The 230,686-nt window shown below is 62.9% G+C and carries 208 protein-coding genes and 1 tRNA gene (2 of these 209 cut by a window edge); 95 read left to right on the forward strand and 114 right to left on the reverse strand.

From position 1 onward, the window contains the following. Window positions 1-586, reverse strand: the 5' portion of a protein-coding gene (locus QRM57_RS03915; protein ID WP_284985661.1) for an ABC transporter ATP-binding protein. 380 nt of this gene lie to the left of the window's left edge; 586 of the gene's 966 nt are visible here — the first part of the coding sequence; it begins with the start codon at window positions 584-586; the stop codon falls past the left edge of the window. Window positions 587-696: 110 nt separating this feature from the next. On the opposite strand from QRM57_RS03915, the gene QRM57_RS03920 reads away from it, so the two are divergent. From QRM57_RS03920 to QRM57_RS03945, 6 genes are read left to right on the forward strand one after another with little or no spacing between them, the layout of a single operon-like run. Beyond that, entirely contained in the window at window positions 697-1,518 is an 822-nt protein-coding gene (locus tag QRM57_RS03920) for a helix-turn-helix transcriptional regulator (RefSeq protein WP_257368130.1), read from the forward strand. After that, window positions 1,518-2,981, forward strand: a complete 1,464-nt coding sequence (gene sufB, locus QRM57_RS03925) for a Fe-S cluster assembly protein SufB (RefSeq protein ID WP_011774792.1) — start codon at window positions 1,518-1,520, stop codon at window positions 2,979-2,981. The genes QRM57_RS03920 and sufB overlap by 1 nt, the downstream gene beginning before the upstream one ends. 2 nt (window positions 2,982-2,983) lie before the next feature. Continuing rightward, window positions 2,984-4,297 carry a Fe-S cluster assembly protein SufD gene (gene sufD, locus QRM57_RS03930; RefSeq protein WP_257368129.1) on the forward strand — a complete coding sequence of 438 codons (1,314 nt, stop codon included), beginning with the start codon at window positions 2,984-2,986 and terminating at the stop codon, window positions 4,295-4,297. 21 nt (window positions 4,298-4,318) lie between these two features. Next, window positions 4,319-4,675, forward strand: a complete 357-nt coding sequence (locus QRM57_RS03935) for a non-heme iron oxygenase ferredoxin subunit (RefSeq protein WP_257368128.1) — start codon at window positions 4,319-4,321, stop codon at window positions 4,673-4,675. A gap of 43 nt (window positions 4,676-4,718) precedes the next feature. Then, the gene (sufC, locus tag QRM57_RS03940) at window positions 4,719-5,504 is read left to right on the forward strand and encodes a Fe-S cluster assembly ATPase SufC (protein ID WP_257368127.1); all 786 of its coding nucleotides are present in this window, start codon (window positions 4,719-4,721) and stop codon (window positions 5,502-5,504) included. Between the two features lie 13 nt (window positions 5,505-5,517). Continuing rightward, complete coding sequence (locus QRM57_RS03945) at window positions 5,518-5,850, forward strand: metal-sulfur cluster assembly factor (RefSeq protein WP_018777579.1); 333 nt, start codon at window positions 5,518-5,520, stop codon at window positions 5,848-5,850. 85 nt (window positions 5,851-5,935) lie between these two features. Here the strand turns inward: QRM57_RS03945 and ypfJ are convergent, their stop codons facing one another. Continuing rightward, the gene (ypfJ, locus tag QRM57_RS03950; RefSeq protein ID WP_284985662.1) at window positions 5,936-6,841 is read right to left on the reverse strand and encodes a KPN_02809 family neutral zinc metallopeptidase; all 906 of its coding nucleotides are present in this window, start codon (window positions 6,839-6,841) and stop codon (window positions 5,936-5,938) included. A gap of 61 nt (window positions 6,842-6,902) precedes the next feature. Here ypfJ and QRM57_RS03955 point away from each other — a divergent pair, with 61 nt between their 5' ends. Beyond that, window positions 6,903-8,294: a class I adenylate-forming enzyme family protein gene (locus QRM57_RS03955; RefSeq protein WP_284985663.1), complete on the forward strand. Its 1,392-nt coding sequence runs from the start codon at window positions 6,903-6,905 to the stop codon at window positions 8,292-8,294. A gap of 10 nt (window positions 8,295-8,304) precedes the next feature. Then, the gene (locus tag QRM57_RS03960) at window positions 8,305-9,489 is read left to right on the forward strand and encodes a thiolase family protein (protein WP_284985847.1); all 1,185 of its coding nucleotides are present in this window, start codon (window positions 8,305-8,307) and stop codon (window positions 9,487-9,489) included. On the opposite strand, the gene QRM57_RS03965 is transcribed toward QRM57_RS03960, so the two are convergent. Genes QRM57_RS03965 through QRM57_RS03975 form a run of 3 tightly spaced genes read right to left on the reverse strand, consistent with a single transcriptional unit; the run spans window position 9,478 to window position 11,498 of the window. Further along, on the reverse strand, window positions 9,478-10,113 hold the full coding sequence (locus tag QRM57_RS03965) for an energy-coupling factor transporter transmembrane component T family protein (RefSeq protein ID WP_284985664.1): 636 nt from the start codon (window positions 10,111-10,113) through the stop codon (window positions 9,478-9,480). The genes QRM57_RS03960 and QRM57_RS03965 overlap by 12 nt on opposite strands. After that, window positions 10,110-10,859, reverse strand: a complete 750-nt coding sequence (locus QRM57_RS03970) for an energy-coupling factor ABC transporter ATP-binding protein (RefSeq protein WP_284985665.1) — start codon at window positions 10,857-10,859, stop codon at window positions 10,110-10,112. Before QRM57_RS03970 ends, QRM57_RS03965 begins: the two co-directional genes overlap by 4 nt. An 18-nt stretch (window positions 10,860-10,877) precedes the next feature. Next, window positions 10,878-11,498, reverse strand: a complete 621-nt coding sequence (locus QRM57_RS03975; protein WP_284985666.1) for a biotin transporter BioY — start codon at window positions 11,496-11,498, stop codon at window positions 10,878-10,880. A 293-nt stretch (window positions 11,499-11,791) separates the two neighbouring features. Between QRM57_RS03975 and QRM57_RS03980 the strand changes: the two genes are divergently transcribed. Then, complete coding sequence (locus tag QRM57_RS03980) at window positions 11,792-13,390, forward strand: ABC-F family ATP-binding cassette domain-containing protein (RefSeq protein WP_211712652.1); 1,599 nt, start codon at window positions 11,792-11,794, stop codon at window positions 13,388-13,390. A gap of 7 nt (window positions 13,391-13,397) precedes the next feature. Here QRM57_RS03980 and QRM57_RS03985 read toward each other — a convergent pair whose 3' ends face one another. The 4 genes from QRM57_RS03985 to QRM57_RS04000 are packed head-to-tail and all read right to left on the reverse strand — an operon-like array spanning window position 13,398 to window position 15,505. After that, window positions 13,398-13,865 (reverse strand): YbaK/EbsC family protein, encoded by a 468-nt coding sequence (locus tag QRM57_RS03985; RefSeq protein ID WP_284985667.1) that lies wholly within the window; start codon window positions 13,863-13,865, stop codon window positions 13,398-13,400. Further along, entirely contained in the window at window positions 13,866-14,732 is an 867-nt protein-coding gene (locus QRM57_RS03990; protein WP_257368120.1) for an SURF1 family cytochrome oxidase biogenesis protein, read from the reverse strand. It lies immediately after the preceding gene. After that, a complete protein-coding gene (locus QRM57_RS03995) occupies window positions 14,733-15,008 on the reverse strand; it encodes a hypothetical protein (protein WP_257368119.1) in 276 nt (91 codons plus the stop codon). It lies immediately after the preceding gene. Next, on the reverse strand, window positions 15,005-15,505 hold the full coding sequence (locus QRM57_RS04000) for a DUF3099 domain-containing protein (RefSeq protein ID WP_284985668.1): 501 nt from the start codon (window positions 15,503-15,505) through the stop codon (window positions 15,005-15,007). Before QRM57_RS04000 ends, QRM57_RS03995 begins: the two co-directional genes overlap by 4 nt. Window positions 15,506-15,656: 151 nt before the next feature. Between QRM57_RS04000 and QRM57_RS04005 the strand changes: the two genes are divergently transcribed. The 3 genes from QRM57_RS04005 (at window position 15,657) to QRM57_RS04015 (ending at window position 18,980) form a co-directional block, all read left to right on the forward strand. Next, window positions 15,657-16,382, forward strand: a complete 726-nt coding sequence (locus QRM57_RS04005) for a beta-ketoacyl-ACP reductase (RefSeq protein ID WP_235521759.1) — start codon at window positions 15,657-15,659, stop codon at window positions 16,380-16,382. A 109-nt stretch (window positions 16,383-16,491) separates the two neighbouring features. Further along, on the forward strand, window positions 16,492-17,244 hold the full coding sequence (locus QRM57_RS04010) for an SDR family oxidoreductase (protein ID WP_235521760.1): 753 nt from the start codon (window positions 16,492-16,494) through the stop codon (window positions 17,242-17,244). A gap of 236 nt (window positions 17,245-17,480) precedes the next feature. Continuing rightward, entirely contained in the window at window positions 17,481-18,980 is a 1,500-nt protein-coding gene (locus QRM57_RS04015) for an ATP-binding cassette domain-containing protein (protein WP_284985669.1), read from the forward strand. A 91-nt stretch (window positions 18,981-19,071) separates the two neighbouring features. Here the strand turns inward: QRM57_RS04015 and QRM57_RS04020 are convergent, their stop codons facing one another. Beyond that, entirely contained in the window at window positions 19,072-19,701 is a 630-nt protein-coding gene (locus QRM57_RS04020) for a hypothetical protein (RefSeq protein ID WP_284985670.1), read from the reverse strand. Window positions 19,702-19,933: 232 nt separating this feature from the next. Continuing rightward, window positions 19,934-20,827: a phosphoserine phosphatase SerB gene (gene serB, locus QRM57_RS04025; protein ID WP_284985671.1), complete on the reverse strand. Its 894-nt coding sequence runs from the start codon at window positions 20,825-20,827 to the stop codon at window positions 19,934-19,936. A gap of 111 nt (window positions 20,828-20,938) precedes the next feature. On the opposite strand from serB, the gene QRM57_RS04030 reads away from it, so the two are divergent. From QRM57_RS04030 to lplAB, 5 genes are all read left to right on the forward strand, one after another. Beyond that, entirely contained in the window at window positions 20,939-21,724 is a 786-nt protein-coding gene (locus tag QRM57_RS04030) for an ABC transporter ATP-binding protein (protein WP_257368113.1), read from the forward strand. Window positions 21,725-21,741: 17 nt separating this feature from the next. Beyond that, window positions 21,742-22,527 carry a sulfite exporter TauE/SafE family protein gene (locus QRM57_RS04035; RefSeq protein ID WP_284985672.1) on the forward strand — a complete coding sequence of 262 codons (786 nt, stop codon included), beginning with the start codon at window positions 21,742-21,744 and terminating at the stop codon, window positions 22,525-22,527. A gap of 6 nt (window positions 22,528-22,533) precedes the next feature. Then, window positions 22,534-23,343, forward strand: coding sequence for a TrmH family RNA methyltransferase (locus QRM57_RS04040; protein ID WP_284985673.1), 810 nt, complete (start codon window positions 22,534-22,536; stop codon window positions 23,341-23,343). 141 nt (window positions 23,344-23,484) lie between these two features. Beyond that, window positions 23,485-23,742, forward strand: a complete 258-nt coding sequence (locus QRM57_RS04045) for a type B 50S ribosomal protein L31 (RefSeq protein WP_017200906.1) — start codon at window positions 23,485-23,487, stop codon at window positions 23,740-23,742. An 86-nt stretch (window positions 23,743-23,828) separates the two neighbouring features. Then, window positions 23,829-24,929 carry a lipoate-protein ligase LplAB gene (gene lplAB, locus QRM57_RS04050; protein WP_284985674.1) on the forward strand — a complete coding sequence of 367 codons (1,101 nt, stop codon included), beginning with the start codon at window positions 23,829-23,831 and terminating at the stop codon, window positions 24,927-24,929. A gap of 19 nt (window positions 24,930-24,948) precedes the next feature. Here lplAB and pepN read toward each other — a convergent pair whose 3' ends face one another. Further along, complete coding sequence (gene pepN / locus QRM57_RS04055) at window positions 24,949-27,555, reverse strand: aminopeptidase N (RefSeq protein ID WP_284985675.1); 2,607 nt, start codon at window positions 27,553-27,555, stop codon at window positions 24,949-24,951. 4 nt (window positions 27,556-27,559) lie between these two features. Further along, window positions 27,560-28,606 (reverse strand): YeiH family protein, encoded by a 1,047-nt coding sequence (locus tag QRM57_RS04060; protein ID WP_284985676.1) that lies wholly within the window; start codon window positions 28,604-28,606, stop codon window positions 27,560-27,562. A 111-nt stretch (window positions 28,607-28,717) separates the two neighbouring features. Between QRM57_RS04060 and QRM57_RS04065 the strand changes: the two genes are divergently transcribed. Genes QRM57_RS04065 through QRM57_RS04075 form a run of 3 tightly spaced genes read left to right on the forward strand, consistent with a single transcriptional unit; the run spans window position 28,718 to window position 32,107 of the window. After that, on the forward strand, window positions 28,718-30,274 hold the full coding sequence (locus QRM57_RS04065) for a circularly permuted type 2 ATP-grasp protein (RefSeq protein ID WP_257368107.1): 1,557 nt from the start codon (window positions 28,718-28,720) through the stop codon (window positions 30,272-30,274). Window positions 30,275-30,332: 58 nt separating this feature from the next. Continuing rightward, window positions 30,333-31,259 carry an alpha-E domain-containing protein gene (locus tag QRM57_RS04070; protein WP_144648266.1) on the forward strand — a complete coding sequence of 309 codons (927 nt, stop codon included), beginning with the start codon at window positions 30,333-30,335 and terminating at the stop codon, window positions 31,257-31,259. Further along, window positions 31,256-32,107 (forward strand): transglutaminase family protein, encoded by an 852-nt coding sequence (locus tag QRM57_RS04075; RefSeq protein ID WP_257368106.1) that lies wholly within the window; start codon window positions 31,256-31,258, stop codon window positions 32,105-32,107. Before QRM57_RS04070 ends, QRM57_RS04075 begins: the two co-directional genes overlap by 4 nt. Window positions 32,108-32,174: 67 nt before the next feature. On the opposite strand, the gene QRM57_RS04080 is transcribed toward QRM57_RS04075, so the two are convergent. Together QRM57_RS04080 and glgC are read right to left on the reverse strand one after the other, a co-directional pair. After that, entirely contained in the window at window positions 32,175-33,626 is a 1,452-nt protein-coding gene (locus QRM57_RS04080) for an SDR family NAD(P)-dependent oxidoreductase (protein WP_284985677.1), read from the reverse strand. A gap of 63 nt (window positions 33,627-33,689) precedes the next feature. Further along, window positions 33,690-35,102, reverse strand: a complete 1,413-nt coding sequence (glgC, locus tag QRM57_RS04085) for a glucose-1-phosphate adenylyltransferase (RefSeq protein ID WP_257368104.1) — start codon at window positions 35,100-35,102, stop codon at window positions 33,690-33,692. Window positions 35,103-35,195: 93 nt separating this feature from the next. On the opposite strand from glgC, the gene glgA reads away from it, so the two are divergent. Further along, the gene (gene glgA, locus QRM57_RS04090) at window positions 35,196-36,392 is read left to right on the forward strand and encodes a glycogen synthase (RefSeq protein ID WP_284985678.1); all 1,197 of its coding nucleotides are present in this window, start codon (window positions 35,196-35,198) and stop codon (window positions 36,390-36,392) included. A 120-nt stretch (window positions 36,393-36,512) separates the two neighbouring features. On the opposite strand, the gene QRM57_RS04095 is transcribed toward glgA, so the two are convergent. Both QRM57_RS04095 and QRM57_RS04100 read right to left on the reverse strand, forming a co-directional pair. Next, on the reverse strand, window positions 36,513-38,615 hold the full coding sequence (locus QRM57_RS04095; RefSeq protein WP_284985679.1) for an acyl-CoA dehydrogenase family protein: 2,103 nt from the start codon (window positions 38,613-38,615) through the stop codon (window positions 36,513-36,515). Between the two features lie 46 nt (window positions 38,616-38,661). Continuing rightward, window positions 38,662-39,426 (reverse strand): TetR/AcrR family transcriptional regulator, encoded by a 765-nt coding sequence (locus QRM57_RS04100; protein ID WP_235521991.1) that lies wholly within the window; start codon window positions 39,424-39,426, stop codon window positions 38,662-38,664. Between QRM57_RS04100 and QRM57_RS04105 the strand changes: the two genes are divergently transcribed. Genes QRM57_RS04105 through QRM57_RS04115 form a run of 3 tightly spaced genes read left to right on the forward strand, consistent with a single transcriptional unit; the run spans window position 39,425 to window position 43,049 of the window. Further along, window positions 39,425-40,777: an acetyl-CoA C-acetyltransferase gene (locus QRM57_RS04105; protein ID WP_235521992.1), complete on the forward strand. Its 1,353-nt coding sequence runs from the start codon at window positions 39,425-39,427 to the stop codon at window positions 40,775-40,777. The genes QRM57_RS04100 and QRM57_RS04105 overlap by 2 nt on opposite strands. A gap of 8 nt (window positions 40,778-40,785) precedes the next feature. Continuing rightward, window positions 40,786-42,126: a 3-oxoacyl-ACP reductase gene (locus QRM57_RS04110; RefSeq protein WP_284985680.1), complete on the forward strand. Its 1,341-nt coding sequence runs from the start codon at window positions 40,786-40,788 to the stop codon at window positions 42,124-42,126. Beyond that, window positions 42,123-43,049 (forward strand): MaoC family dehydratase, encoded by a 927-nt coding sequence (locus QRM57_RS04115; protein WP_284985681.1) that lies wholly within the window; start codon window positions 42,123-42,125, stop codon window positions 43,047-43,049. The genes QRM57_RS04110 and QRM57_RS04115 overlap by 4 nt, the downstream gene beginning before the upstream one ends. A gap of 86 nt (window positions 43,050-43,135) precedes the next feature. Here QRM57_RS04115 and QRM57_RS04120 read toward each other — a convergent pair whose 3' ends face one another. Together QRM57_RS04120 and QRM57_RS04125 are read right to left on the reverse strand one after the other, a co-directional pair. Then, window positions 43,136-44,107 carry an alpha/beta hydrolase gene (locus QRM57_RS04120; RefSeq protein ID WP_284985682.1) on the reverse strand — a complete coding sequence of 324 codons (972 nt, stop codon included), beginning with the start codon at window positions 44,105-44,107 and terminating at the stop codon, window positions 43,136-43,138. Between the two features lie 116 nt (window positions 44,108-44,223). Then, window positions 44,224-44,309: transfer RNA gene (locus tag QRM57_RS04125), tRNA-Leu, on the reverse strand. Window positions 44,310-44,573: 264 nt separating this feature from the next. Between QRM57_RS04125 and QRM57_RS04130 the strand changes: the two genes are divergently transcribed. Further along, entirely contained in the window at window positions 44,574-45,878 is a 1,305-nt protein-coding gene (locus tag QRM57_RS04130; protein ID WP_211712679.1) for a M20/M25/M40 family metallo-hydrolase, read from the forward strand. Between the two features lie 27 nt (window positions 45,879-45,905). After that, on the forward strand, window positions 45,906-47,066 hold the full coding sequence (locus QRM57_RS04135; protein ID WP_284985683.1) for an acyl-CoA dehydrogenase family protein: 1,161 nt from the start codon (window positions 45,906-45,908) through the stop codon (window positions 47,064-47,066). A 19-nt stretch (window positions 47,067-47,085) separates the two neighbouring features. Here the strand turns inward: QRM57_RS04135 and QRM57_RS04140 are convergent, their stop codons facing one another. Further along, on the reverse strand, window positions 47,086-47,319 hold the full coding sequence (locus QRM57_RS04140; RefSeq protein WP_017200923.1) for a DUF5703 family protein: 234 nt from the start codon (window positions 47,317-47,319) through the stop codon (window positions 47,086-47,088). Window positions 47,320-47,358: 39 nt separating this feature from the next. Here QRM57_RS04140 and QRM57_RS04145 point away from each other — a divergent pair, with 39 nt between their 5' ends. From QRM57_RS04145 to QRM57_RS04200, 12 genes are all read left to right on the forward strand, one after another. Beyond that, window positions 47,359-47,616, forward strand: coding sequence for a hypothetical protein (locus QRM57_RS04145; protein WP_235521998.1), 258 nt, complete (start codon window positions 47,359-47,361; stop codon window positions 47,614-47,616). Window positions 47,617-47,886: 270 nt separating this feature from the next. Continuing rightward, the gene (locus QRM57_RS04150) at window positions 47,887-49,566 is read left to right on the forward strand and encodes a sugar transferase (protein WP_284985684.1); all 1,680 of its coding nucleotides are present in this window, start codon (window positions 47,887-47,889) and stop codon (window positions 49,564-49,566) included. Between the two features lie 57 nt (window positions 49,567-49,623). Next, window positions 49,624-50,733 carry a Gfo/Idh/MocA family protein gene (locus QRM57_RS04155; protein WP_235522000.1) on the forward strand — a complete coding sequence of 370 codons (1,110 nt, stop codon included), beginning with the start codon at window positions 49,624-49,626 and terminating at the stop codon, window positions 50,731-50,733. After that, window positions 50,730-51,749, forward strand: a complete 1,020-nt coding sequence (locus QRM57_RS04160; RefSeq protein WP_284985685.1) for an NAD-dependent epimerase/dehydratase family protein — start codon at window positions 50,730-50,732, stop codon at window positions 51,747-51,749. Before QRM57_RS04155 ends, QRM57_RS04160 begins: the two co-directional genes overlap by 4 nt. After that, window positions 51,746-52,912 (forward strand): DegT/DnrJ/EryC1/StrS family aminotransferase, encoded by a 1,167-nt coding sequence (locus tag QRM57_RS04165; protein ID WP_284985686.1) that lies wholly within the window; start codon window positions 51,746-51,748, stop codon window positions 52,910-52,912. Before QRM57_RS04160 ends, QRM57_RS04165 begins: the two co-directional genes overlap by 4 nt. Continuing rightward, complete coding sequence (locus QRM57_RS04170) at window positions 52,909-53,571, forward strand: acetyltransferase (RefSeq protein WP_284985687.1); 663 nt, start codon at window positions 52,909-52,911, stop codon at window positions 53,569-53,571. Before QRM57_RS04165 ends, QRM57_RS04170 begins: the two co-directional genes overlap by 4 nt. A gap of 5 nt (window positions 53,572-53,576) precedes the next feature. After that, complete coding sequence (locus QRM57_RS04175) at window positions 53,577-54,641, forward strand: glycosyltransferase family 2 protein (protein WP_284985848.1); 1,065 nt, start codon at window positions 53,577-53,579, stop codon at window positions 54,639-54,641. Further along, window positions 54,638-56,146, forward strand: a complete 1,509-nt coding sequence (locus QRM57_RS04180; RefSeq protein ID WP_284985688.1) for an oligosaccharide flippase family protein — start codon at window positions 54,638-54,640, stop codon at window positions 56,144-56,146. Before QRM57_RS04175 ends, QRM57_RS04180 begins: the two co-directional genes overlap by 4 nt. After that, the gene (locus QRM57_RS04185; protein WP_284985689.1) at window positions 56,143-57,414 is read left to right on the forward strand and encodes a glycosyltransferase family protein; all 1,272 of its coding nucleotides are present in this window, start codon (window positions 56,143-56,145) and stop codon (window positions 57,412-57,414) included. The genes QRM57_RS04180 and QRM57_RS04185 overlap by 4 nt, the downstream gene beginning before the upstream one ends. Then, window positions 57,411-58,871 (forward strand): O-antigen ligase family protein, encoded by a 1,461-nt coding sequence (locus QRM57_RS04190; RefSeq protein WP_284985690.1) that lies wholly within the window; start codon window positions 57,411-57,413, stop codon window positions 58,869-58,871. The genes QRM57_RS04185 and QRM57_RS04190 overlap by 4 nt, the downstream gene beginning before the upstream one ends. Next, complete coding sequence (locus QRM57_RS04195) at window positions 58,859-59,713, forward strand: chain-length determining protein (protein ID WP_284985691.1); 855 nt, start codon at window positions 58,859-58,861, stop codon at window positions 59,711-59,713. Before QRM57_RS04190 ends, QRM57_RS04195 begins: the two co-directional genes overlap by 13 nt. A gap of 10 nt (window positions 59,714-59,723) precedes the next feature. Continuing rightward, window positions 59,724-61,067 carry a hypothetical protein gene (locus tag QRM57_RS04200; protein WP_284985692.1) on the forward strand — a complete coding sequence of 448 codons (1,344 nt, stop codon included), beginning with the start codon at window positions 59,724-59,726 and terminating at the stop codon, window positions 61,065-61,067. Here the strand turns inward: QRM57_RS04200 and QRM57_RS04205 are convergent, their stop codons facing one another. The 3 genes from QRM57_RS04205 to rfbB form a co-directional block, all read right to left on the reverse strand. Beyond that, a complete protein-coding gene (locus QRM57_RS04205; RefSeq protein ID WP_284985693.1) occupies window positions 61,068-63,749 on the reverse strand; it encodes a WecB/TagA/CpsF family glycosyltransferase in 2,682 nt (893 codons plus the stop codon). It lies immediately after the preceding gene. A gap of 178 nt (window positions 63,750-63,927) precedes the next feature. Further along, window positions 63,928-65,349, reverse strand: coding sequence for a sugar nucleotide-binding protein (locus QRM57_RS04210; RefSeq protein ID WP_284985694.1), 1,422 nt, complete (start codon window positions 65,347-65,349; stop codon window positions 63,928-63,930). Then, complete coding sequence (rfbB, locus tag QRM57_RS04215; protein ID WP_284985695.1) at window positions 65,349-66,347, reverse strand: dTDP-glucose 4,6-dehydratase; 999 nt, start codon at window positions 66,345-66,347, stop codon at window positions 65,349-65,351. The genes QRM57_RS04210 and rfbB overlap by 1 nt, the downstream gene beginning before the upstream one ends. Before the next feature lie 52 nt (window positions 66,348-66,399). Between rfbB and rfbA the strand changes: the two genes are divergently transcribed. Continuing rightward, window positions 66,400-67,266: a glucose-1-phosphate thymidylyltransferase RfbA gene (gene rfbA, locus QRM57_RS04220; RefSeq protein WP_284985696.1), complete on the forward strand. Its 867-nt coding sequence runs from the start codon at window positions 66,400-66,402 to the stop codon at window positions 67,264-67,266. Window positions 67,267-67,286: 20 nt separating this feature from the next. Here rfbA and QRM57_RS04225 read toward each other — a convergent pair whose 3' ends face one another. Beyond that, window positions 67,287-68,219, reverse strand: coding sequence for an aldo/keto reductase (locus QRM57_RS04225; RefSeq protein ID WP_284985697.1), 933 nt, complete (start codon window positions 68,217-68,219; stop codon window positions 67,287-67,289). 52 nt (window positions 68,220-68,271) lie between these two features. Between QRM57_RS04225 and QRM57_RS04230 the strand changes: the two genes are divergently transcribed. Continuing rightward, the gene (locus QRM57_RS04230) at window positions 68,272-69,105 is read left to right on the forward strand and encodes an undecaprenyl-diphosphate phosphatase (protein ID WP_235522015.1); all 834 of its coding nucleotides are present in this window, start codon (window positions 68,272-68,274) and stop codon (window positions 69,103-69,105) included. 15 nt (window positions 69,106-69,120) lie between these two features. Next, window positions 69,121-70,398 (forward strand): cysteine--1-D-myo-inosityl 2-amino-2-deoxy-alpha-D-glucopyranoside ligase, encoded by a 1,278-nt coding sequence (gene mshC, locus QRM57_RS04235; protein ID WP_284985698.1) that lies wholly within the window; start codon window positions 69,121-69,123, stop codon window positions 70,396-70,398. Window positions 70,399-70,477: 79 nt separating this feature from the next. On the opposite strand, the gene QRM57_RS04240 is transcribed toward mshC, so the two are convergent. Then, entirely contained in the window at window positions 70,478-71,383 is a 906-nt protein-coding gene (locus QRM57_RS04240) for a PAC2 family protein (protein ID WP_211712391.1), read from the reverse strand. A 30-nt stretch (window positions 71,384-71,413) separates the two neighbouring features. Between QRM57_RS04240 and QRM57_RS04245 the strand changes: the two genes are divergently transcribed. The 18 genes from QRM57_RS04245 to QRM57_RS04330 all read left to right on the forward strand — a co-directional run bounded on the left by QRM57_RS04245 (window position 71,414) and on the right by QRM57_RS04330 (window position 92,440). Beyond that, entirely contained in the window at window positions 71,414-72,226 is an 813-nt protein-coding gene (locus QRM57_RS04245) for an HAD family hydrolase (protein WP_284985699.1), read from the forward strand. Next, window positions 72,227-73,390, forward strand: coding sequence for a site-2 protease family protein (locus tag QRM57_RS04250; protein ID WP_284985700.1), 1,164 nt, complete (start codon window positions 72,227-72,229; stop codon window positions 73,388-73,390). It begins immediately after the preceding gene. Between the two features lie 118 nt (window positions 73,391-73,508). Next, window positions 73,509-74,573: a tRNA (adenine-N1)-methyltransferase gene (locus tag QRM57_RS04255; protein WP_284985701.1), complete on the forward strand. Its 1,065-nt coding sequence runs from the start codon at window positions 73,509-73,511 to the stop codon at window positions 74,571-74,573. Window positions 74,574-74,670: 97 nt separating this feature from the next. Continuing rightward, complete coding sequence (gene arc / locus QRM57_RS04260) at window positions 74,671-76,479, forward strand: proteasome ATPase (RefSeq protein ID WP_235522021.1); 1,809 nt, start codon at window positions 74,671-74,673, stop codon at window positions 76,477-76,479. Window positions 76,480-76,529: 50 nt separating this feature from the next. After that, a complete protein-coding gene (dop, locus tag QRM57_RS04265; protein WP_284985702.1) occupies window positions 76,530-78,149 on the forward strand; it encodes a depupylase/deamidase Dop in 1,620 nt (539 codons plus the stop codon). Between the two features lie 116 nt (window positions 78,150-78,265). Then, complete coding sequence (locus QRM57_RS04270; protein WP_211712386.1) at window positions 78,266-78,469, forward strand: ubiquitin-like protein Pup; 204 nt, start codon at window positions 78,266-78,268, stop codon at window positions 78,467-78,469. Between the two features lie 78 nt (window positions 78,470-78,547). Further along, window positions 78,548-79,357 (forward strand): proteasome subunit beta, encoded by an 810-nt coding sequence (prcB, locus tag QRM57_RS04275; RefSeq protein WP_284985703.1) that lies wholly within the window; start codon window positions 78,548-78,550, stop codon window positions 79,355-79,357. A 1-nt stretch (window position 79,358) separates the two neighbouring features. Continuing rightward, entirely contained in the window at window positions 79,359-80,066 is a 708-nt protein-coding gene (gene prcA, locus QRM57_RS04280) for a proteasome subunit alpha (protein WP_284985704.1), read from the forward strand. Window position 80,067: 1 nt separating this feature from the next. Next, window positions 80,068-81,432: a Pup--protein ligase gene (pafA, locus tag QRM57_RS04285; RefSeq protein WP_284985705.1), complete on the forward strand. Its 1,365-nt coding sequence runs from the start codon at window positions 80,068-80,070 to the stop codon at window positions 81,430-81,432. A gap of 112 nt (window positions 81,433-81,544) precedes the next feature. After that, window positions 81,545-82,471 carry an FKBP-type peptidyl-prolyl cis-trans isomerase gene (locus QRM57_RS04290; protein WP_284985706.1) on the forward strand — a complete coding sequence of 309 codons (927 nt, stop codon included), beginning with the start codon at window positions 81,545-81,547 and terminating at the stop codon, window positions 82,469-82,471. 86 nt (window positions 82,472-82,557) lie between these two features. Beyond that, complete coding sequence (locus QRM57_RS04295) at window positions 82,558-82,953, forward strand: FKBP-type peptidyl-prolyl cis-trans isomerase (protein ID WP_284985707.1); 396 nt, start codon at window positions 82,558-82,560, stop codon at window positions 82,951-82,953. A 95-nt stretch (window positions 82,954-83,048) separates the two neighbouring features. Beyond that, a complete protein-coding gene (locus QRM57_RS04300; RefSeq protein WP_284985708.1) occupies window positions 83,049-85,079 on the forward strand; it encodes a helix-turn-helix transcriptional regulator in 2,031 nt (676 codons plus the stop codon). A 9-nt stretch (window positions 85,080-85,088) separates the two neighbouring features. Beyond that, the gene (locus tag QRM57_RS04305) at window positions 85,089-85,439 is read left to right on the forward strand and encodes a hypothetical protein (RefSeq protein WP_235522028.1); all 351 of its coding nucleotides are present in this window, start codon (window positions 85,089-85,091) and stop codon (window positions 85,437-85,439) included. A gap of 36 nt (window positions 85,440-85,475) precedes the next feature. Continuing rightward, a complete protein-coding gene (gene tatA, locus QRM57_RS04310; protein ID WP_235522029.1) occupies window positions 85,476-85,745 on the forward strand; it encodes a Sec-independent protein translocase subunit TatA in 270 nt (89 codons plus the stop codon). Window positions 85,746-85,751: 6 nt separating this feature from the next. Continuing rightward, on the forward strand, window positions 85,752-86,588 hold the full coding sequence (tatC, locus tag QRM57_RS04315; protein WP_257368069.1) for a twin-arginine translocase subunit TatC: 837 nt from the start codon (window positions 85,752-85,754) through the stop codon (window positions 86,586-86,588). Between the two features lie 24 nt (window positions 86,589-86,612). Then, entirely contained in the window at window positions 86,613-89,588 is a 2,976-nt protein-coding gene (locus QRM57_RS04320; RefSeq protein ID WP_284985709.1) for a DEAD/DEAH box helicase, read from the forward strand. A gap of 48 nt (window positions 89,589-89,636) precedes the next feature. Next, complete coding sequence (locus QRM57_RS04325; protein WP_284985710.1) at window positions 89,637-91,295, forward strand: amidohydrolase; 1,659 nt, start codon at window positions 89,637-89,639, stop codon at window positions 91,293-91,295. Between the two features lie 401 nt (window positions 91,296-91,696). Beyond that, entirely contained in the window at window positions 91,697-92,440 is a 744-nt protein-coding gene (locus QRM57_RS04330) for a polyprenol monophosphomannose synthase (RefSeq protein ID WP_257368066.1), read from the forward strand. Between the two features lie 76 nt (window positions 92,441-92,516). Here QRM57_RS04330 and QRM57_RS04335 read toward each other — a convergent pair whose 3' ends face one another. The 4 genes from QRM57_RS04335 to QRM57_RS04350 all read right to left on the reverse strand — a co-directional run bounded on the left by QRM57_RS04335 (window position 92,517) and on the right by QRM57_RS04350 (window position 95,575). Then, window positions 92,517-92,864 (reverse strand): RNA polymerase-binding protein RbpA, encoded by a 348-nt coding sequence (locus tag QRM57_RS04335; protein ID WP_011774875.1) that lies wholly within the window; start codon window positions 92,862-92,864, stop codon window positions 92,517-92,519. A gap of 257 nt (window positions 92,865-93,121) precedes the next feature. After that, a complete protein-coding gene (locus tag QRM57_RS04340; protein ID WP_257368065.1) occupies window positions 93,122-94,099 on the reverse strand; it encodes an SPFH domain-containing protein in 978 nt (325 codons plus the stop codon). Between the two features lie 90 nt (window positions 94,100-94,189). Then, a complete protein-coding gene (locus tag QRM57_RS04345) occupies window positions 94,190-94,651 on the reverse strand; it encodes an NfeD family protein (protein ID WP_257368064.1) in 462 nt (153 codons plus the stop codon). An 81-nt stretch (window positions 94,652-94,732) separates the two neighbouring features. Then, window positions 94,733-95,575: a putative RNA methyltransferase gene (locus QRM57_RS04350; RefSeq protein WP_284985711.1), complete on the reverse strand. Its 843-nt coding sequence runs from the start codon at window positions 95,573-95,575 to the stop codon at window positions 94,733-94,735. 69 nt (window positions 95,576-95,644) lie between these two features. Between QRM57_RS04350 and QRM57_RS04355 the strand changes: the two genes are divergently transcribed. After that, complete coding sequence (locus QRM57_RS04355; protein WP_284985712.1) at window positions 95,645-97,660, forward strand: S9 family peptidase; 2,016 nt, start codon at window positions 95,645-95,647, stop codon at window positions 97,658-97,660. Between the two features lie 33 nt (window positions 97,661-97,693). Here the strand turns inward: QRM57_RS04355 and QRM57_RS04360 are convergent, their stop codons facing one another. Next, on the reverse strand, window positions 97,694-98,368 hold the full coding sequence (locus tag QRM57_RS04360; RefSeq protein WP_284985713.1) for a peptide deformylase: 675 nt from the start codon (window positions 98,366-98,368) through the stop codon (window positions 97,694-97,696). Between the two features lie 51 nt (window positions 98,369-98,419). Here QRM57_RS04360 and QRM57_RS04365 point away from each other — a divergent pair, with 51 nt between their 5' ends. After that, window positions 98,420-98,827 carry a nuclear transport factor 2 family protein gene (locus QRM57_RS04365; protein WP_284985714.1) on the forward strand — a complete coding sequence of 136 codons (408 nt, stop codon included), beginning with the start codon at window positions 98,420-98,422 and terminating at the stop codon, window positions 98,825-98,827. Here QRM57_RS04365 and QRM57_RS04370 read toward each other — a convergent pair whose 3' ends face one another. Genes QRM57_RS04370 through QRM57_RS04380 form a run of 3 tightly spaced genes read right to left on the reverse strand, consistent with a single transcriptional unit; the run spans window position 98,828 to window position 101,815 of the window. Next, on the reverse strand, window positions 98,828-99,961 hold the full coding sequence (locus QRM57_RS04370; protein WP_284985715.1) for an FAD-dependent oxidoreductase: 1,134 nt from the start codon (window positions 99,959-99,961) through the stop codon (window positions 98,828-98,830). Beyond that, the gene (locus tag QRM57_RS04375) at window positions 99,954-100,631 is read right to left on the reverse strand and encodes a class I SAM-dependent methyltransferase (RefSeq protein ID WP_502868617.1); all 678 of its coding nucleotides are present in this window, start codon (window positions 100,629-100,631) and stop codon (window positions 99,954-99,956) included. Before QRM57_RS04375 ends, QRM57_RS04370 begins: the two co-directional genes overlap by 8 nt. Before the next feature lie 47 nt (window positions 100,632-100,678). After that, window positions 100,679-101,815, reverse strand: a complete 1,137-nt coding sequence (locus QRM57_RS04380) for a type III polyketide synthase (protein WP_284985717.1) — start codon at window positions 101,813-101,815, stop codon at window positions 100,679-100,681. A gap of 130 nt (window positions 101,816-101,945) precedes the next feature. Between QRM57_RS04380 and QRM57_RS04385 the strand changes: the two genes are divergently transcribed. Then, on the forward strand, window positions 101,946-104,339 hold the full coding sequence (locus QRM57_RS04385; RefSeq protein ID WP_284985718.1) for an ATP-binding cassette domain-containing protein: 2,394 nt from the start codon (window positions 101,946-101,948) through the stop codon (window positions 104,337-104,339). Window positions 104,340-104,371: 32 nt separating this feature from the next. On the opposite strand, the gene QRM57_RS04390 is transcribed toward QRM57_RS04385, so the two are convergent. Next, the gene (locus QRM57_RS04390) at window positions 104,372-105,592 is read right to left on the reverse strand and encodes an FAD-dependent oxidoreductase (RefSeq protein WP_284985719.1); all 1,221 of its coding nucleotides are present in this window, start codon (window positions 105,590-105,592) and stop codon (window positions 104,372-104,374) included. A gap of 102 nt (window positions 105,593-105,694) precedes the next feature. Here QRM57_RS04390 and QRM57_RS04395 point away from each other — a divergent pair, with 102 nt between their 5' ends. After that, window positions 105,695-106,189, forward strand: a complete 495-nt coding sequence (locus QRM57_RS04395; RefSeq protein ID WP_284985720.1) for a MarR family winged helix-turn-helix transcriptional regulator — start codon at window positions 105,695-105,697, stop codon at window positions 106,187-106,189. A gap of 77 nt (window positions 106,190-106,266) precedes the next feature. Here the strand turns inward: QRM57_RS04395 and QRM57_RS04400 are convergent, their stop codons facing one another. After that, window positions 106,267-107,082 carry an RNA polymerase sigma factor gene (locus tag QRM57_RS04400; protein ID WP_284985721.1) on the reverse strand — a complete coding sequence of 272 codons (816 nt, stop codon included), beginning with the start codon at window positions 107,080-107,082 and terminating at the stop codon, window positions 106,267-106,269. Between the two features lie 93 nt (window positions 107,083-107,175). Here QRM57_RS04400 and QRM57_RS04405 point away from each other — a divergent pair, with 93 nt between their 5' ends. After that, window positions 107,176-108,159: an Lrp/AsnC family transcriptional regulator gene (locus QRM57_RS04405; protein ID WP_284985722.1), complete on the forward strand. Its 984-nt coding sequence runs from the start codon at window positions 107,176-107,178 to the stop codon at window positions 108,157-108,159. Between the two features lie 62 nt (window positions 108,160-108,221). Here QRM57_RS04405 and QRM57_RS04410 read toward each other — a convergent pair whose 3' ends face one another. Both QRM57_RS04410 and QRM57_RS04415 read right to left on the reverse strand, forming a co-directional pair. Beyond that, window positions 108,222-108,650, reverse strand: coding sequence for a VOC family protein (locus QRM57_RS04410; protein WP_257368051.1), 429 nt, complete (start codon window positions 108,648-108,650; stop codon window positions 108,222-108,224). Between the two features lie 87 nt (window positions 108,651-108,737). Further along, a complete protein-coding gene (locus QRM57_RS04415; protein ID WP_257368050.1) occupies window positions 108,738-109,196 on the reverse strand; it encodes a VOC family protein in 459 nt (152 codons plus the stop codon). Window positions 109,197-109,322: 126 nt separating this feature from the next. Between QRM57_RS04415 and QRM57_RS04420 the strand changes: the two genes are divergently transcribed. After that, the gene (locus QRM57_RS04420) at window positions 109,323-109,712 is read left to right on the forward strand and encodes a DUF3054 domain-containing protein (RefSeq protein WP_284985723.1); all 390 of its coding nucleotides are present in this window, start codon (window positions 109,323-109,325) and stop codon (window positions 109,710-109,712) included. A 72-nt stretch (window positions 109,713-109,784) separates the two neighbouring features. Then, window positions 109,785-110,063, forward strand: coding sequence for an Lrp/AsnC family transcriptional regulator (locus QRM57_RS04425; RefSeq protein ID WP_257368048.1), 279 nt, complete (start codon window positions 109,785-109,787; stop codon window positions 110,061-110,063). Window positions 110,064-110,081: 18 nt separating this feature from the next. Here QRM57_RS04425 and trpD read toward each other — a convergent pair whose 3' ends face one another. Next, on the reverse strand, window positions 110,082-111,140 hold the full coding sequence (trpD, locus tag QRM57_RS04430) for an anthranilate phosphoribosyltransferase (protein WP_284985724.1): 1,059 nt from the start codon (window positions 111,138-111,140) through the stop codon (window positions 110,082-110,084). A 148-nt stretch (window positions 111,141-111,288) separates the two neighbouring features. On the opposite strand from trpD, the gene ctaE reads away from it, so the two are divergent. The 4 genes from ctaE (at window position 111,289) to qcrB (ending at window position 115,622) form a co-directional block, all read left to right on the forward strand. After that, on the forward strand, window positions 111,289-111,927 hold the full coding sequence (ctaE, locus tag QRM57_RS04435; RefSeq protein ID WP_235522053.1) for an aa3-type cytochrome oxidase subunit III: 639 nt from the start codon (window positions 111,289-111,291) through the stop codon (window positions 111,925-111,927). 89 nt (window positions 111,928-112,016) lie between these two features. After that, entirely contained in the window at window positions 112,017-112,805 is a 789-nt protein-coding gene (gene qcrC, locus QRM57_RS04440) for a cytochrome bc1 complex diheme cytochrome c subunit (RefSeq protein ID WP_235522054.1), read from the forward strand. A gap of 95 nt (window positions 112,806-112,900) precedes the next feature. Beyond that, complete coding sequence (qcrA, locus tag QRM57_RS04445; protein WP_235522055.1) at window positions 112,901-113,971, forward strand: cytochrome bc1 complex Rieske iron-sulfur subunit; 1,071 nt, start codon at window positions 112,901-112,903, stop codon at window positions 113,969-113,971. Then, window positions 113,949-115,622 carry a cytochrome bc1 complex cytochrome b subunit gene (gene qcrB, locus QRM57_RS04450; RefSeq protein WP_257368045.1) on the forward strand — a complete coding sequence of 558 codons (1,674 nt, stop codon included), beginning with the start codon at window positions 113,949-113,951 and terminating at the stop codon, window positions 115,620-115,622. Before qcrA ends, qcrB begins: the two co-directional genes overlap by 23 nt. 128 nt (window positions 115,623-115,750) lie before the next feature. Here qcrB and QRM57_RS04455 read toward each other — a convergent pair whose 3' ends face one another. After that, window positions 115,751-116,539, reverse strand: coding sequence for a GntR family transcriptional regulator (locus tag QRM57_RS04455; RefSeq protein WP_235522057.1), 789 nt, complete (start codon window positions 116,537-116,539; stop codon window positions 115,751-115,753). Between the two features lie 155 nt (window positions 116,540-116,694). On the opposite strand from QRM57_RS04455, the gene QRM57_RS04460 reads away from it, so the two are divergent. Beyond that, on the forward strand, window positions 116,695-116,988 hold the full coding sequence (locus tag QRM57_RS04460; RefSeq protein WP_257368043.1) for an HPr family phosphocarrier protein: 294 nt from the start codon (window positions 116,695-116,697) through the stop codon (window positions 116,986-116,988). A 118-nt stretch (window positions 116,989-117,106) separates the two neighbouring features. On the opposite strand, the gene QRM57_RS04465 is transcribed toward QRM57_RS04460, so the two are convergent. From QRM57_RS04465 to QRM57_RS04485, 5 genes are all read right to left on the reverse strand, one after another. Next, the gene (locus QRM57_RS04465) at window positions 117,107-117,508 is read right to left on the reverse strand and encodes a cytochrome c oxidase subunit 4 (RefSeq protein WP_257368042.1); all 402 of its coding nucleotides are present in this window, start codon (window positions 117,506-117,508) and stop codon (window positions 117,107-117,109) included. Next, a complete protein-coding gene (gene ctaD, locus QRM57_RS04470) occupies window positions 117,505-119,229 on the reverse strand; it encodes an aa3-type cytochrome oxidase subunit I (protein WP_284985725.1) in 1,725 nt (574 codons plus the stop codon). Before ctaD ends, QRM57_RS04465 begins: the two co-directional genes overlap by 4 nt. Window positions 119,230-119,239: 10 nt before the next feature. Then, on the reverse strand, window positions 119,240-120,112 hold the full coding sequence (gene ctaC / locus QRM57_RS04475) for an aa3-type cytochrome oxidase subunit II (RefSeq protein WP_235520699.1): 873 nt from the start codon (window positions 120,110-120,112) through the stop codon (window positions 119,240-119,242). Window positions 120,113-120,295: 183 nt separating this feature from the next. Next, a complete protein-coding gene (locus QRM57_RS04480) occupies window positions 120,296-120,685 on the reverse strand; it encodes a HesB/IscA family protein (protein ID WP_211712345.1) in 390 nt (129 codons plus the stop codon). Between the two features lie 164 nt (window positions 120,686-120,849). Next, window positions 120,850-122,283, reverse strand: a complete 1,434-nt coding sequence (locus tag QRM57_RS04485) for a dipeptidase (protein ID WP_284985726.1) — start codon at window positions 122,281-122,283, stop codon at window positions 120,850-120,852. 115 nt (window positions 122,284-122,398) lie between these two features. On the opposite strand from QRM57_RS04485, the gene QRM57_RS04490 reads away from it, so the two are divergent. Next, complete coding sequence (locus QRM57_RS04490) at window positions 122,399-122,992, forward strand: DUF3043 domain-containing protein (RefSeq protein ID WP_257368040.1); 594 nt, start codon at window positions 122,399-122,401, stop codon at window positions 122,990-122,992. Window positions 122,993-123,064: 72 nt separating this feature from the next. Here QRM57_RS04490 and QRM57_RS04495 read toward each other — a convergent pair whose 3' ends face one another. After that, window positions 123,065-124,144 carry a quinone-dependent dihydroorotate dehydrogenase gene (locus tag QRM57_RS04495; protein ID WP_284985727.1) on the reverse strand — a complete coding sequence of 360 codons (1,080 nt, stop codon included), beginning with the start codon at window positions 124,142-124,144 and terminating at the stop codon, window positions 123,065-123,067. A gap of 68 nt (window positions 124,145-124,212) precedes the next feature. On the opposite strand from QRM57_RS04495, the gene QRM57_RS04500 reads away from it, so the two are divergent. Genes QRM57_RS04500 through QRM57_RS04510 form a run of 3 tightly spaced genes read left to right on the forward strand, consistent with a single transcriptional unit; the run spans window position 124,213 to window position 128,006 of the window. After that, window positions 124,213-125,901, forward strand: coding sequence for an FAD-binding dehydrogenase (locus QRM57_RS04500; RefSeq protein WP_284985728.1), 1,689 nt, complete (start codon window positions 124,213-124,215; stop codon window positions 125,899-125,901). Between the two features lie 9 nt (window positions 125,902-125,910). After that, window positions 125,911-126,936: an alpha/beta hydrolase gene (locus QRM57_RS04505; protein ID WP_284985729.1), complete on the forward strand. Its 1,026-nt coding sequence runs from the start codon at window positions 125,911-125,913 to the stop codon at window positions 126,934-126,936. Continuing rightward, a complete protein-coding gene (locus QRM57_RS04510) occupies window positions 126,933-128,006 on the forward strand; it encodes an alpha/beta hydrolase (protein WP_284985730.1) in 1,074 nt (357 codons plus the stop codon). Before QRM57_RS04505 ends, QRM57_RS04510 begins: the two co-directional genes overlap by 4 nt. Window positions 128,007-128,036: 30 nt before the next feature. On the opposite strand, the gene QRM57_RS04515 is transcribed toward QRM57_RS04510, so the two are convergent. The 3 genes from QRM57_RS04515 to leuA all read right to left on the reverse strand — a co-directional run bounded on the left by QRM57_RS04515 (window position 128,037) and on the right by leuA (window position 131,440). After that, window positions 128,037-128,861: an isoprenyl transferase gene (locus QRM57_RS04515; RefSeq protein WP_284985731.1), complete on the reverse strand. Its 825-nt coding sequence runs from the start codon at window positions 128,859-128,861 to the stop codon at window positions 128,037-128,039. Between the two features lie 2 nt (window positions 128,862-128,863). Continuing rightward, a complete protein-coding gene (gene recO / locus QRM57_RS04520; protein ID WP_284985733.1) occupies window positions 128,864-129,616 on the reverse strand; it encodes a DNA repair protein RecO in 753 nt (250 codons plus the stop codon). Between the two features lie 84 nt (window positions 129,617-129,700). Continuing rightward, window positions 129,701-131,440: a 2-isopropylmalate synthase gene (leuA, locus tag QRM57_RS04525; RefSeq protein WP_235520708.1), complete on the reverse strand. Its 1,740-nt coding sequence runs from the start codon at window positions 131,438-131,440 to the stop codon at window positions 129,701-129,703. Between the two features lie 248 nt (window positions 131,441-131,688). Between leuA and QRM57_RS04530 the strand changes: the two genes are divergently transcribed. Continuing rightward, the gene (locus tag QRM57_RS04530) at window positions 131,689-133,641 is read left to right on the forward strand and encodes a M13 family metallopeptidase (protein WP_284985734.1); all 1,953 of its coding nucleotides are present in this window, start codon (window positions 131,689-131,691) and stop codon (window positions 133,639-133,641) included. Between the two features lie 62 nt (window positions 133,642-133,703). On the opposite strand, the gene QRM57_RS04535 is transcribed toward QRM57_RS04530, so the two are convergent. The 5 genes from QRM57_RS04535 to QRM57_RS04555 form a co-directional block, all read right to left on the reverse strand. Beyond that, a complete protein-coding gene (locus QRM57_RS04535; RefSeq protein WP_284985735.1) occupies window positions 133,704-135,263 on the reverse strand; it encodes an LCP family protein in 1,560 nt (519 codons plus the stop codon). Between the two features lie 107 nt (window positions 135,264-135,370). Then, on the reverse strand, window positions 135,371-136,333 hold the full coding sequence (gene era, locus QRM57_RS04540) for a GTPase Era (RefSeq protein WP_257368030.1): 963 nt from the start codon (window positions 136,331-136,333) through the stop codon (window positions 135,371-135,373). Beyond that, window positions 136,317-137,648 carry a hemolysin family protein gene (locus tag QRM57_RS04545; protein ID WP_235520712.1) on the reverse strand — a complete coding sequence of 444 codons (1,332 nt, stop codon included), beginning with the start codon at window positions 137,646-137,648 and terminating at the stop codon, window positions 136,317-136,319. The genes era and QRM57_RS04545 overlap by 17 nt, the downstream gene beginning before the upstream one ends. Then, window positions 137,645-138,118, reverse strand: coding sequence for an rRNA maturation RNase YbeY (gene ybeY / locus QRM57_RS04550; RefSeq protein ID WP_235520713.1), 474 nt, complete (start codon window positions 138,116-138,118; stop codon window positions 137,645-137,647). The genes QRM57_RS04545 and ybeY overlap by 4 nt, the downstream gene beginning before the upstream one ends. Then, complete coding sequence (locus QRM57_RS04555; RefSeq protein ID WP_284985736.1) at window positions 138,115-139,194, reverse strand: PhoH family protein; 1,080 nt, start codon at window positions 139,192-139,194, stop codon at window positions 138,115-138,117. Before QRM57_RS04555 ends, ybeY begins: the two co-directional genes overlap by 4 nt. A gap of 373 nt (window positions 139,195-139,567) precedes the next feature. Here QRM57_RS04555 and QRM57_RS04560 point away from each other — a divergent pair, with 373 nt between their 5' ends. Further along, window positions 139,568-140,440, forward strand: a complete 873-nt coding sequence (locus QRM57_RS04560) for a GerMN domain-containing protein (protein ID WP_257368430.1) — start codon at window positions 139,568-139,570, stop codon at window positions 140,438-140,440. Between the two features lie 14 nt (window positions 140,441-140,454). Here QRM57_RS04560 and QRM57_RS04565 read toward each other — a convergent pair whose 3' ends face one another. Genes QRM57_RS04565 through hrcA form a run of 3 tightly spaced genes read right to left on the reverse strand, consistent with a single transcriptional unit; the run spans window position 140,455 to window position 143,416 of the window. Next, window positions 140,455-141,228, reverse strand: coding sequence for a 16S rRNA (uracil(1498)-N(3))-methyltransferase (locus QRM57_RS04565; protein ID WP_284985737.1), 774 nt, complete (start codon window positions 141,226-141,228; stop codon window positions 140,455-140,457). Window positions 141,229-141,230: 2 nt separating this feature from the next. Next, the gene (gene dnaJ / locus QRM57_RS04570) at window positions 141,231-142,358 is read right to left on the reverse strand and encodes a molecular chaperone DnaJ (RefSeq protein ID WP_211712328.1); all 1,128 of its coding nucleotides are present in this window, start codon (window positions 142,356-142,358) and stop codon (window positions 141,231-141,233) included. Between the two features lie 50 nt (window positions 142,359-142,408). Further along, window positions 142,409-143,416 (reverse strand): heat-inducible transcriptional repressor HrcA, encoded by a 1,008-nt coding sequence (hrcA, locus tag QRM57_RS04575; RefSeq protein ID WP_257368026.1) that lies wholly within the window; start codon window positions 143,414-143,416, stop codon window positions 142,409-142,411. A gap of 230 nt (window positions 143,417-143,646) precedes the next feature. Between hrcA and QRM57_RS04580 the strand changes: the two genes are divergently transcribed. Continuing rightward, entirely contained in the window at window positions 143,647-144,498 is an 852-nt protein-coding gene (locus QRM57_RS04580; protein WP_284985738.1) for a DUF3097 domain-containing protein, read from the forward strand. Between the two features lie 121 nt (window positions 144,499-144,619). After that, window positions 144,620-145,033: a DUF4870 domain-containing protein gene (locus tag QRM57_RS04585; RefSeq protein WP_235520718.1), complete on the forward strand. Its 414-nt coding sequence runs from the start codon at window positions 144,620-144,622 to the stop codon at window positions 145,031-145,033. A 51-nt stretch (window positions 145,034-145,084) separates the two neighbouring features. Here QRM57_RS04585 and hemW read toward each other — a convergent pair whose 3' ends face one another. Then, on the reverse strand, window positions 145,085-146,314 hold the full coding sequence (hemW, locus tag QRM57_RS04590) for a radical SAM family heme chaperone HemW (RefSeq protein ID WP_284985739.1): 1,230 nt from the start codon (window positions 146,312-146,314) through the stop codon (window positions 145,085-145,087). Further along, the gene (lepA, locus tag QRM57_RS04595) at window positions 146,315-148,168 is read right to left on the reverse strand and encodes a translation elongation factor 4 (RefSeq protein WP_235520720.1); all 1,854 of its coding nucleotides are present in this window, start codon (window positions 148,166-148,168) and stop codon (window positions 146,315-146,317) included. Window positions 148,169-148,327: 159 nt separating this feature from the next. Here lepA and QRM57_RS04600 point away from each other — a divergent pair, with 159 nt between their 5' ends. Together QRM57_RS04600 and rpsT are read left to right on the forward strand one after the other, a co-directional pair. Further along, the gene (locus QRM57_RS04600) at window positions 148,328-148,855 is read left to right on the forward strand and encodes a type II toxin-antitoxin system PemK/MazF family toxin (protein WP_284985740.1); all 528 of its coding nucleotides are present in this window, start codon (window positions 148,328-148,330) and stop codon (window positions 148,853-148,855) included. A 168-nt stretch (window positions 148,856-149,023) separates the two neighbouring features. Beyond that, window positions 149,024-149,284, forward strand: a complete 261-nt coding sequence (gene rpsT / locus QRM57_RS04605) for a 30S ribosomal protein S20 (protein ID WP_011774926.1) — start codon at window positions 149,024-149,026, stop codon at window positions 149,282-149,284. A gap of 72 nt (window positions 149,285-149,356) precedes the next feature. On the opposite strand, the gene holA is transcribed toward rpsT, so the two are convergent. The 9 genes from holA to QRM57_RS04650 all read right to left on the reverse strand — a co-directional run bounded on the left by holA (window position 149,357) and on the right by QRM57_RS04650 (window position 162,951). Beyond that, window positions 149,357-150,373 carry a DNA polymerase III subunit delta gene (holA, locus tag QRM57_RS04610; RefSeq protein WP_284985741.1) on the reverse strand — a complete coding sequence of 339 codons (1,017 nt, stop codon included), beginning with the start codon at window positions 150,371-150,373 and terminating at the stop codon, window positions 149,357-149,359. A gap of 127 nt (window positions 150,374-150,500) precedes the next feature. Further along, a complete protein-coding gene (locus QRM57_RS04615; RefSeq protein WP_284985742.1) occupies window positions 150,501-152,207 on the reverse strand; it encodes a sigma-70 family RNA polymerase sigma factor in 1,707 nt (568 codons plus the stop codon). Continuing rightward, a complete protein-coding gene (locus QRM57_RS04620; RefSeq protein ID WP_284985743.1) occupies window positions 152,152-153,792 on the reverse strand; it encodes a ComEC/Rec2 family competence protein in 1,641 nt (546 codons plus the stop codon). Before QRM57_RS04620 ends, QRM57_RS04615 begins: the two co-directional genes overlap by 56 nt. A gap of 187 nt (window positions 153,793-153,979) precedes the next feature. Then, on the reverse strand, window positions 153,980-154,798 hold the full coding sequence (locus QRM57_RS04625) for a helix-hairpin-helix domain-containing protein (protein WP_284985744.1): 819 nt from the start codon (window positions 154,796-154,798) through the stop codon (window positions 153,980-153,982). A 69-nt stretch (window positions 154,799-154,867) separates the two neighbouring features. Then, complete coding sequence (locus tag QRM57_RS04630; RefSeq protein ID WP_284985745.1) at window positions 154,868-155,902, reverse strand: DegV family protein; 1,035 nt, start codon at window positions 155,900-155,902, stop codon at window positions 154,868-154,870. A gap of 8 nt (window positions 155,903-155,910) precedes the next feature. Further along, window positions 155,911-158,439 carry a leucine--tRNA ligase gene (gene leuS / locus QRM57_RS04635; RefSeq protein WP_284985746.1) on the reverse strand — a complete coding sequence of 843 codons (2,529 nt, stop codon included), beginning with the start codon at window positions 158,437-158,439 and terminating at the stop codon, window positions 155,911-155,913. A 290-nt stretch (window positions 158,440-158,729) separates the two neighbouring features. Next, window positions 158,730-160,244: a glycerol kinase GlpK gene (glpK, locus tag QRM57_RS04640; RefSeq protein ID WP_284985747.1), complete on the reverse strand. Its 1,515-nt coding sequence runs from the start codon at window positions 160,242-160,244 to the stop codon at window positions 158,730-158,732. A 76-nt stretch (window positions 160,245-160,320) separates the two neighbouring features. Next, window positions 160,321-161,073 carry an MIP/aquaporin family protein gene (locus QRM57_RS04645; protein WP_235520729.1) on the reverse strand — a complete coding sequence of 251 codons (753 nt, stop codon included), beginning with the start codon at window positions 161,071-161,073 and terminating at the stop codon, window positions 160,321-160,323. A gap of 93 nt (window positions 161,074-161,166) precedes the next feature. Beyond that, window positions 161,167-162,951: a glycerol-3-phosphate dehydrogenase/oxidase gene (locus QRM57_RS04650; RefSeq protein WP_284985748.1), complete on the reverse strand. Its 1,785-nt coding sequence runs from the start codon at window positions 162,949-162,951 to the stop codon at window positions 161,167-161,169. A gap of 122 nt (window positions 162,952-163,073) precedes the next feature. Between QRM57_RS04650 and QRM57_RS04655 the strand changes: the two genes are divergently transcribed. From QRM57_RS04655 to QRM57_RS04670, 4 genes are read left to right on the forward strand one after another with little or no spacing between them, the layout of a single operon-like run. Further along, window positions 163,074-164,036, forward strand: a complete 963-nt coding sequence (locus tag QRM57_RS04655) for a sugar-binding transcriptional regulator (RefSeq protein WP_284985749.1) — start codon at window positions 163,074-163,076, stop codon at window positions 164,034-164,036. Window positions 164,037-164,070: 34 nt separating this feature from the next. Next, on the forward strand, window positions 164,071-164,967 hold the full coding sequence (locus QRM57_RS04660) for an aldo/keto reductase (RefSeq protein ID WP_284985751.1): 897 nt from the start codon (window positions 164,071-164,073) through the stop codon (window positions 164,965-164,967). A gap of 10 nt (window positions 164,968-164,977) precedes the next feature. Beyond that, the gene (locus QRM57_RS04665; RefSeq protein WP_284985752.1) at window positions 164,978-165,922 is read left to right on the forward strand and encodes an alpha/beta fold hydrolase; all 945 of its coding nucleotides are present in this window, start codon (window positions 164,978-164,980) and stop codon (window positions 165,920-165,922) included. Continuing rightward, window positions 165,919-167,001 (forward strand): glycosyltransferase family 4 protein, encoded by a 1,083-nt coding sequence (locus tag QRM57_RS04670; RefSeq protein ID WP_284985753.1) that lies wholly within the window; start codon window positions 165,919-165,921, stop codon window positions 166,999-167,001. Before QRM57_RS04665 ends, QRM57_RS04670 begins: the two co-directional genes overlap by 4 nt. 8 nt (window positions 167,002-167,009) lie before the next feature. Here the strand turns inward: QRM57_RS04670 and QRM57_RS04675 are convergent, their stop codons facing one another. From QRM57_RS04675 to pyrR, 13 genes are all read right to left on the reverse strand, one after another. After that, on the reverse strand, window positions 167,010-169,103 hold the full coding sequence (locus QRM57_RS04675) for a primosomal protein N' (RefSeq protein WP_284985754.1): 2,094 nt from the start codon (window positions 169,101-169,103) through the stop codon (window positions 167,010-167,012). Between the two features lie 161 nt (window positions 169,104-169,264). Further along, window positions 169,265-170,494: a methionine adenosyltransferase gene (metK, locus tag QRM57_RS04680; RefSeq protein WP_235520735.1), complete on the reverse strand. Its 1,230-nt coding sequence runs from the start codon at window positions 170,492-170,494 to the stop codon at window positions 169,265-169,267. Between the two features lie 76 nt (window positions 170,495-170,570). After that, window positions 170,571-171,818 (reverse strand): bifunctional phosphopantothenoylcysteine decarboxylase/phosphopantothenate--cysteine ligase CoaBC, encoded by a 1,248-nt coding sequence (gene coaBC, locus QRM57_RS04685; protein ID WP_284985756.1) that lies wholly within the window; start codon window positions 171,816-171,818, stop codon window positions 170,571-170,573. A gap of 27 nt (window positions 171,819-171,845) precedes the next feature. Continuing rightward, window positions 171,846-172,106 (reverse strand): DNA-directed RNA polymerase subunit omega, encoded by a 261-nt coding sequence (rpoZ, locus tag QRM57_RS04690; protein ID WP_017197559.1) that lies wholly within the window; start codon window positions 172,104-172,106, stop codon window positions 171,846-171,848. Window positions 172,107-172,146: 40 nt separating this feature from the next. Then, window positions 172,147-172,719, reverse strand: a complete 573-nt coding sequence (gene gmk, locus QRM57_RS04695; protein ID WP_257368010.1) for a guanylate kinase — start codon at window positions 172,717-172,719, stop codon at window positions 172,147-172,149. Between the two features lie 21 nt (window positions 172,720-172,740). Further along, complete coding sequence (gene mihF / locus QRM57_RS04700; protein WP_284985757.1) at window positions 172,741-173,067, reverse strand: integration host factor, actinobacterial type; 327 nt, start codon at window positions 173,065-173,067, stop codon at window positions 172,741-172,743. Window positions 173,068-173,164: 97 nt separating this feature from the next. Further along, window positions 173,165-174,040 carry an orotidine-5'-phosphate decarboxylase gene (pyrF, locus tag QRM57_RS04705; RefSeq protein ID WP_284985758.1) on the reverse strand — a complete coding sequence of 292 codons (876 nt, stop codon included), beginning with the start codon at window positions 174,038-174,040 and terminating at the stop codon, window positions 173,165-173,167. After that, on the reverse strand, window positions 174,033-177,341 hold the full coding sequence (gene carB / locus QRM57_RS04710) for a carbamoyl-phosphate synthase large subunit (protein ID WP_257368007.1): 3,309 nt from the start codon (window positions 177,339-177,341) through the stop codon (window positions 174,033-174,035). The genes pyrF and carB overlap by 8 nt, the downstream gene beginning before the upstream one ends. Continuing rightward, the gene (gene carA / locus QRM57_RS04715; RefSeq protein WP_284985759.1) at window positions 177,341-178,597 is read right to left on the reverse strand and encodes a glutamine-hydrolyzing carbamoyl-phosphate synthase small subunit; all 1,257 of its coding nucleotides are present in this window, start codon (window positions 178,595-178,597) and stop codon (window positions 177,341-177,343) included. Before carA ends, carB begins: the two co-directional genes overlap by 1 nt. Continuing rightward, a complete protein-coding gene (locus QRM57_RS04720; RefSeq protein WP_284985760.1) occupies window positions 178,578-179,099 on the reverse strand; it encodes a PH-like domain-containing protein in 522 nt (173 codons plus the stop codon). The genes carA and QRM57_RS04720 overlap by 20 nt, the downstream gene beginning before the upstream one ends. Beyond that, window positions 179,099-180,424 (reverse strand): dihydroorotase, encoded by a 1,326-nt coding sequence (locus QRM57_RS04725; protein WP_284985761.1) that lies wholly within the window; start codon window positions 180,422-180,424, stop codon window positions 179,099-179,101. Before QRM57_RS04725 ends, QRM57_RS04720 begins: the two co-directional genes overlap by 1 nt. Beyond that, the gene (locus tag QRM57_RS04730) at window positions 180,424-181,431 is read right to left on the reverse strand and encodes an aspartate carbamoyltransferase catalytic subunit (protein ID WP_284985762.1); all 1,008 of its coding nucleotides are present in this window, start codon (window positions 181,429-181,431) and stop codon (window positions 180,424-180,426) included. The genes QRM57_RS04725 and QRM57_RS04730 overlap by 1 nt, the downstream gene beginning before the upstream one ends. Further along, window positions 181,428-182,012, reverse strand: coding sequence for a bifunctional pyr operon transcriptional regulator/uracil phosphoribosyltransferase PyrR (gene pyrR / locus QRM57_RS04735; protein ID WP_257368003.1), 585 nt, complete (start codon window positions 182,010-182,012; stop codon window positions 181,428-181,430). Before pyrR ends, QRM57_RS04730 begins: the two co-directional genes overlap by 4 nt. A 155-nt stretch (window positions 182,013-182,167) precedes the next feature. Between pyrR and QRM57_RS04740 the strand changes: the two genes are divergently transcribed. After that, window positions 182,168-183,400 carry a PrsW family intramembrane metalloprotease gene (locus QRM57_RS04740; RefSeq protein WP_284985763.1) on the forward strand — a complete coding sequence of 411 codons (1,233 nt, stop codon included), beginning with the start codon at window positions 182,168-182,170 and terminating at the stop codon, window positions 183,398-183,400. Between the two features lie 79 nt (window positions 183,401-183,479). On the opposite strand, the gene nusB is transcribed toward QRM57_RS04740, so the two are convergent. The 14 genes from nusB to QRM57_RS04810 form a co-directional block, all read right to left on the reverse strand. Further along, window positions 183,480-183,890 carry a transcription antitermination factor NusB gene (gene nusB / locus QRM57_RS04745; protein ID WP_257368001.1) on the reverse strand — a complete coding sequence of 137 codons (411 nt, stop codon included), beginning with the start codon at window positions 183,888-183,890 and terminating at the stop codon, window positions 183,480-183,482. Beyond that, window positions 183,890-184,453 (reverse strand): elongation factor P, encoded by a 564-nt coding sequence (gene efp / locus QRM57_RS04750; RefSeq protein WP_011774957.1) that lies wholly within the window; start codon window positions 184,451-184,453, stop codon window positions 183,890-183,892. Before efp ends, nusB begins: the two co-directional genes overlap by 1 nt. Before the next feature lie 155 nt (window positions 184,454-184,608). Further along, a complete protein-coding gene (locus QRM57_RS04755) occupies window positions 184,609-185,130 on the reverse strand; it encodes a tetratricopeptide repeat protein (RefSeq protein WP_257367999.1) in 522 nt (173 codons plus the stop codon). Next, on the reverse strand, window positions 185,127-186,218 hold the full coding sequence (gene aroB / locus QRM57_RS04760; protein WP_257367998.1) for a 3-dehydroquinate synthase: 1,092 nt from the start codon (window positions 186,216-186,218) through the stop codon (window positions 185,127-185,129). The genes QRM57_RS04755 and aroB overlap by 4 nt, the downstream gene beginning before the upstream one ends. Further along, window positions 186,215-186,772, reverse strand: a complete 558-nt coding sequence (locus tag QRM57_RS04765; RefSeq protein WP_374198950.1) for a shikimate kinase — start codon at window positions 186,770-186,772, stop codon at window positions 186,215-186,217. Before QRM57_RS04765 ends, aroB begins: the two co-directional genes overlap by 4 nt. Next, entirely contained in the window at window positions 186,772-187,971 is a 1,200-nt protein-coding gene (aroC, locus tag QRM57_RS04770) for a chorismate synthase (RefSeq protein WP_284985764.1), read from the reverse strand. The genes QRM57_RS04765 and aroC overlap by 1 nt, the downstream gene beginning before the upstream one ends. 26 nt (window positions 187,972-187,997) lie before the next feature. Further along, on the reverse strand, window positions 187,998-188,852 hold the full coding sequence (locus tag QRM57_RS04775) for a shikimate dehydrogenase family protein (protein ID WP_284985765.1): 855 nt from the start codon (window positions 188,850-188,852) through the stop codon (window positions 187,998-188,000). Further along, the gene (mltG, locus tag QRM57_RS04780) at window positions 188,849-190,672 is read right to left on the reverse strand and encodes an endolytic transglycosylase MltG (protein ID WP_284985766.1); all 1,824 of its coding nucleotides are present in this window, start codon (window positions 190,670-190,672) and stop codon (window positions 188,849-188,851) included. Before mltG ends, QRM57_RS04775 begins: the two co-directional genes overlap by 4 nt. Continuing rightward, window positions 190,669-191,259, reverse strand: coding sequence for a Holliday junction resolvase RuvX (gene ruvX, locus QRM57_RS04785; RefSeq protein WP_284985767.1), 591 nt, complete (start codon window positions 191,257-191,259; stop codon window positions 190,669-190,671). The genes mltG and ruvX overlap by 4 nt, the downstream gene beginning before the upstream one ends. Window positions 191,260-191,261: 2 nt before the next feature. Beyond that, the gene (gene alaS / locus QRM57_RS04790) at window positions 191,262-193,940 is read right to left on the reverse strand and encodes an alanine--tRNA ligase (RefSeq protein ID WP_284985768.1); all 2,679 of its coding nucleotides are present in this window, start codon (window positions 193,938-193,940) and stop codon (window positions 191,262-191,264) included. A 114-nt stretch (window positions 193,941-194,054) separates the two neighbouring features. Next, on the reverse strand, window positions 194,055-194,285 hold the full coding sequence (locus tag QRM57_RS04795; RefSeq protein WP_235520755.1) for a hypothetical protein: 231 nt from the start codon (window positions 194,283-194,285) through the stop codon (window positions 194,055-194,057). A gap of 17 nt (window positions 194,286-194,302) precedes the next feature. Beyond that, window positions 194,303-194,677, reverse strand: coding sequence for a DUF948 domain-containing protein (locus QRM57_RS04800; RefSeq protein WP_235520756.1), 375 nt, complete (start codon window positions 194,675-194,677; stop codon window positions 194,303-194,305). Window positions 194,678-194,834: 157 nt separating this feature from the next. After that, window positions 194,835-195,455 (reverse strand): 30S ribosomal protein S4, encoded by a 621-nt coding sequence (gene rpsD, locus QRM57_RS04805; protein WP_142939071.1) that lies wholly within the window; start codon window positions 195,453-195,455, stop codon window positions 194,835-194,837. Between the two features lie 204 nt (window positions 195,456-195,659). Further along, complete coding sequence (locus tag QRM57_RS04810) at window positions 195,660-197,096, reverse strand: replication-associated recombination protein A (protein ID WP_284985769.1); 1,437 nt, start codon at window positions 197,094-197,096, stop codon at window positions 195,660-195,662. Between the two features lie 41 nt (window positions 197,097-197,137). Here QRM57_RS04810 and QRM57_RS04815 point away from each other — a divergent pair, with 41 nt between their 5' ends. Further along, the gene (locus tag QRM57_RS04815; protein WP_284985770.1) at window positions 197,138-197,755 is read left to right on the forward strand and encodes a Vms1/Ankzf1 family peptidyl-tRNA hydrolase; all 618 of its coding nucleotides are present in this window, start codon (window positions 197,138-197,140) and stop codon (window positions 197,753-197,755) included. Here QRM57_RS04815 and QRM57_RS04820 read toward each other — a convergent pair. The 3 genes from QRM57_RS04820 to hisS all read right to left on the reverse strand — a co-directional run bounded on the left by QRM57_RS04820 (window position 197,742) and on the right by hisS (window position 201,840). Continuing rightward, complete coding sequence (locus QRM57_RS04820; RefSeq protein WP_257367990.1) at window positions 197,742-198,524, reverse strand: GNAT family N-acetyltransferase; 783 nt, start codon at window positions 198,522-198,524, stop codon at window positions 197,742-197,744. The genes QRM57_RS04815 and QRM57_RS04820 overlap by 14 nt on opposite strands. A 70-nt stretch (window positions 198,525-198,594) precedes the next feature. After that, window positions 198,595-200,388, reverse strand: coding sequence for an aspartate--tRNA ligase (gene aspS / locus QRM57_RS04825; RefSeq protein ID WP_257367989.1), 1,794 nt, complete (start codon window positions 200,386-200,388; stop codon window positions 198,595-198,597). A gap of 111 nt (window positions 200,389-200,499) precedes the next feature. Continuing rightward, on the reverse strand, window positions 200,500-201,840 hold the full coding sequence (gene hisS / locus QRM57_RS04830) for a histidine--tRNA ligase (protein WP_257367988.1): 1,341 nt from the start codon (window positions 201,838-201,840) through the stop codon (window positions 200,500-200,502). A gap of 205 nt (window positions 201,841-202,045) precedes the next feature. On the opposite strand from hisS, the gene QRM57_RS04835 reads away from it, so the two are divergent. The 3 genes from QRM57_RS04835 (at window position 202,046) to QRM57_RS04845 (ending at window position 205,074) form a co-directional block, all read left to right on the forward strand. Then, window positions 202,046-202,840, forward strand: coding sequence for a peptidylprolyl isomerase (locus QRM57_RS04835; RefSeq protein WP_284985771.1), 795 nt, complete (start codon window positions 202,046-202,048; stop codon window positions 202,838-202,840). Between the two features lie 65 nt (window positions 202,841-202,905). Next, the gene (locus tag QRM57_RS04840) at window positions 202,906-204,336 is read left to right on the forward strand and encodes a DUF349 domain-containing protein (RefSeq protein ID WP_284985772.1); all 1,431 of its coding nucleotides are present in this window, start codon (window positions 202,906-202,908) and stop codon (window positions 204,334-204,336) included. A 99-nt stretch (window positions 204,337-204,435) separates the two neighbouring features. Further along, window positions 204,436-205,074, forward strand: a complete 639-nt coding sequence (locus tag QRM57_RS04845; protein WP_284985773.1) for a hypothetical protein — start codon at window positions 204,436-204,438, stop codon at window positions 205,072-205,074. Here the strand turns inward: QRM57_RS04845 and QRM57_RS04850 are convergent. The 9 genes from QRM57_RS04850 to pdxT all read right to left on the reverse strand — a co-directional run bounded on the left by QRM57_RS04850 (window position 205,071) and on the right by pdxT (window position 214,871). Beyond that, entirely contained in the window at window positions 205,071-207,461 is a 2,391-nt protein-coding gene (locus QRM57_RS04850; protein ID WP_284985774.1) for a RelA/SpoT family protein, read from the reverse strand. The two genes, QRM57_RS04845 and QRM57_RS04850, sit on opposite strands and share 4 nt — an antisense overlap. Window positions 207,462-207,623: 162 nt before the next feature. Further along, the gene (secF, locus tag QRM57_RS04855; protein ID WP_257367984.1) at window positions 207,624-208,613 is read right to left on the reverse strand and encodes a protein translocase subunit SecF; all 990 of its coding nucleotides are present in this window, start codon (window positions 208,611-208,613) and stop codon (window positions 207,624-207,626) included. After that, window positions 208,614-210,365, reverse strand: coding sequence for a protein translocase subunit SecD (gene secD / locus QRM57_RS04860; protein ID WP_235520775.1), 1,752 nt, complete (start codon window positions 210,363-210,365; stop codon window positions 208,614-208,616). A gap of 114 nt (window positions 210,366-210,479) precedes the next feature. After that, window positions 210,480-210,863 carry a preprotein translocase subunit YajC gene (gene yajC / locus QRM57_RS04865; protein ID WP_257367983.1) on the reverse strand — a complete coding sequence of 128 codons (384 nt, stop codon included), beginning with the start codon at window positions 210,861-210,863 and terminating at the stop codon, window positions 210,480-210,482. Window positions 210,864-211,008: 145 nt separating this feature from the next. After that, window positions 211,009-212,085, reverse strand: a complete 1,077-nt coding sequence (gene ruvB, locus QRM57_RS04870; RefSeq protein WP_235520779.1) for a Holliday junction branch migration DNA helicase RuvB — start codon at window positions 212,083-212,085, stop codon at window positions 211,009-211,011. Continuing rightward, window positions 212,078-212,722, reverse strand: a complete 645-nt coding sequence (ruvA, locus tag QRM57_RS04875; RefSeq protein ID WP_284985775.1) for a Holliday junction branch migration protein RuvA — start codon at window positions 212,720-212,722, stop codon at window positions 212,078-212,080. The genes ruvB and ruvA overlap by 8 nt, the downstream gene beginning before the upstream one ends. A 68-nt stretch (window positions 212,723-212,790) precedes the next feature. Continuing rightward, window positions 212,791-213,366: a crossover junction endodeoxyribonuclease RuvC gene (ruvC, locus tag QRM57_RS04880; RefSeq protein ID WP_235520783.1), complete on the reverse strand. Its 576-nt coding sequence runs from the start codon at window positions 213,364-213,366 to the stop codon at window positions 212,791-212,793. 44 nt (window positions 213,367-213,410) lie between these two features. Beyond that, window positions 213,411-214,166: a YebC/PmpR family DNA-binding transcriptional regulator gene (locus QRM57_RS04885; protein ID WP_167265987.1), complete on the reverse strand. Its 756-nt coding sequence runs from the start codon at window positions 214,164-214,166 to the stop codon at window positions 213,411-213,413. 3 nt (window positions 214,167-214,169) lie between these two features. Then, the gene (gene pdxT, locus QRM57_RS04890) at window positions 214,170-214,871 is read right to left on the reverse strand and encodes a pyridoxal 5'-phosphate synthase glutaminase subunit PdxT (RefSeq protein ID WP_284985776.1); all 702 of its coding nucleotides are present in this window, start codon (window positions 214,869-214,871) and stop codon (window positions 214,170-214,172) included. 113 nt (window positions 214,872-214,984) lie between these two features. On the opposite strand from pdxT, the gene QRM57_RS04895 reads away from it, so the two are divergent. Continuing rightward, window positions 214,985-216,313 (forward strand): Mur ligase family protein, encoded by a 1,329-nt coding sequence (locus tag QRM57_RS04895; protein ID WP_257367980.1) that lies wholly within the window; start codon window positions 214,985-214,987, stop codon window positions 216,311-216,313. Then, complete coding sequence (locus tag QRM57_RS04900) at window positions 216,310-217,086, forward strand: type 1 glutamine amidotransferase (protein WP_284985777.1); 777 nt, start codon at window positions 216,310-216,312, stop codon at window positions 217,084-217,086. The genes QRM57_RS04895 and QRM57_RS04900 overlap by 4 nt, the downstream gene beginning before the upstream one ends. A 3-nt stretch (window positions 217,087-217,089) precedes the next feature. Here QRM57_RS04900 and QRM57_RS04905 read toward each other — a convergent pair whose 3' ends face one another. After that, window positions 217,090-218,355, reverse strand: coding sequence for a CapA family protein (locus QRM57_RS04905; protein ID WP_284985778.1), 1,266 nt, complete (start codon window positions 218,353-218,355; stop codon window positions 217,090-217,092). A gap of 73 nt (window positions 218,356-218,428) precedes the next feature. On the opposite strand from QRM57_RS04905, the gene QRM57_RS04910 reads away from it, so the two are divergent. Further along, entirely contained in the window at window positions 218,429-220,441 is a 2,013-nt protein-coding gene (locus tag QRM57_RS04910) for a M3 family metallopeptidase (protein ID WP_284985779.1), read from the forward strand. A 61-nt stretch (window positions 220,442-220,502) separates the two neighbouring features. On the opposite strand, the gene pdxS is transcribed toward QRM57_RS04910, so the two are convergent. The 7 genes from pdxS to QRM57_RS04945 form a co-directional block, all read right to left on the reverse strand. Beyond that, on the reverse strand, window positions 220,503-221,429 hold the full coding sequence (pdxS, locus tag QRM57_RS04915; protein WP_257367976.1) for a pyridoxal 5'-phosphate synthase lyase subunit PdxS: 927 nt from the start codon (window positions 221,427-221,429) through the stop codon (window positions 220,503-220,505). A 214-nt stretch (window positions 221,430-221,643) separates the two neighbouring features. Continuing rightward, the gene (gene pgsA / locus QRM57_RS04920) at window positions 221,644-222,270 is read right to left on the reverse strand and encodes a phosphatidylinositol phosphate synthase (RefSeq protein WP_257367975.1); all 627 of its coding nucleotides are present in this window, start codon (window positions 222,268-222,270) and stop codon (window positions 221,644-221,646) included. Then, the gene (locus tag QRM57_RS04925) at window positions 222,260-222,853 is read right to left on the reverse strand and encodes an HIT family protein (protein WP_235520796.1); all 594 of its coding nucleotides are present in this window, start codon (window positions 222,851-222,853) and stop codon (window positions 222,260-222,262) included. Before QRM57_RS04925 ends, pgsA begins: the two co-directional genes overlap by 11 nt. 18 nt (window positions 222,854-222,871) lie before the next feature. Then, window positions 222,872-224,881 carry a threonine--tRNA ligase gene (gene thrS, locus QRM57_RS04930; protein ID WP_257367973.1) on the reverse strand — a complete coding sequence of 670 codons (2,010 nt, stop codon included), beginning with the start codon at window positions 224,879-224,881 and terminating at the stop codon, window positions 222,872-222,874. Between the two features lie 119 nt (window positions 224,882-225,000). Beyond that, complete coding sequence (locus tag QRM57_RS04935) at window positions 225,001-228,501, reverse strand: DNA polymerase III subunit alpha (RefSeq protein ID WP_284985780.1); 3,501 nt, start codon at window positions 228,499-228,501, stop codon at window positions 225,001-225,003. Between the two features lie 3 nt (window positions 228,502-228,504). Further along, entirely contained in the window at window positions 228,505-228,822 is a 318-nt protein-coding gene (locus QRM57_RS04940) for a DUF6504 family protein (RefSeq protein WP_235520801.1), read from the reverse strand. A 79-nt stretch (window positions 228,823-228,901) separates the two neighbouring features. Further along, a complete protein-coding gene (locus QRM57_RS04945; protein ID WP_284985781.1) occupies window positions 228,902-229,957 on the reverse strand; it encodes an FAD-dependent monooxygenase in 1,056 nt (351 codons plus the stop codon). Between the two features lie 58 nt (window positions 229,958-230,015). Here QRM57_RS04945 and QRM57_RS04950 point away from each other — a divergent pair, with 58 nt between their 5' ends. Beyond that, window positions 230,016-230,552 carry a TetR/AcrR family transcriptional regulator gene (locus QRM57_RS04950; RefSeq protein ID WP_284985782.1) on the forward strand — a complete coding sequence of 179 codons (537 nt, stop codon included), beginning with the start codon at window positions 230,016-230,018 and terminating at the stop codon, window positions 230,550-230,552. A gap of 47 nt (window positions 230,553-230,599) precedes the next feature. After that, a protein-coding gene (locus QRM57_RS04955) for a hypothetical protein (RefSeq protein ID WP_235520807.1) crosses the window boundary here: on the forward strand, window positions 230,600-230,686 show its 5' portion. The gene runs 303 nt beyond the window's last position; 87 of the gene's 390 nt are visible here — the first part of the coding sequence; the start codon lies at window positions 230,600-230,602; the stop codon falls past the right edge of the window.

Genomic DNA, 230,686 nt, shown 5'->3' on the forward strand with positions numbered 1-230,686 from the left:
CGATCCCCATACCGGCGTCGCGAAGTTCCGCAATCAGGTCGAAGACCACCTGCCGCGACTGCGGATCCAGACCCGCGCTTGGCTCATCCAGGAACAGGATCTCCGGATTTCCCACCAAAGCCGCTGCCAACGCCAGTCGCTGCTTTTGGCCGCCGGAGAGCCGACGCACGGTGGTGCGGCTGAACTGGTCGATTCCGAGGCGCTGCACCAGCGCGTCGATATCCATGGGGTTTTGGTACATGCCGGCAATGTGCCGGAGCAACGCGATGGGACGGGCCGACGGCGGCAGGCCACCATCCTGGAGCATCACGCCTACGCGGGACCTCAGCTGGGCCCCCGCTGTATCCGGGTCCTCACCGAGCAGGGAAATACTGCCACCGGTCCGCCTCTGCAGGCCCTGGGCACACTCAAGCGTGGTGGTCTTGCCGGCACCATTGGCCCCAAGCAGGGCAGTCACCTGACCGCGCTCAGCCACCAGGGACAGCCCGCTGACTACCCGGAGCATCTTGCCGTCAAGGGAGGCCAGGGGGCCTACATCCTTAATTAGTCCGTCTATGGCGAGGACAGGGGAATCGGGTGATCGCACCAGAGTATTCTACGGGAAGTAGTACGGTCACACTTGGCGGGCAGGCGTAGGTCAGTCTTGCCTTACTGGATGCATGAAACAAATTACGACATGATTGTTTTGTGTATTCCATGAGCAGTCCAGTTTCCATGCCCCTAAAGCGGCATGCTGCAGCAGCAGGGGCACCCGTTGCCGCGCCTGCGTTGCCGGACGCGGATGACCGCACCCGTGACCGTGTCCTCAGCGCCGTGCTTGAGAACGGACCCGTGAGTGCCGCCGAGCTCGGCGACCTCCTCGGTTTTACCCCCGCCGCTGTTCGCAGGCACCTTGACCACTTGGAACGCTCCGGCGTCATCGAGGTCAAGCGGGTAGCGAAGGCCGGGTCCGGCGCCGGCCGCCCCGCACGCCGGTACGTGCTCAGCTCCCAAGGACAGTCCAAGCTCGGCGACGACTACCTGAACATCGCCAGTTCCGCGCTCCGGCGCCTCCAGGAGCTGGCCGGTGAAGACGCGGTCCGCGAGTACGCAGAAGAGCGCTTCTCGGATATGGAACGCCGGTACGCCCCGGAAGTGGAAGCAGCAGGGGACGACATCACAGCCCGGGCCCTGGCTTTGTCAACGGCCCTGAGCCGCGACGGATTTGTTGCCTCAGCACATTCCATCGAAGCCAAGGCACCCCTGCCGGCGGCATTGTCCAGCGTGCAACTCTGCCAGGGACATTGCCCAATCCAGCGCCTCGCTGCTGAATTCCCCGTTTTTTGCGACACCGAAACCAAGGTCTTTTCCCGTCTGGTCGGCGTCGACGTCCGGCGGCTGTCTACGCTCGCGCAGGGCGGACATGTTTGCACTACCCACATACCTACCGGGCGCTTGGCTGCCACGGTGCCTACAGGTGCCGAAGAGCAGTCCGTGAGTCCGTACCAGGAATCAAACAACCAGCAAGAAAGGCCGTGATGACGGACCAAATAGCAGAGAAAGCGGTAGCCGACGGCACTGTGATCTCGGAGATTCTGGAGAAGAATCCCGAACTGCACGGTATCGGAAACTACGAGTACGGCTGGGCCGACAAGAACGACGTAGGCGCCAACGCCCGTCGTGGCCTCAACGAGGAGGTCGTCCGCGACATCTCCTCGAAGAAGAACGAGCCCGAATGGATGCTCGATCTGCGCCTTAAAGGCCTGAAGTACTTCGACCGTAAGCCCATGCCCACCTGGGGTGCAGACCTCTCCGGCATCGACTTCGACAACATCAAGTACTTTGTGCGTTCCACCGAGAAGCAGGCGGCAACGTGGGAAGACCTTCCGGAAGACATCCGGAACACCTACGAGAAGCTCGGCATCCCCGAAGCTGAGCGCAGCCGCTTGGTATCCGGTGTCGCGGCACAGTACGAATCCGAGGTCGTGTACCACCAGATCCGTGAGGACCTGGAAGCCCAGGGCGTCATCTTCCTGGACACCGACACCGCGCTGCGCGAGCACCCGGAGATCTTCCAGGAGTACTTCGGAACCATCATCCCCGTGGGCGACAACAAGTTCGCTTCGCTTAACACGGCCGTGTGGTCCGGCGGTTCCTTCGTGTACGTGCCCAAGGGCGTTCACGTGGACATCCCGCTGCAGGCCTACTTCCGCATCAACACGGAAAACATGGGCCAGTTCGAGCGCACGCTCATCATCGCCGATGAAGACTCCTACGTTCACTACATCGAAGGTTGCACGGCGCCGATCTATACCTCGGATTCCCTGCACTCGGCTGTCGTGGAGATCATCGTGAAGAAGGGCGCCCGCGTCCGCTACACGACCATCCAGAACTGGTCCACCAACGTGTACAACCTGGTCACCAAGCGCGCCATCTGCGAAGAGGGCGCCACCATGGAGTGGATCGATGGCAACATCGGTTCCAAGGTGACCATGAAGTACCCGGCCGTCTACCTCGTTGGCGAGCACGCCAAGGGTGAGACGCTGTCGATCGCCTTCGCAGGCGAGGGCCAGCACCAGGACACCGGGTCCAAGATGGTTCACATCGCTCCGAACACCAAGAGCTCCATCATTTCCAAGTCCGTGGCCCGCGGTGGCGGCCGTGCAGCTTACCGCGGCCTGGTCCAGGTCCGCGAGGGCGCCAAGCACTCGGCCAACACGGTCCGTTGCGATGCCCTCCTGGTGGACACGATTTCCCGCTCGGATACGTACCCGTACATCGACATCCGCGAGGATGACGTTGTCATGGGCCACGAGGCCACCGTTTCCCGCGTCAGCGAAGAGCAGCTCTTCTATCTGATGTCCCGCGGCATGCCCGAAGACGAGGCCATGGCCATGATCGTGCGCGGCTTTATTGAGCCGATCGCCCGTGAACTCCCCATGGAGTACGCCCTTGAGCTGAACCGCTTGATTGAACTGCAGATGGAAGGGTCCGTCGGTTAACAATGACTGATATCACAACAGAAAAGGCGCGCATCGGCGCGCCCTCGGCCCAGCCGTTTATCAACGGCTTCACCGAGGAAGGCGAGAACCTTTCGCCCGTCAACACCGGAACGAACACCAGCACGACGTCGGAGCAGCCTTCCGCTGGTCCGCTCGGCGGCGCTTCGGCCAAGAGCCACTCGCATGGTGGCGGCGTGGGCATCCCCGACAGCTCCCGTGCAGGCCGTCTCACCTCATACAAGCTGGCTGACTTCAAGCCGTTGAACGGCCTTGAGGAAGACTGGCGCTTCACCCCGCTGAAGCGCCTGCGCGGCCTCCACACCGAGGTGCTCAACGGTGCAGCTCCCACTGTCAGCGTCACGGCGCCTGCCGGCGTCGTTGTTGAGACCGTGGGCCGCGACGACAAGCGCATTGGCCAGGCAGCCATCCCGGAGGACCTCGTGTCCGCCAATGCATGGGAGAACTTTGCCGAAGCAACGGTTGTCACTGTCCCCGCCGAACTGCAGGCCGAAAGCGAAGTTTCGGTCCTGGTCACCGGCGCCGGAGAGGCACCGTCAGCCCAGCACATCGTGATTGTGGCGGAGCGCTTCTCCAAGGCTGTCGTTGTCCTTGACCACCAGGGCACTGCCGTGGTGTCCGAGAACGTCGAGATCATCGTCGAAGACGGTGCTGAACTGACAGTGATCTCACTCCAGGAATGGGCTGACACCGCTGTCCACGCGTCATCGCAGCAGGCGAAAATCGGCCGCGATGCCAAGTTCAAGCACATCGTGGTCAGCCTTGGCGGCGACCTCGTGCGTGTCACGCCGTCCACCCGCTTCACCGCACCTGGCGCCGACGTCGAGATGTTCGGTCTCTACTTCGCCGATGCCGGGCAGCACCTGGAGCAGCGCCTGTTCGTTGACCACGCCGTGGCCAACTGCAAGTCGAGGGTCCTCTACAAGGGCGCACTGCAGGGTCGGAATGCCCACAGCGTGTGGGTCGGCGACGTCCTCATCCGCAAGGAAGCAGAAGGCACTGACACCTACGAGGCCAACCGCAACCTGGTCCTCACCGATGGCGCCCGCGCAGACTCCGTGCCAAACCTGGAAATCGAAACCGGTTTGATCGAGGGGGCCGGCCACGCCAGCGCCACCGGCCGTTTCGATGACGAGCACTTGTTCTACCTGATGGCCCGTGGCATTCCCGAAAAGGTTGCCCGCCGCCTGGTGGTCCGGGGCTTCCTCAACGAGATCATCCAGCAGATCAAGGTCCCGGCAATCGAAGAGCGCCTGACCGCGGCTGTTGAGCGCGAACTCGCCGCGACCGACAACTAAGACAGGCCAGGCAGGACAACCATGAGTGAAGAAACCAAGGGCGAACTGGTATGCAACGCCAATGACATCCAGGTCAAGCAGGCGCTGCGCGTCCTGATCGGTGACTACCCCGTAGCCATCGTGAGGGACTCGATGGGCGAAATCCACGCCATCGGCGATACCTGCTCGCACGCAGACATCTCACTGTCCGAAGGTGAGGTTGAAGGCTGTGCGATCGAGTGCTGGGGACATGGTTCCCAGTTCGACCTGCGCAGCGGCCAGCCCCTCCAGCTGCCTGCCTATGACCCCGTCCCGGTTTTCGCCGTCACCATCGATGGCGACGACGTCTATGTGGACGTGACCAACGTTGTGAACGGTGCATCGGTAGATAACTACTGAGCACCCAGTACCGCCAGACTTACGAACGAAAAGAAAGAAGAGCATGTCAACTCTTGAGATCAAGGACCTGCACGTCAGCATTGAGACGGAGCAGGGCACCAAGGAGATCCTGAAGGGCGTCAGCCTGACCATCAAGACCGGTGAAACCCACGCCATCATGGGTCCCAACGGTTCGGGCAAGTCCACCCTCGCCTCCACCATCGCCGGCCACCCGCGTTACACGGTCACGAGCGGCACCATCACCCTGGACGGCGAAGACGTCCTGGAGATGAGCGTCGACGAGCGTGCACGTGCAGGCGTTTTCCTGGCCATGCAGTACCCGGTAGAGGTTCCCGGTGTGACCATGACCAACTTCCTGCGCACCGCCAAGACAGCCATCGACGGCGAAGCGCCGGCCCTTCGCACCTGGACCAAGGACGTCAAGGCAGCGATGCAGCAGTTGCGCATCGACGCTGACTTTGCCCAGCGCAACGTCAACGAAGGCTTCTCCGGTGGCGAGAAGAAGCGCGTCGAGATCCTCCAGTTGGAACTCTTCAAGCCGAAGTTCGCCATCCTCGACGAGACCGACTCCGGCCTTGACGTCGACGCCCTCAAGGTAGTGTCCGAGGGCGTTAACCGCGCGCACGAAGAGGGCAACATGGGCACGCTGCTCATCACCCACTACACGCGTATCCTGCGCTACATCAAGCCTGAATTCGTCCACGTTTTCGTAGACGGCAAGGTTGTTGAGGAAGGCGGCCCCGAGCTCGCCGACCGTCTCGAAGAAGAGGGCTACGACCGCTACGCTCCCGGCGCCGGCGTAGCCGTTGCCCCTGCCGTGCAGGCCTAGTTAGGATCATTCCATGACCGAAATCAACGCGGCGCGCACCAGCCTCGAGGACGTCGAGGAAGCGCTCAAGGACGTCATTGACCCGGAACTTGGCGTCAATGTAGTGGACCTGGGGCTTCTGTACGGGCTCAAGTATTCAGACGAAGACGGCGCGCTCCTGATCGACATGACACTGACAACGGCGGCATGCCCGCTGACGGACGTGCTTGAAGAACAGGTAGGCAAGTCGCTCGACGGCGTCGTTGATGACTGGCGCCTGAACTGGGTATGGATGCCGCCATGGGGTCCCGAGCGGATCACCGACGACGGCAAGGACCAGATGCGGGCCCTCGGCTTCAACATCTGATCAGCATGTTTCACCCGCTCGCAGCGGGAAAAGAATGGTTCCGGGCAATGTGCCCGGAACCATTCTTTTGTTAGCAGCGAAAGTCCTAGGGAGCGGCAACTCCGAAGGTGTCGCATTTGTTGATGTCACCCGTGGTGTAGCCCTGATAGAACCACTTCTGGCGTTGTGCACTGGAACCGTGCGTCCACGATTCCGGGGATACCCGCCCGGTGGCCGCTTTTTGAATACGGTCATCGCCGACGGCGGAGGCGGCCGACAGGGCGTCCTGCAGGTCCTGCTCGGTCAGGGGATCCAGGAACGGCTTGCCGCTTGCATCGGTTTGCGTTGTGGCGTGCCGGACCCACAATCCTGCGTAGCAGTCGGCTTGCAGTTCCACCCTGACACCACCGGACTGGGGACCCTGCGGGTCCTGCTGTGCCTTATCGAGGTTGCCCAGGAGGTTCTGCACATGGTGTCCAAATTCGTGGGCCACCACATACTCCTGCGCCAAGGGTCCGCCGGAGGAGCCGAAGCGTGTCACCAGTTCATCGAAGAAGCCGGGATCGAAATAGGCTTTCACGTCCGTGGGGCAGTAGAAAGGGCCCACATCCGTTGTCGCGGGGCCGCAGCCAGTGTTGGTTGCTTGGCTGAAAATGACAGTCCCGGGGCGGGAATACTTCACGTTGTACTGGGCCAGATATGTTGGCCAAAATGCATTGAGGCTGTTCACCGTGCCCGTGATCCGGCAATCCAGTCGCTTGTCGGCGTCTGCGCCTGTCTGGCACTCCTGGAGGCCGCCCGCGCCCGCGGTACCGCTTTCGATGGCAGGCGGTTGGGTACCGCCGCCCGTCAGGTCTCCCAGGATACTGGGGTTGATCCCGAAAAGGGCCAGGAGCAGCACCACAATGCCGCCACCGATTCCACCACCGATCTTGGTTCCGCGGCCCATCCCGCTGCCACGTCGGTCTTCCACCTGGGAAGGGTCAAGCTGCGCACCGTCATTGAAACTCATACAGTCAGAATAGACGTCACTTTTGGTGCTTGGTGCTGGACACTGCCGTAAAATTGGCTGGATGCCTTTCCTGGACAAACTTCAGCTCTGGGCCGATGAGCGCCCACACGACACCGCCGTCGTCGTGGGAAATGCCGGGCTCACCTGGGCCGGACTCCGCGATGCCGCAGCAGCGCTGCTCGGCACTGCGGGAGCCACCACTGTTCTTGCCGAACCCAACTCATTGCGGTTCGTGGAACGTTATGCGGCGGCCGTGGCCGGGAAACGGCGGTGTGCTGTCCTGGATCCGCAATGGCCGGCCCACATGGTCGAGGAAGTCTCGGCGCGCATCCTGGATTCGGGCCCGGCGGAAGGTACGGGGTTGGAAGACGGCGATCCTTCCAGCACGTTCCTCATCGGCCTCACTTCGGGTACCACGTCCATCCCGAAGGCCTTCACGCGTTCGCGCAGCTCGTGGCAGGCGTCCTTCGAAGCATCCATAGAGTTCTTCGGCCTCACAACATCGGACCGGACATTGGCCCCGGGACCATTGTCAGCCAGCCTTAACCTGTACGCCCTCTCGGAGTGCCTGTACGCGGGAGCTGCCTTCCACACGCTTGACTCCTTCGACGTGGGTGAAGCACACTCCGCCATCAGCCATGACGGCATCACGCGCCTGGTCCTTGCACCCACCATGCTGCGGCTGCTCAGCGAACGTGGCCTTGCGGGGGACGTTGACGCATCGGGCCTTCGAAGCATCATTTGCGCTGGTTCAAAGTTGGACGCCCGCACCTTGGAAGCGGCCCGGCGATGGGCCCCGCATGCCGCAATTTACGAGTACTACGGCGCCTCGGAGTTGAGTTTCGTGTCCGGTACCCGGCTCCCTGCGGGCGAACGGCTCGACGCTGGCGGCACCGGCATTGGCAAGCCGTTTCCAGGCGTGGAACTGCGCATCCTGGATGACAAGGGCCGGTCCCTTCCCGACGGCCGGCACGGAAATATCAGCGTGCGCAGTGCAATGGTCAGCAACGGCTACCTGTGGGGTGATGACGGGCAGGCCCTGCGATGCCTGGACGGTTGGTACACCGTGGGTGACCAAGGCTATGTGGAGGACGGGATCCTCCACATTCTGGGGCGGCGCTCAGACATGATCCTTACTGCCGGCAAGAACGTCTACCCCCACGAGGTGGAGCTTGCCCTCGCCTCGGTTCCGGGGATAGAAGTGGCTGTTGCTGCCGGGGCGCCTGACGATATCCGCGGGCAAAAGGTGATTGCCGGCGTCGTACCTGCCTACGGCGCCGTCACCGCGACGCAGCTGCGTACCGGATTGGACGGACTGCTTGCAAGGGACAAATGGCCGCTGCAGTTCTTCGTGCTCGCGGAGCTGCCCATGACGGACCGGGGCAAAATCAGCAGGGGTGTCCTTTTGGACTGGATCAAGAACCACGACCCGCGGGCGCAGCCCCTTGGCTGACGCAGCACCCATGAACGTGCACGCGGACGAGTCCCTCCAACCGGTGATCATAGCGGCGCTCCGTACCCCCATTTGCCGCGCCAATGGCCAAGTGAAGCACTTCCGCGCGCCGGATCTCCTGGCACCGGTGATCCGTTCATTGGTTGAATCGGCGGGCGTGGATGCCGCCGCGGTTGACGACGTCATCATCGGAAACGCGGTGGGCGGCGGAGGAAATGTGGCGCGCTTCGCGGCGCTGCAGGCCGGGTTGCCAATCTCGGTTCCTGGACTCACGGTGGACCGGCAGTGCGGCTCGGGACTGGACGCCATCGCGTTGGCGTCCCGGCTGGTGGCAGCCGGCGGCGGCCCCCTCTATATTGCCGGTGGCGTCGAAAGCATCAGTACCGCTCCCGCCCGGGCCAACAGGAACGACGACGGCGGCCTGGACTTCTACTCGCGCGCCACCTTTGTGCCAATGCAGTACGGCGACCCGGATATGGGGGTGGCCGCCGAAAACGTGGCACGGGAATGCGGCGTGTCACGGGAACGGCAGGACGACTACGCACTCCGCAGCCATCGGAGGGCGGTCAGCGCCGCCGAAGACGGCAGGTTCGTGAGCGAGATGGTCTCCCTGGCGGGCCAGGAAACGTCGGTGACCCGCGATGATGGTCCCCGCCCCTCGCTTCGCGCGCCGATGATGGCGAGGTTCCCTGCAGCCTTCGTGCCCGGAGGAACAGTCACCGCAGGGAATTCGTGTTTCGACGCGGACGGTGCCTCCGCCGTCGTCGTTACCTCCCTCAAGCGCGCACGGGCCATGGGCGCGAAGGACGGCTTGCTGGTTTTGGGCTGCGATACCAGCGGTGTAGATCCGGAACTGCTGGGCGTCGGTGCTGCCTACGCGGCCGAAAAGCTCCTGTCGGAACTCAGAGTGGCACCGGACGACGTCGACCTCATCGAATTCAATGAAGCGTTTGCCGCCCAGACTATTGCTTGCCTGGACCACCTGGGGATCGCGCCGCAACGGGCGAACCTGGACGGTGGAGCCTTGGCGCTGGGCCACGCCTACGGTGCGTCGGGGGCGGTCCTGGTGACCCGCCTCCTGGCCCAGGCGCGCCGCCGGTACCTTCAGTCGAGGGAGTCGCCCTTGGGGCTGGCAATGATCAGCATCGCCGGCGGCATGGGAACAGCGGCACTTATGCGGTACTCAAGGCTCTAGCGGGTCTTCCGGCTCACCCAGGCCGCGGGCAGCCAACGCATCGCCCGTCTGCCGGGCGTACGCCACGGTAGTGATGAAGACAGGGAGCACTAAAGCCCGGGGGTTGCGCTCCAGGCCACGGGCCCGGGCTGAGTCGCGCACATCGGCGAAAGCTCCGGCGATGAACGGGATGCTCCGAAGCATCACGGCGATGGTCAGGGCAAAGCGTTCGGGGTCGGCTCCAAAGCGCCGGAACGGCTTGGCCAGTGAGACAACGCCATCCAGGAGGTCCTGCACCGGAGTGGTGGCCGTGAGCACGGATGCTGCCACCACGCACACCAGGATATTGAGGACGATCCGGGCCGCCGTGGATCCTCCGAGTTGCCACCACTGGAACAATCCAATGACCAGCACGATGGGCGCCACCATCCGGATGGCTCCGGCAAGTCGCCGCAGGCCTGCTCCGCTGAGCAGGAACAGGCCACACATGATGCAGAAGACCACCAGGGAAACGGCCCAGTCGACCACCAGGAAGGATGCTGCCCCGCAGGCGGCCACCACCAGGAATTTCAGCAACAGGGGTGCGCGATGGATCACGGACTTCCCGGGAACGTAGTTGGCGATCAGGAAACCATGGCCCCTCACCTCGGCACGTCGCCTGTCCTGCTTCCGGTCGGAAGCTCGTCCAACGCCGCCGCGCAAAGCATCCGGTACCGTGCGACGCCTTCTTCCGCATCGCCGTCGAACACTATCCGGCCCGACTCGACAACCAGGACACGGTCCATATCCATCGCCAGGTCCAAATCGTGGGTGGACATGATGACCTGCTGGTCCAGGCCTGCGATGGTGCGGCGAAGGAGCTCCCGGTTGCGCAGGTCCAGCAGCGTGGATGGTTCGTCGAGGACCAGCACCTTGGGGTCAACCGCCAGCACGGCCGCCAACGCCAACAACTGCCGTTCTCCGCCGGAAAGTTCGTAAATGCTCTGGTCGGCCAGGCCCAGGAGGCCGAAACGGGTAAGGACTGTTTCGGCCCAGGCAGCGCGTTCTTTGGAGTTCTTGACGGAACGGCGGAGTGAAAGCTCTACGTCTTCACGGCCCGTCGGCATGACCAGCTGCGACAGGGGATCGGTAAACACGAAACCCACGTTTCGCCGAACCCTTCGAACGTTTGCCACGGTGTCATCGCCGTGGACTACGATCCTGCCCTCGCTGGGTGCAACCAAGCCATTGAGCAGGCGCAGCAGTGTGGACTTGCCGGAACCGTTGGCCCCTATGACGCCAATGCGCCGCTCAGTGAGCTCCAGCGAAATGTCATGCAGCAGGGTCTTGGCAGTGTCGCTGCCGTCAACCGAAACGCGTACCGAGACGCCGTCGAAATGGATGGAATTCATGCGGTGATAGTTCCTGGCCTACTTGACCCGACGGACCAGGACATCAGGAAAGGCCTTGTGGATAGCAAGTGCAATGACCACGGCCAGCACGTTCTTGAGGATGTCTCCCGGGTAGAAGGCAAGGTCGGCAACGAAAGCCTTGCCAAAGTCGAGTTTGCCGTTCACCATCATGCCCAGTACACCGAGACCGTGGATGATGACGACGCTGCTGACCATGGCGGCGGCGAAAAGCCACAGCCCCCGGTACTTCACCGTCCGGCGGATCACGACGGCGGCCAGGTAGCCGGTAGCGGCAGCGGCCAAGGGGAAGGCCACAATGTAGCCTGCGGAAGGCGTCGCCAGGATCCCCAAGCCGCTGCGTCCACCACTGAAGATGGGCAACCCTGCCAGGCCGAGCAGGACATAAAGCCCGACGGCGGCGAACCCGCGTCCAGCACCCAACACCAGTCCGCTAAGCATCACGGTGAGGGTCACCAAGGTGATCGGGACTCCCAATGCTCCTATCGGGATTCCGGGGACGATCGAGGAGGCTGCGACGAGCGCTGCGAAGACAGCGATAAGGCCGATGTCAGTAGCGGTCCATCGCCGACGGGCGGGTGCAGTAGTGAGCTGCGCTGTGGCAGAGTCGGTCTGGCTCATGAAGGGTCCAATCAGGTGTGATGCGATGCGGTGTGTGCGGAACTTCCCCCTGCATTCGAGGGTACGGACGCCACGGGACCCTCATTTTGGAGCCTTCCCACAACGCACGCCGCGGATTCTTTGAAGGGTGCCCCAAAATTTCGCTGGGCGGGCAAATGCCAGTCCCCGGCCGGGGTACCGGTAGACTTGAACAGGCTGTTCTCACAGCCCACCCCGCCGCAGCTGTCAGGCTCCGCACCTGACCGGGCCCACCGGTCCCCGCAGGCGTTCCCCATTGAAAGGCATCACCCGAATTGATTACCGTCCAGGACCTCGAACTCCGCGCCGGCGCACGCCTGCTCATGGACCAGGTTAACTTCCGGGTGGACAAAGGGGACAAGATTGGCCTCGTTGGGCGCAACGGTGCCGGCAAAACCACTCTGACCCGCGTCCTCGCAGGCGAAGGGCTCCCTGCTGGCGGCAAGGTAACCCGCAGCGGCGAGATCGGCTACCTGCCGCAGGATCCGCGGACGCCTGACATGGAGCAGCTCGCCCGCGACCGCATCCTCTCCGCCCGTGGCTTGGATGTCGTGGTGGGCAAACTCAAGAAGGCACACGAGGACATGGCCAGCGAGGACGCCGCCGTCCAGCGTAAAGCCATGGGCCGTTACGACCGTCTCGAAGCAGAATTCCTGGCAGGCGGAGGTTACGCTGCCGAAGCCGAAGCCGCGGCGATCTCCTCTAACCTGGCGTTGCCGGACCGCCTCCTGAACCAACCGTTGAAAACCCTCTCCGGTGGACAGCGCCGCCGCGTGGAACTGGCACGAATCCTATACTCCGACGCAGAAACCCTGCTCCTGGACGAACCCACCAACCACCTGGATGCCGACTCCATCACCTGGCTCCGGGACTTCCTGAAGAACCACCAGGGCGGCCTGATCGTGATCAGCCACGACACGGACCTGCTCGAGGCCACCGTCAATAAGGTCTACCTCCTTGATGCCAACCGCGCCCAGATCGATTACTACAACATGGACTGGAAGCGTTACCTGCTCCAGCGTGAAACGGATGAACGCGCCCGCAAGCGCGAACGTGCCAACGCCGAAAAGAAGGCCCAGGTCCTGATCGACCAGGCGAACAAGATGCGGGCCAAGGCCACCAAGGCAGTAGCAGCCCAGAACATGGCCAAGCGTGCCGAGCGGCTCCTCAGCGGCCTGGAAGCTGTCCGTGAGAACGATCGCGTAGCAGCACTGCGCTTCCCGGATCCTTCACCGTGCGGCAAGACCCCTCTCACGGCCGAAGGACTCAGCAAGTCCTACGGCTCGCTGGAAATCTTCACTGATGTGGACCTGGCCATCGACCGCGGCTCCAAGGTGGTTATCCTGGGCCTCAACGGTGCCGGCAAGACCACCCTGCTGCGCATGCTCGCCGGAGTCGACAAGCCCGACACAGGTGACATCATCCCCGGGCACGGCCTCAAGGTGGGCTACTACGCCCAGGAGCACGAAACCCTGGATGTTGATCGCACCGTTCTCGAGAACATGCGCTCATCGGCGCCGGACATGAAGGACGCCGAAGTCCGCGGCATCCTGGGTTCATTCCTCTTCTCGGGCGACGACGTCGACAAGCCCGCCGGTGTGCTCTCGGGTGGAGAAAAGACGCGCCTGGCCCTGGCCACCATCGTTGCCTCCAGCGCCAACGTTCTGCTGCTGGACGAACCCACCAACAACCTCGACCCCGCCAGCCGCGCCGAAATCCTGGGCGCGCTCAAGAACTACAGCGGCGCCGTCGTCATGGTCAGCCACGACGAAGGTGCCGTATCGGCGCTGAACCCGGAACGCGTAGTGCTGCTTCCGGACGGCGTTGAGGACCACTGGAACGAGGACTACCTGGACTTGATCACGCTGGCGTAAGCGTCGCCTAGCGGACCTGCAAGGGTTCGGCGTCGGTGACGCGCGCCAGCTCTTGGTAGCTGATGGAGAACATGGAGTTGTGGTCTCCGGCTCCTGCCCAGAGCAGTGGGTATTCCCGCAGCGAACTGTCCAGGATGGTTCGGAGTTTCTTAGGGTGGCCCACTGGGGCTACACCTCCTACTTCCTGGCCGGTGTGCTCCAGCACGAATTCCGGTGTGGCGCGGCGGATCTTACCCGTACCCAACTGTGCTGCAACCAATGCTGTATCAACCTTGGCGGCGCCGCTGGCAAGGATCAGCAGGGGAGCGCCGTCGAGCTCGAAGATCAGGCTGTTGGTGATTGCGGCGACGTCGCAGCCCAACACGGAAGCAGCGGCGGCCGCCGTGGGAACCTTGTCCGCAAAGATGCGGATAGTGTCCTGGGCCCCCGCCGCGGTCAACGCCGCCTTTACGTTCAGTACAGTATCCGGAATCATTCAGTAGCCTTGGGCATCAAGGATGGCGTCTTCCTCTTCTTCGGACGTGGGCCTCTTGTTCTTTCGCGCCGCCGGGGTGCGGGGCTTGGGTGTCCCGCCGGCGGCAATGATCCCGTCGTCCTCTTCCTCTTCGGCGTCGATTGCCGCGTTGCGTGCCTGCTGGCGTGCGGCATAGCCGAAACCGATGAACATCAGCACACCGAAAGCGAACCACTGCAAGGAGTAGGAAAGGTGCGTACCCTCTTCCGTGGCCGGCTTCGGGAACGGCGTGGGCATCGGTTGCACCGCAGGGTCCTCACTGGCCAACTGCCCGTAGGCTCCCGTGGCGATGGGGTACGGGAGTTCTTTGGCGAAGCCGGCAAGGTCGATTGAGGCGAGCTGCCCATCCACGGCACCGCGGTCAAGCTTCGGCTCGGCAGGTTTCAGCCGGGCGACTACGGTGACTTCGCCTGCCGGAGGAGCCGGCACGACGTCGGGTCGGCCGGGCGTATTGTTGCCGATAGGCAACCAGCCACGGTCAATCACCACGGTCTCGCCGGTGGTAAGCCGGAAGGGAACCACGACGTCGTAGCCCGGCTGGCCATTCAGCGGACGGTTACGGACAACGCGCTGCCCGTCGAGGTCGTAGCTGCCCCGTAGCTGGACCTGTGTCCACTCGCGTTCGGGGTCCAGGGCACGGAACTGGTCACTGATCTCAGAGAAAGGGATGGGGGTCGCTGAGTAATTGCTGACCACGCGGTTGATTTCGGCAAGGGTCTCGGCCCGGCGGTCCATTTGCCAACGCCCCAGGAAGACGCATGCGGTGGCAAAAATCACGGCCAGGACAAAATACCCCAGCCATTTGCTGGAGAAAAGGAAACGGTACATTCAGCCGGCCTCGTTCGCAGGGTCCTGGTGGGCCACGAAGGGCACGGTTTCCTTCCACAGGCCGCGGGTCTGAAGGTAGTCTTCCAGCCACTCCCGGTGTTCCCCGCAGGAGAGCCACACTTTCCGCCGCTCCGGAGTATGGATGCGTGGGTTGTTCCACAGAAGCTGCCACTCAGCACCGGCACGGCATCCCTTCCTCGAGCATGTCGCCGGTCCCTGGGCCTGTCGGGATTCCTGGTCCGACAGACCAGGTCCGCCGAGGCTAAAGATATTCATGAAGTCGCCTGTTCATCGCCGGGTTCCCCGGCCTCGCTTGCTTCGCCACTGGTGTGTTCGGCACTGCGGGACGGCGGATCATCATCCACCAGCTCGCCTTGGAGCACCGTTGGCGTGTCTGCGGATCCATCGTCCGCAGCTTGGTATGGCCTTTCGATTTCCGGCACCGCCACGTAATCCAGCAGGGACTCGCTGTGCACCTCGGCCTTGTCGCTGCCATTGGCGATGACGACGGCAATCCAAGGAAGGAAGACAGCACCTGCAATGGCGATGATCTTAAACCAGCCGTCCACCACAAAGATCAGGATGATGCAGACCATGCGGATTCCCATGGCGATCGCATACTTGGCCATGCGCTGGCGCATGTCCTCGGAATGGGCAGCTGCCGCATCGGTGATGCTGTGGACTTCGGGGTCGCCGGAAACAGCGTCCGGATCTCCGGGCACTTGCTGCAGGGGACTGCTTCCTGGGGTCACAGTTGAATCATCACGCTCCAAAGGCCTCTTCCAATTCTCTCACCAAGCCGGTAGCCGCCCAAACCGCGCAGGGCCCTTCATGCCCGCAGGTTGCTGCGCATGGCGGATAAGATCGACAAAGGAAAATCCCTGCCGCAGCGGCACCGAATGCCGCGGAACCTGGAGCATATGTATGTCTGAAGCAGTATCGGCCCCCCGCAGCGTCCTCATTACCGGTGGCAACCGCGGCATCGGCCTCGCCATCGCCCAATCTTTCCTCGCCAACGGCGACAAGGTCGCTGTCACTTACCGCAGTGAAACAGAACTGCCTGAGGGAATCCTGGGCGTCAAAGCCGACGTGACCGATGAAGCTTCGATTGATGCAGCATTCAAGATCATCGAGGAAGCGCACGGCCCCGTCGAGGTGCTGGTGGCGAATGCGGGGATCACCAAGGACACCCTGCTGCTCCGCATGAGCGAAGAGGACTTCACGTCGGTTCTGGACACCAACCTGACCGGCGCATTCCGCGTCATCAAGAGGGCCTCCAAGGGGATGATCCGTTTGCGGAAGGGCCGCGTGGTCCTGATTTCGTCCGTGTCGGGCCTCTACGGCGCTCCTGGCCAGATCAACTACTCCGCGTCCAAGGCCGGCATGGTGGGTATCGCGCGGTCGCTGACCCGCGAACTCGGTAGCCGCGGGATCACCGCGAACGTCGTAGCTCCGGGCTTCATCAATACCGACATGACTGCGGAACTGCCCGAAGAAACGCAGAAGTCGTATCTGGCCAACGTTCCGGCCGGCCGCTTCGCGGAGGCAGCTGAAGTAGCCGACGTCGTCCGCTGGGTAGCCAGCGACGAGGCTGCCTACATTTCAGGCGCTGTCATCCCCGTGGACGGCGGACTGGGAATGGGCCACTAGCCACTACGGCAGTTTTTTGTCCGGGGGCGACAAAGGCTTTGGTCCGTGCCACTGGCAAGATGGAAACCGAGTCCACGGAATTTGGATGAAGTGAACAAAAGGAGCACGAATGGGAATGCTGGATAACAAGACCGCGATCGTCACGGGGTCCTCCCGTGGTATCGGCGCGGAAGTTGCCAAGATCCTCGCTGGCGAGGGTGCCGCCGTCGTCGTCAACTACCGCCAAAAGGCGCCCCGCGCCAACAAGGTTGTAGCTGACATCCAGGCGGCTGGCGGCCGGGCTGCGGCCGTGGGAGCGGACCTCACCACGGACGAAGGCGTACACGCCTTGGCCAGCACCGCGATGGAGGAATTCGGCTCCTTGGACATCCTGGTGCTCAATGCTTCGGGCGGCATGGAATCCGGCATGGAGGAAGGCTACGCGCTCAAATTGAACCGCGACGCCCAGGTCAACATGCTCAATGCCGCTGTGCCGCTGATGCCGGAGGGCTCGCGGGTTGTCTTCGTCACCAGCCACCAGGCCCACTTTGTGGAAACCGTGCCCACGATGCCCGAATACGAGCCCGTTGCCAAGAGCAAGCGTGCCGGCGAGGACGCACTGCGCGCCCTCCTGCCGAACCTGGCCGACAAGGGCATCTCCTTGGTGGTCGTTTCCGGTGACATGATCGAAGGAACAGTGACTGCCACCCTCCTGGACCGTTCAAATCCAGGTGCCATCGAAGCACGCCGCGCCGAAGCCGGAAAGCTCTACTCCGTACAGGAGTTTGCCGCGGAGGTTGCCAAAATGGTTACCGCCGACGTGGAATCGGGACACACCGAATACGTTGGCGGCTCTGACTACTTCAACAAGTCAGGCGAGTAGCAGCAGTAGATCGCCACATACGGAACGGCCCGGGACAGCGTCCCGGGCCGTTCCGCTTTAAGTCTCCGGCTGCATTTCGAGGTAGAAGAATGCTCGATGACAATTAGATAAATATCACCAAAAACCGCGTCACGAATTTCAAAAATCTGTTTTGCGCTTTTCCTTTTGCATTTGTTCCGGGCGTCTGATTGACTCTGAAAAGCGCCTCCTTCGAGGCCTGTCACACAGGAGTTTCTTTGGACTTACTACTGCATGCGGATGATATCCATGCGTCCTATGAACAACGGCAAATCCTCAATGGGGTCAGCCTTTCGCTGAATCGCGGCGAAATTCTCGGCATGATCGGAACCAACGGTGCCGGAAAAACAACGCTCATGGGCGTCCTCGCAGGGACCCATCAACACCAGGCCGGCCACATCATGCTGGCGGGCGAGAAGTATCGGCCCGAGTCCGCAGAGGAAGCGCGAGCTTGCGGCGTCGGGCTCATCCCGCAGAACTTCCGGCTGGACCCTGAATTGACCATCGCCAAGGCAATCTTTCGAGGAACATTCCAGGGCGGCAAGCGCCATGAAGAACTCCGTGGCCGGGCCGCCGAACTCATCCGGGACATCGGCGTCACCATGGATCCGGACGCCAAGGTGGGCACCCTGATCCGCGCCGAGCAGGCTCTTGTGGAAGTTCTCAGGATGGTTGCCGAAGAAGCCCAGTTGGTCATCATGGACGAGGTTGCCGCGTCACTTCCGGACCACGATGTTGCCGTCCTTCATCAGGTCCTGCGCATGCTGACCAGGCAAGGCCGCGCAATTATCTACATCACCCATCGCCTGGATGAGGTCCGTTCCATCGCCCACCGCATCGCTGTGCTCAGGGATGGCAGGGTCCATAAAGTCCTGGAAGCCAGCCAGACCAACGTAGACGAACTGGCGTTCCTGCTCCTCAATCACGAGTTGGAGGGCAACGTCAGGCCCACCGGGCGATCAGACACAGGGGAGGCCTTGCGCGTGGTCGACCTTAGCGTCGATGACGCCGTGCGGGGAGTCTCCTTTGACGTCTCCAAGGGAGAGTTTTTCGGCCTTGTGGGAACACATCGCTCCGGCGTCTATCAGCTGGTCGAGGCATTGGCAGGCGTACATCCAAGCACCTCCGGCGAGATCCGCATCCGGGGTGAGCGCGTGGAGATCCGCGGGATCCACGACGCAGCGAGGCTAAAGATCGGTTACCTCTCAGATACGGCCGAATCGGCGCCGACCGATGCCAGCATAACGGAAGGCCTTCAGAGCAGCGGCAGCCCGAGCGGGGACCTGGAGGAGGAGATCGCCACGTTGAGGAGCGTGGTTGAGGTGGTTCGACGCATGCGCATCAACACCACCAACATCCACGGTGCCTTGGACACTCTTTCCGGAGGTGACCGGCAAAAGGTGCAGCTGGCCAAATGGATGAGTGCCGGCTGCGATGTGCTGATTCTCAGCCACCCCAGCCGCGGCATCGACATTGGCGCCAAGGAAGTCGTCTACGAGATGCTGAGCGAACTCAGCGAGCTCGGGGTCGCGATCATTCTGTTGTCGTCGGATTTGTCGGAGTTGGTTGGCTGGTGCCACCGGATCGGGGTGATGCGCGAGGGCGAGCTGGTCACCATTGAGGCCAATGCCAACACGAACGAGGACGTCCTGGTCCACCACATGCTGGGCGTGAAGTTCGAGTCGGGGACCAGAGACGCGCGGCGGGTCATGACCTGATCCGCAGCCGGTTATCCGGAATAGGTTACTGATGGCGAAAAAGGACGGTCGCGGTGTACGCGGCCGTCCTCTCCCGTTCAAAACGCAGGCGCTAGATACTGACGCCCTTGGATATGCTGCTGAGTTTGTGGCGTGCCAGGGCCAGGTTCGCGTACGTGCGATCAAGCACCAAATACACGAAAAGGCCTTTGGAGCCTTCAGAGTTCAGGACGTTGATCAGGTGGTACTGGGTGCCCAGGGTGATGAGGATGTCTTCGATGTTGCTGTCCAGCTTCAGATCCGCCATGGTTCGCAGTTTTGAACTGACCACGTTGGAGTTGCCGGCCGCGGCCACCCCGAGGTCGAAGCCGGGGTTTCCGCCCTGCGCCAGGGCCATTCCGCTGGAGTAGTCAACGATGGCTGCCCCTGTAGCGCCCTCTATGGACAGCAGTTGCTTCATGGCGTCATCAAGTGAGCTCATAATGGATTCTTCCTGTTCTGTTTCGTCATGGCCGGAATCCGTGAAGTACATGGTTCGGGTCTCCTGGTATAGAGGCGTTCCGCTGGAAGATCCAGGCTCGAACACCTCCGCTGCCGGCAGTTCGTCCCCTTGAGGTTCGACCCCGAGGAATTCATGAAGTGGTGTCGGACTTTCTTCTGCGGCAAAGGACGTCAATTCGCCGGCGTCCAGACCGTCATTACGCTTCCACCACTTCCATGTGCGTCCCGAACGGTCCACCACCTGCCCTGCACTTCCTTCATCCCGGACCGTTATTGCATAACGGATGTCCTTTTGAAGTTTCCATCCTCACATACGGAATTGGGCGCAGCATATTCCCCTGGACATTTAATGCGATCGGGTGACAATCGAATAAATTAGTGCGAATTCACCGTCATGAAATGCAAGGCGCCTACACTTATGCGCTTTCAATCTCATGGCAAATAGGGCAGTAGCCAGGGAAGACTCCGGCGACCTAGACGTTGGCGATGTGCCGGACTGCGTCCAGATACGGCATGTTGATGGCGGCGTCCGCCACGGCGCGAACGGCCGGTTTGGCATTGAAGGCAATGCCGATCCCGGCTGCACCCAGCATGTCCAGGTCGTTGGCGCCATCACCCACCGCAATGGTGTGCTCCAGGCTGATGCCCTCGGCAGCGGCCCATTCGCGCAGGTATTTCTCCTTGGCAGCGCGGTCAATAACCGCGCCGAGTACCTTGCCGGTCAACGCGCCGTCGACAATTTCCAGCTCGTTGGCGATCCAGTAATCCAGGCCCAGCCCGCCCGCAATCGGTTCAAGGATCTGGTTGAACCCACCTGACACAACGGCCACGGTGTGGCCGGCGGCCTTGAACGCCGCAACCAGTTCAGCCGCACCGAGGCTGAGGCGAACTTCTTCCCGGACGGAATCGACGACGGCGGCAGGCAGCCCGGCGAGCACTGCAACCCGCGCGTGGAGGCTCTGTGCGAAGTCGAGCTCGCCCCGCATGGCTGCCTCTGTGACAGCAGCGACTTCCTCCCGTTTACCTGCATGGGCGGCCAAAAGCTCGATGACTTCCTGTTGGATCAAAGTTGAGTCGACATCCATGATGAGCAGCTTCCGCGCTGCCTGCCGCAGCCCCTGGGGAACAATGGCCGTATCAACTCCAGGGCCTGCCACCTCAGCTACCTTGCGTCGCACGCCGGCGAGGTCCGAGGCCGCATCCTCCAGAGGCGTGAGTTCCACTGTGTGAACGGCGAAGCGCTCATCTGCGGAGTGTGATTCGGACGACACTGTGACGCCGGCGCCAGCCAGGGCAAAGCGGATATTTTCCAGGGATTCGGCGGTCAAGTTCACGCCATAGCTGACCGCAGCCAAGTTCGAAGTCATGGCCCCAATCCTACTGAGGGCGCCGCACCCGCCCGAATTCATTTCATGTCACCGGGCATGCGCCGCAACCGGTTATCAGTCATGTGGATTTTTGTCCTAGTGTCTACTGCTATGAGTGATGTTCTGGAATTGGCTTCCGTCAGCGTTGTCCGAGGCAAAAAGACCCTGCTGGACAAGGTTGACTGGCAGGTCAACGAAGGCGAACGCTGGGTCATCCTGGGCCCCAACGGCGCCGGCAAGACGACCCTCCTCCAGATTGCCGCAGCGCGACTGCACCCCAGCAGCGGCCAGGCAGGGATTCTCGACGAAGTTCTTGGACGCGTCGACGTCTTTGAACTGCGTCCCAGGATCGGACTGTCGTCCGCAGCACTTGCGACCCAAATCCCGGAACACGAGAACGTGCTCAATGTGGTGGTCACGGCAGCCTATGGCGTAACCGGCCGCTGGCGGGAAGGCTACGAACGCGACGACGAACGTCGTGCTTTCCGCCTGCTCAACGACTGGGGAATGGGCCCGCTGCTTAACCGCACCTTTGCCACCCTGTCCGAAGGGGAGCGCAAGCGCGTCCAGATTGCCCGGGCACTCATGACCGATCCTGAACTGCTTCTCCTCGACGAACCTGCAGCCGGCCTGGATGTGGGGGGCCGCGAAGAACTCGTCCACAAGCTCGGCGAGCTCGCCAGCGACGAGGACGCCCCTGCCATGGTCCTGGTGACCCACCACCTTGAAGAAGTGCCCCCGGGCTTCACCCACGCCATGCTCCTGCGCGAAGGCGGTGTCGTGGCCGCGGGTCCCATCAAGGAAGTGTTGACTGACGAACACCTGAGCAACACCTTCGGCCTGCCCCTGAACGTTACCGAAAACGCCGGCCGCTACACGGCCGTCGCCCGCCGATAGGCAGACCCGAAACCACAATGGAAATCCTTAACGACATCCTGGTCTTCTTCGCGGGCTTGTGGGCCGGAACCATCAATGCGGTGGTCGGCTCCGGCACGTTGGTGACCTTCCCTGTACTTATTGCCATTGGTGTGACGCCGGTGGTTGCCTCCATGAGCAATGCCATGGGCCTGGTAGCGGGCAACGCCGCCGGTGCATGGGGCTATCGGCGCGAGCTTGCCGGTCGCGGCAGGCAGTTGATGAAACTGTTGCCGGCCTCGTTGCTGGGCGGTATAACCGGGGCTTGGCTGCTGCTGCACCTGCCGGAGAAGGTGTTCCACTACGTCGCCCCTGTGCTGCTGGTGGTGGCACTGCTGATGGTGGTCTTCCAGCCCAAGCTGCAGGGCTGGGTGCGCAGCAGGGAACAAAACCCCGAGCATGCGATCCGCGATCGAAGCCACGGCGTACTGCTGGTGGTCCTCGTGTACCTTGCCGGTGTTTATGGTGGCTACTTCGTCGCAGCCCAGGGGATTCTCCTGGTGGGAATCCTGGGGGTCTTCCTCTCGGGAACCATGCAGAACGCGAATGCCATGAAGAACATCTTGGTCCTTGGCGTCAACATGGTCGCCGCCGTTTCCTACTTGATTTTCGCCTTTGACCGCATCGAATGGTTCTTTGTCCTGATCATTGCCGTGAGTTCCACCATCGGCGGACTCATCGGTTCGAAAGTGGGGCGGAAGCTCTCCCCGAAAGTCCTGCGGGCCGTCATTTTCGCGCTCGGCCTCGTTGCACTGGGCTTCATGATCGCCAACCTGCTGAAGTAATCCCCTGTGACCTTTCACTACCTAGAGTCCGCAGATGATCCACGCGTCACGGACTACACCACCCTCACCGACGTCCACCTTCGCAAACTCCGCGAGCCGGAGGAGGGCATGTACATCGCCGAATCCTCCCGGGTACTCCGCCGGGCGCTGGCTGCGGGACACCAGCCTCGTTCTTTCTTCCTTGCCGAAAAGTGGTTGGCGGACCTCGACGACGTTTTCCGGCAATACCCCGACGTACCGGTTTTCATTGGCAAGGCCGACCTGCTGGAGCAGATCACCGGGTTCCACCTCCACCGCGGAGCGATGGCAGCCATGCACCGGCCAGCGCCTGTTCCCTTGGAAGAACTCCTCGCGAAAGCCCGGCGGGTGGCCGTGCTGGAGGACATCGTGGACCACACCAACGTGGGCGCAATCTTCCGGTCGGCGGCAGCGCTGGGTGTCGACGCAGTCCTGGTCTCGCCACGGTGCGGTGATCCGCTGTACAGGCGCAGCGTCCGCGTGAGCATGGGCACGGTCTTCCAGGTCCCGTGGGCGCGCTTGGAAAGCTGGCCGGATGACTTGTCCCGTCTGAAGGAACAGGGCTTCACCGTGGCCGCCATGGAGCTGACGGAGGATGCGGTAGACCTCGACGATCTGGCCGCCCGGCAGATCCCCAAACTTGCCCTGGTCCTTGGTACCGAAGGCGCGGGCATGAGCGAGGAAACGCTCGCCGCCGTCGATCTCGCCGTCAAAATCCCGATGCGCGCTGGCGTCGATTCACTCAACGTGGCCGCTGCCTCGGCAGTGGCGTTCTGGGAACTCCGTCCGCGGGACTGAAGCCGGTTCGTATGGCATGGACGTTTCCGCTATGATTGGTTGTTGGCCCAGCCGCTGGAATATCCACTTTCCAGTGACGGACCACCTCCATTCATACCTGGCAGCTGGCAAAATCCAGTTGCGTGAACAAAAGGTCCCATTATGAAGTCTGATATCCACCCGAAGTACGAAGCTGTTGTCTTCAACGACCTGGCCTCCGGTACGCAGTTCCTGACCAAGTCCACCGTGTCTTCCTCGAAGACCATCGAGTGGGAAGACGGAAACACCTACCCGGTTATCGACGTCGAAATCTCTTCGGAGTCCCACCCGTTCTACACGGGCAAGCAGCGCATCATGGACTCCGCTGGCCGCGTCGAGCGCTTCAACGCTCGCTTCAAGGGCTTCGGCGGCAAGAAGTAACCACTTCACCCCGAGTCTTTACAGAGGCCCGCATTGCTGGAATTCCGGCAATGCGGGCTTTTGCGTTTTCCGGCAAGATGGAGAGCATGACTTCCCAGCCCACGCCTGAAACCCGGAACCACGACGACGACACCCGCCTTCACGGCGAATATAAGGTTCCCGGCGGAAAACTGGTGGTGGTTGACCTTGAGGTGGCGAACGGCCACTTCGCCAATGTCTCCCTGAGCGGAGACTTCTTTTTGGAGCCCGACGAGGCCCTGCAGGACATCAACAAGGCACTGACAGGACTGCCGGGCACGTCAACGGCAGCGGACATTGCCGCGGCCGTAACCGCGGGCTTGCCTGAAGGTGCCGTACTGTTCGGCTTCTCCGCAGAAGCCGTGGCCATAACAGTCCGGCGGGCCTTGTCCAAGGCCACCGGCTGGTCAGACCACCAATGGGAAGTCATCCCACCGACGGTCCTGCCAACCGAGGTCAACGTGGCCCTGGACGAAGTCCTCACTGAGGAGGTCGGTGCCGGGCTGCGGAACCCGACGCTGCGGTTCTGGGACTGGGAAGAGCCCTCCGTGGTGATTGGCAGCTTTCAGTCAGTGCGTAACGAAGTGGACCCCGACGGCGTGTCCCGGCACGGCATCACCGTGGTGCGCAGGATCAGCGGCGGGGGAGCGATGTTCATGGAGGCAGGAAACTGCATCACGTATTCGCTGTACCTGCCGCAGACACTGGTGGACGGCATCAGTTTCGCGGACTCCTATGCCTTCCTTGACTCCTGGGTCATGGCCGCGTTGGAGAAGCTCGGCATCAACGCTTTCTATGTCCCGCTCAACGACATTGCAACGGAGCAGGGCAAAATCGGCGGAGCAGCACAGAAGCGGCTTGCCAACGGGGGCATGCTCCATCACGTCACCATGAGCTACGACATCGACGCCGACAAGATGGTGGAGGTTCTGCGCATCGGCATGGAGAAGTTGTCCGACAAGGGAACCCGGAGTGCCAAGAAGCGCGTGGATCCCTTGCGTCGGCAGACCGGCCTGGCCCGGTCCGCCATCCTCAAGGCCATGCAGGAAGTCTTTACCGAGCGCTATGGCGCAGTCGAGTCCCGGCTCAGTGAAGCGGAGCTCGATGAAGCCCGAAAACGGGTTGACGCGAAGTTCGGCACGGACGAATGGCTGAACCGGGTTCCCTGACGGGTTCTATTCCGCCGTCCTAGCCCTTGGCGGCCTGCGCAGTCAGGGCACGCAACAGGTGGCTGCGCTGCTCGATAATGATGCGCCGCAACGCACGCGGAGCGTCACCATGTTCGGCCAGCCATTCGTCGGTGCGGAGCACCACCGGGTGCCGGGCAGGTTCCATGCCGTCGCCAAGGTCCTGGGCGGCCGGGAACAGTCCGCGGACAATCCTTCCGGCAATTTCAATGCTTCGCTCTGCCCACACCTTTTCAAGGCAATCGAAATACGGTTCCACGTAGGGTTGCAACAGGGCAGCCGGGGCCGTGGCGAAGCCTGCAATGGTCGCGCTCAGGATTTCATTGGAGAGTCCGGTACCCAGGACCGCCGAATCCCATGCCGCGGCCTTCACCGAAGGGTCTGGGCGGGCCGCCGAGGCAAGAGCGTGGCCCTCACGTCCTGAGGCCGTCTTGTCCGCTTCCAGTTCCCGGTCGAGCTCAGCTTGCGACGCCTGTCCGTGGGCTGCCAGGGCCTGCCACAGGCTCCAGCGCAGTTCTGCGTCGACTGCGAGTCCGTCAATGACAACGCTGCCGTCAAGGATGCTGCGCAGCAGGGAGAGCTCAGAGTCGCCATGCCGCGAGACATCCGAGAGTGTCCTGGCCCAGGCGAGTTGCTGGTCCGACCCCGCTGGGGCAGCCTTCAACTGTGCGGCAGCAACGGCCAGGAAGTCCTTGCGGACACCGTCCCGCGTCTTAGCAGGCACGAATCGCTCAATGGCGGTGGAGGCGTTGCCCAGGACATTGAGCAGGACTCCAATGCCGGTTTCGGCCGGAGCGAACTGTTCCACCGCGGCGACATACCGGGCTGCAGGGGTGACGCCGTCGCGGGCCGAATCCCAAAGCGCCGTCCAGCACAGTGCCCGGGCCATGGGGTCCTGGATCTTGTCCAGCGAAGACCTCACCGTGTGTTCGGATCCGGGATCGAGCCTGATCTTTGCATAGCTCAGGTCGTCATCGTTGACCAACAGCAGGGCAGGCCGGAGCTTGCCGTTCAGCTCGGCCACCAGGGTGCTGGGACCCTCCACATCAATTTCGATACTTTCGGTCCTGACAAGGGCACCGTCTGCGTTGGGGTCATACAAGCCAAGCCGCATGCGGTGGGGGCGGAGTTCCTGGTGCCCTGTGATGGGGTCGATGGCGTCCTGTTGGAGCGTCACCGCGCCCAGCGTCCCGTCGTCTTCGACAATCCCGGCTGAAATGGTGGAGATTCCGGAAGTCTGCAGCCATTGGCGCGCCCAACCGGACAGGTCCCGGCCAGAGGAGGCACTTAGCGCTTCCAGCAGGTCCTTCAGGGAGGTGTTGCCGTAGGCGTGGTCGCGGAAATACTGGCGTGATCCGGCGATGAAGGCGTCAAAACCGACGTAGGCAACCAACTGTTTCAGGACCGAAGCGCCCTTGGCGTAGGTGATGCCGTCGAAGTTCTGCTTGGCCGCCTCTAGGTCCGGAATGTCAGCCACGATCGGGTGGGTGGTGGGCAACTGGTCCTGCAGGTACGCCCAAGCCTTGCGTTTGCTGGCGAAGTTCACCCATGCGGATTCCCAGTCAGTGGCACGATCCACACCAAGGGTTCCCATGTAGTCAGCGAACGACTCCTTGAGCCAGAGGTCGTCCCACCAGTTCATTGTGACGAGGTCACCGAACCACATGTGGGCCATCTCGTGCATCAGGGTGTTGGCGCGTCCCTGGTACTGGGCGTCGGTGGCCCGCGAGGCGTAGACATACTTTTCCGTGAAGGTGACCAGTCCGGGATTTTCCATGGCCCCGAGGTTGTATTCGGGCACGAATGCCTGATCGTACTTGCCCCATGGGTAGGGATAGTCGAAGAGGGCGTTAAAGAACTCCAGCCCGTTCTTGGTCAAGCGGAACAGCTCGTCGGCGTCGAAAGCGTCTGCCAATGAGGCGCGGCAGTAAAGTGCCAGCGGCACCTCAAGCCGGGTGTCGCCGTCGAGCGTTGCTCCCCAGTGGTCCGTCGCTTTGAAGTATGGCCCGGCCAGCACCGTGGTGATGTACGTGGACATCCGCTTGCTGGTTTCGAAGTCCCATTGGGCCGCTTTGGGGTCATCCACCAAGGGTGTCCGCGCGGCCTCCACGCCATTGGACGCGACCTCCCAGCCAGCAGGCGCGATCACGTGGAAGGTGAACTCGGCTTTGAGGTCCGGCTGTTCGAAGTTGGCGAAGACGCGGCGGCTGTCTGCCGGTTCGTACTGGGTGTAGAGGTAGCACTGCCCGTCAGCAGGGTCCACGAAGCGGTGCATGCCTTCCCCGGATCGGCTGTAGAGTGCCGTTCCGGATACCGTCACCTGGTTGTCCGCAGCGAGGTTTTCGAGGATGACCCGGTCCCGGTCCACCACCGCATCGACGTCCAGGGCCTGGCCGTTCAGCACCACCGACTGCACGCCGCCGCTGATGAAGTCCAGGAACGTCGCAGAGCCGGGCTCGGCGGAGAAAGTGATGGTGCTGGTGCTCGGATAGCCGGCGACTGCGGGATCTGCCGCGTCGCGGACATCGAGGATGACGTCGTAGCTGTGGGTGGTGATCAGGGCTGAGCGGGTTGCGGCTTCGTCGCGCGACAGATTGTGATTCGACACACGGCTATCTAATCATGATCCAGGCAGCAACCAGGCCCAGCGATGCGATGAGCAGCCAAGAGCCCAGGGCCACCATCACCGCGCGTCCACCCGTGTGGATCAGCGTGCGGACGCGCACGGCGGATCCCAGTCCGAAAAGCGCCGATGCGAGCAGGATGTCCTGGACCAGGGCGGCTCCTTCCAGGACCGCCGGGGGAGCCCAGCCCACGGATCGCACAGCGACCATGGCAAGGAAGCCGAGCACAAAAAGCGGAACGATAGGCGGGAACTTACCGTCGGTCCCGTCATCCTGGCCGGCACCATTGGCCCGCTTCCGCACATGGTCGACGCGCTGATGCAGTCCCGCCGCCGCCACTACCGGAGCCAGCAGGACAACCCGCGTCAATTTCACGACGACGGCGATCGCCAGGGCCGCCGTCCCCGCAGTTTGCGCCGTGGCCACCACCTGGCCCACATCGTGCACGGAAGCGCCGGTCCATGCCCCAAACTGTTCCGGGTTCAGGTTCAGGGGGTGCATGAGGAGGGGCAACACGCCAATGGCAAGGGTGCCGCATAGCGTTACGAGCGCCACCGGGAGCACAGTGTCCTGATGCCTGATGCGCCGCACAGCAGCCATCGCGCCGATAGCCGAGGCGCCGCAGATGGAGAAGCCCGTGGCGATCAGCAGGGCGGTCTCGCCAGGCAGCCGCAGTAAGCGGGCCAACCCATAGGTGCCCACAAAGCTGACCAGCACCACACCGGCTATGAGGACCAGGGACAACCAGCCCAGTCCCAGCACATCCTGAATGCTGACCTTGAGGCCCAGCAGCACGATTCCGGCCCGCATGAGGTGCTTTCCGGCGAAGTCCAGGCCCGGGCGGGCGCGCCCTGCAGTGAGGACAGAGGTGCCCGGTATATTTGCTGAGAGCAAGCCCAAGGCAACAGCGAGAGTCATTGCTGGAACAGCTGGCAAGACCGCGTGGATGGTGAAGGCAAGGCCCGTTGCGGCGAAGCACAGGACCAATCCCGGCCCCAACCGGGACAGCTGGGAAGCGGGACTCTTGAAGGGCATGCCTCAACCCTGCCGGATGGGGGCACGGAAAGGCGAACCGGGGGTTCCCGGAAACAGCGACACAATCAACGCGAAATGCGCTCGACTCGAAAAGGTGATTGTCTAATTCCCATGTCTGACCTATTCCAGGATTACTCCGAGGCCGCCGCCCGCAGTGGCGCCTACGACGAGATGTTTGCCCCGGGCCACGTAGCCAGAAAATCCTACGGTCAGGTTTCCGGTGCCTTGCGCGAGCTTTCCCTGGCGGATGTCACCGCCAGGGCGGACTCCATGGCCCGCACCTTCCTGGACCGCGGAGTGACCTTCGACTATGCGGGGGAGGAGCGGCCCTTCCCGCTCGATATTGTTCCCCGCGTCATCCCGGCCGACGAATGGGACGTCCTGGAACGCGGTGTCGCCCAGCGTGTAAAGGCCCTTGAAGCATTCCTCAACGACGTCTACGGACGCATGGCGGTGGTGGCCGATGGCGTGATCCCACGGCAGCTCGTCACCACCAGCGCGCACTTCCACCGGGCGGTCCACGGCTTCGAACCGTCCGGCGGGGTCCGTGTGCACGTCTCGGGTATCGACGTCGTCCGCGATGCTGCCGGAACATTCCGCGTGCTGGAGGACAACGTCCGTGTCCCGTCGGGCGTAAGCTACGTCCTGGAAAACCGCCGGGCCATGGCAAAGGGCCTACCTGAAGCGTTCGGCCAGCAGCACATCAGGCCCGTGGAGGAATACCCCCGGCGGCTGCTTTCGGCCCTGCGCAAAACAGCACCGGCCGGCGTCGACGATCCGACGGTTGTTGTCCTGACTCCGGGCGTCTTCAACAGCGCCTACTTTGAGCACACCCTCCTCGCAGGCCTGATGGGTGTGGAACTGGTGGAAGGGCGCGACCTCATCTGCCGTGGCAACCGCGTCTACATGCGGACCACCGCCGGTGAACAGCGTGTGGACGTGATCTACAAGCGCATCGATGACGACTTCCTCGATCCCCTCCAATTCCGCTCCGATTCGATGCTGGGTTGCCCCGGATTGGTCAACGCTGCCCGCGCGGGCGGAGTCACCATCGCCAACGCAGTAGGCAACGGCGTAGCCGATGACAAGCTCGTGTACAGTTACGTGCCTGACCTGATCCGGTACTACCTCCACGAAGAGCCGATCATCGCCAACGTCGACACTTTCCGACTCGAGGAAAAGGAAGCCAGGGAGCATGTTCTGGACCGCCTCGATGAACTGGTGGTCAAGCCGGTTGACGGCTCGGGCGGCAAGGGACTTGTTATTGGCCCGGACGCCTCCAAGGACGAACTGGATGCCTTGCGCAAGCGCGTGATCGCCGATCCCCGCGGGTGGATCGCCCAGCCTGTCCTGCAGCTCTCCACGGTGCCGACCCTTTCGGGCGACAAGTTCGGTCCCCGCCACGTGGACCTGCGTCCGTTTGCCGTGAACGACGGCGACGACGTCTGGGTCCTGCCCGGTGGCCTGACCCGGGTTGCGCTGAAGGAAGGGTCCCTGATTGTGAACTCCAGCCAAGGCGGTGGTTCCAAGGACACCTGGGTGCTGGCCAATTCACCGGAGTTGCCTGCCGAGTTCATCCCGCGCCAGTCCGTGACCGTGCGTGAGCAGGTTTCTGTGTGGCCTGTCGAAAGCAACTGGCGCGACCGGCAGACGGAGCAACAGCAGTGAAACCCCTCCACCAACTACTTGAACTACGACAGGCACCACGTGAAGGAGGCACAGTTCCATGCTGAGCCGTATTGCTGAGTCACTCTTTTGGATCGGACGCTACGTAGAACGCGCCGACGGTACTGCCCGGATCCTTGACGTGCACCTGGAGCGCCTGAACCACCTTCCCCTCGAGGAGCAGCGCAGCGTGGCGCGGGAACTGCTCGCCGTCATGGGCGCCAAACCCCAGAGCGAGGACTTCGGCCTGCCTGAACTGCTCCATGCCCTGGCCTACGACAAGCAGAGCGCCTCCTCGATCGCCGGTTCCCTCGGGGCAGCCCGGGAAAACGCGCGGCGTGCCCGGGAGACCGTCTCGCAATCCCTGTGGGAAAGCCTCAACACGACGTACTACGGCCTCAACCAGCACCGCAAGGACGTCGTTGGGACATACCGTTTCTGCAACTGGGTGCTTGAACGGACCGCGATGGTTCGAGGACTGGCTGATACGACCGTCAGCCACGACGAAAGCTGGCTGTTCATGGTGCTGGGGCGCTCCCTTGAGCGTGCCGACATGACCGCCCGCATGCTGTCCACCCGTGATGTCCAGTCGGCTGGTATGTCCTGGGTCAACATGCTGCGCTGTGCCGGTGCCTACGAATCCTTCATCCGCACCCGCCGGGCAGCCTTCGGCGACCAGCATGCAGCCGAATTCCTGCTCCTGGACCGCTTGTTTCCCCGCTCGATCGTGTACGCGTTGCGCGACGCCGATGAGTGCCTTGCCAAGCTGGACCCCTCGGCGCAGCGCGTTGGTTTCATCAACGACGCCCGGCGGATCGTGGGCCAGGCCCGGACCTTCCTTGAGTTCCACCGCACCGATGACCTCATGTCTGAACTGCCCGAGCACATGGAACGTGTGCAGAAGGCCGTGACACAGGCTTCTGATGCCATTTCCCGTAAGTACTTCAATCAGGCTGATGAACACGCCTGGGTGGGAGAAGTTTCATGACCCGGCTGAGCATCGTCCACAAGACGGCCTACAAGTACAACCGCCGCGTGACCCTGTCCTACAACGAGGCCCGGATGACCCCGTTGACGGACGGACAGCAGGTGGTCCTGGAAGCGTCCCTGAAGGTCTCACCGAACCAGGCTTCCGTGAGCACCTACCGCGACTATTGGGGCACCCGGGTCACGGCCTTCGATATGCAGATGCCGCACGAAAGCCTGGAAGTGCTTGCAACGGCCACTGTGGAGGTCCACCGCAGTGAGCGCGTGGCAACGGAGGACGACATTGTTGGTTGGGACGTCATCGCCTCGGACAAGATCCAGGACGAATTCAGCGACTGGCTGCCCCAGTCCCGGTTGAGCGGCCCCGGTGAAGAGGTACTCGACATTGTTCCCGGCATTGTCGAAGGAAAGAACCCCCATGAGGCGGCGTTGGCGGTGTTCGAGTGGATGGCTGGCGAGATGACCTACATGAAGGGCACCACCGGCGTGACGACGAATGCCGAGCAGGCGTGGTCGCAGCGCCAGGGTGTGTGCCAGGACCTGGCCCACCTTGCCATTGGAGCCCTGCGCTGCAGCGGCATCCCGGCCCGCTACGTGTCCGGTTACATCCACCCGCGGTCCTCGGCTGACATCGGGGAAACAGTAGCCGGACAGTCGCACGCCTGGTTGGAATGGTGGGACGGCGAATGGCGCAGCTGGGACCCCACCAACCACAAACCGGCCGGCGACTATCACGTCACTGTCGCGAGGGGCCGCGACTACCGAGACGTTCCTCCGCTGAAGGGAATCCTTTCCGGCGGCGGAGGCTCTGGGCTCTCCGTTTCGGTGGAGATCACCCGTCTCGCGTAGAAGCCCCTTATAGCCAAGGCCCTTAAGAAGAACTCTTAAGGGCCTTGGCTGTACTCAATATATTTTTTTACCAGGGGGACGGCTTGTAGTCCTTGAGAAACACGCCGTACTGGTCCTCGCCCTTTTCGCCCATCACGATGGGGTCGTAGACGCGCGCGGCACCGTCCACCAAGTCCAAGGGAGCATGGAAACCTTCTTCCATCAGCCTGACCTTGGTGTAGTGCGGACGTTCATCGGTGATCCAGCCCGTGTCCACGGCGGTCATGAGGATGCCGTCGGAGTCCAGCATCTCCTGGGCGCTGGTCCGGGTCATCATATTCAACGCAGCCTTGGCCATGTTGGTGTGGGGGTGCCCGGGGCCCTTGTAGGCGCGCGAGAACTGCCCTTCCATCGCTGAGACGTTCACGATGTACTTGCGATGTGCCGTGGAACGCTTCATCGCCCCACGCAGCCGGCTGACCAGCAGGAAGGGTGCGGTGACATTGCACAGCTGGACCTCGAGCATCTCCAGGGGATCCACTTCGTCCACCACCTGGGTCCAGCTGTTGATCGAGGCCAGGTCCGGGACCAGTCCGCCGGCATCAATGGCTGTCCCCGATTCGATACGCTCCAGGGACGCAGAACCCGTCGAGAGCGCCAAGGACGTGATCGCATCACCAGCCAGCACCGGGTGTTCGGTGACGCTGCTGGCCAGAGCCAAGGGGTGCTTGTCATGCGCATGGCCGAACGTCACCAGCTCGGGTCCGCCGTTGGCCGCTTCCAGGGCGGCAGGCAACGGTTCGTCTTCGGCATCCACCAGCGGTTTGTAGGCATTGCCTGAACGCCGCACAGTCTGGGCTGCATTGTTGATGATGATGTCCAACGGTCCGGCCTCGTTGAGCGAATCCGTGAGCGCCATGACCTGGGCCGGGTCGCGAAGGTCGATGCCAACGATACGTAGGCGGTGCAGCCATTCCGAGCTGTCTTCCATCGCGGCAAAACGACGGGCGGCGTCCTTGGGGAAACGGGTGGTGATGGTGGTGTGGGCGCCGTCCCGGAGCAGGCGCAGGGCAATGTACATGCCAATCTTGGCGCGTCCGCCGGTCAACAACGCCCTCCGGCCAGTGAGGTCGGTGCGGGCATCACGCTTGCTGTGGCTGAAGGCCGCGCATTCCGGACACAACTGGTGGTAGAAAGCATCCACCTGGGTGTAATGCGTTTTGCAGATGTAGCAGGGGCGGGAACGGATCAGGTGCCCGGCGATCTCGCCTGTGGCCGACGGGGCAAGCTTGTTGCCGCGGGTCTCGTCATCAATCCGGTCCGGGGCTGCTGTTGCTGTCAGGGCAATAACAGCACGGTCGGCCTCGGCGATGGAGTCGCGTTTGGTGACGCGGCGGTGGCGCTTGACGGCCTTGAACATCTTGCCGGTGGCACGCCGGACGGCAACATAGTCCGGGTGCTCTTCGTCATAGACGTGGATCGTTTTCAGAACCTTGAGGCAGGCCTGGATCTCTTCAGGCGTCAGATCGGTGGAGCTCATTGACCTGATTTTACAGCCTTGGGAGCCTCCGGCCTGCCTCGGGTTCTGTCAGTGGACTGCGGGTTAGTGCGCGGCGCCCTGGGATGCAGCGTCCGCCACTCGGGCCTGGATTCCAGCGGCTACCTTTTCGGCGGAGTCACGGATGTCGGGATCGTGGTGTGTGGCTGCCTTGACCGCTTCCGGAAGGCTGCGGCGATGCTGGGCTGACAGAGCGAGCTCGGCTTCGCCTGGCTCCGGGACCACCTGGCCCTTCGCGAGGACAGTGATTCCGGACTCCGTGACCTTGTATCCACGTGCCCTGTCCAGCTCCGGGTCCAAGCCGATGGCAGCCCCCGCGGGGACCTTGACGTTTTTATCCAGGATGGCGCGCTTGATCACGGCGCCTTCACCCACACGGACCTTGTCCATGAGGACGGAGTCCTGGACACGGCTCCCAGCCGCCACGTACGCATCGTTGGAAAGGACGGATCCTTCAACGATGCCTCCGGAAATCACCACGCCGCTGGCCACGATGGAATCGAGGGCAGTGCCCACCGTGTTGTTTTCGCCGCGAACAAACTTTGCCGGCGGGGAAATGCTTTGGCGGGTGTAGATGGGCCATTCGGAGTTGTAGAGGTTAAAGACAGGGACGGGAGAGATGAGGTCCATGTGTGCGTCATAGAACGAGTCGATGGTCCCTACGTCCCGCCAGTAAGTACGATCCCGGTCCGTAGCGCCGGGGATGTCATTGAGCGTGAAGTCGTACACGCCGGCTTCGCCTTGGTCAACGAAATAGGGGATGATGTCGCCACCCATGTCGTGCTTGGTGTCGAGCCGTTCCGCGTCAACGTGCAGTGCCTCAACCAACGCATCGGCGTCGAAGACGTAGTTGCCCATGGAGGCAAGGAACTGCGTGGGGTCGGCTGCGAGCCCGGGGGTGCTGGCAGGCTTCTCCACAAAGGCGGCAATCTTCTGGGGATCGTTCTGGTCTACCTCGATCACGCCGAACTGGTTGGCCATGTTCAGCGGCTGGCGGACTGCGGCCACGGTGGCCTTGGCGCCGCTGGCGATGTGCTGCTCAACCATCTGCGAGAAGTCCATGCGGTACACGTGATCGGCGCCGACCACTACCACGATGTCCGGGGCGTCGTCATGGATGAGGTTCAGCGATTGGTAGATGGCGTTTGCACTGCCAAGGAACCAGCTCTTGCCTACGCGCTGCTGCGCCGGAACCGACGCCACGTAACGGCCCAACTGCGTGGACATGCGCCAGGTTTCAGAGATGTGGCGGTCAAGGCTATGCGACTTGTATTGCGTCAGCACAACTATTTTCAAGTATCCCGAGTTAACGAGATTGGATAATGCAAAGTCGATGAGCCGGTAGCCGCCGGCAAACGGAACCGCGGGCTTGGCCCGGTCCGCCGTCAGCGGCATGAGTCGGTTGCCCTCGCCGCCAGCCAATACAATTGCCAAAACTTTCTTCAACGCCATGGTCACTGCTCCCCGTACGTCTTCGTAGCCCCCAAAAGTCCGATTTTCCGGACTCTTTCACACTAGAACACATACGCCGGAACGACTACGTTGGTTAGCGTGCGAATAGACATTGTGACTAAAGAATTCCCTCCGGAAATTTATGGCGGTGCCGGTGTCCACGTTGCCGAGCTCAGCCGGGTGCTGGCAAAGCACGTCGACCTTCACGTCCGGGCGTTCGGTGCGCCCCGTGATGCCGACTACCACGGGGCTACTGTGGCGTCATACGCCACGCCCGAAGACCTCGGCGATGCCAACGCCGCAATCCAAACGCTGGGCGTGGACCTGAGGATCGTTCCGGACATTGCGGGAGCGGACCTCGTCCACTCGCACACCTGGTACGCCAACATGGCCGGCCACCTCGCTTCGCTGCTGCACGGCATTCCGCATGTCCTCAGCGCCCACAGCCTTGAGCCCCTGCGCCCGTGGAAGGCTGAACAGCTTGGAGGCGGCTATGCCCTGTCCTCCTGGGTGGAAAAGACCGCTTATGAGGCTGCCGCTGCCATCATCGCCGTATCCGACGGCATGCGCCAGGACATCCTCCGCAGCTACCCCAGCGTGGATCCGGACAAGGTCCGCGTGGTCCACAACGGCATCGACGTCTCGCTGTGGGAGCGTGATGAAGAGGACGACGCGATCCGGGCGTTGGGGATCGATCCCGCCAAGCCGAGCGTGGTGTTCGTGGGGCGCAACACGCGCCAGAAGGGCGTTCCCTACCTGCTTCGCGCGGCTTCGAGCTTGCCGGACGATGTCCAGCTGGTGCTGTGCCTCGGCGCCGCGGACACCCAGGAGCTGGCTGCGGAAACTGCCCGCCTCATCGAGGAACTGCAGACCAAACGCGAAGGCGTGGTCCTGATTGAGCGGATGCTCCCGCGGCGGGAACTGATCCAGGTCCTCAGCCATGCCACCGCCTTCGCATGCCCGTCGATCTACGAGCCCCTGGGCATCGTGAACCTTGAGGCCATGGCCTGCGGCGCAGCCGTGGTGGCCAGCGCAACCGGCGGCATCCCCGAGGTGGTCCAGCACGGGGAAACCGGCCTGCTGGTCCAGCTGGAACAGGTCACCGACGGCACCGGCACTCCGCTGGATCCGGAAAAGTTCGTCAGCGATTTCGCTGCAGCCTTGAACCAGGTGGTCGCTGACCCGGCCCGTGCCCGTGAAATGGGTATTGCGGGACGGCGCAGGGCGGAGGAGCACTTCTCCTGGGAGTCCATCACCGAAACGACCCTTGAGGTGTACCGCTCGGTCCTGCGCTGACGCGCAGCGTCCGACAAGCAAAAACAAAGTACGACGGCGCCGCCCCACTTCGGTGGGGACGGCGCCGTCGGGCGTTAACAAAGGTTCCGCAACTGTTCACCGCCTGTCAGCGGAGTACTGCTAACGGGACTTGGCGGCCTTCAAGGCAAGCAGGGCTTTCTCGTCGGCAGGAGCGGTGCCACTGGCGCGCTGCCCACGGAAATGTTCGCGGGCCTGGTCCTGCCGGGTGGCTTCAGCCCCGGTCGCGATGGCAGCGCGCAGGTGTTCCGGGCCGTATCCAAAGGCATCGACGAGGTCCAGTGCGTGCGGCCGGATCTTGACCAGCAGGCGGTTGATGTAGGTGCCCACGGTCCGGCCACGCTGCATGGACAACCTGCCGTTCATGAGGTACCAGGAGAGGTGCTTCTCGATCAGCGACAAGCCGAACAGATCACGCAGCCAGGTCAGGACACGCTTGGTTCCCTCATCGGCAACGTGGGGGAGTGCCTCGGTGAAAGCCTCCCACTGCAGGAGTTCCGCGTGGGCCTGTGCAGCTTCGATGAGTTCGTGTTGGTGCTGGTTGAACAATGCTGCGGCCTGGTGCTGGGGAAGCTTGTTGGCACCCTTGAGTGCCGCACCCACCTCAGCGACCATGGACTGGACCCGGTCAGCGAGCAAGGTCCGCTGGCCTTCTTCGTCCCGCAGCGCGAGAGCCGCTTTTTGGACCGAGCCGGTGTCGGCAACGAACTGTGCAACCTGCCGCAGGCCCGTCCTGTGCAAGGCCACCCCGGCGGCCTGATCCACGACGTAGCGGGCAAGGACGCCGAAGTCGGCGCTGCGGAATTCCTTGGCGTAATCGGCCAGCAATCGCTTTGCCACCAGCTGCAGCAGGACGGTGTTGTCGCCCTCGAACGTCACATACACGTCCAGGTCCGCACGCAGGGAGGCGAAGCGGTTCTCGATCAGGAAGCCGGCACCGCCGCATGCTTCGCGGCATTCCTGCAGCGTATCCAGGGCATGCCAGGTGCTGAGCGGCTTGAGCGCGGCAGCGAGCGTTTCCAGGTCCTGCCGGTCGGCGTCAGTGTCGTGCGCGCCCGAGAAGACGTCGTCGAATTTCTGCAGCAGCTGTTCGTGCGCGAAGCTGGCTGCGTAGGTCGTGGCCAGCCTGGTGAACAGGCGCCGCTGGTGCCGCTGGTAATCCAATAGCACTTCCTCATCCGTGGCGGACGAGGCATTGAACTGCCGGCGTTCGGTGGCGTACTGGATGGCCGTCTTGAGCGCGAGCTTGCTCGCCGCAACCGCGGCGCCGTCCAGAGAAACCCGCCCCTGGACCAGGGTTCCCAACATGGTGAAGAAGCGGCGCCCCGGGCTCTCGATGGTGGAGGTGTAGGTGCCGTCCGCAGCCACGTCGCCATACCGGTTCAGCAGGTTGGTCCGGGGGATACGGACATTGGTGAAGTGCAGCCGGCCGTTGTCGATGCCGTTCAGGCCACCCTTGATGCCGTCGTCCTCGCCGCCGATGCCGGGCAGGAATTCCTTGGTGGCGGGGTCGCGGAGTTCGACGTAGAAGGCGTGGACGCCGTGAGTGACATTCTTGGTAATCAGCTGCGCGAATACGACGGCGGCAAGGCCGTCAGTGGCAGCGTTGCCGATGTAGTCCTTCCAGGCAGCACGGAAGGGCGTGTTGATGACGAATTCCTGGCTGGCTTCGTCATACGTGGCGGTGGTGGCAATGCTGGCCACATCTGAGCCATGCCCTGTTTCTGTCATCGCAAAGCAGCCGGGTATCTCCAGGCTCATGATGCCGGGGAGCCACTTGTCCTGGTGTTCAGCGGTGCCCAGGTGCATCACGGCGGAGCCGAATAGGCCCCACTGCACACCGGCTTTGATCTGCAGGGAGGGATCTGCGGTGACGATCTCCTCGAAGCCTGCGATGTTGCCGCCGTGATCGTCGGAACCGCCCAGGCGGGTCGGGAAGGCGCGGTGGACGGTGTTGTTGTCCACCAGGAATTTCAACTGCTCGAAGACGCGGGCGCGGTGCTCGGTGTGGTGCAACCCTTCGATCTTTTGCACGGCCGGGTTGCCTGCCACCTTGCGGGCCTCGTGACGGATATGGGCCCACTTGCCGAGGAGTTGCTCCCCGAGCGCGGCCACATCCACGACGGGTTCAGTGGCAGCGGTGGCGGCGTCGTCGCGGCCGGAGGATTTCTGGGCCGATGAGGCCTTGTCCACTACTTCAGTCATGTTGCTTCCTTCTTTGGTTCCGACAACTGATGAGTCATTGCTGGTGTCAGGTGGTGGTCTTGAGGGCCGGAGCGATGCCCAGGCACAGCCAATCGGTAATCTGCCCGGCCATGGTTGCCTGATCGGGCTTTGCGCTGTCCGCGGGGCTTCCCAACCACATCTCGCCGGCATTCCTGACCAGCCCGATTGCGGCCGTGGGCCAATAGACGATTACCGACTCGTGGTGGTCGCCGAGGTATTCACGCATGGGCGTGGCGATCATCCCGGTGATCTGTTCGAAAAAATTGCCCAGCGCACCGGATGCCGCGATGGCGTCCTGGGCGGATGCCTCGCCTGGCGAGAGCCGGGTAATAAAGGCGTAGACATTGGGACTTGATTCGGCCATTTGAAGATAAGCGGACACCATGGCCAGCAAACCTTCCCGGGGCGTTTGGGCCTGTTGGGCTGCTTCCTGCATGCGGCGTTGCATTTGTCCGAGGACTACCTCACCCATGGCCTGCTGCAGCCCTGCCTTGTCACCGAAATAGCGGTAGAAAACCGACTTCGATGTGCCCGCTGCGCTTGCGATGTCCTCCATGGAGGAGTCGCTGCCCAGCTTATGCACGGCCTTGCGGGCCGCCTTGATGAGTTCCCGCCGGCGTTCTTCCCGGTGCGACTGCCAGCGGGCGGCCCGGCCGTCAACCACCCCAACGGCACCGGCTTGCGGGGTCGCTGTTGAGACGGCGGATTCATCGTGGCTGTTGTTCACGATACCCAGCGTATCAGGTACGCTGGGTATCAGTAACCCGCATTGATCGAAGGAGACCAGCATGGCTGCATCAGATCTGAACCCGAACGCTTCCCGGGAACACACCGCTAGGCCCACGGCGAACCGCGCCGCCGTTATTGTCGGCGGCAACCGCATCCCCTTCGCCCGGACCGGCGGCGCCTACGCCAAATCCTCCAACCAGGACATGCTGACCGCCTCACTTGAGGGGCTCATTGCCCGGTTTGGCCTGCAGGACGAACGCATCGGCGAAGTCGCGGCCGGAGCGGTGCTCAAGCACTCAAGGGACTTCAACCTCACCCGCGAAGCCGTCCTCGGCTCGGCCCTTTCACCCGAGACACCGGCCTACGACCTTCAGCAGGCCTGCGCGACCGGACTGGAGACAGTCCTGGGGCTGGCCAACAAGATCAAGCTGGGCCAGATCGACTCGGCGATCGCCGGCGGCGTTGATTCAGCCTCGGATGCGCCCATCGCAGTGAGCGAGGGCCTCCGCGAGATACTGCTGGACCTGAACCGCGCCAAGACCCCGGTGCAGAAAGTGAAGATCCTCAGCCGCATCAGGCCCAAGGATCTGGCACCCGATGCCCCGAACACCGGCGAACCGCGGACAGGCCTCTCCATGGGGGAGCACCAGGCCCTCACCACCGCACAGTGGAAGATCACCCGTGAGGCCCAGGATGAACTGGCTTTCAACAGCCACCGCAACCTGGCAGCCGCCTACGAGCGGGGCTTCTTCGATGACCTCATCACTCCCTACCGCGGACTCAACCGCGACTCCAACCTCCGCCCCGATACCACGCTGGAGAAGCTGTCCACACTGAAGCCGGTCTTCGGCAGGAACCTTGGCGCCGAGGCAACAATGACGGCCGGCAACTCCACCCCATTGACTGACGGCGCCTCCACCGTCCTGCTGGCAAGCACGGAATGGGCCGATACCCACGGCCTGCCGAAGCTGGCCACGGTCCTGGATGGTGAGGCGGCCGCCGTCGACTTCGTCCACGGCAAGGACGGCCTGCTGATGGCTCCCGTCTTCGCTGTCCCGCGCCTGCTGGCCCGCCATGGACTGACCTTTGAGGACATCGACTTCTTCGAGATCCATGAAGCCTTTGCCGGAACCGTCCTGAGCACGCTGGCCGCATGGGAAGACGAGGAATTCGGCCGCACCCGCCTGGGCCTGGACGGTGCACTGGGCAAGGTGGACCGCGCAAAGCTCAACGTCAACGGATCGTCGCTCGCGGCAGGACACCCTTTCGCCGCAACGGGTGGGAGGATCGTGGCATCGCTTGCCAAGATGCTGCATGAGAAGGGCACCGTCAACGGGCGGCCCGCGCGGGGCCTGATCTCCGTGTGCGCCGCCGGCGGGCAGGGCGTCGTCGCCATACTGGAAGCAGCTTAGGGGGAGTCTTGGCAGATAAATACACACAATTGGTGAGCCAAGGGCTCGGCAAGGACCTCGCCAAAAGGCTCGGCCTTCCCCAGCCGGTGGAACTTCGGCGTTACAGCGCCGGTGCACCGCTGGTCACCGGCCCTGTCCTCGTCAGCGGGGACAGCCCGGGCGCCGACGACATCGCCACAACCCTGCTGGGGTGGGGCCTGGATGTCCGGCGGAACGCCCTGCCCAAGGAAAAACTCGGCGCGATCGTACTGGTCCTGGATGCCGTGCAGCACCCCGACGACCTCGCAAAACCCGTCCTCACAGCGGGGTCCTCGTTGCGTGACCTCGCCGTCAACGCCAGGGTAGTCACCATCTCGCGCACTGCGGACTCCGCCCAGTCTCCGGCCTCCGCCGCCGCGCGGCAGGGCATTGATGGCTTTTTGCGGTCCTTGGCCAAGGAGCTTCGGGCAGGGGCAACGGCCAATGGCATTCTCCTGGCCGACGACCTTGCAACCACCAGTCCCTCGGCACTGGGAGCCCTGCGCTTCTTCCTGTCGGGACGTTCTGCCTATGTTGACGGACAGTTCCTGACGGTCAGCTCCACCAAGGGCATCCTGCCGGGCGATCCGGAGAAGCCACTGGCCGGAAAGGTCGCCGTGGTGACCGGCGCGGCGCGTGGCATCGGGGCAGCTATTGCCCGGACGCTTCACCGTGACGGTGCCACCGTAGTCGCTGTGGACATTCCCGCCGCCGGTGACCACCTGGCGAGGGTCGCCAACGAGGTCCGGGGGACCGCCCTGCAGCTGGACATCAGCCGCGACGACGCCGGGCACCGCATCATCGAGCACGCAGTGGAACGCCACGGACGCCTCGACATCGTGGTCCACAACGCCGGCATCACCCGGGACAGGCTCCTGGCAAATATGGATGAGGGGCGTTGGCGCTCCGTCATCGCAGTGAACATCGCGGCCCAGCTCCGGATCAACGAAGCTTTGCTCGCTTCCGAACACTTCAAAGACTCTCCCCGCATAGTTTCGGTTGCCTCCACCAGCGGCATCGCCGGCAACCGGGGACAGACAAACTACGGAGCGTCAAAGGGCGGTGTCATCGGCATGGTGCGTTCCACTGCCGACCACATGGAACCATTCGGTGGCACCATTAACGCGGTTGCCCCGGGCTTCATAGAAACGGAGATGACAGCCAAGATGCCGCTCGCCATCCGCGAGGCGGCCCGCAGGCTCAACTCCCTCAAGCAGGGCGGCCAGCCCCAGGACGTCGCGGAGGCCATTGCGTTCCTGGCCAGCGACGCTGCAGGCGGAATCACCGGAGGGGTGCTGCGGGTGTGCGGCCAACAACTGGTGGGAGCATGAGCACCCTGCAGCCGGTCCTTCTTGGCGAACTTCCGTCGCTTTCCAAGCTGTATGTGAATGCGGCGGCCACGGCAGCACGGCGCCGGGTCCTTGGTGCGGCGGGTGGGACAGGGCAATTGCCGGCCGTCAGCCATGAGGTACGGAACGTCCATGCCGACGTCGGAAACCTCACCGCCTACCAGCACCTGGTCGGCGAGACCGCCAGCGACACCCTGCCCGCCGGGTACGTGCATGCACTGGCGTTTCCCATCTCCATGAGCGTCATGAACCGGGACGATTTTCCCCTGCCCCTCCTGGGGATGATCCACTTGAAGAACAAGGTGGAGCAAAGGGTTCCCATCGTATTCTCCGAGTCCCTGGACATCCTTTCCTGGGCAGAGAACCTGTCCGGGCACAGGGCAGGGACCCAGGTGGACATTGTGGCCGAGGTCCGTTCACATTCAACCGGTGAATTGCTCTGGCGGGGCGTCTCTACCTACCTCGCCAAAGGAAGCTTCCTTCCTGGCATCGACAAGCCGGGGGCCCCGAATGGCGCCGCTGGGACCGGGGATTTCTCCCCGCCCAACCCTACGGCGCTCTGGCAACTTGGCCTCGATACCGGGCGGAACTACGCCACGGTTTCCGGCGACTTCAATCCGATCCACCTGAGCGTCCTGTCGGCCAAGGCGCTCGGCTTGCGTGGTTCAATTGCCCACGGAATGTACCTGGCATCCCGAGCGTTGGCGGACGTTGGAGCGGTGAAGGCGGATTCGTTCGCCTGGGAGGTGGCGTTCGAGGCTCCAGTGTTCCTTCCGGCACGGGTCGCGTTGGACATCACCACGGTCCCGTCGGAGTCCGGTGGCTGGGAGCGCTCGGATTACGTCGCTTGGAATCCCCGAAGCGGGCGTCGGCATTTCACAGGCACAGTCTCCGCCCTGGCCTAAGCCAACGCGGACGACGGCGGCGGTCACCTTCGGGGGACCGCCGCCTTTTTCGTCCCTGTGTTGTGCATCTGGCTCTGCGGCCTTGGTTACTGGTTGTTGCTGGCAGCACTCTCCGGCACGTACGCACCCGCCCAGCGGAAGACTTCCTGGAAAAACCGGCTCCTCGCCGGTTCGGCCGAGAGCGCCAGGTCGTGGATGCCGCCGTCGATCCTTGCCAAAGTCACCAGGCGGCCGAGCCGTGTACTGCGGTCAGCGATGTGCCGCACGTCCAGGACGATGTCCGCGGAACTGATGGTCTCCAGCGGTGCTGTCTCTGCGGCGCTGGCCGTCGACGCGCACACCAGGACCGGGCAGCGGATGTCCAGCCCTTTGGCGAGTTCGGCGTGACCGCGCCGGATCGCACGAAGCCAGCCCGCCAGCACCGGAAAGCCTTCGAGCGGCTTCCAGGCGAGGTTGAAATCCCAGGCACCCCCGGTGGTTACGTGCAGGCTCTGGCCGTACCGCTGACCCAGCACGCCCACCTGGCGTCTCGGCTGGTAGTTGGCAAGGCGTTCGACGACGGCGGTACCCACCGTGCGCTGGAAGAAGGGCTTGTTCAGGTCGAACCACGGGCTATTGAGGACCAACGCGTCCACGATGCCATCGAAACGCCGCCGATGCGCCCACAGGCTGGTCACCAAACCGCCCGTCGAGTGGCCAAGGACAACCAGTACGTCGTGTCCGTGCTCGTCCTTGATGATCCGCGCGGCCTCGTCCAGCTCTTCGTCGTAGCTTTGGAGTGACTCGATGTAGTTGGGCGTCTGGTGTGGCAGGAGCGAGCGTCCGTATTTTCGGAGGTCCAGGGCATAGAAGTCGTACCCGGCCTTGATCCACTCATCAGCCAGGTGCCCTTGGAAGAAGTAGTCCACGAAGCCGTGAACGTACAGCACCGCCCGCCCGGCCGGCACCGTGGCTTTCCGCGACAGGAGGGTAGCTATTACTTCACCCTCGTCATCGGGCTGGAGTGCCAGCGTCCGTACCGTGTACTCGGCGCCGAGGATGACTTCTGAGCTGTCCATCGTTTCCTTATGTGAGCTGGGAAGTGATACGTGTGATCAAACTCGCATTGTATGGGCCGGCGAACTCCCGACAAAACAAACAAGGCCCGGAATCCTTTGGATTCCAGGCCTTGTGTTGGTGCGCGGAGGGGGACTTGAACCCCCACCCCCTTTCGAGGACTAGCACCTCAAGCTAGCGCGTCTGCCATTCCGCCACCCGCGCAGGTGGTGTTCAGAGAAGTGATTAAGGACCTTGCGGTGCTTTGCTTTCCTCCGAAGCAGCGAGAAAAACTCTAACACGGTTTGGGGTTACGGAAAAATCGGGGCTGGCCAGGGCCCCTTCCTTGGTTGTCCGGCGACCCATGGCGCAACGAATTCCTGACTCGTACCGCTGCTGGTGAGTAGGCTGAGGGGACACGGGACGGGCTGCGGAAGCCGCAGAGCGCGTCGCCGGAACCTGCAGCCCAGCCACGCAAGGAGAGTTTCCATGTCTGTCATCCGCCCCGAAGACGAAGTAGTCCGGATCTGCCAGGAGCTCATCCGCATTGACTCCTCGAACTTCGGCGACGACACCGGCCCGGGGGAGCGCGCGGCGGCCGAATACACTGCCGGACTCATCACCGAGGTAGGCCTTGAGGCTGAAATCTTCGAGTCCGCCCCGGGCCGCGCCAATGTGGTGACCCGCCTGGCAGGAGAAGATCCCTCGGCGGACGCTTTGGTGGTGCATGGGCACTTGGATGTGGTTCCTGCATTGAAGGACCAGTGGAGCGTTGATCCCTTCAGCGGGGAGTTGAAGGACGGGCTGGTATGGGGTCGGGGTGCCGTGGACATGAAGGACATGGACGCCATGATCCTCTCAGTCATGCGCGATTTTGCCCGGACCGGCCGTAAGCCCAAGCGGGACATCATCTTCGCCTTTTTTGCCGATGAGGAAGCTGGCGGCACGTACGGTGCCCGCTACGCCGTGGAACACCGGCGCGAGCTTTTCGATGGCGCCACGGAGGCCATCTCCGAAGTGGGTGGCTTCTCCGCCACGATCGGTGGGCAGCGGACCTACCTGCTCCAGACCGCTGAAAAGGGTCTCTCCTGGCTGCGGTTGGTGGCCCATGGACGTGCGGGCCACGGCTCCCAAATCAACACCGACAACGCGGTCACCCGGCTGGCTGCTGCGGTAACGAGGATTGGGGAGTACAAATGGCCAGTGGAACTGACCCCCACCACCCGCCAGTTCCTGGACGGCGTGACGGAACTGACCGGCGTCGAGTTTGACGCCGACAACCCGGACATCCTCCTGAAGGAGCTCGGCACAGTGGCCCGTTTCGTGGGTGCGACGCTGCAGAACACCTCGAATCCCACGCTGCTTCGTTCCGGCTACAAGCACAACGTCATCCCGGAGTCGGCGGAAGCTTTCGTTGACTGCCGCACTCTTCCTGGCCAGCAGGAACTGGTTTTCGAGACGATCAAGGAGCTCGCGGGGGACGGCATCGAGATCAGTTACGTCAACAAGGATGTGTCCCTTGAGGTGCCCTTCGCCGGGAACCTGGTGGACTCCATGATCGACGCCCTGCATTCGGAGGATCCCGGGGCAAAGGTCCTCCCATACACACTCTCCGGCGGCACCGATAACAAGTCGCTGAGCAAGATCGGCATCACCGGCTACGGATTCGCGCCGTTGATGCTGCCCGATGAGCTCGACTTCACCGGCATGTTCCACGGGGTGGATGAGCGGGTTCCGGCCGAGTCCCTCCAGTTCGGCGCCCGTGTCCTGAACAGGCTGCTGAGCAACTACTAGACGCCACCACCAGAAGAAGGCACGTCGATGAATTCCGAAGAAATCCTGCCGGATGTCCTGCTCGAGCGCCTGCGCGGCCGTGCCGCAGGGTACGACCGCGACAACCGCTTCTTCCACGAGGACCTTGAGGAGTTGGCCGCCGCCGGGTACCTCAAGCTTTTCGTACCGGAGGCCGACGGCGGACTGGGGCTTGGTCTTGAAGCGGTGGCGGCGTTGCAGCAGCGTCTCGCCACGGCGGCCCCGGCCACGGCGCTGGCCGTCAACATGCACCTGGTGTGGACCGGCGTCGCGCGTGTCATGGCGGCCAGGGGCGACAATTCTTTGGACTTCGTGCTGAAGGAGGCCGGTAAGGGGGAAGTCTTTGCGTTCGGCATTTCGGAGGCGGGCAACGACTCCATGCTTTTCGATTCAGGCACGGTAGCCGAATCCCTGCCCGATGGTGGTTATCGATTTACGGGCCGGAAAATCTTCACCAGCCTTTCCCGCGGTTGGACACGCCTGGGGACGTTCGGTAAGGACGCCGCCGCCAGGGACGGGGCAGGGGAGCTGGTGTTCGGCTTCATCCGCCGCGACGAACCCGGCCACGAAACGCTAAGTGATTGGGACACTTTGGGAATGCGGGCCAGTGCCTCGAACACCACCTTGCTGCATGGTGCCGTAGTTCCTCCGGACCGGATCTTCCGCAAACTGCCGGTGGGCCCTAACCAGGACCTGCTGATTTTCTCCATCTTCGCCTGTTTTGAAACGCTTCTCGCCGCCGTGTACACAGGCGTGGCAGAGCGTGCGTTCTTCCTGGGCGTCGAGAACGTCAAACGCCGTGTTTCGGCCAAGAATGGCGGCCGCAGCCTCGCCCAGGACCCCGACATCCGTTGGAAGGTAGCAGATGCCGCCTTGGCCATGGACGGGATCCAACCTCAAATAGCCACCGTTGCCCGGGACGTCGACAACCTCGTAGATCACGGCGCGCAGTGGTTCCCCAAGCTGGTGGGCATCAAGTCCAGGGCCACCGAGAATGCGCGCCACGTGGTGGACCTGGCAATCCGGGTAACGGGCGGTTCGAGCTACTTCAGGGGTTCTGAGATGGAACGGCTGTACCGGGATGTGCTGGCGGGCATCTTCCATCCCTCCAACGACGAATCCGCGCACAACACTGTCGCCAACGCATGGCTTGGACCCTTGGAGAAGTAGTGTGGCCGGGCGGTGGCGCCTAGACGGTGCGCTGGACGGAATACACTTTTCGCCGCAGCCAGAAACGGCGCCCACCGCCCAGGTACAGGACGCTGCGTTCGAGTTCCCATTTGCCGTACTCGGAATGCTCGGCCAGCCGGCGGCGGGCCTCAGGCAGTGAATCGTCAGGGCCCACCGTCAATACGAGGTACTCGTACTGACGTGCATAGTCTCGTTGGCGCTCCACGGAGCTGCCCGGAAATTGTTCTCTCATCCCTCTCCATTTTCGTCTTTTTCCGGCTAACGTGAAGTCATGAGCATCGATCCGCGTGTCGCGCTTCAATCACTGACCGCCGCCTTGGAAGAGCATCTGGTTGCCGCATCCGCCCGAAGGGGCGAGGGGGACCCCAATGTCGAGGCCGCGTTCTTCGCGGTTGCCGACGCTTTCGAAGTTTACGAGGACGCACTTTACGAGGCATTCTCCGAGGTCACTCCGCTTCAGGTCTTCGACGACGAGGATGAGGACGACGACGAGGCACTCGATGAGGACCTCGAAATAGTAGAGGACTAAGACTCTCCGCTTTGCACCGGCTGCCTTCGGGTGGCCGGTTTTTTGTGCCCATTGCCGTCACGGCATTGCCGTTGATGACCCATGATTCCGGGCTTTTTTGCCCGGCGTGCAGGGCCCGGGACACGTAGTCCCAGCGGTGCCGGCTAGGTACTTGCACGTAGGGGGATTGGGTAATGCTGCGCAAACTTGAGTACACACTACTGGTGCGCCCCCTGACAGCCGAGGCTTCACTGATATGTAGGCAATGGCAGGTCTGCGAAGAAGGCTGACATGGTGAAAGTTCCAGTCTTGCGTCTAGGCAAGGTAGCGGCACCCACGGGTCCAAACCATGCCACCGTGGGATCAGTCTTTCCAACGGAACCTTCCACTGCCGATGTCAATCCGCCGGCGTCTCCCTGGATTGACAAGTCCGTTGCTGCACAACGGACTGAAAAGGCGGGACTGGCGGCGCCGAGGCCGGATGTCACCCTGGACCTTGTGCCGCCAGTCACCCACCGGCGCTCCCGGGTCGCCGCACCGCCCAAGGACCGCCTGACATGGACGCACCGGCTGACCACCAGCCTCCGACTGGCTGACACCATGTTGGTAGCGGCGGCCGTCACCGTCGGGTTCCTGGTGGATACGGCGGGATGGCCGTTCACCGCCGACCCCCCGGCGCAGGCAAACCACCTGGTGCTGGGCGGGATACTGGGCTTCGTTTGGCTGGCAGCATTGGAGGTCTACAGGACCCGGGATCCCAAAGTCCTGGGCGTGGGCCCGGAGGAATACAAGCGGATCTTCTCAGCGAGCATCCGCGTCTTCGGTTTCCTTGCCATCGTGGCTGTAGTCTTCCGCCTTGAAACTGTCAGTTCCTTCGTCCTGGTTTCCCTGCCGCTTGGCCTGATATCGCTGACAGGCAGCAGGTGGGGGTTCCGCCGGTGGCTGAGCCAGGAAAAATCGCGGGGGCGCTGCCTCTCGCGCGCCCTGGTAGTCGGGGAGCCGCAGGACGTCCGGTACGTGATCAAGCAAATCAACAGGAGATCAGGGGCGGTCTACGAGATTGTGGGCGCCTGCCTGCCGGGTGCCCGGCGGGGAGCGGTCCTGGCTGTAGACCACCAGCGCGTCCCGGTCCTGTCATCAATCTACGGGATCGCGCACACTGTACGGCAGACAGGAGCGAACGCAGTCATTGTGGCGGGGCCTGTTCCCGGTGGCAACCAGTTCATCCAGGAACTCGGATGGCGATTGGAGGAGAACGCCGCAGAACTCGTCCTCGCGGCAACCCTCACCAACGTCGCCGGTCCGCGCATCCACTGGCGGCCGGTCGAGGGGCTTCCGCTGATGCATGTCGATATCCCGCATTACTCCGGCGGCAAGCACACACTGAAACGCCTGATGGACATCGTCATCTCAGCGGCCGCGCTGATCGCCCTGGCACCGGTGTTGATGCTGTTGGCCGCGATAGTCCACGCCGACAGTCCAGGCCCGATCCTTTTCCGGCAAGAGCGGATCGGCAAGCAGGGGACGACCTTCAGGATGCTGAAGTTCCGCTCCATGGTGGTAGATGCCGAATCCCAAGTGGAAGCCCTGGGCAGCCAGGACGAAGGTGCGGGTGTCCTGTTCAAGATCCGGGGCGACCCCCGGATCACGCGATGTGGTCGATGGATGCGCAAATACTCCCTCGACGAACTGCCCCAATTCTGGAATGTCCTCATGGGCGATATGAGCCTCGTTGGCCCCCGCCCACCGTTGTCCCGCGAGGTCAGCGCCTACGAACAACACACGCACCGGCGCCTGCTGATCAAACCGGGCATTACCGGCCTGTGGCAAATCAACGGACGTTCCGACCTTCCCTGGGATGAAGCGGTCCGGCTGGATCTCTACTACGTGGAGAACTGGTCCCTGGCCGGTGACCTAATGATCATGTGGCGAACTTTCCGGGCGATGACCCGGCCATCCGGCGCCTATTAGCGGCGAACTGCAGTACAGACCGAGTACCGGGCTACCAGCACAGAAGTTGAGTGGGAAATGAGCATACGCACTGTTCCAGCAGGACCATTGAACGGACATGACCTCAGGCCGAAGCTTCGCGCGGCGGTGGTAGGGGCAGGCTACTGGGGTCCAAACCTCGCAAGGAACCTCAAAGCAAGCCCCGATTGGGACCTGGTTGCCATCTGCGACCTGGACATCGAGCGCGGACTGAAGCTCGCCGGAACCGTGGGCGGGGTGGCCGTCGTCGAGTCCTTGGACGAACTGCTGGACACCTACAACCTGGACGCGATCGCCGTCGCCACACCGGCGCACACCCATCACGGCGTGGTGATGACGGCCCTGCGCGCAGGAAAGCACGTGCTCGTGGAAAAGCCGCTCGCGGACAGCCGAGCCAAGGGACTGGAAATGGTGGAAGAAGCCAACGCCCGCGGGCTGGTCCTGATGGCCGACCACACCTACTGCTTCACCCCGGCAGTCCTGAAGATCCAGGAACTGGTCTCCAGCGGAGTGCTGGGCGACATCCTGTACGTTGACTCAGTCCGCATCAACCTGGGACTCGTCCAACCGGACGTCAATGTCTTCTGGGATCTGGCACCCCACGACCTCTCAATCCTCGACTTCGTGCTCCCCGGCGGACTGCATCCCACGGAAATCTCGGCCCACGGCGCAGATCCCCTCGGCACCGGCCGGGACTGCGTGGGACATCTGACCTTCGGCCTGCCCAACGATGCGATCGTGCACATCCACGTGAACTGGCTCAGTCCCACCAAAATCCGCCAAATGATCATCGGAGGGTCAAAGCGGACCCTTGTGTGGGACGACCTGAACCCGCAGCAACGGCTCAGCGTCTACGACCGCGGAGTCAGCCTGGACCAGCAACCCAGATCAGCGGCCGACAAGAAGGCCTCAGCGATCTCCTACCGCTTGGGCGACACGTGGTCCCCGGCGCTGCAGGAACGCGAACCCCTCGGCCAAGTAGTAGCGGAACTGGCCACCTCCATCCGGAACCACACCCGGCCCCGCACCAGCGGCGAATCCGGGCTGCGGGTCCTGTCCGTCCTTGAGGCCGTGACCCAGAGCCTGGGTACCGATGGCCAGGCAACAGTGGTAGCCGGCAACGAGGTAAATCTCCAGGTCGCACGATGAAGAAGCTACTGGGCGCCAACGTGCTGGTCACCGGAGGCGCCGGAACCATCGGATCCACCCTGGTGGACCAACTGCTCGACGCCGGTGCGGCGCATGTGGACGTCCTGGACAACCTGGTGCGGGGACGCCGGGCCAACCTGGACGGCGCACTGGCCACCGAACGCGTCCAACTCGTCGAAGGCGACCTGCGGGACAGGGATCTCGTCCACGACCTCACCCACGGCAAGGACCTGGTCTTCCACCAGGCGGCCATCCGCATCACCCAATGTGCGGAAGAACCCCGGCTCGCCCTCGAAGTGTTGGTGGATGGGACGTTCAACGTGTACGAGGCAGCCGTTGAACACAAAGTGGACAAGCTCATCTCGGCGTCCAGTGCCTCTGTTTACGGGATGGCCGAGCAATTCCCCACCAAGGAAAGCCACCACCACCACAACAACGACACCTTCTACGGAGCCGCAAAATCCTTCAACGAGGGGATGGCCAGGAGCTTCCGCGCCATGTCAGGCCTGGACTACGTCATCCTGCGCTACTTCAACGTCTACGGGCCCCGCATGGACGTGCACGGGCTCTACACCGAAGTGCTGGTGCGCTGGATGGAACGGATCGTCGATGGCAAGCCACCTATGATCTTCGGCAGCGGAGAGCAAACAATGGACTTCGTCCACACCGCGGACGTGGCCAGGGCCAACGTCCTGGCAGCCGTCAGCGACGTGCGCGAAGGGGCCTACAACGTGGCCAGCGGCACCGAAACCAGCCTGGCCGAACTGGCTCAAACCCTGCTGACGGTCATGGAATCCTCACTGCACCTTGAACACGGCCCGGAACGCGCAGTGAATGGGGTTGCCCGGCGCCTGGCGGACGTCACCGCTGCCCGGGAAGACCTCGGCTTCGAAGCAGCGGTCGGCCTGGAAGACGGGCTGCGGTCGCTGGTCTCCTGGTGGCGTCCCCTCCGCGACGAGATTGCAGCGGCCAGGCTGGTGGATGGGCCCGGAGCCCCGGCAGTTGGTGCGCGATGACCATCTCCGGGACACGCTTGGGCCGCATCGACGTCATGAAACCCTGGCTGGGCGAAGAGGAAGCCCAAGCCGTGGCCGAAGTGATCGCTTCGGGTTGGGTCGCGCAAGGCCCCAAGGTCCGCCAGTTCGAAGAAGCGTTCGCAGCGGAACAGGAATCCCGTCATGCGGTGGCAACCTCCAGCTGCACCTCGGCCCTTCACCTGGCGCTCGCCGTCGCCGGCGTCGGCCCGGGAGACGATGTGGTGGTCCCGTCTTTCTCTTTCATTGCCACCGCCAACGCACCCACCTACATGGGGGCGCGTCCCGTGTTCGCCGACGTCGATATCCAGACGGGCTGCCTGACCGCAGAGACGGTCGAGAAGGCCCTCACACCGGCCACCAAGGCCGTCATCGCCGTAGACCAGGGCGGGGTTCCGGTTGACTTGGACCCCATCAGGTCCCTCTGCGATGGCCGCGGCATCATCGTGGTCGAAGACGCGGCCTGCGCCATCGGCTCCCGCTACCGCAGCCGTCCGGTAGGCGCCGGGGCAGAGGTGGCCGCGTGGTCCTTCCATCCCCGCAAGATCCTCACCACCGGTGAAGGTGGAATGCTCTCCACTCCGCGCCAGGACTTCGCGGACCGGGCACGGCGCCTCCGGGAACACGCCATGAGCGTTTCAGCCACGGACCGGCACGCCAGCATCCTCGCTCCCGCGGAAGAGTACCTCGAAGTCGGTTTCAACTACCGCATGACCGACCTTCAGGCCGCCGTCGGACTGGTCCAACTGGGGCGCCTCCATGAGGCTGTCCAGCGGCGTCGTGAACTGGCCGCCACCTACGCGAACGCGTTTGCCGGCGTCGAAGGCCTCCGGCTGGTCAGCGACCCCGGATACGGCACCAGCAACTTCCAATCCTGCTGGGTGGAAATCGGTGCTGCATTTCCGTTGGGGAGGGATGCCCTGATGATCCGCCTCGCCGAAGACGGCATCTCCGCGCGGCGCGGCATCATGGCGGCCCACCGCCAGCCCGCCTACGCCGGGAAGGACACAGGCGGAGCCGAACTTCGGGCCACGGAATGGCTGACCGATCACACCCTGATCCTCCCGGTGTACCACCAATTGGCTCTCCACGACCAAGTCCGCGTCATCGATTCCGTACTCCGCGCGGCAGGACAAGGACGATGACCGAGCTACTCCTTATCGCAGCCAGCGGACTCGCCCGCGAAGTCCTGGCGATGGTCCGCAGCAGCGGCCCGTTCGACGTCATCGGCATCCTCGACGACGACGAAGACAAACTCGGGCGCGTGGTCGATGGCGCCCACGTGCTCGGTCCCATCAAGGACGCGCTCCTCTTCCCACACGCCTTGTTGTTGGTCTGCATCGGTTCAGGGGCGGGCCGGGAGAGCGTCGTGATGCGGTTGCGCGCCCTTGGGCTTGCAGAGAACCGCTACGCAACCGCCATCGATCCCACAGTCAATGTCCCCGAAGGGTGCGTGATCGGCACCGGCAGCATCCTCCTGGCCCACGTCAGCATGACGGCCTCCGTCACCATCGGCAACCATGTTGTCGCCATGCCAGGGGTCACGTTCACCCACGACGACATCATCGGCGATTTCGCGACCTTCGCTTCCGGGGTCTCACTGGGGGGTAACGTCCGCGTCGGCCGTGCCGCCTACATTGGCATGAACGCCAGTGTCCGCGAGCGCCGGTCCATTGGCGCGAAAGCGACCATCGGGATGGGCGCGGCGGTCCTGAACGACGTACCCGATGACGAGACGTGGGCCGGTGTCCCGGCCCGGGTGATAAGGCGCGGCAACTCTCCGGCGCTGGAGGGGGCTCAATGAGGGTGATGCGTCCAGTCCCGGCCTCGGCCCCGCCCACTGTGAGTGTGGTGGTTCCCTGCTACAACTACGGCCACTACCTGCCCCAGGCCGTGGGGAGTGCACTGGCCCAGGAGGGCGTGGACGTCGAGGTCATTGTGGTGGACGATGCGTCTACGGACGGCAGTGCCGCGGTGGCTTGGCGGCTGGCTTCCTCGGATCCTCGCATCAGCGTGGTGCATCACGCCACCAACCAAGGGCATATCGCCACCTACAACGACGGTCTTGCCCGGGCCGGGGGCCGCTATGTGACCCTGCTCTCCGCAGACGACCTGCTCGCGCCGGGCGCCCTGGCCCGGGCAGCTGCCCTCATGGAGGCCAACCCGCGGGTGGGCATGGTGTACGGCTTGCCGAAGGACTTCACGGATCAGCCACCTGCCGTGGCCCAGCACGAACGCTGTACATGGACCGTGTGGGGTGGCAGGAGCTGGATTGCGTTGGCGTGCGCCCGTGGCAGGAATTTCATCCTGTCACCAGAGGTAGTGATGCGGACGGAGGCTGTCCTTAGCATTGGGGCCTACAGTTCCACCCTGCCGCACTCCGGGGACCTGGAGTACTGGTTGCGGGCTGCTGCTTCCTGGGACGTGGGACGGATCAACGGGCCCGTCCAGGCTTTCTACCGTGTTCACGGGGCGAACATGCACCAAACACAGTTCGCTGCCGCTGCGGTGGACCTTCAGCATCGGTTGGATGCTTTCCGTGTCCTGGAGGACCCCCGGTTTCCGTGCCCTACGGACAAGCGGTTCAGGCAGTTGGAGCGGGCGAAGCGGGCCTTGAGCAAGGAAGCTGTGCGGCTTGGTTCGAAGGAGACCGCCCGGGGTGGGTCGGTGGAAGCGGCCATTGAGCTGCGAAAGTTCATTGAGCGCCTCCAGGATGTTCCAGGCAACGTCCACCGGGCCAATGTCCTCCAAGCCCGGATTTCCCGCCTCTCGCAGGGCAGGGGACCAGGCACGGGTCGGGTCGCTGCACAATTCGTCCATACCCAGTTGGACAGGGCCCGTTGGCGTTTCTGGGCCATGACGGGCATCTCATGACCACCGCCGGCGGGCAGGACCGCCTCCTGGGTCACCGGGCTGCGAGCGCGACGCTCTGGGGCGGGGTCAACATGGCCCTGGGCAGGGTCGTCCAGTTCGCGACCACCATCATCGTGGCCCGGCTGCTGGCACCTGAACACTTTGGGGCACTCGCAGTCGCCATCGTGGTACAGACGATCGCGACGAACATGGCTGAACTCGGCGCGACGGCGGCACTGGCCAGGGGAGAGGGCGATCCTGACAGGATCGCTCCAACGGTGTTCTCCATTGCCCTCCTGACCAGCGGGATCATGACGGCCGCTGCGGTGATCCTTGCCCCGGCCCTGGCAGCGGCCTTTGACGACCCCGCCGCGACACCGGTCATCCAGGTACTCTCGATCACCATCCTCCTGCAGGGCCTTGGTGCCGTGCCTTCCACCATGGTGTGGCGGGAGTTCCTGCAGAAGCCGCGTGTCGTCGTCGATCTTTGCAGCCTGGTGACAGTGCTGGTCCTGGTGGTTCCGATGGCGCTGGACGGCTGGGGTGCCATGGCGCTCGCCTGGTCCAGGGTGGGCGGGCAACTGGTTGCGATGGCCGGGTACTGGATCATTACGCCGAAAAGGTATGGACCGGGTTTCGACCCCCAGGTGGCTGCCGGGATTTTGACCTTGGGCATGCCGCTCGCGATGGCCAATTTGGTGGTGTTTGTCACCCTGAATGTGGACTATTTGCTGGTGGGTCGGATGCTGGATCCGACGGCGTTGGGCCTGTACCTGCTCGCGTTCAACCTCGCAGGGCTGCCAAGTTCGGTGATCACTTCCGTGATCCGGGCTACGGCGGTGCCAACTTTCGGCAGGCTTTTCGCTGAAGGCACCTTGGGCCCGCTTGCAGCGAAGTTTGTGAGCGGGGTGTCCTATTGCGCCTTTCCGATCTCGGCCATGGTCGTAGCGCTGGCACACCCGTTGATCGTGACCGCCTACGGTGGGCCATGGGCGCCGGCGAGCGTCGCACTGGCAACACTGGGGGTCTTCGGCGCCACAAGGATCCTGGCGGAACTCTTCGCTGACCTGAGCGTCGGGGCAGGCCGGACCGGTTGGCTGTTCTGGGTGCAGGTTGCCTGGCTCCTCACCCTCACGCCTGCGCTCTTCTTCGGCATCGCGTGGTGGGGGATAGCGGGTGCGGGGGTAGCCCACGCGACAGTGGCCTGCCTGGTGGTTATTCCGCTGTACGTAAAGTCCCTGACGACGGTACTGCACGTTTCAGCATGGCAGCTCCTGCGCGGCAGTACCGTTCCGCTGCTGGGCGCAACGGTGGCCGGGCTCGCCGCATGGCTGGCCACCCGGGGGATGGAAAACCCGGCAGCAGCGCTCGCCGTCGGGACCGTTCTCGGTACGGCACTGTATGCCCTCCTGACTTTCCGCCAAGGCAAACTCCTGTTCGCGGACATTCGAGCGTTACTGAGGCCCAGGGCCGCCGCCTTCGATCCGGCCGGCTCCGCCCCTCCCGGAGAGGCGGCACGGCCATGACAACACGGCTTCCGGCAACAACCCGGCTTGCTGCCGACCGTCTGCGCAGGGACGGCTGGCGGGCACTGGCCAGAACAGTGGCGGCGAAAGCAGCAACCGTCGCCACCGACAGGTGGAACCTCACCGAACCGACCCTTCCCTTGCGGGAAGAGGACATCATGGACTCCCGTTCCAGCCTCCGGAATTCCCCTGAACCGAAGACGGCTGGCTCCCTCAACGTCGGCTGGATTTGTACGCCCCCGGCACCGGGCTCAGGGGGGCACACCACGTTCTTCCGGATGGTCGAAGAAATGGAACAACGCGGCCACCACTGCACCCTGTTCCTCTACGACACCAATGATGACGAGGTACGCCGTCACGAAGACACCATCCACAGCCACTGGCCGGCGCTGCGTGCCGGGGTTCGCAGCGCCACACAAGGGATGGAAGGGGTGGACGCCATAGTGGCCAGCTCATGGCCCACGGCACATGTTGCCGCGCGCAGGGCCCCGGCCGGCGTCCGCCTCTTCTATTTCATCCAGGACTACGAGCCATACTTCTACCCCCGCGGATTCCTCTACGCCCTGGCCGAAGAGAGCTACCGGCTGGGACTGACCACCATCGCCCTCGGCCCGATGATCTCCGACGTGATGCGCAACGAACTTGGCCAGCCCGCCCAGGCCGTCATTCCTTATGGCACCGACACCGCAACGTACCGGCTGCTCAGTCCAGCCCCAGCCGCCACCCGAACGGGCGTTGTCTACTACGCCAAGAAAAAGGTGGACAGGCGCGGCTACCTCCTGGCCAAACTCACGTTGGAACGGTTCCACTCCCTCCGGCCCGAACAGGAAATCCACATTTACGGGGACACTGTCACGGGTTGGCCGATACCTGTGACCAACCACGGCAACCTCAGCCCCACAGACTTGAACGTCCTGTACAACCAAACAATCGCGGGCCTGGCCATTTCGTTCACCAACATCTCCCTGGTTCCCGACGAATTGCTCTCGGCAGGATGCGTTCCGGTGCTCAACGAAGCGGCCTTCGCGTCGGGGCTGCTGACGGACCCTGACGCCGTCTGGGCCCCGGCAACACCCGCTGGCCTGGCCATGGCGCTCGCAGATGTGGTCGGCACCCCGGGCGTAGAGGCACGCGCAGCAGCCATCGCGGGCAGGAAACGGCTGGACTGGGCCGACTCCCGCCAGACGTTCGCGCAGCTGATCGAATCATGGTGCGCGGGCCAACCCTTTGACGTTCCGGGCAGCTCTTTGCGGGGAGCCAGGCCATGAAGTCCTTTCGGAGGACCCTCATCTTCCCGGCCCCACGCGAGGTGCAGCCCAGCGAGCTGTCGGAGTTCACCGGCAAGGGTGGCCACGTGGGACTGTTGCTGAAATTCGCCGTTTTCGGCATCTTTTTCTTCCCGTCCAACATGGTCATCAAGCCCATCGGTGCTGCAGGCACGGTTCCGATCATCCTGGCTGTCCTGCTACTGGCGGTCTGGCTGTCGTCGGCGCTTTTTGGACTGCACAATCCGCTGAAATCCAGTAATCCAGGCCGTCTGGGCCTCGGACTGCTGTGGGTGGGTTCATGCGCCTCCTACGCGGCCTTGTTTTCGGGCTTTACGGGTAACACCAACGTGTCGGCGCAGGCCGCGGCCGACCGCTGGCTGATCCTTATTCTTGCCTGCGGCGGAATAGCCCTGGTGACCAGCGAGGCTGTGCGCACCCTCGACAACGCCATGTCACTGGTGAGAGCCATCCTTGCCGGCGCGTTCTTCTGCTGCATCGTTGCGCTGATCCAGTTCCTTTTCCGCGTCAACCCCATGGTGTGGATTCAGGAAGCAATGGTGGGGTTCACGGACAACGGCGGCAACACGGCCTTCCAGGTGCGCGGATTCATGACACGCGTTGCCGGCAGCACCTTCCACTCGATTGAGCTGGCCGTCGTCTGCGCCATGTTGCTGCCGTTATCCATTTGGCGCGGGCTCTATGACCGCTCGGGCCATAAATGGTTCCACTGGACGGGGACAGCCCTGCTGGTCGTCGCCATCGCATCCACCGTGTCACGGTCCGGTGTTCTCGGATTGTTCCTCGGGCTTGCGGTCTTTATCCCCTTCATGCCCCGGGTGGCCCGCCGATGGGCGGTGATAGCCGCCCCAGCAGCCATGGCTGCACTGTTTGTCGCCATCCCCGGACTCGTGGGCACTTTGACGTCATCCTTCACCGCCGGAAACAGTGACCCGTCCCTGACAACGCGGACAAACAACTATCCCCGCGTCGCGGAGATGTTCGGCGAGCTGCCATACCTGGGGCTTGGACCCGGGAACTACATGCCCGACAACGCCCTCTACATCCTGGACAACCAGTACCTCAACTCCCTGGTCACCCTGGGCCTGGTGGGCTTCGTCGGTACTTTGGCGTACTTGGCCTTGCCGGCCGTTTCATCGTTCATCGCAGCGCGGGCATCCCGGATCGCTCCGCTCCGCTGCCTTGCCGGCGCGATAGCTGCGGGCGGCGCGGTGGCTGCAGGCTGCTCACTGACATTCGACTCCATGGCGTTTCCTGTTTTCGCACTGTCCTACCCCCTCATCGTCGGGCTCGGAGGAGGGACCTGGGTCATGATCCGCCGCGAAATCGAGCTTCGGAACAACAAAGCACCGGATCACCACAACAGCGGGCCACCCCTGGGGGGACCTCCAAGCCAACCGTCAACACCGAACGCAAAGGCAGACACATGGACCCGGTAGCAGTCATCAGAACGTTATGGCACCACAAACTCATCGTGTTGCCGGTCCTGCTGGTCACGGCCCTGGCAGCACTCTATGTCTACACCTTGGCCCCACGGTCCTACGAGGCCAAGGCAACCTACGCGATCGTCAACCCCAAGATCCCCACCGCAGCAGAACTGGAGAAGAACCCTCAGCTCAGCAACCTCAACTCGGACAACCCCTACCTCCGATCGGCGGACTCTTCCCTGATCGCGCAGGTAGTGGGCACACGCTTGAGTGACGACGCCACCGGCGACGCGCTGCTCCGGGACGGACTCAGCACCGATTTCACGGTGCAGCGCCCACCGGCATCTTTCCTGATCGAGATTTCGGCAGTCTCGAGCAGCAAGGACAAAGCAATCGCCACGGTCAAGGCGCTCGGAGCGCGGCTGGAGTCCGACCTTTTGGCGATCCAGACTGTCAACGGTGCCGACGCACGGTACCTGTACACATCCCTGATGATCGCCGCACCGGACAACGCCACTGAACAGTTCTCCAGCCGGCTGAGGTCACTCATCGTCGTCCTGGTTGCCGGGGTGGTCCTCACCTTCGGTGCCGTGTCTATTGCCCGGGGCTTGGAATCATCCAGGTCGCGGATCCGTTCAGCCGCCCCTGACGGGGATCGGCGGAAGAAAGCACGCCGCCGGCATGAGAAAGACCACGATGACCTATCGGTGGGCGGAAACCTTGACGAACTGACCATCCAGGACGTGCTGAATCCCGCTGAGGCTGATCAGTTCTTCGCCGCCAACGCCCCCTTGGCCAAGACCTTGAAAACCAGCAGCAACGGGAAAACGCCCGTCAAGGAAACGTCGGCCTGAAAGGTAGTCCGTGAAACGAAGGACAATCGGCGTCCTGGCAGGCACTGCTTTGGCCAGCGTCGCCGTTGCCGTAGCGGCCGCCAGCGGAGTCCCTCCCTTCATCGGCCCTCCTGCACCGGCCAGCAGCCAGCCCGGGACCACAGCGACCCCGCCACCGTCCTATGAGGGCGTCGAGCTGCGACCCGTCGACGGGGGCGCGGACTACTACGGACAATTCAGGAACGGGCTCCCCGCTGATCCCGCCTATTTCCCCCTTGCCGTCTGGTTCGAGAGTGTCCTGGACAAGGGCAACATCGCGCTGGACACCCAAGCCGGCCTCAATACCTATGTCGAACTGACCGCCAACTCCGACCTCCAACTGGTGCGGGCCTCGAACATGTACGCCATCCCCACCTTCGACTCTGCCTATGCCTCCGGTTTCGCACTCAGTGATGAAGTGGACATGTGGGCTGGACCGGGCAGCACTCCCTGGACAGGAAAGTACCCCGGGGAGGGGCCACTCTGCATTCCCGAAGAGAGCAAGTGCGGGTACACGGTACAGAAAGAACGCCGCGCCGTTGCCCCGACAGGTGCCATGCTCTACGCCAACTACGGCAAAGGCGTGGCCTTCTGGCTCTCAGATGAAGAATCCGTCGAATTCTTCAAAGGCGTCCAGGACGTCGTCTCAGCCGACACTTACTGGTTTACCGACCCCAGCATCTGCGCCAAAGGCGAAGGGGGCGCCATCGTGGGCTATACACGGGACCTCACCCCTGGCGAATGCCGGCTCGCAGCCAACTACGGCTGGACCATAGAGCGGATCCGAAAGCTGCAACCGGCCGGAAAGGCCACCCCCATCTGGGCCTTCGTGGAAGCCGGGCATCCCTTCAAGGATTCGGCCGACGCCACAACCATCACCGCCCCCCAGATCCGCGCTGCCGTATGGAGCAGCCTGATCCACGGCGCAAGGGGAGTGATCTACTTCAACCACAACTTCGGGGGTGACTGCATTTCCCAGCACGTCCTGCGGGACTGCGGCACGCAAGTCCGACCAACAGTGACGGCACTGAACCAACAGATCACTAAGCTCGCGCCTGTCCTCAACGCACCCTTCCTGGACGGCGCCACCACGGCAACCGGCCCGGTGGACCTCAGCACCAAAATGTACAACCATACGGCCTACATCTTCGCCGGTGCCACCAAGCCAGCCGGCGGTCAGGCGACCTTCACCCTCAAGTGCGGCGGCAGCTCCGCCGTCGTGATCGACGAAAACCGGACCATTCCCATCCTCGACGGCCGCTTCGCCGATACCTTCCAGGACGGCAACGCCGTCCACCTGTACCGCATCGAAGGGGGCGGGAACTGCGGCTTCTGACTAGCGGCTGCTCTCGTCCCGCTCCCAGGCCGTTGCGGGCCTACGGCCCACCAGCGGACGACGACGGCCCGCGACGGCGAAGGCGGCGTACACGGCGGCGTCAACAGCAGTCAGCGGCCCCCGCACGGACGAAAGCAGCTCACGCAGGGTACGGGAGGCCGACTGCCCCGCGAATCGTTCATCCTGCTGCGCGTTCCCGCGATACGTCCGCCGAAGAACGGCCAGCAAGGAAGCCGCGGTCCGTGGCGTCCGCACCACCACAGGTACCGTCGCCACCACTGCCTTCTCCGAACCACTGAACAGACGATCCACGTAATAGTCGTCCCCGGTCAATGAAGGAAATTCGCCCAAACGATCGTGCCCCGCGCGGCTCAGGGCGTACGCCCCCGCACCCCACAGGCCCCGCGCATTGGCCGGCACCCGGCCCCGGGCCCGGTAATAACAGCGCACCAACCAAGAAGCGCCACTGGTGTCGTAGCGGAACGCCGGGCGGGCAGCAAGCAACGGCCCCTCGGCAAGGGACCGCAAAACTTCCGCCACTGCTTCCATGCTGACCTCGATGTCCGCGTCCAGATACAGCCTCGGCCAAAGGCCCGCAACCTGGTCGGCGGCATTCAACGCCGCAGACTTCGAAGCAGCCTCAACGTGAAGCACACGCACCCCATGGAACGTCGACGCGATATCCTCCGTCTCGTCCGTGCACCCATTACAGGCAACAATGACCTCCACCGTGCCCCAACCGAGGACACCACCCAGTGATTCAAGCGTCCGGCCGATCACCGCCGCTTCGTTGTGTGCAGGAATGATCACAGCACCCGCCGGAGGCGGCCCACCACCCAACGCTGCCGTGGTGGCCCTGGTGGCGTGCGGTAGCCCTTCCCACCGTCTCCGGCTGCCCACCGCAAACGCAGCCTCACGATGCCCCGGCTTACCCATGCGTACAAGCTCCCCGGCAAGCACGACGGCCGTAAAGGCCCCCAAACGGGCCGGCGGCAAATACTTCGACGCGTAACGCACACGATTGACCGCCATCAACGCCGTCAACTGCGGCGAAGAACCCGAACCCCCTCGTTCATGCCACATCCGGGCCAACGGCTCAAACCACATGGAACCACCGGACTCCCGGACACGCCGGCAATAATCCGTCTCCTCCGAGTAGAGGAAGAACTGTTCATCCCAATCACCCACGGCCCGCGCGGTGTCGCCGCTGATCAAAAGCGCAGCACCCGTAGCCCAATCCACCAGGTGTGCGTGCCGGTAGCTTTCCGGGTCGTAGTCCATCTCCGACAACCAACCAGGCCTGCCCTGCACCCGGCTCCCGAACACCGCATCGCCCAGCGCTCGCAGAACACCGGGCTCCCGTCGCAGCGACGGATAGACAGTGCCATCGTTGTCCAGCAGGACCGGCACCACCATTGCCGCCCCAGATTCGGCCATCCGGCGACGCATGGCCAGGATCGCGCCTTCCTCGACCCGCAAGTCGGGGTTGAGCACGAGGTAGGCATCCGCGGCCCCCGCGATGCGCATGGCGGCATTGATTCCGCCCGCGTATCCGAGGTTGCCACCTGTCGGCACGGCCACGACATCCCGATGCCGTGACAGTTCCAGCATGGTGCGATCGTCCGGGGAGTTGTCGGCCACCACCACCTTGATGCTTTGCGCAGCGGTTTCCTGCCGCAACCCCGCAAGCAGGGGTCCGACGTCGTCGGCGTTGTTGTAGGTGACCACCACTACGGCAACGTCGGCTCTGGACTCCACCGGGACAAACGATCCCGGAGCACGGCTGGGCTCATGCTCCGGGTCGGCTGGGACGAAGGCGGCAGCAGCATTCGGCACTGTGCCGGCAGCTGGAAGGGGCGTGGCATCGCTGCGCATCCGCAGCTTGAGATAGGCCCCCGGCCCATCCACAAGGTAGCGGTGGGCGAGCCTCGTGGGCTCAAGCATCAGTCGCCACGCCCACTCAAGGCCATGGGCGCTGACCCATGCCGGTGCCCGCCGGATCCGGCCGGACAGGAAGTCGACAACCGCCCCGAAAGCCAGGAGGACCCTGGCCCCGGTCAATGGCCCATATTCAGCGATCCAGAGTTCCTGACGCGGCTTGCCCAAGCCCACCACCAGGATGTCCGTTCGGCTGGCAGCTATGTCGGCGGCCAGGCGGGAGGACGCGTCGACGTCGCTCAGGACTGAACGCTCGGGAGCCCACCATCCTGCGACCACCAACCTGGGACGCTCGACGGCGAACCGCTCGCGGATGAGGGCCTGGGCTTCGGGTGAGCCTCCCAGGAAACCTACGCGGAGCCCACGCTGCTCAGCCTGGTCAAGCAACGGCCCTATGAGGTCACTGCCGGCCAATCGGGGCCAGTCACGACGGGTGAGCCTCCGGGCATGAGCCACCAGTGGTGCCCCGTCAAGCAGCGTCAGCCAGTCCACCGGCACGGGCGGGTTCAAGATGCCCGCCCAACGGCTGCCGGCACCGAAGTGCCGGAGGTGATCGAGGTTGGCCGAGCAGACGCCCAGGGGTTTGGACCCATCCGCAGAGGCACGATCAACGATGTCGCGCAGGGCGTCCTCGAATCCCATCAGCTCTACCGGTGCGCCGCCGAGCAGGAGGGAGCGGGCATCGACGGCGGTACCGCGGTGGGGGAGGACGGTCCTCTGCGGGGCGATCTTCGGCAGCAACATTCTTGGCTCTCCAGGCTTCGGGGTCCAGCTCAAGGCACAACTCATGGCCGGCGATCCTGGGCCGCTGCACAGCCCTGGGTCGCCGTGGCCAGCGTGGTGCCGGCCTGCCAGTTTGTTTACTTAAGGTGTCTCCCGGCCCGCCCGGACGGGCTGCCGTACGCCAACTCTAGGACGAATGTCACCCCTTCGCTAGGGTTTCCCGCGCAAGGAGGTACTCAACGAGGCGCTGCGACGCGTCCGGGGGAGAGAACCCGGCACCCTTGATTTTTGCCAGGTCCAGCACACTGTTCCGTGGTCTGGGGGCGCTGCCCGGCCCCGCGTAGGCCGCGGTGCTGACAGCGGTCACCTTGAGGGGATCCACTCCGCTCAGCCGATACACATCCCTGGCCACCTGGGCCCACGAAACCGGCAAGCCGCTGTTGCTGATGTTGTAAGTCCCGTAGGGAGCCTGCGTATCCAGCAGATGCTTGATCCCGGCGGCGAGGTCGTCGGCGAAGGTCAGCCTGCCAAACTGGTCATCCACGACGTTCGGCGACGCTCCGCGTTCAGCCAGGGCGGCCATGGTCCGGACAAAGTTACGGCCGTCGCCTACCACCCAGCTTGTCCGCACGAGGTAGTGCCGCGGCACCGTTGACGCCGCCAGGTCGCCTGCCGCCTTGCTTTGGCCGTACACCCCCAGGGGAGTCAGCGCCTCGTCCTCGCTGTGAACCTCCGCCGAGCCGTCAAAGACGTACTCGCTGGACAGATGGACAAGCGTCAGGGAATGCTCGACGGCGGTACGCGCCAAGGCAGCCACGGCACCGGCGTTGATCAGCCAGGCAGCGGTCCGGCCTTCAGTGGTTTCTGCGGCGTCCACGGCTGTAAACGCTGCCGCGTTGATGACCGTGGAGTAATGGGGCCAATCGACCGACTCGAACGACTCCACCGAGGTGATGTCGAACTGGGGATGCCCAGCGAAATCAACTGTCGCGTCGCCCGCAAAAGCCTTCCGGAGCGCCGAACCCAACTGGCCATCGGCCCCCACTACCAGAGTGCGCTTTTTCTGCATCGGACGGACGTCCGCCAGCCGCGGATGCTTCCTGTCCTGCGGAGACACTGTTGCCTGCTCCACGGGAATAGGCCAGGGCACGGCGACCTGCTCGTCCGCAAGGTTCAGGAAGGTGTACTCCTCCTGGGCTTCCGGGCTCCAATGATCGTTGACGAGATAGGAGTACACGGTGCGGTCCTCAAGCGTTTGGAAGGCGTTGCCCACGCCGCGCGGGACGAAGATCGCGTCACCCGGAGTCAGTTCGGCCGTGAACAACACACCGAAGGTCGGTCCTTCGCGCAGATCCACCCAGGCACCGAAGATCCGCCCTGCGGCCAAGGAGACAAATTTGTCCCACGGCTCAGCGTGTATACCGCGGGTGGTGCCGCGTTCGGCGTTGAAGGAGATGTTGTTCTGAACTGGACCGAAATCCGGGAGCCCGATATCCATCATCTTGCGACGATGCCAGTTCTCCTTGAACCATCCGCGGCTATCGGCGTGAACCGGAAGACGGAACAGGGTCAGTCCCGGAATGGACGTGGCCAGGGACTGCAGCCGGTGTGCCCCGTCCATCAGTGACCTTGGCCTGCGTACTTGGACTCCGTTACCGCCTTCTGGAGACGCCACCAGTCCTCGTTGTCCCTGTACCACTGCATGGTGTCCGATAACCCGGCGTCGAAATCCCGGTAACCCGGCACCCAGCCAAGTTCGCGGCGAAGCTTGCTGGAATCAATGGCGTAGCGCAGGTCATGGCCAGGGCGGTCATGGACGAGGTCGTAGGCGTCACGGGGTTTACCCGCAATCTCCAGCAACATCTCCACAACCTCACGGTTGGACCGTTCGCCGTCGGCACCAATCAGGTAGGTTTCACCGATCCGCCCGGCCTCGAGGATTCTCAGCACCGCCGAGGAATGGTCTGCCACGTGGATCCAGTCCCGCACGTTGCGCCCCTGGCCGTACAGCCTGGGACGTACGCCGTCCAGGATGTTGGTGATCTGGCGCGGAATGAACTTTTCCACGTGCTGGTACGGGCCGTAGTTGTTGGAGCAATTACTGATGGTCGCCTGAAGTCCGAACGATCGGACCCACGCCCGGACCAACAGGTCCGAACCCGCCTTCGTGGCGGAGTACGGGCTGGTGGGGCGGTAGGCGGAGCTTTCCGTGAACCTGTCCGGATCCTCCAGGGCCAGGTCCCCGTACACCTCGTCCGTGGAGATGTGATGGAACCGGGTGCCGTGCTTCCTCGCCGCTTCGATGAGGGTGAAAGTCCCCCCCAGGTTGGTGTCAAGGAACGGACGTGGATCCTCCAACGAGTTGTCGTTGTGCGACTCTGCAGCAAAATGGACCACCGCATCAACCGTGGGGGTCAGGGAGTCCACCAAGGCGGCATCACAGATATCGCCTTTAACAAATTCAAGGCGGCCGGACGGCAGCCCCGAAAGCGAATCAATAGTGCCGGCGTAGGTCAGTTTGTCCAGGACAGTGACATGGAGGCGGGTGTGCTCCATGATGAAGTGAACAAAATTGCATCCGATGAATCCGGCCCCGCCGGTGACAAGGATTCTCTGCATGGCCATAGCGTAACCGCAGGATACTGCGGTGCGCAGCGGGAGAGGACAGTAGATGCGCGGAATTATTCTTGCCGGTGGCACAGGTTCCCGGCTTCATCCAATTACGCTCGCCATCAGCAAGCAGTTGGTTCCCGTCTTCGACAAACCCATGATCTACTACCCGCTGTGCACTCTGATGCTTGCCGGCATCCGCGACATCCTCATCATCACCACACCTGCCGACGGCCCGCAATTCGAGAACCTTCTGGGCGACGGTTCCCAGTTCGGGATCAACCTGACATACGCCCGGCAGCCGACGCCGGATGGCCTGGCCCAGGCGTTCATCCTGGGGGAGGAACATATCGGGGCCGGCAAAGTGGCCCTGATCCTTGGAGACAACATCTTTAACGGCCCCGGAATGGGCAACCAGTTCCGCCACTACGCCGACGTCGATGGCGGCGCCATCTTCGGGTATTGGGTCAAGGACCCGAGCGCTTATGGCGTGGTGGAATTCGACGACGAAGGGCTGGCGGTATCCATCGAAGAGAAGCCGGCCAAACCCAAGAGCAATTACGCAGTTCCGGGCCTCTACTTTTACGACAACGACGTAGTTGCCATGGCAAAAGACCTAAGACCCTCGCCCCGCGGCGAATTGGAAATCACGGACATCAACCGCAAATACATGGAGCTCGGAAAGCTGCATGTGCAGAAATTCCCCCGGGGAACCGCCTGGTTGGATACCGGAACCTTCAGCGACTTGAATGACGCGTCGAACTACGTGCGCACCACCGAGAACCGGCAGGGCCTGAAAATCGGAGCCCCGGAGGAAGTGGCCTGGCGGATGGGTTACCTGAACGACGACGGACTGCGTCAACAGGCCGCGAAGTTGGCCAAAAGCGGTTACGGAAGCTACCTGCTGGATATTCTGGATCGCCATTAGGCAATCCGCGGCAGCCCTGGCTACGACGCCGAAACGTCCTCAAGGGCGCGTGATATCTCTGCGGGCAGGTCAGTCAGCGCGGCGTCCAGGAGCTCTTTGAGCTGGACGGCGTTCCTGGCGCCCACGACGGCCGTGGCAACGCCGGGCCGGGACAGCAGCCAGCTCAGGGAAACATCCAGGGAAGATCTGCCCAGGCCGCGTGCGGCCATGGCCACAGCTTCAACCACCCTGGAAGCCCGCGGCTCCAGGTACGGCTCAACATACGCCGCGAGGCGGCTTTGGGCGGCACGGGAGTCTGCGGGAATTTGTCCGCGGTATTTGCCGCTCAGGACACCCCGGCCCAGCGGCGCCCACGCCATGATCCCCAGCCCGGCGTCCTCCACCGCGGGAATGAGCTCGTCCTCCGCCTTGCGCTGGACCAAGGAATATTCGGACTGGTTGGCCACCAAGGTGAAACCGGCGATGGCCGCGGCCTTCGCCGTCTGCCAACCGTTGTAGTTGGAGATGCCCACGTAACGCGCACGCCCGGTCCGCTGCGCCAGTTCCAAAGCGGAAAGGGTCTCCTCCAAGGGCACGTTGTGGTCCCACTCATGGGCGAACCAGATGTCGACGTAGTCGGTTCCGAGCCTGGCAAGGCTGGCGTCAAGTGCCGAAAGCATTGCGCCGCGTGAAGCATTGACGCTGCGCCTGGACTCCGTGGACGACACGCCTGCCTTCGTGGACAAAACCACCTCGGACCGTGCCACGACGTCACCAAGCATGGAGCCGATCATGGCCTCAGCCCGCCCCTGCCCGTAGGACGCGGCAGTGTCTATGACGGTGCCGCCTGCAGCTACGAACGCGTGAAGGACCTCGGCAGCGTCCTGCTCATCAGTTTCCTGGGCCCAGGACATGGTTCCGAGGGACAAGGAGGACACGCGAAACCCGCTGTTTCCGACATAACGCTGCTGCATAGCTGCTAGCTTACGGGCAGTTCCCAGTCTTCATGACGTAGGGTCTATTCACGTGAACTGGATAGAAGCAGCCTTGCTGGGCCTCGTGCAGGGCCTCACCGAATTCCTCCCGATCTCCTCAAGCGCGCACTTGAGGATCGTCGGATCATTCCTTCCCGGCGCCGCCGACCCGGGCGCCGCTTTCACTGCGATCACGCAGCTGGGAACCGAAACCGCCGTCATTGTGTACTTCTGGCGCGACATCGTCCGGATTGTCCGTGCCTGGTTCGGCTCCTTGAGGGGCAAAGTCGAGCGCAACGATCCCGATGCCCGCATGGGCTGGTTGGTGATCCTGGGCAGCCTGCCGATCATCATCCTGGGCCTGCTGTTCCAGGACCAGATCGAATCGGTACTTCGCAGCATGTGGATCGTAGCCACCATGTTGATCGTCTTCGGCATGATCCTGGCCGTCGCCGACGCCACCGGGCGGCAGGAGCGGGACCTCACCCAGCTGAGCTACAAGCACGGCATCCTCTATGGCTTCGCTCAGGCAATGGCCCTGATTCCGGGAGTTTCGCGGTCCGGCGGCACCATCACTGCCGGCCTGCTCATGGGCTACACGCGTGAAGCCGCAGCCCGGTATTCCTTCCTGCTGGCCATTCCGGCCGTGTTCGGCAGCGGGCTTTACCAGCTCTACAAGACGGTTTCCCACGAGGGCCTCACCGGACCGTACGGCCTTCCCGAGACAGCCCTGGCCACGGTCATCGCCTTCGTGGTGGGCTACGTCATCATTGGGTGGTTCTTGAAATTCGTCTCGACCAGGAGCTACCGCCTCTTCGTTTGGTACCGCATCCTCCTCGGACTGGCCTTGTATGTCCTGCTCGGTTTCGGTGTCATCAGTGCCTAGCACTAAGGTTGAGTCGTGAAATCGTGGACTTCCCGCCCTGTTCCTGAGCTGCCCGGCAGCATGCCGCAACTACGCCTGTTCGACACTGCCCTGGGCCGTGTCGTGGAGGTTGAGCGGCAACCGGAGCAATCGATGTACGTCTGCGGCATCACGCCCTACGACGCCACCCACATGGGGCACGCCTCAAGCTACGTTGCCTTCGATCTGCTGAACCGCGCCTGGCGCGATGCAGGGATCCGGGTCTCCTACGTGCAAAACGTCACGGACATCGACGACCCCCTGCTTGAGCGGGCCAATGCCACGGGCGTTGACTGGCAAGACCTGGCCCAGAGCCAGATCGAACTGTTCCACACCGACATGGATGCGCTGAACGTCCTTGCACCTGATCACTACATCGGCGCGGTTGAAGCCATCCCGGACATCGTGCCGGCCATCGAGAAACTCATAGCTGACGGCGTGGCCTACAGGGTTCCCGGTACCGACGGTGAACCCGACGGTGATGTCTATTACGACGTCGAAATGGCCGGGAAACGCTCGGATGCCACGGATGCGTGGACTTTGGGCGATGTGTCGGGGCTCGGCGAAAAGGATATGCTCGCCCTCTTCGCGGAGCGCGGCGGCGACCCGGCACGGCCCGGCAAACGCCACGCGCTCGACCCCCTGCTCTGGCGTGTGGCCCGCGAAGGTGAACCCAGTTGGCCCGGTGCAAGCCTTGGCTCCGGCCGCCCAGGTTGGCACATCGAATGTACGGTGATCGCCCAGAAATACCTTCCGGCACCCTTCACGGTTCAAGGCGGCGGCTCGGACCTGGTCTTCCCGCATCATGAGATGGGAGCCGGCCATGCTTATTCGCTGTCTGGAGTTCCCCTGGCACGGCACTACTCCCACGCGGGCATGGTGGGCCTGGACGGCGAGAAGATGAGCAAGTCCAAGGGAAACCTGGTCCTTGTGTCCAAACTTCGCGCAGCAGGCGAGGAACCCGCAGCCATTCGCCTGGCCATCCTCGCCAACCACTACCGCTCGGACTGGTCGTGGACTAATGAAGGCTTCGCTGCGGCCAAGGAGCGCCTGGCGAAGTGGCGGGCCGCCCTGAACCATGCTCCGGCAGGTTCCTCGGCCCCCTTGCTTGCGGCCATGCGTGCTGGACTGGCCGATGACCTCAACGCTCCCGCAGCCCTTGCCGCCGTCGATCAGTGGGCCCAAGAGGCACTGCGCTCCGCCGCCGAAGGCTCGGCCACGGAGAGGGCCGTCATCTCGGATGCCGTCAACGCCTTGCTCGGCGTGGAGCTGTAACCGGACCTGTTGATGTTCAAACGCCAACGGCCCTGACATTCCTGTCGGGGCCGTTGGCGTTTACCGATAGTGGGAGCGGTCAGGGACGGTCTTTGCCACGGCGCTTGAGGTAGCGCTCAAACTCGCGGGCAATGGATTCGCCGGAAGCTTCCGGGAGGTCGGCCGTGTCCTTGGCTTCCTCGAGTTGCCGCACGTACGCCGCGATCTCGGGGTCCTCGGTGGCGAGCTCGTCAACGCCGCGTTCCCACGCCTCGGACTCTTCGGCAAGTGCCTGGCTGTCCAGCGGGACCTGGAGCAGGTCTTCCACTTTGTGCAGGATCGCGAGCTGAGCCTTGGGGGAGGGGGGCTGGGCCACATAGTGCGGCACCGCGGCCCACAGTGAAACCGTCGGCAGCCCTGCAAGCATCGCAAATTCAGCCAGGACGCCTACGATCCCCACCGGCCCCTCGTACTGGGACGCCTCCAGGTTGAGGCGCTCACGCAGCGAACTGTCCTCAGTGCTGGTGCTCACGGGAATGGGGCGGCTGTGCGGCACATCGGCCAGCAGGGCACCCACCAAAATGACGGAGTCCACCTTGAGCGCCTCGGCGTGGACCAGCAATTCCGTAGTGTATGCACGCCAACGGTAGGAAGGCTCGGTGCCCAACACGAACACCACGTCCACATTGCTGTCCGGAACTGCCGCCTTGTAGATCCTGGTGGATGGCCACTTGACCTTCCGGGCACCTGACGACGTGCGGCGCACAGTGGGCCTGGTGAACTGGAAGTCGTAATACTCCTCGGCGTCCACAGTGGCAACCTTCTTGCCGTCCCAGAGCTTGTTCAAGTAGTGCAGGGCGTCGCTGGCTGCCTCTCCGGCGTCGTTCCAGCCTTCGAACGCGGCGAGCATCACGGTGACACGTTGGCCTTCCGCGGGTTCCTTGAGGAAACGCTCGGGCTCCGCGGTGATGTCCTGTCCTTCGGGGGTCCCGTCCACACTGTTCATCCACTCACCCTACGTCCAAGACCCTCCGGGATGCATGGCATTTCACGCCGGTGCGTGTCCCCTCTTCGCCCACAGCGCAATGCGCGCACAGGCGCCCGCCCGGTTCCACGTAGACTTGAAGCCATGCATTCCTTACCCAGCCAGCCCCTCCTCAAAGCAGTGCTCTGGGATATGGACGGCACCCTGGTGGACACTGAGCCCTACTGGATCGCGGCTGAACGCGCCCTGGTGGAGTCCCATGGCGGCACGTGGTCGCACCAGCAGGCGATGCAGTTGGTGGGCCAGTCCCTGCTGCACTCGGCAGCCATCCTGCAGGACGCGGGGGTCAAGCTTGAGGCCCGCCAGATCGTCGACACCCTTAGTGCCCAGGTGATCGCGCAGGTGCGCCGGAACGTTCCATGGCGGCCGGGCGCGCGGGAGCTCCTCGATGAACTCCACCAGGCCGGCGTCCGGTGCGCGCTGGTCACCATGTCCGAAGGTCCCCTGGCCGGAGTGGTAGTGGAGAGCTTGGCCAAACCGTACTTCGAGTTCATGGTCACCGGAGACACCGTCACCAACGGAAAGCCGCACCCCGAGGCCTACCTGACTGCGGTTGAAAGACTCCGCCTGGATGATCCGGCACTGACCATCCACCACTGCGTTGCGCTGGAGGATTCCGTTCCCGGTGCCACGGCCGCCATTGCTTCAGGCGTCGTGACGGTGGGCATACCCCACCAGGTGCCGCTGCCCGAAGACCCACGCATGGTCCTGTGGGACACGCTCACAGGCCGGACCGTCGAAGACGTGAGGCAACTCGTCGTCGATCGCTTCCCGGCTGGAAACGTTCTTGAAAGGGCCAACTAGGTGAGCAGTCCCACCACACCGCACCACGCCTCCGCCAAGAAGGAGGGTATCCCGCTGGGGAAGATCGCCGGCATTCCGGTCTACCTTGCGTACTCGTGGTTTGTTATTGCAGGGTTCACCGTCATTGTCTACGGGCCGGCCCTGCTGGTGCAGATGCCGCGCCTGGGCCTGGGCGCCTACTTCGTAGCATTAGGCTACGCCTTGCTGCTGGCCATCTCCGTGCTGCTCCACGAACTGGCACATGCGCTCAGCGCCAAGGCCTTCAAATGGCCCACCGAGAAGATTGTCCTGAATCTCTGGGGCGGACACACGCAGTTTGAGAACTTCACGGCCTCACCTGGCCGCTCAGTCGTGGTGGCCCTGGCCGGACCTGCTTCGAACTTCGTCCTGGCAGCCGCCATGTGGGGTGTCCTCTCCGCCGATGTGCTGAGCGGCGTATCCGAAATCCTGGCCAACATCCTCATGTGGGCCAATCTCCTGATCGGCCTGTTCAACGTGCTTCCGGGTTTGCCGCTCGACGGTGGTCGTTTGGTGGAATCCGCAGTGTGGAAAGCCACCGGAAGCCAGGACAAGGGAACAATTGCTGCCGGCTGGTCCGGCCGCATCATCGTCGCGGCCTTGGTCATCTGGTTCATTGCGTTGCCACTCCTGACCGGTGCTCCGCTGGATATCAGCCTGATGTTGATCACCGTCCTTGTCTGCGGATTCCTCTGGATGGGTGCCTCCAGTTCCATCCACCACGCAAAGCTCCGCAGCCGCCTGTACATGGTCAGCGCGGCGGGACTCGCGGATCGCGCCGTCGGGGTGCCGAACTCGGCTTCCGTGGCCGATGTCCTGGCCATCGCTCCTAACGGAATCCCCGCCGTCGTCATCTGTGGACCGGACGGTAAGCCGCAAGGCGTCGTGGACCCGGGTGCCGTCGCTTCGGTGCCGCTAAAGGCAGCTACGACGACGCCGGTTACCGCAGTGGCGCACGCACTGGGGGCCGGGGCCTATGTCCCCGAATGGTCCAAGGGACAGGAACTCATCCAGTACTTGGCGCGCTTGGAAGGGGGCGAATACGCTGTGGTGGACCACAACGGAATCGTCACTGGACTGCTGCGCCAGCAGGCTGTCGTGACAGCCATTACAGGTAAGGAAGCCCGCCGGAGCGGTCGCCCCTGACCCAGCGACCGGTAGAGTTACATGCCGGCCGTCTTAGCAAACAACTCCGCGGCCTTTTTTGGCGCCCACCAGCCAGCAACACGTCGCGGCCCAGCCGTACAACAGCGAGGAACACCACATGAGCAGCGAAAACGCCGCCCCCGAGGCCAGCGCAGGCCCTGACGCGGCAGCTACCGGAACCGCCGTGCAGCCGACGGGCGCAGCCCGCCGCCGTGGCCCTTTCCGCGTGGGCGAACGGGTGCAACTCACGGACGAACGTGGCCGCATGAACACTGTGACGCTGGAAGTCGGCGGGGCATTCCACACGCACCGGGGCTTCCTGAACCACGATGAGATCATCGGCAAGGTGGATGGCTCCGTGGTCAGCAACAACGTCGGCCAGCAGTACCAGACGCTGAGGCCGCTGCTGTCCGACTTCGTTTTGTCCATGCCTCGCGGTGCCGCCGTTGTTTATCCGAAGGACGCCGGCCAGATCGTCACCATGGCTGACATTTTCCCGGGCGCACGTGTCGTGGAAGCCGGCGTGGGTTCCGGTGCCCTGTCCATTTCCCTGCTGCGGGCTGTCGGCGACGGCGGTTACCTGCACTCCTTCGAGCGCCGCGAAGAATTCGCCGACATCGCCCGCGGGAACGTCGAGACAATCTTCGGTGGTCCGCACCCGGCCTGGCAGATCTCGTTGGGTGACTTCCAGGAAGAGGTCGTCAAGGCAGAGGCCCCCGGATCCGTCGACCGCGTAGTGCTTGACATGCTGGCTCCCTGGGAGTGCGTGGACGCGGTGGCTACCGTGCTGGCGCCTGGCGGCGTGTGGATCAACTATGTAGCGACGGTCACCCAGCTGTCCCGCACTGCCGAAGCCATCCGCGCTGACGGGCGTTTCACCGAGCCGGATGCCTGGGAGTCGATGGTACGTGGCTGGCACCTTGAGGGCCTGGCTGTCCGGCCGGATCACCGCATGGTGGCGCACACCGGCTTCCTGCTGGTCACCCGCCGCCTCGCCGAAGGCGTCACCGGAATCTCGGTAAAGCGCCGCCCTTCCAAGACCGAATTCAGCGAAGAGGACCTCAACGCCTGGACGCCCGGCGCAGTAGGGGAGCGGGCAGTTTCGGACAAGAAACTCCGGCGCGCCGCACGTGATGCCATCGCCGGAACCAACGTCCAGGATGACCCCACGGTCACAAACTGACAAAGGTCACAATAGGGTCCGCATTCCGAATGTCACCCAGCACCCTGAGCTTTTCGGGACTAAGGTCTTGTTAAGCGCAGGAAGGGGCTGATGATTCGTGGACACGTCAAACAACGACCTTGGACGGCAGACGCCGGAAGAAGGACACGCCGCACCGGAAGAGGCAGCAAGCCGGGGGCTGGCCCCCGCGCAACCGTCGGAGGCCTCGAGTGAACTGACTGTTGCCGAGCGGCAGATCAACATCCTCCGGGACAAGCTCCGCCACATCGACCGCCAGCTGGCCGCCGCTACGCAGAACAACGGCAAGCTCGTCAGCATGCTGGAAGCAGCGAAGTCCGAGATCCTGCGCTTGAAGGGTGCTTTGGAGCAGGAGGGGCAGCCGCCCTACAGCTTTGGGACCGTGGTGCAGGTCAACCCCCGGAAGCAACCCTCGGCTGGGAGCTCCGGCCAGGCCGCAACCGAAGAGTCGGTGGATATCTTCAACGCCGGCCGCAAGATGCGCGTGGGTGTCAGTCCCTTGGTCAACATCAACCAGCTTGCCGTCGGACAGGAAGTCCTGCTCAACGAGGCACTCCTGGTGGTTGCCGGGCTCGGTTACGAGCGCGCCGGCGAACTGGTCACGCTGAAGGAGATGCTCGGCAAGGACCGGGCGCTGGTGGTGGGCCGGGCGGATGAGGAACGCGTTGTGCGGCTTTCTGGAGCCCTGCAGAACATCCACCTGAAGGTGGGCGATGCGTTGTCACTGGATTCACGCACGGGCTACGCCCTGGAAAAGGTCCCGCGCGCCGAGGTGGAAAACCTTGTCCTCGAAGAAGTACCTGACATCACTTACCAGGACATCGGCGGCCTCGGCCCGCAGATTGAACAGATCCGCGACGCCGTCGAACTGCCGTTCCTGCACCCGGACCTTTACCGTGAGCACGGACTCAAGGCTCCGAAGGGCATCCTGCTGTACGGTCCTCCGGGCTGCGGCAAGACGCTGATCGCCAAAGCCGTGGCCAATTCGCTGGCGGCCCGCGCCGCCGAGCGCGCCGGCAACACGGAGGTCAAGAGCTACTTCCTCAATATCAAGGGCCCGGAGCTGCTCGACAAATACGTGGGTGAAACGGAACGACACATCCGCCTGATCTTTTCGCGTGCCCGTGAGAAGGCTTCCGATGGCAGCCCGGTGGTGGTCTTCTTCGATGAAATGGATTCGCTGTTCCGTACCCGCGGCACCGGCGTGTCGTCCGACGTCGAAACGACCATCGTTCCGCAGTTGCTCAGCGAGATCGACGGCGTGGAACGGCTCGATAACGTGATCGTCATCGGTGCTTCAAACCGTGAGGACATGATCGATCCCGCGATCCTTCGCCCGGGTCGGCTCGATGTCAAGGTCAAGATCCAGCGGCCCGATGCCGAGGCTGCAGCGGACATTTTCGGGAAGTACATCACCACGGACTTGCCCTTCCACGCCCAGGACCTCGCTGAGTACGGAGGAGACGTGCAAGCCACGGTGGACGCCATGGTCCAGCGAACGGTGGAGGCCATGTATTCGACGGAGAAGTCCAACGAATACCTCGAAGTCACCTATGCCAACGGCGATACGGAGATGCTGTACTTCAAGGACTTCAACTCCGGCGCAGTGGTCCAGAACGTGGTGGACCGCGCCAAGAAGTACGCCATCAAGGACCTCCTGACGAACCACCAAAAAGGCCTGCGCATCGAGCACCTGCTGCGGGCCGTGGTGGACGAGTTCCGTGAGCACGAGGACATGCCGAACACCACCAACCCGGACGACTGGGCCAGGATATCGGGCAAGAAGGGCGAACGGATCACCTACATCCGCACGATCGTGCAGGGTAAGGCCGGGCAGGAGCCGGGCAAGTCGATCGAGACTACCGCCAACACGGGCCAGTACCTGTGACAGCAAGAGTCGAAGGAACACCGTCCGCGCAGTTACCCGAAGGCGGCGCAATGCGCGTCATGGGCTCGGAAACCGAATACGGGATCCACGCCCCGTCGGCCCCGGGCGCGAACGCGACCATGATGTCTGCCAGGATCATCCAGGCTTATGCCACGGTGACCCGCCAACGCGCTGCCGGCGGTGCGGAGACCCGCTGGGATTACACCGACGAGGAACCCTTGCATGACGCACGCGGGTGGACCCTGGACCGGGCGGCAGCGGACCCCAGCCAGTTGACGGATCAGCCGCCGGTGCTCGACGCCGAGGCCGTGGCCTTGGCTTACGGCCGCCAGGAGTTGGAGCTGGACGGCGCGGACGAGTCCGGCTCCCTGCTGATGAACATGGTCCTGGGAAATGGTGCGCGCCTCTACGTGGACCACGCCCATCCCGAATACTCGAGCCCGGAAGTCACCAACCCCCGTGACGCCGTTGCGTGGGACGCCGCCGGGGACCTCGTCGCCCTGGCCACGGTCCGGAAGGTCGCGGCTGATACCAGCCTTCCTCCCATCAACCTGTACAAAAACAACACCGACAACAAATCCGTCTCCTACGGATCCCATGAGAACTACCTCATGCCCCGTTCGGTGCCCTTCGGTGACATCATCCGGGGACTGACCCCGTTCTTTGTTTCCCGCCAGGCAATATGCGGCGCGGGACGGGTCGGCCTTGGCCAGGACAGTTCGACGCCCGGGTACCAGATCAGCCAACGTGCCGACTTCTTCGAGGCGGAGGTGGGGCTGGAAACCACTATCCGCCGGCCCATCATCAACACCCGGGACGAGCCCCACGCCACCGCGGACAAGTACCGGCGACTCCATGTGATCATTGGGGACGCGAACCTCAGCCAGGCGTCCAACTACCTCAAATTCGGTACTACGGCCATGGTTCTGAGCCTCATCGAGGCCGGGCAGGCTCCAAGGATCGAAGTCCATGAGCCAGTCCAAGCCCTTCAGTCCGTCAGCCATGACACCACGCTTACGGCCACCGTGCGACTCGTCGACGGACGGAGGGTGACCGCCCTCGACCTCCAATGGATGTACTACGAAGCAGCGTCGAAACTGGCACAGGAAACAGGGGTGTCGGATTCGGTCTCGGGCGACGGACACACCCACGGCGTGTTGTCCCAGTGGGAGTCCACGCTCACCACGCTCGGGACTGACCTCGACGCCGCGGCTTCCTCCGTGGAATGGGTGGCCAAGAAATCACTGCTGGAGGGGTACCGCAACCGGGACGGACTCGCCTGGGACGACGCCCGGCTGGGACTGGTGGACCTGCAGTGGGCTGATATCAGGCCGGAGAAAGGCCTCTATTACCGGCTGCTGTCCAGGGACCGCATGGCACGCATAGTCGACGACGGCGACATCGCCCGGGCGGTGAGCGAACCGCCGTCGGACACCAGGGCCTACTTCCGCGGCCGCTGCGTCACCAAGTACGGCAAGGACGTCGTCGGTGCCAGTTGGGACTCGGTGATTTTCGACGTTCCCGGGCTCGGGAAGCTCCAACGGGTGCCCACCCGGGAGCCTTTGAGGGGGACCCGTTCCCTGACCGGCGCGCTGTTTGACCGCCATCAGGAGGCCGGCCCATTCCTTGCCGAATTGATGGGGCAAGGCCAGCCACCGGCAAAGGCCTGATCCGGTTCGCCACAGGCGGCTTGGCAGCTGGCCAAAGCCGTCCGCAACGGCCCGCAGCGTGGCAATATTGCAGTAGGAAGTCTCCGCCCCCGGAGACGGACAGTAGGGAGAAGAAAATGGCAGCTCAGGAGCAGCAACAACCGCAGTCGCGGGAAACCGAGACTGAAGTGGACGTCCCGGAGGCTCCGCCGGCAGCACCCGAAGCGAAAGCCTCGGAGGCGACGCAGGGCGTGGATGACCTCCTGGACGAAATTGACGGCGTGTTGGAATCCAACGCCGAGGAATTCGTCAGGGCGTTCGTTCAAAAGGGTGGCCAGTAACCGGAGCCCCCACAGGTTGTACGGCCCGGCCGCGTGAGGCCGCCGGGCATCGGAACGCAGAGTCGAAGGAGTGCAGCAATGCAGGACCCATCAACCGGCCCCCTGGCCAACCAGGCAACGTCTTCCTTTACGGAGCATCTCCAACGATCCCGTCCCGAGCTCCTGCCGTTCAATCAGTCGTTACCCGCAGGCACCGTGCCGTCGTCCCCACATGCCACCACAATCGTCGCGCTGACATATGCCGGCGGGGTGCTGATGGCCGGTGACCGCAGGGCCACCATGGGCAACGTCATTGCCAGCAGGCACATCGAGAAGGTGTTCCCGGCCGACCAGTACTCTGTCCTTGGTATCGCCGGGACGGCAGGCCTGGCCATCGATATCACGCGCCTGTTCCAGGTTGAACTGGAACACTACGAGAAGATCGAGGGAACACTGCTCAGCCTCGTGGGCAAGGCCAACCGCCTCGGGGCCATGATCCGCGGAAACCTGCCCATGGCCATGCAGGGGATGGCCGTCATCCCACTCTTCGCCGGATTCGACCATTCATCCGGAGTCGGCCGCCTGTTCTCCTACGACGTCACCGGGGGCCGCTATGAAGAGCAGGAACATCACTCCGTGGGTTCCGGATCCGTGTTCGCCCGCGGCGCCCTGAAGAAGCTCTGGAAGCCGAACCTCCCGGAAGAGGCCGCCGTCGCCGTGGCTGTCGAGGCCCTCTACGACGCCGCCGACGACGACTCCGCCACGGGTGGACCGGACCCTGTCCGGCAACTCTGGCCGGTGGTGTACACAGTTAATCGCGCTGGTCACCGACGGGTTCCCGAAAGGGACCTGGCGGCCATCGCCGGGGCCATTGTTGAGTCGCGGGCCATCGCCGGACGGGAGGCCTGAGATGACGCAGCAGTTCTATGTATCGCCCGAGCAACTGATGAAGGACCGTGCGGACTTCGCACGGAAAGGCATCGCACGTGGCCGTTCCGTTGTGGTCATCAGTTGCGCGGATGGCATCGCCTTGATAGCCGAAAACCCGTCACCCTCCCTGCACAAGATCGGCGAGATCTATGACAAGATCGCCTTCGCCGCAGTGGGAAAGTACAACGAATTCGAAAGCCTTCGACAGGCCGGCGTCAGGTACGCTGACGTCCGCGGCTATTCGTACGATCGCGAAGACGTGACTGCCCGCGGACTGGCGAGCGTCTACGCCCAGAGCCTGGGTGCCGTGTTCACCGCCGAACAGAAGCCATTCGAGGTGGAACTGGCAGTGGCCGAGGTTGGCGCCACCCGGGAGCAGGACCACCTCTACCGGCTTACTTTTGATGGATCGATCGCTGATGAAAACGGCTTTGTCGTCATGGGCGGTTTGGCTGACCAGATCTCCGACGTCGTCCGTGGGGCTTGGGAGCCGGAAATCACCCTGGCCGGGGCCATGCGTTTGGCATTGCGCGCCTTGGCGACAGACAAGGAAGCGGATGAACTGCCCGCCACCGCCGTCGAGGCAGCAGTGCTGTACCGCGCCTCCGAAAGCCACCGCGGCTCGCGCAGGGCTTTCCGGCGGTTGCTGCCCGAGGATATGACCCGGTTGCTCACAGAGGAGACCTGAGATGGACAAGCGAATATTTGGCATTGAAACGGAGTTTGGAATCTCCTATTCCAGCCCGGATTCGCGCCCGCTAGCACCGGAGGAAGTCGCACGATACCTCTTCCGCAAGGTGGTCAGCTGGGGCAGGTCGTCGAACGTGTTCCTGACCAACGGCTCCCGCCTGTACTTGGACGTTGGTTCGCACCCTGAATATGCCACGGCTGAATGCGACGACCTCGCCCAGCTCATCGCCCATGACCGGGCCGGCGAACTTATCCTGGACGACCTCGTGGACGAAGCCCAGTCGAGGCTTGCTGCGGAGGGCTTCAACGGCACGGTTTATCTCTTCAAGAACAACACCGACTCCGCAGGCAACTCCTACGGCAGCCACGAAAACTACCTCATCCCGAGGCGCGGGGAGTTTTCCCGCCTCGCTGAGATCCTCATTCCCTTCCTGGTGACCCGGCAATTGATCGCCGGTGCGGGCAAGGTCCTGAAGACCCCGCACGGCGCCACGTTCGCGTTCTCCCAGCGCGCCGATCACATCTGGGAAGGCGTGTCGTCGGCCACCACCCGTTCGCGTCCCATCATCAACACCCGTGATGAGCCGCACGCCGATGCCGAGTTCTACCGCCGCCTTCACGTGATCGTGGGCGACTCCAACATGTCCGAGACCACCGCGCTGCTCAAAGTCGGAACCGTCGACCTCATCCTGCGCATGATCGAGGCCGGCGTCATTATGCGTGACATGCGGATGGAGAACCCCATCCGCAGCATCAGGGAAATTTCCCATGACCTGACCGGGCGTGCACTGGTACGGCTTGCCAATGGCCGGCAACTGACGGCGCTGGACATCCAGCGGGAGTACCTGGCAAAGGTCACAGACTTCGTGGCCAGCAACGGGGCGCACAACGCCCATGTACCGCTCATCCTTGATCTGTGGAAGCGGACTCTGGATGCCATCGAAAGCGGCGATACCAGCACCATCGACACCGAAGTTGACTGGGCCATCAAGAAGAAGCTCATGGACGGCTACATGCGCCGGCATAACCTCGGCCTGGACTCGCCCCGCATCGCCCAGCTCGATCTCACCTATCACGATATCTCCCGGCAGCGCGGCATCTTCTTCCTGCTGCAGGCCCGTGGAGCAGCCCGCCGCCTCGTGACCGAGACGGACGTGAAGGACGCTGTGGACGCGCCGCCCCAGACCACCCGCGCCAAGTTGCGTGGGGACTTCGTCCGGAGGGCCCAGGAGCTTGGCCGTGATTACACCGTGGACTGGGTGCACTTGAAGCTCAATGACCGCGCGCACCAGACGATCCTGTGCAAGGACCCGTTCCGCAGTGTCGACGAGCGGGTGGACGCCCTCCTGGACTCTATGAGCTGACTCCCAGCTTCACGGGCTATCCTGAGTAGTGGTCTCCTCTAGAGGGGCCACCTGCTTGGATGCGCAATGCGTCATTCCAAGTCTCCCTTGCCCCGACGAAAGTGTCTTTTTTGTGCGCCGACTCCTAGCAATTCTCCTTCCTGCCCTGCTGCTGATGACCGCGTGCGGAGGAGGAACAACTCCAGCCAGCGAGCCCACCAGCCAGTCGACGGGAGACCTCTCCAAGCTCGACTCCCTCAAAGTGACGGACAACGGCGAAAAGAAGACGCCGGGCGTTGAGTTCGCCAAGCCGCTCACGGTCGCCGAGCCCACCGTGAAATTGGTCAGTGCCGGCACGGGTGATGCTGTCAAGGCCGGACAGACGGTACAACTCGCCTATGTCGTGATGGATGGCAATGACGGCTCTTCGCTGGAGGACACCTACGCCAGCGACCCCGAAAAGCTGGACATCAACGATCAGTTGAAGTCTTCCAACGCCGCCATGTACAACGCCATCGTCGGCGCCAAGGTGGGAAGCTACATTGCCATCGCCGCTCCGGGCAACGCGACGGCTTCACCTGCAACTTCTGCCAAGCTGATCGTTTTCAAGGTGGTCGGAGCCCAGGACGCGGCACCTGTTCTGGACAAGCCTGAGGGCGAGACCGTGACGCCGCCGGCAGGGCTTCCCACCGTGAAGGAAGACGACAAGGGCATTCCGCAGATTTCCGTGGACGGGGTTGCCGCTCCGAAGGAACTCATCTCCCAGGACCTGATCAAGGGCAGCGGTGCTGAAGTCAAAGCCACTGACACACTCACGGTGAACTACGTAGGCGTCACCCTCGTCGGCGGAACCAAGTTCGATTCCAGCTACGACCGCGGACAGTCCACCAGTTTCCCCCTCAGCGGAGTCATCAAGGGCTGGACCCAAGGCCTTACCGGCAAGACCGTAGGCTCCCGCGTCCTGCTGGTCATTCCGCAGGACCTGGCCTACGGCGCTGCCGGCCAGGGCGAAGCCAAGGGCGACCTCGTCTTCGTCGTAGACATCCTCGGCGTCAAGTAATCACCGACGCACGTCGACATCCCTGCCGCGTGCTGGCTTAGGCTGGTATCCGACAACCATTCGTACATCCTGCAAAAGGAGCAACCATGTCATTTGGTCAGCGTGACTTCGACCGCACCAAGCCTGAAATCGACTTCCCGGAAGGTGACGTCCCCACGGACCTCGTCATCACGGACCTTATTGAGGGCACGGGCGCGGAGGCAAAAGCCGGAGACACCGTCTCCACCCACTACGTTGGTGTCGCCTGGTCCACGGGCGAAGAGTTTGACGCTTCCTGGGGCCGCGGCGCTCCGCTCGACTTCCGTGTCGGCGTCGGCCAGGTCATCCAGGGCTGGGACCAGGGCCTCCTGGGCATGAAGGTTGGCGGTCGCCGTCGACTGGAGATCCCGTCGGAGCTGGCTTACGGCACCCGTGGTGCCGGCGGAGCGATCAAGCCCAACGAAGCACTGATCTTCGTGGTTGACCTCGTCGCTGTCCGCTAGGACCCGCGTTCTGCGCAAGGCGCGTTGCCCTCCGGTTTTACCGGTCGGTGACGCGCCTTGCTGCTTTCCCGCCGGACTTTAGTAACGTAGCAACCGTGTCTGCATCCCGCACCGAACGACTCCTGAACCTCCTCCTGGCTTTGCTCAATACCAAGGTGGGGCTTCCGCGTTCCGTCCTTCGCGAAAAGGTCTACCACGATTCAGCCGAGAACGACGTCGCTTTTGGGCGCATGTTCGAGCGCGACAAAGTGGACCTGAAGCAGTTCGGCTTCGAAATCGAAACATTGACCGATCCCCGCAGCTTTGGGGCCGACGACCCCGCATCCACCCGATACCGGATCGGCAAGGACTCCAACCGGCTTCCCGAGGTGAACCTGACACCGGCAGAGAGCACGGTGCTCCTTCTCGCTGCGCAGTTGTGGGAACGCGCTGCTTTGGGTACCGCAGCAGCAAACGCCGTCCGGAAGCTGCAGGCTGCCGGTGGTTTCACGGACGTCGACCTGCCTGCCGGGGTTCAACCCCGCATCAAGCCCGCCGGACAAGCGTTCGACGACGTCGTGGCGGCCATGCACGGCAGGCATCCGGTCCGTTTCGGCTACCTTGCGGTCAGCACCGGACGCGAGGAAGTGCGTGAAGTGGAGCCGTGGGGTCTCGGGAGCCGGTTCGCCCAGTGGTACCTCGTGGGCTTCGACCGGGGGAGGGAAGCGAAGAGGCTCTTCAGGCTCTCGCGCATGACGACGGCGGTAACGGTCGTAACCGGAGGCAGTTTCGAGCCCCCGGCGGGATTCAACGCCCGGGCCGAGCTCGACGCCCTCAACGAACTGCCCATCCAACAAGCTATCCTCGACGTTGACAGGGGCCGGCTCCTCGCGCTCCGCAAGAGGGCTGTCCGGCCCGGCTCGACTCCCGCCACCAGCGACCCTGACGGTGACCGTGACCGCATCGTGGTGGAGTTCAGGGACCCTGAGCAGCTCGCCGAAGAGCTGGCATCCTATGGACCACACGCCACGGTGATCGAACCCGCAGAGTTGCGGTCCGCCGTCGTCCGCCGCCTTAAGGCTGCCTTGGACTTCGACGCCGCGCCGGAGCCACCGGTGATCTTCCCCGAAGCCGGGCCGACGCCGCGGGCGCGCAAGCGTACATCGGAGGACCAGCTGGCCAGGATGCTGCAGCTGGTCCCGTTCCTGGTCCACCACCAGGGCCTGCACATCCAGGAAGTCGCAGACCACTTCGGCATCAGCCGCAAAGCGCTGATAGACGATCTCAAGATCCTGATCTGTTCCGGCTTGCCCGAAGGCTATCCGGACGACCTCCTGGACATCCAATGGGAAAACGACCATGTCTACATTTCCGAGCACCTGGACCTGAACCGCCCCGTACGCTTCAGCGAAGACGAAGCAGCGGCCCTACTGACCGGGCTGGCCATGCTGGGGGACCTGCCGGCGCTGGCGGGCATGCCTGAGGACGAACCCGGGAGCGCACTGGAGTCCGTCACCATCAAGTTGACCGGCGCTGCGGGGCAGGCTGGTCGCCTGGCGGGGTCGGTCGCAGGCCAATCGGTGGCACCCGAACAGTCCCAGGCCTTCGCCACCATTACCAAGGCCATCCGGGACGGGGAGCAGCTCCGGCTGAGGTACTTGTCGCTCCAGCGGGACGAAGTTTCAGAGCGGGATGTCGACCCCTTGCGGCTCTTTTCCCTCGACAACACCTGGTACTTCGAAGCGTATTGCCACAGCAAGGAAGGGCTCCGGAATTTCCGGCTGGACAGGGTTGAGTCCCTGGAGCCGAACGGCCGTCCGGTATCCGGGACGGTGACGGCTCCGGACGCCTTCCCGGCGCGGCTCTACACACCCAGTGATGACGACGTGCTGGTAGTGCTGCAGCTTACCCGGCAGGGCGTGGGGCTGGCTGACGACTACTACGCCGAGCGCACGGCGCAATTGCCCGACGGCGGCCTCCTGGCCGAGGTCCGGTTCGGCAGCGCGGAGTGGCTTCCCATGTTTGTTTCCCAGCACGGCGGATCAGTGCGAATTCTCACCCCTGGGGCCTTGCGGCAGGCAACCCGCGCATGGATCAACGAGGCCCTGGCCGGGTACGACTCTTCGTCGGCCGGCCGGGCTGGCTAGACTACTCAGATGCCTTGGTGGTTCTGGATCCTGTTGTGGATCGCGCTCATTGCCCTTTCGTTGCTCCTCCACGTGACGCTGGGGTATCGGTTGTTCAGGAAATTCATGACAACTGTTCATGAATTGGCTGACGCAGGTAAACGTTTCAGCAACCTTCCACCGGTCCCGAAAACCTCCGATGTTGAAACGCCCGCGGACCGCCCTGAACCGGGTTCCGCCATTTTTGCCTCCCCGGAGCAGATGCGTCATGATTACCTGACGGCCAAAGCCTCCCGACAGGAAGTTCGGCGTCAAAAACGCGTCAAACGCAAAGCCGAGCGGGGTCAGCCACAATCCCTGCACGACATAGAATTCAGATAGACGTAGGATGTATCCAAAAGGAAAGGACCTCCCCACATGAGGCTCGAAGGCTGGCATCTCATCATCATCATCGTCCTGGCTCTGGTGCTTTTTGCCGCACCGAAGCTGCCGTCCATGGCGCGCAGCATTGGACAGTCGATGCGCATTTTCAAGTCTGAAGTCCGGGAAATGAAGAAGGACGGTTCTTCCGAAACGAAGGATACGCAGCAACCTTCCGACGCCGTTGAAGGCAAAGTGGTAGGGCACCCGGATGTGAAGGCACAGAACAACGGCGAAACCGACGTTCCGCCCGCTAACCGCGTCTAAGAAGAAGTGGTAGAAACGAAGGGGCGCAAGGCCAACCCCGAAGCCCGGATGGCGCTCCTTGACCACCTCAAGGAGCTCAGGAACCGGCTCTTCAAGGCTGCTATCGGCGTCATTGTCGGAACCGTGGTGGGCTTCATCGTCTACCAGCCGCTCCTTGAAGCGCTGATCAAACCGATCAAGGACCTCAACGCCAAAGAGGGCAGGGCGGCCACCCTAAACTTTGACGGTGTGGCCAGTTCCTTTGACCTCATGGTCCAGGTGTCGGTGTTTCTTGGCGTGATAGTTTCCAGCCCCGTCTGGATCTATCAACTGTGGGCGTTCATTGTCCCCGGGCTTCACAAAAAGGAGCGCCGCCTGGCGCTGTCGTTTGTGGCGGCGGCAGTTCCCCTGTTCATTGGTGGTGTCCTCCTCGCGTGGTTAGTGCTGCCCAACGCAGTGCGCGTGCTGACCGACTTCACCCCGATCGGCGGTTCAAACTTCATCAGCGCCGAGATCTACTTGGCGTTCGTCCTCCGGCTGTTGCTGGCTTTCGGTATCGCCTTCCTTGTTCCGGTGGTGCTGGTTGGCTTGAACCTCGCGGGAATCATCAAAGGTAAGCAACTCGTCAAGAGTTGGCGCATCACCATCTTCCTGGTGTGCCTTTTCGCGGCCATGGCCGCTCCGGGTGCCGACGCAATGAGTATGTTCTACCTGGCCGCCCCCATGTTGCTGCTGTTCTTCGCAGCCGTTGGACTGTGCCTCGTCAACGACAGGCGCCGGGAACGACGCTCCCTGAAGCGTGCTGCTGAGACTGAAGCCACTGCGGACATCGCCACCTCTGCCGCGGATCTGGAGAATCTGTAGACCTCGGCCTACTAGGCTTGAGGCATGTCCTCCACTTCCGGGTCTCCATCACCGTCCGACCGTTACCAGGCCGCAGCCCAGCGGGCGGCCGAGTCGAAAACGTATCTCGGATCCTTTGCCCGTTCGCTTGATTTCGAACTCGACGACTTCCAACGGGACGCGTGTCGCTCCCTTCAGGAGGGGCGGGGAGTCCTGGTGGCCGCCCCGACCGGTGCCGGCAAGACAATCGTTGGCGAGTTTGCCATCTACCTTGCCTTGGAACGCGGCCTTAAGGCTTTCTACACCACCCCCATTAAGGCGTTGAGCAACCAGAAGTTCTCCGAATTGGCGGCCAAGTACGGTGCGGCCAATGTGGGACTGCTGACCGGTGACACCACCATTAACGGCGACGCTCCTGTGGTGGTCATGACCACCGAGGTCCTTAGGAACATGTTGTACGCCGATTCGGAGACGCTCGGTGATTTGGGCTTCGTGGTGATGGATGAGGTCCACTACCTGGCGGATCGCTTCCGCGGGGCGGTGTGGGAAGAAGTCATCATCCACTTGCCCAGCGAGGTACAGGTTGCTTCCTTGAGCGCTACAGTCTCCAACGCCGAGGAATTTGGCGCGTGGCTGGACACCGTCAGGGGCGACACCGACGTCATTGTCTCGGAGCACCGGCCCGTTCCACTCTGGCAGCACGTAATGGTGGGCCGCGAGATCGTTGATCTTTTTGCCGGGGACACTACGTTCGATGAAATAGCTCCAGCCGTGCCGGGCCCACTGGACCCCGAGGTGCCTGATCTCTCCGAGAACGCCGAGATCCCTGTCGAGCCAAGCGGCCCCCAACGCCGCAAAGTGTCTTCCGCGCGCTCCGCATCGACCAAGGCGAGCCAAAGCCTCGTTAGCCGGGAATTTGAAGTGAACCCCGACCTCCTGGCCATGGCACGCTCGGAAAGCAGGATGAACTCAGCCGGCCGATACGGGCACGGGGGCCGGAGCCGGCGCCGCCAGGACCGCTACAGGGAGGAGCGGCAGCAGTCCGAGCAACGCAGCCCGGTCCGCAAAGCCAGCCGCCCCCAGGTGATCGAAAGCCTGCGTCGCCAGGATCTGCTGCCTGCCATCACCTTCATCTTCTCCAGGGCGGGCTGTGACGCCGCGGTTGCCCAGTGCGCGGCATCGGGGTTGTGGCTCACAACCGAGCGCGAGCAACAGATCATTGCCCAGCGCGTGGACGAAGCAAGCCACGAAATTCCTGCAGACGACCTCGATGTCCTTGGCTTTTGGAGCTGGCGGGACGGCCTGGTCAGGGGCTTCGCCGCCCATCATGCCGGCATGCTCCCTACCTTCAAGGAGGTAGTGGAAAAGCTCTTCGCAGACGGTCTGGTCAAAGCCGTGTTCGCAACAGAAACACTCGCTTTGGGCGTCAACATGCCGGCGCGCTGCGTGGTCCTGGAAAAGCTCGAGAAGTTTAACGGCGAAGCGCACGTCAACATCACCGCGGGGGAGTACACCCAGCTCACGGGTCGCGCTGGACGACGCGGCATCGACGTCGAGGGCCATGCGGTGGTGCTGTGGCAGCCCGGAACTGATCCCACCGCCGTCGCAGGCCTTGCTTCGCGGCGCACCTATCCCTTGAACTCCAGCTTCCGCCCCACGTACAACATGAGCATCAACCTGATCGCCCAGTTTGGCCGTGTGCGGGCGCGCGAAATCCTTGAATCATCCTTCGCGCAGTTCCAGGCGGACCGATCCGTCGTTGGCCTCGCCCGGCAGGTGCGCGGCCGCGAAGAGTCACTGGCTGGGTATGCAAAGTCCATGCAATGCCATTTGGGGGACTTCACCGAGTACTCCAAGCTCCGCCGCGACCTCAGCGATGCCGAGAACTTCGCGGCCCGGGATAACCAGCGTGCCCGCCGCTCCCATGTAACCGACTCGTTGACACGGTTGATCCCTGGGGATGTCATCAGCATCTACAGCGGCAGATTGGCTGGGCACGCAGTGGTCCTCGAGGTGGATCGGAATGCCCGCGAACCGCGGCCCTCCGTGCTGACATCCGATAACCAGCTCCGGCGCATCGGTGTCCACGACCTGGAGGGGCCCGTGTCACCGGTTACCCGCATCAGGATCCCCAAATCCTTCAATTCCAAAGTACCCAAGGCCAGGCGGGACCTTGCCGCGGCCATGCGTCATGCCATCAGTGAGGACGTACCCCATAGCCGTCGCAACAGCAGGCACGAGGACTTCGGTTTGGGTGCCCGGCTCCCGGACCAGGAAAAAAAGATTGCGGATCTGCGCCGTGCATTGCGCGCCCACCCCTGCCACGGATGCAGCGAACGCGAGGACCACGCCCGCTGGTCGGAGCGCTGGTGGAAACTGCGCAAGGAAACCGACGGACTGGTTCGCCAGATCCAAGGCCGGACCAACACGATCGCCAAGACGTTCGACCGTGTCTGCGATGTCCTCTCGGCCTATGGTTACCTGGAGACCGACGACGCCGGTCATGTGAGGATCAGCGCTGATGGCCAGCGTCTCCGCCGCATCTACGGAGAAAAGGACCTCCTTATCTCCCAGTCGGTCCGGCAGGGCGCCATCAACGACCTTGATGCCGCAGAGCTCGCTTCCCTGGCCAGTACCTTGGTGTACCAGGCCAAGCGCGAGGACCGAGGGCTCAGGCCGAAGATGCCCTCGGTTTCGCTCGAGTCGGCCGTGGACATCGTGGTGCGTGAGTGGTCACAGCTGGAGGACACAGAAGAACACCACAGGCTCCCGCTGACCGGGGAGCCCGAACTTGGACTGATGTGGCCCATGTACAAGTGGGCCAAGGGACGCCACCTCCAGGATGTCCTCAACGGCACCGACCTCGCGGCCGGCGACTTCGTCCGTTGGGCGAAGCAGGTAGTGGATCTCCTGGACCAACTGGCCAAAATTCCCCAACTGGACCCCCGCCTGTCCAGGATCTGCCGCGAGTCCATCGACCTGGTCCGGCGCGGCGTCGTGGCCTATTCCACCGTGGCCTGACGCCACCTCCATGAATTACCGTCTTCAACCGCTCAAGGAGCTCAACGCATGAACCAGCCAGGCGTGCCTGCCGGCCATCACCACGCAGGGACCGGCAAGAAGGTCACCATGTACCGCAATGGTTCGATCTATACAGCTGCGGATCCGTTCGCAACAGCCATGGTGGTCGACGGCGATACCGTTGCCTGGGTGGGCTCTGAGCAGGCCGCAACCTCCATTGCGGATTCATCAATGGACATCATTGACCTTCGCGGAGCCTTGCTCGCACCAGGCTTTGTCGACTCGCATGTGCACCTGACAGAAACCGGGCTGGCCCTGTCGGGGCTGCAGCTGGGCGCTGTGCGTTCGGCCAGGGAACTGCTCGACGCCGTTGCTTCTTCGGGTGGTACGGGAACAATCCTGGGCCACGGTTGGGACGAGACGCTGTGGGATGATCCCACGCTTCCTACCCTCGAAGAACTGGAACGGGCATCGGGGGGCCGCCATGTGTACCTCTCACGCATCGATGTCCACTCAGCACTGATCACGGCTTCGCTGGCTGCCGAGGCCAACGCAGCGGGCCTGGACGGGTGGTCAGGAACCGCGCAGGCAGTGCGGGCGGCACACACGGCAGCCCGGCTGGCAGCCCGAAAATTCCCGGAAGACCAGCGGCGCGCATATCAGGAGCGGGCCTTGAAGGAAGCATCCGCCAACGGGTATGTGGCGTTGGCAGAGATGTCCGCACCCCACATCTGCGGCCCGGAAGACCTTCGCTTGGCGGCATCATGGAATGGGCAGCCGGGCAGTCCCGAGGTACTTCCGTACTGGGGTGAGCTGGCTACCTCCGAAGAGCATGCCCGGAGCATCCTGGCAGGCCTGGGTACCGATGTGAGGGGACTCGCCGGGGATCTCAACATGGATGGGTCCCTGGGCTCAAGGACGGCCGCGTTGCTGGATGATTACTCTGACGCACCCGGTCAACGCGGCAGCCTGTACCTCGGGGTGGATGACGCAGCGAAGCACATCGCAGCTACGTCCTTGCTGGGCATCCAGGCAGGCTTCCACGTTATCGGCGACGCCGGGCTGGCCGCGGTACTGGACGCGCTGGACGTGGCCGCCGCCGAGGTGGGGGAGCAGCGCATCCGTGCAGCCAGCCACCGCCTGGAACATGTCGAGATGGCTGACCAGGCCGCCATCGACAGACTGGCCAAGTACTCCATTACCGTCAGTGTGCAGCCGGGCTTCGATTCCGCGTGGGGTGCAGCTGGCGGCCTGTATTCGCAACGCCTCGGCGCGCGAAGCCAATCCATGAATCCCTTCGCCTCCTTCTACGCCAGCGGAGTCCCCATTACCTTCGGCAGTGACAGTCCGGTCACACCGTTGCGCCCCTGGTCCAGCGTCCGCGCCTGTTTGGAGCACGGCAACCCCGAGCAGCGGATCTCAGCCAGGGCTGCGTTCCTCGGCCACACCCGGGCCGGCTGGCGGGCCACCAAGCATCGGAACCCCCTGATGGGCCAGCTCGTGCCCGGCGCCCCGGCCAGTTTCGCGGTGTGGGAAGTCGACGAACTCATGGTCCAGGTTGCCGATAGCAGGGTCCAGTCCTGGAGCACGGACCCCCGTGCGCGGACACCCCTGCTGCCTGCCCTGGACACTGGCACCGATCCGCGTTGCCTCCAGACTGTCCGGGAAGGACAGGAGCTATTCGCCCATGAGGCACTCAGGTCCTAGCTGGCGAATTTTCCGCGGAGAGCGAGTGCTCTGAGCTGGGAAGACAGACGGATCCGCAGGTCATTGACTGGTTGACAGCATGCTGTGAGTCCGTAGCATTGAGGCTCAACGGATGATCAACTTAGAGGCAGCACACGGAGCCTAACGGTCCAGCCGTGGCCGGTTTTCCATGTTGGCGGCACATGAGTGGGCAGATCCTCGGTGACCCAGAAAACAGTTTGTCCTGGACTTCGCTTCCCGGCACTACTGGCCCTGGGCCTGCGGAGCTGCCCGCACATGTGTTCGGCGCCACAGCCGCCCGAGGAGGTCGCGGCGTCGTCCTATAATGGAGAGTTGCGCCAGAATGCCAGCCGACTGGCTGGTCCGGCACACTGACCGCTCCATCAAGGAAAGGCCTCTTCTTGCGTGTCCTGACGATCATTCCCACCTACAACGAGCTCGAATCGCTCCCCAAGACCCTCGGGCGCCTCCGCGCAGCAGTTCCCGATTCCGATGTCCTGGTGGTTGACGACAACAGCCCTGATGGCACGGGACAGTTGGCCGACGGCTTCGCCGCGGAGGACAGCAACGTCCATGTCCTGCATCGGAAGGGCAAGGAAGGCCTGGGGGCCGCCTACATCGCAGGCTTCAAATGGGGTCTCGCCGCTGGGTACGACATCCTGGTCGAAATGGACGCCGACGGTTCGCACCAGCCGGAGCAACTTCCCCTCCTCCTGGATGCAGTCAAGGACGGAGCAGACCTCGCCATGGGTTCCCGTTGGGTGGAAGGCGGCAGCGTCGTCAACTGGCCGCTCTACCGTCAGGCCATCTCCCGGATCGGCAGCACATATGCGCGCATCATGCTGGGCGTCAAGATCAAGGATGTCACCGGCGGCTACCGCGCATTCCGTCGCAGCACGCTGGAAGCGCTGAACCTGGACGAAGTCGAGTCGGTTGGTTACGGCTTCCAAGTCGACCTTGCCTGGCGGGTAGCCAAGCTGGGCCTGCGCATCGAGGAGCGCCCCATCACGTTCGTGGAGCGCGAACTCGGTGCCTCGAAGATGAGTGGCAACATCGTTGTCGAGGCCATGATCAACGTCACCAGGTGGGGCCTGGCCGCACGCTGGGCAAAACTCACCCGGAAGTCGCCGGCGGTCGCCAAGTAACCGCCGCAACACACCAAAAAGGCCGGCTCCGATTCCCCTCAGGGAATCGGAGCCGGCCTTTGGTGTACCTGGATTGCTATGCGGAGCGGCGTTCTCCACGGCGCTCACGCAGAATGTTCAAACGATCCTCGAGGATCTGCTCCAGCTCGGGAAGGCTGCGGCGCTCAAGGAGCATGTCCCAGTGCGTGCGGACAGCTTTCTCGTTGGCATCCACGGGACGCTCGCCATCAACCAGGAGTGCTTCCTTGCCGGTCTTGGAAACCCAAACCGGGGGGATCTCGGCTTCTGAGGAGAAGGTCACGAAGACCTGCTCTCCATCTTCGCAACGGTACTCGACCCGCTGGCGCGGTGCCGGCTCAACACCGGATTCGGTTTCCATGCTCTGGGCGCCAAGACGCATACCCCGCAGGCTGCGATCGCTCATGATTACTCCCTCTGTCTGTTCGCGGAGCAGTAACCCCGCGCTAGCCGTAAGCCGTTTTCACGATCCTTACGGACTACTTCTGCACACCTTGCATCACTAATTGCAACGCCTGGCAAAGCTTTTATGTTCCATCCACGCTGAACCAGCCGGACAAATATCCCATTATACGCGGATCGGCGCTCCGTACTCAAAAGGGGCCGGACGCGACGAACGGCCAGCCACTGGGGCTGGCCGTTCGTCGCGTGTTGGCGCTGCGTTTACTCAGCGCTCCGGGACGGCGCCACCGGTGTAGTCTCGGCGGACTTGGCTTGTTCGTTACCGCCAAAGAGGCCAGCTACAGGAGACTCTCCCGTAGCGCCCCCGAGGGCACCGCCGATTCCCTTGAGTGCCTCGCCGACTTCGCTGGGAATGATCCACAGCTTGTTGGAGCTGCCCTCGGCAAGCTTGGGAAGCGTCTGCAGGTATTGGTACGCCAGCAGCTTTTGGTCCGGGTTCCCCTTGTGTATCGCGTCGAACACCTTCTGGATGGCCTGGGCTTCACCATCGGCCCGGAGGATAGCAGCCTTCGCATCACCTTCGGCGGCGAGGATAGCGGCTTGGCGCTGGCCTTCCGCTGTGAGGATCTGCGACTGCTTGGTGCCCTCGGCGGTCAGGATGGCCGCGCGGCGGTCACGTTCAGCGCGCATCTGCTTTTCCATCGAATCCTGGATGGAGTGGGGCGGATCAATGGCCTTGAGCTCGACCCGTGAAACGCGGATTCCCCAACGGCCTGTTGCCTCGTCCAACACACCACGGAGTTGGCCGTTGATCTGGTCGCGGGACGTCAGTGCCTCTTCGAGGTTGAGCCCACCCACCACGTTACGCAGCGTGGTAGTAGTCAGCTGCTCCACAGCCTGGATGTAGTTGGCGATTTCGTAGGTAGCCGCCCTGGGATCAGTGACCTGGAAGTACACCACGGTGTCGATCGAGACCACCAGGTTGTCTTCGGTAATGACCGGCTGAGGCGGGAAGGATACGACCTGCTCGCGCAGGTCAAGCAACGGCAGGAGCCGGTCGACGAACGGGATCAGGATGGTGAGTCCCGGATTGAGCGTGCGCTGGTACTTACCAAGCCGTTCAACGACGCCGGCGCGCGCCTGCGGGATGATCCTCACCGAGCGGACCAACACTATGATCACAAAAATGACGAGAACAATCAGCACAATTGCTGCTGCTGTTCCTCCTAAGCCGTCCATACATCTCCTTCGTTCCCCAATTGCGTGGTTTGATGCCGCTCTGCACGGGAGTCCCCGCCGGCCCGATAACCGGCAGGCGGGTGTCGCGCCCTAGAGCGGGCTGTTTTCGGCAGGCGTGGCGACCACTGCCGTCGCGCCGTCAATCCTCGTGACCTGGACTGTCTTTCCGGCGTCCAGGGTGCCGGCGGCGCTGCGGGCTGTCCAAACGTCGCCGCCTATTTTGACGAGTCCACTGGTGCCGGTAACGGCTTCAATGACCAAGGCAGGTTGTCCGATCAGGCGGTCGATGTTGGAACGCTGCTCTTCAGGCCCCTTGTGAAGGTGCCTCAGGGCAACGGGCCGCAGGAAGACGATCATCAAGAGGGAAACCACGCAGAAGACGACGATCTGCAGCCATAGTTCGGCACCGGCGAAGTCGGCGACCAATCCTGCAAGGGCTCCGCCGCCCAGCATGATGAAGAAGAGGTCGAGAGTCAGCATCTCCACCACTGCAAACGCGAGGAAGAGGGTGAGCCACAATGCCCACCAATTCTCGCCGAGCCATTCGAACATCGGTTCCCCCTTGGTCCCGGACCCCTTCAGGAGGGATCACAGTCGCTGTTCTTCCATCCTAGCCCGGCGCGCCCTCCCACGTCAGGACACGGTGAACACGCTGATCCGGAACATGGCGGTGGTGGAAACGGAACCGTCGAATGCGGCCAATTCAGCCAACTTCCCGTCCTTCAGGTGGTGCCCCGCGGGTCCCATATATGCAAGGTCCGCCATCTCCGGGCCGCGCAGCGTCAGGGCGATGTCCAGGTCCACACTGGACGTTGACGTGAAATGCCCACGCATGGACTCGGCGAGGCGTTCCGCTTTGCCTTCCTCGATGCCGAGCATGCCCGTGCGCTCGGCGATCCCGGCCAGGTGGCCAGGCCGAGGAGTCACTACCACCAGCGTCCCCCCGGGACGGAGGACACGGGCGAACTCCGCCGGATTCCTCGGCGCAAAGACCACCATGACGGCGTCCACGGTGTCATTGGCCAAGGGCAAGGGGCGCCAGATGTCCCAGACGAGGTTGGCCACCTCCGGATTCAGCCGGGCAGCCCTCCGAAGGGCGAACTTGGAGATGTCCAGGCCTACGGCAGAAGTGCCGGATCCCTGTATGGCCTGATGCAGGTAATGGCCCGTTCCCGTCCCAGCGTCAAGGACGAGGGACTCCGGCCCGTGGAGCACCGCCCTCACTGACTCCGCGACTGCCCCGGCAAGATCGTCATAGTGTCCCGCGTCAAGGAAACGCTGCCGTGCTGCAACCATGGCGGCGGAATCGGCTTCGAACACCGTCCCTTTGCCGGTCAGCAGGTTGAAGTATCCCTGCCGTGCCGCATCGAAATGGTGCCCGGACGGGCAAGTAAGGGTCCTTTGCGGCTTCTCCAGGAGCCGTAACGCCCCACGGCAGACAGGACAGCGAAGGGCCGCGACAGCATCAGGCAACATGGCTCCAATCCTACGGTGGGACGGAGTGTCTGGTGCCCTCGCCGCAACCGTCGGGCTAGGCTCACCAACGTGAAACCCGAGCAACTGCCTTTGCTGAACTCCGTGTCCGCGCCCGCCATCCACCCTGATGGCAGCAAAGCCGTCGTGTCCGTCACCAGGCCAGACTTCGACGCGGACAACTACGTCGGCCAGCTCTGGACGGTCCCGTTGGACAGCACCAAACATTCGCGCCGGATCACCCGCGGGTTCCGTGACACCTCCCCGGCGTTCTCGCCCGACGGACTGGTCCTGGCCTTCATCCGCAGCGAACCAGACGGTAAGCCGCAACTCTTCGTGGTGGAAGCGGCCGGCGGGGAGCCCCAGCGGATCACGGACCAACAGCTGGGAGTCTCCGGCTTCAGGTGGGCGCCGGACTCCCACCGCATTGCCTTCACCTCGCGCGTACCGGAGCAGGGGCGCTACGGAACGGTAGACGGCGTCGGTTCCGGAGCTGAGGACGCCCGCCTGGTCACTGCAAACCAGTACAGGATGAACGGGCTCGGCTATACCGCCGACCAGCGCCAGCAACTGTTCATCGTGGAGGTACCGGAGCTGGGCGGCGAACCGGCCGTCACCCCGCGGGGCAGGGCCGGGCACGAACAGCCGAAGAATCCATCCAAGGGAATTCCAGCGGCAAAGCAGCTCACGTTCGGCGATTCCGACCATGAGTCCCCATGCTTCTCCGCTGACGGCAGGGAGCTCTACTTCGTGGCGGCCCTCCATGAAGGGCACGACGACGACCTTGTCACCTCCGTCTACCGGATCGCCACTGATGGCGGCCAGCCGACCGCCGTCGAACCTTCCAACGCCGGACTCCAGACCGTTACGGACGTCCACGCATCCTCCGATGGGCAGTGGCTGTTCTATCTTGCGCAGGATATGGGTGACACGGGCCGGGACTTCGTCGCACGCAACACTGCGCTCCACGTCATGCCCGTCGGCGGGGGAGAGGCAGTAACCCTGACCGACGTCGAACATTTGGACGTGTCGGGACCGTTGGAGCCCAGTGGTCCTGACAGCGCGCTGGTCCTGAACAACGCGCTGGGCAGCGTTGAACTCTTGGAAGTGTCTGCCGGAGGAGCAATCACCCCGCTGGTGCACGGGGCCAGGGTCGTCCTTGGCGCCACGGTGGCAGCGAACGGTGAAATCGCGGTCAGCTTCTCCGACGCCGCCACAGTGGGCGACGTCGCAACCTTGGAACGCGGTGAAATCCGTCTCCTCACGGACTTCTCGGCCACACTCCGGAACGAGTCGCGGGTGATTGAGCCCCGGGAGTTCGAGGCCCACTCCGGCGATGGACACCCCGTCCAGGGTTGGGTTGTGCTGCCGGACGGGCCCGGTCCGCATCCGGTCCTCCTCAACATCCACGGCGGGCCCTTTGCCCAGTACACCGGAGCATTCTTCGACGAGGCACAGGTATATGCTGCCGCCGGTTACGCCGTGGTGATGTGCAACCCCCGCGGTTCGTCCGGCTATGGCCAAGCCCACGGACGTGCACTCAAGGAACGCATGGGCACCGTGGATATGCAGGACGTCCTGGCGTTCCTTGACGCCGCTTTGGCTGGCTTCGGCACCCTGGATAAGGAGCGGGTGGGAATCATGGGAGGCTCATACGGCGGTTTCCTGACCGCATGGATCATCGCGCATGACCACCGGTTCAAGGCCGCGATCGTTGAACGCGGATACCTGGACCCTGTCAGCTTCGCCGGTTCCTCTGACATTGGCTGGTTCTTCGGCGCGGAATACACCGGAGGGACGGCCGCACAGATGGCGGCGCAAAGTCCTAGGGCTGTTGTCACTGACGTCCGCACTCCCACCCTCGTGGTGCACAGCGAGAATGATCTTCGTTGCCCCATTGAGCAGGGACAGCGCTACTACTCGCAGCTCAAGGCGCAAGGGGTGGAGACAGCCCTGCTGGTCTTCCCTGGTGAGGATCACGAACTGTCCCGTTCCGGCACCCCGCATCATCGGAAGCAGCGCTTCGACCACATCCTTCGCTGGTGGGCGCGGTACCTTCCGACGGCTTCCAATCACCTGGCGTCATAGGACTTTGCAGGGGTTGAGGCCCCGCGCCACCACCTAGGGCTGGAAACCGAGGGTCCTGCGTGCTTCATCGATATCCGGGGCGGCCCACCGCGCTGAATGCTCCGCATTGCTGGACAGTGACCGTATCTCGGCCCGGTCCAGGTAGAGGGTTCCATGGAGGTGGTCTGTTTCATGTTGCACGATGCGGGCCTGCCAGCCGGAGAACCACTCTTCCACGGGCTCGCCGGCAGTATCGGTGTACCGCAACTCGACGTTCCGATGGCGTTTCACGACGGCTTGGTATCCGGCGACAGACAAGCACCCTTCGAAGAACGAGGCTGTCTCCGATCCCAGGGGCTTGTACGTCGGGTTGATGATGGCGAAGAACTCCAGCTGCTCCCGGTGCCGCACAGCGGCCGACGCCGGGTCAACCTCGTATTTGTCCTCAAGGACGGCCAGTTGAAGGGGGATGCCCAACTGCGGGGCAGCCAAGCCCACGCCCGGAGCGTCATGCATGACCTCACGCATCCGATCAACGAGTGCCAGCAACTCAACGTCGTCTATCTGGCCATCAAAGGGGGCCGCAACATGACGCAGGACAGGATGACCCGCCTGGACAATTGCCGGAAGCCCCTCTGCGTCAAGCAGCCTTCGGACAGCATCCCTGATCTGCGTGGGGTTGAAGTCGGTGGCGGGGCTGGGCGCCTCGGGATGAGGTTGATGCGTCATGCCTTTGAGCCTAACGCGGAAGTGTCCGCGACGGTGGGCTAGGCTCGACGGATGAGCCATTCCACTCCCTTGGACCAGGTCCTTGCCTTCGTCAGGACCGTAGAAGCCGGCGGCGGAGCTGCAGAACTGCGGCCGTTCCTCGCCGAGGACTTCACGCTCACCGAGTGGCCACACGCACTGTCCAAATCAGGTTCCACCCGCAACCTGGCCGAGACGCTCTCCGGGGCGGACCAAAGCAAGGACATCGTTGCCAAGCAAACATTCGACGTTGTCCGGACCACCTGCCAGGGTGACCGGGTCGTGCTCGAAATGAATTGGTCGGCCACACTGCTTCTTGACCTTCCCCACTGGGATCGCGGCGACACTATCCGGGCCCGCAGCACGGCCGTCTTCGAGCTCCGCGACGGGCTCATCATCAGCCAGGACACCTACGACTGCTACTACACCGCGCCGGAATAATCAGCGCATGGTGAAGCGCCGGTCCACCAGCGCTGCCACAGCAGGAAGCTCCAAGGCCGCAGCAAAAAGCCTGTTCCGGGTCTCCATGACGGCCGGGGGCAGCGGCCTGCCCAGCGCCATGTTCAAACCCGCCTGCCGCGAAGCCCGTAACGCTGTCCTGCGCCTGGTTACCTCAAAACGTGCAAGCCGACGCCCAACATCATTCCCCATAAGGGAAGCGTGCATTATTGGCGCGAGTTCCGCCGCATCCAGCCATCCCAGGTTCATGCCCTGCCCACCAATCGGACTGATCTCATGGGCGGCGTCACCGAGCAAGACCACCCGGCCGTGAACCATCCTCCGTACCAGGCGGGACCGTACTTCAAAGGCACTGATCATGGTGTTGCTGGCCGGGTCAAGCACCTCGCCGGTCCGGGCCCCCACCAGACCGGCAAGCCCGGCCGCCGTCGAGCCTTGATCCGGTTCACCCAACCGCACCACCCACCTTCGCACCCCGCCCGGCAGCGGAAACGACTCCACAATCCCTTCTGGTTCCAAATACAGCACCGCATCGGAGCCATGACAGGTGGCGTCAGAGAAGTCACCCATGATGTAGCTGTCCGGGTAGCCACGTGCCGGCAGTTCCGGCACGATCTGCCGGCGAACAGTTGAATGGGCACCGTCGGCGGCTACCACCAGGCGGGCGGTGAACTGTTTCTCCCCGGCGGGTATGGCCGCAGCCACCTCCACCACTCCTGAACTGTCCTCGACGAGGCTCATGACGTCGACCCCGCGGATGATCGCTCCAGGATCAAGGCGCACTACGGCCTCCTCCAGGACCTTTTCGGTGAGGGGCTGCGGTACGGCGAGGATAAACGGAAAGTCGGGATCGCCGGAGAACGGCAGTTCGGCCACCCGCTTTCCGCGGCTGTACGCAAGTCCACGACGGATATGAACTCCGGCCTCTGTCAGTTCAGCCGCCACTCCTGCGCGTGCCAGCTGGCCCAGCGCCGGGGGGTGGATGCCGATGGCGCGGGACCGATGGCTCCGGGCGGGCCGCCGTTCCAGGATCCTGACCGTATGCCCCTGTTGCAGCAACAAGGCGCCCATGAACAGGCCTACGGGCCCGGCGCCGACCACCACAACGTCAAGCATTTTCCGCCTCCGGACCAGCGCCTCCGGCATCGTAGACGAGGAGGCTGTGCCAAGGGCCGTTTGCTTCCACCGACCAGCTGCCAGGAACGGCGGACCGCAGTTCCGCACGGGTATAGCTGCGTTTGATGGACACCAGGCCGTCCCCGCAGATGTAGGAGCCGAGGCCCAGGGGCCAAAAGCCCGCCATGAACAGCAGGTAGGAGATATTGCTGCGTACCAGATCGTTGTGGAGGACGAGTCGCCGGCTCAGGAGCTCTGAGTCCCGTAGCACTCCGGCGAGCTGACCGGCGTCGAGGTGGTGAAGGATGTGGTTGGACATCACGACGTCGAAGGTCCGGCCCTCGGCTACCAGCTGGGAGCTGTGCGCGCGCCGGTAGGTGACACCCTCAACGTGGGGTGCATGGCGGGCGAATTCGTGCGCTCGAAGGTCTGGGTCGATCGCCGTCACCTCGAGCCGGAACCCATCGCGTTGTGCCCATCGCGCCAGGCTCCGGGCAACGTCACCGCTGCCGCAGCCGACATCCAGCAATGACACCGGATCCGTCGTGGACATCAAGGGCCGGATCCGTTGCACATAGGTGCGATGCCAGCCGGACAAGAGACTGTTGACCACCGGAAAGCGCGCGTAAGTCCGGTTCAGGCGCACGGGATCGCAATCCGGCCTGTCCATTTCCTCTACGGCCTGCAGGTCCCTGTCCTTAAGGGAACCCCACGGGCTCACAGTGCGGGGGAGACCAACGTGAAAAGGCCTGTCTCCACCGTCAGGCCGGGACCAAACGCCATGGAGCAGATACGTTCCTCGCGTTCAGCCGCATCCCGTTCCAACATGTACTTCAGGACGAACAGGACGGTGGCGCTGCTCATATTGCCGTACTCCCGCAGCGTCTCACGGGCCGGGACCAACTGCTTCTCGGTGAGTTCGAGCTTGGACTCCACTTTGTCCAGGATGCTGCGTCCGCCGGGGTGAATGGCCCAGTGCGTTATGTCGCGGTAAGGCAGGCCGGCCAGCTGCGGCTCCTTGGCCAGGAGTGGCTCCAAGGCTCCCGTGATGTGTTCCTCGATGATGTGGGGAACATAGGACCCCAGCACCATTTCGAACCCTTCATCGCCGATGTTCCAGGCCATCGCTTCCTCGCCCACCGGGGTGAGGACCGTCTCGAAGTGGTCCAGCCTGATGACAGGATCAGGACCTTCCGGTTCACGGGCCGTGACGATGGCAGCGGCAGCTCCATCGCCAAAAATGGCCGACCCCATGATCGTGTCGGGATCATTGGAGGTCCTTACGTGCAGCGAACAGAGTTCCACGCAGATCACCAGGACCACAGCCCCCGGATCGGCCTCGCAGAATTGCTTTGCCGCCTTGAGCGCGGGGAACGCGGCGTAACAGCCCATGAAGCCCAGGTGATAGCGCTGTACCGATGGGCTCAGACCCAATGCCCGGACCACTTTGTAATCCGGTCCAGGGTTGAAGAACCCCGTACAGGAAACCGTGATGACGTGGGTGATGTCGTCCAGGTCAATGCCCGCAGCCTGGGCCACCGCGGTCTTGCCGGCTTCCACGAAGAGCTTGGTGGCCTCCGTGGCGAAGATCTCGTTGCGGACCTTGGTGCTCGGGCTGAGCACCCTGTTCGTTTCCGGATCAAAGAACCTGGGATTCTCGGGATGGGCGTCAAGGCTCAGTTCTTCCACGGCCGTGTACCGGGTGTCGATCGCGGCGGAGTCAAAGCAAGTGGAGACGAGCCGTGTTCCCAGCCGGGTCAGGCCCGGTTGGGACGCAAAAACTTCCCGTGCTTGTTGCTGGATCAGGATAGTTGGCGGAACTGCGGTTTCTAGGGACCTCACATATACCGGCATGCTTCATTCTTAGCGAGTAAACCGTGGAAGACAATGGCAGAATCGAAGCTACTGGCCGAGGCTGGCAAGTGAGAGCCAGGGGCGCCAACGGGGGACTGTTGGGCAACGCCGCCTAACAGATGGAGAAATCATGAGTATCGCCACGGGCACGCACACATCATCTCCCGCGTCGCACGTCGCCGACACCCACGATCTGATCAGGGTCCAGGGTGCACGTGAGAACAACCTGAAGGACGTCACCATCGAGATCCCGAAGCGCAGGCTCACGGTCTTCACGGGTGTCTCCGGCTCCGGAAAGAGTTCGCTCGTCTTCGCAACCATCGCCGCGGAGTCCCAGCGAATGATCAACGAGACGTACAGTGCTTTCGTGCAGGGCTTCATGCCGTCCCTGGCGCGGCCCGACGTCGACATGCTTGAGGGCCTCACAACGGCGATCATTGTCGACCAGGAACGGATGGGCTCCAATCCGAGGTCCACGGTTGGTACGGCCACTGATGCCAATGCGATGCTCCGCATCCTCTTCAGCCGCCTCGGCCACCCGCACATCGGTTCGCCCAACGCCTACTCCTTCAACGTGCCAACGGTGAAAGCCAGCGGCGCCATCACCGTGGAGCGCGGGGAAGGCAAGACCAAGACGGAAAAAGCTACCTTCAACCGGCTGGGTGGCATGTGTCCCCGGTGCGAAGGCATGGGATCTGTCAACGACTTCGACCTAACGGCCCTGTATGACGACACCAAGTCACTCAGCGAAGGGGCGCTCACCATCCCGGGTTACACCATGGACGGTTGGTACGGACGCATCTTCAGCGGTTCGGGCTTTTTCAACATGGACAAGCCGATCGCCAAGTTCACTAAAAAGGAACTCCACGACCTTCTCTACCGCGAACCCACAAAAATCAAGGTTGAGGGAATCAATCTCACCTACGAAGGCGTGATCCCCAAGATCCAAAAGTCGATGCTCAGCAAGGACGTCGACGCCCTGCAACCACACATTCGCGCCTTTGTTGAACGAGCCATTACTTTCACCACCTGCCCCGAGTGTGACGGCACCAGGCTCAGTCCCGAGGCCCGGTCGTCGAAGATCAAAGGCAAGAGCATCGCTGATGTCTGCACCATGCAGATCAGCGATCTCGCCGATTGGATCCGGGGAATCGACGAGCCCTCTGTTGCTCCGCTGTTGAAGGGCCTCCAGCACCTCCTGGACTCCTTTGCCGACATCGGCCTTGGCTATCTTTCCTTGGATCGCCCGGCGGGAACCCTGTCCGGGGGCGAGGCGCAGCGGACCAAGATGATCCGCCACCTGGGATCCTCCCTGACAGACATCACGTATGTTTTCGACGAACCAACAATCGGTTTGCACCCGCACGACATTGAACGCATGAACCAACTCCTGCTGCAATTGCGGGACAAGGGCAACACCGTTCTTGTTGTGGAGCACAAGCCCGAAACCATCGCCATTGCCGACCACGTGGTCGATCTTGGACCCGGTGCAGGCAGCGGTGGAGGGTCCGTTTGCTTTGAGGGCGACGTTGAGGGGTTGCGGGGGAGCGACACGATCACGGGTCGCCACCTCGATGACCGGGCTACCATCAAGGCCTCCGTTCGTCCCGCATCCGGCAAACTCGAAGTCCGTGGCGCGTCCACCAACAACCTCAAAAATGTCGACGTCGATATCCCCTTGGGTGTCCTCTGCGTCTTGACCGGCGTGGCTGGTTCGGGCAAAAGCTCGCTGATCCACGGCTCAGTTGCCTCGCGTGACGGCGTCGTGGTGATCGACCAGGGCGCCATCCGGGGTTCACGCCGAAGCAACCCGGCTACGTACACGGGCTTATTGGAACCGATTCGAAAGGCGTTCGGGAAAGCGAACGGTGTGAAGCCGGCGCTCTTCAGTTCCAACTCGGAAGGCGCATGCCCCACGTGCAACGGTGCCGGCGTCATCTACACCGACCTTGGCGTCATGGCTACCGTCGAGTCGACTTGCGAGGAATGCGACGGGAAGCGCTTCCAGGCAGCCGTCCTCGAATACACCCTCGGTGAGCGCAATATTGCAGAAGTGCTTGCAATGTCCGTCGTGGACGCCGAACGCTTCTTCGCCGAGGGTGACGCCCGCACTCCTGCCGCCCACAAAATCCTCAACCGCCTCGCCGACGTCGGACTCGGTTACCTAACGCTCGGGCAGCCGCTCACTACGTTGTCCGGCGGTGAGCGCCAGCGGCTCAAGCTGGCCACCCAGATGTCCGAGAAGGGCGACATCTACATTCTTGACGAGCCAACTACCGGCCTGCACCTGGCCGATGTCCAGAACCTCCTTGGCATGCTTGACCGCTTGGTCGAGTCCGGCAAATCGGTCATTGTTATCGAACACCACCAGGCCGTCATGGCACATGCCGACTGGATCATCGACCTTGGCCCGGGTGCAGGGCACGACGGCGGCAGGATTGTTTTCAACGGAACGCCGGCTGACCTGGTGGCCGCCAAGGGGACGCTGACGGGGAAGCACTTGTCGGCCTACGTGGGTGCCTGAGCTCTTGGTCAGTTCGCTGGTACGTCCCTTCGTCAGGAGCCCACGGTGCTTGCCGTCTCCCAATCGATGTGGTGGTGATACAGCCAGTCGAAATTGTCAGCGGACTTGCGTGAGAGGGCACGGAATACCAGCGGCAGGGCCAGGTCCTCGAACACCCGCTTGAATTGGCCCCTGATCTTCGGTGCTGCATTCCGTCGCCCCCACTGGACCACCAGCTCCGCCCGGTTCCTGCGTTCGGCTTCGTAACGGGCCAGGGCTTCAGGTATCGGCTCCGGCCCGGCGCCACGCAAGGCGCGCCCCAACGTGACGGCGTCCTCTATGGCCATGGACGCTCCTTGTCCGGAGGACGGCGAGGCCGCGTGGGCGGCGTCTCCCACCAGGACCATTCTTCCGCGCCACCAGCGCGGGATGCCCGGAAAGTCGGAGGTCCTATACGGCCGGATGACGTCCTCAGTCGCGGCAACGATCGCAGCCATGGGGGTGCGATCGCGTTCCACGAGCTGTGTCAGCCACGCTTTGCGGGCCCCGGCATCCAAAGTGGCAGGATCTTCCGAGGACCGTTCCAGCGGGTTGGCGAACCACCACACCCGCCCGTCGGGATCCCGCATGTAGCAATAGAAACAGCGCTTTCCAAAAACCATCTTCATGCGGCCAACCTCCACATCGATCGTCCCCGGAGGGAGGACTCCGGCTGGCACGATGCCGCCGGTGTTGAGCAGCGGAATGCTCCTGGGCGCAGGGGAGGAGGGGTCGATGAGGTCCCTCACCTTCGAGTTGAGTCCATCGGCACCGATCAGGACGTCTCCGGCGGCTGAGGTTCCGTCGGCGAAAACTGCGGTCACGCCGTCGGGCCGTTCTTCCACCGCGGTGAGCCGTTTGCCGTAGACGATGCCAATGCCGCGTCGGCTGGCCTCTTCACGGAACATGCCGTATAGCTCCGAGCGGGTCATGGTTCGGGCGGTGGTGCCGTCCGGCAAGGAGCCGCCATAGTCGAAGTCGATGAGGTGCTTCCCGTTGCTGCCCAGGTACATGGACATCAGGGGAGTGGGGAAACCCAAGCGACAGGCGTCGTCTTTGAGGCCAAGTGTTTCCAACGCGTCAAAGCCGTTGACGGCAACTGTGAGGAAGCCGCCAATACCGTCGGAGGGTGCGTCGTAGGCTTCAAAGATGACCGGCCGATGTCCGGCTTTCTGTAGTGCAATTCCGGAGGCCAACCCGGCGATCCCAGCTCCAATGACCAAACAGTTCATCATGTCGCGCTCCATTTTATTTCGTTCGGACAAACGAAATATATCGCTGGGGCGTGCAGAGAGCAATCCTTTCGGGAAAACGAAATAACTTGCTAGCCTCGTCGCATGGAATCCGAAGCCAAGCACAGCGCCCACCGGCAAGCCCTGATGGAAGCGGTTTTCACCTCCGGAAGGGAGCTTTCGACGGCCGCCGTCATGTTCCACACCAAGCTGTCCGAGCTGCGCGGGTTGTCCGCCACGGAGGGAAAAGCCATTGATATCCTGTTGCGCTTTGGGCCCATGACAGCAGGGGAATTCGGACAGCATTCAGGGTTGGCGCCTGCCTCAGTCACCGGTCTCATGCAACGGCTGGAGGCCAAGGGAGTCGCCAGAAGGGTCCGGAGCGACGAGGACAAACGAAAGGTACTGATCGAGCTGATCGGCGACCAGGTCACCGCTGCGACACCGTATTTCGTCGACTTCATGGACGGACTCGGGCGCCTTCTTGAGGGGTACAGCGACGACGAACTGCGGACCATCGCCGACTACTCAACCAGAGCTGCGAAGATCCAGAAGAAAGCCGCGTCGCGCTTGGGCAATCCGGGAACTGCCGGGACCTAAGGGCACCCACTTCCGGCTCTCGACATTAAGTGCCGATAATCTACATTATGTAAAGTAAAGATGAATCGGGGCTCCCCTCAGTCACTAGCCATAGCCTCGTGGATCTCCTTGAGATCCTGCAATGCTTCATGGCAGCGACGACACACGGCCACGTGGTGATCGAGCCTTTGCCGCGCGGCCCTATGAACAGCGTTCCTGACGAACTTGCCCAAATGTCGGGAAAAATCGATGCATGGATCGTCCGGCGATACTTTCACATGTTGTTGGAGATACGCCTGCCGGAGCCCTTCACGCGCCCTGATAAGCAGCGAAGAAACTCCATTGGGGCTCAGTTCCATGACCCGCGCGGTTGCCGCAGGTTTCAGGCCTTCAACTTCCACGCACCACAGGACCGCCTGCCATCGCACAGGTAACGAGTGGAAGGCCCTCATCAGGGTCGTGGATTCGAAAGCTTTGATGGTCGAGTCCTCGCTGAGAACCAGGGAATCCATGGCGCTGCCGTAACCAAGCGTTGCACGTCGTCGGCCCTGGATGTTGCGCCGATGTGCAATTCGCCTGACAGTTGTCGTCAGGTACGCCTGGAACGACTCGCGGGGCCCGCCTCCTTTGGCCAGTGATCCAAACACCGAGCCAAAGGCTTCTGCCACGACGTCGTCCGGATCGTTGCCGGGGTCGCACTCCGCGCGGGCCACGTAACCGGCCACCGCCAAGTGGCGACGGTACAGCCCGGCGAACGCCGCGAGGTCCCCCCGACGTACAGCGGACACCAACAAGGCATCGGACCAGCTTCCATCGGCCGGATGCGCAGCCCCACCTCTCCCCCACGCTTTCCGTACGTCGGCGGCATGAGCCTGCGCAGTGATGGCAGCCGGGTCGGCGGTTTGAGTGGACATGAGATGGGCCTTTCAGTGGGGCGGCCCCAAACCTAGGCAATAGGTGGTTGAATACACTCAAAACGCAGGTTTTTTGCTGAAAGAGCAGGAAAAATGCAGGAATATCATCTCGACGAGCGGGATCTTCGGCTTCTGCACGCCCTCCAGATCCGTCCCCGTGCTCCGTGGGCCGCTTTGGCTCCTGTAGTCGGAGCCGACGCCGTGACACTGGCCAGGCGCTGGAGTGCGTTGGAAGACGCCGGGCTGGCCTGGATCACGGCCTATCGGGGGCCCGGAGCGAAATACACCGGCGCCATCATCGAGATTGATTGCGCGCCTGCAAATATTGCTTCCGCCACTGCGGACCTCGCGGATGATGACGAGGTCCTGTCGATCGACCAGACCGCCGGCGGTCGGGACCTCGTACTGACTTGCCTTTGCCAGTCCGATGCTGACCTGGGCCGCTTTGTCCTGGACAGGCTCCCCTCCATTGCCGGCGTCAAGACTACCCGTACCCACCGCGGCATCAGGCTGCTCGCGGACGCGCAGCAGTGGAGATTGCGTTCGCTGCAGGAAAGGGAAATCGCCCGGCTCGAACTTGGACTCCCCCAGCCCACTGCAGCCCAGCGGGGTGTTCCTTCAGAAGTGGAAAATGCCGTTGCCGCAATTCTGCGCCACGACGGCCGCGCGTCCGTCGCCCACATCGCCAAGAGTGCCGGTATCAGCCCTGTCCGCGCGAAGAACGCCCTCTTAGCGCTCCTTGCCGAAAAGCGCCTCATTGTGCGCTTGGAGGTGGCCCGCGCCTATGCCCCCTGGCCTGTATCAGTGTGGTACTTCCTGCGCGTTCCCGTCACGCAGGTTGAAGCAGTCGCCGGACGGCTCGTGGGCCTCCAGGAGGTCCGGTTCGTAGCCACCACTGCTGGGCTGTACTCCATCTTGATGATGGTCTGGCTTCGCCGCATCGAGGACATGACAGTCCTGGAACGGCAGCTCGGCGAAAGGCTTCCTTTCGCCGAGATCATGGACCGCTCCATCGTGTTGCGCACACCAAAACACATGGGCAAGCGACTTACCGCGGACGGCCGGCGGATCGGCTGAAGCCACCTGGATGCCCCTCCGGGAATCCGGGCGGGGCATCCAGTGAAGGCGGGATCGTGGAGCTACTGCTGCTGCTGTTCTCCTGCGATGTTGATCAACCAGTTGATACCGAACTTGTCGACGCACATTCCAAAAGTGTCGCCCCAGGGCGCCGATTCGAGCGGAACGGTGACCGTACCACCGTCGACGAGCTTGTCCCAGAAGCCACGCAGCTCAGCTTCGTCTGATGCGTCACCGCTAAGGGATACAGAAATGTTGTCGCCGGGGTTGTATTCCATGCCGTTCGGCGTGTCAGCTGCCATGAGGGTCAGGCCGCCGGGAGTGACCAGCATGGCGTGCATGACCTTATCGGCTTCGGCCGGGTCCTGACTCCCCGGCATATCACCGAAAGTGCTGATGTTCAGCTCACCGCCAAAGACGGATTCGTAGAACGTGATTGCGTCCCGGGCATTGTCCCGGAACGAGATGTATGGGTTGAGGCGCGTTGTCATCGGTCGGTTCTCCTCATGGTTGCCAGGTGCGTGAATACGGCACCCTGCGCACATGCTAGCAGCGCGTCCGGCGCCTGTCCCCCATGGTTACTCAACGCCGTCGTAAGCCCTTTGGAGCTCGTTGATGTCGAGCTTGCGCATCTTCATCATCGCTTCCATGGCGCGCTGGGAACCTGCCGGGTCCGGCCCATTGAGGATCCCGGCCATACCGGTGGGAACAACTTGCCACGACAGGCCAAACCGGTCCTTTAACCAACCACACTGGCTCTCTTCTCCCCCGACGAGCAGGGCATCCCAATAGCGGTCCACTTCCTCTTGGGAGTCGCAATTGACCACCATGGAAACCGCCTCAGTGAACTTGAACAATGGGCCACCATTGAGGCCCATGAACTGCCTGCCCTCGATCTCGAATTCCACGGTGAGTGCCTTGCCGCCGGGCCCAGGCATGACCTCGCCCATGGACGAATTGTCGAACGTGGAAGTGTAGAACTCCGCTGCCTCCTCAGCCTGGCCGTCGAACCACAAACAGGTGGAAATCTTCTGCATCTGCCATCCCTCCAAGGAACCGGGGAACTCCTTGTCCCCCGTCCGAGGCTAATACCGGGGCTTTCACCCCCACAATGGCCCGGAGCGAATTCCCGCCTGACCGCAATGGCCGCTAATGTCGGAGGCATGCCTTCCCCATCCAAGCCGTGGCTTCCAGCCGCAATCGCCGACCTTTTGTTGATTCTTGTCTTCGCAGCCATTGGTCGCGATGCTCATGCCCGTGGCGACATTGTCCTCGGGGCCTTCACCACGGCGTGGCCCTTCCTTGCCGGTGCCGCCATCGCATGGATGGTCCTGCGTGCATGGCGGGCGCCGTTCTCCCTATGGCCGGTCGGCGTGGGCGTCTGGCTGGGCACGGTAGTGGTGGGAATGCTCCTGAGGGCAGCCACCGGGCAGACAGTCGTACTGCCGTTCATCGTGGTAGCACTGATCAGCCTCGCTGTTTTCCTGCTTGGATACCGCGCGCTGGTGGCCTTGGTGGTGCGGGTCGTGCACAAGCGGCGCAGCCGGGTGTGATCCAGCCCGGGACATGGTGGATGCACTAGGCTGGAAAGCGTCCGCAATGATGCTTTTCCGGAAGGGCCCCACGTGATCACTGCTTTCGTCCTGATCAAGACCGACGCCTCGCGCATCCCGGAGACGGCCGAGCAAATCTCCGCCATCCAGGGCATCAGCGAGGTCTACTCCGTGACGGGCGAATGGGACTTGATCGCGGTGGCCAGGGTTTCAAAGCATGAAGAGCTAGCCGACGTTATCGCCGACAAGCTTTCAAAGGTTGATTCTGTGGTCCACACCACCACACACATCGCGTTCCGCGCGTATTCGCAGCACGACCTCGATGCGGCATTCGCACTCGGCTTCGAATAAACAGAACCGGGTCAGCTGTCAGCTCTGGCTGAGCGCTGTCCACTTCTCCAGGACCGCGGCTGCCTTACCCGAATCAACAGATTCAGCTGCGCGGGCGAAGGCGGCACCCATCCGCTCCACCAGGCTGCCCTGGGCCTGAAGGTCGAAGGACACCAGCCCTGCTGCCGCGTTCAGGAGAACAGCGTCACGCACGGGCCCGCCCTTACCGTCGAGGATCTCCCGGACAACGGCAGCGTTGGCTGCGGCGTCACCGCCCCGCAGATCAGCCACGGTAGAGGGACCTATTCCCAGGTCCGCAGGAGTGAAGACCTGCTCCGTAACAGCTCCATCCCTGATTTCCCATACCGTGGACGGCCCGGTGGGCGTGAGCTCATCCAGGCCGTCGTCACCCCTGAACACCAATCCGCGGCTTCCACGCCGGGCCAGCACTCCAGCCACCAACGGGGCCATCCTGGCATTGGCCACACCAACAGCAGATGCTTGCACATGGGCCGGGTTGGTCATCGGCCCCAGGAAATTGAAGGCTGTTGGAACGGCCAGTTCCCGCCTCGGGACGGCCGTGTGGCGGAACGAAGGATGGAAAACCTGGGCAAAACAGAATGTGATTCCTGCCTCTTCGGCGTTCCGGGCCACCTGCTCGATCGAGAGGTCAAGGCGCACGCCCAGAGCTTCCAGGACATCAGCAGAACCGGACGTCGACGATGCCGCCCTGTTGCCGTGCTTGACCACCTTTGCACCCGCACCCGCAGCAACGAGCGCGGCCATGGTGGATATGTTGACCGTATTGAGGCGGTCCCCTCCCGTTCCAACGATGTCCAGCTTCTCCCCGGTGATCCCGATGGGATTGGCGTGCTGGACCATGGCCTCGACAAGGCCGGCCAACTCTTCGACCGTCTCGCCCTTTGCACGCAAGGCCACAAGGAAACCGGCGATCTGCGACGGCGTGGCTTCACCGGACATGATCGTGTTCATGGCCCATTCGGTGTTGGCCACCGCAAGGTCGTCGCCGTTGATCAGTGCTGAGATGAGCCCTGGCCAGGTGTTGCTGGCTGCAGGTGCCGATGCCGGAGAAGTCACTCCCTGATGCTATCGAGCCAGCCACGCCGATGACCAATGTGAACCGGGCCGGGAACTTTTCCGCGCGATTTCGCGTCTTTGTAGAAAAAGTCTCCCGAATCGGTGGTTTGCATTGGGAACTCTGGACTTTTACAGACATAATGTCCTTGTGACATCTGCGACCCATGCCCCCAGTACCCCGGCGCACCCGACGCTGAACCGCCCCAACTTGGTTTCTGTTGGAACCGTAGTTTGGCTGTCCAGTGAGTTGATGTTCTTCGCCGGCCTCTTTGCCATGTACTTCACCCTGCGCTCCACATCGGGAACGATGTGGGCCGAGGAGACGGCCAAGCTCAACTTCCCGTTTGCGCTCGTCAACACCATCGTCCTTGTGGCAAGTTCCTTTACTTGCCAGATGGGCGTCTTTGCCGCCGAGCGGCTGGAGCCCCGCCGGACCGGCAGGCCGCTTCAGTTCACCCGCTGGGGCATGTCGGAATGGTTTGTCCTCACGTTCATCATGGGTGCCTTCTTCGTAGCCGGCCAGACCACGGAATACGCCATGCTCGTCTCCGAGCACGTTTCCCTGTCGTCCAACGCCTACGGCTCCGCCTTCTACATGACCACAGGCTTCCACGGCCTTCACGTCATCGGCGGTTTGATCGCGTTCCTGTTCATCATTGGACGCGCCTTTGCAGCCAAGAAGTTTGGACACTTCGAAGCGACGTCGGCAATCGTCACCTCTTACTACTGGCACTTCGTCGACGTCGTGTGGATCGGCCTCTTCCTGGTCATCTACGTCCTCAAGTAAGCCCCAGCTTTGACTCTTTTTCTACAAGAGGCAGAATTTAAAGAAGCGGCTCCCGGAGCCGACGCAGGATCGAAAAAAGGAACCACCACGTGAAGGCACTCTCGCAGAAGCGACGTCACCCACTGGCAGCCATAGCGCTGCTGTTGATGGGCCTCCTCCTCACTGGTGGGCTCTACGCCGTTGCCACAACCGTCAACCAAGCCAAGGCCGACACCACTAGCTACAGCGCCAGTGACGTAGAAGAAGGCGGAAAACTTTTCGCCGCCAACTGCGCCACCTGCCACGGCATGGGTGCAAGCGGAACCAACGACGGCCCCTCGCTGGTCGGCGTGGGTGCTGCTGCTGTTGACTTCCAGGTTGGTACCGGTCGTATGCCCATGCAGATGAGCGGCCCCCAGGCCCAGAAGAAGCCCGCCCAGTTCAATGAGGAACAGACCAAGCAGCTCGCTGCTTACGTTGCCTCCCTCGGTGCAGGTCCGGCAATTCCCGAGGAAAAGCTCCTCGACGGTAAGGGAGACGCAGCCAAGGGCGGCGAGCTCTTCCGCGTCAACTGCGCGATGTGCCACAACGCAGCAGCCGCTGGCGGTGCGTTGACCCGCGGCAAGTTCGCTCCCGGCCTGGCAGGTGTCACCGAAGCCCACATCTACGAAGCCATGGCCACGGGCCCGCAGAACATGCCCGTCTTCAACGATTCGAACATCACGCCTGAAGACAAGCGCGACATCATCACCTTCCTGAAGACGATTGAAGCCAATGGATCGCCCGGTGGAGCTGAACTTGGTTCCCTTGGTCCGGTATCCGAAGGCCTCTTTGTTTGGGTTGCCGGCCTGGGTGTCATCATCGCCTTCACCATCTGGTTGACGTCCCGCACGTCCTAGCCTGCAGGCAAGAAACTTCTGCTGCACAGTCAGCAGTTTGAAACTGAAAATAACTCGGCCCCGGCCGAGACAACGAGAGAAGGATGAGGCGAATTATGGGCAACCATAGTGACGGCAGTCCGAACCACTCGGGCACCGTAGCTACGGCTGGTCAGAATGAGGTGGAGAAGTTCCAGGATCCTGGACTTCCTCCGCATCGTTTGCGCCTGGCTGACACGGACCCGGTAGCCGCGAAGCGCGCCGAGCGTCAGGTAGCCATTCTGTTTGGCACCTCCGTCATCGGTACGTTGGTCTTCCTGGTGGCGTACTTCGCCATCGATTTGGGCGACGACACCACCATTGCGACCATCCGCACCCAAAACCTCCTTCTGGGCCTGGGAACGGCTTTCGCCATGCTGGGTATCGGAACGGGCATCGTGCACTGGGCCAAGGCCCTGATGCCCGATCATGAAGTGTCGGAAGAGCGTCACGCCATCCGCACCGAGGAAGACCGCCAGGCTGCGGTCCGTATCGTCGACGACATCGTGGAGGAGACGGGCATCAAGCGCCGTCCGCTGATCCGCAACACCCTCCTTGGTGCCGTAGCATTGGCTCCCCTGCCGGCCCTCGCCATCTTCGGCGATTTGGGTCCGCGTCCGGACAAAGCCCTTGCACACACCATGTGGGCACCCGACGGCGACAAGCTGAAGCGACTCACCCGTGACCCTGATGGCACCCCCATCAAGGCATCCGATGTGACCATTGGTTCGGCATTCCACGTGATTCCCGAGGGACTCAACGAGCTGCACGAAGGCAAGTTGAATGAAAAGGCAAAAGCAGTTGTCCTGCTCATGCGCCTCGACCCGAACTCGTTGAACCCCTCCAAGGGCCGTGAAAACTGGAGCTACAACGGCATCGTTGCTTACTCCAAGATCTGCACGCACGTTGGTTGCCCCGTTGCTCTCTACGAGCAGCAGACGCACCACCTCCTGTGCCCCTGCCACCAGTCCACGTTCGACCTTACGCAGGAATGCAAGGTCATCTTCGGGCCGGCCAGCCGTCCGCTCCCCCAGCTGCCCATCGCAGTTGATGCAGAGGGCTACCTCGTCGCCACCAGCGACTTCAGAGAACCTGTAGGACCGAGTTACTGGGAGCGTGACGAGCATGAGCGCCTCATCAACAGCTGAAGCCCCCTTCGTTCCGAAAACCAAGGTTGGTAGTTTCACCAACTTCGTTGACGAGCGCGTAGGCGGCTCCGGCATCCTGCGTGAGTTCGGCCGGAAGGTCTTCCCGGACCACTGGTCATTCATGTTTGGCGAAGTGGCACTGTACTCCTTCGTCATCCTTTTGATGTCGGGTACCTTCCTGACGTTCTTCTTCGATCCGTCCATGGCGGAGACCCACTACCAGGGCTCGTACACCCCGCTGTACAACGTCGAGATGTCGGTCGCTTACAACTCCTCGCTGAACATCTCGTTCGATGTGCGTGGCGGGCTCTTCATGCGCCAGGTCCACCACTGGGCAGCACTGCTGTTCGTGGCCTCACTCGGCGTTCACATGCTGCGTGTCTTCTTCACCGGTGCGTTCCGCAAGCCCCGTGAAATGAACTGGGTAGTGGGCGGCGTCCTGCTGATTCTTGCCATGGCAGCCGGCTTTACGGGCTACTCGCTCCCTGATGACCTGCTGTCCGGTAACGGCCTGCGCATCATCGACGGCGTGATCAAGTCCATCCCGGTGATTGGCACTTACATCTCGTTCTTCCTCTTCGGTGGAGAATTCCCGGGAACGGCCATCATCGGCCGACTCTACGTACTGCACATCCTGCTGGTGCCGGCACTTATCCTCCTGATGATTGTCATCCACCTCTTCATGGTGGTCGTACACAAGCACACCCAGTACCCCGGCCCCGGCCGTAATGACGGCAACGTCGTCGGCTACCCCCTCGGCCCGGTATACGCAGCCAAGGCCGGTGGATTCTTCTTCATCGTCTTCGGCGTCTTGGCCCTGATGGCTGCAGCATTCACGATCAACCCGATCTGGAACTACGGCCCGTACGATCCTTCGCCCGTTTCGGCTGGAACGCAGCCTGACTGGTACATCGGATTCGTGGACGGCGCCTTGCGTCTCATGCCAGGTGTTGTGAACAACTTCCACTTCGAGTGGATCGTCTTTGGCCACACCCTGACCCTGAACGTGCTGCTCCCGGCCCTCGTGCCTGCCGGCATCATCTTCACGGTTCTGTTTACCTACCCCTGGATCGAACGCTGGATCACCAAGGACAACCGGGAACACCACGTCCTCGACCGTCCGCGTAACGCTCCAACGCGTACCGCAATCGGCGTTGCAGGCTTCACCTGGTACTGCGTTATGTGGGCAGCGGCTGGTTCCGACCTCATTGCAACCCACTTCCACGTGTCGTTGAACGACGTTACGTACTGGCTCCGCACGCTGTTCTTCATTGGCCCGATCATCGCGTTCATCGTGACCAAGAGGATCGCTTTGGCTCTCCAGCGCAAGGACCGCGAAATTGCACTCCATGGCCGCGAAACCGGCCGCATTGTGCGCCTCCCGCACGGTGAGTTCATCGAGGTTCACGCCCCGTTGGACGAGTACAAGCGATACAAGCTGGTTGGCTTCGAGTCGCCTGCTCCCCTGCCGGCCCAGCCTAACGAGCACGGTGTGGTCACCCGTCAGGAAAAGCGCCGCGCGGCACTCTCCAAGTGGTTCTTCGAGGACCGGGTCGCACCGGCAACTCCGGCCGAACTGGAAGCAGCACACGCTCATGGCCACCATGAAGCAATCACCTCCGGTGAAGACCAGAAGAGCCTGAGCCACTAGCGCCCAGTAGCCTCTGTCAGATCACGTAAAAAGCCCGGCTGGATTTCTCCAGCCGGGCTTTTTACGTGCCCTTCATTACACCGGTACAGCAACGACGGCGGTGGGCCGGCTTTGGCTGGCGTCGCCGCTTAGGGCGTCCTGTAGCCCGACGAGTAATTACGGGTAGGACGGACGCCAGGACGCTGGAGGGGTACCCACAGCTTGTATCGGTCTGCCCGGTAATACGACACGGAGTAGTCCACCATCGCCCGAGCCACAAAGGCATGGCGCTGGATCTTTAGGAGGGGCGAACCGACGTCGACGTTGAGAAGGCGGGCCGTGGACGGTGACGCGGCGGTGGCCTCAATCATGTCCTCGCCCCACTCCATGACCAGTCCGAAACGTTCGCTCAGGACGTTATAGAGCGATGTGGGTGGGGCCTCATCCAACAAGCCGGGGACGCGGTGGGCTGGGATAAAGTTCTCATCAACGCTCATTGGCTCGTTATCTGCCAACAGCAGGCGTCGGAACCGCACCAGCGGCGTACCCTCATCCAGTTGCAATTCGCGCGCCAGGAAGGCACTTGCTGCGATCTGCTCAAAGCTGAGGACCTTGGCGGCCGGAACCATGCCTCGTCGCTGCATCTCCTCGCTGTAGGAGGTCAACTTCACCTGGAGATCCAGTTTGGGCTTCTTCACGAAGGTTCCGAGGCCGACGACGCGCTCTATGACATCTTCGCCGACCAAGGCGTCAATTGCTTGGCGCACGGTCATTCGGGCCAAGCCGAAACGTTCGGAAAGGTCCCTCTCGGACGGCAGCGAAGACCCGGGCGGACAGGACTGTGCTATGAAGGTCCGGAGGATTTCGCGTAGCTGGACGTAGATGGGTGTTCCGCTGGTCCGGTCGATATCTCCAGCGATACTCGCCGCTTCAGGCACGGCTGCTATCCATCATGTGAGTCATGGCTTAAGGATAATTCACTGGCTCGTCAGGTCTAGACCACTGCCTTCGGTACCTACTGGTAACAGCTGGGCCAGCTACGCTTATATGGATCATTTCACGCGGAGCATCCGTCGTAACAAAGGAGTTGAGGTTGCCGGAGCTGAAGACCTACGTCGCTGCCGGGATCGGACTGCATGCGCGGGCCGCCGCCGTATTCGTTCGTGCTGTCACGGAGACCGGGCTGCCAGTGACAATTCGGAAACGGGAAGGTCGTGCTGTTGACGCACGCTCATTGTTGGAGGTCATGACAGAGGACTTTGCCCACGGCTGCGAGGTTTTCCTCGGAGTAGCTCCAGAGGCCCTCGCTGACGAGCACAGTATCTCAAGCATCGAGAATGCCCTGGCGCAACTTTCGTCCGTTCTGGAGGCCTCTGAGGGTCACTGAACGGACATCCAGCATCCCGGTGCGCCGAGCAGGCGAGCAACACTGCGAAACCTTGGAACGATGTTAAAAGAAAGGGCCCCACCTTTCGGTGGGGCCCTCTATTTGTTCTCAGGTGCTGCTAGTGTGCGTGGTCGCCACGGCTGTATTCAAAGACCCAGCCAATGAGTGCCACCAAGGCCAGACCACCGGCAACGTAGGTGATCCAGAAACCAACTGCGAGACCCAGGAAGCCGCCTGCGCAGGCAAGGCCGAGAACCAGCGGCCACCAGCTCCAAGGGCTGAAGTGCCCCTGTTCGCCTGCGCCCTCGTGAACCTCTGCATCGGGACGGTCTTCCGGACGCATGCCGACACGCTTGCCGGTGAAACCAAGGTATGCGCCGATCATGCCCGCAAGGCCACCGACCAAGAGGATTCCCAAGACGCCGACCCACTCAGACCAATTGGTCAGGAAGCCATAGGCGATGGCTACGGGGACGAAGAAGAAGACTCCGGCTCCGAAGAGCCACGATTCAATTTTCATTTGTTGACGTCCCTCTGGTCGGCGTTACCCAAAACAGCTGCTGCGGGTGACGGGGCCTCTGCGGTGTGGATCTGAGCCAACTCGGGGTGGTGCAGGTCCAGTGCCGGGCGCTCGGAGCGGATACGGGGCAAGGAGGTGAAGTTGTGGCGCGGCGGCGGGCAGGACGTAGCCCACTCCAGCGAGGCACCGAAGCCCCAAGGATCATCAACTTCAACCTTCTTGTTGCTGCGCCAGGTGATGTAGACGTTCCAGAAGAACGGCAGCAGCGAGGCGCCCAGTACGAAGGAGGAGATAGTGGAGAACTGGTTCATCCAGGTGAAGTTATCCTGCGGCATGTAGTCGGCGTAACGACGCGGCATGCCTTCGACACCCAACCAGTGCTGGATGAGGAACGTGCCGTGGAAACCAAGGAACAGGAGCCAGAAGTGGATCTTACCCAGGCGTTCGTTGAGCATCTTGCCCGTCCACTTTGGCCACCAGAAGTAGAAGCCGGCGAACATGGCGAACACAACCGTACCGAAGACCACGTAGTGGAAGTGCGCCACCACGAAGTAGGAGTCCGAGACGTGGAAGTCGAGCGGCGGCGACGCCAGGATGATGCCCGTCAGGCCACCGAAGAGGAAGGTGACCAGGAACCCGATGCTCCAGAGCATAGGAGTTTCAAAGGTGATGGACCCCTGCCAGAGCGTTCCGATCCAGTTGAAGAACTTCACGCCTGTCGGTACCGCGATCAGCATGGTCATGAAGGCGAAGAACGGCAGCAACACCGAACCGGTCACGTACATGTGGTGTGCCCACACGGTGACGGAAAGTGCAGCAATGGCGATGGTGGCGTACACGAGGCCCTTGTAGCCGAAGATCGGCTTGCGGCTGAACACGGGGAAGATCTCGGAAACAATGCCGAAGAACGGCAGGGCGATGATGTACACCTCGGGGTGTCCGAAGAACCAGAAGAGGTGCTGCCAGAGAACGGCGCCGCCGTTTTCGGGGTCAAAGATGTGGGCACCGAAGCGACGGTCCGCGCCGAGCGCGAACAGGGCAGCTGCCAGCGGCGGGAAGGCCATCAGGACGAGGATAGCCGTCACGAGAGTGTTCCAGGTGAAGATCGGCATACGCCACATGGTCATGCCCGGTGCACGCATGCAGATGATGGTGGTGATGAAGTTGACGGCACCAAGGATGGTTCCGAAGCCTGAGAGCGCGAGGCCAAAGACCCACAGGTCACCACCTACACCAGGGCTGAACGTGGTGTTCGACAGTGGAGCGTAGGCGAACCAACCGAATGACGCAGCACCCTGGGGGGTGATGAAGCCTGAGACGGCGATGGTGGAACCAAAGAGGAAGAACCAGAAGGCCAAGGCGTTCAAACGCGGGAAGGCGACATCGGGAGCACCGATTTGCAGCGGCATGATGACGTTGGCGAAGCCCGCAAACAGGGGGGTTGCGAACATCAGCAGCATGACGGTGCCGTGCATCGTGAACATCTGGTTGTACTGCTCTTTGGTCTGCAGGATCTGCATGCCGGGCTCAAAGAGCTCGGCGCGGATCAGCAGGGCCATGACACCACCGAGGCAGAAGAACACGAAGGACGCAATGAGGTACATGTACCCGATGGTCTTGTGGTCGGTGGAAGTGATCCAGTTGACGACGATGCGTCCCTTGGACTTGGGTACTACCGGAGTTTCAAGAACCCCCGGCGCGGATTGAGTGTACGTAGCCACGTCGCTCCCCTTACTTGGATTCGTTCAGGTTCGGGTTGCGGTCGTATTCCGCACCGAGGAGACCCGTGTTGCCTTCTTGGCGAAGCTTGTCCATGTGCGACTGGAATTCAGACTCGGAGACAACCTTGACTCGGAAGAGCATTTCGGAGTGGTATTCACCGCAGAGCTCGGCACACTTGCCATCGAAGGTGCCCTCCTTGGTGGGGGTGAACCTGATGTAGTTCGTCTTACCAGGGATCATGTCGCGCTTCTGGAGGAATGCGGGAACCCAGAATGAGTGGATGACATCGCGGGAGTTCAGCTCCAGGTCCACGGACTTGCCAACGGGCAAGTACAACGTGGGGAGGAGTTCCTTGTCGACATCGTTGCCGGTCAGGTGGGCCTGGACGCCGGCCTCGTGGAGGTCCTCGTTGACGACCTCGCCCTTTTTGTAGTTGAAGTCCCAAGCCCACTGCTTGCCGCGGACGTCAACAACGACGTCGGCAGGCTGCGAACGGTCATCGATCGCACGCTGGTCCTGGTCGGTGAAGTAGAAGAACACCAGCACCATGAACAGCGGAATGGTCAAGTAGAAGACCTCAAGCGGCAGGTTGTAGCTGAGCTGCTTGGGGAATCCCGTGGTGCCCTTGCGGCGACGGTACGCGATGATGCACCAGACCAGGAGGCCCCACGTGATGATACCGACTGCCAAGGCGGCGATCCATGAGTTGACCCAGAGGTCCATGATCCGGTCAGTGTGGTTGGTCGTGCCGCGCTCTGTTGGCAGCCAACCCTTCTCTACCTCTGGTGAACATCCGGTCAAAACCAACGCGCCGGCGACTGCCAAGCCAGTGATCGAGGTGATCTTTATGCGTCGGCTGCCGGTTCGGTTCTGCGAACTCACAGACGGCCCTTCCTCTTGTTGCTGTCTCCCGGCAGGCCGAAGGCTCACCGGGCACACTAAAAGTTTTACTACCCGATGTAGAGCTTACCGCTATCAAGCGGTTTTCGCGCACATGTCGGCGCCGTGGCTCCCAACGCGTTTAACCGCGTCGGAAGTGGCGCCGACGTGCAGCGACGGCTCACATCAGTGGAATGAATCACCGCAGGCGCAGGAGCCGCCCGCGTTCGGGTTATCAATGGTGAAGCCCTGCTTCGAGATGGTGTCTTCGAAGTCGATGCTTGCGCCGCTGAGATACGGAACGCTCATCTTGTCCACCACGACCTCGACGCCGTCATAGTCACGCACGGCGTCGCCGTCGAGCAGGCGCTCGTCGAAGTAGAGCTGGTAGATCAAGCCGGAGCATCCGCCGGGCTGGACTGCAACGCGCAGCCGAAGATCGGTGCGCCCTTCCTGCTCGAGGAGGCTGCGGACCTTGCCTGCGGCGACGTCGGTCAGATTGACCTCGTGCGTGGCCAGTTCGTCGTTGGCGACGACCTGCGTTCCGGTGCTGTTTTCGTTGGTTGCAGTGCTCATTGGCCTACCTTCTTATGAAGCTCTTGGCGGCGGCGCCGGGACGCTGCCTGCCCTTACCCAATTACGTACGGGTTATAGCTAATGCTACGTCGCGCAGACGCTTAGCTATAACTCCTGACGTAACCACCTGCGGCATTTGGTTGTTCCCGGCCTGCACTTTCGGTTCAGCCCGCGAGGCCCTCGGCATTGAGCCTGGCCAGCATGAGAGCCTCTGCGACCACAGCATGGCGGAAATCGCCGATATGCAGTGACTCGTTGGCACTGTGGGCCCTGGAATCAGGGTCTTCCACCCCGGTCACCAGGATCTGGGCTTCCGGGTACATTTCCAGGAGGTCCGCGATGAAGGGAATGGATCCACCTATTCCCATTTCGACAGGCTTCACTCCCCAGGACTCCCCCAGCGCCCAAAGGGCCACCCGGGCCGCAGCTGATGACGTATCGGTGGAGAACGCATCGCCCCTCTCCCCCGGTGTGAAGGTCACCTTGGCGCCGAACGGAGCATTGGACTCGACGTGCCGCCGCAGGGCGTCCATGGCGGCCTCGGGGTCCTGGCCGGGCGCCAGCCGCATGCTGAATTTGGCTCGCGCCGCCGGAATGAGCGTGTTGGAGGCAACGTCCACTGCGGGAACGTCCATGCCAATGATCGAAAGGGCGGGCTTGGTCCACAAGCGGGAAGCGATGGTACCGCTCCCGGCGAGCCGCACGCCGTCGAGCACTGACGCGTCGGCGCGATAGTCCGCTTCGGCGAGGTCCACGGCCACCTCGTCCCGGCCCACCAGACCGGCAACAGCCACGTTGCCCTCGTCATCGTGGAGGGTAGCAATGAGCCGCGAAAGGAGGGTCGGGGCGTCGAGCACTGGGCCGCCGAACATCCCGGAGTGCACCGCGTGGTCGAGCACGCGGACTTCAAAAGTGCCGTCAACGAGGCCGCGCAGGCTGGTGGTCAGGGCCGGAACGCCCACTTTCCAGTTGCTGGAGTCTGCAACAACAATGACATCAGAACGCAGGAGTTCGCGATGCTCCTCGAGGAAAGTCCTGAAGGTGGGCGAGCCCGCCTCTTCCTCGCCTTCGAAGAAGAATGTCACTCCGAGGCCGAAATCCTCGCCCAGGACTTTGGTTGCTGCACTGTAGGCCGCCAGGTGGGCCATGATGCCTGCCTTGTCATCAGCCGCACCGCGACCATACAGCCGACCGTCACGTTCCTCAGCGGCGAACGGCTCCGACTCCCACAGTCCACGGTCTCCGGGGGGCTGTACGTCGTGGTGGGCGTAAAGGAGGATGGTCGGCTTGCCTTCCGCCGCGGGACGGCGCGCGACGACGGCGGGCCCGCCGGGGGTGCCGTCACTTTTGTCGCAACGAAGGATGCGGACGTCCTCCATGCCTGTTGCCTTTACCAGTGCGGAAACAGCTTCGGCGCTCTTATCCAGTTCCGAGGGGTCGAAGCTGGACCAGGCAATTCCCGGTATGGCGACCAGGTCTTTCAAGGATGCCAAAGTGGCATCGAAGGAGTCATGGACCGCCCGGGTCAGTGCCTCCACCGGGGTAGCGCCGGAGTCCAGGGGCTTGTTCTGCGGGGTCTCCGCATGTGCTGAAGTCATGGGCCACACTTTACCGCCGGGCGTTCTCCCGGCGGGGCAGGCACGGAGTGGCCATTGGGGCATGGGCAACCCGGGGCGTAACCTGCGCCACCTTGGTGCGGGGTATTCTGTAGGGGTGTTCGGACGCAAAAAGGAAGAGCCCAGCGCTCAATCAGTAGTAGACCAGGCCTATGCCACCGCCCAGGAGCCCGTAGCCGGAAAGGGCGCGCCCACGCCCAAGCGGAAGGACCAGGAAGCAGCCCGCAAGCGCCCTCTGGTGCCCACCGACCGTAAGGCATCAAAGGCAGCAGAGCGGGTGGCCATCCAGGACCAGCGCCAGAAGATGCGGCAGGCCCTGGATACGGGTGACGAAAAATTCCTGCCACTTCGGGACAAAGGGCCCCAGAAGAGGTACGTCCGCGACTACGTCGACGCACGGTTCAGCCTGGGCGAGTACCTGATGTTTGGTGCCCTGTTGTTCGTTGTCATTTCACTGATCATTCCCACCACGAGCGCGGGAATCAGCTACGTCCTGGTGGGCTTCTGGATCATGTTCCTGGCTGTATTCATCGATGCCTTCATCCTCTCCCGCAAGCTGCGGAAGAAACTTACCGAGAAGTTCGGCGAAGTGGAGCGTGGCTCTGTCTGGTACGGATGCATGCGAGCCCTTCAGTTCCGCAAACTCCGCCTGCCCAAGCCGCAGGTGAAGCGCGGACAGTACCCGGCCTAAGGCCCCAACCCCTGTCAAACGTATGAAGACCCCGGACCAATGGTCCGGGGTCTTCATCGCTTAACCGCAGTCTTAGTGGCCTGAGCCCCGCCGAAGCCTTACAAGGCCCTTGTTGATTCGGGACGCCCAGAACGGGCCTTCGTAAAGGAATGCCGTGTAGCCCTGGACCAGGGTGGCGCCGGCCTCAAGGCGTTCGTGGACGTCCTCGGCCGATTCGACGCCGCCGACCGCGATCAGCACAAGGTCATCGCCCACAGCCTGCTTGAGCCTGCGAAGCACCTCCAGCGACCGCTCCTTGAGGGGCGCTCCTGACAAACCTCCGGCACCGATGGAATCCACCTTCGCACTTCCGGAAACAAGCCCCTCACGGGTAATCGTTGTGTTGGTCGCGATGATTCCGTCCAGCTTGAGGTCAAGTGCAAGCCGGGCGACGTCCTCGATGTCTTCGTTGGACAGGTCAGGCGCAATCTTGACCAGAAGCGGTACGTGGCGCCCCGCGGCTTCGTCGGCAGCGTCTCCAACTGCCCGCAGCAAAGGACGCAGCGTCTCCACGTTCTGCAGTAACCGCAGGCCCGGCGTATTGGGCGAACTGACATTGACTACCAGGTAGTCTGCGGCGGGGGCGAGGCTCCGGGCGCTCACCAGGTAGTCCTCCGTGGCGTCGGCGAGGTCCACCGCCTTGGTCTTGCCAATGTTCACCCCGATGATGGGCCGAAGATCAGGATGGTTTTTCTGCAAAGCAGCCCGAGCAGACTTGAGCCGGGGCGCAACGGCAGCAGCGCCGTCGTTGTTGAAACCCATCCGGTTGATGACCGCCCGGTCCTCTATCAGGCGGAACAGGCGTGGTTTGTCATTGCCCGGCTGCGCTTGGCCCGTGATGGTACCCACTTCGACGTGGCCGAAACCCAGCTCCGTCAGGGCCTCGATGCCGTGGCCTTCCTTGTCGAAACCCGCTGCAAGTCCGAAGGGCGAGGGAAAGCTCAGGCCCAGCGCCTCGGTGCGGAGCGAGGCATCCGGGGCAGTCATGCGGGCAAGGACCCGCCCCGCGCCAGTACGGTGGGCGGCACGGATTCCCTGGAATCCGATCTTGTGGGCCTTCTCGGCATCCATCCAGGAGAAGGCCAACTTAAAGAATGTGGGGTAAAAACGCATGGTCTTAGTTTTGCTGTTCGTGGACGACTCACCAAACCCATGACTGTGCCGGGCGCTAGCATGTACGCATGCCGCCTAAAAACAGTGACCTGCGTCATCCCCGCACGAGCCGCAGGATCACGGCCGACGTCGTGGTGGTCGGGGCGGGCCTGTCGGGACTGGTGGCAGCCGCCACAGCCTACGCAGTGGGCAAGACGGTGGCCGTCCTGGACCAGGAGCCGGAAGCCTCGGTCGGCGGCCAGGCCCATTGGTCCTTTGGCGGCCTCTTTATGGTCGATACGCCGGAGCAGAGGCGGCTCGGCGTGCGGGACAACGCGGACCTCGCACTTTCCGACTGGCTGGCCTCCGCGGCTTTCGACCGACCGGTGGATTCGAACGCCAGGCAATGGGCCGAGGCCTATGTGGACTTCGCCGCCGGTGCGAAGCGGGCCTGGCTGAAAAGCCTCGGCGTTGGCATCTTTCCGTTGGTCCAGTGGGCGGAGCGGGGCGGGTACGGGCCGCAGGGCCATGGAAATTCAGTACCCCGCTTCCACGTCACCTGGGGCACGGGACCAGCCCTGGTGGAACCTTTCCTGAGGAAGGTGCTCGAGGGCGTCGAAGCCGGAAGGGTGTCGCTTCACTTCCGGCACAGGGCGACAGCCCTCACCATCACGGCCGGTTCGCTGACCGGCGTCGTCGGAGATGTCCTGGAACCGTCGACGGCGGTGCGGGGCCAGGCCTCATCCAGGCTCCCCGTTGGGGACTTCGAGGCAGCGGCAGGAGCGGTTGTGGTGACAACCGGGGGCATAGGCGCCAACCACGCGGCAGTCCGACGCCAATGGCCAGGAGGGCGACCACCCGCGGAGATGCTCAGCGGCGTCCCCGCCTCAGTAGACGGTAAATTCCTTTCAGTGGTGCAATCCGTCGGCGGCGCCATGATCAACGGCGACCGGATGTGGCACTATCCCGAAGGTATCCACAACTACGATCCCGTGTGGCCGATGCACGGTATCCGTATTCTTCCCGGGCCATCATCCTTGTGGCTCGATGCGGAAGGACATCAACTGCCGGCGCCATTGTTCCCGGGGTACGATTCCCTGGGCGCCCTCCGTCACATTGTGGCAACAGGCCACAGCCATTCGTGGTTTGTCCTCAACCGCACCATCGCCCTCAAGGAACTTGCTTTGTCAGGTTCGGAACAAAACCCTGACCTGACCGGCAAGGACGTCAGGCTCCTTGCGTCGCGGTTGAGGGCGGGAAGCGACTCCCCCATCCAGCGGTTCCTGGACCGCGGTGTGGATTTCCTGCAGGCAGCCACCCCCGGGCAGCTCGCGTCGAAGATGAACCAGCTGGCCGGGGGCGACCTCATCCAGCGGGAGTCCTTGGAGTCCCTGGTCAGCGCCCGGGACCGGCAGGTATCCAGTGGGCTCGGCAAGGACCCGCAGCTTGCGGCCATCAGGGCAGCGAGGCGGTTTGCCACCGACAAGCTGATGCGAGTGGCTCCCCCGCACCGTCTGACCGACCCTGCGCACGGGCCACTCATCGCCATCCGGCTCTCGGTATTGACCCGGAAGAGCCTGGGCGGCTTAAGGACAGACTTGGCCTCGAGGGTTCTGGACGATAGCGGACAGGCAATTCCAGGGCTCTACGCAGCCGGGGAGGCTGCCGGGTTCGGCGGCGGAGGCATCCACGGTTACCGGGCACTGGAAGGGACATTCCTGGGCGGCTGCCTCTTCACCGGAAGGGCGGCCGGAAAGGCAGCAGCGGCTTTTGTCTAAGCTGGAGCCATGGAATGGACCGCTGACATCCTGGGAACCGGCTACCAGTCCTGCAGTATCGACGCAGCAGGACCGGATGGCGTGATCCGCCATGCCACGCTGATCCGACACGACGCGGATACACTGGCCCAGGCCCAAAGCGGCGACGACGGTTCGGTGCGACGCCTTGGCGTTGTTTTGTTCCTCCATGGATGGAGTGACTACTTCTTCAACACCGAGCTCGCCGAGTTTTGGTCGCGCCAGGGCTATGAGTTCTATGCCCTGGACCTGCACAACCATGGACGGAGCCTCCAGCCCGGAGATCCCGGTGGCTATGTCGCCAACCTGGCCGACTACGACGCCGAAATCAACCAGGCCATTAACGCGATTCACCAAGGACGTGCCGGATCCACGGCGGACAACCTGACACTCATGGGCCACTCGACAGGCGGGTTGGTAGCCGCCCTCTGGGCCAGCCGACACCCTGAACGAGTCCAGTACCTCATTCTCGACAGCCCCTGGCTGGAGATGCATGGGAGTTCCATGGTCCGGCGGACAGCGAACGCCATGGTAGCGCCTTTGGCGAGATTCCGTCCCGAAACGGTCCTGAAACTGCCGGAGCGTGGTTTCTATTTTCGCAGCATCAGCAGCTCCGCGGAGGGTGAATGGCACTTGGACGAAAAGTATCGGCCGCCCTTGGCCTTTCCTGTCCGGGCGGGCTGGCTCCGCGCCGTTTTCGCCGGGCAGTCGCAGGTGGCCCGCGGCCTGAACCTGGAAATGCCGGTTCTGGTCCTGATGTCCTCAGCCAGCGCAAACGGCATGAGGTGGCGCGAGTCCATGCGCCGTTCAGACGCTGTGCTCGATGTAGGCGTAATGGCTTTGCGTGCCATGGCACTGGGCCGGACTGTGACTTTGGAGCGTATCGATGGTGGCCTCCATGACGTATTCCTGTCGGCACCTGCCGTGAGGAAGGACGCCTACGGCCGCCTGGCCCGATGGATCAGGGGCTTCATGCAGGACAAAGCACCGGATGACCACCATGAGGGGGACAGATGAGCGCCGCAGGTAAAACCGGTGCCGGATGGGAAAACGACGTCTTGGGCCACGGCTATGAATGCTTGGACCTGCCCCTTAAGCCGGATGAGGAGGGACAGGTCAAGGCGACGCTGGTCAGGCACGCGCCTCCCGTCGCCCACCCCGCCCCGCAAGGTGTACTGGACTTCCTGGTGTCCTTTACCAAGCGCCATCGTCGCGCCACCCCTGCGGATCCCGGAGGTGCCCCGCGGGCCGTCCTGTACCTCCACGGATGGGCGGACTACTTCCTCCAGACCGAACTCGCCGAATACCTCACAGCCTCCGGTTTCCACTTCTACGCGCTGGACCTGCGGAAGTTCGGCCGCAGCCTCCTCCCCGGACAGACTCCCGGATACACCTCCGACCTTGGTGTTTACGACGAGGACATTGCGGCAGCCTTAGTGGAAGTCGAACGGGACGTGATGGCCCGGACCGGCAACTCCACTGCACCCACCATCCACATGGTGGCCCACTCCCTGGGCGGTCTCATCGCTGCCCTGTGGGCTGACCGCAACCCGGGCAGAGTGGGCACCTTGGTACTGAATTCACCGTGGCTTGAACTGCAGGGAAGCAGCTTGGTCCGAAGTATCGCCATGCATCTGGTTGAACCTTTTGCCCGAACGGACCCGAAAAGGCCCTTCAGGTTCCCCGAGATGCCGGCGTACTGGGAAAGCGTCAGCAACGAAGCCCACGGCGAGTGGATCCTGGATCCGGTCTGGCGACCACGGGCGTCCTTCCCGATCCGGGCGGGATGGACCAAAGCAGTGCTCGCCGGCCACGCTGCCGTGGAACGTAAGCTCAACATTGACGCGCCGGTGTTGGTCCTCTTATCCGGACGGACCCGGATCCAAGCGGAATGGACGGCGGACCTCATGCGGGCCGATGCCGTCATCGACGTCGAGGAAACATCCCGACGTGCGCTGGGCCTGGCCCGGCGCACGGCCGTCTTCCGCTATCCCGGAGCCATTCATGATGTGTTCCTGTCCCGACGCACAGTACGCCAGCAGGCCTATCGGGACGTCGCCGTCTGGCTTGCGGCATACCCCTACTGAGCAGGCACACCTCGTATTAGCGCGGCCGTGCTATTTGATAGCGGGGGCGGCATCAATCGCACCACCGTAGCGGCGATCCCGCTTGGCGTAAATCTCCACGGCCTCCCAGAGCGTCCGCCTGTCAACGTCCGGCCACAGAGTGTCCATGAAAACGAACTCCGCGTAAGCCGACTGCCAGAGGAGGAAGTTGGAGAGGCGCTGCTCGCCGGAGCTGCGAAGGAAGAGATCCACATCCGGAAGGTCGGGTTCATCCAGGTACTTCTGGATGGTCTTCTCCGAGACAGAGCCAGGCTTCAACCGCCCCGCCGCCACGTCCTGGGCAATGGCTGCGACCGCGTCAGCGATCTCCGCCCGTCCCCCGTAATTAACACACATGGTCAAAGTGCAGGTGTCATTGGCCCGCGTGTAGTCCTCGGCCTCTTCCAATTCCTTAATCACCGAACCCCACAGTCGTGGCCGACGACCGGCCCAGCGGATCCGGACTCCCCACTCGTCAAGCTGATTGCGTTGACGACGTAGCACGTCCTTGTTAAACCCCATGAGAAACCGGACTTCATCAGGCGAACGCCGCCAGTTCTCGGTGGAGAAGGCATAGACGCTGACGTACTTGATGCCCAGCTCGATCGCACCGGCCATGACGTCCAACAGTGCCGGCTCCCCTGCCTTGTGCCCCTCTACCCGGGGCAGTCCCCTCTGGTTGGCCCAGCGCCCATTGCCATCCATGACAATGGCCACGTGCTGCGGTATGAGCTCAGTGGGTATCTTTGGTGGCACTGCCCCGGAAGGGTGTCCATAAGGCGCAACCACTGGCGCCGTCCTCGCTACTGTTGACTTGTTCTTTTTGCCAAGTGCCACTGTCAGCTTCGCTCCACATGTTTGAGTGATTTCACGGCACGTTCCAAATGCCATTGCAGGTAACTGGCCACCAGCCCCGCGCTTTCCCTGCGATGCCGGGGATCCGAGGCATCGGCAATGCTCCAATTGCCTGTCAGCAGCGCTCCGAGGAGTTGCACCGTTTCCGGTGCGGGAGCCGGAGAACCCGGAGGACGGCAATCGCTGCACACCATTCCGCCCACCGGCGCCGCAAATGCAGTGTGGGGGCCGGGACGGCCACATCGGGCACAATCCGTAAAGCTTGGTGCCCAGCCACCGGTCGCCAGGGCGCGCAGGAGATACGAATCCAGAATGAGTTCGGGCGGGTGGTCGGAGCGACTCAAAGAGGCCAGTGCTCCAACCAGCAGATTGAATTGAGCGGTCCCCGACTCGGTGTCGGCATCCGTCAATTTCTCGGCTGTCTCGGTCATTGCGGCCGCCACGGTGAACCGGCCGTAGTCGGCGGCTATGGCGCTTCCGTAGGCTCCTTTGGCGACTGCCTGGGTCACGATGTCGAGTGTTCGGCCGGACACGAGTTGCAGGTCGGCGACCATGAACGGCTCAAGGCGCGCTCCAAACCGGCTGCTGGTTCTCCGGACTCCCTTGGCGACGGCCCGTACCTGCCCATGGTGCTTGGTCAGCAGCGTAATGATCCTGTCCGCCTCGCCCAGCTTGTGGGTACGGAGCACTACGGCATCGTCCCGATAGGACCGTGCTGCAAACGACGGATTGGCCACAACTAATCTTTGCACTTCGCGCCGGTCGGGCGTGACCGCCGGACGGTGTGGTGACTGAAAATCCAGCCACCACACCGCAGGGTTCTATGCCTGGGCGTCGCGGACTGCCCGGTTTACTGCCGAGATCAGGGCCTTCAGTGATGACGTGGTGGTGCTGGGATCAATCCCGACGCCCCAGAGTACGCGTTCACCGACAGCGCATTCGACGTACGCTGCCGCACTCGCGCTGCCGCCTTCAGACAGTGCATGCTCGCTGTAGTCGAGCACCCGCACGTCCACGCCGTCCTGGTGCAGGATGTCCAGAAGTGCCGCGATGGGACCGTTGCCGTGACCTGTTCGGCGTACTTCGGCGCCGTCGATCCTGAGGTTCGCGTTCATGGTCATGGCGCCGGACTCGTCAGTCTCGGTGCTCACGCTGCCCAGGGTGTAGCGGCCCCATTGCGCCTGTTCTTCGTCAGAGGGGAGGTACTCGTCCTGGAAGATCTGCCACAGCTGGGCGCCACTGACCTCACCGCCCACAGCGTCGGTGCGTCGCTGGATGACACCGGAGAACTCGATCTGGGCCCTGCGCGGCAGGTCCAGGTTGTGCTCATTCTTCAGCAGGTAGGCGACGCCACCCTTGCCGGACTGGGAGTTAACCCGGATGACGGCTTCGTAGCTTCGGCCGAGATCCTTGGGGTCGATGGGCAGGTACGGAACCTGCCACGTGAAGTCATCCACCGACTTGCCAGCAGCCGCGGCATCCTTCTCGAGCGCCTCGAAGCCTTTCTTGATCGCGTCCTGGTGCGAACCGGAAAACGCGGTAAACACGAGGTCTCCACCATACGGGGAGCGCTCCGGCACCGGCAGTTGGTTGCAGTACTCCACCGTGCGGCGGACTTCATCGATGTCGGAGAAGTCGATCATGGGATCAACGCCCTGCACGAACATGTTCAGGCCCAAGGTCACCAGGTCCACGTTGCCGGTGCGCTCTCCGTTGCCGAACAGGCAGCCTTCAATCCGGTCGGCACCTGCCAGGTATCCCAGTTCAGCAGCAGCCACGCCAGTCCCGCGGTCGTTGTGCGGGTGCAGGGAGATGATGATTCCCTCGCGCGGGTGCAGATTGCGGTGCATCCACTCGATCGAGTCCGCGTAGACGTTGGGTGTCGCCATTTCCACCGTTGCCGGCAGGTTGATAATGACTTGCTTGTCCGCGGAGGCCTCAAAGACATCGGCGATGGCATTGCAGACGCGGGCAGCGTACTCAAGCTCGGTGCCCGTGAAGGACTCCGGGGAGTATTCGTACGTGATGTGCGTGTCTTGCAGCGTCTCTTCGTACTTCTTGCACAAGCGGGCACCCTGCAAGGCGATGTCCATGATGCCGTCTTCGTCCTGGTTGAAGACCACCCGGCGCTGCAGCACGGAGGTGGAGTTATAGAGGTGGACGATGGCCTGCTTGGCGCCCACCAAGGACTCGTAGGTCCGCTCAATCAGGTGCTCGCGCGCCTGGGTCAGGACCTGGATGCTGACATCGTCAGGAATGTGGCCGCCTTCGATGAGCTGCCGAACGAAGTCGAAATCTGTTTGAGATGCCGAGGGGAAGCCAACCTCGATCTCCTTATAGCCCATCTTGACGAGCAGCTGGAACATCTTCAGTTTGCGTGCCGGACTCATCGGATCGATCAGTGCTTGGTTTCCGTCCCGCAGGTCAACCGCGCACCAGCGAGGGGCCTTGGTGATGACTTTGTCAGGCCAGGTGCGGTCCGGAACATCTACAGTGATCTGGTCCTGGAACGGCAGGTAGCGGTGAATCGGCATACCGGAGGGCTTTTGTGCATTACGCATGATGTGGCCTTTTCTGTAAAGAACTAAGTGAAAGCTTAGCCGGACACAACGGAACTCCGCGGCGAGGATGGCCCAGCGTCAGATAGCTTTCAGGCCTCGCCGCGGCAGCTAAGAAGAAGCATTTCCGCACGCACAAATTCACAGTAACACGATGCGTATGATGACAGTGCAACACCTCATGCAACGTCCACTATGCAGACGCCACGACGGTGGAAACGCCGGCTGCAGCGTCCACACAAGGAGCCACAGTGCCACAGTCGGGGATCACTCTTTCCAACATCGACCACAACGTCCGGCCCCAGGACGACCTCTACCAACACGTCAATGGCGCGTGGCTCAACAGCACGACGATCCCGGACGACCGCCCGTTGGAAGGAACCTTCACCGCACTGAGGGACGGTGCCGAGCTTGCCGTGAAGGCGATCATCGAAGAAGCCGCCGCAAAAGCGGACTCAGCTACCGGCGTCGAACAAAAAGTCGGCGGCCTCTATGCCAGCTTCATGGATGAAGCGGCGGCAGAGGAAAAGGGCTACGAGCCGGTCCGCGGCAGGCTCCAGGAGGTTGAATCCGTAGACTCCCCGCAGGAATTGGCAGCGCTCATCGGGCAATTGTTCCGATCCGACGTCTCAGGCTTGTTCTCCATCTACCCTGCGCCGGATGCCGGCAATCCCGAACGCATCCTTCTCTACATCGGTCAGGGCGGCCTGGGGTTGCCTGACGAATCGTACTACCGCGACGAAAAATTCGAAGAGATCGTGACGGCCTACGGTAAATACATTGCCGCCATGTTCAACCTCGCGTCCATCCCCGATGCAGAGGCCGCCGCCGGGCGCGTGGTTGCCCTGGAACGGGCGCTGGCCTCGCATCACTGGGACAACGTCACCCTTCGGGATCCGCAAAAGACCTACAACCTCAAGACCGCAGACGAAGCGCGGGCGCTGTTCCCCTTACTGGACACGTGGTTTGAAGCGGCTCGCGTGGACCAGGACAAGCGGAGCGAGCTGGTGGTGAGCACGCCGGACTTCTTTACGGGAGCCGCTGCACTCCTGGAATCCGAGTCCCTGCAAACGTGGAAGGAATGGCTGACCCTGCGCATCCTGAGCTCGGCAGCCCCATATTTGTCGTCCGGTTTCGTCGAGACCAACTTCGACTTCTATGGGACCACGCTCAGCGGCACGCCCCGCAACAAGGAAAGGTGGAAGCGCGGCGTAGCCGTGGTGGAAGCTGCCCTCGGCGAAGCAGTAGGCCAAATCTACGTTGAGCGGCATTTTCCTCCCGGTCACAAGGCCCGGATGGAGACACTGGTGGGAAACCTCATCGAGGCCTACCGGGACAGCATTTCAGCGCTCACCTGGATGAGCGAAGAAACCAAGGTTGAGGCCCTCAAGAAGCTCCAGGCCTTCCGGCCCAAGATCGGCTTCCCCGAGAAGTGGATTGATTACTCGGCCGTCGAGATCGACCCCGCTGACCTTTTGGGCAATGTAGAGCGTGCACACAATGCCGACGTCGACAGGCACCTTGACGAGATCGGCAAGCCGGTGGATCTCACCAAGTGGCTCATGACGCCACAAACCGTCAATGCCTACTATCACCCGATGCTGAATGAGATCGTCTTTCCCGCCGCGATCCTCCAGCCGCCATTCTTCAATGCCGACGCGGACGACGCCGTGAACTACGGCGGTATCGGTGCCGTCATTGGACACGAAATCGGCCATGGATTCGACGATCAGGGGTCCCAGTTCGACGGAACGGGCGCCCTTCGGAACTGGTGGACCGAAGAAGACCGAACTGCCTTTGAAGCCCTCACCACCAAACTGGTGGCACAGTACGACGCCCTCTCCCCCTATGCCGCCCCCGACCACAAGGTGAACGGAAAACTGACTCTGGGTGAGAACATCGGCGATCTGGGTGGCCTCGCAATCGCCTACAAGGCCTACCTCCTCAGCCTGGACGGGGCGGAACCTGAAGTCATCGACGGCTTCACCGGACAGCAGCGGTTCTTCATGTCGTGGGCAGCCGGATGGCGCCAGGTAATCCGCACTGAGGAAGCAATACGGAGGTTGGCCACCGACCCGCACTCCCCCAACGAGTTCCGTACCAATGCCATTGCCCGCAACCTCGACGCTTTCCACCAGGCGTTCTCCGTGGCCGAGGGCGACGGAATGTGGATGGAACCCGGAGAACGGGTCAGTATCTGGTAAGCAGCCGACGAGCTAACCAAAGAGGCCGGGCCATCTGGCCCGGCCTCTTTGGGCTTCAATAATTATTGGTCGATATACAGCGGATTGACCTGCTGGCAGACGGCGTCGCTGGCTGTCTGATTAACAACGTCCGGCGGTACCGAAGCAGCCCCATAGACCAAGCCCGTTCCGAAGTCAGTGCCCACATAGAGCTGAACACCGGCGACTCCCGCTGCCTGCTGGACCTGCGCGGCAGGAATACCGTAGAGGGTCGCCACATCGGCGGCCACGTCCGCAAAACCGGCTCCGTAATAGACCACGGTCCGGTCCACCGGGTTGGCCAGGTAGGACACAGCCTGGGTGAAGCCGTTACCCGTGAGGACGGCCATTACTTCCTGGGCCCTGGTGGCTACTCCGCTGCCGTTGGCAACCGCTACCGGCTGGATGGCCTTGTTGTAGGCGGGCACGGCTGGCGTCGTAGCAGTTGGCTGGGCTGCCGGGCTTTGGGAAGCGGCCGGGCTCGAGGTCGCACCCGGCGTGGTGAGGTCAAGATCGGCCCGCAGTGCCGAGAAAAGCTGCGATGCCTGTGGTTCGGCCAGCTCCAGTCGGTTCGGATCGATGGCAGCCGGCTGGGTGGGAACAGCGACGAAGGCCACCTTTGAGACATCAATGTCCTTCAGTCGCCCGCCGATCGTCAGCAGGGACGGCACGGAAGCCAGTCCGTTGTCGACCGTGAGGTTCTGCGTTACGACGTCGGCAATTTGCAGCAGCCGCTGCGGGTTGCCCAAAGTACCTTCGTCCTTGAGCTTCCTGGTCATCGACGAGAGGAAAGCCTGTTGGCCCTTGATCCGTCCGAGGTCGCCACCATCACCAAATGCATGCCTGGTTCGCAGGAACGCCAATGCCTGTTCGCCTTCAACCAGGGAATTGCCCTTGGGGAGGCGGAGCCGGGAGTCCGGATCGAAAACGGGGTCGCTGACACAGACACTAACGCCACCAACAGCTTTGGAGAGCTCCTTGACAGCGTTGAAGTCCGCCATCATGAAGTGGTCGATCTCCAGGCCGGTCAGTTTGTTGACCGTGTCCACAGCGCAGCCGATACCGGCCTCTGCCATGGCCTCATTGATCATCACGCCACTTCTGGCGGGAAAGGTCTGGTTGTTGGTGTGGTCCGTACACTGCGGCACATCAACCAGCAGGTCGCGTGGGAAGCTCATGACATTGACGCGCTTGTTGTCCGCGGAAATGTCCAGCAGCATCATGACATCGGAATGCCCGTAGCCGGTGGAGTCCTCAGAGGTGCCGTAGTCGGAGTTTTTTCCGTCACGGGTGTCCGACCCAAGAATGAGAATCTGCAACCGGTCGGTTTTGTCGTTCGCTGCCGCAGCTCCCGAATCCCGGTTTTCGCCGGCGCTGAGTGGGGCTTTGGTGATGTTCGACTGAAGGCGGACAAACCAGAATGCGGCAAAGGCGACGCCGGCAACCAGCGCCAAGGAAACCACGCCGGTCGTAATTTTCAACCAGAGCGGCAGCCCCTTGCGTTCCTTCATGTGCCGGGGAGTGCCATCAGTATCCTCCCCATGGCGTCCCGCAACGGGGCCGGCGGTGCCGGTGCCCTGCGGGCGGGCGTCACGACGTCGCACTATTCGGTTTACCTTTCCTTAATCACCTGAATCTCCGCAATCATAGTTGCCAATTCTGGGAAGTTCCCTATCGGAGGAGCACTGCGCAGGATCGTGTCCCGGGAAACCTAGAACCCGAGTTTCACCAACTGCTTGGGGTCGCGCTGCCAGTCCTTGGCCACCTTGACGTGGAGATCAAGGTAGATCCGGGTGCCCAGAAGGGTTTCGATGCCTTTTCGGGCGTTCGTTCCCACTTCCCGCAGGCGGCTCCCGCCCTTACCGATGATGATCGCCTTTTGGGACGGCCGCTCAACGTACAGGTTGACACGGACGTCCAGCAGCGGGTTGTCCTCGGTTCGGCCTTCGCGGGGAACAATTTCTTCGACCACTACTGCCAGGGAGTGCGGAAGCTCGTCCCGGACACCCTCCAAAGCAGCTTCCCGGATCAATTCGGCGATCATGACTGCCTCGGGCTCATCAGTGAGTTCGCCGTCAGGGTACAGCGGCGGCGACGACGGCATGTGGCTGATCAGGACATCGGCAACCGTTGAGACCTGGAAGCCATCCGCCGCGGAAACCGGGACAATGTCTGCCCAGCCCTGTTCACCCAGCACATCCCGGCCCAGTTCAGCGACGGCGAGCAACTGCTCGGTCAATGCCTGGCGGTCCACCAGATCGGTCTTGGTCACGATGGCGACGATCGGCTTGCGACCCACTGCGGCCAACTGTGCCGCAATGTACTTGTCGCCAGGGCCGATTTTCTCATTGGCCGGAAGGCAGAATCCAATGGCGTCAACTTCGGACAGGGTGTCTGCCACCAGATCGTTGAGGCGCTTGCCCAACAACGTGCGCGGCCGGTGGAGACCTGGCGTGTCAACGAGGATGAGCTGCGCGTCGTCGCGGTGCACGATGCCACGGATGGTGTGGCGCGTGGTCTGCGGTTTCGCGGACGTGATGGCCACCTTTTGCCCCACCAAGGCGTTGGTGAGGGTTGACTTGCCGGCATTGGGCCGGCCGACCAGCACGGAGAAACCTGCGTGGAAGCCACCGAAGTCCTGATCGGCGTCGAATTTCTTATTTTGCTTGCTCACGTGGAACTCCCTGTTGCGTTGAGTCGGCGTCTTCGAGGAGGTCCTCAAAGTCAGTGTCTTCCTTTGGGATGGCTGCCGCAATGATGTGGCTGACCCTGTTTCGGCGACCCTCAAGCCTATCGGCCCGTAGCGACACTCCGTTCACCTCCACGGAACTTCCGACAATGGGTACCTGCCCCAGTGCCTTGGCGAGGAGGCCACCGACAGTGTCTACCTCGTCGTCGTCGAGGTCCATGTCGAACAGTTCGCCCAGGTCATCGATGCTCATCCGTGAGCTGACCCGGTACGTGCCATCCCCCAGATCGATGGCCTCTTCAGCGGCGGCGTCGTATTCATCCACGATCTCACCCACGATTTCCTCGATCAGGTCCTCGAGGGTAACGAGGCCGGCTGTGCCACCGTACTCATCAATGACAATGGCCACGTGGGTGGATTCCTGCTGGAGTTCGCGGAGGAGGTCACTGACCGGCTTGGACTCCGGAACGTAACGGACATCCCGGGCCAGCGAGTCGACGTCGTGGGCCTGGAGCCCTGGCTCCGTGCGGTGCAGGGCCGCTGCCACGTCCTTCAGGTAGAGAATTCCACGGATCTGGTCCGTGTTTTCACCGATTACCGGGATTCTCGAATAGCCCGAACGCAGGAACAGGGCCATGGCTGTCTCCAGGTCCGTGCCGGTTCCGATGGTGACAATGTCAGTACGGGGAACCATGACGGAGCGCACCAGGGTGTCCCCGAAGTCGAAAACAGAGTGAATGAGTTCTGCCTCGTTGTCCTCGATCATGTCGGATTCGGCTGCCCGGTCCACGAACTCGCGGAACTCTTCCTCGCTGACGAACGCGTCATCACCGGCTGGAGCGCCGGGCGCCACTGCCTGTCCCAGCGCCACAAGCCATCCGGGAATGGGTCCGAGGATCCAGCAGAGGAACCTGATCAGGGGCGCGGTGAACCGGACTACCGGTCCTGAGTGCGCCCTGCCCAATTGCCGGGGGGAAACCCCTACCAACACAAAACCGATGACGGCCATAATGCCGGTGGCCGCGAGGCCCGCAAGCCATACGTTGTCCAACAGGCTGTGAAGGACGACGGCGACTGCCACCGCAGCCGCCATCTCGAACCACACCCGCCAGAACCGCAAGGCGCGCATGTGCGCGATGGGGTTCCGCAGGATGCCGCCCAGGGCCTTGCCCTTGTTTCGGCCTATGGATTGTTCGGCTTCATGCCGGGGCAGGAAGTTGAAAGCAGCCTCCGCTGCGGTCAGCAAGGCGACGAAGCTCAGGAAAACCAGCGCCATGCCGACCAGGATGATCGAGGTCACTGCATGGTCTCCATGGGGGCATCCTTGCCCAGGAATTCAGACAGCAACTCACGCTGCAAACCGAACATCTCGGCTTTCTCCTCAGGCTCTGCATGGTCGAAGCCAAGCAGGTGGAGAATGCCGTGGGTGGTAAGGAGCAGCATCTCGTCCTGTGTCGGGTGTCCCGCGTTGCGCGCCTGCACCTCGGCCACCTGGGGGCAAATGGCGATGTCCCCAAGCATGCCTTGGGGCGTCGGCTTGTCCGGAGTACCCGGCGTCAGCTCGTCCATCGGCACCGAAAGAACGTCCGTGGCTCCGGGCTCGTCCATCAGCTCGATGTGCAGTTTCTCCATGGCAGGCTCGTCCACCAGCAGGATGGACAGCTCGGCCTGGGGATGGATGTAGAGACGCTCAAAGATGAAGCGCGACAACGTCACCAACTGGGCCTCGTCCACCGCGACGCCGGACTCGTTGTTTACTTCGATGCTCATTGACGTTCTCCACGCTTGTGATGGGTGTTGGCGTCGGCGCGATGCGCGTCATCCCAGTTGCTGTAGGCCGAGACGATGTCGGCTACCAAACGGTGCCTGACGACGTCGGCGGCTTCAAGGATCGAGAAATTGACGTCGTCGATCCCCGTGAGGATTTCCCGGACGATGCGCAGGCCTGACGTCGCCCCGAACGGAAGGTCGATCTGGGTGACGTCTCCGGTGACTACCATCTTGGATCCGAAACCGAGTCGGGTCAGGAACATCTTCATCTGTTCGGGTGTGGTGTTCTGCGCTTCGTCAAGAATGATGAAGGCGTCATTCAAGGTGCGGCCACGCATGTAGGCCAGGGGCGCTACCTCGATGGTCCCGGCGGCCATCAACCGCGGTATGGATTCAGGATCCATCATGTCGTGGAGGGCGTCGTACAGCGGACGAAGATAGGGATCGATCTTGTCGCTCAGCGTCCCGGGCAGGAACCCCAGGCGCTCCCCTGCTTCGACGGCGGGCCGCGTCAGGATGATCCTGCTGACTTCCTTCGTTTGCAGCGCCTGGACGGCTTTCGCCATGGCAAGGTAGGTCTTGCCCGTACCGGCGGGGCCGATCCCGAAGATGACCGTGTTGTCGTCGATGGCATCAACATAGTTCTTCTGGTTCAGCGTCTTGGGGCGGATGGTCTTGCCCCTGCTGGAAAGAATGTTGTGGGTCAACACGTCTGCAGGATTTTGCACTGATTGGGTGCGCAACAGTGAGACAAGTTGCTGCAGAACGTCAGGGGTCACCAGCGTGCCCTTTGACACCAGCCCACGGACTTCCTCAAGCAGACGCATCACCCGGGAAATATCGGTGGACGGACCTGTCATGGAGAGTTCGTTGCCGCGGACGTGGAAACTGACGCCTTCGAACTGATCCTCGATGTAGCGCAGGGCTTCATCGTGGCTTCCCAACGAGTGAACCATCTGGTCGGAGTTGTCGAACGTGACAATTTCCGTGCGCGTGCCCGGTAAGCTGTGCGGGAACTCAGTGGGCGGCAGGTTGCCGTTTCCGGTCCTGAGCCGTCCGTTCAAAGATTCACTCATAGTGTTGGCCGTATGGCCTGTTCTCCTCCGGTTCGATGGTGTCCTGGCAATAATCCTACGCCAGCCCGTCCCTCATGGACCTCACCTGAGCCGTCCGTCCAAGCCACAAAGGGATGGCCGACATTTTGTCTCAACTCTGCATCAAGCCGGTATCAATCATGTTTCAGTTGCTCCGGGCCCCCTCATTCCCGGCCGGCAGCCGTCGGCGGTGTGCCAAGCTGGCATAGCGGGTGGACAAAGCGCCCCGCAGCCACGCCGACCCGGCGAAGGGTTGCCAACGATGCACCGCAGGACAGGAATCCCCATCAGCAAGCCAGGAAAGACCGCGCAGGGCGCACACAAGCGGAAGAAGTCCGCTTTTGCCGTGCCCGCGATGGTCTCTGTGCTGCTGCTCACCGGCTGCATCGCCGACGGGGCAGGAAACCAGGTTTCACCGAGCTCCCCTTCGCTCTCCGTGCAGGAGGCCCCGGCAAGCAACGCCCCCTTGGAAACCACGCAGGCCTCTACGAAAATTCCCGTGTACTGGATCGGCCGCAGCAAGGATGAGGTCTACCTCTACCGGGAGTTCCGGGACATCGACGGTGACGACAACCCCGTAACCACCGCCCTGCGGATCATGATGGCGGAAAAGCCACTGGACCATGACTTCTTCACGCCGTGGCAGCAACCCAGCAGCCTGGCTACTTCCATATCGGGCAAGAACGTCATCACAGTGGACATCTCCCGTGATGCTTTCAATTCGAATCTCGATGCCGCCATGGCTCAGCGGGCCATTCAACAGTTGGTCTACACAGCCACTGCCGCGGCGTCGTCGTCGGGCCTTATCAATTCCGGCCAGCAGATCCAGGTGGTCATCCTGGTGGACGGCCACCCCGATTACATGGCTTTCGGGCAGGTGAAGCTGGGACAGCCGATGGCACGTGACGCCTCCCTTGTGGCACCGGTGTGGATCATCGATCCGCAGGAGGATGTCACGGTGCCGCCGGGCGCGGTAAAGTTCAACGGCCGCAGCACCGACAGCTCCAAAACCATCGCCTGGCAGATCCTCAGGGACAACGGCAAGGCCGAGAAGACGGGTCTGCTCAACGGACAGGCCAAGCCAACGGGCGAGCCGGGCCAGTACGGCGTCTTTACTTTCAGCGCGACGTTGAAGGCCGGCAAGTACGAGCTGCGGGTCTCACAGGTCGACGCCGCAGGCAAAGTCATCGAGTCCAGTACCGACACGCGACTGTTCAGCGTCGGCTAGGACCCGCCGGCGTCCTACCAGCGGCCCAGGACGTCACTGGCGAGAACGACGGCGGCTGGTCCCGCCGTCGACGACCGCAGGACATGGTGTCCCAACAGCGCCGTAACGGCTCCGGCGTCACTGAGCCGGGTGACTTCACGGGGTGAGATTCCGCCCTCCGGCCCAACGATCAGCAACACTTCCCGGGGTGATCCCGGATCTGAGCCATCCGGCACGCCCGACTCCTCCAGGACGGTCCGCAAGGGGTTCTTGGCATCTTCGTGCAGGATGATGGCCAGGTCCGCAGCAGCGACGACTTTCGCCAAGGCCGCGGTATCCACGATGGGGCGAACCTGCGGGATGTGTGACCTCCGTGCCTGTTTCGCTGCGGCGGCAACCACCGATTGCCACTTGGCATGTGCCTTGGCGGCCCGATCACCCTTCCATCGGACAATGGAGCGTTCGGACTGCCACGGAACCACCGCGTCAATGCCGAGTTCGGTGGCCGTTTCGACGGCAAGTTCGTCACGGTCCCCTTTGGCAAGCGCCTGGACGAGGACCAGGCGAACGGCCGGCCGCTCTTCGAAGACGACGTCCGAGGCCGTCACAGCCAAGGTGCCTGACCCGGTCTCGGAGACCGTACCCGTCAAACGTGTACCGGCGCCGTCTGCGATGTCTACCTGTTCGCCCACCGCCAAGCGTTTAACGGTGACCGCGTGGCGCGCCTCCGGGCCTTCCAGTACAAACACGGAACCAGGCCCCAGGTGGCTGAGGTTGCCTGCCTGGGTGAAGAAGACGGGGTTGCTCACCGCTACAGGTTACCGAGCTTGTCCCGCAGTTTGGCGAACATGCCGCCGCTGGCAACGAGCTTTCCCTCGGTGAACTGCTCTCCCCGCAGTTTGGCGAGCTGCTGGAGCAGCTCCTCCTGGGCGGCATCGAGCTTGGTAGGCGTTTCGACGTGCAAATGCACCTTGAGGTCGCCTCGGCCATAGCCGCGAAGGTGGGTGACGCCAAGCCCGCGAAGAGTGATGATTTCGCCTGACTGGGTTCCCGCCTTGACGTCGATGTCCTGTGCTCCGTCGAAGGTGTCCAACTGAAGTTCCGTACCCAGGGCAGCGGCTGTCATGGGCACGCTCAGGGTTGCGTGCAGGTCGTCGCCTTCACGCATGAACATGGAGTCGTTGTTGACGCGGATTTCGACGTAGAGATCGCCGGCCGGGCCGCCGGCGGGGCCCGCTTCGCCCTGGCCGGACAACTGGATCCGGGTACCGGTGGCCACACCGGCAGGAACCTTGATGGTGAGGGAACGACGACTGCGGATGCGACCCTGCCCGCTGCATTCGTTGCAGGGGTCCTTGATGACCGTGCCGAAGCCCTCGCAGGAGCCACAGGGGGCCGTGGTCATGACCTGGCCGAGGATGGACCGGACCGCCCGCTGGACCTGGCCGCTGCCACCACAGATGTCACACCGTTCAGGATGGGTACCAGGGCGGCAGCAACTGCCATCACAAGTGGGGCACACAACGGCCGTGTCGACTTCGAGCTTCTTGTTGACGCCGAATACCGCATCCTTGAGGTCGATGCGGACGCTGATGAGGGCGTCCTGGCCGCGCCGGACCCGGGAAGCCGGGCCGCCATGGCCGCCACCGCCGCCAAAGAAGGTGTCGAAAATGTCCTGGAAGGCGAAGCCCTGGCCGGAATAACCGCCGCCGAAGCCGTTTTCGGTTCCGTTTTCATTACCGGTGGCGTCGTAGACACGGCGCTTCTGCGGGTCCGACAACACCTCGTAGGCGTGGGTCACTGCCTTGAACTGCTCCGCGACATCTTCCCCGGGGTTGACGTCCGGGTGAAGTTTCCGCGCCAACTTGCGGTACGCCTTTTTGATCTCTTCCCCGGTGGCTTCCGGAGAGACTCCCAAAACGTCATAGTGGCTGCTCAAAGTCGGTATCTCTTCCTTGTTGTACTGCGGATGTTTCCTCGGGCCGGTGTTCAGCCGCCGAGAATGCGGGAAAGGTATCTGGCCACGGCCCGGACTGCGGCCATGGTGGTGGGATAGTCCATGCGGGTAGGGCCAAGGATCCCAACCTTGGCTCCGGAACCGTAGCCGGTGGCCACGACGGAAGCCTCGGCCAAACCGTCGTACGGGTTCTCCCGGCCAATGCTTACTGACACGCCCCGCGGATCATCGCCCATATCGGACAACAACCGCAGCATGACGACTTGTTCCTCAAGGGCTTCAAGCACCGGACCGATGCTCAAGGGGAAGTCCACATTGGAGCGGGCCAGGTTGGCGGTGCCCGCCATCAAGATGCGCTCTTCGCGGCTGTTGTCGCTCAGTGACTGCAGGCCGTGCGCAAGAGTCTGGGCCACGCCGCGAAGCTCGGGCGGGCAGAGGGCCACTACCGATGGAAGGACCTGTGGGAGAAGGTCCAGTTGCGTCCCGGCTATGCTTCCGAGGAACCGGGACCTCAGCAGCATCAATGCCTCGTTCGCAACATCTGATCCGGCATCGATGACCTTCTGGCCAACGCTGCCTGTGTCCGCAATGAGGACCACCAGGACCTGCTTTGGCGCAAGCAGCACGAACTCAACGTGACGGACGACCGCCCGGCTCGAGTGCGGGTACTGCACGACGGCGACCTGGTTGGTCAGCTGGGAAAGGAGCCTCACGGTCCGCTCCAGGATGTCGTCCACGTCATCCGGGCCCTCGAGGAGGGAGTGGATGGCACGGCGCTCCGCGGCCGAAAGTGGCTTTACCTGGGAGATACGGTCCACAAACAGGCGGTAGCCCTTGTCCGTGGGAATGCGTCCTGCGCTGGTGTGGGGCGCCGCGATGAGTCCTTCTTCTTCCAGGACAGCCATGTCATTGCGGATGGTGGCACTGGAAACACCGAGGTGGTGGCGCTCGACAAGGGCCTTGGATCCAACGGGTTCCCTGGAATGCACGTAGTCTTCAACGATGGCACGCAGCACTTCCAACTTGCGTGGCTCACTCATTGCTCCACCTCCTGACGACGTCCGTGGTCGTGGCGACCGGCGACTGCGGCACGCCCGCCGGGCCTCCGCACTTAGCACTCAACATGCCCAAGTGCTAACAAGTCTATTATGGGCCACCCCGTTGCTAGCATTGAAAACGCCCGTATTCAGCTTCCAGCGTGCAGGTTCGGCAGCTTCGCAACCCAAACGGCTCCCCCACCCATCAAGTACTCAAAGGTAGGAAATATCCCTTGGCTTTCGACAATTGGGGTCCACAGGATCTGACCGCTCCCGCCAAACGCCAGCTTCCTGAGGTAGCGGTCCAGCGGGGAATGGTCCTTGAAGACGTCCAGTCCGGCTGGGTGGGCGAAGTGACCAGGGTGGAGAAGACCGGCGGCATGCATGTCGTGTCCCTGGAGGACCGGCGTGGTAAGTCCAAATCGTTCCAGTTGGGATACGGCTTCCTGCTCGAAGGCCAGCCCATCCGCCTGATGCCTCCAGCAGTCCGGCAGTCGCCGTCGGCCGCCCAGCCGGGCCGTACCGCCTCAGGTTCCGTCAAGGTGCAAGGCCAGCGCGCACAGGTGGCCAAGGCCAGCCGCATCTGGGTGGAAGGAAAGCACGACGCCGAACTGGTCGAGAAGGTCTGGGGTGACGATCTCAGGGTCGAAGGGATCGTGGTTGAACCCTTGCATGGCGTGGACGACCTCGCGTCCGCCATTGCGGATTTCAACCCCGGCCCGGACCGCCGCCTCGGGATCCTGGTGGACCACCTGGTCCAGGGATCGAAAGAATCCCGCATCGCCGCCGAGGCCATGGCCTGTCCCGGAGCCGCTGGAAACGTCCTCATTGTGGGACATCCGTACGTGGATGTGTGGCAAGCCATCAGGCCCAAGGTGTTGGGCATTGAGAAGTGGCCCACAGTGCCGCGTGGCATGGATTGGAAGACCGGCATCCTCCGCGCCTTCGGCTGGCCGCACGAGACCGCCGAGGACATCGGGTTGGGCTGGCAAAGGCTGCTGGGCGCCGTACGGAGCTACGCCGACCTTGAAGCATCCCTGCTGGGCCGTGTTGAGGAAGTCATCGACTTCCTGACGGTCCCCTAAAGCATTCACCCTGAACCACTGCAACTGCAGCGCCAACGGGGAGTTGGTCCATAGAAGCGGGCGCGTGCCGGTATTCTGGGACAGCAACACCGCAGCATCTTTACAGCAAAGGGAAGACACCGTGGCAGAGAACGCTCCTGAAGAACCGGGCAGCGCCGCAGGGCGGCCCCAGTACCATGGCGCGCCAGCCAATGCACTGCCCTTGACGGCCGGCGAAGACCGGCAGTGGGCCACTTTGGCGCACTTTGGCGGCATTCTTGGCTGCTTGCCTTCCCTGTTGATCTACCTGATCTTCCGGGACCGGGGACCCTTCACTGCACAGGAATCCAAGGAAGCGCTGAACTTCACCCTTCCCCCGACCATCGCAGCGGTCCTCGCCAACATCCTCGTCCTGCTTCCAGTGGTCGGCAACATTTTCGCCGTGATCGCGACCGGCATTTGGGTAGCCCTGACGTGCTTCTCCGTTTCAGCCGGAATCCGCGTGAACCACGGCCAGCCGCACCGCTACAAACTGAATTTGCGCTGGATCAAGTAGCTGCCTGACCAGCAGGAGAGTCCCGGCAGTGCTGCCAAACGGCCGTGAGGCTCAGTCCGGGAGGATCCTGCGGACCACTGCGTCTGCCAGCAGGCGACCCTTCAGCGTGAGGACCAAGCGGCCCTTGAAGGCCTGGATTGGGTCAACCAGTCCATCTGCGATCAACCCGGCCATTGCGTGCCGCCCCACGCCGTCCAAGGCGTCGACAGCCAGGCCTGTACCCAGGCGGGCTTCGAGCATGATGCGCTCCACCTCGCGCGTGTCAGGGTCCAGCGTCTCCCTGCCTGCCGCCGGCGAGCTTCCCGATCCCAGTCGTGAAGCATAAGCCGTAGGATGCTTGACGTTCCACCAGCGCACACCCCCTACGTGGGAGTGCGCTCCTGGGCCCACGCCCCACCAGTCATCTCCACGCCAGTAAGCAAGGTTGTGGCGGCATGCCTGCTCCGGAGAGCGCGCCCAGTTGCTGACCTCGTACCAGGCCATCCCCGCCGCTGAGATGAGTTCATCGGCGAGTTCGTATTTCGCGGCGTGGTCGTCGTCGTCGATGCCGGGCACCTCGCCTCGACGGATTTGCGCAGCAAGCTTGGTGCCGTCCTCCACGATCAACGCATAGGCGCTGATGTGGTCCGGTTCGTACGACAGGGCCGTTTCGAGGGAAACGCGCCAGTCCTCCATGGACTCCCCCGGGGTCCCATAAATGAGGTCCAGGCTGACGGCGAGTCCGGCGTCGCGCGCCCACTGCACCACCAGCGGAACGCGGCTTGGCGTGTGAGTGCGGTCCAGCACTTTGAGGACATGCGGCACCGCTGACTGCATGCCGAAGGAGACCCTGGTGAGTCCGGCATCCGCGAGCAGCTTCAACGATTCGGGCGTGACGGAGTCAGGATTGGCCTCGGTGGTCACTTCCGCGCCGGATTCCAGCCCCCACGTCCCAACCGCGGAACGCAGGATCCTTGCCAAGTCCTCGGCTGGAAGCAGAGTCGGGGTACCACCGCCGAAAAAGACGGTACTCAGGGGGCGCGCCGGAACCGATGAGGACTCGAGTGCCTTCACGGCGAAGTCGAGCTCCGAGATGGCGGTACTGGCATAGGCATCCTGCGAGGCACCACCGCCCAGTTCCGTCGCGGTATAGGTATTGAAATCGCAATAGCCGCAACGCACGGCACAAAATGGGATATGGACGTACAGTCCGAACTTGCGGTGCTCGACGCCCGTCAACACCTGCGGAGGCAGAACGCCATCCGCAGGTGCTGGATCGCCCAAAGGAAGGACGCTGGGCATTTACTTCTTGGCCTTGTCCTTGGACTCGTCTGTGGTCAGGGCAGCGATGAACGCCTCCTGGGGCACCTCCACGCGGCCCACCATCTTCATGCGCTTCTTGCCTTCCTTCTGCTTCTCGAGCAGTTTGCGCTTACGGGTGATGTCACCGCCGTAGCACTTGGCAAGAACGTCCTTGCGGATGGCCCTGATGCTTTCACGCGCAATGATGCGCGAACCAATGGCCGCCTGGATCGGCACTTCAAACTGCTGGCGCGGAATAAGTTCGCGGAGCTTGGCCGTCATCATCACGCCGTAGGCGTACGCCTTGTCACGGTGCGTGATGGCACTGAACGCATCTACTTGCTCACCCTGGAGCAGGATGTCGACCTTCACGAGGTCGGCGACTTGTTCGCCGTCGGCCTTCCAGTCCAGCGAGGCGTAGCCACGGGTCTTGGACTTCAGGAGGTCGAAGAAGTCGAACACGATTTCAGCCAGCGGGATCCAGTAACGGAGCTCCACGCGGTCCTCGGACAGGTAGTCCATGCCCTTCATCTGCCCACGACGGCTCTGGCACAATTCCATGATGGAGCCGACGAACTCGTTTGGCGCAAGGATGGTAGCCGAAACCATCGGTTCACGGACCTCGGAAATCTTTCCCGTGGGGTATTCGCTGGGGTTCGTCACGTGGACAACTTTCTTGTCCTCGAGCGTTACCTCGTATTCCACGTTGGGGGCGGTGGAAATGAGATCCAGGTTGTACTCACGCTCAAGGCGCTCCCTGGTGATTTCCAGGTGCAGCAATCCGAGGAAGCCCACGCGGAATCCAAAGCCCAGCGCAGCCGACGTCTCGGGTTCGTAAACGAGCGCGGCATCGTTGAGCATCAACTTTTCGAGGGCATCGCGAAGCACCGGATAGTCCGTGCCGTCCAACGGATACAGGCCTGAGAAGACCATGGGTTTCGCGTCCGCGTAACCGCTCAAGGACTCCGAAGCAGGTTTGGCCAGGTTGGTGACAGTATCGCCCACCTTGGACTGGCGGACGTCCTTCACACCGGTGATCAGGTACCCCACTTCACCCACGCCAAGACCCTTGGACGGGGTAGGTTCCGGGGAACTCACACCGATTTCCAGGAGCTCGTGCGTGGCCCGGGTGGACATCATCTGGATTCGCTCACGGGGGTGCAGCATGCCGTCAACCACCCGGACGTAGGTGACCACGCCACGGTAGGTGTCATACACGGAGTCGAAAATCATGGCACGGGCCGGAGCGTCCGGGTCACCCACGGGCGCGGGGAGGTCTCGGACAATTTTGTCCAGCAACGCCTCGACGCCCACGCCGGTCTTGCCGGAAACCTTGAGGACGTCTTCGGGGTCGCCACCAATCAGGTTCGCCAGCTCCGCAGCATACTTCTCCGGCTGCGCTGCCGGGAGGTCGATCTTGTTCAGTACCGGGATGATGGTGAGGTTGTTTTCCATGGCCAAGTACAGGTTGGCCAAGGTCTGGGCTTCGATACCCTGTGCCGCGTCGACCAGGAGAACCGCGCCTTCACAGGCAGCCAGGGATCGCGAGACCTCGTAGGTGAAGTCCACGTGGCCGGGGGTGTCGATCATGTTCAGTGCATAGCTGGTGCCATCGAGCTCCCAGGGCATGCGAACAGCCTGGGACTTGATGGTGATGCCGCGCTCACGTTCGATGTCCATACGGTCCAGATACTGGGCCTTCATGTCGCGCTGTTGAACGACGCCGGTGTACTGCAGCATGCGGTCGGCCAGGGTGGACTTACCGTGGTCGATATGGGCAATGATGCAGAAGTTCCGGATGATGGCCGGATCTGTTGCGGCGGGCACCGGTGCGGTGCGGGCCATGGGAGACACGCAGGATCCTTACTGTCGATACTCACACGGCAATTCCGCGAACTGGGCATAGGCCAGCCGGAATGCGCCGCGCATCTGATCCTCCAGTCTCCCACGAACCAGCGGTTCACCGTACATTGCCGGCGCAGACCGGTACCGGCCCGGTTGTAGCGTTGTCACATGGCTATCGACTTGCGCCCCCTGGGCAAACTCATCCTGCGATCGCTCAAGGCATGGGGAAGCGGCAACACCAAACCGGCCACCCGCCCCAGCGGAGCAAAAACGCAAACCCGGCCTGCCGGCGTCGGCGGCTCCTACCCCGGCGACTTTCGCGGGCCGCTCCGGCCCAAGTACTCCCCCAAGCCGGATGGGCAACCGGACCCGGGCGAGATCGTGTGGGGATGGGTGCCCTATGAAGAGGACTACAGCCGCGGGAAAGACCGTCCCGTGCTGCTCGTAGGTGCTGACGCCAAGTGTCTCCTGGGCCTGATGCTGACATCAAAAGACCACGACCATGGGGCCCGCGCCGACGATTACGTCGACATCGGTGCCGGAGCCTGGGACCGGCAAGGGCGACCCAGTGAAGTCAAAGTGGACCGCGTGATCCGGCTCGACCCGGCGTCCATCCGCCGGGAGGGCGCCGTGCTGGAAAGGGCCCTGTTCAACGAGGTGTCCCGGGCGCTCCGCGCGCAACAGGACAGGCGGTGACTTCAAAGTCGCCGTCAGGGCGGACCGTCTGCTATTCTTTATAGCTGTGTGTTCGTGCAGGTCGACGGCCACACATGGTTGGCTGCCATAGGCATCCCCACGCCGCTCAGTCGATGGCCAACCTGAAAACCCTCTAGACCATTTCCGCATTAAAAAGAGAGTTCATACGTGGCTAATATCAAGTCCCAGAAGAAGCGCATCCTCACCAACGAGAAGGCTCGCCTGCGCAACAACGCAGTCAAGTCCGAGCTGAAGACTGCCATCCGCGCCGTCAACACCGCCGTTGAGTCTGCTGACAAGGATGCTGCTGGAACTGCACTTGTTGCTGCCAGCCGCAAGCTGGACAAGGCTGTCAGCAAGGGCGTTATTCACAAGAACAACGCTGCAAACCGCAAGTCGGCGATCTCCAAGAAGGTCAACGCACTCTAAGGTTTTTCCAGTTCGACTGAGCTGATCACAAGGCCGGCGCCCAATGGGTGCCGGCCTTTGGGTTTAACGCGGTCAGCGTCGGCTGGCCGATGTGGCAATAACCGTCACTGCGTGCTCCACCGCGTACACGGGATCGCGGGAAAGCCCCTTGACCTGGGCGTCCGCTTCCGCAATGACCTGAATGGACCGGATAAGACCCTCAGGCGTCCATCGTCGGACATCACGTTGGGCCTGCTCCACGAGCCAAGGCTGCATGCCCAGGTTCCTGGCGATGGTGGCCGGGGAGCCATTGGCTCCGGCCACTTTGGCCAGGGTACGCAACTTGGCCGCCAGTGCTGCAACCAAAGGAACCGGATCCACTCCTGTCGCCAGAGCGTGACGGAGCGTTGATAATGCCACGGGACCATTACCGGCCATTGCGGCGTCGGCAACCTTGAATGCGGTGGCTTCGACTCTTCCGCCGTAGTATCGCTCCACAGTCGCCGCATCCACGGCGGTGGTAGCGTCGGCGATCAACTGGCTGCAGGCCGCGGCCAGTTCGGACAAGTTGGCGCCCACGGCATTAACCAGTGCCATGACAGCCTCGCCTTCGATGCGCCGGCCCCCGGCTTTGAATTCAGAGACAACAAAGGAGGTCTTCTCGGCGTCCTTCTTGAGCGGCTGGCAATCCACCACCGGCCACCCAGCCGACTTGACGGCGTCGAGCAGTTTTTTGCCGCGAACGCCTCCCGCATGCCTGAGGACCAGCACGACATCCTGGTCGGGGTTCTGCAGGTATGCCAGGCCATCGGCGAGGAAGGCGTCGTTCATGGCCTCCAAGCCCTCGATTTCAATGAGCTTGCCCTCGCCAAACAATGACGGGGTAACGGTCATTGCCAACGAGCCGGCCTCATAGGAGCCTGCGTTGAGCCGGCTCAACTCTACCTCCGGAGTAGCCGTCCGTACGTGGGACCGGATGCGGTCCATGGCACGGATGCCCAGGTACTCCTCGGGACCCGTAACCAACACCACGGCCGCAGGAGTGATCTCCCGCCAGCTGACGTTGTTGGCCGAGGCGGTTTTGGCCCGGTTATTTTGGGCAGCAGCCAATGGTGGTTCCTTCCGGACGTTTCCTTGCAGGATTCAAGTCTGCCATGCCCCGGCGGGAGCTTCGGACAGTTGCCACCATGCTCACACCGTCCCAGGGAAGGCCGCACGGATTGCCCTCATTCGTTCTTCAGAAGGTGTTCGAAAAGGTCGTGGTGCCGATCCCCGTACCGCTGATCTGGTAGCTGAGGGTCGTGGTTTCCGTCGGCCCTTTCCTGGTGACCCCGAGGCCGAACCGGAGAGCCGCAGGGTCCACCCTGGTGCTGACGCAACGGAACTGCCTGGTCGTGGAGGGGTCGTGGGTACACGTCCAACCGACGGGAACAACAAGCTTTCCTGGAATCATGTCGGAGCCTTCGGACACTGTGAAGACGGCTTCAGCTGTGCTGGGAGCGGCCCCGCCAAGGTCGAAGGTAATGATGACATTGACATCCGACGCTGTTGTGCCTGCTTCGGTGCTGAAGGTCGCGCTCACCACGGGTTGCGGCTGCGGGGTGACAGAAACCGATGGAAGGGGCGTGCTGGACGGACCCGGAGTTGGTATTGGGGTTGGAAGCAGCGGAGGCAGGGAACCAGGTTCTCCCGGAACGACGGGTGGCAGCGGAACAACGGGAATGCCATGCGAGGCCGGAGAAGACGGCTGGATAGCCGGTGACCGCTGCACGTCCGGAAGCAGTGGAAGCACCTTGGAACTGCCGGCCTTTGTACTGGCCGCAGAGGGCTTCCCTGGAAGGACCGGAACCCCTTCCTGATCCTTTTTTCCGGGATCAGCTATGTCCTCGACGACGGCGGGGATCGTTTCCGGTGTGGCTGTGGGCTTGGCTGGGTTTGCAGTAACACCGGGCAGGGGGCTCGTCGCACCGGCAGGTCCTTTCAACGATGGCGAACCTGTGACTCCCAGCGCTACGGCCGCACCCAAAACCACAGCAGCGCCCGTGAGCACACCTGCGGCTATTTTCCACGTCAAAGACCATTGCCTGGGAGCAGCGTGGGAACCCCGTGCCACCGCCGTCGCTCCGGAACCCGAAAGAGCCGGTACTGCGGAGGTGAACCCAACACCGGTCACCAGAGGGAAGAGGGCGGCACGCATTGCTGATTGGACGTCGTTAAGGTCCAGCAACAACGCTGTGCATCGAGCACACTCGTCCAAATGCGCCTGCATCTTGTCCTGGGATCGCCGACGCAGTCCATTACGGGCATACACACCGAGCTGCGACGAATACTCTTCGCAGTCCTGTCCCACGGAATTACTGACGTGCTGCTGGAGGTAGACCTGACGTAGCCGTTCCCTGGCCCTCAATGCCAGGGAAGAGACCCCATTGGGGCTCAGCCCCAACATCACCGAGGCGGCTGCCGGCTTCATCCCCTCTATATCCACATACCAAAGAACCGCCTGCCATCGCTCAGGAAGGGTCTTGAACGCCCGGGCGACCGCTGCGGACTCGAACTCCGCCATGACCGGGTCCTGCTGCTCCTCCACGGAATCGAGCACGTATGACTCGTCCGTCGGCCGCGTACGGGACGCTGCCTGGTTGGCCTTGAACGAGATGCGTTTGACGGTGGTCAGCAGATACGCCCTAAAGAACGTATCCGGACCCTTTCCCGACCTCAGGGACTGAAAAACGGAGGCGAAGGCGTCGGATACAACATCATCGACATCGGCCCGGTTATCGGCCTGGTTCGCTGCGACATATGTGGCGATGCCTCGGTGCCGCTCGTACAGCACATCAAATGCCTCCGCGTCACCGGAGCGCACCCGCGCCACCAGGTCAGCATCGCTGTCAGCCAGACCGACTCCGGCGCGTCCCTCGCTCTCCGCTGGAACTGTTCCCTCCATACCGGCCCCGAGTTCGGACGCGGATCATCCAGTGGACCAACCTGGTCATCGCCGACCAAGGCTTTATGGGGCCACGCTGCTGCAGCCCCGTCGCAGTCGCCGCATCCATGCGCTGCGCTCCACGGGGCCAGCTTACGATCAGACGGTGAATTAATACACAACGCCCTGATGAACGTCCGGACGTAGGAGGCTTGGCCTCCCTCCCCCTGCGGGAAGCCATTGCTTCCAGCAGCGTCACGACTTCGCTGTGGAGGGCCATGACAGAACCCTGCAGGGTCGTCGGATGAAGCATCATCCATGCCGACAGGACCGTTACCACCGAGAAAACAGCCATGGCGACCACACCCGCCGGACCTTCTGCCCAAGGCAACGCTGCGCCCGGCAACCCAGCAAAAAACCTGGCCAAGGCCGCTATCGCCCCGGCACAATACCCAGCGATGGCCAGCGGGGCCACCGCCACCCAGGGAACAAACGCAGCGAGTGGCACCGCAATGGTCCCCAGGATTGTCACAGGAGCCACCAGCGGACCGGCCGTCACGTTCGCGACGAGCGCGTACGGGGTGAACTGTGGCTGCAGCGCAGCAATGACGGGGCCGCACAGTAACTGCGCAGCTAACGGTACTGCAACAGCCGTTGCCAGCCACCGGGGCACCTGTGGTGGAAACCAGGAGCATATGCGGCTGGCCAGTAAAACAATGCCCAAGGTGGCAAGCACAGACAGGAGAAAGCCGACATTGCCGGCAAGCGAGGGGTCCACGAACAAGAGTACGGAACTGGCAACGCAGAGAAAGGTCAATGCCCGTCCCCTCAGCCCACCAGCCAAGGCTGTCACACCAACGCACCCCATGACCGCGGCGCGCAGCACGCTTGGGTCCGGTCCCACCAACACCACAAACGCGAAAAGCCCAAGGCAACCACCTGCCGCAGAAAGGGGCCTGGACAGCCGAAAGTACCTCGCCAACAGAACGAACCCGCCCAACACCAGGCTGCAGTTGGCGCCGGACACGGCTGTCAGGTGCGCCATGCCGGTAGTTTTCATGTCGACACCAAGACTCTCCGGCAGCGCACTCGTGTCGCCAGTGACCATTCCGGGTAACAACCCCGCGGCGTCCGGGGGTAGCCATGCGGTAGCTTCCACGAAGTGTTTCCGCAGGTCACCCGCGACACCGCGCACGTCGAAATCCGCCCCCACGGCGACAGGGGCAGACGCCGCCGAGAGCAAGCCCGCTTCCGGTTGACCTGTTCGCACTTCCTTGAGGGAGCCGGTTGTCCTGACCCGGTCTCCCGCACGTACGTTCTGCCAGCGATCGTCACCCACCACCACCACATCGGCCGCACCCCGCACCCTGGCGCCGGAGTACGTGGCATCGATGAGGCGGGCATCGACGGTCCACCGGTCCCTCGCGGACTGACCCGGGGCAGGGATCTTGCTGGGGCTTCCCGTGATGACCAAGTGTGCGACGACGCCGTCCCCTGACTCGACTGCCGGCGCGAGCGGACCGTGTTCCTGCTTGGCTTCACTCACAGCGCAGTGGACCGCGACAGCAGCCCCCACGACGCAGGCAAGCGCAAAAGTGGCTGCCATGGTCCGTCGGGACCGGCGCCTGTGGTGCCGCCCTCCAACGAGCAGCCCTCCCCCGGCCACAAGAAGCCCCGACGCGAGGACTGCACAGCCCGCCGCACCCAATATCCCACCAGCAAGCGCCGCGGCCCATGAAACCAGCACTGTGGGCACAAGCCTCAGATCCAGGCGGCGAGGAGAAGTTTCCGCCTCAGCCACTGTCCACCGCCACGAGGTCCTTCAATGACTCCATCAGTTTGGGCCCGATCCCATCAATTGCGTCGAGTTCATCCACGGAGGCGAAAGCACCGTGTTCCTTCCGCCAATCGACGATGCGCTGAGCCATCACCGGCCCCACTCGTGGCAACGTTCCGAGTTCTTCCACGGAGGCGGTATTGATGTTGATCCTGGCAGCGCCTCCCGCAGTGGCACCCGCAGGTGTGCTTGCAGCCCCGGAACCGCCGGTACCCACAGGTGGTTCCCCCTGGGGTGGCTCGCCGAGCGCGGGTACATGGACCTTGGTGCCGTCCCTGAGGACTTCCGCGAGGTTCAGGCCGCCGAGGTTCGCGTTCGGCGAGGCGCCACCTGCCGCTTCGATGGCTTGAAAGACGCGGCTGCCTTCGGGCAGTGACACTACGCCTGGCGCTTTCACGGCACCTGCTACATGGACCAGCACAGTCCCGGATGCATCACCGTCAGGACCTGTCGCGGCAGTGGGTACCGTACTGCTGCCCGATGAACTGCTAGGGCTGAGGGGAACAAATGTCGGGGCCGCTGGCGGGGACATCCACCATTGAAGCCCGATGAAGCCAACAACCAGCACGGCCAGAAGGGCCGCAACCCGCCAAGGTGTCCGCCATCGGAGGCGGGCCGGGGCCGCTCGTTCAGGATCTGCCCCGCCTTGGTTCCCCGCCTCTGGAAGCTCCAACAACGGAGGCGCCGTAGGGCCGGTAGCCACGCGGTCCACGAAACGCTGCCGGACGGCCTTCGCTGCGGCATCCGGCGACGGGTCCTGGCTCCACCGTGGCATGGAACGAGCCTATGGCCAGCACTCCGGGCCGGAACCCGGGGAAGTTTCCTATGTGGAAAACACGGGTGCTCAACCCGCGGGTGTACTGCTTTCCCCAACGATGACAGCCAGCACGCCCAGGCCCGCGTGGGCAGCCAGGACAGCCGGCAGCGCACTGATTTGAGGCGCCGGGCACTCCGGGCATTTCTGGTTCAACCGGGCGGCCAAGGCTTCGGCCTCTATTTGATTGCCGAAGTGGTGAACGGCCAGGCGCTGCTGGCCCGCCGGCCGGGAGGCAACATCGGCTGCCACGATTTCCTCGAGGCGGCTTATGGCGCGGACGGCGGAACGCACCTTTTCGAGCGGAACGATCTTGCCGCCGTCGACCGCCAGAATCGGCTTGATGGCCAGCACGGTTCCAAGCAGCGACGCTGCCGCCCCAATGCGTCCGCCACGCCGCAACTGCTCCAAGCTGGGGACATAGAAGTAGACCTTGGTCCGTTCCATGCGGCGCTCCGCGAAATGGCGCACTTCAGCTGCCTCGCGACCGTCGGCCGCAGCCACCACGGCGCTCTGGACACCCATGCCTTGTGCCATGCCAACCGTGCGCGAGTCCACCACTTCCACCGGAATGCTGACCCGGGCCGCAGCCAGCCGGGCTGCATCGGCAGTTCCGGACAGCTCTGAGGAGATGTGGATGGAGACCACGGCCTCGAAACCCCGGCGCTGCGCAAGGAGGTAGGCCTGTTCAAATTGTCCGGGCGATGGCCTTGAGGTTTTGACCGATGCCCCTGACGCCAAAGCCAGCGATAACGTTTGGGTGATGTCGTCTTCGCCCTCACCGTAGATCTCGTTCCCCACCATAACGGGCATGGGAACGACCGCCAGGCGCCCGTCGGCGGTGAAGGCGGATACCCATTCCGGTGGCAGGGCTGCCGCTGAATCCGTGACGACAGCAGTCTTAACGACGGCGGCCAGCGGCTCGCCAGGGACGGTAACCGGAGCTGTGGGTTGCCGGAGGCGCGCCACTCTTTCCTTGAGCCATATCCAAGCGGGTGGTTCTCGCTCAGGCACGCAACCTCCAAAGATGATGACCGGCCGCCGGCACGATGCCGGCGGCCGCACAATCCCTGCTAGGCAGGAACGATGTTCACCAGTTTAGGGGCCCGCACGATCACGGTGCGGATACCGCGGCCGTCCAGGGCACGCTGGACGTTCTCCGAAGCCAGCGCAAGTTCCCGGAGGGCGTCTTCGGTGATGTCCGGAGAAACGTCCAAGCGGTCGCGAACCTTGCCTTGTACCTGGACCACAGCAGTCACGGTGTCCTGAACCAGCAGAGCGTCGTCATGCTTGGGCCAGCCTGCATTGGCAACTGATGCCGGGTGGCCCAGCGTGTTCCACAGGTCCTCGGCTGTGTACGGAGCGAACAGGCTCAGGATGACCGCAACGGCCTCCACTGCTTCGCGTACAGCCGGATCGGCAGCGCCGGCACCGGAGTCAATGGTCTTGCGGGTCGCATTGACCAGCTCCATGAGGCGGGCCACGACCACGTTGAACTTGTTGTTGTCCAACAGTTCGGCGGCGTCGGCGATGGTTTTGTGCGTCACCGTACGCAGGGCGCGGTCACCGCTGGCCGGGTCAACGCCGGGCTCGCTGCTGACATCCTGGCCGAGCCGCCAGGCACGCGCCAGGAACTTGGCAGAGCCCGACGGCGACACGTCCGCCCAGTCGACGTCGTCTTCCGGTGGGGAGGCGAAGACCATGGTGAGGCGGACGGCGTCGACGCCGAACTTATCCAGCTGTTCGCCCAGGTCCACGCCGTTGCCGAGCGACTTGCTCATGGCCTTGCCGCCGTTGAGCACCTGGCCCTGGTTGAGCAGCGCGGAGAACGGCTCGTTGGCTTCGATCAGCCCAATGTCTTTGATGACCTTGGTGAAGAAACGCGCGTAGAGCAGGTGCAGGATGGCGTGTTCGACGCCGCCTACGTACTGGCCTACCGGCATCCAATCGTTGATCTTGTCCGGATCGAATGGTCCCTCGGTGTAGTCAGGCGAGACGAACCGCAGGAAGTACCAGGACGAGTCGACGAAAGTATCCATGGTGTCGGTGTCACGCTGCGCGGCACGGCCGCAGTTGGGGCAATCGACGTTGACCCACTCGACGGCGGCGGCCAGCGGCGACGTGCCCTTGGGCGACAGTGCCTCACCGCGCAGGTTGTCCGGCAGCCTTACCGGCAGCTGATCATCGGGAACGGGAACTTCGCCGCATTCCCCGCAGTGGATGATGGGGATCGGCGTACCCCAGAAGCGTTGGCGGCTCAGCAGCCAGTCACGCAGGCGGAAGTTCACGAACTTCTCGCCGGTTCCCAGCTTCTCCAGGATGCTGATCGCTGCCGGGATGGCTTCAGACTTTGACAGGCCATCGAGCTCGCCGGAGTTCTTCAGGGTGCCCTCGCCGGCAGTGGCTACTCCGGTCTCCGAGGGGTCCTCGTCACCGGTGTCCAGCACGGCCCGGACGGGCAGGTCGAAGGCCTTCGCGAAGTCGAGGTCGCGCTGGTCGTGCGCAGGGACGGCCATGATGGCGCCGGTGCCGTAGTCAGCCAGGACGTAGTCGGCAGCCCATACGGGCAGCTTCTCGCCGTTGAGTGGGTTGATGGCGTAACGGCCGGTGAAGACGCCGGTCTTCTCCCGTTCTGTGGACTGGCGTTCGATTTCCGACAGCGCCTTGACCTTCTCGCGGTAGGCCATGAGTTCGTCGTGATGTTCCGGTGTCACCAGGTCCAGTGCCAGGTGCGCGTCAGCGGCAACGACGAAGAACGTTGCACCGTAGAGGGTGTCCGGACGCGTGGTGAAAACGGTAACTTCACGTTCCGCGCGATCTTCAGTGGCTTCGATGACGAACCGGACGTGCGCGCCTTCTGAACGGCCGATCCAGTTGCGCTGCATGGCCAGGACACGCTCGGGCCAGTGTCCCTGCAATTGGTCCATGTCCTGCAGCAGGCGGTCTGCGTAATCGGTGATCTTGAAGTACCACTGGTTCAGGGACTTCTTGGTGACTGGCGTGCCGCAGCGTTCGCAGGCACCGTTGACGACCTGTTCGTTGGCCAGGACGGTGAGGTCCTTTGGGCACCAGTTGACGGGCGAGTCCTTGCGGTAGGCCAGGCCACGCTCGTAGAACCGCTTGAACAGCCACTGTGTCCAGCGGTAGTACTCGGGGTCGGAGGTGTGGAGGCGGCGCGACCAGTCGGCCGAGATGGCATAACGCTTGAAGGACGCAGCCTGCGTGTCGATGTTCGCGTAGGTCCACTCGCTGGGGTGCGCGTTGCGCTTGATGGCAGCGTTTTCGGCGGGCAGGCCGAAGGAGTCCCACCCGATGGGGTGCAGGACGTCGAAGCCTTTCTGGCGCAGGTAACGTGCTACGACGTCGCCCATGGCGAATGCTTCGGCGTGACCCATGTGAAGGTCGCCGGAAGGGTAGGGGAACATGTCCAGCACGTAGCGGCGTTCCCGCGAGCCGTCGTCGGCAGGCGTGAAGACCTTGAGGTCTTCCCAGACCTGCGGCCATTTGGCTTCCATCGCAGCGAAGCTGTAGACGCCTTCTTCAGGCACCTCGGCTGCGGCTGTCTGTGCTGTTCCGGTCTCTGTCTCCGGCTGAACGCTCACTGCTGCCCTCTTCTGTTCTCGATGGCGGTTTTGCCTCCTGCTGCGGTCCCGGATAGCCCCGGACACACAAAAGCCCCTCAACAATGGAGGGGCGGCCGCACGGCTGTTAAAGCCGGGCGGCTAGCTAAGCAGAAGGATCTCACGCATACCAATACCTTACCCCACCAAACCCATGGGCTGGGTGTAAGGGGGCCGGACGCCAAAAGAGGTTCCGGGGACTCCCCGCCATGGTGTGGTGGGCACCGCGAAGCGGGCGGGCGGGAGTCCCCGGAACCTCTGTCAGGAGAAGGCTACTTTACGTCCTCGTCGACCCAATCCATGGACTTGGTCACTGCCTTCTTCCAGAGCCGCAACTGGCGCTCCTGCTCTTCGGCGGGCAGCTGCGGCTCCCAACGCTTGTCCTCGCCCCAGTTTGCGCTGAGCTCGCCGAGGTCGTTCCAGAAACCGACTGCCAGGCCAGCCGCGTAGGCGGCACCGAGGGCCGTTGTTTCCACGACCTTCGGACGGACCACGGGCACGCCGAGGATGTCTGCCTGGAACTGCATGAGGGCATCGTTGGCGACCATGCCGCCGTCGACCTTCAACTCGGTGAGCGGGACGCCCGAGTCCGCGTTGACGGCGTCGAGCACCTCGCGGGTCTGGAACGCTGTGGCTTCCAGGGCTGCGCGGGCGATGTGGCCCTTGTTGGCGAAACGCGTCAGGCCTACGATCGCGCCGCGGGCGTCTGCCCGCCAGTAGGGTGCAAAGAGGCCGGAGAACGCGGGGACGATGTATACGCCACCGTTGTCTTCCACTGCAGCGGCGAGTTCCTCGACCTCCGGGGCTGAACTGATCATGCCCAGGTTGTCGCGGAGCCACTGGATCAAGGAGCCCGTGACGGCGATGGAGCCTTCCAGGGCGTAGTGCGGCTTGTTGTCGCCCAGCTTGTAGCCGAGGGTGGTGAGCAGGCCGTTCTTGGAGTGGACGATTTCCTCGCCGGTGTTGAAGATCAGGAAGCAACCGGTGCCGTAGGTGTTCTTCGCTTCGCCGGCTTGGAAGGCCGCCTGGCCGAAGGTTGCTGCCTGCTGGTCGCCGAGGATGCCCGCAACCGGGGTTTCGCGCAGCAGCTGCGAGGTGTGGACGTGCCCATAGACCTCGGAGGAGGACTTAATGGTGGGCATCATGGATGCCGGGACACCGAAGATGTCCAGGATCTCCTGGTCCCACTGCAGGGTTTCGAGGTCCATGAACATGGTGCGTGAAGCGTTGGTGACATCGGTGACGTGAACACCACCGTCTACGCCGCCGGTGAGGTTCCACAGAACCCAGGCGTCGGTGTTGCCGAAGAGGAGGTCTCCCGCTTCGGCACGTTCACGGGCACCGTCGACGTTGTCCAGGATCCATTTGATCTTGGTGCCGGAGAAGTAGGTGGCCAATGGCAGGCCGACCTTCTGCTTGAAGCGCTCCGGTCCCCCGTCCTTGCCGAGTTCGTCGACGATGGACTGGGTACGCGTGTCCTGCCAGACGATGGCGTTGTAGACCGGCTCGCCGGTGTTCTTGTCCCAGACCACTGCGGTTTCGCGCTGGTTGGTGATGCCGACGGCGGCGATATCGTGCCGCGTCAGGTTCGCCTTGGACAGCGCGGAGCCGATGACCTCGCGGGTGTTGTTCCAGATCTCGGCGGCGTTGTGCTCCACCCAGCCGGCCTGCGGGAAGATCTGCTCGTGCTCCATCTGGCCGGTGGACACGATGTTGCCCGAGTGGTCGAATACGATTGCCCGGGAGCTGGTGGTGCCCTGGTCAATGGCGATGACGTATTGGTTCATGGTGACGTCCTTGTCTGTTGTTGGTTACTCAGTGGCGTTGTGAGGGTGTGCGGAGTGTGCGTCGATCGAAAGCGTTTTAGCCGGCAATGGCGGGCATGATGTCCGGGACCCAGAGGGCCACGAGCCCGGCAAGTGCGCCACCGACCAGCGGTCCGACGACGGGAATCCAGGAGTAGGCCCAGTCGCTCGAGCCCTTGCCCCTGATGGGCAGGACGGCGTGTGCGATGCGGGGGCCAAGGTCACGTGCAGGGTTGATGGCGTAGCCGGTGGGACCACCCAGGGATACACCGATACCAACAACAAGCAGTGCTACGGCCAGCGGGCCGAGGCCGGAAGGTGTGCCGCCGAAGGTCAGGATGACGAAGACCAGGACGAACGTGCCAATGATTTCGGTGATGAGGTTCCACGGGGTGGAGCGGATGGCCGGGCCGGTGGAGAAGGTTCCCAGCTTGTTCGCTGCCAGGGGCTCATCATCGAAGTGCTGCTTGTAAGCGAGCCAGCAGACAACGGCACCCAGGAAGGCGCCCAGCAGTTCGCCACCGAAGTACGTCAGGGTCGAGCCGAAGGTCACTGCCACATCCGGGGCGTACTCTTTGCTGCCTTTGACCAGCAGGCCCAGGGTGACGGCCGGGTTCAGGTGCGCACCGGACTTTGCGGCCACGAAAACGCCCGCGAAGACCGCAATACCCCAGCCCCACGTCACCATTAAGAATCCACCGTTGTTGCCCTTGGTGCCTTTGAGCGCAACGTTTGCCACGACACCGCAACCCAGCAGGGTCAGCATCATGGTTCCGAATACTTCGGAAAGGAAAACAATTCCAAGAGACATCTTTGACTCCTCATTTTTCTGTTGTCAGCCTCCTCGCGGGTGAGGGGGCTGTGTGGGGCGGTTCCGGTTTCCGGAACCGCCCCGATGGTGGTTTCAGGCCACCAAGCTGTGCACGTCAACCTTGTGGAACCGTTGCAGTACTTCTTGTGCGTGGCGGATTTCCGCTTCACGGGTGGCGGCGTCCCAACCAAGTGGCTCAGCAAGCGCAGCAGCGATCTCGTTAAGCAGCTCCCCTGTTACCAGGCCGCGGAACGCGAGGGATGTCCGGCGGATCAGGACGTCCACCAGGTGCCCGATCTGCTCGTGCTCGGCCATGAAAGCCAACTCGCGGACACTCAGTTCGCGAGTGGACCGCAACGGTGTGTCGTGTCCGGCATTCAGGTAGTCGATGACGGCGTCGGCACGTGTTCCGTAGCGGGTCAGCAGGACAGCGACGCGGTCAGCGTCCAGGCCCGGCCCCATGTGCTTCTTGATCCATTCCTGTTCACCCTGCTCGGTGGCCGGGAACCCGGCACCGCCACCGATGGCGAGTTTCGCCGTCGAGACTTTGCGTTCCATGCCCAGTTCGCGAAGGACGTCATTGGTCATGTGCTCTGCAAGGGCGCGGAATGTGGTCCACTTTCCGCCGACCAGGCTAAGTACGACGGCGGCCTTACCGCCCGGCGTTGTCACAGCGTCGCTGCCCGTGCGGACGCTGCGTTCGATCCTGTAGTCGCGCGAGACGAACCCGGGCTGCGTGGCGTCGTGGCGTGGCAGCGGGCGGACGCCGGCGAAGCTGTACACGATCTGTTCGCGTTCGACCTTGATGGTGGGGAACACGTGGCCCACGAGGTCGAAGAAGTAGTCGATCTCTTCTTCGGTGCACACTGCGTCTTCTGACATGTCCGCATCCACGTCCGTGGTTCCGACCAGCACACGGTCTCCCATGGGGTAGATCAGGACGATGCGGCCATCGGTGTGTTCAAAGAAGATCTCCCTCCCATTGCAGGCGGCGAGCAGTTCGGGGTGGTCCAGGACAATGTGGGATCCCTTGGTGCCGCCCATGAATTTGCTGACCGCACCCATGGCCTGGTTGGTGAGGTCCACCCATGCGCCTGTGGTGTTGACGATGACGTCGGCCTGGAAGTCGAACTCCTTGCCGGTCAGTTCGTCGCGGAGCCGCACTCCGTCCGTGCCCACGGAAACGAGCGAGACGTAGTTGCTGGCGCGGGCGCTTCCACCGGGGAGCCCGCCACCACGGCCGGCCTTTTCGCCATCCTGGAGGACGTCCAGGGTCAGGCGTTCGGGGTTGTGCACGGATGCGTCGAAGTACGTTGCAGCGTACTTGATGCCGGAGTGCAGCTTGGGAAGTTCGGCGAGGGCCTTGGTGCGGCCGCGGAACTGGTGCCGCGGAACACTTCCACCGTCGCGGGAGAAGAAGTCGTACATGCTCAGGCCCACCTTGATGAGGAACGCACCACGTTCCTTCGGCTTGCCCTGCTTGTGGGTCAGGAAGCGCATGGGGGCGGAGAGGATTCCGGAGAAGGTGCTGAAGATCGGGATGGTTGTCTGCAGCGGTTTGACGTAGTGCGGTGCGATCCGCAGGAGCCGGTTTCGCTCCACTACCGATTCCTGGACAAGGCGGAACTCGCCGTTTTCGAGGTAACGGATGCCACCGTGGATCATGTGGGACGAGGCGCCGCTGGCACCCTGGCAGTAATCGCCACGTTCAACAAGTGCCACATCGACGCCTTGCAGGGCGAGGTCGCGGAACGTTCCGACACCATTGATGCCACCGCCGATGATGAGTACCTTCGCCGAGGGCCTCTCCTGCAATGCGACGACGGAGTCGCGCTGCTGTGCGTGCTGTGAGGTACCGGAGATCCTGTTGTGTCCCAAAACTGCTCCCTTGGGCTTGGTTCGTGCGCCGCGCCACTCGCTGCTGCACCGTTCACCACTAATCTTGCGAAGGTGGAAAATGGAGTCAAGCTATTTGCACAAACGTGCAGTAAGGAAATGAGATGGCACGATCACGTCACTCGGATGCGCTCCGGGCTGCACAAATGTATTACCTGCAGGACCTGACCATGGATGCGATTGCCCGCGAGCTGCGGACCTCCCGTTCCACGGTGTCGCGGCTGCTGTCCTCGGCGCGGGAAACGGGCCTCGTGCAGGTCCAGATCCGCAGCCCCTTCGACACGGGCCCGGAGCTGGAAAGCCAGATCAGGAACCAATACGGAGTGGACGTTCACGTCGTCCCGGTCCTGGACACCCTCAACGAAGCCGAGACGTTGGACCGTGTTGCCATGCAGGCAGCACGAACCATTGGCCCCCTGGTGGATTCGAATGCCATCATCGGCGTGGCCTGGGGTGCGACCCTCAGTGCCGTCAGCCGCCACCTGACCCGTAAGGTGACGCACGACAGCATCGTGGTCCAACTCAACGGGGCGGGCAACATGCAAACCACGGGCATTACGTACGCCAGCGACATCATGAGACGCTTCGGCAGCGCCTACGGGGCACGGGTGGAACAGTTCCCGGTGCCGGCGTTCTTCGATCACGCGTCCACCAAGACGGCGATGTGGAATGAACGCAGCGTTCAACGCATCCTCGACTTGCAGGCGCGAATGAGTATTGCGATATTCGGCGTAGGCTCAGTCGATTCCGATTACCCCAGCCACGTCTACGCCGGCGGATACCTCGACGAACACGACCTCAGCATGCTGGCTGCCGACGACGTTGTAGGTGACGTGGCGACGGTGTTCTTCCGGAGCGACGGTTCCTCCGACGGCATCACCTTGAACGAAAGATCCACGGGGCCGAGCCACGAGCAGCTCCGTCAGGTCAGGCGCCGGATATGCGTCGTGTCCGGCGCTTCCAAGATCAACGGACTACAGGGTGCCCTGGCGGCAGGACTGGCCACGGACCTTATCCTGGACGAGGCGTCCGCTCGACGCTTGGTGAGTTTCAACGGCCATGCCTGAAGAAATCGCGTCCGGACTGGGTAGAGTCGTTGCTATGAGATCCTCATCCAAGCTGACATCGGGCCGGCTGGCACTTAACAACGGCGTACAGATGGAACGACTGGGATTCGGACTCTACAAGGTTCCGCCCCATGACGCTGACACACTGGTGGCCACGGCCCTCGGGGAAGGGTACAGGCGCTTCGACACTGCCGCTATGTACGGCAACGAGGTAGGCGTCGGCCGGGGAATTGGGGCAGCCATCGGCGATGCCGCTGCAGCCCGCAGTGCCACTGGCGGTTCCGGAGAAGCCGTACATGGCCTCTCCCGGGAAGACCTGTTCGTCACAACCAAAGTCTGGAACGATGACCAAGGCTACGACTCGACGCTCAGGGCCTTCGACACCTCCATCTCGAACCTGGGGCTGGACTACGTGGACCTTTACCTGATCCATTGGCCCTGCGCCGGCCGCGGGTTGTTTACCGAGACCTACAAAGCGATGGAAACCCTGTACCGCGAAGGCAAAGTCCGGGCCATTGGCGTATCCAACTTCCAACCCGGACACCTTGAAGAACTTATGGACAAGGCAGAAGTTGTTCCGGCGGTCAACCAGATCGAGCTGCACCCGTGGCTGCAGCAGACCAGGCTCAGGACCCTGCATGAACAGCTGGGGATCGCCACGGAGGCCTGGAGCCCACTGGGTCGCGGGCAGGTCCTGGCCGACCCCGCCATTGTTTCCCTGGCGGAAAAATATCACCGGACCCCGGCACAGATCATTCTCCGCTGGCACCTCCAGCTGGGAAACCTGGTCATCCCGAAGGCAAGTTCTCCTGGCCGGATCAAGGAGAACATTGCCGTCTTCGACTTTGAACTGGACACCGCCGACATCGAACGCATGGCAGAACTCGAGCGCCACCACCGGACGGGTTCGCACCCGGACAACGTGAACTAGGACTATCCGTATGGAAAAAGTGGACACCTCGCAATCGCCTGACGGTGCCCAGGCCCCTGACAAGTTCTTCAGCGCGTCCTTGCCCGGGCGGACACACGCCTCGGACGTCGATGTGGACGGAAGCAATATCGCGTATTGGACCTATGAGCCCGTGTCCGCCACCGCTGCAACCCGCACCATCCTGGTCATCCACGGTTTCCGGGGCGACCACCACGGGCTGCTTCGCGTCGCCGACCAGCTCCCCGAAATGCGCATCATCATGCCTGACCTGCCGGCCTTCGGCAGCTCGGAACCCTTCGTTGGCGACGAGCACAGCGTGGAACGCTACGGCCGGTTCATCTCCAGCTTCATGGCAGCGGTCGGCCTCGGCCCCAAGACAGTACTGCTGGGGCACTCCTTCGGTTCCATCGTGGCCAGCCACTTCGCAGCAGCGCACCCGGGATCCATCTACCCCCTGATTCTGGTCAACCCCATTGCCGCGCCGGCACTTGAAGGCCCCAAAGGCATCATGACCAAACTGGCTGTGTTGTACTACCAACTCTCGGCAAGGCTCCCCCGCCCCCTGGGGCTGGCCGTACTCCGCAACCGGGCGATCGTACGCATCATGAGCATCACCATGGCCAAAACCAAGGACAAGAACCTGCGCCGGTTCATCCACGCACAGCATGACGCCTATTTCAGTGCCTTCGCCGACCGGAACAGCCTGCTCGAATCCTTCAAGGCCTCGGTCTCAGGCAACGTAGCAGAGGTCGCCGAACGGCTGGCCCTCCCGGTTCTCCTCATCGCCGGCGAGAAAGATGAGATCGCCACCCTTCCCAACCAGCACAAACTGATGAAGCGCCTGCCCGACGGAACGCTGGAAGTGATTCCCGACGTCGGGCACCTCATCCATTACGAGACACCGGCCCCGGCCGCAGCAGCCATCCGCACCTTCCTGGAGGAACATCCCGCGTGAAAATCGTCATCGACGCCCGCTTTACCCGAACGGACCACCACGATGGCATCAGCCGCTACGGTTCCAGCCTCATAGCAGCTACATCGAAGATCGCAGACGTGACCATGCTGATCAGCGACAAGCGCCAGCTTGCCCTGCTGCCGGATGTTCCCTACGTGCTGATCAACAGCCCCCTCTCCCCACTGGAGCTGTTTGTTGCCCGCAAAGTCAATCCGCTGGGCGCAGACGTCGTAGTCTGCCCCATGCAAACCATGGGTACCCTGGGGCGGCGGTATGGCCTGGTCCTGACATTGCATGACCTCATCTACTACGAGCACCCCACGCCCCCCGGTTTCCTCCCGGCTCCCGTCCGATTGCTGTGGCGGCTCTACCACAAGGCATTTTGGCCGCAGCGCCTCCTGCTGAACCGTGCCGACATTGTGGCCACCATCAGCCAGACGACCCGCGCCCTCATGGCCAAGTACGCACTGACGCAACGGCCGGTGCGCATCGTCGGCAACGCACCCCAACCCGGCCAGACACCCCGCGATCCTGCTGCGGGCGCTGACAAGACGCTGCTGTACATGGGGTCGTTCATGCCGTACAAGAACGTGGAAACGATGATCCGGGGCATGGCCGGGCTGCCGGACTTCACACTGCACCTGCTCAGCCGGATCACTCCGGAACGCAAAGCGGAACTGGAAGCGATGGTTCCGCAAGGAGCCAAGGTGGAGTTCCACAACGGCGTCACGGACGCCCAATACGACGAACTCCTTCTGCGGGCCACCGCGCTTATCAGCCTTTCCCGTGCAGAGGGTTATGGCTTGCCGCTGGTGGAGGCCATGGCGCTGGGAACGCCCGTGATCGCCAGCGACATCCCGATTTTCCGTGAAGTAGGCGGCGATGCCGTGAGCTACGTGAACCCGGATTCTGCTTCTGAATTCGCAGCCGCCGTCACGGCCTTGGCTGAGGATTCCCTCTGGCAGGAGCGCTCCGTGCGGTCAGTGGAGCGTGCGGCAGAATTCAACTGGGACGAGTCGGCACAGCAACTCCTTGCAGCAGCCGAGGAAGTAGTGGCCCTGCGGAAACGCAAAGGCTGACGCGCCGGCTAAAGTACGTCCACGCCGTCCAGACGGACTTGCACAGGGCCGGACGTGCGCTTGGCGGCGCTGGCGGCCTTCACGGCGCGCATGGCACGGGTTGCCGCGGCTGCGTCCGCGTAGGGAATGAAGTAAAGCGTCCTGACATCGGCATCATCCGCTGGTGACTGCGTGGTTCCTGTGAGCGCCTGAAGGGGCGCCGGCCCGGCGCTGCGGAGTTTGGTGCCCGACGGCAGCGCTGCACTGGCCTCGAAGGCCTGCGAAAAGTGTCCGACCTCGGCCCTCCCGCCGGTGATGGAGGCTACCCGTACCGCTGGGGGCAACTGCAGTTCCTTTCGCAGTGCCAGCTCGCGCGAAGCGTATCCCGGGCCGTCCCAACGCAGCAACGCACCGGTCGCGGCGGTATCGTCTGCCGTGATCACCACAAGTCCGCCCTGGCTTGCGGGCTTGACCAGCGCGGCAGCGTTGAACCAGCGCCTGACAGTGTCCTCGCCTGCCCGGAGGTTCTCGCGCCGGAGCAACGAGTTTCCGTCCAGCAGCAAGGCCGCAGCGTAGCCGTGGGCAGCCACGGGCTCAGCCCCGACAGTTGCCACTACCAGGGCCGGAGCATCAGGCACCGTCGCTTTGATGTGCTCACCCGAGGAAGTCACCACCGCCTTGCCCGGGAAGGCCCTCCCCAGTTCCTCCGCCGTCCGCATCACACCCGCAGCGCCTCGCCGGAGACGGGTTCCGCTGCAATGGCTACAGCGCCATTGAGGTGCCGGCGTCGAGCACCAGCGGCACGCAGGAATGGCCGATCCGCTGGCTACCGCCAACGGCCCTTGGCAGGCGTTGCAGCGGGCAAGTTCACGGCACGTCTCGCACACCAACGACGGTGCATAGCCGGCCCGGGCAACCTGCACCAGGACCGGACCCCGCTCGAGGCCTTCCTTCGCCGCGCGCCACGCGGCCCCGGGCAGGCGGGCAACGCGTGCCAGGGGATCTCGTTCCTGCTCAAAACTGTCAGCCGTGTTGAGCACCCGGGGAACCGTCGAACGGACCACGGATCGTGGTGCCTCAATGGGTACCGCCCACTGCATCTCGACGAGGCGTTGAAGTTCTGTGCTGCGGCTGTGCGATGCCAGGAGGCAGGCGGCAGCCTCCTGTTCGGCACGCAGCAGCAGGACCTCCCGGGTATGCGCGTAGGGTGTCCGTTGTTCGATGTGGAGGTCATCGCCGTCATCCCAGCACACCACAAGGCCCAGATTCTGCACAGGGGCGTAGGCGGCTGAACGCGTGCCTATTGCCACTCCAGCGGAACCAGTCAGCAGCCGAAGGAAGTTCCGGTAGCGGGGCGTCTGGCCGTCGTCCGCGGTGAGCCGGGCGACGTCCGACTGAGGCAAGACATTTTCCAGCGCCGCTTCAACCCGTTCCAGGTCCCGATAGTCGGGTACGACCACCACGGCGCCCCGGCCCGAGGAGCGGACAGCCGCGACCGCGGAAGCGACAAGAGCCGGCCATCCGTTGGGGCCGAATCCCTGCAAGGCGGTCAGGACAGCCTTGGGTGTACCGCCACCGGACAAGTGCTGCACGTACGCTGCACCGTTGGAGTAAGCCCTCCAGCCATCGGGCGGACTGGAACCCAGCTCAGGCGTACCGGCAGCAACCAGCTCGCCGGCGAGCAATTCTTTCTCCACTTTGGCGACCCTGGGCGGGACAGCAGTCCGGAGGACGTCGCTGAGCGTACCTGCATACCGGGAAGCGACACTAGCAGCCAGCTCCGCGATGGCAGGAGTCAGGACGGCCACCGGGGAGACGACTTTGTGGAGGGTCGCCAGGGAATGGGAACCCTCCGAATCCGCGCGGCGCTCTACGATGTAGCCGTTCAGCTCCTGGCCATTGAACTTGACCTTGACGCGAACGCCGGGAACAGCCACGTCAGCAAGTTCCGCGGGCACGCTGTAGTCGAATGGCCTGTCCAAATGTGGCAACGAAGATTCAAGCACTACCCGCGCCACGGGGTTCTCCGCGGCGAGGGGCGGCCCGTTGACAGCTGCCCGCTCTGGAAAACCCTGCAGCAGTGAAGGCTGCAGCAACGACGGCTGGGCTTCGAATCCTGCCATGCACTTCACCTCCACCTCACCATTGGACATCCACGAATATCGTCAACGCAGAATGCCCGCAGCGGGATGTGACCCGCTGCGGGCATCTCTCTGGCTTCAGCAAACCATGGGGCACCGACAAAGTTGTAACCCGTGGCCCAGGCCGCGCAAAAGCAAAAGGATCAGGCGTTGAAGTATTCCTTCAGGTCATCAACCCGGTCCAGCCGCTCCCACGTGAAGTCGGGGTCATCGCGGCCAAAGTGGCCGTGCGCCGCCGTCTTGGCGTAAATGGGGCGCTTCAGGTCAAGGGCGTCAATGATGGCCCGGGGACGCAGGTCGAAGAGTTCCGTGATGGCCTCGCTGATACGGGCCGGGTCAACCGTCTCCGTGCCGAACGTCTCAACGTAGGTTCCAACGGGGCGGGCCTGGCCGATGGCGTAGGCGATCTGGATCTCGGCACGCTTGGCCAGTCCTGCGGCGACAACGTTCTTGGCGACCCATCGCATGGCGTACGCAGCCGAGCGGTCCACCTTGGACGGATCCTTGCCGGAGAACGCTCCACCACCGTGCCGGGAGAATCCGCCGTACGTATCAACGATGATTTTGCGGCCGGTAAGGCCGGCGTCTCCTACCGGGCCGCCGATCACGAAGGCACCGGCGGGGTTCAGGATGTTGGCAGTGTGCGCGATATCCAGGTTGGACGCGGACAACACGGGGTCGATCACGTAGCTGGCGAGATCCGCACGGAGCTGCTCCAGGCTCGCTTCCTCGGCATGCTGGCTGGAGATGACCACTGTTTCCACGGACACGGGCCGGTCGCCGTCGTAACCTACCGTGACCTGGGTCTTGCCGTCGGGGCGGAGATACGCGAGCTCGCCGTTCTTGCGGACTTCGGTGAGGCGTTCCGAGAGGCGGTGTGCCAGCCAGATGGGAGTAGGCATGTAGGAGGCGGTCTCGTCGCTGGCGTAGCCAAACATGATGCCCTGGTCGCCGGCGCCCTGGAGGTCGTAATCGTCTTCCTGGCGGCCTTCGCGGGCCTCAAGCGAGTTGAAGACGCCACCGGCGATGTCGTTGGACTGTTGGCCGATGGAGACGGAGACACCGCAGCGGGCGCCGTCGAAGCCGTTGGCCGAGGAGTCGTATCCGATACCGAGAATGGTTTCGCGTACGATCTGCGGGATCTCGACGTAAGCGTCAGTGGTGACCTCACCGGCCACGTGGACCAGGCCGGTGGTGGCCATGGTCTCCACGGCAACGCGGGATTCAGGATCCGCGGCCAGCAACGCGTCAAGAATGGAGTCGCTGATCTGGTCGCAGATCTTGTCCGGGTGCCCTTCGGTGACCGACTCTGAGGTGAAGAGCCGGAGCTTGGACGGGGTGCCATGGTGTTCATGGTGCAGCGGTAAAGTCACTCGTCCACCTTACTGGGTTGCGGGACAGCGGAAACTTCCGTGTGTCCCTTTGCTAAGAATTCGGGTGTGGGTTCGGTTACACAGCGGGAAAAACCCGTGCAAGCTCGGCGCCCACCCGGTCGATCACGGCGGCCGCAACGTCGGCCTTGGAGCCTGCGGCGGACTCCGGTTCTGCCCCGTGGCCTGAAAGGATGACGACGGAGTTGTCGTCCTGGCCAAACACACGGCCGATGCCAACATGGTTGACTACCAGGAGGTCGCAGCCCTTGCGCTTGAGCTTGGCTGTGGCGTGCTCCAGGACGTCTCGTTGGGCATCGCCCGTTTCGGCCGCGAAGCCCACGATCAGTTGCTTGCCACCTTCGGCATTCCGCCGTTCAACGAGCTCGTGCAGGATATCCGGGTTCCGGACCAGGTGCACCAACGGTGCGTCCTCGCCGTCGACCTTCTTAATCTTGGTGTCTGAAACTTCCGCCGGACGGAAGTCCGCCACAGCCGCCGCCATAATAACGACGTCGGAATCGGCCGCCGCTTTCAGCGCCGCTTCCCGCAACTCCAAGGCAGACTCAACGCGGACAAGCTCGACGCCGGCCGGCGGCTCGACGTCCATATGGGCCGCAAGGAAACGGACAGTGGCTCCGGCGGACAGCGCGGCAGCGGCCAGGGCCGCGCCTTGCTTTCCCGATGAGCGGTTGCCCAGGAAGCGCACCGGATCCAAGGCTTCCCTGGTTCCGCCGGCGGAGATGGTCACGACGCGTCCGGCAAGGACACCGGACTGGCTGCCCTGTACCGGCGAGGATTCCGTGCCGGCAAGGGCCATGGCAGCAGCGAAGATCGCTTCAGGTTCCGGCAGGCGGCCCGGGCCCGAGTCCGCGCCGGTAAGGCGCCCGGAGGCAGGCTCAAGGACTGTGACGCCGCGGCTGCGCAACGTCTCCACGTTGGCCTGGGTTGCGGCGTGTTGCCACATTTCCGTGTGCATGGCCGGAGCAAAGAGGACAGGCCCGTGGGCCATGAGGAGCGTGTTGGTAAGGAGGTCGCCCGCCTGTCCGGTGGCTGCCTTGGCCAGGAGGTCGGCCGTGGCTGGAGCCACGACGATCAGGTCAGCCTCATGTCCCAACCGGACATGGTTGACCTTCTCGACGTCGTCAAAGACGCTGTTGCTCACCGGATTGCCCGAGAGGGCCTCCCATGTAGCCACACCAACAAAGCGGGTGGCCGCTTCCGTGGGAATGACCGTCACCTTGTGACCGGCTTCAGTAAAAAGCCGGAGGAGCGATGCAACCTTGTAGGCTGCGATCCCTCCCCCGACTCCGAGGACTATGCGCACGTGACCTCCGTCAACAGGCAGTCTGTTTTATTCTGCGGGCTCGATCGGCGTGGAGACCAGGAGGCCTTCGTTGATCTCGCGCAGGGCGATCGAAAGCGACTTTTCGTTCAGCTTGGTGTCGACCAGCGGGCCAACGTACTCGAAGAGGCCCTCGTGAAGCTGGGCGTAGTACGCATTGATCTGGCGGGCACGCTTGGCGCCGAAGATCACCAGGCCGTACTTGGAATCGGCAGCCTCAAGCAGCGAATCGATCGGCGGGTTGATGATGCCTTCAAGGTTCGTGGACACGAATTCTCCAAATTCTAGCGGGCCAACAAATGCAGGCGCTTTAGCGCCCGTGCGGGGTAAGCCCCATGAGTGAAACAAGCTCGTCCGCTGCCCGGCGAACGTCGTCATTGATGACGGTGTGGTCAAACTCCGGTTCAGCAGCAAGTTCCAGTTTAGCGGTTTCCAGCCTGCGCTGCTGTTCCTCGGGGGTTTCGGTGCCCCGGCCCACCAGCCGACGCACCATTTCATCCCAGCTCGGCGGGGCCAGGAACACGAAATTGGCGTCAGGGACTGCCTCTTTCACCTGCCGGGCACCCTGCAGGTCGATCTCGAGCAACACCGACTTCCCTTCGGCAATCGCTGCATTCACCGTGCTGCGGAGGGTTCCGTACCGGTTGTGTCCGTGGACAACAGCCCATTCGAGAAGTTCACCCGCTGCAACCAGGTCATCAAATTCTTCAGCGGTCTTGAAGAAGTAGTGGACGCCGTCCTGCTCCCCCGGACGGGCGGCCCGGGTAGTTGCCGAAACTGAGAGCCAGACCTCCGGATAGTTGTCCCTGATGTAGGTTGAAACGGTTCCCTTGCCAACGGCAGTGGGGCCTGCAAGGACAGTCAGTCCAGGATTCTTGCTCACGGATTCCTTCGGGGAGATGCGTCAAACGCTTTGCTGGGTATCCATAAAATCTACCAGCGCCCGGGCCTGGTGAATTCCCAGCCCCCTGATCCGCCGGGATCCGGCGATTCCAATCTCCGCCATGATCCCGGCGGCCCTGACGGGTCCAATACCCGGCAGGGCCTCCAGCAATTCCACGACCCGCATGCGGGCTATCGCCTCATCGGTGGTGCCCGACGAGATCAGCTCGGCAATGCTCAGCTCACCGTGCTTGAGCCTTTCCTTGGCTGCCGCACGCACGGCACGTGCCTTGGCAGCCTTCTCAAGGGCATCGGAACGTTCCTGCGGTGTCAGCTCTTTAAGGCCCACTGCCAAACCCCTGTCAGATCGAGATTGTGATCCAGATCACGCGGACTGATCCTGAACCTACCGGCAGGGGCCCGGTTGCGCAATGCAGCCAGGCAACTTACTCGGAACGGAGCCCATCCCGGGTCTGCTCGGTAGCAGCCCGCAAGGCCGTAACCGAGGGTCCAGCGGCCAGGATTCCCCGGCTTGATGTCGCGAGGACAGTCGGATACGCGGCCCCAAAAGTGGCACGGAGATCGGCGGGGGTAGCGCCCTGGGCACCGAGTCCCGGGGCCAGGATGGCACCACGGACCGGACCGAGGTCGATGTCGAGGTCCTCCAACGCCGAACCAATGGTGGCACCCACCACCAGGCCAACCGAACCCAGGACCCCGTCATAGCGCGCGTTCTCCGCGGCGGCCTCGGCCACAATGCGCCGGGCAACGGAATCAGCGCCGCCAACATGCTGGACGGACTTGCCCTCCGGGTTGGATGTTAACGCGAGCACAAACACTCCCCTGCCGTATTGGGCGGCGAGATCCAGCGCCGGACGCAGCGACTCAAAGCCCAGGTATGGGCTCAAGGTCACAGAGTCCGCGGCCAGCGATGACCCGTCCCGCAGCCAGGCATCGGCGTAGGCAGCCATCGTGGAGCCAATATCACCACGCTTGGCGTCAGCGATGCTCAGGACACCCGCTTCCGAGGATGCGGCCAGGGTACGCTCCAGCACTGCCATGCCGGCAGAGCCGTGCCGCTCGTACAGTGCCACTTGCGGCTTCACCGCGGCAGCGAGGGAACCCACTGCCTCCACCACCGTCAGCGAAAAGCGTTCCAGCCCGGCGGCGTCGTCGTTCAGTCCCCACTCAGCCAGGAGCTGCGGGTGCGGGTCGATCCCGACGCACAGCGGCCCGCGGTCCGCCATGGCGGCAGCCAGCCGGGAGCCGAACGACTCCCGGACCGGCTGCTGTTCCAGGTGCGGCGAAGCAGACTCAGGCATTGGCTGCTTCCACTGCCGCTGCCAGGTTGCCTGCGTGCTCCTGCAGGCTGGTCACGGACCATTCGTAGGTCCGCAGCGCTTCAATGGCCTGTACTGCAGCGTTGAACTCGGCCACGGTGGTGATGCAAGGAATACCAATGGACGTCGCAGCGGCACGGAGTTCGTACCCGTCGCTGCGGGCTTCGCCGCCTGAGGGCGTGTTGAAGACCATGTCGATCTCGCCGGCAACGACGAGGTCGGCGATGGTTCCTTCGCCTTCGGCGCTGCTGCCCTCGGCGACCTTGCGCACCGGAGTGGCCTGGATGCCGTTGCGGCGCAGGACATCTGCCGTGCCACCGGTGGAGACGATCTCGAAACCGAGGTCCGAGAGGCGCTTGACGCCCATGATCACCGAACGCTTGTCACGGTTGGCGACCGAGACGAAGATCTTGCCTTCGGTGGGCAGAGCGTTGTTTGCTGCGGCCTGGCTCTTGGCGAATGCGGTATCGAAGTGCTTATCGATACCCATGACCTCGCCGGTGGAGCGCATTTCAGGACCGAGCAGGGAGTCCACAACCTTGCCCTCCGGGGTGCGGAAGCGGCTGAACGGCAGGACGGCTTCCTTGACGGCAACCGGAGCATCCAGGGGCAGGGTGGAGCCGTCCCCCGTCTCCGGCAGCATCTTGTAGGCAGTGCGGAGCTGGTTGATGGTGACACCCGTGCCGATGAGCGCCGCGGCCTTGGCCATCTGGACACCCGTGGCCTTGGAGACGAACGGAACCGTGCGGGAGGCCCGCGGGTTGGCTTCAAGGACGTACAGGACATCGGAAGCCAGCGCGAACTGGATGTTGATCAGGCCGCGGACACCCACGCCCTCGGCGATGGCACGCGTTGCGGTGCGCACGCGTTCGATCACGTTGTTGCCAAGGGTGATCGGAGGAAGCACGCAGGCAGAGTCACCCGAGTGGATGCCGGCCTCTTCGATGTGTTCCATGATGCCACCGAGGTACATGTCGGTGCCGTCGAAGAGTGCGTCGACGTCGATTTCGACGGCGTCCTCAAGGAAGCGGTCGATCAACACCGGGTGGTCCGGGGTGATCTCGGTGGCGTTGGCGATGTAGCGGGAGAGGTTGGCTTCGTCGTAGACGATCTCCATGCCACGGCCACCCAGGACGTACGACGGGCGCACCAGGACCGGGTAGCCGATCTCATCGGCGATCTTCTTGGCGTCCTCGAAGGAGACGGCGGTGCCGTTCTTCGGGGAGGTCAAGCCGGCTTCGTCCAGCACGCGGGCGAAGGCGCCACGGTGCTCGGCGAGGTCGATGGCCTCAGGCGAGGTGCCCAGGATCGGTACGCCGGCATCGGCGAGCTGCTGCGCCAGCTTGAGGGGAGTCTGACCGCCGAGCTGCACGAAGACACCCATGACGCCGCCGGTGCGTTCTTCTGCCGCGATGACCTCGAGGACGTCCTCAAGGGTCAGCGGTTCGAAGTACAGGCGCGTGGAGACGTCGTAGTCGGTGGAGACTGTCTCGGGGTTGCAGTTGACCATGACAGTCTCGTACCCGGCCTTGCGCAGGGCCATGGAAGCGTGCACGCAGGAGTAGTCGAACTCGATGCCCTGGCCAATGCGGTTGGGGCCGGAGCCGAGGATGATGACCGAGGGCTTGGCGTGCAGGCCCACCTCATCTTCTTCGTCATAGGACGAGTAGTGGTACGGAGTGTAAGCGGCGAACTCTGCAGCACAGGTGTCCACCGTCTTGTAGACCGGACGGATGCCCAGTGCCTGGCGGACACCACGGACCACTGCCTCATTGTTGTGCGTCAAAGCACCGATTTGCTCGTCGGAGAAACCGTGGCGCTTGGCATTGCGCAGCATTTCCTCGGTGAGCACGCCGGCCTTGCGGATCTGCTGCGCAGTCTCGTTGAGCAACTGCAGCTGGTCCAGGAACCAGGGGTCGATCTTGGTGGCCTCGAAGACCTCTTCCAGGCTGGCCCCGCCCAGGAGGGCCCGCTGCACCTGGTGCAGCCGGTCGGTGGTGGGACGCTTGGCCTTCTCAAGGAGCTCGGCAACTTCGTATTCGGGGACGGAGCTGAAGTCCAGCTGCGAGCCCTTCTGCTCCAGGGAACGCAGGGCCTTCTGCAGGGCCTCGGTGAAGTTGCGGCCCATGGCCATGGCCTCGCCGACGGACTTCATGGTGGTGGTGAGGGTGTTGTCCGCTGCCGGGAACTTCTCGAATGCGAAACGGGGAACCTTGACCACAACGTAGTCCAGGGTCGGCTCGAACGATGCCGGCGTCTTCTGGGTGATGTCGTTGGGGATCTCGTCAAGCGTGTAGCCCAGGGAGAGCTTGGTGGCGATCTTTGCGATCGCGAAACCTGTTGCCTTCGATGCCAGGGCCGAGGAGCGGGAAACGCGGGGGTTCATCTCGATGACCACCACGCGGCCCGTGGCAGGGTCGATAGCGAACTGGATGTTGCAGCCACCGGTGTCCACGCCGACTTCGCGGATGACGGCAATGGAGACGTCTCGCAGCTTCTGGTACTCGCGGTCCGTCAGGGTCAGGGCCGGAGCTACCGTGATGGAGTCGCCGGTGTGGACGCCTACGGGATCGAAGTTCTCGATGGAGCACACAACAACGACGTTGTCGTTCTTGTCGCGCATCATCTCCAGCTCGTATTCCTTCCAGCCAAGGATGCTCTCTTCGAGCAGGACCTCGGTGGTGGGGCTGTACTGGAGGCCCTGGCCGACGATGCGGCGGAGGTCGTCCTCGTTGTACGCCAAGCCGGAGCCCAGGCCACCCATGGTGAAGGAAGGACGGACCACCATCGGGTACCCGAGGTCTTCCGCTGCCGCAAATGCTTCGTCCATGGTGTGGATGATGTGGCTGCGTGCGGACTCTGCGCCGCAACGTTCCACCACGCCCTTGAACTTCTCGCGGTCTTCGCCGAGCTCGATGGCGGCAATGTTCGCACCAATGAGTTCCACGTTGTACTTCTCCAGCACACCGTTCTTGTCCAACGCGATGGCGGTGTTCAGTGCCGTCTGGCCGCCCAGGGTGGGCAGGATGGCGTCCGGGCGCTCCTTGGCGATGATCTTCTCCACCACCTCGGGTGTGATGGGCTCAACGTAGGTGGCATCCGCGAACTCGGGGTCCGTCATGATGGTGGCGGGGTTGGAGTTCACGAGGATGACGCGCAGGCCTTCCTCCTTGAGGACACGAAGGGCCTGGGTGCCGGAGTAGTCGAACTCGGCAGCCTGGCCAATGACGATCGGGCCTGAACCAATGACGAGGACGCTCTTGAGATCTGTACGCTTGGGCATTACTTCTTGTCCTCAGTCTTGGAGTCGTTGGAGTCGTTGGTGTTATCGCCTGTGGCCTTGGACTTGGTGTCGGCCATGAGGTCGATGAAGCGGTCAAAGAGGTAGGCGGCATCGTGCGGGCCAGCCGCGGCTTCGGGGTGGTACTGGACCGAGAACGCGGGGATGTCCAGGCAGGCGAGCCCTTCAACGACGTCGTCGTTCAAGGAAACGTGGCTGACTTCAACGCGGCCGTAGCGCTCTTCCGGTGCCACCGTGGCGCCGTTCAGCGGCGCGTCGACGGCGAAGCCGTGGTTCTGGGAGGTGATCTCCACCTTGCCCGTGCGGCGGTCCATGACGGGCTGGTTGATGCCGCGGTGGCCGTAACGGAGCTTGTACGTACCAAATCCGAGGGCGCGGCCGAGGATCTGGTTGCCGAAGCAGATACCGAAGTACGGCAGCTTCTCGTCCAGCACCGAACGCAGGAGCTTCACCTGGTGATCGGCCGTCGCGGGGTCGCCCGGACCGTTGGACATGAAGAAACCGTCCGGGTTCACGGCGTTGACGTCCTCAACCGTGGAGGTAGCCGGCAGGACATGGACACGCACGCCGCGCTCGGCAAAGCGGATCGGGGTCATGGCCTTGATGCCCAGGTCCACAGCGGCGATGGAGAACCGCGGTTCGCCTTCCCAACCGTGGTCCTTGGGTTCAACAACATAGGCCTCGTCAATGGAGACTTCCTCGGCCAGGGCTGCGCCTTCCATCGGAGCACTTGCCAGGACGGTGTCCAGCAGTTCCTTGTCGGTTGCCTGGGCGGCCTCGCCGGAGAAGATGCCTGCGCGCATGGTCTTGTGCTCGCGGAGGTGGCGGGTGATGGCGCGGGTGTCCACGCCCTGGATGCCGACAACACCCTGCTCCGTGAGTTCGTCATCCAGCGAACGCTCGGAGCGCCAGTTGGACGGTCGGCGTGCGGCGTCGCGCACAATGTACCCGGCCACCCAGATGCGGCGGGACTCGGCATCTTCACTGTTGACACCCGTGTTGCCGATGTGCGGCGCAGTCTGGACGACCAGCTGACGCGCGTAGGAAGGGTCGGTAATGGTTTCCTGGTAACCGGTCATGCCGGTGGCGAATACCGCTTCACCGAGCGCGGTCCCCTGGGCGCCGTAGCTGCGGCCGCGGAACATGCGGCCGTCTTCGAGCACCAGCACTGCTGCTGAGGAGGTGGGGGTGGTGGCTGCTTTACTATCCGTCACTTTATTACTTTCCACTATCGGCATCTGCCTGAGGGGCTGCGGAGATCAATTCCTGGAGGGCTTCGAGGAGGAGCTGCTTGTCGGCTGCGTGCCTGGACCGGAAACCGGTGTCCAGTTCGCGGGTGCCCAGTTTCCAGCTGATGACCACGAGTCCGTCCTTTTCGACGAACTTCCCGGTCATGCCGTCTGCTGGGTGGCTGTCCTGCACAGCCGAGCGCGGGATAAAGACCGGGGCGGCGCCGGATCGGTCAAACAGCACGCCTTCGGCGTGAATGCTCAGTTCCGCGTTGGTCCGGATGCCCAGGCCCTGGACGGCGATTCGGTCCAGCCAGTCGCCCGCGGTCGTGGTGGCCACGTATTGGCCATCTGCGACGACGGTGGCAGGGGTCAGCTGCTCCGGAACCTCGGGGAGGCGTTCGACGTCGGCTTGTCGCCTCAGTCGGTTCCGCCAACCCAGCCAGAGCATCGCCAGCACCACGGCGATCAACGGAACCGTGATGAGCACGGTCAATGTCTGGTTGTCCATCAGTTACCGCTGACTGCAGGGTAGCGGTACGGGGTGTTGAGTTTGCCGTCGAGGACAGTGGGGTGGCCCTTGAAGAAGGTCGCCACCACTGAACCGGGCAGCTCTTTGCCCTTGAACGGTGAATTGCGGCCCATGGTTGCCATTTTATGGGGGTCGACGGTCCAACGCGCAGCCGGGTCCACCAAGATGACGTTGGCGGGCTCCCCGATGTCCAATGGGCGCCCTTGGTCGGCAACGCGTCCGATCACGGCCGGAGTAAACGAGGTAACCCTGGCGAAGTCTGCCCACGACATAAGGCCGGTTTCGATCATGGTTTCCTGCACCACTGAGAGCGCGGTCTCCAGGCCGGTCATGCCCATTGCTGCCTGTGCCCATTCACACTCTTTGTGCTCACTGGGGTGCGGAGCGTGGTCGGTGCCCACGACGTCGATGGTGCCATCGGCGAGGCCCTCGCGCAGTGCCTGCACATCGGCGTCCGTGCGGAGCGGCGGATTGACCTTGTACACGGGATCGTAGCTGCGGACCAGTTCGTCGGTCAGGAGCAGGTGGTGCGGGGTGACTTCAGCGGTGACGTTGATGCCGCGGGCCTTGGCCCAGCGTACGATCTCCACGGAACCGGCGGTGGAGACGTGGCAGACGTGCAGGCGGGAACCAACATGCTGGGCGAGCAGGACGTCGCGGGCAATGATGCTCTCCTCGGCCACGGCCGGCCACCCTGTCAGCCCCAGCACCGCCGAGACAGCGCCTTCGTTCATCTGTGCCCCGGCGGTAAGGCGGGGTTCCTGCGCGTGCTGGGCCACGACGCCGTCGAACGCTTTGACGTACTCCAGTGCGCGGCGCATGATGACGGGATCGTGGACGCAAATGCCGTCATCGGAAAACATCCGGACCTGGGCGCGCGAGTCCGCCATGGCGCCGAGCTCGGCAAGCTGCTCGCCGGCCAATCCCACGGTGACCGCGCCGACCGGACGCACGTCAACCCAACCGGAGGCTCGGCCCAGGCTGTGGACCTGCTCGACGACGCCGGCAGTGTCCGCTACCGGGTTGCTGTTGGCCATTGCATGCACGGCGGTAAAGCCACCAAGCGCAGCGGCCCGGGTTCCGGTCTCCACGGTTTCAGCGTCCTCGCGGCCCGGTTCGCGGAGGTGGGTGTGGACATCGACCATACCCGGCAGTGCGATCAGGCCCTTGCCGTCAACGACCGTGGCGTCGCCGTCCGCGAGGTCCTTCCCGCGCGCTTCGATGATGCCGTCGCGGATCAACAAGTCTTCAGGTTCACCGCCGAGGATGGCTGCCCCACGAATCAGGTAGGTGTTCTCTGCCATCAGTTGGTCTCCTTGCTGGACTGGATTGCGTTCGGGACAGCTTCGCGGGAATCCCCGGAGAGCAGCAGGTAAAGGGCGGCCATGCGGACCGAGACACCATTGCGTACCTGCGCAAGCACAGTGGAACGCGGCGAATCCGCGGCGGCCGAGGAAATCTCCAGGCCGCGGTTCATGGGGCCAGGGTGCATGATGATGGTGTCCTTCATGCCAAGGTCATCAAGGGCACGGAGACGCGCGTCGTCGAAACCCCAGCGCCGTGAGTACTCGCGGGTTGATGGGAAGAACGACGCGTTCATCCGCTCACCCTGGACACGCAGCATCATCATGGCGTCGATGCCGGCTTCCAAGGTCTCGTCCAGGTTGTAGCTGACCTTGCATGGCCAGTGCTCGACGCCGATGGGCAGCAGGGTGGGTGGCGCCACCAAGGTGACGTCAGCTCCGAGGGTCTTCAACAACCAGACGTTGGAACGGGCCACCCGGGAGTGCAGGACGTCACCGGCGATTGCCACGCGCATGCCCTTGAGATCGGCTCCCGTGGAAGCCGTTCCCTTGAGCTGGGCCCAGTGCCGGCGCATGGTGAACGCGTCCAGGAGTGCCTGCGTGGGGTGTTCGTGGGTGCCGTCACCGGCGTTGATCACGGCAGCGTCAATCCAGTCCGTCGCTGCGAGGCGATGGGGTGCCCCGGAGGCCCAGTGGCGGATGACCACCGCGTCAGCGCCCATGGCAGCCAACGTCTGTGCGGTGTCCTTGAGCGACTCGCCCTTGGACACCGAGGAACCCTTGGCTGCGAAGTTGATGACGTCAGCGGACAGGCGTTTGGCTGCGGCTTCGAACGAGATGCGCGTACGGGTGGAGTCCTCGAAGAACAGGTTGACCACTGTCCTGCCGCGCAGGGCAGGAAGCTTCTTCACTTCACGCTCGCCCACTGCCGACATTTCCTCGGCCGTATCCAGGACCCGGATGGCATCGAAGGCGCTGAGGTTCTCGGTGGAAAGGAGGTGCTTCACTTGCCCGCCTCGATCACGACTTCGTTGACGGGCACGCCATCCACGGTGTCGATTTCCTCCAGGTGGACCCGGACTTTTTCGGAACTTGAAGTCGGCAGGTTCTTGCCAACGTGGTCTGCGCGGATCGGCAGCTCCCGGTGGCCCCGGTCCACCAAAACGGCCAAACGGACAATCCGCGGGCGGCCAAGGTCCACCAAGGCATCCAGTGCGGCCCGGATGGTACGGCCTGAATACAGGACGTCATCGATCAGGACAACCACTTTGTTGTCAATCCCCGACAACGGCAGGCGGGTGTGGCGCGGGGGCCGGGTGGGCTGGTGCGAGAGATCGTCACGGAACATGGTGACATCCAGTTGGCCGACAATCGTTTCGGCGTTGACCGTGGGGTCGGCAGCTGCGATTTTGTTGGCGAGCCGCACGGCCAATGGATAGCCGCGGCTGGGAATGCCCAAAAGAACCAAATCCTGGGAGCCCTTGTTGGCTTCAAGGATCTCGTGGGCGATACGAGTGAGCGCACGGTCAATATCCGCCTGGTTGAGGACAACCCGCGACGGCAGGTGCGCTGAAGTGACTTCAGTCATCGCTCGTCTCCCCTTTCCCCGCCTCACGGGACGGAATTAAAAAAGGAATATTTGCTTTTCCAAGCTACCACAACGCCAGTTTCCCGCTTCACCCGCGGGCGCCGGGCGGCACGAGTTTAAGCTCACATTCCCCGCCGTGGAATAGGCTCATTCCCATGACCATGAACCCTCACGGCCAACCCTATCCGCGGCCCTATGTGGAACCTGGCGCCAACCCCACCTGGATGGGGCGGGTGCAGCCCGCCAACTACCAGCACGCTCCAGGGAATCCGGCATCACTCCCCCAACAAACCTGGGCAATGCCGCCGGCGCCGAAACGGTCCATGGGCACACTTCCGCTGGTCATCGGTGGCGGGATCCTGGCACTTGCCAGCCTGCTGCTGGTACTCCCCTTCCTTCTGGGCAACACGGGAATCACTGGCTTCGTGATTGGCTTCGTCGCCTCCCTCATTCCGTTGACCGTGGTGCTGCTCACCGTCCGCCTCATTGATCGCTGGGAGCCGGAACCAAAGCGGCTCCTTTGGTTCGCCTTTACGTGGGGCGCCGCCGTGTCCATCGCGGGCACGCTGCTGATCCAGCCCTTGTTCGCGCTGGCCGCACCCACCAGCAGCGAAGAAGCCTTCACCTACTTCATGGCCACCGTCCAGGCGCCAATCGTCGAGGAGTTCACCAAGTCGTTGGGACTGCTGGTACTGATCCTCGCGGCCCGGAAATACTTTGACGGACCCGTAGACGGCGTTGTCTTTGCCTTCACCATCGCCGCCGGATTCGCGTTCACGGAAAATATCCTCTACTTCGGGCGGGAGATTGCCTCGTCGACCGATCCCGGCACCGACTTTGTACGGATTTTTATCCTCCGCGGACTCATGTCGCCATTCGCCCACGCCGTGTTCACCGGCACCACCGGACTGGTCATGGGCTTCGCCGCCCGCAGATGGCATCCCGGCTATGCAGTGCTGGCGTTCTTCGTGGGCTTGTTGCCGGCCATGTTCCTGCACAACCGATGGAACAGCATGGGCCAGGACTTCCTGGTGGAGTACTTCGTGGTCCAGGTTCCCATTTTCCTGACGGCAACTGTGGGGATCATCCTGCTTCGCGTGGCCGAAGGGAAGCTCACGCGCCAACGACTCCTCGAATACGCCCGCGCGGGATGGTTCACACCCCCTGAAGTGGAGATGCTTGGCACGTCCAGGGGCCGGCGCCAGGCCCTGCGCTGGGCGTCCTCCCGGGGAAGGACAGCGCAAATGCGGAACTTCATCAAAGGCGCCACGGCTTTGGCCTTCACCCGCCAGCGCATCCTTAGCGGACGTGACGTACCGGTCCACCAACACGACGAACTCGAGCACCTTCGCGCCATACCTGCCCTGAGGGCGGCAGTCCTCCAATAGTGCGTGGACGGATCCTGGACAAAAAAGGACCCCCTTCCCGGTTACCCGGGAAGGGGGTCCTTCTAACCTTTGCCGCCGATCAGGCCAGCAGTGAAGGCTTGAGCTTCTGCAAACGGCCGAGCAGGCCATTAATGAACGCCGGCGACTCGTCCGTGGACATCGTCTTGGCAAGGGCGACGGCCTCGCTGACGGCTACACCATCAGGAACTTCGTCGTTGTAAAGCAGTTCCCATGCGCCGATACGGAGGATAATCAGGTCCACGGACGGCATCCGCTCCAGGGTCCAGCCCTGGGCGTAGGTCTCAAGGAATTCGTCAATGGTCGCCTGCATGGAGACCACGCCTTCAACGATTTCCACCGTGTAGGGGTTGATCACGAGGTCTGTCTTCTCCCGGCGCGCCTTGAGCGCATCGAAAGCCGAGACGGAACGCTGCTCCGCTTCGAAAAGTACTTCCAGAGCCCTGCTACGGGCTTTACCGCGGGCGCTCACTAGTCGTTGACCCGGCCCAGGTAGCTGCCATCGCGGGTGTCGACCTTGACCTTGGTGCCCTGTTCGACGAACAGGGGTACCTGGATCTCGTAGCCGGTTTCAACAGTGGCAGGCTTGGTGCCTGCGGAGGAACGGTCACCCTGGAGGCCGGGCTCCGTGTAGGTGATTTCGAGGACGACGCTCGGGGGAAGTTCGATGTAAAGCGGGGTGCCCTCATGGATGGCGATGTTGACCATCTGGTTCTCGAGCATGAAGTTGGTGGCGTCGCCTACCGTTGCACCGGAAACGGTGATCTGGTCGTAGTCCTGGGTATCCATGAACACGAAGTCTTCGCCGTCCTGGTACAGGTACTGGTAGTCGCGGCGGTCAACCGTTGCGGTTTCAATTTTCAGGCCGGCGTTGAAGGTCTTGTCGACCACCTTGCCGGACATGACGTTGCGCATTTTGGTGCGGACGAAGGCGCCGCCCTTGCCCGGCTTGACGTGCTGGAACTCAATGATGTTCCAGAGCTGGCCCTCGAGCTTCAGTACGGTCCCGTTCTTGATGTCGTTTGTGGTTGCCACTCGTATCCTCTGGTTAATCGCACTGGTTCTAGCTGCCAGCTATCTATGCCAAGCAGGCGTGCCAATCGGCGCGCCAGCGCGTATTTATCAAAAATCCAAAAACCATTCTACCGGCAAAACCGGCCGAGGCTTGCGGGCGGCGTTTCCGGTGGCTCCTAGGAAGCCAGTTCCAGCACGTTCCGGGCGCGCTGCAGGGCCACTGCGGACGAGTAGATGAGCGCGGCATCAGCAGCCATCGCCACGCGCAGGTCCAAGGCCTTGGCGAACTCTTCCGACGCCGCCAGCGCATTCCCACTGACAAAGTAGGCACGGCCAAGGTACTGATGGACGATCGCTTCCTTGGAACTGCCCTGGACATCATGCAGCAAGTGCCTGAACAACTGCACGGCGCGGTCCAGGCGATGGGTGGCCCGGTGCACTTCGGCTTCGAAGATCCGGAGACGGAATGACTCGGGATCCTTATAGCGGGCTTCGGCAAGGAGCTCAGCGGCTTCGTTTGGCTGGTTATCAAGCAGGAGGGCCATGATCCGGTCCGCTGGATCCTCGGAGGCCGCCAGTGCTGCTTCCATTGCCTCTTCGTTGACGACGACGGGAAGCAGCGTGTCCGGGTTCATGCGGACGCCCGGGAAACCGGCTGTCGGCCAATCGCTCACGCCGTCCTGCAGGGCGATGGTCATGATGCGATTTCCTGGTAGGCCGCAAACAAGAGCGAAGTGTCAGGAACATCCAGGATGCCCGGCTTGGCTATGCCGTCAAGGACAACAAAGCGCAAAAGGTCGCCACGGGACTTCTTGTCCCGGCGCATCCCATCCAGCAAACCCTGCCAGCGGTCCCTGCGGTAGGTGATCGGCAAGCCCAGGCTCTCCAGGATGGTGCGGTGCCGGTCGGCGTCGGCATCGGACAGGCGGCCCACGCTGCGGGACAGCTCGGCGGCGAACATCATGCCCACCGATACAGCGGCACCGTGACGCCAGGAGTAGCGCTCAACCAGCTCGATGGCGTGGCCCAGAGTGTGACCGTAATTGAGGATCTCGCGGAGGCCGGATTCCTTCAGGTCCTGTGACACGACGTTGGCCTTGACGGAGATGGCCCGCTCAATGAGCTCGCGGACAACGTCGGAGCCGGCATCCATGGCGGCCTCGGTCTTGTTTTCCAGCAAGTCCAGGATCACGGGGTCGGCGATGAAACCGCACTTGATCACTTCGGCCATGCCGGAAATAAGCTCATTCTTGGGCAGGGTCTGGAGCGTGTCGAGATCAACAAGCACGGCCGCCGGCGGGTGGAAGGAGCCCACGAGGTTCTTGCCCTCTGCGGTGTTGATTCCGGTCTTGCCACCAACCGAAGCATCCACCATGCCCAGGAGGCTGGTTGGCATGTGGATGACCTTGACGCCCCGGAGCCACGTCGCTGCCACAAAGCCCGCCAGGTCGGTCACTGCCCCGCCGCCCACGGCAACGATGGCGTCCGATCGGGTGAAGTCGTTTTGTCCCAGCACCTGCCAGCAGAACGCGGCAACCTGGATGTGCTTGCCTTCCTCGGCGTCCGGGATCTCCGCCGTGAGCGCCGTGAAACCGGCAGCCTCAAGCTCGTCACGGACGGTATCGCCGGTCAGGCGCAAGGCACGTGGGTGGATGACCAGCACCCGTCGAACACGCTCACCGAGCTTGGCCGGCAAGGACTCCAGAAGGCCGCGGCCCACCACGACGTCGTAGTTTTCGCTGGCGGCCTGTCCAGTCACCTTGATGACCGTTGCTTCGTTGCTCACTTTTCAACTTCCTGTTTCAAGGCTGCATGCTCGCGCAGCCGCGCCTCCAGCTGGAGGCCGATTTCCGCCACGGATCCTGAACGCACATCAATGACCAGGTCCGCGAGACGTTCGTAGACGGGACGCCGGGTGGCAAAAAGCAATTCCCAGCGTTCCATGGCGTCACCCTGCAGCAAAGGCCTCCCGGTGTTGCGCGCAATCCGATCGGCGACCGTTTCCGCGTCACATTCGAGGTAAACCACAGTGCACTCGCCCAGCAGTTGTTGGGTGCCGGTGTCCAGGACCGCTCCCCCGCCAAGGGAGATTATGGCCGGTTGCGCCTTGGCTGACTCGATGGACTTCGCCACGGCACGTGCCTCAATTTCACGGAACGCGTGCTCCCCGCGCCCAGCGAAAATGTCTGCGATGCTGCCATGCGCGGCAACAACCACTGCGTCGGTATCCACGAAGGGCAGACCCAGCTGCTGAGCAAGTTGCTGGCCGATGGCCGATTTACCGACGGCCATTGGACCCACCAGGACGACAGGGCGGCCAGGCCGGATATCGGGGACCACTACCGGCCGACCGAGTCCAGGGTGGCCGGGATGCTGTCGAGGTAGCTCTGCAGGTTGCGCTGCGTTTCGGCAACGGAGTCGCCGCCGAACTTCTCGGCGATGGCTTCGGCGAGAACGAGAGCAACCATGGCTTCGGCAACGACGCCGGCGGCGGGCACCGCACAGACGTCCGAACGCTGGTGGTGGGCCTTGGCAGGCTCTCCGGTGCTGACATCGATGGTGCGGAGCGCACGCGGAACCGTGGCGATCGGCTTCATGGCGGCGCGAACCCGCAGGACCTCGCCAATGCTCATGCCCCCTTCAATGCCACCGGCACGATTGGTCTGGCGGACAATCCTGCCATTCTCGTCCTTGAGGATTTCGTCGTGGGCAGCCGAGCCGCGTCGAGCAGCGGTCAGGAAGCCGTCCCCAACCTCCACGCCCTTGATGGCCTGGATACCCATGAGTGCTGCGGCCAACCGTGAGTCGAGCCGACGGTCCCAGTGCACGTAGCTGCCCAGTCCAGGCGGAAGCCCGTAGGCGAGAACTTCGACAACTCCGCCCAGGGTTTCGCCTTCCTTGTGGGCAGCATCCACCTCGGCAACCATCGCGTCCGAGGTCTCGCGGTCGAAGCAGCGCAGGGGGTCGGCGTCAAGCGCCAGGACGTCCTTGGGCAGCGGCAGGGCCCGCCCTTCCGGAACCGTCACGCTGGCAATGGAGACAGTGTGGCTCACCAACTCGACGCCCAACTGCTTCAGGAACTGGGCCGCGACAGTGCCAAGGGCAACGCGGGTGGCAGTTTCCCGGGCGCTTGCACGCTCAAGGACCGGACGGGCTTCGTCGAAGCCGTACTTTTGCATGCCCGTGAAGTCGGCATGGCCGGGACGGGGCCGGGTCAAGGGAGCGTTGCGTGCCTGGTCGGCGAGCACTTCGGGGTCCACGGGATCAGCAGCCATGATCTGCTCCCACTTGGGCCACTCAGTGTTGCCCACCTGGATGGCGACTGGGCCACCTTGGGTCAGGCCGTGCCGGACGCCACCCATGATGGTGACTTCATCCTGCTCGAACTTCATCCGGGCACCACGTCCGTAGCCCAAGCGGCGACGCGCCAGCGCGTCGCGAATCTGCCCACTGGTGAGTTCAACACCGGCGGGCACGCCTTCAACAATTCCGATCAGAGCCGGACCGTGGGATTCACCGGCAGTCAACCAACGCAACATATAACCAATCCTGCCATGTAAGGCTTCTAGAACACCCGCCGGGGAAGCCCGACTGAGTCGCACATCACATCTATGACGGCGGCATCCACGTCACAGCCGCTGAAGCGCCTGATCTGTTCCGCCGCCTGGTACATCAGCATCTCCAGCCCGGGAACCACCGCTCCCCCATGGCCGCGCCACACTTCGGCCAGGCGGCTCGGCCAGGGATCATACGCGACATCCAGGAGCACACCGGCCCCGGTTCCGGGAAATGCCGCAAGCTCTTCAGCCAATGAGTCGGCCGCACGCGGCGGGAAGGTCGAGATCACCAGATCCGTTCCGGCAATGGCGGTGGCTGCTTGCGTCAGCGGCCGGACAGCAATCGACATTCCGACGGCGGCCGCAGCAGCTTCCGCTTCGCCGGCACGTCCTGCGTCACGGACGAAAACGTCCACATGGCCGGCACCAAGTTCGCGGGCAGCGGCGACGGCCGCGGCGGAGGTGCCTCCACCACCGAGGATGGCGGCATGCGGAGTGGAGGCAACACCGGCGTACCGGACCGACTCAACAATCCCAGCGACGTCAGTGTTGTAACCTACACGACGCACCGTCCCGCCGTCGTTCTCGAAAGCCACGGTGTTGATGACTCCCAGCTGGGCGCCTGCCCCGCGGACTTCGTCAACTTCCTGGACCATGGCCGACTTCAGCGGCATGGTCACCGACAAACCGCACCATGATTCATCGCCGACCAGCGATGCCATGAACTCCGGAAGGGCGGCAACCGTCACGTCAATGGCCGAGTAGTCAATGTCCACGCCGAGCTTGGCGTAGGCGGCGGTGTGCAGCGCTGGGGACTTCGAATGCGAAATCGGATGCCCCAGGACTGCGGCACGACGTCTCACACACACCGTCCCGCGTTGGCCTGGCACCATGCGTTGTATTGCTCCACATAGGTTAAGTGCTCAGCCAGCGTCTTGGAGAACTTGGTCTCCTTGGTGTCCAGGTTGATCGTCACCCAGTACAGGTAGTCATTGGGGGTCGGTTTGGCAGCAGCGTCGATCGCAGTCTTACCCGGTGATCCGATGGGACCCACCGGCAGCCCAACATTCGCGTACGTGTTGTACGGGTTTGATTTGTCTGCCTTTTCCTCTTCCGTGACATGGAAGGACTTCCTGCCCAACCCGTACGTCACCGTAGCGTCTGACTGGATAAGCCCACTGGTTTCGACGTTGTTGGGTTTGAGCCTGTTGTAGATCGCGCCGGCCACGTTTCCGTAGTCCGCTTGGCCACCCTCAGCCTGCACGATACTCGCGATGGTCACGGTGTCGTACTGCTTGGCGGGATCGGTGATCCCCTGGGACTTCAGCTCGTCCAGTGTGGTGTTCACCAGCTTCTGGAGGATGTCCTTTCCGGAGGTCCCGAGATCGAACCGGTACTCCCCGGGAGCCAGGAAGCCCTCAAGGTTCTTGGCCTTGGCAGGCACGCCGAACTGCGCCGGCGATTGGTTCAAGGCGTTGAGTTGCTGCAGGGGAATGCCTGATCCCTTGGAGATTGCCTCCAGGGATTCAGTGATCCGCAGGCCCGCACTCAGCGCGAAATACATGACCTTTGAAGCGTCCTTGTTGGCGAGGACAGCCACAGCGTCGGAGTTCTTCATCTCGGTACGGAACGTAAATTCGCCCGGCGACAACTCGGCACCTTCGCTCATGAACTCCTTGACGAAGGAGTCAGCATCAGCAACGACCTTGTTCTGTACCAGGGCGTTCGCCACAATTTTCGGCCCGGAGCCTTCGGCCACAGTAATCTTCACTGAACCGGTACCGGGACCTGGATAGTCGGTGACCTTGTCCATCCCCAGCAAAGGCTTCAGGAACTGGGCTCCTATGGCAATCGCGGCCACGAACACGCCGAGCGTGATCAGTAGGGCAAGAACACGACGGCGTCGACGCGCCTTCTTCGCCGCAGCCTTGGAGCCCGGGGCTTCCACCGGGGCAAGAACCGGGGCAATGAGGTCGTGATGGTCTTCATGGTGGTCAACGTGGTGTTGGTCATCATGATGAACATCGTGGACATCGAAAGCGTGGTCTGCGTACTCGTGATGGTCAACGAGGAGCGCTGCATGCTCGGCGTGCTCCACGTCGCCTTCAAGTTCGTGGTGCTGGGGTTCGTGGTGATGTAGTTCGTGGTGCTGGGGTTCGTGATCAACGTGTGCAAGGTGCGCCTGCTCCGGATCTTCGTGCCCAGCTTCGTCGTGGTGTGCCCCTTCTTCCGTTTGCGGCACGTGGGCTTCAGCCCCCGGCCCGTCAACGGAGGCCACCGCGTCGAAAGCCGTCTCCGGCGCTGCGGGATGTGCTTCAGATGCGGGATTTGCCTCCGCTGCCGGATTTGCCGCCGCTGCCGGATTTGCCTCAGATGCGGGGCGTGCTTCGGGGGCGCGTGGCGCAGCAGGCTCAGGCTGCACCGATGGAACGAGTGGCTTGGCGGCTTCCGGCCGCGCGTCCGGCACTGGTGGAACAGCGGGGGCCGGAGGAACCGCGGGAACGGGTCGCGGCAACTCGACGTCGGCAGGCGGGTCAGTTTCACCCGGCGTGGCTTCAGGAACGGGTACCACATTGTGGTTCTGGGTGGCGAGGAATCGTTCCCGCGCGCGCAGCTCTTTGCGGGTCAGCGGCATGCCGCCGCCCGCAGCACCGGTGGAGGGGTCGTTGTTGACCGGGCTCACAGTTGCAGTCCCCTCGTAGAAGAATCGGGTTCACTGCCGGAGGGAGCCTGCAGCGTTGGGGCACTGCCGGGCTTTGTGGACTGCGCCGGTACCTGCACTCGGCGGCCAACGTCCGTTCCTCTGGCTTTTTGCATGTCGATTGCTTGCTGGAGTATCCCAGCAGCAGCAACCTGATCAACCACTTTACGGTGGTTCTTGCTGCTCATGCCAGCTTCGTGCAGGTTGCGGTGAGCCGTAACAGTGCTGAGACGCTCGTCAATCAGGGCCACAGGGATGTCCGAACCGGCGAGGAAAAGCTCGCCGGCCAGGAGTTCTGCGTACTCTGTTGCCATCTGCGCTGACGCGCGTTCCTCACCTTTCATGGTGCGGGGAAGGCCAACAAATATCTGCACTGCCGGCAGCTCCAGGGCATGCTTGACGATGACGCGCACGTCGGTGTTCTTCTTGGCGTTCCGGCTCACCGTTTTGAACGGGGTCGCCAGGATTCCGTCCGGATCGCAGATCGCCACGCCCACCCTGACCGTGCCAACGTCTACCCCCAGCTTGATGCCCCGGGGGTAGACGCCACTGTTCGTACTCGCAGCCACCGTCAGCGCTTGGCTATCGCGTCCACCACCGCTGTGAGGGCCTCAGGGACCTTCCCAGCGTCGGTGCCGCCGCCCTGGGCGACGTCGTCCTTGCCGCCGCCGCCACCGCCGAGGATGCCGGCAGCCGTGCGAACCAAAGCGCCGGCTTTTACGCCTGCCTCGCGGGCGGCCTCGTTCGTGGCAATCAGGACCACAGGGCGGTCATTGCTGACACCTGCGACGGCTACTGTGGCGGCGTCGGAGCCCAAACGGTTACGCAGATCCAGGGCAAGGTTGCGCAGATCGTCCGCACCACCCACCTGGCCGGCATCGTGGGCGATAACACGCACACCCGCTGCATCCTTTGCCGTGCCCACCAGGTTGGCCGCTGCAGCAGTGAGCTGCTCCTTGCGGAGCCGGTCAAGTTCCTTCTCCGTGGCCTTGAGCTTGCTCAGGGTGCTGGAGATACGGTCCGCGAGCTGTCCGGAAGGCACCTTCAGCAGTTCGGTGAGCTCGTTGACCAACGCGCGCTCTGCTGCCAGGTGACGGAACGCGTCCAGGCCCACGAAGGCCTCGACACGGCGGTTTCCTGAACCAACCGACTGCTCTCCCAGCAACGAAAGGCTGCCGATCAGGGAGGTGTTGGACACGTGGGTACCACCGCACAGCTCACGGGACCATGCGCCGTCGATCTCCACGACGCGCACTTCGCTGCCATAGTTTTCGCCGAAGAGTGCCATGGCGCCCAACGCCTTGGCCTCGGCAAGGCCCATCACCTTGGTGTCCACGCGGAAGTTGTTCCGGATGGCGATGTTGGAAACTTCTTCGATTTCGGACCGCGTAGCCGTGCTCAGGCCTTCACCCCAGGCGAAGTCGAAGCGCAGGTAGCCTGCCTTGTTGTAGGAACCACGCTGGGTGGCTTCCGGGCCAAGGATCTGGTGCAGGGCGGCGTGCACGATGTGGGTGCCGGTGTGCGCCTGCTCGGCTGCGTGGCGGCGTTCACGGTCGACGGCGGCGCGCACCAACGCGTCGGAGCCGATCTCACCTTCGCGGACAATCGCCTTGTGCACGCTCAAGCCCTTGATGGGGCGCTGGACGTCCAGGACCTCCACCACGAAGCCATCGCCGGTGATGAGGCCGGTATCAGCGGACTGTCCGCCGGCTTCTGCGTAGAACGGGGTTTCGTTGAGGACCAGCTCAATTTCGTCACCGGTGGACGCATGGGCCACCGCGCGTCCGCCGCTGACGATGCCGCGGACCTTAGCCTCGCCCTCGAGTTCGTCGTAACCGGTGAAGACGGTTTCGCCCTTGCCCAGGAGCTCCTGGTAGGCGCTGAGGTCGGCGTGGCCGCCCTTCTTGCCCTTGGCATCTGCTTGGGCGCGCTGGCGCTGCTCGAGCATGAGTGCGCGGAAGCCTGCCTCGTCCACCTTGAGGCCGGCCTCTTCAGCCATTTCCAACGTCAGGTCGATCGGGAAACCGTAGGTGTCGTGGAGGGCAAAAGCGTCGGCGCCCGAGAGTGGAACGCCAGCAGCCTTGGACTCAGCCACCGCATCTTCCAGGCGCGCAGTTCCGGAGGCGATGGTGCGCAGGAACGCCTTCTCTTCGGCATACGCAATGCGACTGATCCGCGCGAAGTCCGTCTCAACGATGGGGTAGACGCCCTTCATGGCGTCGCGGGAGGCAGGCAGGAGGTCCGGCAGGCATGCCTTCTCCACGCCCAGCAGGCGCATGGCGCGGACGGCGCGGCGGATCAGGCGGCGCAACACGTAGCCGCGGCCCTCATTGGACGGAGCAACGCCATCAGCGATCAGCATCAAGGCCGAACGGATGTGATCGGCGACCACGCGCATGCGGACGTCGTCCGTGTGGTGGGGATCCTCAGGAGTCTCAGCGGAGGTGTACTCGCGGCCGGACAACTCAGCGGCTTTATCGATGACAGGACGGACCTGGTCGGTCTCGTACATGTTCTCAACGCCCTGCAGGATCATTGCAAGACGTTCCATGCCCAGGCCGGTATCGATGTTCTTGTTGGGCAGTTCGCCCACGATGTCGAAATCGACCTTGGAACGCACATTTTCGATCTGGTACTGCATGAACACCAGGTTCCAGATTTCGATGTATCGGGTTTCATCGGCCAGCGGGCCACCCTCAATGCCGTAGGCCGGTCCACGGTCGTAGTAGATCTCCGAGCACGGACCCGCCGGACCAGGCTGGCCGGTGTGCCAGTAGTTGTCCGACTTCCCCATGCGCTGGATGCGCTCAGCCGGAATGCCGGTGTTCTTGAGCCAGAGTTCCTTGGCTTCGTCGTCCTCTTCGTAGACCGTCACCCACAGGCGCTCGGCAGGGAGTCCGTAGCCGCCGTCGTCGACGCTGCTGGTAAGCAGCTCGAACGCAAACTTGATGGCGTCTTCCTTGAAGTAATCCCCAAAGGAAAAGTTGCCGCACATCTGGAAGAACGTGCCGTGGCGGGCGGTCTTTCCGACTTCCTCGATGTCACCGGTACGGATGCACTTCTGCACGCTCGTAGCGCGGCTGTAGGGCGGCTCCTCGCGGGCGGTCAGGTACGGAATGAAGGGAACCATCCCGGCCACAGTGAAGAGAAGCGACGGGTCGCTGGAAACGAGCGACGCGGAGGGAACGGCGGTGTGGCCCTTGCTGACAAAAAAGTCCACCCAGCGCTTGGTGATCTCCTGCGACTTCATTAGCTGATTACTTACCCTTCTCAATTCACTGCACACGATGTGCGCGGACCGGCTGGTGCCGTTCCGCAGCTTTCCATTCTGCCCTGTTGCGGCCTCGGGAGCGAAACGCTCCCGCTAGCGGCGGCCTGCCCCGTCGTCCTGGATTCCCAGCGCCGCCCGCAAATCCTCTTCGCGCTGGTGCATGCCGGTTCGGACCGCATCGGCAAAATCAAAGAGGCCGTCGGCCATGCGGCCTACGGCGCGGTTCAGCCCTTCCGGGCCGAGATTGGCCTGCGCCTGCGTTACTTTGCGGAACGCTATGACGCCGATGGCGACGCCGATACCCATCCAGACAATTCTTTTCATCGGTTTCTCCCGTTGATTCAGCGGCTGCGGCGGCCGGAGGACGGTGTGCGGCGGCCAGCGAATGCTGAACGTACGCCGTAGCTGAATGCCGCCACCTTGATCAGCGGTGAGCCCACGGTGGCAGCAACCAGCGACGAAAGCGCCGAGATGTTGGCCGAGGCATCGGAGACATTGGAAGCTATCCCGTCAACTTTCTTGAGCTGTTGGTTGGTGGTGGTGACCGTGGCGGTCACTTCGTCCATCAGGGGCGTAGCGCCGTCGCTGATGAGCCGGATGGAGGTGCGGACTTCGTCAAAAACGCCGCCCAGCTTCAAGATGGGCACGGCCAACAGCAGGACAAGGAGCGCGAACACTCCCGCTGCGATGAGGCCGGCGATGTCGCCACCAGACATAGAACTCTTCTCCTAGGATCGTTGCGCTGCCCTGCGCCCACCGGTTCCCGGCGCGGCCAAGGCCTCCCCCAGTACCTTACCTACAAAGGGCGGGCACCCGGGATACAAAGAAGCCCGCGGCGGCTGCCACGGGCTTCTTTGTATACGCTGCTTGGATTTAGCGTGCGTAGAATTCGACGACGAGCTGCTCTTCGCAGATCACGGGGACCTCGGAGCGCTTGGGACGGCGAACCAGGCGTGCCTGCAGGGCGTCGATCTTGACGTCCAGGTAAGCCGGAACGTTGTTCAGGACGTGTGCACCAGCAGCTGCCACCTGGAACGGGGGCATAACCTCGGAGCGGCTGTGAACGTGGATGAGCTGGCCTTCGCCAACGCGGAAGGACGGACGGTCCACGCGAACACCGTCAACCATGATGTGGCGGTGCACAACCAACTGGCGGGCCTGTGCGATGGTGCGGGCGAAGCCTGCACGGAGCACCAGGGCGTCCAGACGCATTTCGAGCAGCTCAACCAGGTTTTCACCGGTCAGGCCCTTGGTGCGGCGTGCTTCTTCGAAGGCACGGGTCATCTGGGCTTCGCGGATGCCGTACTGGGCGCGCAGGCGCTGCTTTTCGCGCAGACGTACGGCGTAGTCGGAGTCCTGCTTCTTGCGGGCACGGCCATGCTCACCGGGGCCGTACGGGCGGCGCTCCATGTACTTGGCGGCCTTGGGGGTCAGAGCAATGCCGAGTGCACGCGAAAGGCGTGCGGTACGGCGAGCACGAGTGTTGTTAGCCACTTGTGTCCTTCCAATTACTGCGGTGTGTCAGTGTTACTGGCCTCCATCAGGGAGAGCATCGGCCAACCGCTGCCTCTTGCTACTAGCCCGGGCGCACAGCACTATGTAAGAAATCTTCAAAGGGATTGTGCGTCGGGCCATGCCAGACAAGGATCCATCCTACCACGCACAGTGGCAGCGCCGGCCCCTGGCTGGTCCTGGCCGCTACTCGCCACGCACGATCTTGCGGAGTCGCTCCAGCCTGGCGGCGATGTCCCGTTCGGCGCCGTTATTGGTGGGCTCGTAATAGTCCTTGCCCACCAGGTCGTCCGGCGGGTATTGCTGCTGTGCCACACCATGGGGTTCGTCGTGCGCGTACTTATAGCTTTTTCCATGGCCCAATTGCTTGGCCCCGGGATAGTGCGCGTCCCGCAGATGCATGGGGATTCCACCGCCGTATCCGGCCCGGACATCGGCAATTGCCTTATTCAATCCCATGTACGCGGCATTGGACTTGGGCGCGGTGGCCAGGTGGACCACGGCTTCCGCGAGGACGATCCGACCTTCCGGCATTCCGATCAACTGGACGGCCTGCGCAGCAGCCACGGCTGTCTGCAGCGCCGTCGGATCTGCCATGCCAATGTCTTCGGCTGCTGAAATGACGATGCGGCGGGCCACGAACCTCGGGTCCTCGCCGGCCTCAAGCATGCGCGCCAGGTAATGCAGGGCGGCGTCGACGTCGGAGCCGCGGATGGATTTGATGAACGCGCTCGCTACGTCATAGTGCTGGTCTCCGGCCCGGTCATAGCGCACCGCGGCAGCGTCGAGGGCCCGCTCGGTGTGGCGAAGCTCCACCACCACTGGGTCCGCGGACTCGCCGTCGTCCTCGGCTGCGGAGTCACCGAATGCCACGCCGGCGGCAGCTTCCAAGGCCGTCAGGGCCCTTCTGGCGTCACCACCGGACAGGCGCACCAGGTGGTCCAAAGCCTCGTCACTGAGCGTCACCCGTTCAGCCAAGCCCCTGGCATCAACCACCGCCTTTTGCAGCAATCCTGAAATGTCGTCGTCGGTCAGTGGCTTCAACGTCAGCAGGAGGGATCGGGACAGCAGGGGCGACACCACCGAGAATGAGGGGTTTTCCGTGGTGGCAGCCACCAGCACCACCCAGCGGTTCTCGACGCCGGGCAGCAGCGCATCCTGTTGCGCTTTGTTGAAGCGATGGATCTCGTCAAGGAAGAGGACGGTGGTCTTCTTGTAGAGGTCCCGGGCTGTCAGGGCCTCGTCCATGACTCGCCGTACGTCTTTGACCCCGGCGGTGATGGCCGACAATTCCACGAACTTCCGGCCCGGACCGCGGGCGATAACATGCGCGAGGGTTGTCTTTCCGGTTCCTGGTGGCCCCCAGAGGATCACGGAGCTGGGTCCGGCGGGGCCTGCCGCTTCGGCACCGGCCGCCAGCTGGCGAAGCGGTGAACCCTGGCCCAGCAAATGCTGCTGTCCCACGACGTCATCCAGGGTGCGGGGCCGCATCCGCACAGCCAGGGGGCTGCGCTGGGAAGCCATCCAGTGCGCGTCTGACGGCGCCCGGAGGGACTGCGGCATACCGGGCAGGTCCTCCGATTCGTCGTCGTTGTCAGCACCGGCACCAAAGAGATCTTCCACATGGATAGGCTACTCATAGTTCCAGCAAAGGAGACATCGACGTGGGCCGCCCCGATTCCACACCGCTGCCGAAGCAGCAAGGAACCACCACCCGCTTGGCGCTGGTACCGGCCCAGCGGCTCAGCGGATGGGTGGACAGGTTCGCTGCCGGTCATGGACCGTTGCAGGAAGAGATGGTCGACGACGGCCTGGTCCTGCAGGCGTCCGACGGCGCGATGGCCCTCCTGCGCGCCCCCTGGCCCGTGGACGGAAGGCCCGGGCGGGGTGCAAGCAGCATTGAAAGGCTCGCTTCCCTTGCCACCCAGGAGCGCGGCCTGGGCATCCTCTTGGTCCGCCGGGGCGGTTTCGCCGTCGCGGCGGCCAGCGGCCAGCGTGTCCTCGCTTCAAAAGGTGGCAAGCGCTACGCCGATGCCCGGACCACCGCCGGATACGCCGCAGAGGTCTTTGCCGGTCACCTGATCGAGTACATCGTTCCAGGTGGCGACAGGGCGCTGGTGGATCAGGTCCTCGCTGAACCATCCCTGGGGGCCGTGGCAGGGCGGACGCGGCTGGCCCTGCTGGACATCCAGGACCCCAAACCAGCGGTCCTCCAGAAAGCAGCCGCGGAGGCGTGCGCCATCAGGATTACCGTGACCAACCCGCCCCCTAGCAGCCGCTGAGGGCACGCCTGATGGGAGCCTGCCGGTAAAGGTAGCTGCCGTAGTTGGTGAACCCCGCCTGTGCGTAGAGCGACTGCGCCCCCTGGTTGGCTGCGGTGACCAGCAGCCAGAAGCCCTGGAGCCCGCGCTCGGCGCCGGAGTCCAGCAGCGCCGCCAGCACCAGACTGCCGTAACCGCGCCTTCGGTGCGTGGCCGTCGTCGCCATGCCGTAGATGCCGCCCCAGCCATCAGCCGCGGCTAGGCGTCCGACGGCGGCTGGTACGCCGTCGTCGTCCCTTACCAACGCGTACAACGCCGGGCAGCCGAGCAGGATCCGGCGGGCGACCCCAAGTTCTGCTGCACCGCCGCGACCATCCACCGACCACCACACGCTGAGCCATTCTTCGGAAGGTTCATCGCTGAGCTCGACGTTCCGGCTGGAAGCGGGCGCGGGCAGTCCTTCGAGGCCGCGCACCATGATCCGCGTTTCAGACTGCTTGGTGAAGCGCTGCGTGTCCAGCATGGTGTTAAGGGCGGCGCTGCGGGGGTCGTCGAAGACCTGGAAAATGAGCGGGAGGCGCCGCTGCCGGTACCACTCAGACGCGGAGCGGAGGGATGCAGCAAGGTCCGGGGCGTCGTCGGCAGAGTCAATGATGGTGCGCGGCCAGACGGAATTGGCCCTCTGCGTCACCCCTTCGGACGCGCGCAGCACCCACTCCCCTGTGTCTTCGCGTTCAAGGGCAGGCCACGCCTTATCCATGAGCGTTTCCAGGTGTGCTTGCTCGAGCATGCCTCGACGCCTTTCATTCGCAGGAACACCAAAGGCCCTCCACCGCAGTGGAGGGCCTTTGGTCGTAGTGCTATTCGGACTTGTTTTCCGCCTTGGCGGCAGGCTTGGCCTCGGGCCGGAAATCGACGCCCGCTTCCTTGCGCTGCTGGGCCGTGATGGGGGCAGGTGCCGCGGTCAGGGGGTCGTACCCGTTGCCGGTCTTCGGGAAGGCAATGACATCGCGAATGGACTCCACGCCGGCGAGGAGGGCCACAACGCGGTCCCAGCCCATGGCCATTCCGCCGTGCGGAGGTGCGCCGTACTTGAAGCCTTCGAGCAGGAAGCCGAACTTCGTTTCTGCTTCTTCCTTGTCCAGGCCCATGAGCTGGAACACGCGTTCTTGCACTTCACGGTCGTGGATACGGATGGAACCGCCACCGATCTCGTTGCCGTTGCAGACAATGTCATAGGCGTAGGACAGTGCCGATCCGGGATCCTTGTCGAAGGTGTCCAGGTACTCCGGCCGCGGCGAGGTGAAAGCGTGGTGCACAGCTGTCCACTGTCCGCCGCCCACAGCGACATCACCGGAAGCCACTGCTGCTGCGGCAGGCTCGAACATGGGAGCGTCCACAATCCAGACAAACGCCCAGTCGTTGGGATCGATCAGGCCGGTGCGGTGCCCGATTTCGACACGGGCTGCGCCGAGGAGCGCCCGCGCTGCGGACTTCTCGCCGGCAGCAAAGAAGATGCAATCGCCGGGCTTGGCGCCAACAGCATCGGCCAGGCCTGCCCGCTCTTCCTCGGTGAGGTTCTTCGCAACCGGGCCAGCCAGTTCGCCGTCTTCCTTGAAGAGGACGTAGGCCAGGCCCTTGTGGCCACGCTGCTTGGCGAATTCCTGCCACCCGTCCAGGGTGCGGCGCGGCTGGGAAGCACCGCCGGGCATGACCACTGCGCCGACGTACGGGGCCTTGAAGACGCCGAAGTTGGTGTCCTTGAAGAACTCGGTGAGCTCCGTCAACTCCACGCCGAAACGCAGGTCCGGCTTATCCGAGCCGTACCTGGCCATGGCGTCCAGGTACGTCATGCGGCGGATCGGTGTGGGGATTTCGACATCGATCAGCTGCCACAGTGCCTTGACGATCGCCTCACCGAGCTCAATGATGTCGTCCTGGTCAACGAAACTGGCTTCGATGTCCAGCTGGGTGAACTCCGGCTGGCGGTCGGCGCGGAAGTCCTCGTCACGGTAGCAACGGGCGATCTGGTAGTACTTCTCAAAACCGCCCACCTGGAGCAGCTGCTTGAAAAGCTGCGGCGACTGCGGCAGCGCGTACCAGGAACCCGGGGCCAGACGCGCCGGTACGACGAAGTCGCGGGCGCCTTCCGGCGTCGAACGCGTCAACGTGGGGGTTTCGATCTCCACATAGCCACGCTGGTGCAGCAGTTCGCGGGCTACCCGGTTCGCCTCGGAGCGGAGGCGGAGGTTGCGTGCGGGGCCGGGACGGCGAAGGTCCAGGTAGCGGTGCTTGAGCCGGGCTTCCTCACCGACCTCCACGTGCTCGTCAATCTGGAAAGGCAGGGCGTCGGAGGTGTTGAGGATAACAACCTTGTCGGCGATGACCTCGATTTCACCGGTCGCCAGGGCCGGGTTTTCGTTGCCTTCAGGACGCTTGTTGACGGTACCCGTCACCTGCAGCACGTACTCGTTCCGCAGGCCATGGAAGACCTCTTCCTCACGGACAACCACCTGGGCGACACCGGACGCATCACGCAGGTCAACGAATGCAACGCCACCGTGATCACGGCGCCGTCCCACCCAGCCGGCCAGGGTAACGGTTTGTCCAATGTGCTCGGAGCGAAGCGATCCGAGGTCATGTGTGCGCAGCACAGCATTCCTTTCAGCATGAAATTTAACGGGACCGCTGCAAAGCGGTCCCGTCCGAGTTTACCCGCCCCGGCCGCGCCTCCCGCCACAGGCGGGACAAGCTCTGTGTGCGTATCAGGCGGTTGTGGTGACGCGTACGTGCAGGTCCTCTTCCGACGGCGTCCAGCTGGACGGGTCAGCATCAACCTGTTCACCGGAACGAATGTCCTTGACCTGGTGCTTGCCGTCGTCGTCGGTGAACCACACGAAAGGAATGCCCCGTCGGTCGGCGAACTTGATCTGCTTGCCGAACTTCTCGGCTTTGGCGGCGACTTCCGTGGCGATCCCCCGGCCCCGCAGCTGCGCTGCGATGTCCTGGGCGGCGGCCCAGCTGTCGTCCGTGTTCAAAGCCACGAGAACTGCTGTGGGTACCGAACGCGATGCCGTTGCCAGTTCCTGGCTGAGGATGCGGGAAACCAGGCGCGTCACGCCGATGGAAAGCCCGACGCCGGGGAACTTGCGGTTGCCCTTGCTGGCCAGGGCGTCGTACCGGCCGCCCGAACAGATGGAACCGAGCTGCTCATGGCCCACCAGCACCGTTTCGACCACAGTTCCGGTGTAGTAATCCAGGCCGCGGGCGATGCTGAGGTCCGCCACGACCTTGCCGGGGGCACGCTGGACCGCGGCCTCAATAACCTGCTGAAGCTCGCCAAGACCCTCTTCAAGAAGCTCATCCTTGACCCCCAGCGCGCGCACCTTATCCACGAACGAGGTGTCTTCCGTGCGAATGCTGGCCAACTGAAGGGCGAGGCCGGCCTGTTCGTCCGTCGCCCCCAGCTCAGTCTTCAGGAGCTCGGCAACCTTCGCGGCCCCGATCTTTTCCAGTTTGTCGATACTGCGCAAGACCCCGGCAGTGTCTGTGAGGCCAATACCGCGATAGAAGCCTTCGGCGAGTTTCCTGTTGTTGATCCGCAGCCGAAAATCCGGAATGGGCAGCGCACTCAGGGCCTCAGCGATCACCAGGGCAATTTCGACGTCGTAACGGAACGGCAACTCGCCGTCTCCCACGACGTCGATGTCGGCCTGGGTGAACTCACGGGCACGGCCTTCCTGCGGACGCTCGCCACGCCAGACCTTCTGGATCTGGTAGCGCCGGAAAGGAAACGCCAGGTAGCCGGCGTTTTCCACAACGTAGCGGGCGAACGGCACAGTGAGGTCGAAGTGCAGGGCCAGGGCGTTAGGGTCCGTTTTGGCGGCGTCACCGTCGTCGTCCTGAAGCCGGCTGAGGCCGTAGACCTCCTTGTCGATCTCGCCTTTGCGAAGCAACTGGCCAACTGTTTCGACGGCCCGGGTTTCAATCGATGAGAAGCCGTGCAGTTCAAACGTCTTCCGCAGCGTATCGAGCACGTGGAGCTCCACCAACCGCTCCTGGGGAAGCCACTCGGGGAATCCGGACAGGGAGGCGCTACGTGCCATGGAATGTGTCTCCTCAGAAAGCTGACGCTGGCAACAGCTCCGCAGCTTTAAACATCCAATCGGCGTTTATAAGGCGGGCGTCCAGCCGGTCATGCATAAACTATGTGCGGCAGCCAGTTTATGCTTTCCGCGCGTGCACATCTAATGCAGCATGCCCGCATACTGCCCGGCAGCCATCGGAAGCGGGACACAATCAGGAGGACTCTTGGCTACAAGGTCGCGGGATGACCGCGAATCGAAACGTCGCATCAGGCAGATGGAAGCCAAGCGTGCCCTGCGGCAGGAACAGGGCAAGCGACGCAAACGCGACAACACCATCGCCATCAGCGCCGGCGCGGCAGCCGTGGTCCTGGCTGTCGTGATGCAGCTGACTGTCTTCAGTTCCAATCCCACCGAGGCCGAGTTCGCCGCCGCCGAAGCCGGCCTGAGCTCTCCGTCCGCTTCGCCGTCGGCTTCCAACAGCGCCGACATCCCCAGCCCGGACACCGCTGCCGGCAAGACCTTCACGGGTGACTTGGTTTTGAACGGTGGCACGCTGGGCGTTGAGTTGAACGGTACCGCCGCACCGCAGGCAGCAGCGGTACTGAAATCACTGGCGGACGCAGGCTATTACAACGGGGCAAACTGCCACAGGCTTACGACGGCGGAAACCTTCGGCCTCCTGCAATGCGGCGCGAAGACCGCCGACGGCTCGGACGACGCCAACTACCGTTGGGGCCCACTGGAAAACACCCCCACGGACAACAAATACCCCGCCGGAACGATCGCTGTTGCCCGCACCGGCAACAACGCCTACGGCAATGGCCACCAGTTCTTCGTTGTCTATAAGGACACCACCATTCCCGCTGACACAGCCGGCGGCTACACCGTGGTGGGCAAGGTAACCAGCGGCCTGGACGTTGTTACGAAGATCGCTGCAGCCGGCCTCAAAGCTGGCGCAAACAGCGGCGACGGCGCCCCTGTGGCACCTGTCACGATAGACTCGTTCTCTCTGAAGTAACCAACTCCTGGCCCCAGCCCGGGGTGCATTACCCAGCAGTCCCTCCAAGCGAAAGACTTTTAGCGGTGACAGACAGTCAGAAACCCGACGAAACAGCAGTAGCGGCCAACGAAGAAGCTGCCGGACAAGCGCCAGCCGCGCCCCGGCCGACGCCTTCCGCAGCCCCGTCTCCCGCGGCTTTCGCGGCCCGCCCCAAGGCTCCGGCCGCCGTCGTCCCTGCCGCTCCGGCTGTTTCATCGGCGTCGCTTGCTGAGGCAGCGAAGTGGGGCCGCGCAGAAGGGGACGGCCATGTGTTCCTGACACTGGACGGCGAAGAAATCGCTGTCGGCCAGTACCCCGGCGTCAGCCCCGACGAAGCACTGGGCTACTTCGCCCGGAAATTCGACGACATCATCGCCCAGGTGGTCCTGCTCGAACACCGTGTGGAGTCCAAGGCACCTGCCACGGACATGCAGAAGACTGTGACGCACCTCCGCGAACAGCTCGCTGAGCGCAACATGGTGGGCGATATCCGCTCGGCGGAAAGCCGCCTTGACGCTTTGTCGGCCCAGATCGTTGAGCTGGAAAAGACTGAGAAGGCTGCTCACGAGGCCGTACGCGCCAGCGAACTCGCTGCACGTGAGGCCATCGTTGCCGAGGCTGAGTCCATTGCCGGCCAGGATCCGGCCCACATTCAGTGGAAGACCTCCAGCGCGCGCATGAACGAGCTGTTCGAAACCTGGAAAGCAGCACAGAAGAGCGGCGTCCGCCTGGGCCGCAGCAACGAGGACGCCCTGTGGAAGCGGTTCCGTTCCGCACGCACCGTCTTTGATCGCCATCGCCGGGCCTACTTCTCCCAGCTGGACAGCAACAACTCTGCTGCCAAATCAGCCAAGGAAGCCCTGATCGCCGAGGCTGAGGCACTCTCCTCCTCCACTGACTGGGGCTATGCCGCCGGGGAATACCGCAGGCTCATGGACCAGTGGAAGGCCACGCCGCGTGCGAGCCGCAAGGATGACGACGCCCTGTGGGGCCGCTTCCGCGCAGCGCAGGACGTGTTCTTCAGCAACCGCCAGGCAGCCAATGACCAGATCGACCAGGAATACACCGCGAACCTGGCCGTGAAGGAACAGCTGGTCGCCGAGGCACAAGCTCTTCTGCCGATCAACGACCTCAACTCCGCCAAGAAGGCCCTCCAGTCCATCCGGGACCGTTGGGAAGACGCCGGCAAGGTTCCCCGCGCCGACATGGGTCGAATCGAGGCAGGTCTTCGCAAGCTCGAAGACGCTGTTCGTGAGGCTGAGGAAGAGAAGTGGCGTCGGAGCAATCCGGAAACCAAGGCACGCACCAACAGTGCGTTGTCCCAGCTCGAAGCCGCCATCGCTGGCCTCAAGGAAGACTTGGAGAAAGCCGAAAAGGCAGGCGATCAGCGACGCATCAAGGCGGCCCGCGAAGCCCTGGAAGCCCGTCAGGCCTGGCTTGACCAGATCCAGCGCTCGGCCAGCGACCTCGCTTAGCACCACCTGACGTTCCCGTCCTACAGGCTCCGTTCCGGTTATCCACATAGCCGGGGCGGAGCCTGTACTCGTTGGGTGGCCGCACGGAATGATCGGTGGATGGTCCCCGTTGCAACTGCCCCACACTTAGTGGAGCCCGTACTGTCCGAGCTCTACTCCCCCAGCCGCCTTTTTACCTGGAATGAATTGCAGGGCATGGCCATCGACGGCATCCTCCTGCCGCTTTACGGGAAGAGTTATGCCTCGCCAGGCGTGGCTGTCACTTACCGCCTGCGGGCCCGTGCTGCGGCCATGACAGTGCCGGAGAGGATTCGGACCAAAGTGGTGGCCGGAAGGCTGACCGCGGCATGGATCTACGGCTGCGCGAAGCCCCCTGAACGCCTGTCCCTCCTGGTCGATGCGAAGCACCGGATATCCAGCCTGCGGGGAGCTGCTGCCTGCAGTCTCCACGAAGTCAGGCTGGGACAGCTGGATGTGGTGAGCATGGGCGGGATGCTGGTCAGCAGCCCGCTGCGCACCGCAGCCGATATCGCCCTGCACGTGGAAACAGAACGTGCGCTGCCCGCATTGAAGCGCCTCCTGAGCCGGGACGAGCTCGGCATCAGGCTGCGACTGCTCATCCTGGCCGTCGAGGCCGCGCCCAGGGTGCCCCACAAGAAGCGGGCACTGGCCACCCTGGCACTGCTCGATGCCCGCAATCCGGAGCATCAAAACCCTGGGCAACATGGACAGGGTTAGCTGCGGCGCCGGTTCCCCGTTGTGCGGTAAACGTCGAAGACACCGTCGATGCGACGCACGGCGTTCAAGACATGGTGCAGGTATTTGGGGTCACCCATCTCGAAAGCGAACTTCGAGATGGCCACCCGGTCACTGGACGTATGCACGGATGCGGCCAGGATGTTGACGTGGTTCTCGGACAAGATCCTCGTAACATCCGAGAGCAACGATTTGCGGTCCAACGCTTCCACCTGGATCTCCACGAGGAAGACGCTGGACTGGGTGGGGGCCCACTCCACTTCAACAATCCTGTCCGGCTGGTCACGGAGCCCCGAAACGTTGGTGCAGTCCGTCCTGTGCACAGAGACACCGGAACCACGGGTAACAAAGCCCAGAATTGGATCCGGGGGCACAGGGGTACAGCAGCGGGCCAGCTTGACCCACACGTCCCCGACACCACGGACGATGACGCCGGAGTCGGAGAACTTGGACTTTGCAACCTGGGTGGGGATGCTGACTTCTTCAAGATCTTCGTCCGGGGTCTCCTGGCCGCCAAGGTGCTCAACGAGCTTTTCCATGACGGACTGTGCCGACGTGTGTCCATCGCCGACTCCCGCATACAGCCCCGAGATGTCTACATAGTGGAACGCTTCCGCCACGGCCGACAAAGCATCGTGCGTCATGAGCCGCTGCAAGGGAAGGTTCTGCTTCCGCATGGCCCTTGTCAGCATGTCCTTGCCGCGGTCGATCGCCTCTTCGCGGCGTTCCTTGGTAAACCATTGGCGGATCTTGTTCCGCGCACGCGCCGACTTGACGAAGTGCTGCCAGTCCTGGCTCGGCCCGGCCCCTTCGGCCTTCGAGGTGAAAATCTCCACCCAGTCGCCGTGGTTGAGTTCGCTGTTCAGTGGAACGAGCTTGCCGTTGACGCGTGCACCGATGGTGCGGTGGCCCACCTCAGTGTGTACCGCATAAGCGAAGTCAACGGGAGTGGAACCGGCGGGCAGGGCCATCACCTCACCCTTGGGGGTGAAGACGAAGACTTCCCGGGCGTTGATTTCATATCTTAGGGAATCCAGGAACTCGCCAGGATCGGAAGTTTCCTGCTGCCAGTCCACCAGGGACCGAAGCCATCCCATGTCCCCGTCCCGCGGGCTGCCAGGACCTTGGGCTGTACGGTTGGGCTGGTCTTTGTACTTCCAGTGGGCTGCGACACCGTATTCGGCCCGACGATGCATTTCATGCGTGCGGATCTGGATTTCGACCGGCTTACCGCCCGGACCGATCACCGTGGTGTGCAGCGACTGGTACATGTTGAACTTGGGCATCGCGATGTAATCCTTGAACCGCCCCGGCAGGGGGTTCCACCGCGAATGGAGCGTTCCCAGTGCGGCATAACAATCCCGCACGGAATCGACCAGGACACGCACGCCCATGAGGTCGTTGATGTCGTCGAAATCCTTATCCCTGACGATCATCTTCTGGTAAATCGAGTAATAGTGCTTCGGCCTGCCGGTGATGGTGGCCTTGATGCGCGAGGTCCGCAGATCGTCGGCGATCTGGTTGCGGATGACGCTGAGGCTCTTTTCACGCTCCGGCGTGCGGTCTCCCACCATGCGGACGATTTCCTCGTACACCTTGGGATACAGCGCCGCGAAGGACAGGTCCTCAAGTTCCCACTTGATGGTGTTCATGCCCAGGCGATGGGCAAGCGGAGCAAAGATTTCCAGGGTTTCGCGGGCCTTGCGCGAGGACGACTCCGCAGAGACGAAGCGCCACGTTCGCGCATTGTGCAGGCGGTCCGCCAGTTTGATCATGAGGACACGGATGTCCTTGGCCATGGCCACGACCATCTTGCGGACGGTCTCGGATTGGGCAGCCTCGCCGAAGCTGACCTTGTCCAGCTTGGTCACGCCGTCCACCAACATGGCGACCTCGGGGCCGAAGTCGCGGGTGAGGTCGTTGAGGGTGTAGGGAGTGTCCTCCACGGTGTCGTGGAGCAATGCAGCCGCGAGGGTGGTCCCCGTCATGCCGAGCTCAGCCAGGATGGTGGCCACGGCAACCGGGTGGGTGATGTACGGGTCACCACTCTTGCGCTTCTGGCCTTGGTGGCTCCGCTCCGCTACCGCGAACGCCCGTTGGATCAGGTCGAAGTCCTCTTTGGGGTTATTGGCCCGAACGGTGCGCAGCAGCGGTTCCAGGATTGGCGAGTAGGGGGCGACACCCCGGCCTGTGAGGCGGGCGAGCCTGGAACGTGTACGTTCCCTCCTGCCGGGGAAAGTCGGGCGCACGCCGCTGTCGATCGGTACCGCACCTGCGGTCCGTTCGGCCACGCCTGTTGTTGGGACGGCCACAGCTTTACGGCCATCTTCCCCGCCCGCCGGTGGTGCCGACGTCGCACGTTCTTCCACAGAAGCACCCCTCACAACCTATTTAATTCTCCCAGTCTATTCCCGTCAGCGAATGCTTCTGCAACCGGACAGCACATGACGAGGACGTGGACAAGTCAAAGAGCCGGCCTCCGCAATGCTGCGGAGGCCGGCTCTCCGGTGAAACTGTACTTTGGGGTGGACCTAGACGGTTGCTTCGGCCCGGCGGTGCGATACCTTCTTGGCTTGCTTGACGAGCTCCGGTTCGCCTTGGCGCAGCCAGGCGTACAGGGGCGCGGCGATGAAGATCGTTGCCGCTGTGCCAATGAGGATGCCCACGAACAGTGCCAAGGAGAGGTCCCGCAACGTACCGGCACCCAGCAGCCCGGCCCCGATGAAGAGGATGGCTGCCACGGGCAGGACTGCCACCATCATGGTGTTGATGGAGCGAACCAGGGTTTGGTTGACTGCGAGGTTGACCTCTTCAGCGAAGGTACGACGCGTCGACGTCGTGATATCGGACGTGTTTTCGCGGATCTTGTCGAACACCACCACGGTGTCGTACAGCGAGTAGCTGAGGACGGTGAGGAAGCCGATGATGGCCGACGGCGTCACTTCGAAATCGCTCAAAGCGTAGACGCCCGCTGTGGTGAACATGGTGACGAGCATGCCCACCAGTGCCGACAGCGACATTTTCCATGTACGGAAATACAGCGCCATCAGGATCGCGGCCAGCCCAACGAAGACCACCAGGCCGATGAGCGCCTGGCGCGTGACGTCCTGTCCCCAGGTGGGGCCCACGAAGTTGGACGTCACCTCGTTCTCGGTGACCCCGTACGCACTGGTCAACGCGTCCTTGATGCGGTTGGTTTGTTCGTCACTGAGCTGATCCGTCTGGATCCGCATGGTGTTGCCGGCCACGTTCGCGACACGCGGGATGGCCTCGGGCACCACTTCGTGGACTGCCTTCTCGCCGAGCCCGGCGTCGGTGTTGGCCACGTTCGAAACGGTGAACTCGGAGCCACCGCGGAATTCGATGCCGAGGTTGAATCCGCCCTTGACCACAGGGATCAGGATGGACAGAGCCACGGCTACGGCCGCAATGGTGAACCAGATCTTCTTGGAATTGACGAAGTTGTAAGAACGCTTGCCCGTGTAGAGCTCATGGCCGAAGGTTGCGAAGCTCGTTGTCATTTACTTCTCCTCCTTGGTCGCCTTGGAGGAGCCGGCGAACTGGCTCTTCTCGGCGAGGCGCCGTTCGGCGATGGTCATGCGGCGTTCTGCTTCGGCTGCTGCACCGGTGTTGCGCGCACGTACCGGCGTCGGCTTTTGATCCGGGGTGCGGAGCCTGCCCGCGCCGCGGTACAGCGGAACAGCGCCCAGACGGTCGGGCGACAGTCCGGAGAAACGGTGTCCTTCGCCGAAGAACCGGGTGCGTGCCAGGACCTGGAGCATGGGGTGCGTGAACATGAACACCACCAGGAGGTCGGCCAGGGCTGTGAGGCCGAGGGTGAAGGCGAAGCCGCGGACGTTGCCCACAGCCACGAAGTAGAGAACCAGGGCAGCGAGTAGGTTGACCGCCTTTGAGGCCAGAACGGTGCGCTTGGCACGCTTCCAACCATTTTCGACGGCGGACACGAGTCCACGGCCGTCGCGGAGCTCATCGCGGATACGTTCGAAGTAAACGATGAAGGAGTCCGCGGTCTGGCCGATGGCAACAATCAAACCCGCAACGCCGGCCAGGGAAAGCCGGTAATTTTCGGTCCAGCCGAGAATGGCAATGGCCAGGTACGTCAAGGCACCGGCCACCACAAGGGATGCAATGGTCACAAAGCCGAGTGCCCGGTATTGGAAGAGCGAATAGACCACAACGAGCAGCAGGCCGATCACACCGGCCAGCAGGCCCAGGCGAAGCTGGTCGCCACCGAGCGTCGCGGAAATTTGCTCCTGTGACTGGATTTCGAAGCTGATGGGCAACGCGCCATACCGGAGCTGGTCGGACAACGCCTTGGCTGATGCCTGGGTGAAGTTGCCCGTGATCTGCGGCTTACCGTCCGTGATGACGGCAAGGGAGCGAGGCGCGGAGATGACCTTGTCGTCAAGGACAATCGCGAACTGCGATTTGGGATCATCCGTACCCTGGGCCTGCGCGGCAGCGTAGAACTGGTTAAGGCGTTCGGTGACTGCCTTGAACTTCGCGGTAGCATCCGCGTTGAAGACGATGTTCACGCCCCAGGAGTTGGTGACAGAACCCTGTGCACCCTGGACCTGGGAGTAGGTCGAGTCGCTGATGTCCTGGCCCTTGACCTCCACCGGTCCAAGGATGTACTTGACCGCGGGAGTCTTATCCGTGGCGGCCTCACAGGTGACCAACGGCTTGGCCGGATCTGAGCGCTCACGCTTCTCCGTGGACGGATTCACGCAGTCCAGTGCTTCAAATTCCTTGACGACATCGGCAGTGACCCAGTTGATGTCGCTTGCGTTGGCCGGCGCCGCAGTGGGCTTGGGCAGCTGGGCATCAGGGGTACGGGATTCGGCTGGAACGGCAGCCGGGTCTCCCGCAGCGATGACCGGGCGGAAGTTCATGTCGGCAGATGCCTGGATGAGGTCGCGGGTTTCCTTGGAGGGGGTTCCCGGAAGGCTCACTACCACGTTGCGCCCGGACTGGGTGCTGATTTCCGCTTCGGCTACACCTGAGCCGTCAACGCGCTGCCTGATGATGGCAACGGCCTGATTCAGCTGTTCCTCGTTGATTTCGCCAGAACCCTCAACCCTGGGAGCCAGGATCATCTGGGTTCCGCCTTCGAGGTCCAAAGCAAGCTTCGGAGCCCAGCTGGCATGGCCAGTCAGCACTCCGCCACCCAGGACAGCGGTCAGTACAACAAATATTGCGCCTAGCCATGTCAGCACCCTGCGGGCTGAGTTTTTGGGGCCGGTCCTTGCCATTATCGATCTTCCTCTTATCGCCGGACAGCCGCCGGCGGACGCTGGTGAGCGTCTGCCGGCGGCTCTCCGCTGCCGTAGAAGTTGTCCAGCGCGGTGTTGCCGCGGCTGACAGTGCTAGTTGTCCTTCTTGTCCTCTTTGTTGAGGCGCGCAATGGTCTCTTCCGGGGTCTCAACCGTGGCAGGAGTTTCAGTCCCGGCAACGGTCAGGGAAGATGCGTCGTCCGGAACAACCGGTGTTTCCTCAGCGGCCGGTTCTACTACCTTGGTGACTGCCTGCCGGTGAACCGTAGCTTCGTTGCCCGGGGACAGTTCGATAACGACCTTGTTCTCGGCCTCGTCGATGGAGACGATACGGCCGAAGAGCCCGAAGCTGGTCATGACGTCCACGCCGGGAGCAAACTTGGACTGCATTTCAGCCTGTTGCTGCTGGGTCTTCTTGTTGCGGCGGAACATCATGAAGACAAAGAGTCCAAGCATGACGAACAGCAATATGGTCATTGGATCCACAGGGAAGTTCCGTTCTGTACTTACGTTTTGGTTCACGGCAACGTCCCTGGCTGATCCGCAGAGCGGGCGCATGAATCAAGGACTCGAACGTGCCGAGCGTCATACCAGTCTAAAGGGAAAAGCTGAAGAGAGCGTGTTAACCAGCAGTATCTACGCTTTCGGCGTGGTTTTCGTCCTCACCAAACAGGTCCAGTGCCTCCTGGCCGAATACTCCGGCCGGAACCGCGAAGCCCAGGTGTGTCCACGCTGGAGCCATGGCAATACGTCCCCGCGGCGTCCTCCCGAGCAACCCTTCGCGCACCAGGAACGGTTCCGCCACGGTCTCCACAGTTTCCGGCTCTTCACCCACTGCGATGGCCAACGTGGAGAGGCCCACCGGGCCACCGTTGAACTTGGTAATGAGGGCTTCCAGGACGGATCGGTCGAGGCGGTCCAGCCCACGCTCGTCCACTTCATACATATCCAGGGCCGCAGATGCTGAGCGGGCGTCGATCTGTTCAATGCCGTGCACCAGGGCCCAGTCCCTGACCCGTCGAAGCAGCCGGTTGGCAATACGGGGCGTCCCACGGGAGCGTCCGGCGATTTCGGTGAATCCGGCGGAGTTCACTTTGAGGTCCAACAGCCCGGCGGAGCGACGAAGCACCAACTCCAGTTCAGCTACGGAGTAGAACTCGAGGTGCCCAGTGAAACCGAACCGGTCACGCAGTGGCCCGGGCAGGAGTCCTGCACGCGTAGTGGCACCCACCAGGGTGAAGGGCGGCAGCTCGAGGGGAATGGCAGTGGCACCCGCGCCTTTGCCCACGACGATGTCTACACGGAAGTCCTCCATGGCCATGTACAACATCTCTTCTGCAGGCCGGGACATACGGTGGATTTCATCGAGGAAAAGCACCTCCCCTTCCGACAACGACGAAAGGATCGCGGCCAGGTCGCCGGCATGCTGGATTGCGGGACCACTGCTGATACGCAAGGGTGCATTCATTTCGGCAGCAATGATCATGGCCAGCGTTGTTTTGCCCAGTCCGGGAGGGCCGGACATCAAAACGTGGTCGGCGCTGCGCCCACGCATCTTCGACGCCTCGAGGACAAGTGCCAGCTGTTTCCGGACGCGATGCTGGCCTACGAAGTCATGGAGGTTCTTGGGACGGAGGGCGGCCTCAATGACCCGCTCTTCCGGTTCCTCTCCCCCGCTGACGAGTGACTGCTCAGCCACGGCTGCCTACGCGGTTTCCGGCGCGTGCGCCGTCCTGGCCCAGCCAACGGAGCGTGGCACGGAGGATCTGGGCGACATTTCCTGCCTCCACCAGCTCCGGCGAATCGGCCATGGCTTTGTCGATGCTTCCGGTTGCGTCCTTTTCGGACCAACCAAGACTGGTCATGGCCGCGACCACCTGGGGCTTCCACTCGGCCTTGATCGGGGCCTGGGGCTGGGCGGACGTACCCGTGCCGTGCGGGACGAGCTTTCCGGCAAGCTCCAAAACAATACGTCCGGCTACCTTCGGGCCAATTCCGGGCACCTTGGTGAACGTCTTGCCGTCACCCGTGTGCGCAGCCACCCGGATGGCTTCGGGTTCGTGAACCGCAAGGACTGCAAGCGCCAACCTTGGTCCCACGCCGCTCACGCTCAGCAGGACATCGAAGACTTCCCGTTCGTCATCATCGGCAAAGCCGAACAGCGTCAGGGAATCCTCCCGGACAATCAAGGAGGTGAAGAGCTTGGCTTCGGTTCCTACTTTGAGGTGGCTCAGGGTCTGCGGCGTCGCAAAGACACTCATGCCTGCGCCGTTGAGGTCAATAACGGCGGTGGACAAACCAACGTGGGCTACGGTTCCACGGAGAAAACTGATCAAGACCCGGCTCCTGAATTAGCGGACTATCCGAACATATCTACGAATACCCTAGCAAGGGCAGGCGACAATCACCGCGCGCGGCGCGCTTTCGCTTCGGCGTCGGCCCATGCCTTCTGCGCAGGTGTCAGTGTTCCCTTGCCGGATCCACCCGCGGATCCCATGCCGCTGCCTGCACGCCAGGCGTGGGTGAGCGCCAGGGCCAGGGCGTCAGCCGCATCTGCCGGTTTGGGCGGCGCATTCAGTCGCAGGATCTTGGTGACGAGTTTGGTAACGGCGTCCTTGTTGGCCGTACCGCTCCCCGTTACCGCGGCCTTAACCTCGGACGGCGTATGGAGGGCCACGGGGATACCGCGGCGAGCCGCGGCGGCGATCACCACCCCGGAAGCCTGGGCCACACCCATCACGGTGCTCACGTTCATCTGCGAGAAGACACGCTCGACGGCGACGACGTCCGGTTTGTGCAGGTCGAGCCACTCATCGATTGCCTGGGCGATGACCAGCAATCGCTTGTCCAACGTCAGCTCAGCTGACGTCCCGACCACTCCGACGGCCACCATTGTGGCCCTTCGGTTCTGCTCGATGTCCACAACGCCGATGCCGCAACGGGTAAGGCCCGGATCGACTCCCAATACGCGAAGAGTCAATTCCGGGCCTTCCTAAGAGATATCAAAGCTGAGTGCTGCCGCGCCTAGTCGGCGTCGAGGGCAGCCTGCACTTCCTCGCTGAGGTCCGCGTTGCTGTAGACGTTCTGGACATCGTCCAGATCTTCCAGCGCGTCCACGAGCTTCATGAACTTGCGGGCACCATCGACGTCGAGGTCAACCTGCATGGACGGCACGAATTCAGCTTCATCGGTTTCGTAGTCGATGCCTGCTTCCTTCAGGGCGTCGCGGATGGCCTGGAGATCCGAGGGCTCCGAGTGGATTTCCCAGTTCTCGCCGCTGTCCTTGACTTCCTCGGCGCCGGCCTCAAGGACTGCCATCAGGATGTCGTCCTCGCTGAGGCCGTTCTTCGGCAGGACAACGACGCCCTTGCGGGCAAAGAGGTAGCTCACGGAACCGGGGTCGGCGATGGTGCCGCCGTTGCGGGAGATGGCGAGACGGACCTCGGAGGCTGCGCGGTTCTTGTTGTCTGTCAGGCACTCGATCAGCAGAGCCGAACCCTGCGGGCCCCGGGCTTCGTACATGATTTCGGTGTAGTCGACGACTTCGCCGGTGAGTCCGGCACCACGCTTGATGGCGCGGTCGATGTTGTCGTTGGGCACCGAAGTCTTCTTGGCCTTGGTGACGGCGAGTTCCAGGCCGGGGTTTCCGGCGAGGTCAGGGCCGCCCATGCGGGCGGCGACTTCGATGTTCTTGATCAGTTTTGCGAACGACTTTGCACGCCGGCTGTCAATGATGGCTTTTTTGTGCTTGGTGGTCGCCCATTTGGAGTGGCCTGACATGCTTTACGCTTCTCCTCTGATCATTCGAATAAAGAGTTCATGCACGCGCTTCTCCCCCGTCACTTCCGGGTGGAAGGAGGTGGCCAGCAATTGGCCGGAGCGCACTGCAACAATTCTAGCCACTCCGTGCAAAGTGGCCGTGTGGCTGGCGTAGTCCGGATCGACCTGTGCCAGAACTTCGACGCCGGGGCCGACGCGTTCCACCCACGGGCCGCGGATGAACACTGCGTGGACTGGCTCTACACCGGATTCGTCGGCACTGAAGTCCAGCCCCTTGAAATCGAGGTCCGTTTCGAAGGATTCGCGCTGGCGTCCAAAGGCATTGCGGCGCACCGTGATGTCGAGTCCGCCGAAGGTCTGCTGGGGAGCTCCCGCGAGGTCGGTGGCCGGGTCGGCGATCTCGTCAGCGAGGAGGATCATGCCGGCACAGGAACCGTAGACAGGGAGTCCTTCTGCAATGCGCTTTTGCAACGGATCGCGGAGCTCAAAGATCCGGGACAGTTTGTCGATGGTGGTTGATTCGCCGCCCGGGATGATCAGGCCATCGATGTCGTCAAGCTCTGCCGGCCGGCGGATACCCACGCCGGTAGCTCCAGCGGCTTCCACGGCATGGATGTGCTCGCGGAAATCGCCCTGAAGAGCCAGTACGCCGATCCGGAGTCCTGAACCCACGCGTGATGAAGCGTCGGAAAGGGGGGTTGTCATTGGACCATCATAGTGCTCCCGGCCCGGCCAGTGGTTGATGCGAACTGTCCCGCACCCGTCCTGCACCGCCGAAGGGCCAGGTTCCATGCCATGACTGGGATATATTACAGAGCATGCTTTCCTTCAGCGTTCCCCTCGGCAAGCTGGTCCGCAGGCTCTCCCGGCTTCGGGGCGGCGGCTCGGCTTTTCCCGGCTTGGTGGTCGAGAAAATCGACCCCGGCTTCATGCAGCGAACGTTGGCTTCCCTGCCGCACGGCGTAGCCGTGGTGAGTGGCACAAACGGAAAAACCACCACTACCAAAATGGTGGTGGAGCTTCTCGAAAGCCAAGGCTTGAAAGTCTTCACCAACCGGTCCGGAAGCAACTTCACCCGCGGTGTCGCAGCTTCCCTGCTGGGTGACGTCGACTGGCGTGGCCGCCTCAAGGCGGATATTGCCGTGCTGGAACTCGACGAAGCCCATGCAGTGCATTTCGTCAACAAGGTCCAGCCACGCTACAGCCTCCTGCTGAACGTCCTGAGGGACCAGCTGGACCGCTTCGGCGAGATCGACAAGACTGCCCGTTTGCTGGAGCACATCGCTTCAAAGACAACCGACACCGTTGTCCTGAACCGCGAAGATCCGCGTGTTGCGCGGATCGCCAACGTCGTCAACAGCCTGGACGCCGTCCACCACCCCGCCATCCGGTACTTCGGCCTGGATGAGTCACTGCGCAGCACGTTCCCCAACGACGACGAAATGCGCACCGGCAGCGGCCCTTCACCGTCCGGAACTTCGGTAGCCGCAGCGCCCGGTGAGGCAGTAGACCTGCCGGCTGCCGACGTCGTGCTCCGCAGGGTCGGCGCGCAGGACGCCGACTTTGAGTTCGACGGCGAGACCGTCAGTACCGCCATGAAGCTCCGCGGGGTCTACAACATTTTCAATGCCGCCGCCGCGTTGTCGCTTACCAGGGCGATCCTTGGCACCGGCCCTGTTGATACGCCCAAACTGGTCAAGGCCCTGGGTGAGGTTGCTCCCGCCTTCGGCCGTGGAGAGAGCCTGACGGTGGACGGGCAGCCGCTTGAGCTGGTCCTTGTGAAGAACCCCAGCGGATTCCGCCTTGGCCTCAAGTCGTTCCCCGCCGGCGGCTATGCCACCATGATCGCCATCAACGACAACTACGCTGACGGCAGGGATATGTCCTGGCTGTGGGACGTGGAGTTCGATTCCCTCCGTGAAAACGGGGTGGAGGTCCTCACGGGCGTCCGGGCGTATGACATGGCCTTGCGTCTTCAATACGACGACGTCCGGTTCGGAGTTGTGGAGCCGGACATCACCGCCGCCCTCCGCACGTTCATTGATGGCTCCCGCGGCAAACCCAAGCGGGTCTTCTGCACCTACACCTCCATGCTCGCCATTCGCCGTGAGCTCGCCAAAATCACCATAGTTGAGGTGGTCTCATGACCTCGGAAACACAGCCCAAGCCGAAAACACAGCCCAGCCCGGAAACGCAGCCCAGCAAGGGCACCATCCGCGTCCTTCAGCTCTATCCCAAAGAGATGAACATCTACGGCGACTGGGGCAACGCCCTGGTCCTGCAGCAGCGCATCAAGTGGCACGGCTACACGCCTGAACTGCTGGAGTACAACGTTGGCGATGAATTCCCCGAAGACATCGACATAGTGGTGGGCGGCGGCGGTCAGGACAGTGGCCAGCTGGTCATCCAGGACGATCTCCAGGCCCAGGCGCCGCACCTCAGGAGAATGGCCGACGACGGTGCCCCCATGCTGGTAATTTGCGGGCTTTACCAACTTTTCGGCAAGTTCTTCAAGACCAGCACTGGCCCTGTGATCCCGGGAATTGGCATCCTGGATGTTGAAACCCACGGCACGGACGAACGGCTGATTGGCAACGTCATCATGAAGTCCACCGAGTTCGGGGACATCCTGGGGTACGAGAACCACAGCGGACAGACCACCTTGGGTCCCGGCGTCGAACCTCTTGGTACGGTGACCAAGGGTGCCGGCAACAACAGTAAGGACGGCCACGAAGGCGCCCGCTACAACAATGTGGTGGCAAGTTATTTGCACGGCTCATTGCTGCCGAAGAACCCGGCGATTGCGGACTTCCTGATCCGGACCGCTGCGGAACGCAAGTTCGGCTCTTTCGTCCCGGGAGCGCCCGACGACGATTATGCCCGTCTCGCGCGCGAACACGCCGCCCGGCGTCCGCGCTAGGACCTATTTCTCCTTGGTGATCAGCAGTTCGTGGGCACCGGCGGAGGCCGCGCCCATGGACTCGACAACCGTCTTGGTGCGTTGATGGGTTTCGGCATCCGCCGCGGGCGAGGCACACACTCCCTGGGGTGCGTCGCTTGCCACTGAGCACCAACGGTAGGGGTCGCGGACAATAACCGACGGCGCCCATGCGAGATCTGACGCGGTCCAGGTGCCGGCAGCGTTCTGACTGAACTGTGCCCGGACCAGGAGACCCTCATTGTTGACGACATACCAGGGGGACAACTCGGTGATGCCGTTGCCCAGTCCGTAGACGATCCAAGTCCCCTTGTAGCTCTCGATCGGGAGCACGGAGTGGGTGTGGTGACCGTAGATCATGGTGAACTGGCCACTGTCCACCAGCGCGTGCGCGACATCGCGCTGCTGGGCGTTGGCTTCGCTGGCGTACTCGTCGCCGGCATGCATGACACCCAGGACAATGTCGGCCCCGAGCCCTCTGGCGCGCGTCGCTTTTGCGATCATTGCGGCTGGATCAAGCTCGTCCACAAGCCACGGATATTCGGGGATCTGCCCGTTGTGGCCGTAAGTGCCGGCGATGACGGCCACCTTGGCAGCATCGGTCTGAAGCATCAGAATCTCTTTGGACGCCGCTTCCGTCCGGTAGGAACCGGTGTGCTTCAGCCCTGCAGCATCCAGGGCGTCCAGGGTTCGGAGCAGTCCTTCGGTCCCACGGTCAATGGTGTGGTTGCTCGCGGTGGTGCACGCCTGGTAGCCGACGTCCTTGGAAGCGGTAGTGATCTGTGGGGGAACGTTGAAGGACGGGTATGCGGAGAAGGGTCCGTCGGGTGTGCCGACAGGGGTTTCCTGGTGGCAGATGGCGAGGTCGCTCTTGCTGATGTAGCGCCGCTGCCCTTCAAGGAGTGGCACGAAGGTATACCCAGGCAATCCCGCGGCTACGGCGTCTGCCCTGGCCTGCTGCCAGAGCTGGGTGTGGACCAGCATGTCTCCCGTCACCGTAATCGAGGTGCACCGCAGTTCCGGACAAGCGGGCCCTTTTCCGGGGGTTGGGTTGGGAGACGGTGTTGTAGTGGGCGATGAAGACTTTGTGGCCGGGGCCGTGGCTGCGTTACTGCCGTCCTGCTGGTTATTTTCGGCGATCACCCCGCAGGCACCCAACGACAGCGCAAGGGCAGCAACGATGGCCAGCTTCAGCCCCGACGCACGCGTGGCGTATGCCCACGACTTTGTGACCTTCCCCATATTTGCCATCCTACGGGCGCTGTAGGCCGGATCAGGGCGCGCCGCTCTTGAGGACACGATTCTTACGTGAAAGAGTCACTTCATGATCAATCCTCTCGTGAGTCCCAGTTCCTTGCCGTACGGGCTCCTACCGTTCGACGGAGTCACAGCCGGGCACTACGCCGAAGCCGTCGAGGCAGGGCTCGCTGAGCACCTGCAGGAGATCAAGCTCATCGTAGAGAACCCGGAGGCTGCGTCGTTCGAGAACACTGCCGTGGCGATGGAACGCTCCGGGAGGCTCCTGCACAGGGCGGCATCAGCGTTCTATACGTTGGTCTCAGCGGATGCCACGGACGACATCAAGGCATTGGAAATCGAATTATCACCCAAGTTCTCCGCCCACCAGGATGCGGTGTACATGGACCGCGGACTCTACGAGCGGTTCGCGGCCATCGACGTGACCGGCCTCGATCCTGAATCAACCCGACTTGTGGAGGAATACCTCAAGGAGTTCCGGCAGTCCGGAATCCAACTCGATGACGACGGCCAAGGCAGGCTGCGCGACGTCAACGCCGAGCTCTCCCGTTTGGGAACCGGGTTTGGCCAACGCGTAAAGGACGCCATGAAGGCCTCGGCCCTGATCCTCGATGACGAGGCGGACCTGGCCGGGCTCCCACCCGAAGACATCGCCGGCGCCGCAGAGGCCGCCAAAGCCGCTGGCCACGACGGTAAGTACCTCATCACCCTCATTCAACCCAGCAACCAGCCGGCCCTCGCCTCATTGGAAAACCGGAGCATCCGCCGTCGTCTTTATGAAGCGTCCCTCGCCCGCGGCACCGACGGCGGGCCGCTGGACGTGCGCGAACTCGTGACAGCTACTGTGCAACTGCGCGCAGAAAAGGCATCCCTCCTGGGGTTCGCCAACTACGCCGAACTGGTGGTGGATCAACAAACCGCACCGGACTTTGCCGCAGTCCAAGCAATGCTTGGCCGCTTGGCGCCCGCCGCGGTGCGGAACGCACAGGCGGAAGCCGACGCCTTGGCACAGTCTGCGGGCCACCCCCTGGAAGCCTGGGACTGGGCTTTCTACTCGTCCCGCGTACGCAAGGACAAGTTCCAAGTGGACGAACAGGCGCTCCGGCCATATTTCACTTTGGACGCCGTACTGCGCGACGGGGTGTTCCACGCGGCCACGCAATTGTATGGTTTGAGCTTCCACGAGCGGGACGACCTGCAGGGCTACCATCCCGACGTCCGCGTGTGGGAGGTCCGAAACGAAGACGGCACCGGCCTTGGCCTGTTCCTCGGCGACTACTACACCCGGGAGTCCAAGCGCGGCGGGGCGTGGATGAACTCCCTCATGGACCAGTCCAGGCTGCTAGGCACCCAATCCGTGGTGATCAACAACCTCAACATCACCAAGCCGGCTCCGGGCGAACCGACGCTGCTCACCCTTGACGAGGTACGCACCGTCTTCCACGAATTTGGCCATGCCCTCCACGGCCTTCTCTCGGATGTCACGTACCCACGGTTTTCCGGAACCTCCGTGCCACGTGACTTCGTGGAATATCCGTCGCAAGTCAACGAAATGTGGATCATGTGGCCCGAGGTCCTGGCCAACTACGCCCGCCATCATGAAACTGGTGAGCCGCTCCCCCAGGAGATCGTCGATAAACTCAACGACTCCCTGCTATGGGGTGAAGGTTTTGCAACCACGGAATACCTGGGCGCGGCGCTGTTGGACCTTGCCTGGCATGTGCTCTCCGCTGCGGATGTACCCGATGATGTGCTGGCCTTCGAGGCTAAGGCCCTGGCCGACGCCGGCGTCGCCCACCCACTGATTCCGCCACGCTACCGGACCGGGTATTTCCAGCACATCTTTGCCGGGGCGGGGTACGCGGCCGGATACTACTCCTACATTTGGAGCGAGGTTCTGGATGCCGACACCGTGGAATGGTTCAAGGAAAACGGGGGCCTCAACCGCGCGAACGGCGATCACTTCAGGGCAGAATTGCTGTCCCGGGGAAACAGCCGCGACCCCTTGGAATCGTTCAGGGCATTCCGGGGCCGGAAAGCCGAACTGGAACCGCTGCTCACGCGCCGGGGACTGAGCTGACAACGACGCCGGGTGGCCACCTCTGTGAGGCGACCACCCGGCGTCTTACTGCTTTTGCTATTTACCAGCCGCGCTCGGCGAGGCGGTGGGGCTGCGGGATTTCGTCGACGTTGATGCCGACCATCGCTTCGCCCAGGCCACGGGAGACCTTGGCAATGACATCGGGGTCATCGTAGAACGTGGTGGCCTTGACGACGGCGGCTGCGCGCTCTGCCGGGTTACCGGACTTGAAGATACCGGAACCCACGAACACACCGTCGGCGCCGAGCTGCATCATCATCGCAGCATCAGCCGGGGTTGCGATGCCACCAGCGGTGAACAGGACCACCGGGAGCTTGCCGGTGGCAGCGATTTCCTTGACCAGTTCGTACGGGGCCTGCAGTTCCTTGGCCGCAACATACAGCTCGTCCTCGGGGAGGGCTGCGAGCTTGGCGATCTCGGCACGGATCTTGCGCATGTGACCGGTCGCGTTGGACACATCGCCGGTACCGGCCTCGCCCTTGGAACGGATCATCGCAGCGCCCTCGTTGATGCGGCGCAGCGCCTCACCCAGGTTGGTCGCACCACAGACGAAGGGAACGGTGAAGTTCCACTTGTCGATGTGGTTGATGTAGTCGGCCGGGGTCAGGACCTCGGACTCGTCGATGTAGTCAACACCGAGGGACTGCAGGACCTGGGCTTCGACGAAGTGGCCGATGCGGGCCTTGGCCATGACCGGGATGGACACGGCGGCGATGATCTGATCGATCATGTCCGGATCGGACATGCGGGACACGCCACCCTGGGCGCGGATGTCGGCCGGGACACGCTCGAGGGCCATGACGGCGACGGCGCCGGCGTCCTCGGCAATACGGGCCTGCTCGACGTTAACGACGTCCATGATGACGCCGCCCTTGAGCATCTCAGCCATGCCCCGCTTAACGCGGCTGCTGCCCGTGACGCTGTTCGCGGACGAACCGGCTTCGTTGCTTACATCTGGTGTAGACACAAAAACCCCTATGGGTAGATAAACGACCTTCTTGCCGGAGCCACGCGCAGCCACACGACCGCTATCAGTGCACACCGGGTTTCAGGTCAAGGTGACCAAGTACTAGTAATAGTAGTCGCACGTTGCAGGGCCGCAGTACATTCATTACTGCCTTTGGGGGCAACAATCAGTGCTGTGGTAGGACGCCTGCACAAATGCGGAAGCGACACTCTGGTCAGATGCCAGTTCCCTCGACCTCGGCCATGGCTTGCCGGTGGACCGTGGCCATTCTTTGGACGATCGTGACCACACTGGCAATGGCAAGCAGGACCAGGGTGGCGAACAGCACGACAGGTGGAAGGCCCAGTCCCGTGAGTCCGGCAATCAGCAAAACAGACGCCAAACGTTCGGCGCGCTCAGCGATCCCAACACTGGCTTGGTAGCCAAGGGATTCGGCTTTGGCCCGCGCGTAGGAGACCACCATTCCCAGGACAAGGCATACGACGGCGGCTGCTCCGATGGCGGGGTCGTGGCCTCCGGTGAAAAACCAGATGGTAAGGCCCGCGAAAATGGCACCGTCAGCCAACCGGTCCAAGGTGGAATCCAGGAAGTTGCCCCACCCCCCGCTCCGTCCTTGCAACCTGGCCATGATGCCGTCCACCACGTCCGAGAAGGCGAAGAAAGCAACCACCACTGAGCCCCACCACAAATGGCCAAGCGGGTAGAGGACCAGTCCGCCGAGAATCACGCCCGCTGTCCCCGCAATGGTGACGGCGTCAGGGGACACACCTATCCTGAGGAGCCAGCGGGCCAGTGGGGTAAAGAGTGAGGTAAAAAAGCCGCGCGCATGCCTATTGAGCATTCGACTCCCCCGGCCAGGCTTCAGCCACAAGCTTGCGGACCTCATCGAGTGTCTGCGTGATGGCCTTGGTCTGGGCGATGATGGGGAAGAAGTTCCCGTCCCCACCCCAGCGCGGAACGACGTGCTGGTGCAGGTGCGCGGCGATGCCTGCGCCACCCGTCACTCCCTGGTTCATGCCCAGGTTGAAGCCACTCGGGTTGGAGACTTTCCGCAGGACGCGCATTGCGGTTTGGGTCAGCTCAGCGAACTCGGCCGTCTCCTCCACTGTGATGTCCGTGTAGTCGGGCACGTGGCGGTAGGGGCAGATCAACAGATGCCCCGGGTTGTACGGGAACAAATTGAGGACCACGTAGCAGGTCTTTCCCCGGTGGACGATGAGGGATTCCTCATCAGAACGGGTGGGTCCTACACAGAATGGGCAATCGTCCTTGTTCTTGAACTGATCCTGCCCGCCTTTGATGTAGGCCATCCGGTGCGGAGTCCACAGGCGCTGGAATGCGTCCGGGACGCCCGCGAGTCCGAAGTCATCTGTTACTTCGGCGTCGCCTGGAATGCCGTCTGCTGCGCCTGTGTTCTCCTGCACCGTCTGTGTCCCGTCCCGTCAGCTCTCGCGGTTCTTGACAGCGTCCACGATCCGGCGGACCGCCTCAGCCACGGGCACGCCATTATCCTGGCTGCCGTCCCGGAAGCGGAACGATACAGCACCGGCTTCGGCGTCCTCTCCCCCGGCGATGAGGACGAACGGGATCTTGTCCTTGCTGGCAGTTCGGATCTTCTTCGGGAAGCGGTCAGAGGAGATATCCACTTCGGCCCGGATTCCTGCAGCCTTGAGCTGGTCCACGACGTCGAACATGTAGTCGTTGAACGTCTCGGCTACGGGAATGCCCACTACCTGGACGGGAGCGAGCCACGCGGGGAAGGCGCCGGCATAGTGCTCGGTCAGGACGCCCATGAAGCGTTCCACAGAACCGAACAGAGCGCGGTGGATCATGACCGGCCGCTGGCGCGTGCCGTCGGCGGCCTGGTACTCCAGTTCGAAGCGTTCGGGCAGGTTGAAGTCCAGCTGGATGGTGGACATCTGCCAGGTCCGGCCCAGTGCATCTTTGGCCTGCACCGAGATCTTGGGACCGTAGAAGGCTGCTCCACCCGGGTCCGGGACCAGTTCCAGGCCCGAGGCGGCGGCGACCTCGGAGAGCGTGCGCGTGGCCTCTTCCCAGGCTGCGTCGTCACCGACGAACTTTTCCTCGTTCTTGGTGGAGAGCTCCAGGTAGAAGTCGTCCAGACCGTAGTCCTTGAGGAGGCCCAGGACGAAGTTCAGGGTAGTGGTGAGTTCGTCCTTCATCTGCTCGCGGGTGCAGTAGATGTGGGCGTCATCCTGTGTCATGCCGCGAACGCGTGTCAGGCCATGGACGACGCCGGATTTCTCGTATCGGTACACAGATCCGAATTCGAACAAACGCAGCGGCAGTTCACGGTAGGAACGGCCACGCGAGCGGAAGATCAGGTTGTGCATGGGGCAGTTCATCGGCTTCAGGTAGTAATCCTGCGCCGGCTTGCGGACGGTACCGTCTTCATTGAATTCGGCGTCCACCTGCATGGCAGGGAACATTCCGTCCTTGTACCAATCCAGGTGGCCGGAAACCTCGTAAAGGTGCCCCTTGGTGATGTGCGGCGTGTAAACGAACTCGTAGCCGGCATCCACATGGCGCTTGCGCGAGTAGTCTTCCATCTCCTTGCGGATGATGCCGCCCTTGGGGTGGAAAACGGGGAGGCCGGAACCAAGCTCATCCGGGAAGGAGAACAGGTCCAGCTCGACGCCGAGCTTGCGGTGGTCGCGGCGTTCGGCTTCGGCAATGCGTTCCTGGTAGGCCTTGAGGGCCTCCTTGGTAGGCCATGCCGTGCCATAGATGCGCTGCAGCTGCTGGTTGTTCTGGTTACCCAGCCAGTAGGCGGCGGAGGAACGGGTCAACGCAAAGGCGTTGGAAATGATTTTGGTGTTGGGCAGGTGGGGTCCGCGGCACAAATCGCACCAGACGCTCTCGCCGCTCTTCCTGTCCACGTTGTCGTAGATGGTGATATCGCCGGCGCCGACTTCAACGTTGACGCCTTCAACAGCGTCGGTTGAGTCGTTCTTCTTCCCCAGCAGTTCGAGCTTGTAGGGCTCGTTTGCCATGGCTTCGCGGGCTTCTTCTTCGGTGACCACCCGGCGAACGAACTTCTGGTTCTGGTTGATGATCTTCTGCATCATCTTTTCCAGCTGACGCAGGTCTTCCGGTGTGAAGGGCTCGGCTACGTCAAAGTCGAAGTAGAAGCCGTCAGTGATGTACGGGCCGATGCCAAGCTTGGCGTCGGGGCGCAACTGCTGAACAGCCTGTGCCATGACGTGCGCGGTGGAGTGGCGCAGAACATTGAGGCCATCGGGGGATTCGATGGTGACGCCTTCGATTTCAGCGTTGGCGGGAAGCACCTGGTCGAGGTCTTTCAGCACGCCGTTGACACGGGCTACAACGACATCGCGGCGCTCGAAGAAGAGTTCCGCGCCGGTAGTCCCTTCCGTCACCTTGGTCTCTTCGCCATCGACGATGAGGGTGATCTGTTGGGCATCTGACACGGGTGTCTCCTATTCATGGTTGAGGCTTCATAGCTTGTGGCGTACGGGGACCACAGCCAGCCATCGTCAATCGTATCGGTTTCGATGAAGGCGGCCAAAGCAGCACGCCGTCACCGGATTCAGCTGCCTAGGCCCGTGATGGCAAGGTTCCGGGAGATCCCGTGAAGAGGTCCGTGGCGCGTGTATTCATCAGGCAGCCCACCTCCCGATGGAAAGAGTTCAGCGTAGGGCAGGGTCTCGGGCTTGCTAAGGTCCCATGCTTTGCTGGCGCTCAGGCTGATTCCCCTGGGACCGGTCCTCCTGGTAGTTCCCCGGATCAGCAACATCCGGGTACCGAACAGCAGTGGACCCGACTCTTCCTGTGCTTCGTGGAAGAAAACAGAGTCGACGCAACCCGTGCCGTCGTCGATGCTGATGAACACCACACGCCGCCCTCCACGCATGGGAGGGGTTTGGGTGGCGACCCGCACTCCAGCCACCAGGACTTCAGTGCCGTTTCGAAGCCCCAGAAGTTTGTCAGCTGTAGTGACTCCGAGCTTGTCCAACAACGGCCTATGGCTCTCCATCAGGTGCTCGCTGACGTCCATTGCCATCAGGTCAAGCTCCGCCCTGACAGTTTCCACCCGGGTGGGGGCCGGCAGTTCCGGGGGCAGGTTCCTCAGCTCAACATCCCCCAGCGCAAACGACAGTTGCCCTTCAATGACATCGGCAGCCTTCCGGGTAGAAGTTGTTTGGAGGGCTTGCAGATGCTGTACGAGGTCTGCGCGGTTTGCTTTTCCGCCGGAATCCCTATGGAGGGCATCAAAGGCCCCCAACTGCGCCAGCCTTTTGATGTTCGGCTTACTAACCCTTGCCCTGGCCCTGAGGTCGGCGAGGGAATCGTAGGGTTGGCCTGCCACGATTCTCTTCAGCTCCGCCCCGGACAGCCCATAGATTCCGGTCAGGCTCAGACGGATGCCGAGCTTGCCGGCGTCAGGGCCCTCCAGGATTTTTTCGACCCGGTATTCAGCATGGCTTCGGTTGATGTCCAACGGGAGGATGGGTATGCCGAGCCGGCGGGCTTCTGCGACCAGGAGGCGTTTGGGATACATCCCGGGATCGTGTTCCCACAGCCCTGCGAGGAAGGCTTCGGGATGATGGGTCTTGAGCCAGGCCGATTGGTAGGTGGGCACGGCAAACGCTGCCCCATGGGCCTTGCAGAAGCCGAAGCTGCCAAAGGCCTTGAGGGTCCCCCAGACCTTGTCCACGACCTCTGGTGGATAGTTCTTGATGGCTTCCTTGCGAAAGAATTTTTCGACGCCGGGTTCGTGGACTTCGTCGCCCAGCGCACGACGGAACTCGTCAGCCCTGTCCAGTCCGCATTTGGTCATGACATCGAATGTTTTGAGGATTTGTTCGTGGAAGACGGTGACGCCATGCGTTTCCTCCAGCACCGGCTTGAGGTCCGGATGCGGATAGACCTCAGGGGCAAAGCCGTGCCTGTGTTCCAGGAAGGGCCGGACCATGTCGGATTTCATGGGCCCGGGCCTGAAGAGGGAAATATCTATGATGAGGTCGTTGAATTCACGGGGCGCCATCTTGCCAATGAGCTCGCGCTGACCCGGGGATTCAATTTGGAAGCACCCCAGGGTGTGCGTGCTTCTGATCAGCTCATACGTGGCCTGGTCATCGAAGGGCACAGCATTGAGGTCGATCCTGCCATCGGGCGCAATATAGTCAGGACCTGAACCATCCGGCCCGATGGGATGCCGGCCGGCTTTCACCACCTCATCCTTGCCCGGATGCAACCGGATAACCTCCCGGACAGCAAAGGCCATGGCACTTTGCATCCGCACGCCCAGGACATCCAGTTTCAGCATGCCCATGGGATCCATGTCGTGCTTGTCGAACTGGCTCATCGGCAGGCCCAAGCCGCTGGGTTGCACAGGAGTGCGGTCCAGGAGCGTGGCGTCACCCAGGATCACTCCACAGGGGTGCATGGAGATGTGGCGGGGCAAGCGGTCCAGCCTTTCAGTCAGGTCCACCAGGAGATCGAGCTGCTGGTTTTCTTCCAAAGCACCCCGTTCCACCCGCCCGGCAAATTCGCGAAGTTCGGGCTTCTCCACCAGCGCCTCACGGAATTTCCGGGCAGAGAACCTCCACAGCTGCTTGGCGATCTCGCTGATCTCACCTTCGTCCATGCCCAATGCCATGCCCGCATCCCGGACTGCGCCCCTTGCCCGGTAACCGTTTTGCATGCTCATGAGGGTGACGCGTTCAGCCCCGAACCGGTCAAAGATTTTTCGATAGACGTTATGCCGTTCGGCACTTTCAACATCAATGTCGATATCCGGCAGAGTTGATCGGCGCCCGGACAGGAAACGCTCGAAGATGAGGTCGTGGCGGATCGGGTCAACCTGGCTGATGTCGATCAAATAATTGACCAGGCTGGAGGCACCGGATCCTCGGGCCGCGACCCGGACCCCCATTTCCAGGATCATCCGTGAGACCTCAGCCACGGTGAGGAAGTAGGAGCCGAACCCAAGGTTTCCAATAATTCCGAGCTCGTGGTCCAACCGCGAGCGCAGCCGTTCTTCAGCCGAGCCACTGATGCCGGGGAATCGTCGGCTGATTCCTGCGTTGCATCGTTCGGACAGTTCGACCATTGGATCTTTTTCGATACCGATGATGGAGGCTTCAGGGACAATAGGCGTTTTCCATCCCATATCGAGGACGGGGTTGATCCGGCATTTGTCGGCGAGGGCTTCAGTGTTGGCAAGGAGTTTATGAAGGTCTGCTTTCCCGAGGCCTGCGGCGCCCATGATTTCCTTGCCCAGTTGAAGCATCTGGTGGGCGTTCTTGAGCCATCCTTGGCCCGTCGGCTGGAGCATTGGGGCGGTTGAGAGTTCGGGGAGGGATTTGAGGGTGCGGGCTGAGTCGAGGACGTCGGCGGTGGCGGCGCCGTCCTGTGCGCAGTAGCGGACGGCGTTGCTGAGAATCGCAGGGACGTTGTATTCCAGCGCCAGTTTGAGCATCCTTACGGCGTGGGCGGTGCTGAGGGGTTCTCCGGGGGCGCTGAGGTGGGTCACTGTTTCGGCAACAATGGTGCCTGGTGGCATGGCGTTGATCCACTCGTTGAAGAGTGTCCGGGGCCGGAGGTATTTGCGTCCTCCCATGGATTGCCCCACATCGGAGTCCGGTCCAATCAGGACCGTGAGGACAGGTTTCAATGTTTGGGGGTCGAGGGTTCGTGAGGCGAGTTCACTTCGGGTGACTGCGACCGGGATGGTTCCACCGGCTTTTCCTGAGGTCCGTGCATGTGCGTCGGAGATGAGGCGGCAGAGTGCCCTGTATCCTGCCCCGTTGTTATTGCCATGGGCAAGGACGACGACGCGGCCCGAGATCCGGGTGCGGTGGTCGCCGTCGTCGTCGAAGACTGCAAGGTCGACCCCCACAATGGGGTCGATGCCCGCGTCCATGCAGGCTTTGATGTGTTTTACGGTTCCGTACAGCCCGTCCCTGTCGGTACAGGCGAGCGCGGTTGCTGAGTCTGCTGCTGCGGCTTGGGCAAGTTCATCGGGCCAGGAGACACCGTAGTGGGCGCTGAAGGCTGTTGCGACGTGCAAGTGGGTGAAGCTCAAGGGTCACGCTGCTTCGTCAGGTTCAACGGCGCGTGCAGGTGCGGCGTCGTGGATGCGGAGTAGCCGCCATCGCCCGCTGCCAAGGTGGCGGACGACGTCGAGGGTGATGGTGTTTTCGAGTTGTACGCGCCAGATTTCGTGGTCAACCAGCCCTGCTCCGCTGCCGATGGGTGCACGGGTTTCCTCTGCCCACCACTTGCGCCGTTCGAACCATCGGTTCGGTTCTCCCGTGACTTTGTAGCTGGTCCCTTTCCATGTGACTTCCAGTGGCTGGCCCTGGTCTGTGCAGATGACGTCCACTGATTCGCTGAACAGTCCCATATCCACACTCCTTGCGCCTGAGTTCGTATTCGAAAGTATGTTCGAATACTTCCAGTTTACGACGCTGTACCGACAAAACCTACTTCGAAGTTTTCGCCTTTCCGTGGGTTCGGGAGACATTCTTTCCCGCTTGCTTCAGCAAGGCATCCCGCGCGGGTTGCCAGCGCTGGGCGAGGGAAATCCTGCCCATCAGGGACGATGCCAACCGCATTTGCTGAGTACGGAGTACACGCTTCCTTTCATACTTGGCGAGCGCTTCCTCTATCGGCAGGTCATTGAGCAGCCCTCCCAGGGTCACGGCATCAATGAGTGCTTCGCAGGCGCCCCTGCCGAGGTTGGGCGTCATGGCGTGGGCGGCATCTCCGATCAATACGACCCTTCCCTTTGCGTAGCGGGCAAGGGCAGGGGTGGTCCAGATGCGTTGGGCCAGCGAATTTTCGTCGGATGCCTGGGAAAGCACCTGCTGCACGGCTGATGAGTACCCGGCATAGCGCCCCCTTGTCTCTTCGAGCGCTTCTTCGACGTCGACCCGCCCTGGACCCAGGTGGGATCTGAAGGAGGCGTACCAGTTGGTTCCGCCCACAGCCGGGGCCATGCCGAAAATCTCGCCCTTGCCCCAGTACTCTCCAACATCCCCGGGTGATGGGACCGTGGGTACTACCCCACGTATGGCCAGGAACGGCGTCGCCTTGGCGGTACTGCGTTTCCCCCATGCAGCTTGGCGAACCACGCTATGGACGCCGTCCGCACCCACCGTCAACCCAGCGGGAGCAGGAAGGCTTTCCACGCGCTCCGTAACCCGGCGCACGACGCCCGGCACGGCGGAGTCCAGCAGGCTGAGCAGCTCGGTCCGGGAGACGCCGAGCAAACCCTCTCCTTCCATGGACAGCACCGGCTTTCCTCCCGGATTCCGGAGGGCGCCCGCGCTAATGACGGAGCCCCGCCCCCTTACTGCACCGAGGATCCCCAACCGGGACAGGGCCCGCTGGGCTTCGGGCCACATCGCCAAGGTTGTTCCGACAGTGGGGAGTTGGGGTCTTTGCTCATGCAGGGTAACCGTGAAGCGTCCGGGATCCAGCCGGGCTGCGAGCGCCAGCCCGGCTATCCCGCCGCCAATAATGTCTACGTTTTCCATGCGGTCACACTACTACTACATTTGTAGTACTACCAGGGGTTGAAGCTAGACTTTCGCCATGGCTGACCGACGCACACTCCTCGCCGACGCAGCGCTCGCCGTTGTCTCCGCGCAAGGCCTCAAAGGACTCACCCACCGCGCCGTCGACGCCCAGGCCGGCGTCGCCGTCGGAACTACCTCCAACTATTTCCGCAACCGCGCCGCTTTGGTGGCAGCCGCCGTCGACCGCGTTGAAGAACAAGACAACCGGCTGCTGCAGCAGGGAGCCCTGGAGGTTCCGACGTCGGTGCCCGCTTTGGCGGGTCAACTCGCCACCGCAGTCATGGCACTCGCGCACGAAAACGCTGAACTGACCCGGACACGGTTCGTCCTGGCCCTCGACCAGCCGGACGCTGTGGCAGCCGGCCATGAACGGATGCTCTCCGCCTTGGCGCAGGTCCTTGAAACCATGGGCATACCCGATGCCAGGGCGCGGGCGGAAGCTGTGGCCGATTACAGCGACGGACTTGCCCTGCACACCCTTACTGCGCGCCGTGGACAAAGCCTTGAGCCCAAAGTCGTGGCGAGCAACATCCAGCGCCTCCTGGAGGGCTAACCGGCCAGGGGGTGGACGGCAGAGGGTCCGCAGAGCAGGATTGTGCCATGAGTACCAATGACGCACTCCTCAAGCAGGTCAACATCTCCGCCTCCGACGAGAACCTGGTGGCACGGTTCGAAATTGACGGCAAC

The sequence above is a fragment of the Arthrobacter sp. fls2-241-R2A-172 genome, assembly GCF_030208885.1.
Lineage (GTDB): Bacteria > Actinomycetota > Actinomycetes > Actinomycetales > Micrococcaceae > Arthrobacter.

Excerpts from the sequence above, each read along its gene's own strand:
- QRM57_RS03920 (WP_257368130.1), top strand. The coding sequence starts at position 697 with ATGAGCAGTCCAGTTTCCATGCCCCTAAAGCGGCATGCTGCAGCAGCA.
- sufB (WP_011774792.1), top strand. The coding sequence starts at position 1,518 with ATGACGGACCAAATAGCAGAGAAAGCGGTAGCCGACGGCACTGTGATC.
- sufD (WP_257368129.1), top strand. The coding sequence starts at position 2,984 with ATGACTGATATCACAACAGAAAAGGCGCGCATCGGCGCGCCCTCGGCC.
- QRM57_RS03935 (WP_257368128.1), top strand. The coding sequence starts at position 4,319 with ATGAGTGAAGAAACCAAGGGCGAACTGGTATGCAACGCCAATGACATC.
- sufC (WP_257368127.1), top strand. The coding sequence starts at position 4,719 with ATGTCAACTCTTGAGATCAAGGACCTGCACGTCAGCATTGAGACGGAG.
- QRM57_RS03945 (WP_018777579.1), top strand. The coding sequence starts at position 5,518 with ATGACCGAAATCAACGCGGCGCGCACCAGCCTCGAGGACGTCGAGGAA.
- ypfJ (WP_284985662.1), bottom strand. The coding sequence starts at position 6,841 with ATGAGTTTCAATGACGGTGCGCAGCTTGACCCTTCCCAGGTGGAAGAC.
- QRM57_RS03955 (WP_284985663.1), top strand. The coding sequence starts at position 6,903 with ATGCCTTTCCTGGACAAACTTCAGCTCTGGGCCGATGAGCGCCCACAC.
- QRM57_RS03960 (WP_284985847.1), top strand. The coding sequence starts at position 8,305 with ATGAACGTGCACGCGGACGAGTCCCTCCAACCGGTGATCATAGCGGCG.
- QRM57_RS03970 (WP_284985665.1), bottom strand. The coding sequence starts at position 10,859 with ATGAATTCCATCCATTTCGACGGCGTCTCGGTACGCGTTTCGGTTGAC.
- QRM57_RS03975 (WP_284985666.1), bottom strand. The coding sequence starts at position 11,498 with ATGAGCCAGACCGACTCTGCCACAGCGCAGCTCACTACTGCACCCGCC.
- QRM57_RS03985 (WP_284985667.1), bottom strand. The coding sequence starts at position 13,865 with ATGATTCCGGATACTGTACTGAACGTAAAGGCGGCGTTGACCGCGGCG.
- QRM57_RS03990 (WP_257368120.1), bottom strand. The coding sequence starts at position 14,732 with ATGTACCGTTTCCTTTTCTCCAGCAAATGGCTGGGGTATTTTGTCCTG.
- QRM57_RS03995 (WP_257368119.1), bottom strand. The coding sequence starts at position 15,008 with ATGAATATCTTTAGCCTCGGCGGACCTGGTCTGTCGGACCAGGAATCC.
- QRM57_RS04005 (WP_235521759.1), top strand. The coding sequence starts at position 15,657 with ATGTCTGAAGCAGTATCGGCCCCCCGCAGCGTCCTCATTACCGGTGGC.
- QRM57_RS04010 (WP_235521760.1), top strand. The coding sequence starts at position 16,492 with ATGGGAATGCTGGATAACAAGACCGCGATCGTCACGGGGTCCTCCCGT.
- serB (WP_284985671.1), bottom strand. The coding sequence starts at position 20,827 with ATGACTTCGAACTTGGCTGCGGTCAGCTATGGCGTGAACTTGACCGCC.
- QRM57_RS04030 (WP_257368113.1), top strand. The coding sequence starts at position 20,939 with ATGAGTGATGTTCTGGAATTGGCTTCCGTCAGCGTTGTCCGAGGCAAA.
- QRM57_RS04035 (WP_284985672.1), top strand. The coding sequence starts at position 21,742 with ATGGAAATCCTTAACGACATCCTGGTCTTCTTCGCGGGCTTGTGGGCC.
- QRM57_RS04045 (WP_017200906.1), top strand. The coding sequence starts at position 23,485 with ATGAAGTCTGATATCCACCCGAAGTACGAAGCTGTTGTCTTCAACGAC.
- lplAB (WP_284985674.1), top strand. The coding sequence starts at position 23,829 with ATGACTTCCCAGCCCACGCCTGAAACCCGGAACCACGACGACGACACC.
- QRM57_RS04060 (WP_284985676.1), bottom strand. The coding sequence starts at position 28,606 with ATGCCCTTCAAGAGTCCCGCTTCCCAGCTGTCCCGGTTGGGGCCGGGA.
- QRM57_RS04065 (WP_257368107.1), top strand. The coding sequence starts at position 28,718 with ATGTCTGACCTATTCCAGGATTACTCCGAGGCCGCCGCCCGCAGTGGC.
- QRM57_RS04070 (WP_144648266.1), top strand. The coding sequence starts at position 30,333 with ATGCTGAGCCGTATTGCTGAGTCACTCTTTTGGATCGGACGCTACGTA.
- QRM57_RS04075 (WP_257368106.1), top strand. The coding sequence starts at position 31,256 with ATGACCCGGCTGAGCATCGTCCACAAGACGGCCTACAAGTACAACCGC.
- QRM57_RS04080 (WP_284985677.1), bottom strand. The coding sequence starts at position 33,626 with ATGAGCTCCACCGATCTGACGCCTGAAGAGATCCAGGCCTGCCTCAAG.
- QRM57_RS04095 (WP_284985679.1), bottom strand. The coding sequence starts at position 38,615 with ATGACTGAAGTAGTGGACAAGGCCTCATCGGCCCAGAAATCCTCCGGC.
- QRM57_RS04105 (WP_235521992.1), top strand. The coding sequence starts at position 39,425 with ATGGCTGCATCAGATCTGAACCCGAACGCTTCCCGGGAACACACCGCT.
- QRM57_RS04100 (WP_235521991.1), bottom strand. The coding sequence starts at position 39,426 with ATGCTGGTCTCCTTCGATCAATGCGGGTTACTGATACCCAGCGTACCT.
- QRM57_RS04115 (WP_284985681.1), top strand. The coding sequence starts at position 42,123 with ATGAGCACCCTGCAGCCGGTCCTTCTTGGCGAACTTCCGTCGCTTTCC.
- QRM57_RS04120 (WP_284985682.1), bottom strand. The coding sequence starts at position 44,107 with ATGGACAGCTCAGAAGTCATCCTCGGCGCCGAGTACACGGTACGGACG.
- QRM57_RS04130 (WP_211712679.1), top strand. The coding sequence starts at position 44,574 with ATGTCTGTCATCCGCCCCGAAGACGAAGTAGTCCGGATCTGCCAGGAG.
- QRM57_RS04135 (WP_284985683.1), top strand. The coding sequence starts at position 45,906 with ATGAATTCCGAAGAAATCCTGCCGGATGTCCTGCTCGAGCGCCTGCGC.
- QRM57_RS04140 (WP_017200923.1), bottom strand. The coding sequence starts at position 47,319 with ATGAGAGAACAATTTCCGGGCAGCTCCGTGGAGCGCCAACGAGACTAT.
- QRM57_RS04145 (WP_235521998.1), top strand. The coding sequence starts at position 47,359 with ATGAGCATCGATCCGCGTGTCGCGCTTCAATCACTGACCGCCGCCTTG.
- QRM57_RS04150 (WP_284985684.1), top strand. The coding sequence starts at position 47,887 with ATGGTGAAAGTTCCAGTCTTGCGTCTAGGCAAGGTAGCGGCACCCACG.
- QRM57_RS04155 (WP_235522000.1), top strand. The coding sequence starts at position 49,624 with ATGAGCATACGCACTGTTCCAGCAGGACCATTGAACGGACATGACCTC.
- QRM57_RS04160 (WP_284985685.1), top strand. The coding sequence starts at position 50,730 with ATGAAGAAGCTACTGGGCGCCAACGTGCTGGTCACCGGAGGCGCCGGA.
- QRM57_RS04165 (WP_284985686.1), top strand. The coding sequence starts at position 51,746 with ATGACCATCTCCGGGACACGCTTGGGCCGCATCGACGTCATGAAACCC.
- QRM57_RS04170 (WP_284985687.1), top strand. The coding sequence starts at position 52,909 with ATGACCGAGCTACTCCTTATCGCAGCCAGCGGACTCGCCCGCGAAGTC.
- QRM57_RS04175 (WP_284985848.1), top strand. The coding sequence starts at position 53,577 with ATGCGTCCAGTCCCGGCCTCGGCCCCGCCCACTGTGAGTGTGGTGGTT.
- QRM57_RS04180 (WP_284985688.1), top strand. The coding sequence starts at position 54,638 with ATGACCACCGCCGGCGGGCAGGACCGCCTCCTGGGTCACCGGGCTGCG.
- QRM57_RS04185 (WP_284985689.1), top strand. The coding sequence starts at position 56,143 with ATGACAACACGGCTTCCGGCAACAACCCGGCTTGCTGCCGACCGTCTG.
- QRM57_RS04190 (WP_284985690.1), top strand. The coding sequence starts at position 57,411 with ATGAAGTCCTTTCGGAGGACCCTCATCTTCCCGGCCCCACGCGAGGTG.
- QRM57_RS04195 (WP_284985691.1), top strand. The coding sequence starts at position 58,859 with ATGGACCCGGTAGCAGTCATCAGAACGTTATGGCACCACAAACTCATC.
- QRM57_RS04205 (WP_284985693.1), bottom strand. The coding sequence starts at position 63,749 with ATGTTGCTGCCGAAGATCGCCCCGCAGAGGACCGTCCTCCCCCACCGC.
- QRM57_RS04210 (WP_284985694.1), bottom strand. The coding sequence starts at position 65,349 with ATGGACGGGGCACACCGGCTGCAGTCCCTGGCCACGTCCATTCCGGGA.
- rfbB (WP_284985695.1), bottom strand. The coding sequence starts at position 66,347 with ATGCAGAGAATCCTTGTCACCGGCGGGGCCGGATTCATCGGATGCAAT.
- rfbA (WP_284985696.1), top strand. The coding sequence starts at position 66,400 with ATGCGCGGAATTATTCTTGCCGGTGGCACAGGTTCCCGGCTTCATCCA.
- QRM57_RS04225 (WP_284985697.1), bottom strand. The coding sequence starts at position 68,219 with ATGCAGCAGCGTTATGTCGGAAACAGCGGGTTTCGCGTGTCCTCCTTG.
- QRM57_RS04240 (WP_211712391.1), bottom strand. The coding sequence starts at position 71,383 with ATGAACAGTGTGGACGGGACCCCCGAAGGACAGGACATCACCGCGGAG.
- QRM57_RS04245 (WP_284985699.1), top strand. The coding sequence starts at position 71,414 with ATGCATGGCATTTCACGCCGGTGCGTGTCCCCTCTTCGCCCACAGCGC.
- QRM57_RS04255 (WP_284985701.1), top strand. The coding sequence starts at position 73,509 with ATGAGCAGCGAAAACGCCGCCCCCGAGGCCAGCGCAGGCCCTGACGCG.
- dop (WP_284985702.1), top strand. The coding sequence starts at position 76,530 with ATGCGCGTCATGGGCTCGGAAACCGAATACGGGATCCACGCCCCGTCG.
- QRM57_RS04270 (WP_211712386.1), top strand. The coding sequence starts at position 78,266 with ATGGCAGCTCAGGAGCAGCAACAACCGCAGTCGCGGGAAACCGAGACT.
- prcB (WP_284985703.1), top strand. The coding sequence starts at position 78,548 with ATGCAGGACCCATCAACCGGCCCCCTGGCCAACCAGGCAACGTCTTCC.
- prcA (WP_284985704.1), top strand. The coding sequence starts at position 79,359 with ATGACGCAGCAGTTCTATGTATCGCCCGAGCAACTGATGAAGGACCGT.
- pafA (WP_284985705.1), top strand. The coding sequence starts at position 80,068 with ATGGACAAGCGAATATTTGGCATTGAAACGGAGTTTGGAATCTCCTAT.
- QRM57_RS04295 (WP_284985707.1), top strand. The coding sequence starts at position 82,558 with ATGTCATTTGGTCAGCGTGACTTCGACCGCACCAAGCCTGAAATCGAC.
- QRM57_RS04305 (WP_235522028.1), top strand. The coding sequence starts at position 85,089 with ATGCCTTGGTGGTTCTGGATCCTGTTGTGGATCGCGCTCATTGCCCTT.
- tatA (WP_235522029.1), top strand. The coding sequence starts at position 85,476 with ATGAGGCTCGAAGGCTGGCATCTCATCATCATCATCGTCCTGGCTCTG.
- QRM57_RS04320 (WP_284985709.1), top strand. The coding sequence starts at position 86,613 with ATGTCCTCCACTTCCGGGTCTCCATCACCGTCCGACCGTTACCAGGCC.
- QRM57_RS04325 (WP_284985710.1), top strand. The coding sequence starts at position 89,637 with ATGAACCAGCCAGGCGTGCCTGCCGGCCATCACCACGCAGGGACCGGC.
- QRM57_RS04335 (WP_011774875.1), bottom strand. The coding sequence starts at position 92,864 with ATGAGCGATCGCAGCCTGCGGGGTATGCGTCTTGGCGCCCAGAGCATG.
- QRM57_RS04340 (WP_257368065.1), bottom strand. The coding sequence starts at position 94,099 with ATGGACGGCTTAGGAGGAACAGCAGCAGCAATTGTGCTGATTGTTCTC.
- QRM57_RS04345 (WP_257368064.1), bottom strand. The coding sequence starts at position 94,651 with ATGTTCGAATGGCTCGGCGAGAATTGGTGGGCATTGTGGCTCACCCTC.
- QRM57_RS04350 (WP_284985711.1), bottom strand. The coding sequence starts at position 95,575 with ATGTTGCCTGATGCTGTCGCGGCCCTTCGCTGTCCTGTCTGCCGTGGG.
- QRM57_RS04360 (WP_284985713.1), bottom strand. The coding sequence starts at position 98,368 with ATGACGCATCAACCTCATCCCGAGGCGCCCAGCCCCGCCACCGACTTC.
- QRM57_RS04365 (WP_284985714.1), top strand. The coding sequence starts at position 98,420 with ATGAGCCATTCCACTCCCTTGGACCAGGTCCTTGCCTTCGTCAGGACC.
- QRM57_RS04370 (WP_284985715.1), bottom strand. The coding sequence starts at position 99,961 with ATGCTTGACGTTGTGGTGGTCGGCGCCGGGCCCGTAGGCCTGTTCATG.
- QRM57_RS04375 (WP_502868617.1), bottom strand. The coding sequence starts at position 100,631 with ATGGACAGGCCGGATTGCGATCCCGTGCGCCTGAACCGGACTTACGCG.
- QRM57_RS04380 (WP_284985717.1), bottom strand. The coding sequence starts at position 101,815 with ATGCCGGTATATGTGAGGTCCCTAGAAACCGCAGTTCCGCCAACTATC.
- QRM57_RS04385 (WP_284985718.1), top strand. The coding sequence starts at position 101,946 with ATGAGTATCGCCACGGGCACGCACACATCATCTCCCGCGTCGCACGTC.
- QRM57_RS04390 (WP_284985719.1), bottom strand. The coding sequence starts at position 105,592 with ATGATGAACTGTTTGGTCATTGGAGCTGGGATCGCCGGGTTGGCCTCC.
- QRM57_RS04395 (WP_284985720.1), top strand. The coding sequence starts at position 105,695 with ATGGAATCCGAAGCCAAGCACAGCGCCCACCGGCAAGCCCTGATGGAA.
- QRM57_RS04400 (WP_284985721.1), bottom strand. The coding sequence starts at position 107,082 with ATGTCCACTCAAACCGCCGACCCGGCTGCCATCACTGCGCAGGCTCAT.
- QRM57_RS04405 (WP_284985722.1), top strand. The coding sequence starts at position 107,176 with ATGCAGGAATATCATCTCGACGAGCGGGATCTTCGGCTTCTGCACGCC.
- QRM57_RS04410 (WP_257368051.1), bottom strand. The coding sequence starts at position 108,650 with ATGACAACGCGCCTCAACCCATACATCTCGTTCCGGGACAATGCCCGG.
- QRM57_RS04415 (WP_257368050.1), bottom strand. The coding sequence starts at position 109,196 with ATGCAGAAGATTTCCACCTGTTTGTGGTTCGACGGCCAGGCTGAGGAG.
- QRM57_RS04420 (WP_284985723.1), top strand. The coding sequence starts at position 109,323 with ATGCCTTCCCCATCCAAGCCGTGGCTTCCAGCCGCAATCGCCGACCTT.
- qcrA (WP_235522055.1), top strand. The coding sequence starts at position 112,901 with ATGGGCAACCATAGTGACGGCAGTCCGAACCACTCGGGCACCGTAGCT.
- qcrB (WP_257368045.1), top strand. The coding sequence starts at position 113,949 with ATGAGCGCCTCATCAACAGCTGAAGCCCCCTTCGTTCCGAAAACCAAG.
- QRM57_RS04465 (WP_257368042.1), bottom strand. The coding sequence starts at position 117,508 with ATGAAAATTGAATCGTGGCTCTTCGGAGCCGGAGTCTTCTTCTTCGTC.
- QRM57_RS04480 (WP_211712345.1), bottom strand. The coding sequence starts at position 120,685 with ATGAGCACTGCAACCAACGAAAACAGCACCGGAACGCAGGTCGTCGCC.
- QRM57_RS04485 (WP_284985726.1), bottom strand. The coding sequence starts at position 122,283 with ATGACTTCAGCACATGCGGAGACCCCGCAGAACAAGCCCCTGGACTCC.
- QRM57_RS04495 (WP_284985727.1), bottom strand. The coding sequence starts at position 124,144 with ATGCGTTTTTACCCCACATTCTTTAAGTTGGCCTTCTCCTGGATGGAT.
- QRM57_RS04500 (WP_284985728.1), top strand. The coding sequence starts at position 124,213 with ATGCCGCCTAAAAACAGTGACCTGCGTCATCCCCGCACGAGCCGCAGG.
- QRM57_RS04505 (WP_284985729.1), top strand. The coding sequence starts at position 125,911 with ATGGAATGGACCGCTGACATCCTGGGAACCGGCTACCAGTCCTGCAGT.
- QRM57_RS04510 (WP_284985730.1), top strand. The coding sequence starts at position 126,933 with ATGAGCGCCGCAGGTAAAACCGGTGCCGGATGGGAAAACGACGTCTTG.
- leuA (WP_235520708.1), bottom strand. The coding sequence starts at position 131,440 with ATGCGTAATGCACAAAAGCCCTCCGGTATGCCGATTCACCGCTACCTG.
- ybeY (WP_235520713.1), bottom strand. The coding sequence starts at position 138,118 with ATGAGCATCGAAGTAAACAACGAGTCCGGCGTCGCGGTGGACGAGGCC.
- QRM57_RS04555 (WP_284985736.1), bottom strand. The coding sequence starts at position 139,194 with ATGAGTGAATCTTTGAACGGACGGCTCAGGACCGGAAACGGCAACCTG.
- QRM57_RS04560 (WP_257368430.1), top strand. The coding sequence starts at position 139,568 with ATGGTCTCTGTGCTGCTGCTCACCGGCTGCATCGCCGACGGGGCAGGA.
- hrcA (WP_257368026.1), bottom strand. The coding sequence starts at position 143,416 with ATGAGTGAGCCACGCAAGTTGGAAGTGCTGCGTGCCATCGTTGAAGAC.
- hemW (WP_284985739.1), bottom strand. The coding sequence starts at position 146,314 with ATGCCCAGCGTCCTTCCTTTGGGCGATCCAGCACCTGCGGATGGCGTT.
- QRM57_RS04600 (WP_284985740.1), top strand. The coding sequence starts at position 148,328 with ATGGCTATCGACTTGCGCCCCCTGGGCAAACTCATCCTGCGATCGCTC.
- QRM57_RS04615 (WP_284985742.1), bottom strand. The coding sequence starts at position 152,207 with ATGGAGGGAACAGTTCCAGCGGAGAGCGAGGGACGCGCCGGAGTCGGT.
- QRM57_RS04620 (WP_284985743.1), bottom strand. The coding sequence starts at position 153,792 with ATGGCAGCCACTTTTGCGCTTGCCTGCGTCGTGGGGGCTGCTGTCGCG.
- QRM57_RS04625 (WP_284985744.1), bottom strand. The coding sequence starts at position 154,798 with ATGCCACGGTGGAGCCAGGACCCGTCGCCGGATGCCGCAGCGAAGGCC.
- glpK (WP_284985747.1), bottom strand. The coding sequence starts at position 160,244 with ATGAACCAATACGTCATCGCCATTGACCAGGGCACCACCAGCTCCCGG.
- QRM57_RS04645 (WP_235520729.1), bottom strand. The coding sequence starts at position 161,073 with ATGTCTCTTGGAATTGTTTTCCTTTCCGAAGTATTCGGAACCATGATG.
- QRM57_RS04655 (WP_284985749.1), top strand. The coding sequence starts at position 163,074 with ATGGCACGATCACGTCACTCGGATGCGCTCCGGGCTGCACAAATGTAT.
- QRM57_RS04660 (WP_284985751.1), top strand. The coding sequence starts at position 164,071 with ATGAGATCCTCATCCAAGCTGACATCGGGCCGGCTGGCACTTAACAAC.
- QRM57_RS04665 (WP_284985752.1), top strand. The coding sequence starts at position 164,978 with ATGGAAAAAGTGGACACCTCGCAATCGCCTGACGGTGCCCAGGCCCCT.
- QRM57_RS04675 (WP_284985754.1), bottom strand. The coding sequence starts at position 169,103 with ATGGCAGGATTCGAAGCCCAGCCGTCGTTGCTGCAGCCTTCACTGCTG.
- pyrF (WP_284985758.1), bottom strand. The coding sequence starts at position 174,040 with ATGCCTGAGTCTGCTTCGCCGCACCTGGAACAGCAGCCGGTCCGGGAG.
- carB (WP_257368007.1), bottom strand. The coding sequence starts at position 177,341 with ATGCCCAAGCGTACAGATCTCAAGAGCGTCCTCGTCATTGGTTCAGGC.
- carA (WP_284985759.1), bottom strand. The coding sequence starts at position 178,597 with ATGCCGATAGTGGAAAGTAATAAAGTGACGGATAGTAAAGCAGCCACC.
- QRM57_RS04720 (WP_284985760.1), bottom strand. The coding sequence starts at position 179,099 with ATGGACAACCAGACATTGACCGTGCTCATCACGGTTCCGTTGATCGCC.
- QRM57_RS04725 (WP_284985761.1), bottom strand. The coding sequence starts at position 180,424 with ATGGCAGAGAACACCTACCTGATTCGTGGGGCAGCCATCCTCGGCGGT.
- pyrR (WP_257368003.1), bottom strand. The coding sequence starts at position 182,012 with ATGACTGAAGTCACTTCAGCGCACCTGCCGTCGCGGGTTGTCCTCAAC.
- QRM57_RS04740 (WP_284985763.1), top strand. The coding sequence starts at position 182,168 with ATGACCATGAACCCTCACGGCCAACCCTATCCGCGGCCCTATGTGGAA.
- QRM57_RS04755 (WP_257367999.1), bottom strand. The coding sequence starts at position 185,130 with ATGACCATCGCCCTGCAGGACGGCGTGAGCGATTGGCCGACAGCCGGT.
- aroC (WP_284985764.1), bottom strand. The coding sequence starts at position 187,971 with ATGTTGCGTTGGTTGACTGCCGGTGAATCCCACGGTCCGGCTCTGATC.
- alaS (WP_284985768.1), bottom strand. The coding sequence starts at position 193,940 with ATGAAGTCGCAGGAGATCACCAAGCGCTGGGTGGACTTTTTTGTCAGC.
- QRM57_RS04795 (WP_235520755.1), bottom strand. The coding sequence starts at position 194,285 with ATGAAAAGAATTGTCTGGATGGGTATCGGCGTCGCCATCGGCGTCATA.
- QRM57_RS04800 (WP_235520756.1), bottom strand. The coding sequence starts at position 194,677 with ATGTCTGGTGGCGACATCGCCGGCCTCATCGCAGCGGGAGTGTTCGCG.
- QRM57_RS04820 (WP_257367990.1), bottom strand. The coding sequence starts at position 198,524 with ATGCTCGAGCAAGCACACCTGGAAACGCTCATGGATAAGGCGTGGCCT.
- hisS (WP_257367988.1), bottom strand. The coding sequence starts at position 201,840 with ATGGCACGTAGCGCCTCCCTGTCCGGATTCCCCGAGTGGCTTCCCCAG.
- QRM57_RS04845 (WP_284985773.1), top strand. The coding sequence starts at position 204,436 with ATGGTCCCCGTTGCAACTGCCCCACACTTAGTGGAGCCCGTACTGTCC.
- secF (WP_257367984.1), bottom strand. The coding sequence starts at position 208,613 with ATGACAACGAGCTTCGCAACCTTCGGCCATGAGCTCTACACGGGCAAG.
- secD (WP_235520775.1), bottom strand. The coding sequence starts at position 210,365 with ATGGCAAGGACCGGCCCCAAAAACTCAGCCCGCAGGGTGCTGACATGG.
- yajC (WP_257367983.1), bottom strand. The coding sequence starts at position 210,863 with ATGACCATATTGCTGTTCGTCATGCTTGGACTCTTTGTCTTCATGATG.
- QRM57_RS04885 (WP_167265987.1), bottom strand. The coding sequence starts at position 214,166 with ATGTCAGGCCACTCCAAATGGGCGACCACCAAGCACAAAAAAGCCATC.
- pdxT (WP_284985776.1), bottom strand. The coding sequence starts at position 214,871 with ATGACAACCCCCCTTTCCGACGCTTCATCACGCGTGGGTTCAGGACTC.
- QRM57_RS04895 (WP_257367980.1), top strand. The coding sequence starts at position 214,985 with ATGCTTTCCTTCAGCGTTCCCCTCGGCAAGCTGGTCCGCAGGCTCTCC.
- QRM57_RS04900 (WP_284985777.1), top strand. The coding sequence starts at position 216,310 with ATGACCTCGGAAACACAGCCCAAGCCGAAAACACAGCCCAGCCCGGAA.
- QRM57_RS04905 (WP_284985778.1), bottom strand. The coding sequence starts at position 218,355 with ATGGCAAATATGGGGAAGGTCACAAAGTCGTGGGCATACGCCACGCGT.
- QRM57_RS04910 (WP_284985779.1), top strand. The coding sequence starts at position 218,429 with ATGATCAATCCTCTCGTGAGTCCCAGTTCCTTGCCGTACGGGCTCCTA.
- pgsA (WP_257367975.1), bottom strand. The coding sequence starts at position 222,270 with ATGCTCAATAGGCATGCGCGCGGCTTTTTTACCTCACTCTTTACCCCA.
- QRM57_RS04940 (WP_235520801.1), bottom strand. The coding sequence starts at position 228,822 with ATGGGACTGTTCAGCGAATCAGTGGACGTCATCTGCACAGACCAGGGC.
- QRM57_RS04945 (WP_284985781.1), bottom strand. The coding sequence starts at position 229,957 with ATGGAAAACGTAGACATTATTGGCGGCGGGATAGCCGGGCTGGCGCTC.
- QRM57_RS04950 (WP_284985782.1), top strand. The coding sequence starts at position 230,016 with ATGGCTGACCGACGCACACTCCTCGCCGACGCAGCGCTCGCCGTTGTC.